General features: G+C 57.6%; 206 protein-coding genes, 4 tRNA genes and 6 pseudogenes (2 of these 216 running past the window's edge). 83 read left to right on the top strand and 133 right to left on the bottom strand.

Translation table 11 applies throughout. From position 1 onward, the window contains the following. Positions 1-425: the start of a hypothetical protein gene (locus tag ACW55A_RS03200; protein WP_498810595.1), read on the bottom strand. Its footprint begins 1,660 nt before the window's first position; only the first 425 of its 2,085 coding nucleotides appear in the window; the start codon lies at positions 423-425; its stop codon lies beyond the left edge, outside the window. Positions 426-774: 349 nt separating this feature from the next. Between ACW55A_RS03200 and ACW55A_RS03195 the strand changes: the two are divergent. From ACW55A_RS03195 to pilM, 10 genes and pseudogenes are all read left to right on the top strand, one after another. Further along, positions 775-999: pseudogene (locus ACW55A_RS03195) on the top strand (transposase); the annotation flags it as partial. A gap of 738 nt (positions 1,000-1,737) precedes the next feature. Beyond that, positions 1,738-2,046, top strand: a complete 309-nt coding sequence (locus ACW55A_RS03190) for a DUF2845 domain-containing protein (protein WP_058398112.1) — start codon at positions 1,738-1,740, stop codon at positions 2,044-2,046. Positions 2,047-2,387: 341 nt separating this feature from the next. Beyond that, positions 2,388-2,585, top strand: a pseudogene (locus ACW55A_RS03185) (transposase); the annotation flags it as partial. Positions 2,586-2,621: 36 nt separating this feature from the next. Continuing rightward, positions 2,622-3,116, top strand: coding sequence for a helicase-related protein (locus ACW55A_RS03180; RefSeq protein ID WP_498810621.1), 495 nt, complete (start codon positions 2,622-2,624; stop codon positions 3,114-3,116). A gap of 524 nt (positions 3,117-3,640) precedes the next feature. Further along, a complete protein-coding gene (locus tag ACW55A_RS03175) occupies positions 3,641-4,624 on the top strand; it encodes a DUF1852 domain-containing protein (RefSeq protein WP_498810594.1) in 984 nt (327 codons plus the stop codon). Between the two features lie 26 nt (positions 4,625-4,650). Continuing rightward, positions 4,651-5,685, top strand: a complete 1,035-nt coding sequence (locus ACW55A_RS03170; RefSeq protein ID WP_122322852.1) for a methionine synthase — start codon at positions 4,651-4,653, stop codon at positions 5,683-5,685. A gap of 485 nt (positions 5,686-6,170) precedes the next feature. Further along, a complete protein-coding gene (gene pilL2 / locus ACW55A_RS03165; protein WP_498810593.1) occupies positions 6,171-6,656 on the top strand; it encodes a PFGI-1 class ICE element type IV pilus protein PilL2 in 486 nt (161 codons plus the stop codon). Then, entirely contained in the window at positions 6,649-7,452 is an 804-nt protein-coding gene (locus ACW55A_RS03160; RefSeq protein WP_498810592.1) for a secretin N-terminal domain-containing protein, read from the top strand. Before pilL2 ends, ACW55A_RS03160 begins: the two co-directional genes overlap by 8 nt. Then, positions 7,412-8,560, top strand: coding sequence for a shufflon system plasmid conjugative transfer pilus tip adhesin PilV (pilV, locus tag ACW55A_RS03155; protein ID WP_498810591.1), 1,149 nt, complete (start codon positions 7,412-7,414; stop codon positions 8,558-8,560). Before ACW55A_RS03160 ends, pilV begins: the two co-directional genes overlap by 41 nt. 31 nt (positions 8,561-8,591) lie before the next feature. Next, positions 8,592-9,032, top strand: a complete 441-nt coding sequence (pilM, locus tag ACW55A_RS03150) for a type IV pilus biogenesis protein PilM (protein ID WP_103696421.1) — start codon at positions 8,592-8,594, stop codon at positions 9,030-9,032. 236 nt (positions 9,033-9,268) lie between these two features. Here pilM and ACW55A_RS03145 read toward each other — a convergent pair whose 3' ends face one another. The 3 genes from ACW55A_RS03145 to ACW55A_RS03135 all read right to left on the bottom strand — a co-directional run bounded on the left by ACW55A_RS03145 (position 9,269) and on the right by ACW55A_RS03135 (position 13,271). Beyond that, positions 9,269-11,698 (bottom strand): TonB-dependent siderophore receptor, encoded by a 2,430-nt coding sequence (locus tag ACW55A_RS03145; protein ID WP_498810590.1) that lies wholly within the window; start codon positions 11,696-11,698, stop codon positions 9,269-9,271. Between the two features lie 121 nt (positions 11,699-11,819). Beyond that, positions 11,820-12,758, bottom strand: a complete 939-nt coding sequence (locus tag ACW55A_RS03140; RefSeq protein WP_498810589.1) for a FecR domain-containing protein — start codon at positions 12,756-12,758, stop codon at positions 11,820-11,822. Between the two features lie 3 nt (positions 12,759-12,761). Further along, positions 12,762-13,271, bottom strand: coding sequence for a sigma-70 family RNA polymerase sigma factor (locus tag ACW55A_RS03135; RefSeq protein ID WP_096115375.1), 510 nt, complete (start codon positions 13,269-13,271; stop codon positions 12,762-12,764). Positions 13,272-14,142: 871 nt separating this feature from the next. On the opposite strand from ACW55A_RS03135, the gene adhP reads away from it, so the two are divergent. After that, positions 14,143-15,153, top strand: coding sequence for an alcohol dehydrogenase AdhP (gene adhP, locus ACW55A_RS03130; protein WP_498810588.1), 1,011 nt, complete (start codon positions 14,143-14,145; stop codon positions 15,151-15,153). Between the two features lie 361 nt (positions 15,154-15,514). Here the strand turns inward: adhP and ACW55A_RS03125 are convergent, their stop codons facing one another. From ACW55A_RS03125 to ACW55A_RS03105, 5 genes and pseudogenes are all read right to left on the bottom strand, one after another. Further along, the gene (locus tag ACW55A_RS03125; RefSeq protein ID WP_353564647.1) at positions 15,515-15,583 is read right to left on the bottom strand and encodes a hypothetical protein; all 69 of its coding nucleotides are present in this window, start codon (positions 15,581-15,583) and stop codon (positions 15,515-15,517) included. Between the two features lie 256 nt (positions 15,584-15,839). Continuing rightward, positions 15,840-17,423 (bottom strand): putative bifunctional diguanylate cyclase/phosphodiesterase, encoded by a 1,584-nt coding sequence (locus ACW55A_RS03120; RefSeq protein ID WP_498810587.1) that lies wholly within the window; start codon positions 17,421-17,423, stop codon positions 15,840-15,842. A gap of 225 nt (positions 17,424-17,648) precedes the next feature. Continuing rightward, a pseudogene (locus ACW55A_RS03115) lies at positions 17,649-18,377 on the bottom strand (IS3-like element ISPsy29 family transposase); the annotation flags it as partial. Then, positions 18,319-18,471 carry a transposase gene (locus ACW55A_RS03110; RefSeq protein ID WP_498810586.1) on the bottom strand — a complete coding sequence of 51 codons (153 nt, stop codon included), beginning with the start codon at positions 18,469-18,471 and terminating at the stop codon, positions 18,319-18,321. The pseudogene ACW55A_RS03115 and the gene ACW55A_RS03110, both read right to left, overlap by 59 nt. Before the next feature lie 68 nt (positions 18,472-18,539). Then, a complete protein-coding gene (locus tag ACW55A_RS03105; RefSeq protein WP_498810585.1) occupies positions 18,540-20,078 on the bottom strand; it encodes an EAL domain-containing protein in 1,539 nt (512 codons plus the stop codon). A gap of 238 nt (positions 20,079-20,316) precedes the next feature. On the opposite strand from ACW55A_RS03105, the gene ACW55A_RS03100 reads away from it, so the two are divergent. Beyond that, on the top strand, positions 20,317-20,568 hold the full coding sequence (locus tag ACW55A_RS03100) for a hypothetical protein (RefSeq protein ID WP_498810584.1): 252 nt from the start codon (positions 20,317-20,319) through the stop codon (positions 20,566-20,568). Between the two features lie 301 nt (positions 20,569-20,869). Beyond that, a pseudogene (locus ACW55A_RS03095) lies at positions 20,870-21,034 on the top strand (hypothetical protein); the annotation flags it as partial. On the opposite strand, the gene ACW55A_RS03090 reads toward ACW55A_RS03095, so the two are convergent. Next, complete coding sequence (locus ACW55A_RS03090) at positions 21,034-21,309, bottom strand: hypothetical protein (protein WP_498810623.1); 276 nt, start codon at positions 21,307-21,309, stop codon at positions 21,034-21,036. The pseudogene ACW55A_RS03095 and the gene ACW55A_RS03090 overlap by 1 nt on opposite strands. A gap of 215 nt (positions 21,310-21,524) precedes the next feature. Here ACW55A_RS03090 and ACW55A_RS03085 point away from each other — a divergent pair, with 215 nt between their 5' ends. The 3 genes from ACW55A_RS03085 to ACW55A_RS03075 are packed head-to-tail and all read left to right on the top strand — an operon-like array spanning position 21,525 to position 22,870. Then, positions 21,525-22,028, top strand: coding sequence for an Hcp family type VI secretion system effector (locus tag ACW55A_RS03085; RefSeq protein WP_498810583.1), 504 nt, complete (start codon positions 21,525-21,527; stop codon positions 22,026-22,028). A 24-nt stretch (positions 22,029-22,052) separates the two neighbouring features. Continuing rightward, positions 22,053-22,580 (top strand): DUF2778 domain-containing protein, encoded by a 528-nt coding sequence (locus tag ACW55A_RS03080; RefSeq protein WP_161439864.1) that lies wholly within the window; start codon positions 22,053-22,055, stop codon positions 22,578-22,580. After that, positions 22,577-22,870 (top strand): hypothetical protein, encoded by a 294-nt coding sequence (locus ACW55A_RS03075; RefSeq protein WP_103696447.1) that lies wholly within the window; start codon positions 22,577-22,579, stop codon positions 22,868-22,870. The genes ACW55A_RS03080 and ACW55A_RS03075 overlap by 4 nt, the downstream gene beginning before the upstream one ends. 96 nt (positions 22,871-22,966) lie before the next feature. Here ACW55A_RS03075 and ACW55A_RS03070 read toward each other — a convergent pair whose 3' ends face one another. Next, positions 22,967-23,908, bottom strand: coding sequence for a phage exclusion protein Lit family protein (locus tag ACW55A_RS03070; RefSeq protein WP_198730602.1), 942 nt, complete (start codon positions 23,906-23,908; stop codon positions 22,967-22,969). Between the two features lie 400 nt (positions 23,909-24,308). Between ACW55A_RS03070 and ACW55A_RS03065 the strand changes: the two genes are divergently transcribed. Then, positions 24,309-25,286: a DNA topoisomerase gene (locus tag ACW55A_RS03065; RefSeq protein ID WP_498810582.1), complete on the top strand. Its 978-nt coding sequence runs from the start codon at positions 24,309-24,311 to the stop codon at positions 25,284-25,286. A gap of 122 nt (positions 25,287-25,408) precedes the next feature. On the opposite strand, the gene ACW55A_RS03060 is transcribed toward ACW55A_RS03065, so the two are convergent. Next, positions 25,409-25,729: a hypothetical protein gene (locus ACW55A_RS03060; protein ID WP_032631769.1), complete on the bottom strand. Its 321-nt coding sequence runs from the start codon at positions 25,727-25,729 to the stop codon at positions 25,409-25,411. 167 nt (positions 25,730-25,896) lie between these two features. Then, positions 25,897-26,694, bottom strand: a complete 798-nt coding sequence (locus tag ACW55A_RS03055) for an acyl-CoA thioesterase (protein WP_024648299.1) — start codon at positions 26,692-26,694, stop codon at positions 25,897-25,899. 204 nt (positions 26,695-26,898) lie between these two features. Between ACW55A_RS03055 and ACW55A_RS03050 the strand changes: the two genes are divergently transcribed. The 9 genes from ACW55A_RS03050 to ACW55A_RS03010 all read left to right on the top strand — a co-directional run bounded on the left by ACW55A_RS03050 (position 26,899) and on the right by ACW55A_RS03010 (position 35,571). Continuing rightward, positions 26,899-27,555 carry an acyl-homoserine-lactone synthase gene (locus tag ACW55A_RS03050; protein ID WP_498810580.1) on the top strand — a complete coding sequence of 219 codons (657 nt, stop codon included), beginning with the start codon at positions 26,899-26,901 and terminating at the stop codon, positions 27,553-27,555. Positions 27,556-27,991: 436 nt separating this feature from the next. After that, the gene (gene fabF, locus ACW55A_RS03045) at positions 27,992-29,251 is read left to right on the top strand and encodes a beta-ketoacyl-ACP synthase II (protein WP_024648297.1); all 1,260 of its coding nucleotides are present in this window, start codon (positions 27,992-27,994) and stop codon (positions 29,249-29,251) included. A gap of 623 nt (positions 29,252-29,874) precedes the next feature. Continuing rightward, positions 29,875-30,567: a flavin reductase family protein gene (locus ACW55A_RS03040; protein WP_024648296.1), complete on the top strand. Its 693-nt coding sequence runs from the start codon at positions 29,875-29,877 to the stop codon at positions 30,565-30,567. After that, positions 30,564-30,800 carry an acyl carrier protein gene (locus tag ACW55A_RS03035; protein ID WP_003345784.1) on the top strand — a complete coding sequence of 79 codons (237 nt, stop codon included), beginning with the start codon at positions 30,564-30,566 and terminating at the stop codon, positions 30,798-30,800. The genes ACW55A_RS03040 and ACW55A_RS03035 overlap by 4 nt, the downstream gene beginning before the upstream one ends. A gap of 31 nt (positions 30,801-30,831) precedes the next feature. After that, positions 30,832-32,103 (top strand): beta-ketoacyl-[acyl-carrier-protein] synthase family protein, encoded by a 1,272-nt coding sequence (locus ACW55A_RS03030; protein ID WP_024648295.1) that lies wholly within the window; start codon positions 30,832-30,834, stop codon positions 32,101-32,103. A gap of 1 nt (position 32,104) precedes the next feature. After that, positions 32,105-32,899 carry a MaoC/PaaZ C-terminal domain-containing protein gene (locus ACW55A_RS03025; RefSeq protein WP_074809495.1) on the top strand — a complete coding sequence of 265 codons (795 nt, stop codon included), beginning with the start codon at positions 32,105-32,107 and terminating at the stop codon, positions 32,897-32,899. After that, positions 32,896-33,630: an SDR family NAD(P)-dependent oxidoreductase gene (locus ACW55A_RS03020; RefSeq protein ID WP_024648293.1), complete on the top strand. Its 735-nt coding sequence runs from the start codon at positions 32,896-32,898 to the stop codon at positions 33,628-33,630. Before ACW55A_RS03025 ends, ACW55A_RS03020 begins: the two co-directional genes overlap by 4 nt. 45 nt (positions 33,631-33,675) lie before the next feature. Next, on the top strand, positions 33,676-34,584 hold the full coding sequence (locus ACW55A_RS03015) for an acyl-ACP desaturase (RefSeq protein ID WP_003345778.1): 909 nt from the start codon (positions 33,676-33,678) through the stop codon (positions 34,582-34,584). Between the two features lie 66 nt (positions 34,585-34,650). Next, entirely contained in the window at positions 34,651-35,571 is a 921-nt protein-coding gene (locus tag ACW55A_RS03010) for a metal-dependent hydrolase (protein ID WP_024648292.1), read from the top strand. 6 nt (positions 35,572-35,577) lie between these two features. Here the strand turns inward: ACW55A_RS03010 and ACW55A_RS03005 are convergent, their stop codons facing one another. Beyond that, a complete protein-coding gene (locus ACW55A_RS03005) occupies positions 35,578-36,297 on the bottom strand; it encodes an autoinducer binding domain-containing protein (protein WP_003345774.1) in 720 nt (239 codons plus the stop codon). Between the two features lie 168 nt (positions 36,298-36,465). Next, positions 36,466-36,951 carry a hypothetical protein gene (locus ACW55A_RS03000; protein ID WP_498810574.1) on the bottom strand — a complete coding sequence of 162 codons (486 nt, stop codon included), beginning with the start codon at positions 36,949-36,951 and terminating at the stop codon, positions 36,466-36,468. A 190-nt stretch (positions 36,952-37,141) separates the two neighbouring features. Here ACW55A_RS03000 and ACW55A_RS02995 point away from each other — a divergent pair, with 190 nt between their 5' ends. Next, complete coding sequence (locus ACW55A_RS02995) at positions 37,142-38,089, top strand: helix-turn-helix transcriptional regulator (protein ID WP_024648291.1); 948 nt, start codon at positions 37,142-37,144, stop codon at positions 38,087-38,089. A 575-nt stretch (positions 38,090-38,664) separates the two neighbouring features. After that, positions 38,665-38,760, top strand: a pseudogene (locus tag ACW55A_RS02990) (transposase domain-containing protein); the annotation flags it as partial. A 100-nt stretch (positions 38,761-38,860) separates the two neighbouring features. On the opposite strand, the gene ACW55A_RS02985 reads toward ACW55A_RS02990, so the two are convergent. Next, complete coding sequence (locus tag ACW55A_RS02985; protein WP_369305668.1) at positions 38,861-39,301, bottom strand: GFA family protein; 441 nt, start codon at positions 39,299-39,301, stop codon at positions 38,861-38,863. A gap of 76 nt (positions 39,302-39,377) precedes the next feature. Here ACW55A_RS02985 and ACW55A_RS02980 point away from each other — a divergent pair, with 76 nt between their 5' ends. After that, the gene (locus ACW55A_RS02980; protein ID WP_498810571.1) at positions 39,378-40,319 is read left to right on the top strand and encodes a LysR family transcriptional regulator; all 942 of its coding nucleotides are present in this window, start codon (positions 39,378-39,380) and stop codon (positions 40,317-40,319) included. A gap of 125 nt (positions 40,320-40,444) precedes the next feature. On the opposite strand, the pseudogene ACW55A_RS02975 reads toward ACW55A_RS02980, so the two are convergent. Then, positions 40,445-41,461 (bottom strand): annotated as a pseudogene (locus tag ACW55A_RS02975) (IS1182 family transposase); the annotation flags it as partial. A gap of 79 nt (positions 41,462-41,540) precedes the next feature. Further along, positions 41,541-42,002, bottom strand: coding sequence for a GNAT family N-acetyltransferase (locus tag ACW55A_RS02970; RefSeq protein ID WP_029243644.1), 462 nt, complete (start codon positions 42,000-42,002; stop codon positions 41,541-41,543). 177 nt (positions 42,003-42,179) lie between these two features. Here ACW55A_RS02970 and ACW55A_RS02965 point away from each other — a divergent pair, with 177 nt between their 5' ends. Both ACW55A_RS02965 and ACW55A_RS02960 read left to right on the top strand, forming a co-directional pair. Next, complete coding sequence (locus tag ACW55A_RS02965; RefSeq protein ID WP_044311807.1) at positions 42,180-42,485, top strand: hypothetical protein; 306 nt, start codon at positions 42,180-42,182, stop codon at positions 42,483-42,485. Between the two features lie 148 nt (positions 42,486-42,633). After that, a complete protein-coding gene (locus ACW55A_RS02960) occupies positions 42,634-43,026 on the top strand; it encodes a hypothetical protein (protein WP_498810568.1) in 393 nt (130 codons plus the stop codon). Between the two features lie 599 nt (positions 43,027-43,625). Here the strand turns inward: ACW55A_RS02960 and ACW55A_RS02955 are convergent. The 19 genes from ACW55A_RS02955 to ACW55A_RS02865 all read right to left on the bottom strand — a co-directional run bounded on the left by ACW55A_RS02955 (position 43,626) and on the right by ACW55A_RS02865 (position 58,543). After that, positions 43,626-44,327, bottom strand: a complete 702-nt coding sequence (locus ACW55A_RS02955; protein ID WP_498810566.1) for a DUF4113 domain-containing protein — start codon at positions 44,325-44,327, stop codon at positions 43,626-43,628. A gap of 397 nt (positions 44,328-44,724) precedes the next feature. Further along, positions 44,725-44,801, bottom strand: a tRNA-Pro gene (locus ACW55A_RS02950). Positions 44,802-44,896: 95 nt separating this feature from the next. Then, a tRNA-Lys gene (locus tag ACW55A_RS02945) sits at positions 44,897-44,972 on the bottom strand. A 63-nt stretch (positions 44,973-45,035) separates the two neighbouring features. After that, positions 45,036-45,725, bottom strand: coding sequence for a 7-cyano-7-deazaguanine synthase QueC (gene queC, locus ACW55A_RS02940; protein ID WP_003364714.1), 690 nt, complete (start codon positions 45,723-45,725; stop codon positions 45,036-45,038). A gap of 1 nt (position 45,726) precedes the next feature. Further along, positions 45,727-46,374, bottom strand: coding sequence for a 7-carboxy-7-deazaguanine synthase QueE (queE, locus tag ACW55A_RS02935; RefSeq protein ID WP_003390957.1), 648 nt, complete (start codon positions 46,372-46,374; stop codon positions 45,727-45,729). A 171-nt stretch (positions 46,375-46,545) separates the two neighbouring features. Beyond that, the gene (ybgF, locus tag ACW55A_RS02930) at positions 46,546-47,292 is read right to left on the bottom strand and encodes a tol-pal system YbgF family protein (protein ID WP_498810563.1); all 747 of its coding nucleotides are present in this window, start codon (positions 47,290-47,292) and stop codon (positions 46,546-46,548) included. Positions 47,293-47,370: 78 nt separating this feature from the next. Beyond that, the gene (pal, locus tag ACW55A_RS02925) at positions 47,371-47,874 is read right to left on the bottom strand and encodes a peptidoglycan-associated lipoprotein Pal (protein WP_003314369.1); all 504 of its coding nucleotides are present in this window, start codon (positions 47,872-47,874) and stop codon (positions 47,371-47,373) included. Positions 47,875-47,926: 52 nt separating this feature from the next. After that, positions 47,927-49,228, bottom strand: a complete 1,302-nt coding sequence (gene tolB / locus ACW55A_RS02920; protein ID WP_003339472.1) for a Tol-Pal system beta propeller repeat protein TolB — start codon at positions 49,226-49,228, stop codon at positions 47,927-47,929. Then, complete coding sequence (gene tolA, locus ACW55A_RS02915; RefSeq protein WP_003364724.1) at positions 49,225-50,295, bottom strand: cell envelope integrity protein TolA; 1,071 nt, start codon at positions 50,293-50,295, stop codon at positions 49,225-49,227. Before tolA ends, tolB begins: the two co-directional genes overlap by 4 nt. After that, complete coding sequence (gene tolR / locus ACW55A_RS02910) at positions 50,295-50,759, bottom strand: protein TolR (protein ID WP_002554654.1); 465 nt, start codon at positions 50,757-50,759, stop codon at positions 50,295-50,297. Before tolR ends, tolA begins: the two co-directional genes overlap by 1 nt. A 14-nt stretch (positions 50,760-50,773) precedes the next feature. Next, positions 50,774-51,469 carry a protein TolQ gene (gene tolQ, locus ACW55A_RS02905; RefSeq protein ID WP_002554655.1) on the bottom strand — a complete coding sequence of 232 codons (696 nt, stop codon included), beginning with the start codon at positions 51,467-51,469 and terminating at the stop codon, positions 50,774-50,776. After that, positions 51,459-51,926: a tol-pal system-associated acyl-CoA thioesterase gene (ybgC, locus tag ACW55A_RS02900; RefSeq protein ID WP_498810559.1), complete on the bottom strand. Its 468-nt coding sequence runs from the start codon at positions 51,924-51,926 to the stop codon at positions 51,459-51,461. The genes tolQ and ybgC overlap by 11 nt, the downstream gene beginning before the upstream one ends. 134 nt (positions 51,927-52,060) lie before the next feature. Next, positions 52,061-53,122, bottom strand: a complete 1,062-nt coding sequence (ruvB, locus tag ACW55A_RS02895; protein ID WP_065349283.1) for a Holliday junction branch migration DNA helicase RuvB — start codon at positions 53,120-53,122, stop codon at positions 52,061-52,063. Next, positions 53,123-53,731: a Holliday junction branch migration protein RuvA gene (ruvA, locus tag ACW55A_RS02890; RefSeq protein WP_003364731.1), complete on the bottom strand. Its 609-nt coding sequence runs from the start codon at positions 53,729-53,731 to the stop codon at positions 53,123-53,125. It lies immediately after the preceding gene. Between the two features lie 89 nt (positions 53,732-53,820). Beyond that, entirely contained in the window at positions 53,821-54,345 is a 525-nt protein-coding gene (gene ruvC / locus ACW55A_RS02885) for a crossover junction endodeoxyribonuclease RuvC (RefSeq protein ID WP_498810557.1), read from the bottom strand. Between the two features lie 130 nt (positions 54,346-54,475). After that, a complete protein-coding gene (locus ACW55A_RS02880; RefSeq protein ID WP_003364734.1) occupies positions 54,476-55,222 on the bottom strand; it encodes a YebC/PmpR family DNA-binding transcriptional regulator in 747 nt (248 codons plus the stop codon). 117 nt (positions 55,223-55,339) lie between these two features. After that, complete coding sequence (gene aspS / locus ACW55A_RS02875; protein ID WP_002554661.1) at positions 55,340-57,115, bottom strand: aspartate--tRNA ligase; 1,776 nt, start codon at positions 57,113-57,115, stop codon at positions 55,340-55,342. Between the two features lie 292 nt (positions 57,116-57,407). Then, positions 57,408-57,833, bottom strand: coding sequence for a ribbon-helix-helix domain-containing protein (locus ACW55A_RS02870; RefSeq protein WP_498810555.1), 426 nt, complete (start codon positions 57,831-57,833; stop codon positions 57,408-57,410). Between the two features lie 236 nt (positions 57,834-58,069). Then, positions 58,070-58,543, bottom strand: coding sequence for a Dps family protein (locus ACW55A_RS02865; RefSeq protein WP_003314356.1), 474 nt, complete (start codon positions 58,541-58,543; stop codon positions 58,070-58,072). 469 nt (positions 58,544-59,012) lie between these two features. Between ACW55A_RS02865 and ACW55A_RS02860 the strand changes: the two genes are divergently transcribed. Beyond that, positions 59,013-59,621: a cold-shock protein gene (locus ACW55A_RS02860; RefSeq protein WP_003364739.1), complete on the top strand. Its 609-nt coding sequence runs from the start codon at positions 59,013-59,015 to the stop codon at positions 59,619-59,621. A gap of 64 nt (positions 59,622-59,685) precedes the next feature. Here the strand turns inward: ACW55A_RS02860 and ACW55A_RS02855 are convergent, their stop codons facing one another. Together ACW55A_RS02855 and ACW55A_RS02850 are read right to left on the bottom strand one after the other, a co-directional pair. Further along, on the bottom strand, positions 59,686-59,892 hold the full coding sequence (locus tag ACW55A_RS02855) for a SlyX family protein (protein ID WP_003364741.1): 207 nt from the start codon (positions 59,890-59,892) through the stop codon (positions 59,686-59,688). Between the two features lie 2 nt (positions 59,893-59,894). Then, positions 59,895-60,320, bottom strand: coding sequence for an HIT family protein (locus tag ACW55A_RS02850; protein WP_003433318.1), 426 nt, complete (start codon positions 60,318-60,320; stop codon positions 59,895-59,897). Between the two features lie 857 nt (positions 60,321-61,177). On the opposite strand from ACW55A_RS02850, the gene ACW55A_RS02845 reads away from it, so the two are divergent. The 3 genes from ACW55A_RS02845 to ACW55A_RS02835 all read left to right on the top strand — a co-directional run bounded on the left by ACW55A_RS02845 (position 61,178) and on the right by ACW55A_RS02835 (position 65,427). Continuing rightward, positions 61,178-62,518: an OprD family porin gene (locus ACW55A_RS02845; RefSeq protein WP_058398115.1), complete on the top strand. Its 1,341-nt coding sequence runs from the start codon at positions 61,178-61,180 to the stop codon at positions 62,516-62,518. A gap of 171 nt (positions 62,519-62,689) precedes the next feature. Next, the gene (locus tag ACW55A_RS02840; RefSeq protein WP_455809193.1) at positions 62,690-64,405 is read left to right on the top strand and encodes a proline--tRNA ligase; all 1,716 of its coding nucleotides are present in this window, start codon (positions 62,690-62,692) and stop codon (positions 64,403-64,405) included. A 65-nt stretch (positions 64,406-64,470) separates the two neighbouring features. Beyond that, positions 64,471-65,427 (top strand): hypothetical protein, encoded by a 957-nt coding sequence (locus ACW55A_RS02835; protein ID WP_003433321.1) that lies wholly within the window; start codon positions 64,471-64,473, stop codon positions 65,425-65,427. 48 nt (positions 65,428-65,475) lie between these two features. Here the strand turns inward: ACW55A_RS02835 and dinB are convergent, their stop codons facing one another. Beyond that, positions 65,476-66,537 (bottom strand): DNA polymerase IV, encoded by a 1,062-nt coding sequence (gene dinB, locus ACW55A_RS02830; protein ID WP_003364753.1) that lies wholly within the window; start codon positions 66,535-66,537, stop codon positions 65,476-65,478. 261 nt (positions 66,538-66,798) lie between these two features. Between dinB and ACW55A_RS02825 the strand changes: the two genes are divergently transcribed. The 4 genes from ACW55A_RS02825 (at position 66,799) to ACW55A_RS02810 (ending at position 71,577) form a co-directional block, all read left to right on the top strand. Next, positions 66,799-66,875 (top strand) — tRNA-Met (locus ACW55A_RS02825). Positions 66,876-67,174: 299 nt separating this feature from the next. Then, positions 67,175-67,251 (top strand) — tRNA-Met (locus ACW55A_RS02820). A 349-nt stretch (positions 67,252-67,600) separates the two neighbouring features. After that, the gene (gene mprF / locus ACW55A_RS02815; protein WP_498810550.1) at positions 67,601-70,243 is read left to right on the top strand and encodes a bifunctional lysylphosphatidylglycerol flippase/synthetase MprF; all 2,643 of its coding nucleotides are present in this window, start codon (positions 67,601-67,603) and stop codon (positions 70,241-70,243) included. Next, a complete protein-coding gene (locus tag ACW55A_RS02810) occupies positions 70,243-71,577 on the top strand; it encodes a virulence factor family protein (RefSeq protein WP_058398117.1) in 1,335 nt (444 codons plus the stop codon). Before mprF ends, ACW55A_RS02810 begins: the two co-directional genes overlap by 1 nt. A gap of 87 nt (positions 71,578-71,664) precedes the next feature. Here the strand turns inward: ACW55A_RS02810 and ACW55A_RS02805 are convergent, their stop codons facing one another. After that, positions 71,665-73,560: a potassium transporter Kup gene (locus tag ACW55A_RS02805; protein WP_003433327.1), complete on the bottom strand. Its 1,896-nt coding sequence runs from the start codon at positions 73,558-73,560 to the stop codon at positions 71,665-71,667. Positions 73,561-73,893: 333 nt separating this feature from the next. On the opposite strand from ACW55A_RS02805, the gene ACW55A_RS02800 reads away from it, so the two are divergent. From ACW55A_RS02800 to tsaA, 6 genes are all read left to right on the top strand, one after another. After that, entirely contained in the window at positions 73,894-74,985 is a 1,092-nt protein-coding gene (locus tag ACW55A_RS02800) for a catalase family protein (protein WP_003364761.1), read from the top strand. A 310-nt stretch (positions 74,986-75,295) separates the two neighbouring features. Continuing rightward, positions 75,296-76,639, top strand: a complete 1,344-nt coding sequence (gene rimO / locus ACW55A_RS02795) for a 30S ribosomal protein S12 methylthiotransferase RimO (protein WP_003433328.1) — start codon at positions 75,296-75,298, stop codon at positions 76,637-76,639. Positions 76,640-76,740: 101 nt separating this feature from the next. Further along, positions 76,741-77,181, top strand: a complete 441-nt coding sequence (locus ACW55A_RS02790) for a GNAT family N-acetyltransferase (protein WP_455808856.1) — start codon at positions 76,741-76,743, stop codon at positions 77,179-77,181. Between the two features lie 92 nt (positions 77,182-77,273). Continuing rightward, positions 77,274-77,984, top strand: coding sequence for an rRNA pseudouridine synthase (locus ACW55A_RS02785; RefSeq protein ID WP_003364769.1), 711 nt, complete (start codon positions 77,274-77,276; stop codon positions 77,982-77,984). A gap of 77 nt (positions 77,985-78,061) precedes the next feature. Next, positions 78,062-78,523 (top strand): YehS family protein, encoded by a 462-nt coding sequence (locus tag ACW55A_RS02780; RefSeq protein WP_003433332.1) that lies wholly within the window; start codon positions 78,062-78,064, stop codon positions 78,521-78,523. Further along, complete coding sequence (gene tsaA, locus ACW55A_RS02775) at positions 78,516-79,226, top strand: tRNA (N6-threonylcarbamoyladenosine(37)-N6)-methyltransferase TrmO (protein ID WP_498810545.1); 711 nt, start codon at positions 78,516-78,518, stop codon at positions 79,224-79,226. Before ACW55A_RS02780 ends, tsaA begins: the two co-directional genes overlap by 8 nt. A gap of 96 nt (positions 79,227-79,322) precedes the next feature. Here the strand turns inward: tsaA and fpr are convergent, their stop codons facing one another. Further along, positions 79,323-80,102 carry a ferredoxin-NADP reductase gene (gene fpr / locus ACW55A_RS02770; RefSeq protein ID WP_002554680.1) on the bottom strand — a complete coding sequence of 260 codons (780 nt, stop codon included), beginning with the start codon at positions 80,100-80,102 and terminating at the stop codon, positions 79,323-79,325. A 123-nt stretch (positions 80,103-80,225) separates the two neighbouring features. On the opposite strand from fpr, the gene ACW55A_RS02765 reads away from it, so the two are divergent. Beyond that, positions 80,226-81,152 carry a LysR family transcriptional regulator gene (locus tag ACW55A_RS02765; protein WP_003339525.1) on the top strand — a complete coding sequence of 309 codons (927 nt, stop codon included), beginning with the start codon at positions 80,226-80,228 and terminating at the stop codon, positions 81,150-81,152. Between the two features lie 20 nt (positions 81,153-81,172). Here the strand turns inward: ACW55A_RS02765 and ACW55A_RS02760 are convergent, their stop codons facing one another. From ACW55A_RS02760 to ACW55A_RS02750, 3 genes are all read right to left on the bottom strand, one after another. Next, a complete protein-coding gene (locus tag ACW55A_RS02760; RefSeq protein ID WP_003364775.1) occupies positions 81,173-81,538 on the bottom strand; it encodes a diacylglycerol kinase in 366 nt (121 codons plus the stop codon). 81 nt (positions 81,539-81,619) lie between these two features. Further along, on the bottom strand, positions 81,620-82,267 hold the full coding sequence (gene erdR, locus ACW55A_RS02755) for a response regulator transcription factor ErdR (protein ID WP_003433336.1): 648 nt from the start codon (positions 82,265-82,267) through the stop codon (positions 81,620-81,622). 244 nt (positions 82,268-82,511) lie between these two features. Then, positions 82,512-83,222: a tRNA-uridine aminocarboxypropyltransferase gene (locus ACW55A_RS02750; protein WP_498810542.1), complete on the bottom strand. Its 711-nt coding sequence runs from the start codon at positions 83,220-83,222 to the stop codon at positions 82,512-82,514. Positions 83,223-83,476: 254 nt separating this feature from the next. Between ACW55A_RS02750 and ACW55A_RS02745 the strand changes: the two genes are divergently transcribed. Both ACW55A_RS02745 and ACW55A_RS02740 read left to right on the top strand, forming a co-directional pair. Next, positions 83,477-83,893, top strand: coding sequence for a quorum-sensing-regulated virulence factor family protein (locus ACW55A_RS02745; protein ID WP_003364781.1), 417 nt, complete (start codon positions 83,477-83,479; stop codon positions 83,891-83,893). A 192-nt stretch (positions 83,894-84,085) separates the two neighbouring features. Then, positions 84,086-85,198, top strand: coding sequence for an LOG family protein (locus ACW55A_RS02740; protein WP_044309267.1), 1,113 nt, complete (start codon positions 84,086-84,088; stop codon positions 85,196-85,198). Between the two features lie 13 nt (positions 85,199-85,211). On the opposite strand, the gene recX is transcribed toward ACW55A_RS02740, so the two are convergent. The 3 genes from recX to ACW55A_RS02725 form a co-directional block, all read right to left on the bottom strand. Continuing rightward, positions 85,212-85,679 carry a recombination regulator RecX gene (gene recX, locus ACW55A_RS02735; RefSeq protein ID WP_003339537.1) on the bottom strand — a complete coding sequence of 156 codons (468 nt, stop codon included), beginning with the start codon at positions 85,677-85,679 and terminating at the stop codon, positions 85,212-85,214. Between the two features lie 5 nt (positions 85,680-85,684). Next, the gene (gene recA, locus ACW55A_RS02730; RefSeq protein ID WP_002554688.1) at positions 85,685-86,749 is read right to left on the bottom strand and encodes a recombinase RecA; all 1,065 of its coding nucleotides are present in this window, start codon (positions 86,747-86,749) and stop codon (positions 85,685-85,687) included. 93 nt (positions 86,750-86,842) lie between these two features. Then, positions 86,843-87,358, bottom strand: coding sequence for a CinA family protein (locus ACW55A_RS02725; RefSeq protein ID WP_498810539.1), 516 nt, complete (start codon positions 87,356-87,358; stop codon positions 86,843-86,845). A 460-nt stretch (positions 87,359-87,818) separates the two neighbouring features. Here ACW55A_RS02725 and mutS point away from each other — a divergent pair, with 460 nt between their 5' ends. Further along, positions 87,819-90,398 carry a DNA mismatch repair protein MutS gene (gene mutS, locus ACW55A_RS02720; protein ID WP_498810537.1) on the top strand — a complete coding sequence of 860 codons (2,580 nt, stop codon included), beginning with the start codon at positions 87,819-87,821 and terminating at the stop codon, positions 90,396-90,398. A gap of 259 nt (positions 90,399-90,657) precedes the next feature. Then, positions 90,658-90,981 (top strand): ferredoxin FdxA, encoded by a 324-nt coding sequence (fdxA, locus tag ACW55A_RS02715; protein ID WP_002554692.1) that lies wholly within the window; start codon positions 90,658-90,660, stop codon positions 90,979-90,981. Between the two features lie 545 nt (positions 90,982-91,526). Here fdxA and rpoS read toward each other — a convergent pair. From rpoS to ACW55A_RS02675, 8 genes are all read right to left on the bottom strand, one after another. Beyond that, the gene (rpoS, locus tag ACW55A_RS02710) at positions 91,527-92,534 is read right to left on the bottom strand and encodes an RNA polymerase sigma factor RpoS (RefSeq protein ID WP_003364793.1); all 1,008 of its coding nucleotides are present in this window, start codon (positions 92,532-92,534) and stop codon (positions 91,527-91,529) included. Positions 92,535-92,637: 103 nt separating this feature from the next. Beyond that, positions 92,638-93,504 (bottom strand): peptidoglycan DD-metalloendopeptidase family protein, encoded by an 867-nt coding sequence (locus ACW55A_RS02705; RefSeq protein ID WP_003364795.1) that lies wholly within the window; start codon positions 93,502-93,504, stop codon positions 92,638-92,640. 207 nt (positions 93,505-93,711) lie between these two features. Then, complete coding sequence (locus tag ACW55A_RS02700) at positions 93,712-94,347, bottom strand: protein-L-isoaspartate(D-aspartate) O-methyltransferase (RefSeq protein WP_003364797.1); 636 nt, start codon at positions 94,345-94,347, stop codon at positions 93,712-93,714. A gap of 41 nt (positions 94,348-94,388) precedes the next feature. Continuing rightward, positions 94,389-95,138 carry a 5'/3'-nucleotidase SurE gene (surE, locus tag ACW55A_RS02695; protein ID WP_003364800.1) on the bottom strand — a complete coding sequence of 250 codons (750 nt, stop codon included), beginning with the start codon at positions 95,136-95,138 and terminating at the stop codon, positions 94,389-94,391. Beyond that, on the bottom strand, positions 95,126-96,184 hold the full coding sequence (gene truD, locus ACW55A_RS02690; RefSeq protein ID WP_003433352.1) for a tRNA pseudouridine(13) synthase TruD: 1,059 nt from the start codon (positions 96,182-96,184) through the stop codon (positions 95,126-95,128). Before truD ends, surE begins: the two co-directional genes overlap by 13 nt. Continuing rightward, complete coding sequence (gene ispF / locus ACW55A_RS02685) at positions 96,181-96,654, bottom strand: 2-C-methyl-D-erythritol 2,4-cyclodiphosphate synthase (RefSeq protein ID WP_003364807.1); 474 nt, start codon at positions 96,652-96,654, stop codon at positions 96,181-96,183. Before ispF ends, truD begins: the two co-directional genes overlap by 4 nt. 53 nt (positions 96,655-96,707) lie before the next feature. After that, positions 96,708-97,553 carry an S-formylglutathione hydrolase gene (fghA, locus tag ACW55A_RS02680; protein WP_003364809.1) on the bottom strand — a complete coding sequence of 282 codons (846 nt, stop codon included), beginning with the start codon at positions 97,551-97,553 and terminating at the stop codon, positions 96,708-96,710. A 96-nt stretch (positions 97,554-97,649) separates the two neighbouring features. Further along, positions 97,650-98,762, bottom strand: coding sequence for an S-(hydroxymethyl)glutathione dehydrogenase/class III alcohol dehydrogenase (locus ACW55A_RS02675; RefSeq protein WP_003391047.1), 1,113 nt, complete (start codon positions 98,760-98,762; stop codon positions 97,650-97,652). 104 nt (positions 98,763-98,866) lie between these two features. On the opposite strand from ACW55A_RS02675, the gene ACW55A_RS02670 reads away from it, so the two are divergent. Next, entirely contained in the window at positions 98,867-99,763 is an 897-nt protein-coding gene (locus ACW55A_RS02670; protein ID WP_003433355.1) for a LysR family transcriptional regulator, read from the top strand. Here ACW55A_RS02670 and ispD read toward each other — a convergent pair. From ispD to rpsB, 23 genes are all read right to left on the bottom strand, one after another. Beyond that, positions 99,723-100,481: a 2-C-methyl-D-erythritol 4-phosphate cytidylyltransferase gene (ispD, locus tag ACW55A_RS02665; protein WP_003433358.1), complete on the bottom strand. Its 759-nt coding sequence runs from the start codon at positions 100,479-100,481 to the stop codon at positions 99,723-99,725. The genes ACW55A_RS02670 and ispD overlap by 41 nt on opposite strands. Before the next feature lie 13 nt (positions 100,482-100,494). Then, the gene (ftsB, locus tag ACW55A_RS02660) at positions 100,495-100,773 is read right to left on the bottom strand and encodes a cell division protein FtsB (RefSeq protein WP_003314315.1); all 279 of its coding nucleotides are present in this window, start codon (positions 100,771-100,773) and stop codon (positions 100,495-100,497) included. A 190-nt stretch (positions 100,774-100,963) separates the two neighbouring features. After that, positions 100,964-102,250: a phosphopyruvate hydratase gene (eno, locus tag ACW55A_RS02655; protein WP_003364816.1), complete on the bottom strand. Its 1,287-nt coding sequence runs from the start codon at positions 102,248-102,250 to the stop codon at positions 100,964-100,966. A gap of 139 nt (positions 102,251-102,389) precedes the next feature. Further along, a complete protein-coding gene (kdsA, locus tag ACW55A_RS02650; RefSeq protein ID WP_003314314.1) occupies positions 102,390-103,235 on the bottom strand; it encodes a 3-deoxy-8-phosphooctulonate synthase in 846 nt (281 codons plus the stop codon). 14 nt (positions 103,236-103,249) lie between these two features. After that, a complete protein-coding gene (pyrG, locus tag ACW55A_RS02645) occupies positions 103,250-104,881 on the bottom strand; it encodes a CTP synthase (protein ID WP_003364819.1) in 1,632 nt (543 codons plus the stop codon). Between the two features lie 263 nt (positions 104,882-105,144). Further along, complete coding sequence (gene tilS / locus ACW55A_RS02640) at positions 105,145-106,482, bottom strand: tRNA lysidine(34) synthetase TilS (protein ID WP_455808858.1); 1,338 nt, start codon at positions 106,480-106,482, stop codon at positions 105,145-105,147. Between the two features lie 135 nt (positions 106,483-106,617). Continuing rightward, on the bottom strand, positions 106,618-107,565 hold the full coding sequence (accA, locus tag ACW55A_RS02635) for an acetyl-CoA carboxylase carboxyl transferase subunit alpha (protein WP_003364825.1): 948 nt from the start codon (positions 107,563-107,565) through the stop codon (positions 106,618-106,620). A 128-nt stretch (positions 107,566-107,693) separates the two neighbouring features. Beyond that, positions 107,694-111,215: a DNA polymerase III subunit alpha gene (dnaE, locus tag ACW55A_RS02630; RefSeq protein WP_003433366.1), complete on the bottom strand. Its 3,522-nt coding sequence runs from the start codon at positions 111,213-111,215 to the stop codon at positions 107,694-107,696. A gap of 68 nt (positions 111,216-111,283) precedes the next feature. Next, a complete protein-coding gene (gene rnhB, locus ACW55A_RS02625; protein WP_080376792.1) occupies positions 111,284-111,940 on the bottom strand; it encodes a ribonuclease HII in 657 nt (218 codons plus the stop codon). Between the two features lie 8 nt (positions 111,941-111,948). Continuing rightward, positions 111,949-113,091, bottom strand: a complete 1,143-nt coding sequence (gene lpxB, locus ACW55A_RS02620; RefSeq protein WP_498810528.1) for a lipid-A-disaccharide synthase — start codon at positions 113,089-113,091, stop codon at positions 111,949-111,951. 2 nt (positions 113,092-113,093) lie between these two features. Beyond that, entirely contained in the window at positions 113,094-113,870 is a 777-nt protein-coding gene (gene lpxA / locus ACW55A_RS02615; protein WP_003364836.1) for an acyl-ACP--UDP-N-acetylglucosamine O-acyltransferase, read from the bottom strand. Further along, a complete protein-coding gene (fabZ, locus tag ACW55A_RS02610) occupies positions 113,867-114,307 on the bottom strand; it encodes a 3-hydroxyacyl-ACP dehydratase FabZ (RefSeq protein WP_002554719.1) in 441 nt (146 codons plus the stop codon). Before fabZ ends, lpxA begins: the two co-directional genes overlap by 4 nt. A 109-nt stretch (positions 114,308-114,416) precedes the next feature. Then, a complete protein-coding gene (gene lpxD, locus ACW55A_RS02605) occupies positions 114,417-115,472 on the bottom strand; it encodes a UDP-3-O-(3-hydroxymyristoyl)glucosamine N-acyltransferase (protein WP_024661504.1) in 1,056 nt (351 codons plus the stop codon). Between the two features lie 2 nt (positions 115,473-115,474). Then, the gene (locus tag ACW55A_RS02600; protein ID WP_003364839.1) at positions 115,475-115,978 is read right to left on the bottom strand and encodes an OmpH/Skp family outer membrane protein; all 504 of its coding nucleotides are present in this window, start codon (positions 115,976-115,978) and stop codon (positions 115,475-115,477) included. A 45-nt stretch (positions 115,979-116,023) separates the two neighbouring features. Beyond that, entirely contained in the window at positions 116,024-118,399 is a 2,376-nt protein-coding gene (gene bamA, locus ACW55A_RS02595) for an outer membrane protein assembly factor BamA (RefSeq protein WP_054080755.1), read from the bottom strand. 74 nt (positions 118,400-118,473) lie between these two features. Beyond that, positions 118,474-119,826, bottom strand: coding sequence for a sigma E protease regulator RseP (gene rseP, locus ACW55A_RS02590; protein ID WP_003364845.1), 1,353 nt, complete (start codon positions 119,824-119,826; stop codon positions 118,474-118,476). A gap of 117 nt (positions 119,827-119,943) precedes the next feature. After that, on the bottom strand, positions 119,944-121,134 hold the full coding sequence (gene ispC, locus ACW55A_RS02585; protein ID WP_455808861.1) for a 1-deoxy-D-xylulose-5-phosphate reductoisomerase: 1,191 nt from the start codon (positions 121,132-121,134) through the stop codon (positions 119,944-119,946). Continuing rightward, positions 121,131-121,946 carry a phosphatidate cytidylyltransferase gene (locus ACW55A_RS02580; RefSeq protein WP_003415535.1) on the bottom strand — a complete coding sequence of 272 codons (816 nt, stop codon included), beginning with the start codon at positions 121,944-121,946 and terminating at the stop codon, positions 121,131-121,133. Before ACW55A_RS02580 ends, ispC begins: the two co-directional genes overlap by 4 nt. Beyond that, entirely contained in the window at positions 121,946-122,701 is a 756-nt protein-coding gene (gene uppS / locus ACW55A_RS02575) for a polyprenyl diphosphate synthase (protein WP_024661502.1), read from the bottom strand. Before uppS ends, ACW55A_RS02580 begins: the two co-directional genes overlap by 1 nt. A gap of 16 nt (positions 122,702-122,717) precedes the next feature. Continuing rightward, the gene (gene frr / locus ACW55A_RS02570) at positions 122,718-123,275 is read right to left on the bottom strand and encodes a ribosome recycling factor (RefSeq protein ID WP_003433381.1); all 558 of its coding nucleotides are present in this window, start codon (positions 123,273-123,275) and stop codon (positions 122,718-122,720) included. Further along, positions 123,275-124,015 (bottom strand): UMP kinase, encoded by a 741-nt coding sequence (pyrH, locus tag ACW55A_RS02565; protein ID WP_003364856.1) that lies wholly within the window; start codon positions 124,013-124,015, stop codon positions 123,275-123,277. Before pyrH ends, frr begins: the two co-directional genes overlap by 1 nt. Positions 124,016-124,220: 205 nt before the next feature. Then, complete coding sequence (gene tsf / locus ACW55A_RS02560) at positions 124,221-125,084, bottom strand: translation elongation factor Ts (protein WP_498810522.1); 864 nt, start codon at positions 125,082-125,084, stop codon at positions 124,221-124,223. Between the two features lie 190 nt (positions 125,085-125,274). Beyond that, complete coding sequence (rpsB, locus tag ACW55A_RS02555; protein ID WP_455808864.1) at positions 125,275-126,018, bottom strand: 30S ribosomal protein S2; 744 nt, start codon at positions 126,016-126,018, stop codon at positions 125,275-125,277. 313 nt (positions 126,019-126,331) lie between these two features. On the opposite strand from rpsB, the gene map reads away from it, so the two are divergent. The 4 genes from map to ACW55A_RS02535 all read left to right on the top strand — a co-directional run bounded on the left by map (position 126,332) and on the right by ACW55A_RS02535 (position 132,098). Continuing rightward, positions 126,332-127,114 carry a type I methionyl aminopeptidase gene (gene map / locus ACW55A_RS02550; RefSeq protein ID WP_003391089.1) on the top strand — a complete coding sequence of 261 codons (783 nt, stop codon included), beginning with the start codon at positions 126,332-126,334 and terminating at the stop codon, positions 127,112-127,114. A 65-nt stretch (positions 127,115-127,179) separates the two neighbouring features. Then, complete coding sequence (locus ACW55A_RS02545; protein WP_003364865.1) at positions 127,180-129,876, top strand: [protein-PII] uridylyltransferase; 2,697 nt, start codon at positions 127,180-127,182, stop codon at positions 129,874-129,876. Between the two features lie 51 nt (positions 129,877-129,927). Then, positions 129,928-131,121, top strand: coding sequence for a succinyldiaminopimelate transaminase (gene dapC, locus ACW55A_RS02540; protein WP_151342538.1), 1,194 nt, complete (start codon positions 129,928-129,930; stop codon positions 131,119-131,121). Between the two features lie 146 nt (positions 131,122-131,267). Continuing rightward, on the top strand, positions 131,268-132,098 hold the full coding sequence (locus ACW55A_RS02535; protein ID WP_498810519.1) for a matrixin family metalloprotease: 831 nt from the start codon (positions 131,268-131,270) through the stop codon (positions 132,096-132,098). A gap of 94 nt (positions 132,099-132,192) precedes the next feature. Here ACW55A_RS02535 and ACW55A_RS02530 read toward each other — a convergent pair whose 3' ends face one another. Then, the gene (locus ACW55A_RS02530) at positions 132,193-132,423 is read right to left on the bottom strand and encodes a hypothetical protein (protein WP_003314288.1); all 231 of its coding nucleotides are present in this window, start codon (positions 132,421-132,423) and stop codon (positions 132,193-132,195) included. A gap of 232 nt (positions 132,424-132,655) precedes the next feature. On the opposite strand from ACW55A_RS02530, the gene ACW55A_RS02525 reads away from it, so the two are divergent. Genes ACW55A_RS02525 through ACW55A_RS02510 form a run of 4 tightly spaced genes read left to right on the top strand, consistent with a single transcriptional unit; the run spans position 132,656 to position 135,754 of the window. Then, positions 132,656-133,003: an ArsC family reductase gene (locus ACW55A_RS02525; protein WP_003364871.1), complete on the top strand. Its 348-nt coding sequence runs from the start codon at positions 132,656-132,658 to the stop codon at positions 133,001-133,003. A gap of 47 nt (positions 133,004-133,050) precedes the next feature. Continuing rightward, positions 133,051-134,085: a 2,3,4,5-tetrahydropyridine-2,6-dicarboxylate N-succinyltransferase gene (gene dapD / locus ACW55A_RS02520; RefSeq protein ID WP_003364873.1), complete on the top strand. Its 1,035-nt coding sequence runs from the start codon at positions 133,051-133,053 to the stop codon at positions 134,083-134,085. 59 nt (positions 134,086-134,144) lie between these two features. Continuing rightward, positions 134,145-135,350 (top strand): aminotransferase class V-fold PLP-dependent enzyme, encoded by a 1,206-nt coding sequence (locus ACW55A_RS02515; protein ID WP_455808869.1) that lies wholly within the window; start codon positions 134,145-134,147, stop codon positions 135,348-135,350. After that, positions 135,347-135,754, top strand: a complete 408-nt coding sequence (locus tag ACW55A_RS02510; RefSeq protein WP_060708777.1) for a SufE family protein — start codon at positions 135,347-135,349, stop codon at positions 135,752-135,754. The genes ACW55A_RS02515 and ACW55A_RS02510 overlap by 4 nt, the downstream gene beginning before the upstream one ends. Here the strand turns inward: ACW55A_RS02510 and tcdA are convergent. After that, complete coding sequence (gene tcdA, locus ACW55A_RS02505; RefSeq protein ID WP_044309251.1) at positions 135,745-136,575, bottom strand: tRNA cyclic N6-threonylcarbamoyladenosine(37) synthase TcdA; 831 nt, start codon at positions 136,573-136,575, stop codon at positions 135,745-135,747. The two genes, ACW55A_RS02510 and tcdA, sit on opposite strands and share 10 nt — an antisense overlap. A gap of 283 nt (positions 136,576-136,858) precedes the next feature. Here tcdA and ACW55A_RS02500 point away from each other — a divergent pair, with 283 nt between their 5' ends. The 6 genes from ACW55A_RS02500 (at position 136,859) to ACW55A_RS02475 (ending at position 145,515) form a co-directional block, all read left to right on the top strand. Further along, positions 136,859-139,372 carry a glycosyltransferase family 2 protein gene (locus ACW55A_RS02500; protein WP_498810516.1) on the top strand — a complete coding sequence of 838 codons (2,514 nt, stop codon included), beginning with the start codon at positions 136,859-136,861 and terminating at the stop codon, positions 139,370-139,372. Between the two features lie 99 nt (positions 139,373-139,471). Further along, a complete protein-coding gene (dapE, locus tag ACW55A_RS02495) occupies positions 139,472-140,623 on the top strand; it encodes a succinyl-diaminopimelate desuccinylase (protein ID WP_044309249.1) in 1,152 nt (383 codons plus the stop codon). Further along, positions 140,623-141,432 (top strand): putative RNA methyltransferase, encoded by an 810-nt coding sequence (locus tag ACW55A_RS02490; RefSeq protein ID WP_003433405.1) that lies wholly within the window; start codon positions 140,623-140,625, stop codon positions 141,430-141,432. Before dapE ends, ACW55A_RS02490 begins: the two co-directional genes overlap by 1 nt. A gap of 19 nt (positions 141,433-141,451) precedes the next feature. Next, entirely contained in the window at positions 141,452-141,829 is a 378-nt protein-coding gene (locus ACW55A_RS02485) for a hypothetical protein (RefSeq protein ID WP_003433406.1), read from the top strand. A gap of 177 nt (positions 141,830-142,006) precedes the next feature. Further along, entirely contained in the window at positions 142,007-144,508 is a 2,502-nt protein-coding gene (gene plsB / locus ACW55A_RS02480) for a glycerol-3-phosphate 1-O-acyltransferase PlsB (RefSeq protein ID WP_044309248.1), read from the top strand. A gap of 317 nt (positions 144,509-144,825) precedes the next feature. Continuing rightward, positions 144,826-145,515 carry a DUF4197 domain-containing protein gene (locus ACW55A_RS02475; protein ID WP_003364891.1) on the top strand — a complete coding sequence of 230 codons (690 nt, stop codon included), beginning with the start codon at positions 144,826-144,828 and terminating at the stop codon, positions 145,513-145,515. Positions 145,516-145,586: 71 nt separating this feature from the next. Here ACW55A_RS02475 and ACW55A_RS02470 read toward each other — a convergent pair whose 3' ends face one another. Then, positions 145,587-146,396, bottom strand: coding sequence for a class I SAM-dependent methyltransferase (locus ACW55A_RS02470; RefSeq protein WP_003364894.1), 810 nt, complete (start codon positions 146,394-146,396; stop codon positions 145,587-145,589). A gap of 96 nt (positions 146,397-146,492) precedes the next feature. On the opposite strand from ACW55A_RS02470, the gene ACW55A_RS02465 reads away from it, so the two are divergent. Further along, a complete protein-coding gene (locus ACW55A_RS02465; RefSeq protein ID WP_498810512.1) occupies positions 146,493-147,116 on the top strand; it encodes a hypothetical protein in 624 nt (207 codons plus the stop codon). Between the two features lie 11 nt (positions 147,117-147,127). On the opposite strand, the gene ACW55A_RS02460 is transcribed toward ACW55A_RS02465, so the two are convergent. From ACW55A_RS02460 to ppc, 6 genes are all read right to left on the bottom strand, one after another. Then, positions 147,128-147,817 (bottom strand): extensin-like domain-containing protein, encoded by a 690-nt coding sequence (locus ACW55A_RS02460; RefSeq protein WP_455808872.1) that lies wholly within the window; start codon positions 147,815-147,817, stop codon positions 147,128-147,130. A 133-nt stretch (positions 147,818-147,950) separates the two neighbouring features. Continuing rightward, complete coding sequence (locus tag ACW55A_RS02455) at positions 147,951-148,814, bottom strand: DUF72 domain-containing protein (RefSeq protein WP_060708773.1); 864 nt, start codon at positions 148,812-148,814, stop codon at positions 147,951-147,953. A gap of 2 nt (positions 148,815-148,816) precedes the next feature. Next, on the bottom strand, positions 148,817-149,020 hold the full coding sequence (locus ACW55A_RS02450; protein ID WP_054080749.1) for a hypothetical protein: 204 nt from the start codon (positions 149,018-149,020) through the stop codon (positions 148,817-148,819). Between the two features lie 351 nt (positions 149,021-149,371). Beyond that, a complete protein-coding gene (gene tsaB / locus ACW55A_RS02445) occupies positions 149,372-150,046 on the bottom strand; it encodes a tRNA (adenosine(37)-N6)-threonylcarbamoyltransferase complex dimerization subunit type 1 TsaB (RefSeq protein WP_455808873.1) in 675 nt (224 codons plus the stop codon). Between the two features lie 92 nt (positions 150,047-150,138). Further along, positions 150,139-150,786, bottom strand: a complete 648-nt coding sequence (gene adk / locus ACW55A_RS02440) for an adenylate kinase (protein WP_003364903.1) — start codon at positions 150,784-150,786, stop codon at positions 150,139-150,141. Between the two features lie 282 nt (positions 150,787-151,068). Beyond that, positions 151,069-153,705 (bottom strand): phosphoenolpyruvate carboxylase, encoded by a 2,637-nt coding sequence (gene ppc, locus ACW55A_RS02435; RefSeq protein ID WP_003433410.1) that lies wholly within the window; start codon positions 153,703-153,705, stop codon positions 151,069-151,071. A gap of 395 nt (positions 153,706-154,100) precedes the next feature. On the opposite strand from ppc, the gene ACW55A_RS02430 reads away from it, so the two are divergent. After that, a complete protein-coding gene (locus ACW55A_RS02430; protein WP_011266957.1) occupies positions 154,101-154,499 on the top strand; it encodes a DUF4398 domain-containing protein in 399 nt (132 codons plus the stop codon). Between the two features lie 59 nt (positions 154,500-154,558). Continuing rightward, positions 154,559-155,341: a lipotoxin F family OmpA-related lipoprotein LptF gene (lptF, locus tag ACW55A_RS02425; protein ID WP_003364910.1), complete on the top strand. Its 783-nt coding sequence runs from the start codon at positions 154,559-154,561 to the stop codon at positions 155,339-155,341. 80 nt (positions 155,342-155,421) lie between these two features. Here lptF and ACW55A_RS02420 read toward each other — a convergent pair whose 3' ends face one another. From ACW55A_RS02420 to ACW55A_RS02360, 13 genes are all read right to left on the bottom strand, one after another. Beyond that, a complete protein-coding gene (locus tag ACW55A_RS02420; RefSeq protein ID WP_003364912.1) occupies positions 155,422-155,742 on the bottom strand; it encodes a PA3694 family proteiin in 321 nt (106 codons plus the stop codon). Beyond that, positions 155,739-156,635, bottom strand: a complete 897-nt coding sequence (locus ACW55A_RS02415; RefSeq protein ID WP_498810507.1) for an alpha/beta hydrolase — start codon at positions 156,633-156,635, stop codon at positions 155,739-155,741. Before ACW55A_RS02415 ends, ACW55A_RS02420 begins: the two co-directional genes overlap by 4 nt. Positions 156,636-156,855: 220 nt before the next feature. Continuing rightward, a complete protein-coding gene (locus ACW55A_RS02410; protein WP_003433414.1) occupies positions 156,856-158,133 on the bottom strand; it encodes a flavohemoglobin expression-modulating QEGLA motif protein in 1,278 nt (425 codons plus the stop codon). A gap of 134 nt (positions 158,134-158,267) precedes the next feature. Beyond that, entirely contained in the window at positions 158,268-158,993 is a 726-nt protein-coding gene (locus tag ACW55A_RS02405) for a TetR/AcrR family transcriptional regulator (RefSeq protein WP_003364919.1), read from the bottom strand. A 92-nt stretch (positions 158,994-159,085) separates the two neighbouring features. Then, entirely contained in the window at positions 159,086-160,588 is a 1,503-nt protein-coding gene (gene lysS, locus ACW55A_RS02400) for a lysine--tRNA ligase (protein ID WP_498810505.1), read from the bottom strand. Positions 160,589-160,657: 69 nt separating this feature from the next. Continuing rightward, a protein-coding gene (gene prfB, locus ACW55A_RS02395; protein WP_498810503.1) for a peptide chain release factor 2 occupies positions 160,658-161,753 on the bottom strand; the annotation gives its coding sequence in 2 pieces (ribosomal slippage) (positions 160,658-161,689 and positions 161,691-161,753; 1,095 coding nt in all). 116 nt (positions 161,754-161,869) lie between these two features. Next, a complete protein-coding gene (locus tag ACW55A_RS02390; RefSeq protein WP_003364923.1) occupies positions 161,870-162,874 on the bottom strand; it encodes a response regulator in 1,005 nt (334 codons plus the stop codon). 45 nt (positions 162,875-162,919) lie between these two features. Continuing rightward, a complete protein-coding gene (locus ACW55A_RS02385; RefSeq protein ID WP_498810501.1) occupies positions 162,920-163,930 on the bottom strand; it encodes a chemotaxis response regulator protein-glutamate methylesterase in 1,011 nt (336 codons plus the stop codon). Further along, the gene (locus ACW55A_RS02380; RefSeq protein ID WP_498810499.1) at positions 163,927-166,302 is read right to left on the bottom strand and encodes a hybrid sensor histidine kinase/response regulator; all 2,376 of its coding nucleotides are present in this window, start codon (positions 166,300-166,302) and stop codon (positions 163,927-163,929) included. The genes ACW55A_RS02385 and ACW55A_RS02380 overlap by 4 nt, the downstream gene beginning before the upstream one ends. Continuing rightward, on the bottom strand, positions 166,299-166,991 hold the full coding sequence (locus ACW55A_RS02375; RefSeq protein ID WP_499140255.1) for a chemotaxis protein CheW: 693 nt from the start codon (positions 166,989-166,991) through the stop codon (positions 166,299-166,301). The genes ACW55A_RS02380 and ACW55A_RS02375 overlap by 4 nt, the downstream gene beginning before the upstream one ends. Continuing rightward, a complete protein-coding gene (locus ACW55A_RS02370) occupies positions 166,988-168,256 on the bottom strand; it encodes a CheR family methyltransferase (RefSeq protein ID WP_003364932.1) in 1,269 nt (422 codons plus the stop codon). Before ACW55A_RS02370 ends, ACW55A_RS02375 begins: the two co-directional genes overlap by 4 nt. Next, complete coding sequence (locus ACW55A_RS02365) at positions 168,253-168,789, bottom strand: chemotaxis protein CheW (RefSeq protein ID WP_498810496.1); 537 nt, start codon at positions 168,787-168,789, stop codon at positions 168,253-168,255. Before ACW55A_RS02365 ends, ACW55A_RS02370 begins: the two co-directional genes overlap by 4 nt. A 7-nt stretch (positions 168,790-168,796) precedes the next feature. Beyond that, positions 168,797-170,419 carry a methyl-accepting chemotaxis protein gene (locus ACW55A_RS02360; RefSeq protein WP_122241163.1) on the bottom strand — a complete coding sequence of 541 codons (1,623 nt, stop codon included), beginning with the start codon at positions 170,417-170,419 and terminating at the stop codon, positions 168,797-168,799. A gap of 295 nt (positions 170,420-170,714) precedes the next feature. On the opposite strand from ACW55A_RS02360, the gene ACW55A_RS02355 reads away from it, so the two are divergent. Beyond that, entirely contained in the window at positions 170,715-176,687 is a 5,973-nt protein-coding gene (locus ACW55A_RS02355) for an NEL-type E3 ubiquitin ligase domain-containing protein (RefSeq protein ID WP_498810494.1), read from the top strand. 59 nt (positions 176,688-176,746) lie between these two features. On the opposite strand, the gene ACW55A_RS02350 is transcribed toward ACW55A_RS02355, so the two are convergent. Further along, positions 176,747-177,493, bottom strand: a complete 747-nt coding sequence (locus ACW55A_RS02350; RefSeq protein WP_044309237.1) for a tellurite resistance TerB family protein — start codon at positions 177,491-177,493, stop codon at positions 176,747-176,749. Between the two features lie 299 nt (positions 177,494-177,792). Between ACW55A_RS02350 and ACW55A_RS02345 the strand changes: the two genes are divergently transcribed. Further along, positions 177,793-179,880, top strand: coding sequence for a response regulator (locus tag ACW55A_RS02345; protein WP_498810491.1), 2,088 nt, complete (start codon positions 177,793-177,795; stop codon positions 179,878-179,880). 65 nt (positions 179,881-179,945) lie between these two features. Here the strand turns inward: ACW55A_RS02345 and ACW55A_RS02340 are convergent, their stop codons facing one another. The 3 genes from ACW55A_RS02340 to ACW55A_RS02330 all read right to left on the bottom strand — a co-directional run bounded on the left by ACW55A_RS02340 (position 179,946) and on the right by ACW55A_RS02330 (position 183,485). Then, entirely contained in the window at positions 179,946-181,052 is a 1,107-nt protein-coding gene (locus ACW55A_RS02340) for an NADH:flavin oxidoreductase/NADH oxidase (RefSeq protein WP_003391177.1), read from the bottom strand. A 112-nt stretch (positions 181,053-181,164) separates the two neighbouring features. Then, on the bottom strand, positions 181,165-182,880 hold the full coding sequence (recJ, locus tag ACW55A_RS02335) for a single-stranded-DNA-specific exonuclease RecJ (protein ID WP_003364955.1): 1,716 nt from the start codon (positions 182,878-182,880) through the stop codon (positions 181,165-181,167). Positions 182,881-182,942: 62 nt separating this feature from the next. Continuing rightward, positions 182,943-183,485, bottom strand: a complete 543-nt coding sequence (locus ACW55A_RS02330) for a YaeQ family protein (RefSeq protein WP_455808880.1) — start codon at positions 183,483-183,485, stop codon at positions 182,943-182,945. Positions 183,486-183,771: 286 nt separating this feature from the next. Between ACW55A_RS02330 and ACW55A_RS02325 the strand changes: the two genes are divergently transcribed. After that, complete coding sequence (locus tag ACW55A_RS02325) at positions 183,772-184,650, top strand: TIGR02285 family protein (RefSeq protein ID WP_498810488.1); 879 nt, start codon at positions 183,772-183,774, stop codon at positions 184,648-184,650. A 171-nt stretch (positions 184,651-184,821) separates the two neighbouring features. Here ACW55A_RS02325 and ACW55A_RS02320 read toward each other — a convergent pair whose 3' ends face one another. Continuing rightward, positions 184,822-185,118, bottom strand: coding sequence for a DUF3509 domain-containing protein (locus tag ACW55A_RS02320; protein WP_003433423.1), 297 nt, complete (start codon positions 185,116-185,118; stop codon positions 184,822-184,824). A 289-nt stretch (positions 185,119-185,407) separates the two neighbouring features. Here ACW55A_RS02320 and ACW55A_RS02315 point away from each other — a divergent pair, with 289 nt between their 5' ends. Further along, positions 185,408-186,070, top strand: coding sequence for a response regulator (locus tag ACW55A_RS02315; RefSeq protein WP_498810486.1), 663 nt, complete (start codon positions 185,408-185,410; stop codon positions 186,068-186,070). Here the strand turns inward: ACW55A_RS02315 and ACW55A_RS02310 are convergent. The 11 genes from ACW55A_RS02310 to ffh all read right to left on the bottom strand — a co-directional run bounded on the left by ACW55A_RS02310 (position 186,043) and on the right by ffh (position 199,601). Next, complete coding sequence (locus ACW55A_RS02310) at positions 186,043-187,323, bottom strand: EAL domain-containing response regulator (RefSeq protein WP_498810484.1); 1,281 nt, start codon at positions 187,321-187,323, stop codon at positions 186,043-186,045. The two genes, ACW55A_RS02315 and ACW55A_RS02310, sit on opposite strands and share 28 nt — an antisense overlap. A gap of 113 nt (positions 187,324-187,436) precedes the next feature. Next, positions 187,437-191,066, bottom strand: coding sequence for an ATP-binding protein (locus ACW55A_RS02305; RefSeq protein WP_455808881.1), 3,630 nt, complete (start codon positions 191,064-191,066; stop codon positions 187,437-187,439). Positions 191,067-191,186: 120 nt separating this feature from the next. After that, positions 191,187-192,596 (bottom strand): threonine synthase, encoded by a 1,410-nt coding sequence (gene thrC / locus ACW55A_RS02300; RefSeq protein WP_003433427.1) that lies wholly within the window; start codon positions 192,594-192,596, stop codon positions 191,187-191,189. A gap of 98 nt (positions 192,597-192,694) precedes the next feature. Continuing rightward, entirely contained in the window at positions 192,695-193,999 is a 1,305-nt protein-coding gene (locus tag ACW55A_RS02295) for a homoserine dehydrogenase (protein WP_455808882.1), read from the bottom strand. A 136-nt stretch (positions 194,000-194,135) separates the two neighbouring features. Further along, on the bottom strand, positions 194,136-194,876 hold the full coding sequence (gene dsbC, locus ACW55A_RS02290) for a bifunctional protein-disulfide isomerase/oxidoreductase DsbC (RefSeq protein ID WP_003364987.1): 741 nt from the start codon (positions 194,874-194,876) through the stop codon (positions 194,136-194,138). A 145-nt stretch (positions 194,877-195,021) separates the two neighbouring features. Then, positions 195,022-195,918: a site-specific tyrosine recombinase XerD gene (gene xerD, locus ACW55A_RS02285; protein ID WP_003391200.1), complete on the bottom strand. Its 897-nt coding sequence runs from the start codon at positions 195,916-195,918 to the stop codon at positions 195,022-195,024. A gap of 103 nt (positions 195,919-196,021) precedes the next feature. Then, positions 196,022-196,372 carry a 50S ribosomal protein L19 gene (rplS, locus tag ACW55A_RS02280; RefSeq protein ID WP_002552524.1) on the bottom strand — a complete coding sequence of 117 codons (351 nt, stop codon included), beginning with the start codon at positions 196,370-196,372 and terminating at the stop codon, positions 196,022-196,024. A gap of 44 nt (positions 196,373-196,416) precedes the next feature. After that, on the bottom strand, positions 196,417-197,169 hold the full coding sequence (trmD, locus tag ACW55A_RS02275; RefSeq protein WP_002552523.1) for a tRNA (guanosine(37)-N1)-methyltransferase TrmD: 753 nt from the start codon (positions 197,167-197,169) through the stop codon (positions 196,417-196,419). A gap of 5 nt (positions 197,170-197,174) precedes the next feature. Beyond that, entirely contained in the window at positions 197,175-197,714 is a 540-nt protein-coding gene (rimM, locus tag ACW55A_RS02270) for a ribosome maturation factor RimM (protein WP_003314225.1), read from the bottom strand. Between the two features lie 5 nt (positions 197,715-197,719). Beyond that, positions 197,720-197,977 (bottom strand): 30S ribosomal protein S16, encoded by a 258-nt coding sequence (gene rpsP / locus ACW55A_RS02265; protein WP_002552521.1) that lies wholly within the window; start codon positions 197,975-197,977, stop codon positions 197,720-197,722. Positions 197,978-198,224: 247 nt separating this feature from the next. Then, complete coding sequence (gene ffh / locus ACW55A_RS02260) at positions 198,225-199,601, bottom strand: signal recognition particle protein (protein ID WP_010427934.1); 1,377 nt, start codon at positions 199,599-199,601, stop codon at positions 198,225-198,227. 213 nt (positions 199,602-199,814) lie between these two features. Here ffh and ACW55A_RS02255 point away from each other — a divergent pair, with 213 nt between their 5' ends. The 3 genes from ACW55A_RS02255 to ACW55A_RS02245 all read left to right on the top strand — a co-directional run bounded on the left by ACW55A_RS02255 (position 199,815) and on the right by ACW55A_RS02245 (position 203,344). Beyond that, a complete protein-coding gene (locus tag ACW55A_RS02255; protein WP_003314223.1) occupies positions 199,815-200,627 on the top strand; it encodes a cytochrome C assembly family protein in 813 nt (270 codons plus the stop codon). Positions 200,628-200,639: 12 nt separating this feature from the next. After that, a complete protein-coding gene (locus ACW55A_RS02250; RefSeq protein ID WP_044309230.1) occupies positions 200,640-201,887 on the top strand; it encodes a transporter associated domain-containing protein in 1,248 nt (415 codons plus the stop codon). Positions 201,888-202,033: 146 nt separating this feature from the next. Further along, a complete protein-coding gene (locus ACW55A_RS02245; protein WP_430302420.1) occupies positions 202,034-203,344 on the top strand; it encodes an MFS transporter in 1,311 nt (436 codons plus the stop codon). 72 nt (positions 203,345-203,416) lie between these two features. Here ACW55A_RS02245 and purT read toward each other — a convergent pair whose 3' ends face one another. The 5 genes from purT to ACW55A_RS02220 all read right to left on the bottom strand — a co-directional run bounded on the left by purT (position 203,417) and on the right by ACW55A_RS02220 (position 206,780). Beyond that, positions 203,417-204,598 (bottom strand): formate-dependent phosphoribosylglycinamide formyltransferase, encoded by a 1,182-nt coding sequence (gene purT / locus ACW55A_RS02240; RefSeq protein ID WP_072365650.1) that lies wholly within the window; start codon positions 204,596-204,598, stop codon positions 203,417-203,419. Between the two features lie 103 nt (positions 204,599-204,701). Next, positions 204,702-205,169: a preQ0 transporter gene (locus ACW55A_RS02235; RefSeq protein ID WP_455808884.1), complete on the bottom strand. Its 468-nt coding sequence runs from the start codon at positions 205,167-205,169 to the stop codon at positions 204,702-204,704. Positions 205,170-205,371: 202 nt separating this feature from the next. Then, the gene (locus ACW55A_RS02230; protein WP_498810477.1) at positions 205,372-205,590 is read right to left on the bottom strand and encodes a DUF1289 domain-containing protein; all 219 of its coding nucleotides are present in this window, start codon (positions 205,588-205,590) and stop codon (positions 205,372-205,374) included. Then, positions 205,590-206,114, bottom strand: coding sequence for a gamma carbonic anhydrase family protein (locus tag ACW55A_RS02225; protein ID WP_498810475.1), 525 nt, complete (start codon positions 206,112-206,114; stop codon positions 205,590-205,592). The genes ACW55A_RS02230 and ACW55A_RS02225 overlap by 1 nt, the downstream gene beginning before the upstream one ends. Positions 206,115-206,183: 69 nt before the next feature. After that, positions 206,184-206,780, bottom strand: a complete 597-nt coding sequence (locus tag ACW55A_RS02220) for a CoA pyrophosphatase (RefSeq protein ID WP_003365012.1) — start codon at positions 206,778-206,780, stop codon at positions 206,184-206,186. Positions 206,781-206,930: 150 nt separating this feature from the next. Here ACW55A_RS02220 and ACW55A_RS02215 point away from each other — a divergent pair, with 150 nt between their 5' ends. Both ACW55A_RS02215 and ACW55A_RS02210 read left to right on the top strand, forming a co-directional pair. Further along, positions 206,931-207,482 (top strand): NUDIX hydrolase, encoded by a 552-nt coding sequence (locus ACW55A_RS02215; protein ID WP_010428262.1) that lies wholly within the window; start codon positions 206,931-206,933, stop codon positions 207,480-207,482. 61 nt (positions 207,483-207,543) lie between these two features. Beyond that, positions 207,544-208,107, top strand: a complete 564-nt coding sequence (locus ACW55A_RS02210; protein ID WP_498810472.1) for a L,D-transpeptidase family protein — start codon at positions 207,544-207,546, stop codon at positions 208,105-208,107. Between the two features lie 115 nt (positions 208,108-208,222). On the opposite strand, the gene ACW55A_RS02205 is transcribed toward ACW55A_RS02210, so the two are convergent. Both ACW55A_RS02205 and purL read right to left on the bottom strand, forming a co-directional pair. Next, positions 208,223-208,534, bottom strand: coding sequence for a YqfO family protein (locus ACW55A_RS02205; RefSeq protein ID WP_248671273.1), 312 nt, complete (start codon positions 208,532-208,534; stop codon positions 208,223-208,225). Between the two features lie 5 nt (positions 208,535-208,539). Next, positions 208,540-212,436: a phosphoribosylformylglycinamidine synthase gene (purL, locus tag ACW55A_RS02200; protein WP_046719815.1), complete on the bottom strand. Its 3,897-nt coding sequence runs from the start codon at positions 212,434-212,436 to the stop codon at positions 208,540-208,542. A gap of 128 nt (positions 212,437-212,564) precedes the next feature. On the opposite strand from purL, the gene mltF reads away from it, so the two are divergent. After that, a complete protein-coding gene (mltF, locus tag ACW55A_RS02195) occupies positions 212,565-214,145 on the top strand; it encodes a membrane-bound lytic murein transglycosylase MltF (protein ID WP_498810469.1) in 1,581 nt (526 codons plus the stop codon). Here mltF and tadA read toward each other — a convergent pair. After that, a complete protein-coding gene (gene tadA / locus ACW55A_RS02190; RefSeq protein WP_498810467.1) occupies positions 214,142-214,648 on the bottom strand; it encodes a tRNA adenosine(34) deaminase TadA in 507 nt (168 codons plus the stop codon). The genes mltF and tadA overlap by 4 nt on opposite strands. Further along, positions 214,645-216,018 (bottom strand): multicopper oxidase family protein, encoded by a 1,374-nt coding sequence (locus ACW55A_RS02185; protein WP_498810465.1) that lies wholly within the window; start codon positions 216,016-216,018, stop codon positions 214,645-214,647. The genes tadA and ACW55A_RS02185 overlap by 4 nt, the downstream gene beginning before the upstream one ends. A gap of 564 nt (positions 216,019-216,582) precedes the next feature. Here ACW55A_RS02185 and ACW55A_RS02180 point away from each other — a divergent pair. Then, positions 216,583-220,350: a hypothetical protein gene (locus ACW55A_RS02180; protein ID WP_455808885.1), complete on the top strand. Its 3,768-nt coding sequence runs from the start codon at positions 216,583-216,585 to the stop codon at positions 220,348-220,350. 200 nt (positions 220,351-220,550) lie between these two features. Here the strand turns inward: ACW55A_RS02180 and ACW55A_RS02175 are convergent, their stop codons facing one another. Further along, positions 220,551-221,282: a hypothetical protein gene (locus ACW55A_RS02175; RefSeq protein WP_455808886.1), complete on the bottom strand. Its 732-nt coding sequence runs from the start codon at positions 221,280-221,282 to the stop codon at positions 220,551-220,553. Here ACW55A_RS02175 and ACW55A_RS02170 point away from each other — a divergent pair. Then, the gene (locus ACW55A_RS02170; RefSeq protein WP_455808887.1) at positions 221,273-222,262 is read left to right on the top strand and encodes a dipeptidase; all 990 of its coding nucleotides are present in this window, start codon (positions 221,273-221,275) and stop codon (positions 222,260-222,262) included. The genes ACW55A_RS02175 and ACW55A_RS02170 overlap by 10 nt on opposite strands. A gap of 40 nt (positions 222,263-222,302) precedes the next feature. Here ACW55A_RS02170 and ACW55A_RS02165 read toward each other — a convergent pair whose 3' ends face one another. Continuing rightward, on the bottom strand, positions 222,303-222,509 hold the full coding sequence (locus ACW55A_RS02165) for a hypothetical protein (protein ID WP_455808888.1): 207 nt from the start codon (positions 222,507-222,509) through the stop codon (positions 222,303-222,305). A 215-nt stretch (positions 222,510-222,724) separates the two neighbouring features. Here ACW55A_RS02165 and ACW55A_RS02160 point away from each other — a divergent pair, with 215 nt between their 5' ends. Continuing rightward, a complete protein-coding gene (locus ACW55A_RS02160; RefSeq protein WP_268814751.1) occupies positions 222,725-222,859 on the top strand; it encodes a hypothetical protein in 135 nt (44 codons plus the stop codon). Between the two features lie 236 nt (positions 222,860-223,095). Here ACW55A_RS02160 and ACW55A_RS02155 read toward each other — a convergent pair whose 3' ends face one another. Then, the gene (locus tag ACW55A_RS02155) at positions 223,096-223,887 is read right to left on the bottom strand and encodes a toll/interleukin-1 receptor domain-containing protein (RefSeq protein WP_498810461.1); all 792 of its coding nucleotides are present in this window, start codon (positions 223,885-223,887) and stop codon (positions 223,096-223,098) included. Positions 223,888-224,316: 429 nt separating this feature from the next. Next, positions 224,317-224,502, bottom strand: coding sequence for a hypothetical protein (locus tag ACW55A_RS02150; protein WP_498810459.1), 186 nt, complete (start codon positions 224,500-224,502; stop codon positions 224,317-224,319). Between the two features lie 322 nt (positions 224,503-224,824). Here ACW55A_RS02150 and ACW55A_RS02145 point away from each other — a divergent pair, with 322 nt between their 5' ends. Beyond that, complete coding sequence (locus tag ACW55A_RS02145) at positions 224,825-225,541, top strand: hypothetical protein (protein WP_455807823.1); 717 nt, start codon at positions 224,825-224,827, stop codon at positions 225,539-225,541. A 1,019-nt stretch (positions 225,542-226,560) separates the two neighbouring features. Here the strand turns inward: ACW55A_RS02145 and guaA are convergent. The 3 genes from guaA to ACW55A_RS02130 form a co-directional block, all read right to left on the bottom strand. Then, a complete protein-coding gene (gene guaA, locus ACW55A_RS02140) occupies positions 226,561-228,138 on the bottom strand; it encodes a glutamine-hydrolyzing GMP synthase (protein WP_003433442.1) in 1,578 nt (525 codons plus the stop codon). Between the two features lie 105 nt (positions 228,139-228,243). Continuing rightward, positions 228,244-229,713 (bottom strand): IMP dehydrogenase, encoded by a 1,470-nt coding sequence (gene guaB / locus ACW55A_RS02135; RefSeq protein ID WP_003433443.1) that lies wholly within the window; start codon positions 229,711-229,713, stop codon positions 228,244-228,246. A gap of 94 nt (positions 229,714-229,807) precedes the next feature. Next, positions 229,808-230,356: a sugar ABC transporter ATPase gene (locus ACW55A_RS02130; protein WP_455807824.1), complete on the bottom strand. Its 549-nt coding sequence runs from the start codon at positions 230,354-230,356 to the stop codon at positions 229,808-229,810. Positions 230,357-230,487: 131 nt separating this feature from the next. Here ACW55A_RS02130 and xseA point away from each other — a divergent pair, with 131 nt between their 5' ends. After that, positions 230,488-230,686, top strand: the beginning of a protein-coding gene (xseA, locus tag ACW55A_RS02125) for an exodeoxyribonuclease VII large subunit (RefSeq protein ID WP_498810455.1). It continues 1,181 nt past the right edge of the window; only the first 199 of its 1,380 coding nucleotides appear in the window; it begins with the start codon at positions 230,488-230,490; the stop codon falls past the right edge of the window.

The following is a 230,686-nucleotide window of genomic DNA, read 5'->3' as shown; positions in this document are numbered from 1 at the left end:
CCGAAAGTGGTGTCCAGAGTGCCATCTACGTTGAAGCGTTCTACCTTCAAACCGCCAAGCCCTGGCTGTGCTGATAGCACTTTACCGTCGGCCTGCACCGCCATTACGTAGTAAGCATAATCTTCCGGGTCCAGGTTGCCGGGCACGAGGGCAATTCCCTCTTGGCCGAAGCTGTTGTCCAGGCTGCCGTCAGCGTTGAGGCGCACCGCCGTGTAGCTGCCGCGCGTACCATAGCTTTCATCGCCCGGCGAGCCAGGATAGCCAATGGCAGTCTGGAAGCTTTCGCCACCGACAAGGATTTTGCCGTCAGGCTGAAGGATGATGCTCCAGTTTGAATCGCCACCCAAGGATGGGTCGACCTGCACTGTTCCCGGGCCTGTTCGCACGGTGTAGTTGATGGTGGCCTTGCTATCGATTGACGCCATGACATTGTCCTTTAGGCATGGAACCCGAACGGATTGGGAAGGGGCTTGCACGGATCCTGTGGATCTGACCTTGGCAAGATGAATAAATGCGAACGGTTTAAGCTTTGCCGACAATCGCAGTTCGAGCATCGCTCAGTGCATATTTTAGAGAAGATTTGTCCATCTGATTGTTCCGCGCTATACGGCGGCCCACGATAAACCCTTGAGCCTGCGAACCGCTTTTTAGAAACAGTGCGTAAATCTGTAAATACCCCAGACTCTAAACAACTTGATCCGGCAGCCGTTATGTAGTGGTCTAATGATTCCGGACACTCATTTAGGCGAGAATATCGCCAGATAGAGGTGTCTGATGACCAAGCAACGCCGTACCTTTTCCGCTGAATTCAAACGCGAGGCCGCAGGCCTCGTGCTCGACCAAGGCTATAGCCATATCGAAGCCGCCCGTTTGCTTGGGGTGGTGGAATCTGCGCTGCGTCGCTGGGCGAGCCAGCTCCAGCAGGAGCGCAATGGCGTAATGCCTCAGAGCAAAGCCCTGACGCCCGAGCAGCAGAAAATTCAGGAGCTGGAAGCCAGGAACACTGTATTGGCTGCCATTGGAAGCAAAACCTATAGTATCTCCCTAGATGGCTCATTATCTACCCCCACCAGTATCATAGAAACAATTGGCAAGATTGGTGAGAATTCAAATATCTCCCTCTCCAATTCACGATTCATTAATGCCGATGCAATGTCACAGACTCTAGCCTCGGTTGGAGCGAAGAAATTTGCTATTACGTTTGATGCCCCCGACTTCACAGTCCCTTACCTTAAAAGCTTTGTCGCTAGCGCAGGACCTAACACATCTTTAACTCTGACAACGTCTCAAGTCCTAACGACCTCCGACCTACTCGAAATATTGACGCTCAACGGGGATAGAAAACTTACTCTTGAGTTCAATGGCCGACAGCTATCGGTGGACCCGGTCAATGGCGACAAGCTCCAGCAAGTAGTAGCAGCCGCCAACACTTCGCATACTATCTCAGTGAACACCATGCAATATCCACCCCTATCTTACATATTACCAATTATACAATCCTCAGCCAATAACAACATGGTGCTGTCTTATAACGGATCTCAATTAACCGATACAGAAGCCCAGGGAAATGTCGTCGTTCGAGGTATCGAAGTGGCTCAACCCACAACATCAATTATCGTCACGTCTGTGGGGGTGACCAATTATAGTGTTGAAAATTATCTGGACATAGTCAGAGCAGCTGGCTAATAGTAGAAAGTGGCGCGCCTGGGGTGCGCCAACTCGAAGGAGCGAATTTTCATGCTGACTAAACACATGCTCTTATTGAGCGCAGGTGTTGTTTTAACCACATTTATGAGTACCACTAATGCGACCATGAGGTGTGGCACGTCGCTGATCAGCGAGGGCGACTCGATGTCAACTGTCCTAGAGAAATGTGGCCCCCCACTCAGAAAGAGCAGCGAGGGTCCTGCGAGACGCCCCAACGGAGTTCCTAAACTTAATGCTGCGACTATAACTATATTTGTTTATGGTCCTAATGGCGGTTCATATCAATATCTTAGGTTTATAGACGATAAATTAATTGAGATTGATATGAAACGCGAATGAGCGACAACAGCAGTTTCTCATACGAATACAAGCGTATTTGAGAGCATATTTTGTCATACCCCATCGTCAACCTGCCTCGTTAGGAAGACAAAACCGGAGACCGAGCAGGTTTCGTTCATGACTCCTGCTCATTGTTCAATTAAACAACCCCAATGGATTAATTTAGGGTTTTTAAGGCGCCTGCATCTAATCAATGGCACCTTTTCTCCTTTGAGCCACAAATCCTCATCGGAGTCATTATGCGTTTGTATCTGTGCGAGAAGCCCAGCCAGGGTAAAGTGAATCGCCCCGGGTTTCGTAGACACCTCCATGCCTTAAACTGAGGCCAATCAGGAGGTGCCATGAGCAACCCACGTTATCCCGAAGAATTCAAAATCCAAGCGGTCAATCAAGTGACCGAAAAGAAGCTGCCTGTCGCTGATGTGGCGGCGCGTATTGGCGTGTCGACGCATAGCCTCTATGCCTGGATAAAGCGCTACAGCAAACCTCAGGCAGAACGGCAGCAAGACGATGATCAGCACGCTGACCAGCACCGATTAGCAAGGCTGGGCGCACTGCGTCAACTGCTCGAACACGTGAAGGTACGGATCCTGGCGGATCTGATGGCCGAGCTGGACGTCGACGACAAGGTTATCCTCTTCTGCGAGTATCAGGAATCCGTGGCCACGTTGCGTGAGCACTGCATCAAGATGGGCGTCGGGTGCGTGACGTTGGTAGGCAGTGACTCGCCCAAGAAACGACAGAAGGCGATTGATGCTTTCCAGCAGGATCCGGACTGCAGGGTGTTCATCGGGACCAGGTCGGCCGCCGGAACAGGTTACAACCTGACTGCTGCGAACTATGTCTTTTTTCTGGGGCTTCCATGGACACCGGGGCTGCAGGACCAAGCTGAGGATCGAGCCTATCGCAATGGGCAGTTGCGCGTGGTTGTCGTCAAAATCCCCCTAGCTGAGGACACTATCGACCAGCAGCTTTGGCAGATGCTCATGGACAAGCGTGCCCTCGCCAGCGATCTGATCGATCCGGAAGCGGAAGAGTCGAGTAAAAAGGCTCTTGCCGAGATTCTCTGAGTGATGCGTGCGGCACCATGGCGGGCGATTCCAAAGCAGCTACATGCGTAATTGCATGGATTTGACCACCCATTTGCACTCGACTTGACCAGTTGTTTGCATCGAATTTGACCAGCCCACGGGTTCAGCTTTGATTGTATGGTGCTAATCCCGAACCGCACTGCTCACCATTGCCGAGTATGAATACTTTTACGTGCGAGCCAAGGACATTCTGGTACGCAGCGATATTCTTCACGCTTATCGAAAAGAGGGATTTCAGCGATTCCTCACAGCAACGCAGCTGGAACGCCAGATTGAGAATTCATCATCGCCCTTGGCCCCACCCCGTCGCGGGATCATGAGCGCGGCTAATATTTTATTGAAATCAATTCGTTTTTATTCATACAGGCTCCCCGCATAAAATGCGCCCAGCTCTTCACGACCGGCAATCTAAAAGCCGTTGCGTGAGAAAACGGAACGATAGCCGCATCTGAAAAGCAATCAGCAGATTCAGATCTGGCGCGACGAACAGGGTGCTAGGCACGATGAACAAAGAATTCACTTTTTCCATCAACAGCATCAGCTTTGATGAACACTACACTCCTTCCGACAATACTCGGATCACGACCAACTTCGCCAATCTGGCCAGAGGTGCGAGCCGTGAGGAGAACTTGCGCAACACGCTCAAGATGATAGATAACCGCTTCAACGCTCTGGCGCATTGGGACAACCCGACGGGGGATCGTTACACGGTCAAGCTAGATATCATTTCCGCTGAAATGAACATCGATGCGCAAAGCCGTGACCATGTCATTCCGTTGATTGAAGTGCTGAAAACGACGATTGTCGATCAAAAAACTGGCGAGCGAATCAACGGCATCGTCGGTAACAATTTCTCCTCTTACGTGCGGGACTACGATTTCAGTGTGCGGTTGCTGGAGCACAACAAGAACCAGTCCGAGTTCAGTACGCCAGAAGATTTTGGCGATTTGCACGGCAAGCTGTTCAAGTCGTTCGTCAACTCAAGTGCCTACAAAGAGCATTTTGACAAGCCGCCTGTGATCTGCCTGAGCGTGTCGAGCACCCGAACCTACCATCGCACAGAGAATCAGCATCCTGCGCTGGGCTTCGAGTACGAGCAAGACGCGTACTCGTTGACCGATGAGTATTTCAAGAAGATGGGCTTGCAGGTTCGCTACTTCATGCCGCCCAACAGCGCTGCACCGTTGGCCTTTTACTTCTCGGGCGATTTGCTGGGTGACTACACCAACCTTGAGCTGATTGGCACCATCAGCACCATGGACACCTTCCAAAAGATTTACCGGCCTGAGATCTACAACGCTAACTCGGCGGCTGGAAAATCCTATCAGCCGAGCTTGCAGAACCAAGACTTCTCGTTGACTCGAATTGTGTATGACCGAGAGGAACGTAGTCGGCTGGCTGCCGAGCAAGGAAAGTTTGCGGAAGAACAATTCATCAAGCCTTATCAAGCCGTGCTTGAGCAGTGGTCGCTTAGCTGCGCTCTTTGATTATTTAGAAATTAAGGACTTTACGCATGAAAAAACTGTTGCCCACTTCGACAGCTGGCAGCTTGCCTAAACCTTCCTGGCTTGCTCAACCCGAGACACTCTGGTCACCCTGGAAATTACAAGACGATGAGCTGATTGAGGGCAAGCAAGATGCGCTGCGCCTGTCGCTGCATGAACAACAGCTGGCCGGAATCGATATCGTCAGCGACGGTGAGCAGACTCGTCAGCATTTCGTAACGACCTTCATTGAGCACCTTTGCGGCGTTGATTTCGAAAACCGCGAGACGGTCAGGATTCGTGATCGTTACGACGCCAGCGTGCCGACTGTGGTGGGCGCCGTCGCTCGGAAAAAGCCGGTCTTCGTTGAAGACGCCAAATTCCTCCGTCAGCAAACCTCACAGCCTATCAAGTGGGCTCTGCCTGGCCCGATGACGATGATCGACACCCTTTACGATGCTCATTACAAAAGCCGTGAAAAACTGGCTTGGGAATTTGCCAAGATCCTCAACCAGGAGGCCAAAGAACTGGAGGCTGCTGGCGTCGATATTATTCAATTCGATGAACCGGCCTTCAACGTGTTCTTCGATGAAGTGAACGAGTGGGGCGTTGCCACGCTGGAAAGGGCAATCGAAGGGCTGAAATGCGAGACAGCCGTGCACATCTGCTATGGCTACGGCATCAAGGCGAATACTGACTGGAAAAAGACCCTGGGCTCAGAGTGGCGGCAGTACGAAGAAGCCTTCCCCAAGCTACAAAAATCCAGCATCGATATCGTCTCGCTGGAGTGTCACAACTCCCACGTGCCCATGGATCTGATCGAACTGATCCGAGGCAAGAAGGTAATGGTCGGCGCCATTGACGTGGCCAACCATACCATTGAAACGCCCGAAGATGTCGCCAATACCTTGCGAAAGGCACTGCAATTCGTCGATGCCGACAAGCTTTATCCATGCACCAACTGCGGTATGGCGCCCCTGCCTCGTCGAGTCGCCAGCGGCAAGCTGCACGCGCTGAGTGCCGGCGCAGAGATCGTCCGTAGAGAGCTTTTGAACGGACGCTAATCCGCACTGCGCGGTGTCGTACACAGCTTGTGTGAGCGTGAGGCCTCTTTTGATCAACGGTTCACTTTCCCGAAGATGCCAGCCGCTCGTTTTATTTAAGATCTGTCATGTCACTTCTTGGTAATGCCATTGACCCTCTGACGGCGAGCCTCAGAAGGTGCCACCCACATCGCTTTTTTAGCTTAACAACACTGCGTGCTTCGGGTGGTCAAATCCGATGCAAACAGGTGGTCAAGTGCAATGCGAACGCTTGGTCAAGAGAGGTGCAATTTCCCAGCTGAAGCCTGGACCTCGTTGAAGAGCGTTGTGCTCTGATCAACTGACGGCCTGACTGATCAGGAGGGTTGCTACTGCTGCCCTCCCCACCCTCCCTTATCCCCACGCCTGCTCGAATAACCTGAATCGATCCGTTAAGGGTTTAGCAGTGCTTTGCAACCTAAGCGCTGGCACCTTGGCCACCATCAAGAAATGGGGTCAAGGCACACATGATCAGGCAGCTTTCCACACTTTCCATACTCGCGCTGTTCGCCGGATGCACGTCTGTAGCGGACAAACCGGTTGGACCTGCTTTCGACAGCAGCCAGAATCCTGAGCTGCTCTCGCCAGACCTGTATTCAAGTGGCGCCAAGTCAGGTCAGGAGCCGATGGTTCGCTATGGTCGATACGCTCTGGTGAATACCGCTCCAGAGGCCGGGCAGCGTGACCTGATGGCTCAGATCATCGATGTCAGCATTCCGGCCAATATGCACCCTTCCGTCCAGGATGCGATGCAGTATGTGGTCAGCCGCTCAGGCTACACCTTGTGCCCACCGAGCACCGGTCACGTAAACATCTTGTTCACACGCCCTCTTCCTGCTGCCCAGTACAAGCTAGGGCCAATGAGCCTGCGCAACACGCTGCAGGTACTGGCCGGTCCGGCATGGCAGGTCAAAGTCAACGAAGTCAGCCTGCTCAGTCCAACGGGTGGATGAAGCTGCTGCACGGGCGGAGGCTACCGCGGACTCTGCCGGCCGTTATGCGGCTATCCAGCGTAACAATCAGCAGCAAGAACGCCGGGACACAGTGATATTCAGCGACAAACCCTGGGTTTCAACGCAGCCAGTTGTTATGAGACGAGGCATCCCCTCCAAGTATGACTGTGAGGTCGCATACCGGCCTGCTGGCAGTGTCGGAATTGCTGAAATTGCCCAGTACATTTCCAGACAGTGCGAGATCCCTGTACTGGTCTCGCCCGATGCCCTCAATCCAGGTCTGCTGAACGCTAATGCACCCGCTCCGGGGAACAATGCGCCTCCAATCAGCACGGCACCCAACCCTGACAGCCTTGCCGGGTTGCTGCCTGCAGGCATTACGGGCAGCTCCAACCTCGCGCAGGCGTCTCAGGGCAGAAGCTCTGACTTCGCATCGATGCTGACACCGAATCTCGTCAGCGGATTGCGCTACACAGGGAAAGCTTCGGGTCTGCTGGATGATGTCACCTCGCGGCTGGGACTCACCTATCGATTCAATCCCAGCTCACGGTCAGTGCAGGTCAGCTATTTCGATACCAAGGTGTTCGACGTCTACGCATTTGGAGACGTGCAGGAGATCAAAAGCACCGTGAGATCCGGTATGACCACCTCCTCAGGTTCGGGAAGTGGTTCGTCGAGCGGTTCGTCGTCAGGGAGCAGCTCTTCGGGCGTTTCGGGTGACTCGGGCAACCACGCCTGCGACGATTACCCCTCAGATGCTACGCAACACCAACTATCTGCCAGCCAGCTTCAGTGACACAAATGCATTCGGTCAGAGCTTCGTGGTGCTTGCTCGAAGGGTCAACGTCAACCAGCTCGAATCCATCGTGATCACTACCGGTGGACAGGCTATCGATGAGATCGGTACCCGGACGATTGCGGAAAATATGGGTGCGCCGGGTGGCTTCATCCCGTTCAACAACACCGGCGTTATCCAAGGAGTACGAGGCGGCTGGCAACTTGCGCTGAGCAACTATGGGATCAACCCAGGCGTTGGCCACACTGCGAGTGCCTTGTTTCTCCAGGATGGCACGCTCTCCAACGACTACCTGTACCGCAACGCCATCCCAGGAAAGCCTGAACTCAATCGCATGAACACGGCGCTCAGTATGGGAGGAAACAATGTCAACGATGTGGCTGCATTGAACGCCTCTGGAACAGTGACGGTTGGAGGTAATGTCGACACTGCTGGGTCAGTGAACGCCGTTGGCAATGTGAGTGCCTCGGGATCTGTCACAGCCCAGGGGAATGTGAGTGCGTCGGGGAGCGTCACAGCCCAGAGCAACGTTGTCGCTGCAGGCGATGTATACGCACAGTCGGTGAATGCCTCGGCGAACCTCACGGGCGCCGCTGCCCGAATATCAGGAGAGACTGTCACAGGAGGTTGGTTTCGCACTCAGGGCGACACCGGCTGGTACAGCGAAAAATGGGGTGGCGGCTGGTACATGAGTGACTCGGACTGGGTTCGGGTCTACGGCGACAAGAACCTCTATACAGCCGGAAACATCCGGGGTGGGACAGTGACTTCGGAAGGTCGCGCGACCGTCGGTGAATACCTGCAGCTCAATGGCGTTGCAACTGCCGGCACTGCCTGTGCTGCAAACGGCATGGTTGGACGTACCAGCACGGGGCGATCGCTTTCCTGTGATAACCAGGTCTGGGTAGTGAACGGTTCAAGTGCCCCTACCTGTACGGCACAGACAATCAATGGTTACGACGCAAATGACGCGACTACCTACTCCTGCCCAGTCGGATACACCAAAGTCGGGTGGGACACCACTGGCTCCGGCCAACGAAACAGCAGCACTCCGGGAATTGTGATCGGCCAGAACGACTTCGCCACCATTTTCTGTTGCCAGTTTTGAGCAGACTCATAGCAGTCATCGAGGACGTAGAGTGAACATTTACTGGCTTGCAATGGTGGTGATTACAGCAGTGCTCGGAATGCTTTATGACAAGGCCCGCCAGGCAGAAGTGAGCTCCCAAACCGTGGAAGTATCGCTCATTGCTCATAACGTCCTTGTCTACAGAAATGCCCTGGCCGAGTATGCATACGCTCACAAAGCTGCGTCAGGATCGGTGGCCGATAACCAGTTGAATCTGCCCACCTGGTACGCGCGTTACCCTGGCGTGGAGGGAGTGATCGATGCCGGACGAAGTTACGCGTTTTTCGGGTCCCCTCTTCCCGGTCTTGTTTCAGAGATGATCAATTTGACTGGGGGGTCACTGGCCATCGGCACTGCGTCCTCGGGTAGCTTGCTTACACCAAGCTCAAGCTACGTAGGTGTCGCGCTGCCTGCGGCAGTTCCAAATGGAGCAACTGTCGCATACCAGTGAGGAGAGGGTGAAATTTCGCCTTGGCTGTCATCTGCTACAAGCTGCAGGCGCGCTAGCAAATTCATTGATGCCATTGCGAGCAAAAGTGGCCATGAAGAAAAGAACGCCCGAGGAGCGATTAAAAAATGGGAGAGATTCGCTGGTCGACACCATTGAGATTCCATCGGTTCAACTTACCTCGTAAAAAGCGGCTTACCTCTCGGTAAGCCGCTTTTTAGTCAATGGTGTGCATCTGGTCACCAGGAGTATTTAACGCTGGTTAGCAGCGTACGCCGCATCCCTGGGTAGCACTCATAAGAATCGTCACAGGTGGCCACATACTCGGTGTCCAACAGGTTTTGTGCATTGACCGAGACGGTCACGTGTTTGTTGATCGGGTAGCTGGCGCCCGCATCGAACAGCGTGTAGTTGTCGATGTGGTAGGTATTGCCGTTGTCGCCATATAGCACACCGGTGTAACGGGCACCGCCGCCCAGGCTCAAGCCTTTGAGGAGGCTGTCGTTGAAGGTGTAGTTCAACCAGGTGGACGCCATGTGCCTGGGCACGTTGGCCGGGCGTTTGCCTTCGTCACCGCGATTGCTCTTAGTGATTTCGGCGTGGGTGTAGGTGTAGGACGCGATCAGATCCCAGTGCTGATCCAGCCGTGCCTTGATCTCGGCTTCGATACCGCGCGATTGTTGTTCGCCCGACGCAACGGTGAAACCGGTATTCACGCCGCCGAGGATTTCCGTCGTCAGCACATTGGTCTTGGTCAGGTCGTAAGCGGCCAGCGTCATCAGGATGGCGTCGGTGGGCTGGTACTTCACACCCACTTCCCATTGATGCGCCATGCTTGGGTCGAACGCACTGCCGTTGCGGTCCGTGCCGGTGTTGGGGGTGAACGACTCGGCGTAGCTGACGTAGGGGGCCAGGCCGAACTCGGTGAGATAGGTCAGGCCTAAGCGACCGGTGAAGGCATTGTCTTTCTGGTTTGAGGAGGCGCCGACATGGTTGTCCAGGGCGTTGCGAACATAGTCATAGCGCCCGCCGGCCGTGACGATCCAGTGGTCGTCGAACTTGATCTGATCTTGAATATAACCGCCGATCTGTTCGATGGTCTGGTCGTAATCAATCGAGCTCAGGCTGTTGGCGGCGTTGGGACGAGCGATCGCCAGGCCATACTGTGGCGCGTTCTGGTTCAGGCCTGGCGCTTGGGTGCGCCAACGGGAGATAGCGGCATCTTGCCAGGTGTAGTCGACGCCCATCAACAGAGTGTGGCTGAGCGGGCCGGTGGTGAAATCGGCCTGCAATTGGTTGTCCAGGTTGAACGTGTCCATGTGCTGGTCGAAGCGGTCGGCGATCCGCGTCACGTTGCCAGTGTTGGTGTCGACGGCGGTGGGCAGCAGATTCTGGAAGATCAGGTCGACCTGCCCGTAGCGGGCGTTCTGGCGGAACTCCCAGGTGTCGTTCAGCCGATGGCGGAACTCGTAGCCCAGGCTGAATTGTTCCTGGTCCAGATGGTTGAAGCTGTGATCGCCCATCAGTGTGTTGGTGGTGTGGCCATTCGGCGTGCTGTATGCGAACAGCGAACCGCCGTTCGAATCGCGCATGAAGTCACTGAGGAGGGTCAGGCTGGTGTCTTCATCCGGCGCCCAGGTGAGGGACGGCGCAATATACAAGCGGTCGTCTTTCAGCGCGTGGCCGTCCGCATAGTCCACTTGGGTATCTACTTCTCGGGCCAAGCCGACCACTCGGTAGAGCAGGTGTTGATCGTCACTCAGCACACCGCCGATATCAAACTGGCCTTGCAGGCGATCATGGTTGCCGCCGGTCAACTGCACTTCGTTGACGTGATTGGCCTCGGGTTTCTTGCTGGCCCGGTTGACGATGCCGCCCGCATCCCCTTGGCCGAACAGGCTGGAGGCCGGGCCACGTACGACGTCTATGCGGTCCAGTGAGTAGGGTTCGCTGCGGAAAAATGCGTAGCTGTTGTTTTGCTGACGCAGCCCATTGAGGTAGTCACTGCTGGCCTGGCCGTTGAAACCGCGAAGGTACAACCAGTCAAAACCCTTGGGGTCCAGGCCGTAGGCCTCCACCTTGACACCGGGTACGTAGCGCAACGCGTCGGTGACGGTCTGCGCGCCCTGGGCCTGCATTTGCTGGCGAGTTATAACCGAGATCGATTGTGGGATTTCGATGATCGGTGTATCGGTCTTGGTGCCTGCACTGCTGCGGGTGGCCATGTAACCTTCCATCGGGCCAGCGGCCGACTCGACTGCTTTGCCGGTGATGCTGGTGGGGTCTAGCTGCAGGGTTGCGTCCACGACTGGGATCAGCGAGTAGCTGCCGTTACTCAGCAGCACCGCCTGCAATTTGCTGCCGGCCAGCAGTTGGCGCAGGCCTGAGTCCACCGTATAGGCACCGTGTAATCCACGCGAGCGCTGCCCTTGCGCCAGGGAGGGGTCGAACGAAATGTTGACCCCGGCCGTCGCTGAAAACTGCGCCAGTGCGCTGTCGACAGAGCCGGAGGGGATATCGAACAGGCGGGTTTCGGCCGTCTGCGCCCAGGCGGGCGCAGCCACGATGACTGATGTGAGCGGCGCGCTCAGGGCCATGCCGAGAAACGTGCGGCGAACGATGCGGGTGAGTGAAGCGGGTTGTTGAGTGGCTGGCTTGTGTACGGACATACCGTTTCCTTTCGCCCAGTGGCAGTAGAGTAAGAGCGGCGTCTGATGCGCCTCTATCTACCAAGTCGAATGAGAATTTGAATCAACAACCCCCCGTGGGTATTTATTATCTGGCACGTATTCAGACCGACTCCACGCGCGTCCAGTAGCGACTGAAGTAGCGGATGCGCACAGGCAGGGTCGAGGACAGGTTTTCCAGGATGGTATCGATACTGCTCAAGTGAAACGCCCCCGAGATAAGCAGCGCCGCGACCTGCGCTTGGCAGCCCAAATATCCGTGACGGTAGCGCTGGAGTTCAAGGATCAAATCCTCCAGGCGCCAGTTGTTGACGACCAACATGCCGTGGGTCCAGGCTCCGGCATCGGGGCTCGCCGGCTCCACACTACCCACTTGGCCCTGGCTGAACCACACCTGCTGGCCCGCTTCCACCCGCACTGTCGACGTACGGGTTTCGCTGCGCACTTCGACGGCATGTTCAAGCACACAGACCCGAGTTTGAGCGTCTTCGCAACGCACGATAAAGCGTGTACCGAGTGCGCGGATACTGCCTTCGCGGGAGTGCACCACAAAGGGCCGGGCCTGGGCATCGCGCGCGGTTTCGATGAGGATTTCCCCGCTAAGCAATTGCAACTCGCGAAGGCTTGGGCTGAAGTAAATATTCATTGCGGTGGCGGTATTGAGGCGTACCTGACTACCATCTTCCAGGCGCAGGCTTTTGCTTTCACCTATGACAGTGCGCTGGTCTGCCACCAGTGACGGCAGTGCAGTGTTGCGCCAGGCCAACGTGCCGGCACCACCGGCCGCAAGCAATAACGACAGTACCTTGAGCACTTCGCGGCGCTTGACCCGCACGCTGTTGAGCGTTGGCCGAGCGAAACCGGGGCCGACCCGATCAAAGCGTTCCTGCAGTTGGATCAGCCGTTCCCAGGCCTGACGATGCGCGGGCGCACCCTCAAGCCAGCGCCGATGCGCTTCCTGCGTGGCCTCATCGGCGTCATCACATCGCAAGTCGACGTACCAGCGCGCGGCGGCTTCAAGGGTCGCGTGATCCAGTGCCACGCCTTACTCCTCAGTGGCCAGCAGGCAGTGCATCAACGCGCGCACTGCGTGTTTCTTGACGGTGTTGACCGATACGTGCAGCTGTCGGCCGATCTCCACATAGCTCAAGCCGTCCAACTGGGCCATCAGAAAAATCTCCCGAGTGCGAGCGCCCAGACCATTCAAGATCCGGTCGATTTCCAGCAAGGTTTCAATAATCAAAAAGCGTGTTTCCGGCGAGATATCCAGCGCTTCGGGTCGGGAAGCCAGCGTTTCCAAATACGCCTGTTCCACCGTCCGGCGCCGGAACATATCGATCATCAGGCTGCGCGCGATGGTGCTCAAATACGCACGCGGCTCACGCAGTTCAGGCGCCTTGCGTTGGGTCAGAACCCGCATGAAGGTATCTTGAGCCATGTCCGAAGCGTGATCGACACAGTCCAGGCGTTTGCGCAGCCAGCCACACAGCCAGCGATGATGATCGGCGTAAAGGGTATGTACGGTCTGTTGATGCAGGCGGTCGACGGAGGACATGGCTCAAACCTGGAAAGGCTTATATGATAATGAATCTCATTTTCGTGTTTGCTGGATGATTTTGCAAGGCTGTAAATGGGGCCGGCTTCGTCGTTGCGACTGTGAGCCCGTTACGGTAGTGGCTTGGGCCAGTTGCCTAAACGTCAGCTTCTGTCCACCACGAGCGCCACAAACAACAAAAACGTGAAATGCGGATTTTCGACTATTTGAAAGTCGTGTACTTCTAGCACGGATTGCTGCTGAGCTAAAAGCTCAGTGCCATGAGGAAATCTAGTCGGCGAGGTGTGCGACAGCATACTAGGTGCTCACATTACTGCAGAATTGGCCGACGGCCGATTTCGGGTTAAGTATCGCCCGCGTGAATTCATGATCGTCACTTTCTTCTTGCCGAAACCATGTGTGTGATCGGTGTCCCTATCACTATCACTATCACTATCACTATCAAGGCGACCTGTTTTGAGCTGTTCATTCAGCGCCAGGCAAGGATCTAATCGCTGATTCACACCGGTGCTGGTAACGGGGGAGCTCAATGAAACTGAGATTGTTGACCTAGATCAGATCAGCGATTTAGGTGTGCAATTTTTTAGTCTGAGCGCAAGGTGCATTTTGCAAGTTCATTCAGGCAACCGTAGATAAGGAGAGTCCCACTGAGTCGCTCGCTGTGGCGGTGGGTCACAGCCCTTGGATATTTATTGTTGCTATTATTTGCCAGCACCTATTGAAACTCGCTGGGGCGGATGTGATGGGCTACGCTTGCTTCGAAATACGTAACCGTCGTATCGGGAGCCTGGCGCATGACATAACAAGACAAGGACTTGCTAAAGGAAATCGGTCGTGACGCGAGCTCAACAATGAACACAAGGAGATTATCATGAAAGCTGCTGTTGTTACTGAAGGGCATGGTGTTAGCGTGGTCGAAAAAACTCTGCGGCCTTTGAAGCACGGGGAGGCTCTACTAAAAATGCAATGTTGTGGCGTCTGCCACACCGACCTACACGTCAAGAACGGTGATTTCGGCGATAAAACCGGAGTGATTCTAGGTCATGAAGGTATAGGTATTGTCCATGAAGTCGGGCCAGGCGTAACCTCTCTAAAGCCCGGTGATCGAGCCAGCGTGGCGTGGTTTTTCCAAGGGTGCGGGCATTGTGAATACTGTAACAGCGGTAACGAGACCCTCTGCCGCGCCGTCAAGAACTCCGGCTATACCGTGGATGGCGGAATGGCCGAAGAGTGCATTGTAATCGCCGACTACTCAGTGAAAGTGCCCGATGGTCTCGACTCTGCTGCTGCAAGCAGCGTGACCTGCGCCGGGGTCACTACATACAAGGCTGTGAAAGTTTCCAACATTCGCCCCGGGCAGTGGATTGCGATCTTTGGGTTGGGCGGCCTGGGAAATCTAGCGTTGCAGTATGCAAAAAATGTTTTCAACGCGAGAGTTATTGCCGTGGACATTAACGAAGACCAACTGCAATTCGCCAGCGAGATGGGGGCAGATCTGGTCATCAATTCACGTACCGATGATGCCGCGAAAGTTATCCAGGAGATGGTCGGCGGAGCTCACGCGGCTGTCGTAACAGCCGTAGCAAAGACCGCATTCAATTCTGGGGTGCATGCCCTGCGCGCCGGCGGACGCCTGGTTGCAGTTGGGCTTCCGCCTGAAGCCATGAGCCTCGATATTCCTCGGTTGGTGCTTGACGGGATTGAGGTGGTTGGCTCGTTGGTCGGCACGAGACAAGACCTCATTGAGGCCTTTGAGTTTGCTGCACAAGGTAAGGTGGTACCCAAGGTAACATTGCGCCCGATCGAGGATATCAACGAGATTTTCGACGAAATGCAGCAAGGTAAAATCAAAGGTCGTATGGTTATTAATCTAAGCAGCTAAAAGGCGAATGGCAGCCGCATCCCCCCCGGTGTCAGCTAGATAATTTCACTCACGCCAACGCTGTACTTATGCGGATTCTCGAGCGGTATGGACGACCCTGACACCGTTACCAGCACATAGGAAAGAGAATGACCGAAGAAGAAATGCGTCAAGCACTGTTTGGCTCGGTCGAGTCAACAGTGCGCTTAGCCGCTCCACAGGCCCAGCCAAATGGAGTCAACAACCAATCTGCGAAAGCAGCTTCGAAGCGAAAGATGGCCAAGAATTTTGTACCAAAGCTCGTGGTAACGTTGCGTGTAGGTAGCGAGTATGAAGGCACGACGGAGTTGATAACACACGAAGCCGATACGCTCAGCCACCTTCAGGCTGAGGTAGATGCTATGAAGATTGCACGCAAGAAATACAGGTACGTGGAGCTCGTATCGGTCAAGCCCGCTAGGTAGATCTGCTAATTACAGGCAGGGGATCAGTGTTTCACTTTGAAGGTCGGTGAATCCTCAGGCCGCTGGCCGCGCCGGTCGTAAAGGCGGATGGTGCTGAGATTTACCAGGATCAACTCTAGTGGTGACTAAGACCAGCTCCGCGTGCGGTGCTGAAGTTCTCGCCGAGAGGGATGGCGACGTAGAGCTGGCCATCAATCAGGCCAAGTAACGCAAAATTGATTAACTCGCTTATTCTGCAGGAACCTAAAGACCAGTAGGGCATAGAACGCGTTGTCGCGGGGCGGCTATGTCGTTAGCTGCCTTAGGCCTCCCATAAAGGTACCCCTGAGCATAATGACAACCATTCTGCGCTAGCCATTCCGGCAGGTCGGGCAGGTGAAAATCCTCAATACCTTCAGCAGTCACTCTCATCTGGAGGCTTTTAGCCATTCCCAAGATTGCCTCGACCATAGGTAAATGCTCAAGCTTGCCGGCTTCAAAAAAAGACCGGTCAATCTTGATCTTGTCGATGGACAGCCGCGTCAAATGATACAGGCCTGAATAGCCCATTCCAAAGTCATCGAGGGCTACGACAATGCCGTACGCGTGGAGCGTACTAAGGTTTCGTTGTGCGGCTTCGAGATTTCCCACAAGAGCCTCCTCAGTGATTTCCACCTCAAAACGTTCGAATGGAAATTTCTCCTGCCTAAGCTGATCCAGAAGGCAATCAGGAAACGACTCATCGGTAACCATGGCAGCGCTGACGTTAAGCGATAAATGCAGTGAGCCATCCCACGCCCTTGCCGCTTGGCAGGCTTGCTTGACCAGCGAGCGCGTCATGACCGGAATGAGCCCCAGACGCTCGAGTTGCGGTATAAAGTCCGCGGGCATTCCTGTGGTGCCATCAGCCTTGATCCAGCGAGCAAGAATTTCGTAACCCACAACCTTTTGCGAGGGCAGGGCCACGATTGGCTGATAGAAAGGAACAATTTCCTCTTTTTCCACCGCCATGATCAGTGCAGCCTCAAGATCTTGTTGAGCCAACCTCTCTTGTTCGTACGCGCAGTCGTAAAAATTGAAGGAAGAACGGCCACTATGTTTGCCCCTGTACATTGCGGCATCCGCAAAATGCAGCAGCATTGAAGATTCCTGTGAGTCTGTCCATGAGCGTGCCACACCGACGGTCGCCCCAAGCGGAGCTGGTATGGACACCTCTGGCATAGGCGCGCCTAACAGAGCGATCGTCATCTGCGCGATCTGAGTCAGCTCGCTTTGATCTTTTTGCCCCATGAGCAGGAGGCAGAACTCATCGCCGCCCAGCCGTACGGCCATGCCTTCGTGTTGATTGGCAATGCCCTGTAGCCTTCTAGCTGCTTCAACCAAGGTTGCATCACCGACTGAATGCCCGTGCTCGTCGTTTATAGCCTTGAAGTGATCGAGGTCAATCAGCATTATCGTCAGAGGTGTGTGCCGAGCGAGTTGCTCGCGCAATGCTTCCATGAAAACTCGGCGATTGGTCAGACCGGTCAAAGAATCGTTATTGGCAAGATGTTCAGTTTGAGCTTGGAGTCGCAGCAAACGGCGATGAGTTTTTTGGGTGTTGGAGACCATACGCTTGAGCACAACACTTGGTACGATCATCGCAATCAGCGAAAAGCTTGATGAAGTCAGAACAAACCGCAATCGCTCGCCATCTTCAAAATTGCTATCGTATGGTAGCCCCAGCCAAAGCATGGCATAGGCCTCAAGTTCGAACTCCCAGAGGGTGGCTAGACAGACCACTGTCAGCAGGGTTGCGAACAACAGCAAAGGTAATTGATAGCGGTTGGTACGCAGCAGGTCGGTCATAAGAGGCCTCGCAGGGCCAGGGTGGCTAGAGTGATATCATACAGCCATCAAGCATAAATACATGTACCACTGATCGCATCCCTGGATGCATTTGGTCGACAATTCTTTAGAGGCCTGTTCCCAATCCGGGGGGCAGAGAGAAATCCGAATACAAAAATCCTGACAGTTCCAAAAGCCCTTTTCGGCCGCAGACTGAGCTTTCGTTTTTGAATCGCCCCGGATTCTCTAGACACCTTGCAAGCTCATTGCGTAACGTTTTTCAAACTCTACCGGTGACAGCTGATTGTTGAAACCATGGCGGCGTTTTGGGTTGTAGAACATCTCGATGTAATCGAACACATCACTACGAGCCTCTTGCCGTGAGGTGTAGATTTTCCGCTTGATTCGTTCCCGTTTCAGAAGCTGGAAAAAGCTCTCAGCCACGGCGTTGTCATGACAATTGCCTCGGCGGCTCATGCTGGCAACCAAATTGTTTGCCTTCAAAAAACTGCGCCAATCGGAGCTGCTGTACTGGCTGCCCTGGTCGGAGTGAACCATCACCTCTTGTTTCGGTTTTCGCCTCCAAACCGCCATCAATAACGCATCAATGGCCAAATCACTGGTCATCTGCGACTTCATTGACCAGCCAACGACCTGACGAGAAAACAGATCCAGCACCACCGCCAAATACAGCCAGCCTTCATACGTACGAATGTAGGTGATGTCGGTGACCCAAACCTTGTTGGGTTCCACGACATCGAACTCGCGCTTCAGTAAATTGGGTGAGGCGACCGCTGGCTTACCGCCGTACTTTCCAGGGCGACGTCGATACCCTGTCTGAGAGCGCAGACCTTCAAGACGCATCAACCTCGCCACACGATGCCGACCACAATCTTCACCGACCTCGCGCAGGTCGTCATGGATTTTGCGATAGCCATAAACTCCGCCGCTCTCCAGCCACGAGTGCTTGATCAAGACGCGCCGCCACATCAGCGACAGGCAGCTTCTTTTCGGTCACTTGATTGACCGCTTGGATTTTGAATTCTTCGGGATAACGTGGGTTGCTCATGGCACCTCCTGATGGGCCTCAGTTTAAGGCATGGAGGTGTCTACGAAACCCGGGGCGATTCAAGATGATCAAAGCGCTCGTGGAAAAGTCCTATTCGCGATTGATAACTCCTCAAACTTCATAGCTCTGCTAAAGAACCACCCCTGAGCCAATGCTTCTGGACAGAAAGAAAGGATAGCCTGTCGCTGCGCTTCGGTTTCGATACCTTCGAAAATAATTGGCGCTTTTATAGTTATGGATATCTCATAGATTTTTACTAAAATCATAGCCGCGGCAGAGTCCGTCCCTGCAGATTGAGTGAACGTCCTGTCTATTTTAATCTTGTCTATTTTCAAATTGCTCAGATACGAGAGGCTCGAGTAACCTGTACCAAAATCATCTATGAATACCTGATAACCGCACATTCGAAGGCGGGTTATGCCATCGAAAATCTGATCCATGTTTGCAGTATGACTTTCAAGAATCTCAATTGCAATCTGAGACGGAGCTATTGCATTTTTTTTAGTTTCCTCGATTAACACATCTACTAGATCAGACTTTAGAAGGCTCTCGGTGTCCAGGTTTATGCTTAGGTAAATTTTCTTTGAGCTACGCAACAAGTCTCCGCACTCACCTAAGCACTTCCTAATTATATTTCTGTTTAATTTGAATGCAAGATTGAGCTGGCCGGCTTCTTTAAAAAATACATCAGGCGGCACATTGCCTAGGTCTTTGTCATACCAGCGTGCAAGGGCTTCAAACCCCACCATTTCACCTGTCGCGGCTAATACTATCGGTTGATAGGCAACTTCAATCATGTTTGAATTAATGCCGGCAATGAGTTTCGCTCTCATTGAATGGTGTCGCGCGATATACTGCTCCATGACATACCAGATCAATACGCCTATCAAACTGCCCAAGAAGCTCACAAATAAAATTAGCCCTCTGCGCTCAAAAGAAAAGATACTGTTGTTCAATTGGGCGGTTACACATATATCAAAATGCTCTGAACATTTCTTTATGGTTTGTGTAGTAACGGATTTTTCTGCAAAAATAGTAGATCCAATTTTAAGCATAACAACATGGCCGTCTGGGGAGGTGAGAGCAGCACTCATTCCAGCAGGCGGCGAATCAAAAGCAGCAAAAGCGGTCGGAGACGTGACGACAAAGACATTATTACGCGCTGAGATGTCCATTTTACCTCCAGCTATTGCATAGCTGGGCACCTCTCGCCAAAGGGTAAAATGATTACGCGTTGTAGTACTATTGGCAGGAAGGGTATAGGGTTGCTTTAGTATTCCCCACATAGCAGAACACGTAATATTACTACCCTCGATTCTACCTTCATCTTTGATGAAGCGGTGTTCAAATGCATTCTTCCTAAGGACTGCCAGATCTAGGTTGCTGCAGGGAGATAGCTGTAACGCCTCAAGCTCCACCAGAGCCTCCGTCAAATTAAGCGCTACGCTTTCTGCATGGCTGAGCAATATATTGGCGTAGGCTTCCACCCTGTATTTGTTGTTTTCGAGCCAAAGGAATTGCGCAAACCAAAGCGCTCCGGCAATGCCTGCAAAAGCAAGCATAGTAAATGCAATTAAAGTCCTCCGGTGAAATTTGAAAGGAAGCATCTTACGCTCGCTAGTTTGAAGACACAGGTTAAGATTGAATGGGTGATATCATTTAGGTATTACTTTTTCTGTGCAGTGATACGGTAGTGGGAGCGCTTTTCTCAAGACGTTTTGATACCTGATTTATTTTGTGAAAATTTGCATACTTGTCCTGTATCGACCTGACATGTATGACCTTTAGGCCATTTCGTGGTTCCCACTAGCCTGCGTCATTGCGGCTCAGCTCGTAGGAAAGGCCATGGCTATTATCAAGATCGAGCAGGACACCCCCCAAACCGTGATGCGCATTCGTGACAGGATTGCCGCCGTCACAGACGCGCCCAGCGATCTCTTGGTGAGTTACTACCATACTTTGGCCCTAGGCTGGCTTATGGCCTTGGGCCTAGAAAACGTGATCAGCCCAAGCATGAGCAACACCTTGGAGGCCGAGCTGAAACAGACACATCAGTCTAGGCAGACTCAGGTCCAGCCGATCAGGCCGAGTACCTAGGAATAGATCGATGAGTAAAGTCCACTTGGTGCGCTCCGGATCGACTTCGCCGTACTCCGACATGAGTCCGCGTACTGGTCACGAACTGCGGTCGACCGACGACGAAGAGACGTTCGTCCGCATAAGCACAAACCCGGAGGCTACCTTTCCAGCTTGCATGCGCTGCGCGGCAAAGCTGGGAAGCGGTACCGAGCAAGTCGCTATTTAAGGGAAAACGGCATGGACAAATATACAAGCAAGACCTCGATTCGGAAACCCGTGGCTGCGCGAACGCCTGGAAGCTGCCCACTATGGGGTCCGGATGGGCAAGAACTTTGGCGAGGCTTTGGATCTTTCAGGGCATGAGTTTCCAGACCACGAAGCCATTCAATTCCTGATTGTTCTCTCCACCACGCAGAGCTTCTCTGCTGCAGTGCATCGCTACAGCCTTCGCTGGTTGGAGATATCACTGAAACAGGTCGAGCGTTACGCAAAGACGCTGTCCCTCGTATCCATGGTTCTGATCGGCCTGTTGATGATTCTGGTCACGTGCGATCGGTTCACCACGCGAAACTCATCCGCCGAAGCCAACCCGACAAACCCACAGAAGTCTTCTAGGTCATTTTTATAGGCACGTCGGGTGCGCGGGTTGTCCAGGTTGGCAAACCACTCGACCGCGGCCGGAACCTGGGCCAGCGTCTGAAATTCGACCGCCGTGAGCCGACGCTGGTCGCTGTGATGGGCTTTGGTCAGTTCTTGCATAATGCTCTCACAATTGGATCAGTAACGATCACAGGCATTAACTTCAGTCACAAAAGCAACTCTTAATGCTGCCAATGCTTCCAAAACCGATAAACGGTAATAATTGGTGATAACGTATTTTATCACCCCTTTTTTAGCTTTGCTGACAACTCGATTGACCCGGATGAGCGAACTGCTCAAAATGCTGCAGATCAACCTACAAGGAAGGCTTAAACATGGCATTTGATGCATTTTTGAAAATCGAAGGAATTCCTGGCGAAGCTCTGGACGCCCAGTTCAAAGACTGGATCGAAATGGAAAATTTCCATAATATAGGTGCAAGCCAATCCGCCTCAGCCACGGCGAGCAGTGCAGGCGGGGCAACGAGTGGTCGTGCTCGCATGAGCGACCTCTTCTTCCGCAAAACCGTGGACAAAGCCACGCCAAAGCTGCACGAAGCCTGCTGCAGCGGAAAGCACTTCAAAGAGGTCACCCTCGCGGTAAATCGTGCAGGCACTGACAAACTCAAATACTTGGAAATCGTACTTGAAGAGGTCATTATTTCGTCCGTATCACTTAACGGTAACGGAGATGTAGAGGGCGGCTTTCCCACTGAAACGGTACGTCTGAATTATGGCCGTATAAAAATGACCTATACACAACAAAAACGTGCAGATGGGCAAGGTGGCGGTCAGGTCGTGGGCGGTTGGGATGGTATTTCCAACAAGGTATACGCCTGATAACACACAAGGAGATGTATGCCCATGGACACCCAATCAATTGATACCAATAAAGTAGCGCACTGCACTTTTGAATTGACAGGCCAGCCCATGAGCCTTCTGAAGTGCAGTAATAATGAGAGCTACGAAGCTTTTTCTGGAATAACTGGCTATGCCAATGATCCTGCCGAAGTGAGCAACGCGAAAAACGGGCCGCTCCCGCCGGGCCGCTACTATATTCTGAATAGGGAAAGTGGGGGGAGACTGGGCTGGCTGAGAGACCCCATAACTGACATGATTGCAAGAACCGATCGCAGCGATTGGTTCTCACTGTACAGGGACGATGGAAAAATTGATGATCGTACAATAATTGACAACGTTGAAAGAGAAAACTTCAGGCTGCATCCTGTAGGCCCGTTAGGCTTGAGCGAGGGGTGTGTGACAATGACATCTAAACTCGGTTTTGAACAACTAAGTATTTACCTACACAATATGGATGGGGATAGGCTTCCAGGTTCCGGACAAAAATATTTCGGAATACTAGACGTTATCGACCCGAGGAATACTAAGTGATACGTGCTGTAAAAACCCTCATGAAATTTGTCGCGATCTTCATAGCTGCAGTTTTTTTAGCTCGTTATTTAGTTGGCAGTGGATTGATTCGAGCCGGACTAGATACATCTCTCGGGGATACAATATATACAGAGCTTCGTAATTTTTTCAGTATAAATGGTAGTGAAGATGCAGAAACGTTAGTAGTGAGCGTGGTCCTAGGGGGCTCTCTACTCCTTGTGGCTGTTTCAGCATGGCTGTTTGCTAAGCTGCTAACCAAGTACTCTTCAAAAATAAAGAATAAAGAATAAATTTTATGGCTTCTCATTAGCTACCTTCTGGCCACTTGGATTTTGCTCACAACGATTTGCGAAACCTGTTCTCCAGGGCCGCTTGCGGAGTTTTGGTTAAAGAGTTTTTCCTCTATAGGGGTTTTGACGCGACATATCGGCGATAGTCCCAGAAAATCTTTCCACATGCGGCGATACTTTCATCCAATCATAAATTATATCGGTATGACCATTTCTTGCAATATAGTCTTGCCACTCCGAAAAATAGCCTTTAGATGATCGATCATTACATCCTTTGTGAGCCTTTTCACATGCAACTGCAGTTTTGATAAGCAATTCACGACGTACTTGAGTTTCGGGTCGAAGGCAATCAGGATCATATATCTCTGACCCATCAGTTACCACGGTCACCAATTTCAATAGAATCTGAAAAAAACGCTCAGAGAAAGGGGGGTGGACTCCAGTCCGATCATGCGTATCAGGTAAAGTACGTACTATCCAATAGATCGAGCTTAACGTACATTGTCGAACTTGGATGTCGGAAAACAGAAAGCCTACTATAGATTGAAGCTGTCTGAAGACGGCCGCTGCGGCTACAAGATCCGCATCATGTTCGAAGGCTCGCAGTACATAAACCTCACTTCCAAGAAAAGCCTCTACAGCATGATGAGCCCGATACAGGTGAGCATACTCGTGGCTCACTATCCAAGCCATACCCAACATTGCTGCAAGATCAGGATCCAGAGCAAAAAGTGCAGGATCCTCAGGACGCTCTTGAAAAGCCGGAGTTTTCAGGTTCAAACAGTGATCTATTATTCCTCTGGTGAGTACGATAGAACCTAACGGGTTAGCTTCAGCAGTTTTTTTGTCAGATAGTTTTACGCGGATATCCGGCACACCTACAGTACTACCTGCGCGACGGCTCAACCTATCTAAACACTCTCTGACATTATTGAAAACATCAAGCACCCTACCCCTGTACGATGAGTCTGAAATAGAATCAACGTATTCATCCAGCGAAACGATTATTGCATCATCAATATCGATAAAATCCTGCATTAAAATCTCCACAACTATCAGTCCATGAGAAATAAAAAGTGAAGCAAAAATCTAAGCCCCTCGACCTCTTCAATGCTCAGCGCACACTCCAAATCAAAAGTAATTACAAACAGTTTTGCCACTGACTACGCCCAAGGTAATATTTGGCCTCAATCTTTTAGGTGCCATAGCTTTTTCTCTGCCTGTCAAACCTACCCTTGTTGCAGGCAGATTTAAACAATACCGGCGTAGGGTAAAAGACGTAGCTCATAAAACTTTCCAGAAAGCTTGGAATACGGTTACAACACATCCTGCTGCCGCGAGCAACCCCTCCGGGACCAATGTACGGTTTGATAAGGCGCATCGCCTCTCAAGCAGGCAATGTTTCTCCTTTGAGTAAAACGACCTCATCGGAGTCCTTATGCGTTTGTATCTGTGCGAGAAGCCCAGCCAGGGTAAAGACATCGCCGCCGTACTCGGGGCCAAGACACGAGGTGACGGCTGTATCAAGGGCAATGGTGTGGCGGTGACTTGGGGGATCGGACACCTTCTGGAAACAGCTCCTCCCGATGCCTATGGAGAGAACCTGAAAAACTGGAGCCTGGACACACTTCCAATCCTGCCTGCGGAATGGAAAGTGCTAGTCAAGCCGAAAACCGCCAGTCAGTTCAAGATCGTCAAGCAGCTACTCAAGCAGGCCACCGAGCTCGTCATTGCGACAGACGCTGACCGCGAGGGGGAGATGATCGCTCGCGAACTGATCGAGTATTGTGGGTACCGGGGACCGATTCAAAGGCTATGGCTGTCTGCGCTCAATGAAGCATCCATCCGCCAGGCGCTCAACACCGTAAAACAAGGCTCTGAAACCTACCCGTTGTATCTCTCGGCGCTCGCTCGCTCCAGAGCGGACTGGCTCATCGGTATGAATTTTTCGCGGCTATTCACCTTGCTCGGCCGACAGGCAGGGTACAACGGTGTGCTCTCGGTGGGCCGCGTTCAAACGCCGACCCTTCGCCTGGTGGTCGACCGCGACCGGGAGATCTCAAACTTCATACCCAAACCGTTCTGGAGTGTCGAGGTTCAGCTCTGGACGGCAGGACAATCGTTCCTGGCGAAATGGGTCGCAGACGAGTACGTGGTAGATGAGGAAGGCCGTTGCCTTGATCAAGCCGCTGCAGCTGCAGCACTGGCCGCGCTGAAAAATAGTCAGGCTGCAACGACTGTTTCTGTTGATACAAAGCGTGGCAAGGATCCAGCTCCGCTCCCGTTCGATCTGAGCACCCTGCAGGAGGTGTGCTCTGCAAAGTTTGGGATGGGTGTGCAAGAGACGCTGGACGTAGCACAGTCACTTTACGAAACTCACAAGGCGACGACCTACCCAAGGACCGATTGCGGGTAACTGCGCTGCGAGAAACCCGTCTGTGCAACAGGCCGTCATTAGCCAGGCTCACAAGGCGAGCCAGGACGGCATCACAGCCACCCCTACGCTGGTCATCAAGGACAAACAATCTGGCCGCTCGATCAAGCTGCAGGGAGCACCTGACGGTGACGTGCTGCTCTCCGCAATGGACTGGCTGGCTTCGAGGCCGGCCGCTGGTGATCACCAGTGAACGCAAACGTCTTCATGAGCGAAGTATTGGTCCTCTCACACCAACCTAGCTGCACCAGCGCCTGATTGTCACTGCGCGCACCGATGCGCAGGGTCAAGACTTTGAGGCCGCCTTCGCCGGGATAGGCAAGGACTTTTTCCGCGACCTCCGGGCGGTTGTCAGCATGGGCGAATCCCGCGATAACGGCCAGAACCAAGCCCAGCAACGATGTCCATTTGCGATACATCAACATTTGTGGCCTCCTCGACAGTTCAATCCCGACCATTGAACTCAATGCTTCCGCCCCAGCCAAACGGCCCGGCCGTGGCCGCACAACAGTAAGGCCTTGATTCACAACAACTGATCGAGGTGGCCAATGTCGATATCATGTAACGCTGCCCACCAGCTCTGACGAACGCCCTAGCCAAACACGGCAATCGTTTGACGCCCGAGAGCCATCAGTTGCCCGTCGGCTGACCACACGCTTGCAGAGGAGGCGCAGTATCCCTGTTCCGCATATTCGCTGGAAAGCTGAATGGCAAACCAGGTGTCGGTGGGCTGATGCCGAAAGGGCTGGGCTAACTCGATGCTCCAAGTAAGAGTGCTAGTTGGGACCGGCCCATCGAAAAGTGACAAGGCTGAGGGTGGCCAGGCATCCATCACCGCCAGCAAATATGACTCGCTCGGCCTTGCTGTTTCGGACCCGTCTTTAAACCGAATCCACCCTCCCGTACGCCTGGATGTAGCTCCTGTGAAAGGCATTTCACCAATCCCCCAGCGGACATCAAAATTCTGCAGGTATAACGGTGTCACCTCGTGCAGGAAAGGCAACGGCTCGCACGCTTCGATCAAAGGCACCTCGAACCGGGCATCAGCCGCTAAGGCGAATGCCTGCTGCCGCGCTGCACCAAAGCAGGCCATTACAGTAGTGACGGTCTGGCCGTGCTGAATGATCCGGCATTGCAGATAGGTGATGCCGCGTCCCTCGCGCAATACCTCTGTGCTGAAGATCAGGGGCTCACCAATAATCACTGGCGCAACGAACGCAACTGAAAGTGATCGCAGAGCCCGTTCTGAAGGAACGTACGTAAGCATGGCTTCATGAGCCAAAGCAACCAAGACCCCTCCAAATACTGTTCGACCCTGCGACCATTCGCTCTCGATAACAAGTGGGCAAGAACGCAGGCGAACAGCTTCAATAAGGCTGTGAAGTTTCATAGTGGTCTACCGTGGAAGGAATAGTAGAGTTCATAACAAACCTGTTTTCTGAATAAAATGAAACGCCCACTAGCAAAAGCAATAGTCGGCGATCATCCTGCTAAAAAAAATGTAGCGTCTTTGCTTAGGTAGCGCAACTAGCAGTTTAGCTAGTTAATATATCTTTGTGCAAACTTCATAATTACCGCTTTGCGAGGAAGCTATATGATTATCGAAGTTGGCACACGCACCACCCTTGACAAAGATTGCCTTATGCGCATGCATAAACTCCGTGCACAGGTGTTTAAAGACAGAAAGCGCTGGGATGTTTCGATCATAGCCGATATGGAAATCGACGGGTATGACGCACTTGATCCCTATTATCTTATACTTGAAGACAAGGACGCGCCGCAACAGCAATTCGGTTGCTGGCGGATCCTGCCAACGACCGGCCCTTACATGCTCAAGAACACTTTTCCGGAACTATTGCATGGGGTTGATGCCCCGCACTCAACCCATATTTGGGAGCTAAGCCGCTTTGCCATCCTTGCACGCGATAAGCAATGCCATGATTTGTCACGCGACTCGCTTCTGGCAATCAGGGCGGTGATTAAATTCGCAATCGCACATGACGTAGATGAGTTTGTGACTGTGACTACTTTGGGCGTCGAAAAACTCCTGAGAAAAAAAGGGCTAGACATCAGCCGTTTCGGCCCAGCTATACGCATTGGCGTGGAAAACGCTATTGCCCTACGCATCCAGCTTAACCGCACGACATGCGAAAATTTGGGCATCCCGACTGGCAGCGATCACCAGTGCTTGCACCGCCCGAATAGGTATAGCTTGGAGCACGGTGACCGGGCAACCTTTAACCTACTGTGATGAGCTTAAACGCTTAAACGTGAACTGCCATGCGGAGGCCAACGTCGCTAATGCGACCTAAGTTGATAAGTCAGAACATCGCGACGAGGAACGTGTGGAGGGTGCGCCGACGAATATTAGCTGGCTCCATATTACAGCGCACAATCGACGAGAAACTCAATGCCTCGAAGTGCTCACTCGAGCCGTATGGATGAGACAAGAACTAAATCTGAACGTAATTGTGGGTGTCGACGTGTGTGAATCGCAGCTGGGAGCGACTTGAGGAAAGTCGGGCTTTTCCAAAACGTCTCGAGGTCGACTATCAGATTTGATAGTCGACGCTCCGAATGGTTGACCCAAGGTGGAGGTAACTATCAAATACCCGATTTGATCACGCCACGGTAGGCCTGACAAAAGCTCTCCAAAGGTCAGACATCGAGAATAGAGGAAATAACTTATGGCAAAGCGAATTGTAATCACAGGAATGGGTGCGGTTTCGCCGCTGGGCGTGGGTGTCGAGCGGAGCTGGGAGCGCCTACTGCAGGGTAAGTCCGGTGTCCGCGCCATTGAACCGTTCGGCGAACTTCCCGTGCGCATCGCGGGTACCGTACAGGACAAGAAGAACGACTCCGAAGCCGGATTCGACGCGCATCAATTCGTCGAGCCTAAAGAGGCGCGACGCATGGACCGATTCATTATTTTCGCCCTTGCGGCCGCCAGCGAGGCGATCGAGCAAGCGGGATGGAGCCCAACTGAGGAGCAGAAGAAACGCACCGCGACCGTTATTGCGTCGGGAATCGGCGGATTGCATTTTGTCCGGGACACCGTCAACACTATCAACGCCAGTGGTCACCGACGTATTTCTCCCTTCACTGTTCCCGGCTTTTTGGTGAACATGGCAGCAGGGCAGGTTTCTATCAAATATGGCTTCAAGGGACCGCTAGGGGCACCGGCTACCGCTTGTGCTGCTGGCGTCCAGGCCATCGGCGATGCAGTGCGCATGATTCAGAACGGCGAAGCCGATGTCGCGATTTGCGGTGGTAGCGAAGCCTGCATCAACGAAGTCAGCATTGGTGGCTTTGTAGCAGCGAAGGCCATGGCCACATCCTTCAACGACCGTCCTGCTGAAGCTTCCCGCCCATTCGATGCCGATCGGGATGGGTTTGTGATCGCAGAGGGTGCCGGGTTAATGGTGATCGAGACGCTAGAACACGCCTTAGCCCGCAACGCAACGCCGCTTGCGGAGATAGTTGGCTACGGCACCAGTGCGGATGCCTACCATGTCACCGCCGCTCCTCCTGATGGCGAAGGCGCTCAACAGTGCATGCGCGCCGCACTTGCTCAGGGAGGCATTGAACCCAGCAAGGTTGGGTACATCAATGCCCACTCGACGTCGACACCAGTTGGTGACAAAGGTGAACTGGCGGCGATTAAAGCGGTGTTCGGCGCTAATAACGTTGCCGTCTCATCCACTAAGTCTTCAACCGGCCATCTACTAGGTGCCGCTGGCGGATTGGCAAGTATCTTCACCGTCAAGTCGCTCGGCGATCAGGTAGCGCCATTCAATCTAAACTGCCACAAGCCGGACGACGACGCTGAGCACATCGATCTTGTGCTGGGTGAGCCGCGCTTCATGCCAATTCACTATGCACTCTGCAACGGCTTTGGTTTTGGCGGCGTGAATGCCAGTTTGCTGCTCAAGGTCTGGCGCCGCTGATTGCGGATTTCCCACCGTGAAACGTGAACTATCCACCTAGACACTGGCGGGACCAGGGCGTACATCGCGCCTAAACCCGCTGCCGGCTTGAAGATACATCCGGACTTGGTGAATTTTGCCAATATAAAGTCAGTCTTCCTACCGCGACGACGCCTGACGCTTCGTCGTGTCTGCCCAAGCTTTGATTAGCCGAGCAAGCTTAGGCTAGGGATCACGCGCGAAGGATCACCGAGCAGCGGCTGTTTCAAGGGAGCTTAGGTTCAGGTGTTCTAGATCCTCGTTTATCCCGTCTAGTCAAATGGCTTGCCCAACCCTCTCCATCAGTTTGAATATTAAAGCCCAGCGGTATCCCAAACGGATGCACGTAAAAAAAAACAGTCAGGTGTCAATTAGACAATCTATTCATATAAAATAACGAACATACTAGCAGTTATATTAGCGCATGCAGCGTGGACACGGACCCTGCGCCCCTATTTAATATTACCATCAATAGCGACAGATATATGAGGCAGCGAGTATCGCACCTGTCATTCTAGCTACCATTTCAGATAGGCAAGGAAATTGATAGTTGACGCAAATCTTAACGACTGGAAATATACACACCGACATTTCGGAGACATCATATGAAGTATGACCCACAGGACAAAAACTGCCCTTTACCCTTTACACCGTTTCGAAGCTGCGTGGTACCGAGACCCATTGCTTGGATCTCTTCTATTGACGAAAAAGGTAACGAGAATCTCGCTCCCTTTAGTCAGTGTGGGATAATTACATTCGATCCGCCCATGGTCATGTTTTCCGCCAACCACTATCCCACCGGTCAACGAAAAGATTCAGCGGTTAATGCGGAAAAAACTGGATGGTTCGTATGGAACATGGCCACCGAAGCACTGAAAGAAGCCGTCAACATCTCAGCAATGATCGTGCCTTCAGATCAAAGCGAGTTCGAATTGGCCGGCTTGGAAAAGGTGAAAGCCGACCTTTCCAATGTTCCCATGGTGAAAGCCAGTCCATGCCACTTGGAGTGCCGCTACGTATCAACTACCGTCGTTCAGGGTAACGGTGAGCTAGGCACTGTGGACGTGATCATTGGAGAAGTGATCCGTGTACACATTAATGACAACTACATAACACCCGACGGACGCATGGATATCGAGAGCGTCCGCCCCATCGCGCGCATGGGCTATATAGACTACACCGTTATCAACAATACCTTCTCTATGGAGGTACCAATGACCGACGACGTTCGCAAGATTATGAATGAAATCATGGCCGGCAGCAGCAAGCAACCCATTAGTACAGGAAAAGACAAATGAACATCGCAACTGTCGTAAACAGTGTCATCGGAGAACTTACCGACTTTGAGATCGACCGCATCACCGAGCAAACCCTGATCAGTGATATTCACTTGGTTAGCCTCGATTACGTGAGCATCCAGGTCGCTCTGAAAAAAGAACTCGGCATTAGCATTGACGTTAACAAGCTACCGACTGCCAACCTTAATACCATTGGTGAATTCTACCAGTTCTGCCGCGAAGCTAGCGTTTAGTCCTGTTAACAACACCGCACGGAACTGATGTTTGAAGGAGGTCGATGTGCAACGGAAGAAACGAGTCGTGGTAACTGGCTTTGGCTCGATATGTGCTCTGGGAGGAAACACTAATGAGATCTGGGAAGCGATCAAGGACTATCAACTTGGCTACGCGCTGCACCCGATGGCCGACCCATCAGTCACTGCGAAGTTCTACGGCAAGATCAAATTCCCGATAACGCTTAACAGCGTCCCTAAGCGTATCGCGAAGAACCTGCCGCGTTACGCAAGGATTGGTATGGTAGCTGCGGAGCAGGCAATTCAGATGGCATTCGGCGACAACCCGGTCGATACCATGGATAAATACTACTCACCGTTCGAAAGGGGGGTGGTCTTCGGTACCGGTTGGGGGGGCGTCGACTCCACGATCGAAAACAACGATATCTACGTGGATACGGGGCTAGCATCGCCGCTTAGCACGATTTTCTCGATGCACAGTGTGTGGACCGGGTCCGCCTCGATGGCCTGGAATATGCGTGGATATCAGAACACCCTAGTTGCCGCCTGTGCCACAGGCAACATCGCCATCGGGGATGCCTGCGAGCTGATTCGCAACGGCCGCGCGAAATGCATGCTGGCCGGTGGGAGCGAAAGCATCACTGGGGCATACAACGTCTGGTCAGTTGACATTTTGGGGGCCTTGAGCAAAGAACAACTGGACCCCGTGAAAGCATGCTGCCCGTTCAGCCTGGGCCGTAGCGGCTTTGTGCTTTCGGAAGGTAGCGCGGTATTGGTGCTTGAGGAGTTGGACGAGGCTCTCAAGCGAGGCGCCACTATCTACGCCGAGATTGGCGGCTACGCAAACTATTCAGATGCATACGATATCACTGCGCCTGCCGAAGACCTGCTGGGCCGCTCAATGTCGATCCAAGGAGCTATCCAGGATGCCGGCCTCGGTCTGGCGGATATTGATTACATAAATGCCCATGGCACGTCGACCCAACTTAATGATCTGAACGAGACTAACACTATTAAGAAAGTGTTTGGCGAACAAGCCCACAGCATTCCCGTTTCCAGCACCAAGTCCTACACCGGTCACTTAATCGCCGCGGCTGGAGCAATCGAAACCGTCTTCTGCATCAAGACGATTCTCACAAAAATGGCACCCGCCACCATTAATCTGAACCAAGCCGACCCTGACTGTGACCTGGACTACATCCCCAATACACACCGGTACTTGGACGACGTCAACCACGTCTTGAACATCAACTACGGCTTCGGCGGCGCGAACAGTTGCCTTGTCGTGAGTAGGTATCACTGATATGCACCGCCAATTCAATGAAACGGATTTAGAAAACTGGGCACGGTTCTCCGCAGATCGAAACCCGGTGCACTTCGATACGGACTTCGCCATCGCAAACGGACATTCAGGACGAATCGTGCATGGCATGCTGGCGATGATGCCGCTGAAGAACCATCTGGCCAACGAAGCTACCGAATGGGACCAGCCTAGAGAAATCAAACTGCATCTTAAGCATGCTATCGGGCTCAATCAGCAGGTCAGCTACACCTCAGCGCCACCTCAGCGCCTGAAGGTCTCATCTGAGGGCAAGACGCTTTACAGCGGTTGCGCCAAGCCTGGTATCAATCCCGACATTCTGGCTGTTGCCGCGCAGGCTAGGAAACGTCCGATACTTGAGCGTTTCAGCGCTCAAGCTCTGCATGAACAGCATGCATTACTGCAACGCACCATCGACAGCGAAGTTCATCCCGCAGTGTACTGGGATGCAATCCTGTTCTCGATCTACATTGAGGACAACCGTAAAACGGCTTTGGCAAGTGACGTACAGCGTTTTCTGGCCGGCGAAGGCATCTCGGAACTACAGCCCTACATCGTCTATCAGGTATCACACACGCTTTCGTTGATACAAGTGCAATGGCAGGGGCTGGATAGTCAAGATTTTGAATCGATCCACTACAGCGTCACCGGCAAGGACTTGATCCGCGTGAATAACTCCATCTTTGGATCCGTTGTCTTCATGCTCTACCACCACGACCAGCCGCTGGTGGCGGTTGAGATGGGATTGATCGCCAACTTGCTGGAGCAGCAGACATGAAGCGTAAATGGATTTTTGTAACGGGCGGCTCGCGCGGCATCGGCGCGCAAATCGTGCGTGAAATGAGTGCCGACTATGACGTGGTGTTCACCTTCAAGTCGAGCGCAGATGAGTCAGCGCTCTTGGTCGCGCAGATTAAGAACGAACCAGGCAGGCACGCACAGGCAGTACACTGCGATGTTGCAGACTCCAACCAAGTATGCGACGTAACGCAGGAGCTGGTTAACCGTTTCGGCCCGCCCTACGCAGTCATCAACAACGCCGGCATCGCTGAAGACACGCTGTTCTCCAGTGTGAGTGAAGCGCAGCTCACCCGGATGTTCGGCAGTAATGTTTTCTCTGCCTTTAGCGTCTCGCAGGGCTTCCTTGCTGCCATGATGGGCGAAGGCAACGGCTGTCTGATAACGATCAGCTCTGTTTCCGGATTGAAGGGCAATGTCGGACAGACCGTCTATTCGGCAACGAAGGCGGCGCTGATCGGGATGACGCGCTCGCTCGCACTGGAAGTCTCGCGGTTCAACCTTCGTGTCAACAGCATAGCACCGGGCTACATCGAAACCGATATGACCAGCCAGCTAAAGGAGGCTCTGCCGGGATTGCGCAAGCGCATCCCGCTCAGGCGACTTGGGACTACTGGCGAAGTCTCCTCGTTGGTTAGGTACCTGCTGAGTGATGGCGCGGCCTACATCACGGGACAAACGCTGGTCGTCGATGGCGGCATGAGCTGCTGAAAAAATGCCCCCACCCTTTCCATCCGTTTTATAGAGAGCATCTGTATGTCTGGAATCAGTACCATTGTCCACTTTGGCTGCCTGTCGGACGAGCAGCGCTGGGATGCCAAGCGCTACGACTGGGCCTGGCTTAAAGAGCTAGACGACCATGATAGGGATTTGGTCAAACTGCTCGACTGCCTATCGGACGGAGAATACTCAGGCCAAGCTTCCGCAACCCAGTTTCACGATCTTCTGCTGACCGAGATCCGCAACGGCTATCCTAAGAGACTTGCCAACGACTGGGGTCAGATTCTGGCCTACGTAAACATCATTTCATATGAGGAGATGCGCCATGGTATTGCACTCTCTACGGCCTATCACTATGTGACCACCGGTGAGTTGGACTACGTGAGTACGCTGTCTACTCGCGACTACACGGAGAAGTACGTCTGGTGCTACGAGGATCGGAAATTCTGGGGCCTCTATGGCTACACCTTTGCTCACCTTTTCGGCGAGGTTGTTAACACCGAATTGTACCGGGACCTGCGAAGCCAAGTGCATCACCCGGCGCTGCAGGAGGTGATCACCAACATCATGAAGGACGAAGCAAGACATACCCAGGCTTGGGCCGCTGTAATTGAGGAGCTCGTCAAGTCAGATCCGGATCATTTAAGACGAGCCCTTGCAGAGATTGACACGGGTTTAACCTATCACAACGCAATGGTTCACGAGACTTACTTCGAGGGCCAGAATAAACTCATGCAACTTTTCTTGCCGGCCAAACGAGGCGAAGGCGCGATAGACCGTATAGTAAGAAAGAAATCCCATCTAATGGAGCTAATCTTCGGGGAAGATAATCCCTACACAATGGAAGAAATCCGTGCCCAGCACGTTTCGTTCCTAGTTAAGGGTATGGGTAAGACAAGGGCCGTTTACTCCGCAGAGACGGAAGACAACATCCTATTTTTGTAGAGCACATTTCATGAAGGCAACTGCTGGCAGTAGCTGCCTTCCGCCGAAGCGTAATAAGGAAACAGTATGAGAATACGAAGAATACCTTTCGACCTCAGGCAGGCGATGGGCATTGGTGCAGATTTCGACTTCCGCTGGGCCTATGACGATCAGACGTCGCTGGTAGGACTAGGGTATTCATTCTACTTAGAGTACATCGAGTACTTCTGCAACTTTGTCAGCAGGTTCGCGCGACCGCACATGCGCGATCAGGCGCTGCTAGCCAATGAGCAGACTTTCTTAGCCCAAGAAATGCATCACGCCAAGGCTCACAAGCATTTGAATTCGTTCTTGAGCGCGGCTCCCGCCGTCAGTGACCGTTTTCATCCACGAATCTATCCCTGTCTAAAACTTTTTCATGAGGCCCATTACAAATCGATAATGCAAGAGATAGGGGAAGGAACACTCAGTGCCCTTAAAGAGGCTTTATTGAAAATAGCCGTATTCGAAAGCAAAAACTGTGTTTCTAGCTTCATATTCTTCGAACAACTATTTTCTGGTTCCAATTTCGCACGCACTTGTGCCTCATCGCGAAATACTGGGATTCTTTACCTACTCGCGTACCATTTCGCCGAAGAAATCGAGCATTGTGATATTGCTGTGGACGTTTATCAGCACATCTTCCAGGAATCGGTTTGGAGCGTTCCGCGGGTGCAGTCCCAGATAATCGATCCTCATCACGCCGAACAGGAGTCTCTTGCAGCGGCGCTGCACTGCGCACATCAACTTGGCGTAAGAACCGACATTGAACGCCTTTCCAACTCCCCGTTCATGACATTCACAAAGGCTAGGCAACTTGAGTTGATTAATGAAAACTTTGATCTCAACACTGGCACTGTCTTGGAGCAGCGCCGATCCTATGTACGTCAATGGGACGAGGTCTGGGAACCGGCGCTCCGCCAGCAGGTGCTAAAGCAGATCGAGCTGAGAACGACCGCTGCTGGCTAGGCGTGGTTAGAATTCTAACAGGCCAGTCTGCAGGGCTTTGACGATTGCCATACGCCTGGACCCTACATTGAATTTTTTCCTAACCTTGGCAAAGTGATAATTGATATTGGCTTCGGAGCAGCTTAGTATCCGTGCGATCTCCCACGTCGTTTTGCCGAACGCGCTCCACTTGAGGACTTCCAACTCACGGTGCGAAAGTTGGACGATATTATTGGGCTCACGCTCGTCGGCCAGTGACAGAAACGTATCGACCGCATAATCTCTGATCAGCGCCAGCCCTGGGAGAATACGCGCTATATGGTATTTCAATTGATGCTGAGGGATCGAGTCCAGCCTTACACTTAGCACCCCTACCTGTCCTGCCATACCATGCAGCGGCAGGCTAACACCCTGAACAACCCCGTGCCCCTTTGACTCCTCTCGAAACTCCAATTGGAGGGGGGTCTTGAAGATGCTGTCGTTCCAGACAATAGGACTCGTCGAGGACATGCAATGCGAGACAACTGGGTCAATTCGAGAATAATCGTTGGCGTCGTAGATTGCTCTCCAAGCCTGCGAGTAATCGCTCAATAGTGCAGCCTGAGAATTGTCAGCATTACCGTCCGATTTCAAAGCGAAAAGGAGGCCGTCACAACCTAAGGCGCAGGTATTGGCCTTGAGTGCTTCAAACCAGCTCCGACGACATCCCAGCCCGGACATGGTCAAAAGCTCATCTATTGAGATCATTAAAACTCCTTTCTTTTCGTGTCAACGTGCTCTGCAGGGACCAGCGTATTGGGGCTGGTAGACCTGGTGGATTCTCTCAAAGCCCGAATCTCGGCCTGAATATACCTCGGGCGATTTGTGATTCTTGGGCCAATCGTGCTCACCTTACGAAGCTCGAATTATCGCTAACTACCCAGGTAACCACACATTGCTAGCAGGCCTCAGTGCGCTTGAAATTCGTGAGTCTAGAAGCTTTGTCCTTTGGGATCCCACGCGTAGCGTCAAAAAAGCCTGTGCATTGCCTCGGCCGGACAGAGATTCGTCATAGTCGATATTCAGCGCATGCGATCCTCCAGGCAGGTACAGCTCGCCCCAACCTTTTTGCAGCACAAGCACCACGACTTTTTGGCCGTCATCAGTGGTTGAATAGCGGGTGTCCGTGCTGGTCCTTTCCACGGCCATCTTCTGGTTCTTCATGTTCCCGTCATGGTCCACTCCCTTTACCTGCATCAGCGCCCGATTGTCAGTGCGCGCACCGATGCGCAGTGTCCAGACTTTCACGCCGCCTTCGCCGGCATAGGCCAGGACTTTTTCCGCGACCTCCGGGCGGTTGTCAGAATGGGCGCCCCCCCCCCCGCGATCACTGCCAGGACCACTTCCAGCAGCGATGCTCATTTGCGATACAGCAACATTTACGGTTTTCTCGACTTTTCAAAGCCGAACATTGAAATCTATACTCAGGCGCCTGCCAAGCAGTCCGGCTGTGGCGCACAACAATGAGGCCATGACTCACAACAACTGATTGGGCTGCCAAATGTCGATATTATGCAACGCTGCCCACCAGCTCTGACGGAAGCTTTTGCCAATGGACCGCCGCAATCCCTATCTGGACACCCACTTTTGCTTCGATCACCCAGAGGCACTAGACCAAGCCGGCGTATTCGATGCCAGCGCGCGGCAGGTCATGGGCAGCGCGATCGGCCATTACCGCGCGCATACGGTGCGGTCGCACCTGCAGTATTTCGACTGCGATTTGCAGTTTCCCGAACCGTTACGCATCCACAAGGTGCTGCCCGACAGTGTGTGCATCGTGCATGTACTAGGCGGGCAATGGGAGCATCGTATAGACAGTCGGCTAAATAAATACACTCCCGGCGCGCCCCAAGTTCTGGGCTTGAGCGAAAGCATGGAAGCCATGGACCAGATGCCTGCCGGCGGCCGTGCGCGCATGGCCGGGCTGCGTATCGGGGGCGACTATCTACGCGAATTGGCCGAAGAAGACCCGGCACTACAATCGCTGGCCAGGCTGCTCGACGATGGCATGCACTTCTCAAAACTGCACGGGTGTCGCGTCGTCGGGAGTTTGTTCGAGCGCCTTTATCACTCACCCTACCAAGGGGCGTTGGAACGGCTGAATCAGGAAAGTCTGAGCGTGGCCGTACTGGTCGAGCTGGCGACGCATCTTGCGCCACAGTCGGTCAAGCCTGTGGCCGCGTTGCGCAGCCATTCGGACCTGGCACACGAAGCACGCTTTAAGCTCGATGCCAACCTGATTGCCCCACCCAGCACTCTAGCGCTGGCACGGGAACTGGGTGTGGGTGAAACCACCCTAAGACGTGCCTTCAACCAAGTGTACGGCCAGTCGATGCTCGATTACGTCCGTCAACATCGCTTGGAACTGGCGCGCAACCTGCTGCGCCAGCGCAAATGGCACGTGGCGCAGATTGCCCACCATCTGGGCTATGCCAACCCTGCAAACTTCAACCATGCCTACAAGGCTTATTTCGGCCATCCGCCTGGGGCTGAATCCTGACGGTCGTTACGCCTACTATGCCGCCTTACTCATTAGTACGCTAAAAAGCTCACCTCTTGGCATCTTGCTCCACGCATTGTTAGCGTTCTCAGCCCACTCATGGCCTCCGGCTGGCGGCGAGCCGTTGGCTGCACTAGGCTGTGCGAAAGCGCTAACGTTATTGCATACTCGTCTACAGCTAATCATGCCTCTAATATTGCTCCACGTGGGTTCACAGCCGCATGACGGATAGAGGTAGGAGACATCGAAGATGATGGTGAATCGTGCACGAGGCAGCGAAGTCCGCCACACGTCGAGCGAACTCAAATTCCAAACTGCTAAATCTTGCTTAACTAAGCGCTTTTGACAGATCCGCTAACTGCTTTAGAAAAAGCGCACATAGCAAAACTGCGGCGAAAGGCCATGCCACAGCTTTAGCTATTTCTGCGATGAAGTTAAGACCATCCTTTGTGATGCTTCCTAGGTACATATCAAGTTTCTACTCACCCTCATTTTCAATAAATTGACTTGATAGGAAAACCTGTAGCACCCCAACATGTCTCGGCATCTTGTTCAATCTGCTCTACTGTTTCCGGCCTTTCTGCTATCTGAAAGACGTTCTCACGCGCCTACCGACGCAGCGGGCGAGTGAGATTATGGAGCTGCTACCGCATGAGTGGGCGCCCGTTTAACTGCGCAAGGCAGGTTCACCGGACACGAATATTGTTTGCTTGGGACAACATTCACAAGGAGTCCACTGGATAGGGTTTCAAAACGGCAACGCAGCTGCGCTTACTTATCCCCGGATCTAAATTTAGACATCAGTGCTGGATAATCCTGCGGATCCGGGAATGCTTCATAACTGACCGAAGCTCCGGTCGTCACCCAAGGTAATTTCTCTCTCGTCCAGGTTTCCATGAACGGCAGGTACTGCTGCGGGTTTTCCAACAGGCTACTTCGCACACCTACGTACTCGTCGACTCCGGCGGGCCGGGTGAATAGCCAAGTTAGACAGTGTGCGCAGAAATAGTGGCGAGTCGAGCCATGTAGACCACCGATAACAGTTTCGCCTTGGGTCACTGCGAAGCCTGCCGCAGGAAAAAGTGCCGTCAGAGAAAATGCGCTAGCGGACATTTTTTGACATCCGACGCAATGACAAGCAGTAGTCATGACAGGTGGGCAATCGGTCTCAAAAGTGACGTGTCCGCAACGGCAGGTTCCCGAAAATATCATGAATTTTATCTCGTGGTGCGCGGATGGGCGCTGGATGGCCAAAGTAGGGTTAGGGAAAGCATGCGCGAGTCTGGGTATGATTGAAACTAATCAAACTTACCTAGCAGCTCATAGGAAATGTATGAATACACCGCAGCTTCATTGGGAAACTCAGCGCGTTTTCCTGGCAGTCCTGAGAACCGGCAGCCTTTCCGCCGCTGCAAGAGCACTGGGCGTGGCGCAAGCCACTGCACGACGCCGTATAGACGAACTGGAGCGAAGCGTTGGGATGAGCCTGTTTGTACGCTCGCCAAAGGGGTTGATGCCCACTGACACTGCGAGAGAGCTGGTTGGCCATGCCGAGTCCATGGCCTTGGCCGCCGAGGCATTCACCCGTGCCGCTTCCGCCGAAGCCAGCGTGCCAGGGGGCACCGTGCGCGTAACAAGCAGTCGTTTAATGAGTGTTGAAGTACTGCCTCTTCTATTGCGAGATGTTCGTAATGCGCATCCGGAGTTGAGGCTGGAACTGAGCGTCTGCAATCGCCAAGAGGATCTAGCGCTGCAAGAGGCCGATGTCGCGGTGCGTATTCATCGCCCCACCGAGTCTGCGGTGGTGACCCGCCATGTCGGGGATCTTCGGTTAGGGCTGTACGCAACCGAAGAGCTGGTAGCGCTGAATGGCACTCCTCGCTATGAAAGCGAATTAGACAAGTATCCGCTGATTGGCCCGGATCGCAACCTGACGGAGGTAGCATTCTTGGAGCAACAGGGCTATTTGTGCACGGCGGAACGCGCGGTCATTCGTACTGACGATCATCTGGCCCAATTTGCAGCGCTGAGGGCAGGACTGGGAATTGGGATGTGCTCTAGCCAGTTAGCGAGTCGGCATGGGCTGGTGCGAGTGCTACCGAAACTGGTCGATTTTAAAGTAGGTGTATGGATTGCAATGCACCACGACCTCCGGCGAGTAAGACGTATCGCATTGGTGTTCGATGTCTTGGCGCAATCGCTGTCGCGGTTTCTGAAAGCCTCCGAATAGCCGCTATAGTTAGACACTGCCCGTCGAAAATCATAGGTTCTGGCCAAATACTGCTTCTCGACGATTCGTATCATGCTTTATCTATCGGCTCTAAATGTCGTAGGTGACTTCGCCAGACGCTTACCGTCATAGATAAAGGCATCGTTGTTGAAGCGCCCATCAGCTTTGGCTGCTGATGTCATTGGCTTGGGCACATACGCGGTGATCTCCGCGTTGTGACAAGCCAGGATTTCCTCACCTTTGAAATAGCCTCGGTCAGCCACCACCGAAAGCGAATCCGATGCCATGGCTTCGCGCGCCTGCTTGGCAATTGAGCTGAGCTGATCACGGTCGGAACCGACATTGGTCACCTCATGAGCAACGATCAAATGGTGCTGAGCATCGACTGCTGTTTGCACGTTGTAGCCAACGATTCCTATACCACGCGTCATCATTGAACGCGCGTCTGGATCGGTCAGTGAGACCTGTTTATCCGGTGATTCGTTGAGCCGTATTTCAATCGCTTGAAGCCCCTTCATTTGCACTTTCAGCTTGGCAATTTTCTCTTCCAGCCGCACCGACTTGGCTTCAGAGGATGTGGGCTCTTGCCGATCCGCAGTATCAAGTGCCGTAAGGTAACGGTTGATGCTCGATTCGATTTCTTCCATGCGCCGCTTCAGTTTGGCGCTGGTGAAGTTACGGTCGCGGTTGTTAACGGCTTTGAATTTGCTGCCATCGATGGCGACGAGATTTTCACCGAACAATCCCAACTGCTGACACAGCACTACGAACTGGCGACAGACGCCGCGGATGGCCTTGCTGTTATCTTTTCGGAAGTTGGCGATGGTCTTAAAATCCGGCATTAAACGCCCCGTCAACCACATCAGCTCAACGTTGCGTTGAGCTTCTCGCTCCAGGCGGCGGCTTGACTGGATGCGGTTGAGATAGCCATAGATATAGATCTTCAGCAGGACTTCAGGGTGGTAAGCAGGCCGGCCTGTGTCAGCAGGAATAGCACCGTCGAAACCCAAATTGATCAGGTCAAGTTCGTCGACGAAGACGTCGACTATGCGCACTGGATTGGTATCGCTGACGTAGTCATCGAGGCTTTCAGGGAGCAGCGTGCTTTGGCCGCGATGTTCGCGTTGGATGAAGCGCTTCATCAAAAGTCCTTTGTTTGCCGTGCGGAAGGACATCAATATGTAGATTCAGGGAGCATGTAACAGGCACTGCTGTCTCGCATCACATCCGTCTTCGCATCAATACATTGGGCAGCTCGACTCCGCGAGATACTGAATGCCGACGCGCCACTATTTCAAAGCCATTACGTATAAAGAAGGATTCCGCCGTTTTGCTTACGTGTGATGTTAGCTCAATGTATTTAAGGTCCGTGGCTTCCTGAACAACTCGATCCATTAGCCGTTGACCGATGCCTTGGCGTGCATGGAAACCAGAAACAAAAAAATGATCGATGTACCCGGAAGCTTGGACGTCAGCGTAACCAACGATGTGATCATCTAATACCGCTACAAACGGATTTATGTCTCGAATGCGGGTATTCCATGCTGTCCAATCGGGATCCTTTGGTGCCCAAGCCTCGATTTGCGCAGGGGTGTAGTCACGAGATGCAACCTCACGGATAGCTGAAGAGAAAACTTGAAACAGAGCTGCTTCGTCGCCTTCACAAAAATGTCGAATAAGCATCCGGCTGCTCTCCTGATGGATGAACACCCCATCTTAGCGAAAGCTCTAGCCTTCTCGCGAACGGTTCAGCGTTTTTACACACTCTGGGCCGAAAGCTGTCCGTCGTGGAGCCAGCGCTGCAACTCTTCGGCAAATGGTGGTACAAACTGAGCATATGACGACATGGATAGAGGCGAAATGAATCAGCTGATTCCCGATCTGCGTGAAGACCTCCTCGAAGTGCTGGATGAGGTCTCTACACTGATGTCCGCTAAATATGCGCAGCTTGGCCCCTTGCCTGATGATCATCCGCTGGCACAGTCAGTTCTTGAGAATGGGGCAGAGATCGTTCTGGACTACATCGCGCACGGCGAAGCGGGTGTCGCACTTGATCATCTGTTCTACATGATCAAAGAGCCTCCTCTCGCTATCTCTGCCAGATCTGCCGAGAAGCTGGCTCGGCTTACCAAAGTGTTCGAAATGCCCTTGAGCTGGAGGGCATGAGGTCTGATCGGAGAGTAGAACAGGACGCGCCATTGTCGGAGCGGAAGACGGCTACCGGCCAGAAGCAGCCATCGCAGAGAACCTCGAACCTTGCTTATCTCACGCCCGATGTGTGTAATCGGAATTGTTCTTAGGGAAAGAGCACTTCATGCATCGCAACGCTTTTAACCTCCGGCCTTTAGAGGATGACATGTACGGCTTTGACAACGATCTGAAGTTAGAAGGCATTTTGGGGGCTGAGATACAGCAAATCTGGTTGGGAAGGTACGACGTCCAATTTTTATTTAGCTCAGGGAGCCGGATTGCCATCCAGTGCCTAATAGAGGTATTTCAGGAGGAAGAGCTGATTGCCACATGGGACCAGGAAATCAATTGGACGAGCACCCATTTCCAAAAGCTTCTGAACGTTACTGTGGCTAGCTATAGCGTGATTGATGAGGAAACTATGGAAATCCGGCTGCATGAGGAGCTACGGATACTCATACACGAATCAAAGCAGTTTGAAAGCCTTCAAATCTATCCCGAGGGCATCGTTATCTAAATATCGCCTTACTCAAGGTGTTTACCATTTGGACAGCAGGGCACCGCGGCGAAGGTACATTTCTGGGTCGATAGCGGCGGCTCACCAGGTTGTCTCTCGAGTGTACGAGAATGACCACTTTCGACGCCGGACGAGCTGCAACAGGTTGGCGGATCGCCGGCGAAGGCCTGCAATCGGCCAGAAGCCGCCTAAAGGCTTAGACTACACCGAAGTCCTGTCAGAGATTATTTGTATGCTGATTGAGTGCCAAAGGTGCAGCCAAGGTTACGTTCGAGCAATGCGGGTGCGCTCCACAAATATTTCGCTGTGGGTGTGCGAGGAGTGTGAAGCAACGTGGACGAGCCAGGATGAGGTGAATACCAGTATTTTTGAAGACTACGGCACGTTAATGGTCGGCATTGGGCGAAGTTGTTTATGGTCAGAATTGGAGCCACAGTGAAAAATTCGTTACTGCGTACTTTCTGTCAAATGTCCGCTTTGGGTCGACTCCTGCCGGTCAAGGCGCGCCCATTGCGCGGGTCAGATCCGATGCAAACAATTGGTCAAGTCGAATGCAAATGGGTGGTCAAGTCCATGCGATTACGCACGTTACAGAGCTACTAGAGACTTTTCACCTCCCACAACTGATCGAGCCTGGTCGTATAACTTTGACTCATAAGCTCGCGACGCATAGCCCACTCTGGATTGGAAGGAACACTCCCAGCTCGTAAAGTCCCTCTGCCCCAGCGTGTATTGATCTCGTCCAGGACTCCCATGACTTTCTCCGAAGATGCCGGCTGCGAAGCAGCGAACATGTCATCCGTAAATTCGCCAGGCTGTCTCAGATCCAGCAACAAAACCTCAGCTTTGCTGTACTTGAACCCCGGTCGAAACAAACGATTCACTGCCTCAGTCGCCGCCCTGGTCATCAAGCGCACGTCGTTGGTGGGGTATGGCAATTCAACCAAAGCGCCGTTGGCGTACTTGGCTTCTTCCGGATTGAACATGCCGGTACGGATGCTGACGCGGATCTTCTTGCACAGCGAGTTTTGAGAACGGAGCTTCTCGGCCGCACGCTGAGTGTAGGTGGCCACCGCCTCTTTGATAGGCTGAATGGTGGTTAGCCGTTTTCCGAACATTCGGCTGCAACAGATCTCCTGCTTGGGTGGTGCAGCTTCGCCCAGCTCCAGGCACGAAGTACCTGCCAGCTCACGTGCGGTCTTTTCAATGACCACGCTGAACCGGTCGCGCAGAGTACGCGGGTCGGCGGTTGCAAGGTCCATTGCGGTGCGGATGTTCATAGCCTCCAGGTGGGCATTCATCTTCTTCCCTACCCCCCAGACCTCTGAGACCGCCGTATTACGCAGTACCCAGTTGCGGTTATGCAGGTCGCAAATGTCTACAACACCGCCTGTATGGGATAGCAGTCGCTTAGCAGTGTGGTTTGCCAGCTTGGCGAGCGTTTTCGTAGGACCGATAATGACTGCTTCATATGGGCCGATACACGCGCAGCACAGCATTTTTTGCCAAAAAAAACGCCCCGTACACAAGCTTTCGCTCGGTACGGGGCGCTCCAATTTGACATCACAGCTTGCTGGCGCTATGTTTCGCGACAGACGGCTGCTTGTTTGGGTATAAGACCCCTCATACGGTAAAGCCTGCCTCAAACTGAGACATGAACACCAATCAAGGTCCTAAAGATACAGCCACAACAGTGTTTGGTCGGGGTAAGGGGATTCGAACTCCTGACATCCTGCTCCCAAAGCAGGCGCGCTACCGGACTGCGCTATACCCCGGTAAATCAAGGCACCTCAACCAGCTGCCTGCGACCTGATACGAGTGGCATCAGATCTTTAAGATTCGGCTCCAAGGTGAACCTTGGAACCAAAAATGGTGGGTCGTGTGGGATTCGAACCTACGACCAATTGGTTAAAAGCCAACTGCTCTACCAACTGAGCTAACGACCCTCTGTTGTGTGGCGCGTATATTACTGATTTTTATCAGTAATTCAACACCTTTTTTAAAAAACTTTAAAAATAGCGAGTCGGGTCTGCGATACCGGCGGCGGTAAAGCCCTCTGCGCGCAAACGGCAGCTGTCGCATTTGCCACAGGCACGACCCTGGTCGTCAGCCTGGTAGCAGGAAACCGTCAGCGAGTAATCGACTCCCAACGCAGTGCCAGCCTTGACGATGTCCGACTTGCTCAGATTCTGCAGCGGCGCCCTGATGGTGAAGCCCTGCCCTTCCACACCGGCCTTGGTAGCCAGATTCGCCATGCGCTCGAATGACTCGACAAACTCGGGACGGCAATCCGGATAACCCGAGTAATCCACAGCATTGACGCCAATGAAGATATCCCGCGCGCCCAGGACCTCTGCCCAGCCCAGGGCGAGCGACAGGAAGACGGTGTTGCGTGCCGGTACGTAGGTGACCGGAATGCCTTCAGAAGGCGACTCAGGCACGGCAATCGAGCTGTCGGTCAATGCCGAGCCACCTATACCGTTGAGGTTCAGGCCGATGACCTTGTGCTCCACGGCACCGAGATCACCGGCAACGCGTGCAGCGGCATCCAGCTCGGCGCGATGACGCTGGCCGTAATCGAAGCTCATGGTGTAACAGGTGTAACCCTCGGCGCGTGCCATGGCTACGACGGTCGCAGAGTCCAAACCACCAGACAGGAGGATCACGGCTCTTTTTTCAGTCTTGGTCAATTCACTCATATCAGCGCCCCGGCTCGTCATCCCAAAGAATTTTATGCAACTGCATCTGCAGGCGTACCGGCAGGTTATCCGCCACGATCCAGTCCGCCAGATCACGGCCCTTGAGCTCGTGGTGGCTGGCCGAGAACAGAACTTCGCCCGCACGACGATCAAGACCGTACTGAATCAGCTTGGAAACGGCCCAGTCATAATCCTCGCGCGAACAGATCACGAATTTAACTTGATCATTGGCCGTCAGCAGTTCCATGTTCTCGTAGCGATTACGCGAGACTTCTTTTGACCCTGGGGTCTTGAGGTCTACTACGCGACTGACACGAGGGTCCACCGCCGAGATATCCAGAGCACCACTGGTCTCCAGAGACACTTCATAGCCTGCATCGCAAAGACGCTTCAGCAACGGAATGGCATTGGGCTGGGCGAGAGGTTCGCCACCGGTGACGCAGACATAACGAGGGCGATAGGAGGCCACTTGTCCAAGGATGTCGTCCAGCGTCTGAATGGTGCCGCCACTGAACGCGTAGGCACTGTCGCAGTACTGACAGCGCAACGGGCAGCCGGTAAGGCGTACGAATACGGTGGGCAGGCCAGCCGTACGGGTTTCACCCTGCAACGAGTGAAAGATTTCGGTGATGCGTAATGTGTCTTGCATATCAGCCACGGGCGTAACAGCTAAACAGGCCGTCCGCCTCCGTCAGGCACTTCAAGGGACTCGGCAATCGCGGAATCCAGAAAAGCGTAAGGTGTACCGGAATTTCGGGTGCGAGATTCTAACGAAAAAAGCCGCGACTAGCGCGGCTTTCTTGATCAGCGGGTCAGGACATCAAAGGCGCTGGAGATCTCGTTGCGCCAATTGTGCAGCTGAAGTGCCCGGATACTGGGCAACGACCTGCTGCAATATGCCTTTTACCTTATCGGTATGACCCAGACGGCGTTCGACATCAGCCAGCTTGTAAAGCGAATCAGGCACCTTGGCATGCTTCGGATACTGCTGACTGACTTTGGCGAACGCCTGGCCGGCGCCTTGAAGGTCGCCTTTGGCCAGATTTACTTCACCCAGCCAGTATTGGGCGTTGCCCGCATACGAGCTGTTGGGGTATTTGCGCAGGAAAGCGGTGAAGGCCTGACTGGCCTTGTCGAAATCCTTTGCCTTGATCAAATCGAAGGCCGCTTCGTAATAAAGCTTTTCCTTCGCCGGATCAGGAGGCTCGGTGCCTGCTGCCGGTGCCTGCTGAGCCGCTGAGGCCGAAGGCGTCCCGCCGGCGTCGATAGCGCCACCAGCAGGTTGGGAATTATTGGTAGCCGGAGCGGCTGCGCCACTGGCTATACGTTGATCGAGTTCCTGATAACGCTCCAGAGCTTCCTGCTTCATGCGCTGGATATCATTTTGCTGGACCTCGACAACACCGCGCAAACGCGCGATTTCGTCCTGCATTTGCTGCAACTGCATGAACAGCTGACCTTGTGCCGAGGCAGGGGCCGTAACCCCTCCCCCGGCATAGGCGCCGGACGTGCCATAACCCGCTGGCGGATAACTGCTGCTGCCAGAGCCAGAATTATTATCGACCACAGGTGCCGCACCCAACGCTGAAAGCGGAAGGGCGAGGGCCAAAACGGTTAGAGCACGTCGGCACGTTCGCATGTCAAATTACTTACGCAGTTCGACGCGACGGTTTTGAGCCCAGGACTGCTCGTCGTTGCCGGTAGCAACTGGACGCTCTTCGCCGTAGGAAACCAGTTCCAGCTGAGCTGGGGAAACACCTTGCAGTACCAGGTAGCGCTGAACGGCTTTCGCACGACGCTCGCCCAGTGCCATGTTGTACTCGCGAGTACCACGTTCGTCGGTGTTGCCTTCCAGAACAACGCGAGCGCCGTTAGCTTTCAGGTCTTTGGCGTGCACGTCCAGGGAGCGCATGGCTTCTGGCTTCAGGTCCGAACTGTCGTATTCGAAGTAGAAGGTGGTGATTGCGCGCAGAGCAGCTTCTTCGCTCAGGGAGCCGTCAACAGCACCCGAGTTGGCGCCGTAACCAGCGTTAGGATCAACAGCAGCACCGCCTGCACCGGCATTGTCGCCGCCTTTGGACGAGCAACCTACAGCTACGGCCATGGCCAGAGCCAGCGCAGCAAATTTACCAAACTTCAGCATTTCCATCTTGAAACTCCTAATGAACCCCAGTGTGTTAAGCAAATCGTGTAGCGCCGCGTCAGTTCAGGTAAGGGGACCAGGAAGGTTCTCTGACTTCGCCTTGAGCGGTAGGAAGCGGGAGCCTTACGCGTCCGTTAATGGACACGAGCATCAAGACTCCCCGGCCCTGCTGGCGGGTGGCGTAGATTACCATGGTGCCGTTGGGCGCAACAGTAGGCGACTCATCAAGGTTGCTATCTGTGAGGATTTTTACGCTACCGCGGGCCAAATCCTGCACTGCCACCTTGAAATTAGTGAAGCCGTCCTGCCGGTGAATCATTACCAGCGTCTTTTCATCGGCTGACAATTTCGGGTTGGCGTTGTAGTTACCCACGAACGTCACGCGTTCGGCACCGCCGCCATTGATATTGGTCTTGTAGATCTGTGGCTTGCCGCCACGGTCCGACGTGAAGTATAGCGTAGACCCGTCCTTACCGAAGAAAGGTTCAGTATCAATCGAAGAATCGTTGGTGACGCGGCTCAATTGACGCGACGCCAGATTGATTACATAGATCTCCGGGTTGCCGTCCTTGGAAAGCACGAACGCCAGCTTGCTGCCATCCGGCGACCAGGCAGGCGCACCGTTCAGGCCTTCGAAGTTGGTGATCTGTTCGCGACGACCGGTATCGATGTGCTGAACAAAGATGCGTGGACGCTTCTGTTCGAACGAGACATAGGCAATACGCTTGCCGTCCGGCGCGAAACGCGGCGACAGGATTGGCTCACGGGATTGCAACAGGGTTACCGCACGAGCACCGTCGTAATCCGAACGCTGCAGGGTGTAACGCGTGTTGTTTTCCGAGAAGCGTTCGGCCGTCACGTAGAGCATACGAGTGGAAAACGCACCCTTGATACCGGTGAGCTTCTCGAACGACTGGTCGGCAATGTAATGCGCCATGTCACGCAGCTGGTCATTGGTACCCGATACGTTGCCGGTCAGTACCTGCTGCTCGGTAGCGACGTTGAACAGTGCGTACTGGATCTGCAGACGTCCGCCGGCAGGCGTGATGTTGCCGACCATGACGTACTGGGCACCCAGCGCTTTCCAGTCACGGAAAATGACTTCGCTGGCCTGGGTCGGCAAGCTGATCATGTTCTGCTTCGGGATCGGCGCGTAGTAGCCGGAGTTGCGCAGATCGTTGCTTATGATTTCGGCCATGTCTTCAGGCAGAACGTTACCGCCCTGCCATCCGAAAGGCACAACAGCGATGGGCGCTGCACGGTCACTGCCGCTGGTGACCAGAATGTTCTTTTCTTCTGCCGACACCATTGCGGATGCGAAACAGAGAACGACCAGCAGTCCTCGAAAAAGGTTGATCACAAGGCTAGATCTCCAGGTGTGAATGTCATCTTGAATGAACGATAGGGCGCGAAGTCAGCCGGCTTCAGACCCTGCATTTCTGTCAAACGTCCAATGTTCTTCACCGCAGCAACCGCAGAGCTGTCAAACGGTCCGTCACCACTGGATTTGGCAATCGATACAGAGGCAATCGTACCGTCGGGCAACATCCCGATCTGCAACGTTACCGACATGTTGTTACGTGCCGATGGTGGACGACTCCAGCCTTCGGAAGCCCTGACACGAATCAGGTCATCGAAACTGCCAGCCGTTTCATCGCCCCGCTCGTCAGCCAAAGCCTGTTGCCGCTCCGGTTTGTCGGAGAGCAAATCGGCCAATGCCTGCGCCTTCTTGTCTTCAGCGGATTTACGGGCTGCTTCCTGCGCCTTCTTGGCGGAATCGGCAGCGGCTTTTTTCTTCGCGTCCTCGGCAGCCTTTTTCTTGGCGTCTTCTGCGGCCTTTTTCTTGGCCTCATCAGCAGCCTGTTTCTTGGCTTCCTCGGCAGCAGCTTTCTTGGCGTCTTCTTCGGCTTTTTTCTTCGCCTCTTCTTCGGCCTTTTTCTTGGCTATATCAGCCTGCTGCTTCTCTTCAAGCTTTTTGGCGTCGGCAACCTTCTTGGCTTCATCGGCTTTCTTGGCATCGTCAGCCTTTTTGGCCTCCTCTGCTTTCTGTTCGGCCTTTTTGGCTTCGTCGGCAGCTTTCTGCTCTTCGGCTTTTTGAGCAGCCTCTTCTTTCTTTTGTTCCGCAGCTTTTACAGCTTCCTGTTTTTGCTGCTCGATCTTTTTCTGCTCCAGCTGTTCGACTTCGGTTTGTCGCGCAGCGGTTTTCTTCGCCTCACCGGCAATCTTCTGGTTGGTCTGGGTAGTGGCCTGGCTCTTGGACTTGAGCTGATAGAGCGTTGCCTGAACGATAGGCTTGGCTTCGGGCAGATCCGGAGTCATGGCAAAGCTGACGAACAGCATGCCAAAGATCAGAATATGCAATGCCACGGCCCAGACACTGGGCCAGAAGTAGCTTTCCGAGGCGGACGGCTCTCGAATCGGCTGCATCAGGGTGCCTCGGTAATCAAGCCAACATTCCCGACCCCAGCCTTCTGCAGCCCGCCCATCGTGCCCATGACCGAGCCGTAATCGACGGTCTTGTCACCACGAATGAAAACCTGCGTCTGCTTGCCTGCATCACGACCGGCAGCGACGATCTTGGTCACTGCGGCAGTCAGCTGTGGCAGGGTCATTGCCTTGTCCATCTGCTTGTCGGTATCGACTTCGCTGCCAAGGTTCCAGTAATAGGTCTTGTCAGCCTTGATCGAAATGGTCAGGACCTGATTGTTGTTGTCTTGCGGCAAAGCCTCGCTGGAGACCTTGGGCAAGTCGACTTTCACGCCCTGGTTGATCATGGGAGCCGTCACCATGAAAATCACGAGCAACACCAGCATCACGTCGATGTAGGGCACTACGTTCATTTCGGCGACCGGCTTGCGTTTTCTGCGACGATCTCGAGCGATTAAAGCCATGGGGAATTACCTGCTCACTCTTCGCTGGTGTGCACTTTACGGTGCAGGATGGCCTGGAACTCGTCAGCGAACGTGTAGTAACGGCTGATCAAGGTCTCACTGCGCGCGGCGAAACGGTTATAGGCAATAACGGCCGGAATGGCTGCAAACAGGCCGATGGCCGTTGCAATCAGTGCTTCGGCAATGCCCGGTGCCACGGTCGCCAGCGTTGCCTGCTGCGCCGTCGCCAGACCGCGGAAGGAGTTCATGATCCCCCAGACAGTACCGAACAGACCGACATAAGGGCTGGTAGAACCCACGGTCGCCAGATATGGCAGACCCGCTTCGAGTTTCTCTTCCTCGCGGGAGATGGCAACACGCATGGCGCGCGCCACACCTTCCATGACCGCATCAGGATCGACGCCGGACTGCTGACGCAAGCGCGAAAACTCCTTGAAACCGGCACGGAAGATCTGCTCGACGCCCGAGTCCGGATCGGGATTGCTGCCCGCCTGACGGTACAGTTTGGACAGATCGATACCCGACCAGAAACGCTCTTCAAAGCTGTCCAGTGCACGTCGGCCTGCGCGCAGCATGTTGCTGCGCTGAAAAATCACGATCCACGAAGTGACCGAAGCAGCTACCAGAATCAGCATTACCAACTGAACAACAATGCTGGCATTGCTGACCAAACTCCACATGGAGGAATGGTCGACGACGTTAGCTTCCACGCTTTATCTCCTGCTCTGAATGTATGCCCGCGCCGCCCTGGTCGGCAAAGGCCGCTCGCAGAGCTTCGGGAATGGCCCGGGGTTTAAAACTATCGGCGCGTACACACGCCACCAAGAACTGCCCTTTACAGAGCAGCGTTGCATCCGACGCCCGCCTGATCTGCTGTTTAAAGCGCAGGCTGACGCGATTCAATTCGGTTACTTCCGCACTGACGAGCAACTCGTCATCCAGCCGCGCCGGCTTGTGATAACGAGCCTCACTGGAGTGCACGACAAATAAAAGGTTTTCCTGCGCCAGTTCGGATTGGGCAAAGCCCAATTCCCGTAGCCGCTCGGTACGAGCCCGCTCCATGAATTTCAGATAATTGACGTAGTAGACGATGCCGCCGGCATCGGTGTCCTCGTAATAAACGCGACAGCGATGTGCGAACGACTGAACCCCGTTTTGCGCGCGCATACTCTAGAGCTTACTCCTCAGGTTGCCAATCGGGTCAGGCAACTGTTTTTCAACCTTTTGCCACTTAGTTACAGGTATCGGCGGCAGGACTGGCAATGTGACCACAGAGACCGCAAATAAATTGCAAGCCATCGCTATAAATCCACAGGCTCGTCGCCAAAATCGTCCGGCACTGGTATCTCCCCCATCCTCGACGGGATGTTCAGGCCGAAATGCAGATACGCATGCCGGGTGACCACACGCCCGCGAGGTGTGCGCATGATATAGCCTTGCTGGATCAAATAGGGCTCGAGTACGTCCTCGATGGTATGACGCTCCTCGCTGATGGCCGCTGCCAGGCTGTCGATACCCACCGGACCACCGTCGAACTTCTCGATCATGGTCAGTAGCAAACGCCGGTCCTGATGATCGAAGCCGTGCTCGTCGACGTCCAGCAGGTTGAGGGCCTTGTCGGCTGTCTGCCGGGTAATCTGCCCGTTGCCACGAACTTCGGCAAAATCCCGCACCCGACGCAACAGGCGGTTGGCGATACGCGGCGTGCCACGGGCGCGCCTGGCGATCTCGAAAGCGCCCTGCGGCTCGATGACCAGCCCCAGAATGCCTGCCGAGCGCGAGACAATCGTCGAAAGATCGGCGATGTTGTAAAACTCGAGTCGCTGCACAATGCCGAAGCGATCGCGCAACGGGTTGGTCAACATGCCGGCGCGAGTGGTCGCGCCGACCAGCGTGAACGGCGGCAGATCAAGTTTGATCGAACGCGCTGCCGGGCCTTCACCGATCATGATGTCGAGCTGGAAGTCTTCCATTGCCGGGTACAGCACTTCCTCGACGATCGGCGACAGACGATGGATCTCGTCGATGAACAGTACGTCATTGGGTTCGAGATTGGTCAGGATCGCTGCCAGATCGCCAGGCCGTTCGAGGACCGGGCCGGACGTGCTCTTGATCGACACGCCCATTTCCTGAGCGATGATGTTGGCGAGCGTGGTCTTGCCCAGGCCGGGCGGACCGAAGATCAGCGTGTGATCCAGCGCTTCGTTGCGACCACGGGCAGCCTGGATGAACAACTCCATCTGCTCGCGTACGGTCGGCTGGCCGATGTAGTCCGCGAGGCTCAGTGGCCGAATCGCGCGGTCCATCTGCTCATCACGATCACGGCCACCAGTGGCGGTTATCAGGCGGTCGGCGTCTATCACTTAACCCATCCCCTTCAACGCACGGCGAATCAGATCCGCACTGCTCAAATCTTTTTCCTTGATGGCGGAGACGGCCTTGCTCGCCTCCTGAGGTTTGTAGCCCAGCGAAATCAGTGCGCTGACCGCATCGGACTCTGCCGACGCGACAGGCTCGGCCTGATTGGGGCCATTGGAAACCAGCGTAAAGGTGCCTGGCAAGGACTCCCAGGCCTTGAAACGGTCCTTGAGCTCGACCAGCAGCCGCTCGGCGGTCTTCTTGCCCACGCCGGGGATACGCGTCAGCGCTGATGTGTCCTGCGCCTGCACGCAACGCACCAGCTCATCGACTTCCAGACCGGACATCAGCGCCAGTGCCAGCTTGGGGCCGACGCCATTGAGCCGGATCAGCTCACGAAACAGCTCGCGTTCGCGCTTTTCGTAGAAGCCGTACAAAAGGTGCGCGTCCTCGCGAACCACCAGGTGGGTGTGCAAAGTCACCGTTTCGCCAACATGCGGCAGCCGGTACAGGGTGGTCATCGGCACTTCCACCTCATAGCCGACACCGTTGACATCCAGCACCAGATGCGGAGGCTGCTTTTCGGCGAGAGAGCCGCGTAAACGTCCAATCACGTTTCAGATCCTTTCGTGTTGCCTGTCGCTCGCGCGAAGAAGAAGTTGAACACCGTCATCATAGAAAATAGGCGGACACATAATGCCAGTCAGAGCCGCAAGCGGCCGCCGCGACTGCGCGCAGTGCCCAACCCGTGAGGAATCAGACTGGAGCGCGTATGCGCGTGGCACAGGGCGATGGCAAGGGCATCGGACGCATCGATTTGCGGTTTCTGGGCCAGCTTGAGCAGGTGCATGACCATCAACATCACCTGCTCTTTATTGGCACCGCCGGTTCCTGCAACGGCCTGCTTGACCTGGGTTGCGGTGTATTCGGCAATTTCCAGCGCTTCTTCGGCACCCGCCACGATGGCCGCGCCCCTGGCCTGCCCCAGCTTCAATGCCGAATCGGCGTTACGCGCCATGAACACCTTTTCGATACCCATCGTCACCGGTCCGTAGGTCTTGATGACCTCCCGCACACCGCGATAAACGATCTGCAAACGCTCGTGCAGCTCGCCGCTGCCAGTGCGGATACAGCCCGACGCGACATAGACACAGCCGCGCCCGGTGTCGCGTACCACACCATAGCCAGTAATTCGCGAACCGGGATCGATACCAAGAATAAGAGTCATAACGCCTGCAGCTTGAGGAGGTCACGCAAAACAATAGGTGCAGCATAAAGGCAGAAGCCGGGGGCCGATAGCTGCGTGTTGCTCACAGCTTCGTTCCCCCGGCTTCCGACTTGGTGTTACCGGTGAGCGATCAGCCCAGCTGCTCCATCACTTCGTCGGGGATTTCCGCGTTTGAATAGACGTTCTGCACGTCATCCAGGTCTTCGAGCATATCAATCAGCTTGAGTACCTTTTCAGCGGTTTCCAGATCAAGCACGGCGCTGGTGGTCGGCAGCATGACGATTTCTGCATCTGCCGCCTTGAAACCCGTAGCCTCCAATGCGTTACGCACCGCGTAAAACCCGGAGAACGATGTGAACACATCGATCGAGCCGTCTTCGTTGGTCACGACATCGTCTGCATCGGCCTCCATGGCAGCCTCGATCAGCGAATCCTCATCGACACCGGCAGCGAAGGATATCTGGCCCTTGCGATCGAACAGGTAGGCAACAGAGCCGTCGGTGCCGAGATTGCCGCCGCATTTGGTAAATGCGTGGCGCACAGCCGCCGCGGTACGGTTGCGGTTGTCGGTCATGGTTTCGACCATGATCGCCACGCCGCCCGGACCGTAGCCCTCGTAACCCAGCTCCTCGACATCATCACCGTCGGATGCCCCTACCCCTCGCGCCACCGCACGATCAATGGTGTCACGGGTCATGTTCGCACCAAGCGCCTTGTCCAGCGCCAGACGCAGACGCGGGTTGGAACCAGGGTCACCGCCGCCCTGACGTGCGGCAACGGTCAGCTCACGGATCCACTTGGTGAAAATCTTGCCTTTTTTGGCATCCTGACGCTCTTTGCGGTGCTTGATGTTCGCCCACTTAGAATGACCTGCCATTTTTCGCTCCAGATTCTTTTTGAAACACCTTCACCTTTCGCCCCGAACAGCCCGGGCAAAAAGCTTCACTCAATAAGGGCAGATACAGGGCGTATCGACGATACGCCCTGCCCGGCATCACTCGGCCTTCGGCTGCTCACGCAGACGGATGTGCAGCTCGCGCAACGCTTTGGCATCGACAACGCCAGGCGCCTGGGTCATGACATCGGCCGCGCTCTGGGTTTTCGGGAACGCGATCACTTCGCGAATCGATTGCGCGCCGGTCATCAGCATCACCAGACGGTCCAGACCGAAAGCCAGACCACCGTGCGGTGGCGCGCCGTATTTCAAGGCATCGAGCAGGAAGCCGAACTTCTCCTGCTGCTCGTCTTCGGCAATGCCCAGCAGACGGAAGACCGCCTGTTGCATTTCCTTGCGATGGATACGGATCGAACCGCCGCCCAGCTCGGTGCCGTTGAGCACCATGTCATAGGCACGGGACAGCGCGGTCGCCGGGTTGGCTTCCAGCTCTTCAGGCGTGCACTTGGGTGCGGTGAAGGGGTGGTGCAACGCGGTGAAGCTGCCGTCGTCGTTTTCTTCGAACATCGGGAAGTCAACGACCCACATCGGTGCCCACTCGCAAGTGTGCAGCTTGAGGTCATTACCGATCTTGATACGCAGCGCGCCAAGGGCCTCGCTGACGATCTTGAACTTGTCCGCACCGAAGAAAACGATGTCGCCATCAACCGCACCAACGCGATCGAGGATGACGTTCAGATTGTCTTCCGGGATGAACTTGACGATCGGCGACTGCAAGCCTTCCGGCCCCTTCGCGCGCTCGTTGACCTTGATGTAGGCCAGCCCCTTGGCACCATAAATGCTGACGAACTTGGTGTAGTCGTCGATCTGGCTGCGCGCCATGCTGGCGGCGCCCGGTACACGCAGTGCGGCAACGCGCCCCTTGGGGTCGTTGGCCGGGCCGCTGAACACCTTGAATTCCACGCCGGTGAGCTGATCGGCAACATCCACCAGTTCCAGCGGGTTACGCAGGTCCGGCTTGTCGGAACCGTAGCGGCGCATGGCCTCTTCGAAAGTCATGTGCGGGAAATCACCGAACTCCAGGTCCAGGACTTCCTTGAACAGCTGACGAACCATCTTCTCGGTCAGACCGATGATGTCCTCTTCATTGAGGAAGCTGGTTTCGATGTCGATCTGGGTGAATTCCGGCTGACGGTCGGCACGCAGGTCCTCGTCGCGGAAGCACTTGGCGATCTGGTAGTAACGGTCGAAGCCGGCCACCATCAGCAGTTGCTTGAACAGCTGAGGCGATTGCGGCAGAGCGAAGAAGCTGCCCGGGTGTGTACGGCTTGGAACCAGATAGTCGCGAGCGCCTTCCGGGGTAGCGCGGGTCAGGATCGGCGTCTCGACGTCGAGGAAACCGTTGTCATCCAGGTAGCGACGGATACTGGTCGTGATGCGCGAACGCAGACGCAGCTTCTCGGCCATCTCCGGACGGCGCAGGTCGATGAAGCGATAACGCAGGCGTGTTTCCTCGCCGACGTCGGAGTACTCATTCAGCGGGAACGGCGGCGTTTCGGACTCGTTCAACACCTCGAGCTCGTAACCCAGAACCTCGATGGCGCCAGACGCCATGTTCGCGTTCACGGCACCTGCCGGACGAGCACGAACCTTGCCCACGACCTTGACCACGTACTCGCTGCGCACACGGTCGGCGGCTGCGAAACTGTCGGCACGATCAGGGTCGAACACGACTTGAGCCATGCCTTCACGGTCGCGGATATCGAGGAAGATAACGCCCCCGTGGTCACGACGACGGTGGACCCATCCGCAAAGGGTAATTTCCTGGCCTTCCAGACTTTCGTTCAGTTGGCCGCAATAATGGCTGCGCATCATGATGGTGTTTTCACTTCTCGTAATTCGAATTCGGTGGCGATTTCGCTCCTGGCTTGCGCTCAGTGGTACAAGGCACCGGCACAAGGCTAAAGCCAGCCCTGGCCCACGCAGAGTCACGCCCGCTAGCAAGACGGAGGATTATATAGAGTTAATTGGCACCGTGCAGCCGAACGAACCCATTAACGACCGGATAAGGTTGTGACCACCCCGCGCAGCCGCGCTGTTCACTCGCGCTGCTGGGGACAGCGCAGGCACGCCTGAGCGAGCCCGCAGAAATAAGGATAAAACCAAGCTAGACGTGGGAATTTTCCAGGCAGTCGCCCTTCAAAAGATGCGCCACACAGACAACACGAATCAGGCCACTGAAATTCTTTACCCCCCCGTACCGTAAGTGAACCTCCCGATCAATGTAGGACAATACCGCATTAACGGAGCATTCATTGGAACTGGCGATACCTGAAAGAATGTTCCAGTACACGTTCTCAAGACGCAGGCACGTCGCCAGACCGTTAAGCCGAACGGATTTGGAATGTGGCTGCGCCAGCGTCATATTGAAATCCTCGACAAAAGGATCATGGCGTATTTCCACCTCTCGATGTAACAACTTAAGTTCTCGCTCAGCACTTCGTAACACCATAACCGCCACCTTCGAATCATTGAGTTTTAAACACCAAAAGAAATATTCAAAAACAAATAAATGTCCTGATGTATAAAACATGATTGGCGATTTTATAGCCAGAAGCCCCTACACCTTATCACTGTAGGAGATGGCAACAGGAAATAGCGGAATATCGTTTAACCTTGAAGGGACTATGAAGAAAGCGAGGAGAACTGCAGCGCAGGACATTCGGGCCTTGAGCTGCCCGAGTGATTGCGCAATGAAGGCAGGTGACGAGAGGGAGGAACAGTTGAAGAGCGGGACGAGTGGCACTTGAAGCCACCCGCCCCTGGCCGTTACTTCGATTCAAGCATCGAGCGCAACATCCAGGCCGTTTTCTCATGAACCTGCATGCGTTGTGTCAGCAGGTCAGCTGTCGGCTCATCGCTAACCTTATCCAGAAGAGGAAAGATACTACGAGCAGTACGGACAACAGCCTCTTGACCCTGCACCAGACTTTTGATCATATCTTCAGCACTTGGCACGCCTTCTTCTTCCTTGATGGAAGACAGGCGCGCATAGGTCGAATAAGTGCCAGGAGCAGGGAAGCCCAACGCACGAATACGCTCGGCAATAGAGTCAACCGCCAGTGCCAGTTCGTTATACTGTTCTTCAAACATTAAATGCAGCGTGCGAAACATCGGCCCGCTGACATTCCAGTGAAAGTTGTGAGTCTTGAGGTAAAGCACATAAGTATCCGACAGCAGATGCGACAGACCGTCCACGATCGACTTGCGATCCTCTTCACTGATACCAATATCGATTGCCATGTTTCATGCCCTTTTAGTGAGGATTGAAAAGCAGTAAAGACCACTACTCTATCAAGAGAACCCGAATGGCGCAGCTTTCCGTTGGTGCGATGCTGCCAGCTGACAGCGACTCGCACCAATGCCACGGCTGTTCCAACGGGGCCGCAGCGGGCACCCGGCGCGGAAAATCCCCGCCAGCCTGTAAGAATCATCATCAAAATCCGCCAGAGCCCTCTGTTTCGGCCTCTGCAGAGGCACTAAAGGACAGCGTGATGCCAAGGCAGGACAGGCGCCTGCACCATTATCGATTGCTGATTTGAGTAGGATCAGGCTTTGCTGTTAAATACACGGCGTGTCGCCAACGAGTTGTCATCCAGCGCTGGCACATAGGCCGGCCCAGCGTCCGTGCATCACGCCTCATCTTGTTCAGAAGCGTACCGGGCGTTACCAGCTATTTCTTGTAATCCTTCTTGCATGTGAGCTTTTTAAAATGTTGAAAATCGTCCACCTGGTAACGGGAGCAGCAGCCCTGTTGCTCTCTTTCATACCCAGCCTGCGTAGTGAAGCGGCATCTCTCTACCTGCAAAATCCTGACGCGATCTGCCTGGCTTTTCTAGGGCTGCTTAACCTGATACTCGCTCCGGTCATTCCTTACTGGAATCGAGGCCCGCGTCATAATCTGCAAAATCTGGTCAGTGCACTGCTTGTCATTGCGGTAATCGTACAAACGCTAACCTTGCTTGTTCCTCTACCAGGCATCGCAGGCCAACCCGCCATTCTGGTGAGCCTGGCTATCGCCATCGTAGCCGTCGCCCTGCACCTGGGTGTCAGCTTTTACAGGTCTTACACCCCTTCGTCCGCGCCGCAAAGCCACGACATGGGAAATCGTGATACCGGCACCGTAAAGTGGTTCAACACGTCCAAGGGTTTCGGCTTCATCTCCCGGGATTCCGGCGACGATATTTTTGTGCATTTTCGCGCCATTCGCGGTGAGGGTCATCGCGTACTGGTCGAAGGGCAACGCGTCGAATTTTCCGTGATGAACCGCGACAAAGGCCTGCAGGCCGAAGATGTCATTGCAGCCCTGCCCCGCCGCTAATTGTTTCAAGCAATAAAAAACCGCGACCTCCTGGCGGAAGTCGCGGTTTTTTTATGCCAGCCGATCAATAGTGAGGTGGCGGGGCATCTTCCTCGAAGGTCTCGAACTGGCTGCCCATTTCCTCCTGACGCTTGAGCATCGCCGCCATCTGCAGTTGCAGATGATCCAATTCGCGCCGCTGCTTTACCAGCACGTCATTGAGTGCCTGGATCGTATCGTCCTGAAAGGCCATACGGCTTTCAAGCTCCATGACTCGCTCTTCAAGGCTCATGATTACTCCTCCTCAAATCGGAAATCATTTGTCAGTACCGGCTTCAACTGCCGACGGATTGCCGAGAGCTGTTCGTCGGTATAAGCGATGGCAGCATGCTTGCCCCACACGGGCGCAGGCCAGGCAGCATCGTCACGTTTGCGCACGATGACGTGCATATGCAGCTGGCTCACTACGTTGCCCAAGGCGGCAACATTGATTTTATCCGCATCGAAGAGCTCGTTCAGCACCTTGGCCAGCGCACTCGTCTCCTGCCACAACTGCATCTGGTCTGCTGCACTCAGCTGAAAGACTTCGGTGATGTCTGCGCGGCGCGGCACCAGAATGAACCAGGGGTAGTGGCTGTCGTTGGAGAGCAGTAACCGGCATAGCGGAAAGTCGCCAATCGGCAAGGTGTCTTGTTGAAGACGGGAATCCAGAACGAACACGATAAAAAGCTCCTGATTGCCAGGTGAATGCACCTGCCCTGTCGGTAACAGGGTGCTGCGATAGGCAGTCAGGATACTAGGCTTCGCGTAAGGCTTCACCTGCGCACCAGAATGCATCCACTGCAACGGTCGCCGCACCGATTTGACGCCACTGACTGACGGCGGATCCCGCTGAAAACAGCCTCACCTTGAACCACCGCCTTACAATTGCCTGCCTCGCGTACATGAAAATGAAACATCCATTGCCTCACCATGACCGCCACCCATAGCAATGCTCCAGGTTCAGGCGAATCCGATGGGGAATGCACCAAAATCACACACTGCTGTTGCGTCAGCAACACGGTGGATTCGTTTTCTACTCAATGTAAGCCTATACCGGTAACGTTTTTGGGCGAGAGGGGCAGAAGCCAGCCTTGGCGGAGAAAAGCCAGCTGTATTTTCAAAAAATAAAAATAGTCATTTAAAACAGCTAGATGGAGCAAAAAAGCGATCTTGATTCTGACTTTTCACAAAATTTTTTCATTTTCGGAAACTTTGTGCACGCTTGTTGCTTTATCACCCATATGATCACGACACCCCTGGCGGAAAACAGGGGTGACAGCATCAAGGGAAACAAGGCTTGCGACCCTGAGGGACGCCGTGACGGACCGCACTTTGATCGATCCGACAATGTGCAGAATGCCACTACAGGCTAGCTCGGCTGCGCGTCGTAAAGATTCTGAAAGGATAAAGCTGTAGCTATAGCAACCCAAGTCAGCGTGATATAGATTCCGCCGACAAAAATAGAAAGAGCCGCCCAGATAAAAAAACAGGTGGGACGGCAGAAAAATCTTCTAAAAACCAAAGGAGCAATCACGATGAGAGTGATGAAGTGGAGCGCAATCGCACTGGCCGTTACAGCAGCCAGCGCCCAAATGGCAACAGCCGCACCTTTCGTCAGCGATCAGGCTGATGCCAAGGGCTTTGTGGAAGGCAGCACGCTTGACCTGAAGTTGCGCAATTACTATTTCAACCGTGACAACAAAAACGGTAGTAGTGATTTGAGGGACTGGACCCAAGGTCTCTGGGCGAATTTCAGCACCGGTTACACTCAAGGCACGGTCGGTGTTGGAGCTGAAGCTTTTGGCTATTTCGGCATGCAGCTCTGGGCTCCGGACGCATACTCGGGTTCCACTAACCTGGCATTCAACCGCACTACCGGCGAAAACGAAAACTCCCTTGGCAAGCTCGGCGGCGCCGTCAAGTTCCGCATCTCGAAAACAGAGCTGAAAATTGGCGACATGCAGCCCACTAGTCCTGTATTCGCAGTTGGCGGCTCTCGCTTGCTTCCGCAAACAGCAAGTGGTTTGAGCTTGCAAAGTAGTGAAATCGCTGGCCTCGATCTTGAAGCTGGCCACTTCTACTCCGGCACCAGCCAGAACGACACAAGCCATGACGGCGGAATTTTTGCCAACTATGCTGGCGTTGAGTCCAATAGCGCGGACTTCGCTGGCGGCAAATATGCAATCACCGACAGTTTGGGCGTTGCATTCTATGCGGCCAAGCTGGAAGACATCTGGGATCAATACTACGGTAACGTGAACTACGCCCTGCCACTGGGTGGAGATCAGTCTCTGGCATTTGATGCGAACATCTATCGCACCGTTGACGAAGGCAGCGCCAAAGCCGGCTCGATCAGCAACACCGCATTCTCCGGTTCCGCAGCTTACTCGTTCCTTGCTGCCCACACCGTGACCCTGGCGTTCCAGAAAATCAACGGTGACACTCCGTTCGACTACATCGGTATAGGTGACAACAACCGCGGTGGCGACTCGATCTTCCTGAACAATTCGATCCAGTACTCCGACTTCAACGGTCCAGGCGAAAAATCCTGGCAGGTCCGCTATGACCTGAACATGACTCCGTACGGCGTTCCAGGCCTGAGCTTCATGACCCGCTACATCAAGGGTACTGATATCGACGGCACCAATATTTCCGCAAATTCGGCTTATCGCAAAAACGACGGCTCACCTCTCTACGGAGCGGACGGCAAGCACCACGAAACCAACCTCGAAGCCAAATACGTAGTGCAAACCGGCCCGGCTAAGGACTTGTCCTTCCGCGTCCGTCAAGCATGGCACCGCGCCAACGCCGATCAGGGCGAAGGCGACGTCAACGAGTTCCGCCTGATTGTCGATTACCCGATCTCGATCCTGTAATCACCGCTCAGCACTCGTTAATAAAAGAAGCCCGGCACATGCCGGGCTTTTTCATGCTCCCATCAAAGCGCTCTGAAGCCACCTGCAAGCCAGCCCCGCCCTGTACGCGACCGGCACACCGCCGTACAATGCCAGGTCATTTCATGTCTCAGCAACCGACAACGGCCAACCATGCGCACCAGTCAATTTTTGCTCGCCACACAGAAAGAAACCCCTTCCGATGCGGTCGTGGTCAGCCATCAGCTGATGCTGCGCGCCGGCATGATTCGCAAGCTGGCCTCCGGCCTCTACACCTGGCTACCCATGGGCCTGCGCGTGCTGCGCAAGGTCGAAGCCATTGTTCGTGAAGAAATGGACGCCGCTGGCGCACTCGAAATTCTGATGCCCGGCATTCAGCCTGCAGAACTGTGGCAGGAATCCGGTCGCTGGGAACAATACGGCCCGGAGCTGATGCGTCTGGTCGACCGCCACAACCGTGAGTTCTGCCTGGGCCCGACCCACGAAGAAGTCATCACCGATCTGGCACGCAATGAGCTCAACAGCTATAAACAGCTGCCAATCAATCTGTACCAGATCCAGACCAAATTCCGTGACGAGATCCGCCCACGCTTCGGCCTGATGCGTGGACGCGAGTTCGTCATGAAAGACGCTTACTCGTTCCACGCCGATCACGAATCGCTGCAGGTCACCTACGATCGCATGCACCTGGCGTACAGCAACATCTTCACCCGCCTGGGCCTCAAATTCCGCCCGGTCGAAGCGGATAACGGCTCGATTGGTGGCGCAGGCTCACACGAATTCCACGTACTGGCCGAATCCGGCGAAGACGATATCGTGTTCAGCGATGACTCCGATTACGCAGCCAACATCGAAAAAGCCGAAGCGGTGCCTCGCGAAAAGACTCGTCCGGCCGCTACTGAAGAATTGCGTCTGATCGACACTCCAAACGCCAAAACCATCGCCCAACTGGTCGAGGGTTTCGGTCTGCCCATCGAGAAAACCGTCAAGACTCTGGTGGTCCATGCGGCCGAAGAAGGCAAGCTGATCGCCCTGATCATCCGCGGCGATCACGAGCTCAATGAAATCAAGGCCAGCCAGCTGGAACAGGTCGCCAGCCCGCTGGTCATGGCGTCCGAAGCCGAACTGCGCGACGCCATCGGCGCAGGCGCGGGCTCGCTGGGCCCATTGAACCTGCCACTGCCGTGCATCATCGACCGCTCTGTCGAGCTGATGAGCGACTTCAGCGTGGGTGCCAACATCGACGACAAACACTACTTCGGCGTCAACTGGGAGCGCGATCTGCCGGTGCCGACCGTCGCCGACCTGCGTAACGTGGTTGCGGGTGATCCAAGCCCGGATGGCAAAGGCACGCTGGAAATCAAGCGCGGCATCGAAGTGGGTCACATCTTCCAGCTGGGCACCAAGTACAGCGAAGCGATGAAGTGCCAGGTGCTGGGTGAGAACGGCAAGCCGGTCAATCTGGCGATGGGTTGCTACGGCATAGGTGTTTCCCGGGTGGTGGCGGCTGCCATCGAACAGAACAGCGACGAAAACGGCATCATCTGGAACGACACCCTCGCACCGTTCCAGATTGCGCTGGTTCCGCTGCGCTACGAGACAGACGCCGTTCGTGAAGCGACGGACAAACTGTACGCCGACCTGACGGCTGCCGGTTTTGAAGTATTGCTCGACGACCGCGACAAGAAGACCAGCCCAGGCATCAAGTTCGCCGACATGGAACTGATCGGTATCCCGCACCGCATTGTGGTGAGCGACCGAGGCCTGGCCGAAGGCAATCTGGAATACAAGAGCCGTACCGAATCGCAACCGCAAGCCATTGCGGTCGCGGACGTGCTGTCGTTCATCCAGGGCAAAGTGAACCGCTGAGTCAAAAGGCGCACCTGCTCGCAGGTGCGCCGCTCTTCACTCGCCCAATCCGCATCAGAGATCCCATGCTCAAACGAAGCACCTTAAGCCTCGGCAGCGCCGTTCTGTGCGGCTCATTTCTCGTCGGCGGCTGTGCCAACCAGCTCTCTCAGCGCAGCGAGCACGAGGAGCGAGTCGAACGCAAACTGCTCGAACATACCCTGCAAGTCGATATCGGCGAACCCAAGACACTGGAGTTGCCGCAACGCCGCGTGCGGATTCACGAGCACAAATCGTTCGAGGTCACCGACTTTGAAGTCACTCGACACTATGACCGCTACACGCCTTACCAACCGTGGCGGGAGGTCTACGAGATCCCGCTCGGCGCGATAGCGGTTGTCGCAGGTGTCGGGGCCAACGTGGTCAACGTGTTTGCGCTGGGCAATTTGCCGGAAAGCATGACCAAGGACTGGATTCACTATGGCGTGGCAGGTCTGAATCCGTTCATGAATGCCCCGTCCCACGGTCGCGCCGAGCAGAATCTGGCGAGCATCGACGAGGTTCAGAAGGACAAGCGGATCGAGAACTCCACCCTGCCCTGGAATGAACGCCCGGTGATGGTCAAGGCTGGCAATGAAACTCACGAAATGAGCACTGACCGCAACGGCATCCTGCGCCTGAACCTGCTGGACAGCCCGTTTGCGGAACAGGACCTGAGCCGCATCACGCGCATCTATATCAATGTCGAAGACGATCAGGACAGCGCGCACGCGAACGCCAGTTTGCCAATCAGCCATTCGCTACGCGGCAAGTTGCTGGAGGCGCACGCCCTGATCTACGACGACCTGGAAGATGACGAGGTCAGCCAGTGGGTGCATCGCGTCAAACGTCTTTCTGACATGGGGCTGGAAGAAGAAGCCAGCGAGCTGGAGCAGAGCCTGATCGAACTGACGCGCAACGATCCGCAGTTGCAGGGTGAGTTTCTCAAGTCTCTCGCCAGAGACGCTGGCCGTCTGGTCGCCGTTCCTGCCCAGAGTCAGTAGCAAGAGCCCGTAACATGAAAGGCCGCGGCGTATAACCGCGGCCAGTCATTATCGAGAGAACAATTCCAGTTGCTCATGGGCTGCACGCAGATCGTGCAAACGTACGCCTATGCCCAGCAAGCGAACCGGCTTGCCACCACGGGCGAACGCCTGAGCCAGCAACTGTTCATAGCTGCCCAGATCCCTGCCGGCTCCGGACTGCTCCAGAGTCGTCTGCGTAAAGTCGTGAAACTTCACTTTGACGAACGGCTTGCCGGGCCGGTACTGCCCTTCCATTCTGGCCATGCGGCCACTCAACGTTTCCAGCAGGTCCGGCAGCTTTTCCAGGCAGGCCGCCAGATCGGGCAGATCCGTGTCGTAGGTATTTTCAACGCTGACTGACTGACGTCGGCTGTCATTCTGCACGGGGCGGTCATCGATCCCGTGCGCCAGACTCCAGAGGCGCTCGCCAAAGCTGCCGAATTCCCGGACCAGCGCGAGCTTGCTGCGGCTTCGCAGGTCGGCGCAGTCGACGATACCCAGCCGGCCGAGTTTGTCTGCGGTGACTTTTCCGACGCCGTGAAGCTTGGTGACCGGCAAGGAAGCGACGAAATCCTCGACCTGATCCGGTGTGATGACGAACAACCCGTTGGGCTTTTTCCAGTCGCTGGCGATCTTGGCGAGAAACTTGTTGGGCGCAACGCCCGCCGACACGGTGATGTGCAACTGATTCGAGACCCTGCGACGGATGTCCTGCGCGATGCGCGTGGCACTGCCGGAAAAATGCCCGGCCTCGGACACATCCAGAAAGGCCTCATCCAGAGACAACGGCTCTATAAGGTCGGTGTAATCGCGAAAGATCGTGTGGATTTCCCGCGATGCTTCTTTATAAGCATCCATGCGCGGCTTGACGATGGTCAGGTCCGGGCAGAGTTTGAGCGCATGCCGGGACGACATGGCCGAACGCACCCCATAGGCGCGCGCCTCGTAATTACAGGTCGCAATCACCCCGCGCCGCTCCGCAGAGCCGCCTACCGCCAGCGGCTTGCCAGCGAGGTCGGGCTCGTCACGCATTTCAATGGCTGCATAAAAGCAGTCACAGTCGATGTGGATGATTTTGCGCTGCGTCATGACCTGATGGGATTTTGCAATCAATGGCCGCGCAGTATCTCATTCGTACCGCCAAGTAACATCCAATGATGCGAAAGGCCGCCATGAAAAGTAGTCAAAAGCCCATCACGCATGACCGAAAAAGCCGCAAAGCCCCGTCATGCAAGCGCCGATGCCGTGCAGACCGATCATTTGGTTCCGCTAAGCATTTGAAGAAAAAGCACTTTTTTAAAACTAACCATTGACACCTCGCCATCTCTCTGTAGAATGCCGCCACACAGACGCGGGATGGAGCAGTCTGGTAGCTCGTCGGGCTCATAACCCGAAGGTCGTCGGTTCAAATCCGGCTCCCGCAACCAAACATCAAGAAAGGCTACTCGAAAGAGTGGCCTTTTTTGTGTGCGCCTGAAAAGCACCCTTCTAAGGCCTGGACATGGACCATGCCTCGCGCAGATATAGATCGCTCCCGGCGACCTGCGGCAAATCCTGACAAAAGGCCTTACGCTTTCCTGATAATGCCCCACGCAAGCGCGCAGCCCTGAAAACTGCGCATCCGAACCCAATCGTGCAAAATCTGCACAATCTGCTACTCATTTGCAGGCTTTCCGGATTAAGGGTTGACACATCGGCGTTCGGCTGTAGAATGCCGCCACACAGACGCGGGATGGAGCAGTCTGGTAGCTCGTCGGGCTCATAACCCGAAGGTCGTCGGTTCAAATCCGGCTCCCGCAACCAAACATCAAGAAAGGCTACTCGAAAGAGTGGCCTTTTTTGTTTCCGGTAAAAAAGCAGTGCGGGCAACGGCTAACTGTCTGACAAAAAAGACTATTTCCAAAGCCCTTTGAAACCCTATCATCACATCTGTAACGTAATGCGTGCATTTACGACAGTTTTTGCGTGCGCTGCCGATAGGTGTTACTAAGCTGAATCACGACTGAACCGTAGCTGAACAGCATCACCCGGCTCGATTCGCTATTCGCTCGTTAGACGTTGACGCGCTAACATCCTGAAATATTTTCTGCGTAGGGATTGGTAACTTGGCTGCATACCTCCATCCTGTCGCGCACGATCCAAGGAGTGATTGATGCGCGACAACATGTCCGATTCCAATGAAACCATTGATGCAGAGCAACCCGTCAGCCCACCGCGCCATAACTGGCGGGAGCTGCTGAGCAAATACCGACAGCCCATCGGGCTGGCAGTGATGCTGCTGTTGTTCAGCCTGGCCCTTATAGCCTGCCGCCACATGCTGGTCGAAATGGACTGGTATGCGCTGCACGACTCGCTGTTCTCAGTCCCCCTGCCCGCCTTGGGCGGTGCGCTGCTCGCGGCAATCGTCGGGTATATCATCCTGATGGGCTATGAACTGTCGGCCAGTCGCTATGCCAATGTCGACCTGCCCATCAAGACGCTGCTTCTCGGCGGCTTCACCTCATTTGCCATCGGCAATGCGGTCGGCCTGTCGATGCTGTCCGGTGGCTCGGTGCGCTACAGGCTTTATTCACGCCACGGCGTAGGCGCAATCGAAATTGCCCGCATGACCGTGTTCGCCAGCCTGTCACTGGGTTGTGCGCTGCCGCCGCTGGCTGCACTGGCCACGTTGAGCAACCTGTCAGGCGCGTCACTGGCACTCAAGCTTCCCGTCGATGTGCTGGCTGTCGTCGCCACAGCAGTTTTGATCGGCAGCCTACTGCTGGCGGTGTTCGTCTACCGTCGCCGCCTGCCGGAACAGGACATCCCGCACAATATTCTGGTTCGTCTCGGTCGTCGTACCTTGCGCCTGCCGGATTTGAAGCTGACGCTGATCCAGCTGGTGATCACCGCGCTGGATGTCGCCGCCGCAGCGATGGTCCTGTACCTCCTGCTGCCGCACGCGCCGCCGCTGGGTGCATTCATCCTTATCTATCTGCTGGCCCTCGCTGCTGGCGTACTCAGCCATGTGCCTGGCGGCGTCGGTGTGTTCGAAGCGATTCTGCTCGCAGCCTTTGCCAACGAACTGGGTGCCGCCCCGCTCGCCGCTGCGCTGCTGCTGTACCGCCTGATCTACGTGATCCTGCCGCTGCTGCTGGCCTGCCTTACCCTGCTGTTTACCGAAGCCCAACGCCTGCTGCCGACCCGGCAGGCCATGCGCGTCGCCTCAGGGCTGGCGGCACCGATTCTGGCACTACTGGTTTTCTTGTCGGGGGTGGTGCTGCTCTTCTCTGGTGCCACCCCTGAAATCGATACCCGTCTGGAAAACGTCGGCTTCATGATCCCGCATCGACTGATCGATGCGTCGCACTTCGGTGCCAGTCTGGTGGGCGTACTGTGCCTGCTGCTTGCCCAGGGCCTGCGTCGGCGACTATCGGCCGCATGGATGCTGACTTCTATTTTGCTGCTGGTCGGTGCAGTGCTGTCGATACTCAAAGGCTTCGACTGGGAAGAGGCCAGCATGCTGCTGCTGACCGCCTGCCTGCTGCTGACCTTCCGCCGTTCGTTCTACCGTCCAAGCCGCCTGCTGGAGCTGCCGTTCTCGCCGGTCTACCTGATTGCCAGCATTTGTGTGGTCGGTGCCTCGATATGGCTGCTGCTGTTCGCCTATCAGGACGTGCCCTACAGTCACCAGTTGTGGTGGCAGTTCACCCTCGATGCAGACGCCCCGCGCGGCCTGCGTTCGGCGCTGGGCAGCGCAGTACTGCTGGTGGTGGTTTCGCTGACCTGGTTGCTGCGTACTGCCAGACCAGTCATCAAACTGCCCGACGCGGCAGATCTGGACAAGGCAGCCGAGATCCTCAAAGCATCCAAACAGCCGGATGGCGGCCTGGTGCTGACCGGCGACAAGGCGATCCTGTTTCATCCGGCCGGCAATGCATTCCTGATGTACTCGCATCGCGGCCGCAGTCTGGTGGCGCTTTACGATCCGATCGGCCCTACACAGCAGCGTGCCGAGCTGATCTGGCAATTCCGCGATCTGTGCGACGTGCACCATGCACGTCCGGTGTTCTACCAGGTACGTGCAGAAAACCTGCCGTTCTACATGGACATCGGTCTCACCGCCATCAAGCTGGGTGAAGAAGCGCGCGTCGACCTGCGGCGCTTCGACATCGACGCCAAGGGCAAGGAGATGAAGGACCTGCGTTACACCTGGAACCGGGGTGGCCGCGACGGTCTTTCGCTGGAAATCTACGAACCGGGCCAGGCGCCGATCGACGAGCTGAAAGTGATTTCCGACGCCTGGCTGACGGGCAAGAATGTCCGTGAAAAAGGCTTCTCCCTGGGCCGCTTCAGCACCGAGTACCTAAAGTACTTCCGCATTGCCATCGTGCACTTTCAGGGCAAGCCGGTCGCGTTCTCCAACCTGCTGGAAACCACCAGCCCGGAACTGGCCAGCCTTGACCTGATGCGCTCTCACCCGGATGCGCCCAAGCTGACCATGGAGTTCATGATGGTCGGCCTGATTCTGCATTACAAAGCCCAGGGCTACGCGCGCTTCAGCCTGGGCATGGTGCCTTTGTCGGGCCTGCAGCCACGACGCGGTGCACCCATCACCCAGCGTCTGGGTTCGATGATCTTCCGCCGTGGCGAACAGCTGTACAACTTCCAGGGGCTGCGTCGCTTCAAGGACAAGTTCCAGCCTGACTGGGAACCTCGTTATATGGCCGTGCCTGCCGGACTTGATCCGCTCGTAGCACTGGCTGACACCGCCGCCCTGATTGCGGGCGGCCTGACTGGATTGGTGAAACGCTGATGATTCGACGCTCCTGGCGCCTTTTGCTCGCAGCTCTGGTAATTGTTCTTTTAATCGTAGCGCTGGGAGTCTGGGTCTGGACCCGCCCCGCCCCGCCCGCATCACTGGAACACTCGAACCTTGACGGTGGCGCGCCGCTGACCAGCGTAACACCGGCCACCAGCATCAAGACCCGTATCGCACTGGCCGTTACCGCTGAAGACATGTTGACCGACAAGCAATTGCTGGCGATCAGCAAGGATGCGTCAGCACGCATCATTCAGGTAGTGTTGCCCAAGGACGACTGCGTCCTGCAGCAGAAGACCTTCCAGGACGCTCTGGCGAAGCTCGACGGCCCGGCAAAGGTCGTCGGTGGCATAGGCCCTGGGGCAACGCTGGCCTGGCGCTGGCTGGCCGGACAGACCGATGACAAGGCGCAGGCCATTTCCGTAGGTTTTGCGCTTGAACATGCCTCGAACCCGCCGCCTGTTGTGGAAGAGGACGAAAAGCCACCACAGATCTGTGACGTGCCACTGCCACAAAAGGCTGAGCACGGGCACTGGCTGGCCGCCTGGAATGACGCGCCGGATGATCCGAGCGCAGCGTTCGTGCGCGACCAGACCAACGCCGACACCAGCATCAGCGACTACGACATTCCGCTGCCTCAGGTGCTCAATACCGAACTTCGTCATCTGCTGCTCGGCGAGAATGACAGCGGCGGACTGGGCATACCAACGGTCGAAGTCCCGGCCAGCCAGCCTTCTGACACGGTGACGCTGTTCATGTCCGGTGACGGCGGATGGCGCGACCTGGACAAGGTCGTGGCTGGCGACATGGCCAAGATGGGGTACCCGGTGGTCGGCATCGATGTGCTGCGCTACTACTGGGAACACAAGACGCCGGAACAGACCGCCGTCGACCTCACCGACCTGATGAACCACTACCGTCAGAAATGGGGCACCAAGCGCTTCATCCTGGCTGGCTACTCGTTCGGTGCGGACGTTATGCCAGCCATCTACAATCGCCTGGCCGCAGACGATCAGAACCGGGTTGACGCAATCATTCTGCTGGCCTTCGCGCGCACTGGCAGCTTCGAGATTCACGTTGACGGCTGGCTCGGTAACGCAGGCAAGGAAGCCACCACCGGACAGGAAATGGCTAAGCTGCCAGCCGCCAAGGTGTTCTGCGTTTACGGCGTAGAAGAGAAGAAAGACAGCGGTTGCACCGACACCACCGCCGTTGGCGAAGCGGTTCAGTTACCAGGCGGTCATCACTTCGATGAAGACTACCCGGCACTGGCCAAACGTCTGATCGACGCGATCAACAAGCGTCAGGGCAAGACTACCGCTCAGTAACGCTGCAGTCTGCGACCCAAAAAAATCCCGGCACCGTGAGGTTGCCGGGATTTTTTTATCTGCGCTGCCGGACAACCCGGCCAACGTTTACATCTCCACTTGCGTACCCAGCTCGATCACCCGGTTGAACGGCAGCTTGAAGAAGCGCAGGTTGCCGTTGGCGTTCTTGAGCATGAAGGCGAACAACGCTTCACGCCAACGCGCCATGCCATCCATCTTGGACGGGATCACCGTCTCGCGGCTGAGGAAGTACGTGGTGCGCATCGGACTGAAGTCCAGCTCCGGCAAGTGACACAGGGCCAGTGCAGCCGGTACATCGGGCTCATCGATAAAGCCGAAGTGCAGGATCACCCGATAGAAACCTTCGCCATAGGATTCCACTTCGAAGCGCTGAGCGGACGGTACACGCGGCGAATCTTCATACACCACCGTCAACAGCACCACTTGCTCGTGCAACACTTGGTTGTGCAGCATGTTGTGCAACAGCGCATGGGGCACGGCATCCGAACGCGCCGTCAGGAACACTGCCGTGCCCTGCACCCGATGCGGCGGCTGGACGCGAATACTGCCGATGAAGATCGGCAATGGCAGGCCGCCCTCGTCGATTCGCTCCGCGAGCAATTGCTTGCCGCGCTTCCAGGTGGTCATGAGAATAAACAGCACCGCACCCGCCAGCACCGGGAAGGCCCCGCCCTGGAAGATCTTCGGCACGTTGGCCGCGAAGAACAGACCGTCCACCAGCAGCAGGCAGATCAGCAATGGAACGGCCAGCAATGGCGGCCATTTCCAGAGCATCAGCATGACCGTCGACACCAGAATGGTGGTGCAGAGCATGGTCCCGGTCACCGCCACGCCGTAGGCAGACGCCAGCGCGCCAGACGACTCGAAGCCGATCACCAGCAGAATCACGCCCGCCATCAGCGCCCAGTTGACGGCACCAATGTAGATCTGGCCTTGCGCGTCGCTGGAGGTGTGCTGGATGTGCATGCGTGGAATGTAGCCCAACTGGATCGCCTGCAGCGTCATCGAGAACGCGCCGGAGATCACCGCTTGCGAGGCAATGATGGTCGCCATCGTCGACAGACCGATCAGTGGCAGCAGCGCCCAGCCCGGCGCCAGCAGGTAGAACGGGTTACGAACCGTTTCAGGATTGCCCAGCACCAGCGCACCCTGACCGAAATAGTTGAGCAGCAACGCAGGCAGCACGAGGATGAACCAGGCACGTGAAATCGGCTTGCGGCCAAAGTGCCCCATGTCGGCATACAGCGCCTCGGCCCCCGTCAGGGCGAGCACCACAGCACCCAGAATGGCCACACCAATGCCCGGATGGATGATGAAGAAATTCACACCCCATGCCGGATTGACCGCTTTCAGCACTTCCGGCGACTGCATGATGCCATAGACACCCAGCGCACCGAGCACCAGAAACCAGGTCACCATCACCGGGCCGAACAGCACGCCGATGCGCGCGGTGCCATGACGCTGAATCAGAAACAGGCCCACCAGCACCACCAGCGCCATGGGCACGATCCAGTGATCGAGGCCATCGAACGCCAGTTCAAGCCCTTCCATTGCCGACAACACCGAAACTGCCGGGGTGATCATGCTGTCACCGTAGAACAATGCGGCGCCGAACAGTCCGAACACCACCATCATCATTTGCAGGCGGGGATGCTTGGCCGACGCACGCCGCGCCAGGGCCATCAGCGCCATGATGCCGCCCTCGCCCTGGTTATCAGCACGCAGGACGAACGCCATGTATTTGAAGGAAACCACCCAGATCAGCGACCAGAAGATCAGCGACAGTACCCCGAGAATCGCATCATGGGTCACTTCCACGCCGTACCCCCCCTGAAACACCTCCTTGAGGGTGTACAGCGGACTGGTGCCGATGTCGCCGTAAACCACACCGACTGCGGCGATCAGCAGTCCGATGGGCTTGGCAGCGCCTCCGGCCTCCGCATGACTGTTTGCTTGACTCATCCACTACTCCCGGAAACCAGACATGAGGTTCAACACTGAGAACATCACAAGGCGTAACAATTCAGATTCAGCCAGACATTGACATGCCTCGGCGCGATGGCGCGAAGCATAACGCAGCACTCGTCGTAATTCTTGGTGAAACGCAGATGGTTATATCGATCCGGCCTGCCACCACGCCTTGATCACGGCCCCTTGAAGCAGTTTTTCGAAGCAACATTTCTCATGGAACGACAAAAATATCGGCCGGTCATTACTTAAGCCTGCCGCATCAGGGGTCTTCAAGAACCGCATCGACGCCAGGGCACCCTGATCCCCTCCCACCGAGATGCTCTGATGACCACACAAAACCTGACTGTCCAGCCGTTACCCTTCCAGCCCTCGTTTGAAGTCGTTCCGGACGATGAAGCGCAGACCAGCAAAGAGCTGGTCGAAGCCATGCATTCCATCCTCGAGACCACGTATCAAGACACGGGGCACGCCATTCGCAGTGTGCACGCCAAGGCTCACGGCTTGCTTCACGGTCAGATTCAGGTCTACGGCGACCTGCCCGAGCCGTTGGCCCAGGGTGCCTTTGCCAGGCCCGGCAACTTCCCGGTCGTCATGCGCTTCTCGACCAACCCGGGCGACATTCTCGACGACAAGGTATCCACGCCCAGAGGCCTGGCCATCAAACTGGTCGGCGTCGAGGGCGCGCGCTTGCCTGGCAGCGCAGAGGCAACCACTCAGGATTTCGTCATGCAAAACGCCAAGGCCTTTACCGCCAAGGACCCCAAGGCCTTCCTGAAGACCTTGAAGTTGCTGGCCAAAACGACCGACAAGGCTCCGGGCATGAAACGTGCGTTGTCTGCCGTCCTGCGCGGCATTGAGTCGGTGATCGAGTCTGCAGGGGGCGAAAGTGGCACACTGAGAAGTCTCGGCGGGCATCCGATGACCCACATCCTCGGCGAGACGTTCTACACCGTCGTGCCTTTTCTGTATGGCCCCTACTACGCCAAGCTCAGCGTCGTGCCCGTCTCCGCCGAGCTGATTGCGCTGACCGACAAAGCGCTGGACCTCAAAGACAATCCGGACGGTCTGCGCGAAGCGGTCAAAGCGTTTTTTCTTGAACACGACGCCAGCTGGGAAGTCCGCGTTCAGCTGGCCACGGACCTGGAAAAAATGCCGATCGAGGACGCCTCGGCGATCTGGCCGGAAGACCTCAGCCCCTACGTCACCGTCGCTCGCATCGATGTGCCCCGCCAGTCGTCGTGGTCCGAGCAAAACGTTCAGGAAATTGACGAAGCCATGGCATTCAGCCCCTGGCACGGCCTTGAGGCACATCGTCCATTGGGCGGCGTCATGCGCGTACGCAAACCGGCCTATGAACACTCGGCGGGCTTTCGCAGTCAGCACAACGGCTGCCCGATGCATGAACCGCGGCGCTGAGAACATGTGAAAGTCAGTCCAGGCCCGTTCATGCGGGCTTGGACTGCATTCAGAATGTCTCAGTCGCACGCTGCAACCTCGCCATGCCCCTCAATACACTGCGTGTACCGAAGCTACTGTCGATCATAATGCGATCGAATGGGTGGGCGCTGACCCCGGCTGCGTCTCGCGTACGTCGTAATTCTCATGCAAACGCTGGTCATCCTGTCCACTCACCGCTAGAATTGCGCACTTTTTGATCAGAGGCGCAGCAAGCGCCCAGTCAGCGCCTGCGCTTCGCGTCCGGGTGCCCTTCACGCCGAGGTTTGCCATGTCCACCGTCACCACGCCGTCCGCCCCCAAGGTTGGATTCGTTTCACTGGGTTGCCCAAAGGCACTCGTTGACTCTGAACGCATCCTGACCCAACTGCGCATGGAAGGTTACGAAGTCGTTGCGACCTACGAGGACGCCGACGTGGTGGTGGTCAACACCTGTGGCTTCATCGATACGGCCAAGGCCGAGTCGCTGGAAGTGATCGGCGAAGCCATCAAGGAAAACGGCAAGGTCATCGTTACCGGCTGCATGGGCGTTGACGCCAATGTCATCCGCGACGTGCACCCCAGCGTGCTGTCGGTGACCGGCCCGCAGCAATATGAACAGGTGGTCAACGCGGTGCACGACGTAGTGCCGCCCCGCCAGGATCACAATCCGCTGATCGATCTGGTGCCGCCACAAGGTGTCAAACTGACCCCGCGTCACTACGCGTATCTGAAAATTTCCGAAGGCTGCAACCACAGCTGCAGCTTCTGCATCATCCCGTCGATGCGCGGCAAGCTGGTCAGCCGCCCGGTGGGCGATGTGCTGGACGAGGCCAAGCGCCTGGTAAAATCCGGCGTGAAGGAACTGCTGGTCATTTCCCAGGACACCAGCGCCTATGGCGTTGACGTCAAATACCGTACCGGTTTCTGGGACGGTCAGCCGGTCAAGACCCGCATGACCGAGCTGTGCCAGGCGCTGGGCTCGATGGGCGTCTGGGTGCGCTTGCACTATGTCTACCCGTACCCGCACGTCGACGAACTGATCCCGTTGATGGCCGCTGGCAAGATCCTGCCGTACCTGGACATCCCGTTCCAGCACGCCAGCCCGAAAATCCTCAAGCTGATGAAGCGTCCGGCCTTCGAAGACAAGACGCTGGCACGCATCAAGAACTGGCGTGAGCAGTGCCCTGACCTGATCATCCGTTCGACCTTCATCGTCGGCTTTCCCGGCGAAACCGAAGAAGACTTCCAGTACCTGCTGGACTGGCTGACCGAAGCGCAGCTGGACCGGGTTGGCTGCTTCCAGTACTCGCCGGTTGAAGGCGCGCCCGCCAATCTGCTGGACGCGGCCATCGTGCCGGACGACGTCAAGCAGGATCGCTGGGATCGTTTCATGGCTCATCAGCAGGCAATCAGCGCTGCGCGCCTGCAGATGAAGATCGGCAAGGAAATCGAAGTGCTGATCGACGAAGTCGACGATCGTGGTGCCGTGGGCCGCTGCTTCTTCGACGCCCCGGAAATCGACGGCAACGTGTTCATCGGCCTGGAAGACGGCAGTACCGTTCAGCCCGGCGACAAGATCATGTGCCGGGTGACCGATGCCGACGAATACGACCTGTGGGCCGAGATGCTCTAAGCGCTCGCCCTGGTTGCAAACGAAAGCCCTGCCCTTTAACCGGCAGGGCTTTTTTGTCTCCGGCTGTGGTCTATCCAGGACCAGCTGAAGGAGGACGCGAGATGCCGCTGTATACACCGGATACCCACGATTACCCGGAATTGACCGAGGTATGGGAACGCTCGGTGCGCGCGACCCATGACTTTCTGCCAGACGCCTACATCACCCGGCTCAAGGAGCTGCTGCCGCAGTATCTGGGCAGTGTGACCCTGTTCTGTACCCGGGATGAACAGCTCAACATCACCGGCTTTGCGGGCACGCGCAAGACCAGTCTGGATATTCTGTTCATCGACCCGGACCATCGCGGCCAGACGCTGGGCACGCAGTTGCTGGCTCATGCAATCGAGCAGTTCAATATCCGTGAACTGGACGTCAACGAGCAGAATACGCAGGCGTTGGGGTTTTACCGCAGGCATGGTTTCGAGGTTGTCAGCCGCGCTGAAGTCGATGGCCTGGGCCAGCCTTACCCCATGCTCAGAATGCGCCTGATCGATCGTCAATGACATCGATTGCAACGCAGATGCAATGTTGCCGCGATTAACCGTCGCCAGACGGTTACAATGGCGACTTTATTTTAGCAAACGGCTTTTTTGTCATGACAGACCCCATTCGCCTTTCCAAACGCCTAATCGAGCTGGTCGGTTGCTCCCGCCGGGAGGCCGAGCTGTTTATCGAGGGCGGCTGGGTCACGGTGGACGGCGAGGTCATCGAAGAACCGCACTTCAAGGTCAGCACCCAGAAAATCGAACTCAGCCCGGACGCCAAGGCCGACGCCCCGGAGCCGGTGACGATCATCCTGCACAAACCCGCCTCGGCAAGCGCCGAAGAGGCTTTGCAGATGATCACTCCGGGCACGCTTTCCGTAGAGCACAGCTACAGCAAGCGTCCGCTCAAGGGCCACTTCATGCGCCTTGAGGCGATTTCAAGCCTGCAGGCCAACGCCAGCGGCTTGATGGTGTTCAGCCAGGACTGGAAGATCCTGCGCAAGCTCACCGATGATCGCAGCAAGATCGAGCAGGAATACGTGGTGGAGATCTCGGGCGAGATGGTTGCTCATGGCCTCAACCGGCTGAACCACGGCCTGACTTACAAAGGCAAGGAGCTGCCGGCCGTGAAAGCCAGCTGGCAGAACGAGAACCGCCTGCGCTTTGCGATGAAAAATCCGCAGCCCGGCATCATCGCCCTGCTGTGCGAGGCCGTCGGCCTGAAGATCGTCGCCATCCGCCGTATCCGTATTGGCGGCGTGTCCATGGGCAAACTGCCCGAGGGCCAGTGGCGCTACATGACGGCCAAGGAAAAGTTCTGACCCTCGCGCCACCCACCTTATTACAGCGCATGACCACCGTCATGCGCTGCCCTACGACTTATCAGGAACCACGCCTCATGATGAACAACGACGTACTGCGCAGCGTGCGCTACATGCTCGATATCAGCGACAGCAAGATTGTCGAGATCACCGCACTGACCGGTTTTGAAGTGTCGAAAAGCGATGTCATCGCATTCATGAAAAAAGAGGAAGAAGAAGGCTACCTGGATTGCAGCGATGAAATCATGGCGCACTTCCTTGATGGCCTGGTCTACTTCAAGCGTGGCAAGGACGAAAGCCGTCCGCCACAGCCGATCGATTTGCCGATCACCAACAATATCGTCCTGAAAAAACTGCGCGTGGCGTTCGAACTGAAAGAAGATGACATGCACGCCATCCTCAAATCAGTCGACTTCCCGGTCTCCAAGCCAGAACTGAGCGCCCTGTTCCGCAAAGTCGGACACACCAACTACCGCGCCTGTGGCGATCAACTGCTGCGCAATTTCCTAAAGGGCCTGACCCTGCGCGTGCGTGGCTGAACCTGCCACGATGAGCTACAAGGTCTCCCCTGTCGGCTTCGTGCGCTCCTGCTTCAAGGAGAAATTCGCCATCCCTCGCCAGCCACAACTGGCCCCGGCGGCCCGCGGGGTGCTGGAGTTGGTGGCACCGTTCGATCAGGGTGAAGCGGTTCAGGGGCTGGAACAGGTCAGTCACGTCTGGCTGCTGTTTCTGTTCCACCTGGCGCTGGAAGACAAGCCACGCCTGAAGGTGCGCCCGCCGCGCCTGGGTGGCAACCAGTCGATGGGCGTGTTCGCTACCCGCGCAACCCATCGTCCCAATGGCATCGGCCAGTCGGTGGTCAAGCTGGACAAGGTCGAGCCTGGGCGACTCTGGCTGTCCGGCATCGACCTGCTGGATGGCACGCCGGTGCTGGACATCAAGCCCTACGTACCCTACGCCGATGCAATTGGCGGTGCGACCAACTGCATCGCCAGTGCTGCGCCAGCCCTGATACCGGTGCACTGGCAAGACGCCGCGCTGCAACAGGCTCGCGAACACGCGCTGCGCCTGAATGAGCCGCTGGTCGAACTGATCGAGCAGTGTCTGGCCCAGGACCCGCGCCCGGCCTATCAGCTGCCCACGCCGGAACGTCGCTATGGTGCTCAGTTCTGGGATCTGGACGTGCGTTGGCACTACCCGCAAGCGGGTGTGATTTGCGTGCTGGAAGTGCTGCTCGCCTGAAGCTGCTGCTTGCCTAAACTGATCGAGGCGACAAATCCCGCGCAACAAAAACCCGCCTGATCCAGTCAAGGACGAGGCGGGTCTTGTGCAGCCGGTTTACTTCTCGACGAAAGCACGCTCGATCAGATAGTCGCCCGGCTCGCGCATACGCGGCGATACGGTCAGGCCGAAGCTGTTGAGCACTTCACTGGTCTCGTCGAGCATGCTTGGGCTGCCGCACAACATGGCACGGTCGTCCTGCGGGTTGATCGGCGGCAGGCCGATGTCGCTGAACAGCTTGCCGCTGCGCATCAGATCGGTCAGACGACCTTCGTTCTCGAAGGGCTCGCGGGTGACCGTCGGGTAGTAGATCAGCTTGTCACGCAGCGCTTCACCGAAGAATTCATTCTGCGGCAAATGCTCGGTGATGAATTCGCGATAGGCGACTTCGTTCACGTAACGCACGCCGTGGCAGAGGATGACCTTCTCGAAACGCTCGTAGGTTTCGGGATCCTGGATGACACTCATGAACGGCGCAAGGCCGGTGCCAGTGCTCAGCAGGTAAAGATGCTTGCCCGGCTTGAGGTCGTCCAGCACCAGCGTACCCGTAGGCTTCTTGCTGATGATGATTTCGTCACCTTCCTTGAGGTGCTGCAACTGGGAGGTCAGCGGGCCGTCCGGCACCTTGATGCTGAAGAACTCCAGATGCTCTTCCCAGTTCGGGCTGGCAATCGAATAGGCACGCATGAGCGGACGACCGTTTGGCTGCTGCAGACCGATCATCACGAACTGACCATTCTCGAAACGCAAACCAGGGTCGCGGGTGCACTTGAAACTGAAGAGGGTGTCGTTCCAGTGGTGGACGCTGAGGACACGCTCGTGGTTCATGTTGCTCATGTACGTGAGGACTCCTGAAAAAATAGTGCGCGCAGAAGCACTGCGCTATTGCGCGACATTCTAGTGGCAGACACAATATCTGTTAAATGAATTATCAAGATATAGGTTATCGGTTATATAGATATGCGATTTACTCTCCGTCAGCTCCAGGTATTTGTGGCCGTCGCCCGGCAGGAAAGCGTCTCCAAAGCCGCGGTACTGCTTTCGCTTTCGCAGTCGGCTGCCAGCACCTCCATCACCGAGCTGGAGCGCCAGTCGAGCTGCCAGCTGTTTGACCGCGCCGGCAAGCGCCTCAGCCTCAACGCCACCGGCAGGCAATTGCTGCCGCAAGCCGTCGCGCTGCTCGATCAGGCCAAGGAAATCGAAGACCTGCTCAATGGCAAATCAGGCTTCGGCTCACTGGCGGTCGGAGCCACGCTGACGATCGGCAATTACCTCGCAACCCTGCTGATCGGCGGCTACATGCAGCGCCACCCGGAAAGCCAGGTCAAGCTGCATGTCCAGAACACAGCGCATATCGTGCAACAGGTCGCTCACTACGAGATCGATCTGGGCCTCATCGAAGGCGATTGCAGCCACCCGGACATCGAAGTGCAATCCTGGGTCGAAGACGAACTTGTGGTGTTCTGTGCCCCGCAGCATCCGCTGGCCAAACGCGCTCAGGTAACGCTGGAAGAGTTGACCCACGAAGCCTGGATCCTTCGGGAACAAGGCTCAGGCACGCGCTTGACGTTCGATCAGGCGATGCGTCATCACCGTAACGGGCTGAATGTCCGGCTGGAGCTTGAGCACACCGAAGCGATCAAACGTGCAGTCGAATCCGGGCTGGGCATTGGCTGCATCTCCAGACTGGCGCTGCGCGATGCCTTTCGTCGCGGCAATCTGGTGGAGCTGGCCACGCCCGAGCTGGACCTGGCCAGGCAGTTCTATTTCATCTGGCACAAACAGAAATACCAGACCTCAGCCATGCGCGAGTTTCTTGAGCTGTGCCGCGCATTCACCGCCGGAGTTCAGCGCAGCGACGAAATCGTGCTGCCAAGCCTGTATTGACGCGTCTGTATCGAAAGGCATCAGCCCAGCAGAATGATCGCCCACACCAGACCGATCATGCTCAGAGCGATGAACTGGGCAGCGCTGCCCATGTCCTTGGCGTTCTTGGACAGCGGGTGCAGGTCCAGCGAGATGCGGTCAATGGCCGCCTCTACGGCCGAGTTGAGCAGCTCGACGATCAGCGCCAGCAGGCACACGGCAACCAGCAGGGCATGCTCACCCTTGCTGACGTGCAGGAAAAACGACAGCGGGACCAGGACCACGTTGAGCAGTACCAACTGACGGAAAGCCGCTTCACCTTTGAAGGCAGCGCATAAACCGTCCAGTGAATAACCTGCGGCATTAAGAATACGTTTCAGACCGGTTTGGCCTTTGAAGGGCGACATAGAGAGGCTGCTGTGTAAAAAGATGAGGAAAGCTAAGGCAATAAAGGTCAAAAAAGCGTGAATACTGGAACCTGAAAGCCGTCAGCTGGACGAAATGGACTCAAGCTGCTGTAACAACAATGCTGCCTGGGTGCGCGTGCGTACGCCAAGCTTGCGGAAAATCGCCGTGACATGTGCCTTGATGGTGGCTTCGGACACGCTGAGTTCGGAAGCAATCTGCTTGTTCAGCAAGCCTTCACAAACCATCGTCAACACTCGAAACTGCTGCGGCGTCAGGCTGGCAAGGCCTGCGCTGGCGGCCTTTGCCTCGTCTGAAACACTGATCACTTCATTGACCTGCGGCGGCCACCAGACGTCACCATCAAGCACCGTGCGTACCGCCTGCTGAATGACTTCCAGCGAGCTGGATTTGGGAATGAAGCCACTGGCACCAAACTCTCTGGAGCGCACCACGATGGAGGCTTCTTCCTGCGCCGAGACCATCACCACCGGTATCTGCGGATACTGGCCACGCAACAGGACCAGCCCGGAGAAGCCATAGGCCCCTGGCATGTTCAGGTCCAGCAGAACCAGATCCCAATCAGCCTTTTCCGCCAGGCGCGACTCAAGCTGGGCAATGCTTTCTGCCTCGACCAGCCGTGCGTCAGGCCCCAGACCGATGCTCAGCGCCTGATGCAGCGCACTGCGAAACAGGGGATGATCATCGGCGATCAGGATGTCGTAGGTCATGTAATGATCCTGTTTTTATAGTGAGGGACCGACGAATCGGCCACCCAGCGAGGCTGGCGAACGCGCAGTGCGCAACCCAAAACGGGCGCCGGCGCAATGCCAGACCAGATGAATCGGCTTCCAAGCGGCGCCAAGCATGCCCAGCATGGCCATGACGGTCAAGCGTGAAGCGTCGATACCCGAGAACATAGATGGCAATTAGCCAAACCAGTGGACTTCGGCAGCCCCTTGTTATGAACAGCCTTCAAATGAACGCTTTCAAATGGGTATGCGCCACGTCGTCGGGATCAATCGGATTCTGATACTTGGCGCCCAGATAATGAGCGCTGAACACGTCCAGATAAGCATCCAGCACTCCGCTGGCGCTGGCATCACCGACCAGCTCCAGACACAGGGCGGCCACTTCCGCCGTGCAGAAGTGATCGTCGCGCCTTGATCGACGCAAACGGTAGCGCGAGATCTGCTCGGGCTCCAGACTCAATACTGGAAAACGCTCCAGATAAGGGCTCTTGCGAAACATCTTGCGTGCTTCGGTCCAGGTGGCATCCAGCAGAATGAACAGCGGGCGCTTGCCATCCAGGCGCGAAACCTTATTCACCACGCGGTCCTCGGCAACAAATTCACCGGGAAAAACGATGTAAGGCTGCCACTGCGGGTCATCCAGCAAGGCGAGCAATTGCTCATCGACCTCTATCCGCGACCAGAGAAAGGCATGAGTGTCCTTGATGACGTCGGCGATCAGCCAGCCGGTGTTGGTCGGTTTCAAGGGCTCGGTGTCATACATCAGCAGGCAGATGCCTGACTCGGCAGCGACGCTGGGTCGCCATTCGCACAGGCAATAGCTGGAAATCACCCGGCAATCCGGGCAGCGCGGCGCGCGCGAGCCTCGGGCAATAAAAGGCCTGGTACTGCGGGCCAGACGCTCATCGCGCAGGCGGGAGACGGCATGGCTCATTACAGGACACGCCTGCGGGGGAAAGACATCGACACCACAAAGACTCGGCAGGATTAAAGTCCGCGCAGTTTATCAGAGCCCCGGCACTTCAACGCGCTTTCGGTCCGCAGGCCTGTTTTCGTACAGAGCCTAGGCCCGATGAAGGCTCCTGCTCTATACTGCTGCGCCATCGCACCCCGCGCTATCGGTGGGCTGCCCGGAACGCACTTTGAAGTCGCTGGTCCAACGGCCAGTTACTTAACCAGGAGAGTTTAATGCTGCGCCTTATCGTACCCACCCTTACGCTTTTGCTCGTTGCTCCACTGTGCGCCCAGGCGGCGTCGAAACAGGAGTTCGAACTCAGCAAGATGCTGGAAAAAGTCGCTAAGGAAAGCAGTGTCGGCACGCCGAGAGCGATCAACGAAGACATCCTCGATCAGGGTTACACCGTCACCGGCAACCAGTTGATCAACCACTTGAGCGTTCGTGAAGGCCAGGCTCAGCAGATGCGCGCCAATCCGGACGTGATGCGCAACCAGTTAGGCAACAGCGTTTGCCACAACAATGGTTTCCGCCAGTTGATGACCAAGGGTGCCGTCCTCAAGTATCAGTTCACTGAGTACAAGACCAACCGCCCGGTTGCAACGCAAACCTTTCAGGCTTCCGACTGCACTGTAAAACCCAAGCAATAAGCCATATCCGACATGTAACCTCCCCCGCGCGCCTGTCCCTCAGGCGCGTCAGTCGAGCAACTCTCAAGACATCCTGCAACTAATCCACCCTGGCAATGAACAGGGAATGGGTAGCCTTTCGCTGCAAACCGGGACATCATCGATTCAACACGCCCCATCGGGCCATTGATCCAGCAGGAGGAAAAATCCCGAATGCCGTATGTACCTGACGATCTTCTATCCCGACACTTCCAACGCGACGGTCTCGACCTGACCAGCCAGATTGAAGAGCACATCAATGAGGTGGCTCCGGGCACGAAAAACCTGCCGCTGTACCGCGACATGATGCTCACAGTGTTGCGCATGGCCCAGGATGACCGCAACCGCTGGGACGTCAAGATAACGCTGCAAACCCTGCGCGAACTGGACAAGGCCTTTCGGGTGCTCGAGCGTTTCAAGGGCCGCCGCAAAGTCACTGTATTCGGCTCCGCTCGCACACCGGCGGAGCATCCGCTGTACGCACAGGCCAGAGAGCTGGGTGAAAAGCTGGCCCGCTCCGACATGATGGTCATCACCGGCGCAGGCGGCGGCATCATGGCGGCAGCCCATGCCGGTGCAGGCTTGAAACACAGCCTTGGGTTCAACATTACCCTGCCCTTCGAACAGCACGCCAATCCGACAGTTGAGGGCAGCGAAAACCTGCTGCCCTTCCACTTCTTCTTCACGCGCAAGCTATTCTTCGTCAAGGAGGCCGACGCGCTGGTGCTTTGCCCCGGCGGCTTCGGAACTCTGGATGAAGCCCTGGAAGTGCTGACGTTGATACAAACCGGCAAAAGCCCGTTAGTGCCTGTCGTATTGCTGGACACACCTGGCGGGAGTTTCTGGCAAGGTGCACTGGACTTCATCAAGCATCAGTTGCAGGACAATCACTACATTCTGCCAGCCGACATGAAACTGATGAGGCTGGTCTACAGCGCCGATGAAGCGGTGGAAGAGATCAACCGGTTTTATGCAAACTTCCACTCCAGCCGCTGGCTGAAAAACAAGTTCGTGATCCGTATGCACCATGCGCTGAACGAGCAGGCCCTGGAGCACATGCAGGACGCTTTCGCTGACCTGTGCATCAATGAAAACTTTCATCAGCACAGTTATCAGGGCGAAGAGCACGATGAAGCGCAATTCAGTCACCTGACACGACTGGCGTTCACCTTCACAGGACGCAATCAGGGCAGGCTTCGGGAACTGGTGGATTACATCAATCAACAGGAAAACTGGGAAGACGCTTCAGTGACAAGGGACGCAGCTCGGAATCGGGCGCCACAGTAAGCGCCCGGATATATCAGTCATCCCCGCCACGGCCGCTTAACAAGCGGCCGATCATTTCCAGCGGATAGCCGCGATAACTCAGAAAACGCCCCTGCTTGGCCCGCTCGCGCGCATCGACAGGCAGGGCACCGGCAAACTTGCGCTGCCAGAGCTCGTGAAGCTTCTCCTGCCAATCAACGCCGCACTCCCTGAGCGCCTGCTCAATGTCGGCACGTTGCAAACCACGCTGCCCCAGCTCTTCTCGAATACGAACAGGACCGTAGCCCGAACGTGCCCGATAAGAAACGAAGCTTTCAAGGTAACGGGACTCGGAGAGCAAACCTTCCTCGACCAGACGATCAAGGGCTGCATCGATAAGCTCGGGGGGAGCGCCGCGCTGACGCAGTTTACGCGTCAGCTCGACTCGACCGTGCTCGCGACGTGCGAGCAGGTCCATTGCAGTGCGCCTGACGGCGACGGGTGTATCGAGCACGGCAGGCATGGCTATCAGATATCGACATCTGCTTCAGACATGTCATCGGCAGCCACTGCTTCACGGGAGCCGACAGCCTTGGTATCAACGCCAGGGGTCAGCAACTTGTCGCGGATCTGCTTCTCGAGCGCTTTGCAGATTTCCGGGTTATCTGCCAGGAACTTGGCCGAGTTGGCCTTACCCTGACCGATCTTGCTGCCCTGGTAGCTGTACCAGGCGCCGGACTTCTCGACAAAACCATGCAGAACGGCCAGATCGACGATTTCACCGTTCAGGTAGATACCCTTGCCGTAAAGAATCTGGAACTCGGCCTGACGGAACGGCGGAGCCACCTTGTTCTTCACGACCTTGACGCGGGTTTCGCTGCCGACAACTTCATCGCCTTCCTTGACCGCGCCTGTACGGCGGATGTCCAGACGTACCGAAGCGTAGAACTTCAGCGCGTTACCACCGGTGGTGGTTTCCGGGCTGCCGAACATCACGCCGATCTTCATGCGGATCTGGTTGATGAAGATCACCAGGCAGTTGGCGTTCTTGATGTTACCGGTGATCTTGCGCAGCGCCTGCGACATCAGACGCGCCTGCAGACCCACGTGCATATCACCCATTTCGCCTTCGATCTCTGCCTTGGGTACCAGCGCAGCAACGGAGTCGACCACGATCACGTCGATGGCATTGGAGCGCACCAGCATGTCGGTGATTTCCAGCGCCTGCTCACCGGTGTCCGGCTGCGAAACCAGCAGGTCGTCGACGTTGACGCCCAGCTTGCCGGCGTATTCCGGATCCAGTGCGTGCTCGGCGTCGACAAAGGCACAGGTAGCACCCATTTTCTGGGCCTGAGCGATGACCGACAGCGTCAGTGTGGTTTTACCGGAAGACTCAGGACCGTAGATTTCCACGATCCGGCCTTTCGGCAGACCGCCAATACCGAGTGCGATATCCAGACCCAGCGAACCGGTGGAGATGGCAGGGATCGCCTGGCGATCATGATCGCCCATGCGCATCACGGCGCCTTTACCGAACTGACGCTCGATCTGACCCAAGGCCGCAGCCAAGGCTTTCTTCTTGTTGTCGTCCATTGAAGTCCTCACGTAATCAAATTCAATTAGGGCCTTGATGGCCACAACACCTGTATAAGTAGACAGTATTATTCCACAGCAGTGAGCGCGCGCCTACCCCTGTTTTGGCATTTCTCCGCGCGCAAGCTGTATCAGCCCGTGCAACGCGGCTTCGACCGTCCGTCGACGGACCTGATCACGGTCGCCATCGAAGTGGCAGCGCCGGGCGATCAGCGCATCATCCTTGCCCCAGCACAGCCACACAGTACCGACCGGTTTGTCCGGCGAACCGCCGCCGGGCCCTGCGACACCGCTGACCGCGACGGCGAATCGTGCACCACTTTCACGCTGTGCGCCTCGCACCATGGACTCGACAACCGGCTGACTGACCGCCCCGACCTGTGCGAACAACACCTCGGGCACCCCTAACTGGCGGATCTTCTGGGCATTCGAATAGGTCACGTAGCCCGCTTCGAACCACGCCGAGCTGCCGGCAATGCGCGTGATCGCTTCGGCTATTCCGCCCCCCGTACAGGATTCGGCAGTGGTCACTTGCGCGTTCATTGCACCCAGAAGCCTGCCAAGCGTATCGGCAAGTCCGGTTATCTCATTCACGGTGTAATCGTTCATGCTGGAAAGCCTGTAAAGGTGAATCCTGAGGCCACGCACCTGCCGCGCAACGGGGCTGAGCATGCTGCTTTAGTTGTCATTTCTCCTGCGTCCGGGCTTTTTGACCGTTTCCACCGTGGTTTCTCTCGGCCTTTTTCTGGCTTCTTCCAAAGGGATGAAGCGCCCGCTGACAGAATCTCTTGCTCGTTTGTTCTTCATATAAAAGTCCTTTTTTATAAGTTACCGCCCGGTTATCGGGTGGCAGCGATGAAAGTCTATACGCCAAATCGGGATGCATGGCTGTCTGGAAACGCCCGGTCACCAATACGCGGGAAGCCACGCGGTCACTGCACCACCCGGTCGAGCGTGATAACCTTGCCGCCATCGCACATACCCGGCAGACGCCCCTTGATTCAGACAAGGGCCACCCGTCGCGTCTCAAGGTTGCCTCACTCCTCTCAAGAACTTGCCTAAGCCACTGATGAATAAAGCAATTTCCGACCTCTCCGCACACACTCCGATGATGCAGCAGTACTGGAAACTGAAAAACCAGCACCTGGATCAGCTGATGTTTTATCGCATGGGCGATTTCTACGAGATCTTCTACGAAGACGCGAAGAAAGCCGCCAAGCTGCTGGATATAACCCTGACCGCACGCGGCCAGTCGGCAGGTCAGAGCATTCCCATGTGCGGGATTCCCTACCACGCAGCCGAGGGTTATCTGGCCAAGCTGGTGAAACTGGGCGAATCAGTGGTGATCTGCGAGCAGATCGGCGACCCCGCCACCAGCAAGGGGCCGGTGGATCGTCAGGTGGTGCGGATCATCACGCCAGGGACCATCAGCGATGAGGCCCTGCTCGACGAGCGCCGCGATAACCTGATCGCCGCCGTGCTGGGTGACGAACGTCTGTTCGGCCTCGCGGTACTGGATATCACCAGCGGTAACTTCAGTGTGCTGGAGATCAAGGGCTGGGAGAACCTGCTGGCCGAGCTCGAGCGCATCAACCCGGTCGAGCTGTTGATCCCGGACGATTGGCCACAAGGTCTGCCTGCCGAGAAGCGCCGTGGTTCTCGACGTCGCGCGCCTTGGGATTTCGAGCGCGACTCAGCGCATAAAAGTTTGTGTCAGCAGTTTGCAACCCAGGACCTGAAGGGTTTCGGTTGCGAAAACCTGACGCTGGCCATCGGTGCTGCCGGCTGCCTGCTGAGCTATGCCAAGGAAACCCAGCGTACCGCCCTGCCCCATCTGCGCAGCCTGCGTCACGAACGTCTCGACGATACCGTGATCCTCGATGCCGCCAGTCGCCGTAATCTGGAACTGGACACCAACCTGTCCGGAGGCCGTGACAACACCCTGCAATCGGTCATGGACCGCTGCCAGACCGCAATGGGGACACGGTTGCTGACCCGCTGGCTGAACCGGCCATTGCGCGACCTGACCATCCTTCAGGCACGCCAGACGTCGATCACCTGTTTTCTGGAACGCTATCGCTTCGAAAACCTGCAGCCACAGCTCAAGGAAATCGGCGACATCGAGCGGATTCTGGCGCGCATCGGCCTGCGTAACGCGCGGCCACGTGACCTCGCTCGCCTGCGCGACGCCCTGAGCGCCCTGCCCGAGTTGCAACAGGCGATGGCCGATCTGGAAGCGCCGCATCTGCAGCAACTTGCGCAGACAGCCAGCACCTATCCCGAGCTGGCCGATCTGCTGCAGCGCGCGATCATCGACAACCCGCCAGCCGTCATTCGTGACGGTGGCGTTTTGAAGACTGGCTACGACGCTGAGCTGGATGATCTGCAGTCGCTGAGCGAAAACGCCGGCCAGTTCCTGATCGACCTGGAAGCCCGCGAAAAAGCCCGCACCGGTCTTGGCAATCTGAAAGTCGGCTACAACCGCGTACATGGCTACTTTATCGAGCTGCCAAGCAAGCAGGCCGAGCAGGCGCCGGCTGATTACATACGCCGCCAGACCCTGAAGGGCGCCGAGCGCTTCATCACGCCCGAGCTCAAGGAGTTCGAAGACAAGGCGTTGTCGGCCAAGAGCCGCGCCTTGGCTCGGGAAAAGATGCTCTACGAAACGCTGCTCGAAGACCTGATCGGTCATCTTGCGCCGCTTCAGGATACGGCGGCGGCGCTGGCCGAACTGGACGTGCTGAGCAACCTTGCGGAGCGCGCGCTGAATCTGGACCTCAATTGCCCACGCTTTGTCGCCGAACCCTGCATGCGCATCGAGCAAGGCCGTCATCCGGTGGTGGAACAGGTTCTGAGCACGCCTTTCGTTGCCAACGACCTGGCGCTGGACGACAGCACTCGCATGCTGGTCATCACCGGCCCGAACATGGGCGGTAAATCGACCTATATGCGTCAGACGGCGCTGATCGTGCTGCTGGCCCATATCGGCAGCTTCGTGCCCGCTGCCAGCTGCGAACTGTCGCTGGTCGACCGGATCTTCACGCGCATCGGCTCCAGCGACGACCTGGCGGGCGGACGCTCGACGTTCATGGTCGAAATGAGCGAAACGGCAAACATCCTGCACAACGCTACCGATAAAAGTCTGGTGCTGATGGACGAAGTCGGGCGCGGCACCAGTACTTTCGACGGCCTTTCGCTGGCTTGGGCGGCAGCCGAGTGCCTCGCGCAGCTGCGCGCCTATACACTGTTCGCCACGCACTATTTCGAACTGACGGTATTGCCGGAAAGCGAACCGCTGGTGACCAATGTGCACCTCAACGCCACCGAGCATAATGAGCGCATCGTGTTCCTGCACCGGGTCCTGCCAGGGCCTGCGAGTCAGAGCTACGGTCTGGCCGTGGCGCAACTGGCCGGGGTGCCGGGTAAGGTCATCAGCCGCGCCAAGGAACACTTGCAGCGTCTGGAAACCACCAGCCTGCCGCACGAGCAGCCGCGCGCCAAACCCGGCAAGCCCGCAGTCCCGCAGCAGAGCGATATGTTCGCAAGTCTGCCGCACCCGGTGCTCGACGAGCTGTCGAAGGTCAAGGTCGACGATATGACCCCGCGGCAGGCGCTGGATTTGCTATACACATTGCAAACTCGCCTGTGACGCGAAGCGTTACATACTGTTAGAATCCCGCGCGGTTTGGGACGCTCTCGGCTTTTAGCCTGGTCGAGGCGTTTTTCGAGCCGCGTGAAAATGCAGCGAACCATCGGTAGGTAGCAGGGACAGGTAGCAGACGCCGCAGTCTTACCGCTTCAAGGCCACCCACCAAAAGCACGTGTTTTCATAGGGCCGGGAAACCTCCCGAACCTGGCACCCCTGTCTGGAAGGGCTCTGCCGCAGCCGCCTGAGGAGAAAATTAGAAATGACCTTCGTCGTCACCGACAACTGCATCAAGTGCAAGTACACCGACTGCGTAGAAGTCTGTCCGGTGGACTGCTTTTACGAAGGCCCGAATTTCCTGGTGATCCACCCGGACGAGTGCATCGACTGCGCGCTCTGCGAGCCAGAGTGCCCTGCCGTAGCCATTTACTCGGAAGACGAGATCCCTGCCGGCATGGAAAACTTCATCGAGCTCAACGCCGAGCTTGCCGAAGTCTGGCCCAATATCACCGAAAAGAAAGACGCTATGCCGGATGCGGCAGAGTGGGATGGCAAAACCGGCAAGATCGCTGATCTGGAACGCTAGATTCCAGACAGACAAAAGGCCCTCAAGAAGGCCTTTTTTATTGAATGCGCTTTTCTGCAGACAAAAAAAGGGGCGGTATGACCCGCCCACGTTTTTCCCTGATCCCTGTATTCCCTTGTCATCATCCTGATGAATCGCATCCCGCGATGTCCTTGACCGTCATCCTTGATGGCCCGTGCCTGTCCGTTGGCACAGCTTCGATATTAGAGATTTAACCCTGGAGAGCAACACCCGAAACGCTCCAGAATATTTCCCGGTCGATTGTCTTACAGGATTAAAACCTTTTAAAAAACAAGGCCTTGCAACGAAAAAACCGTGAAATTGGCGACTAGCCTTACTCCGATTACCTGAATGACTTACAGCAAGCGTGCGCAATGACTTACAGGCTTTGAACCTTCCAAGTACACCGACCGCGAGATTGAACGGGCAAAACCGTATTGGCGGGTCCCGTGAGCAGCAATATTAAAATTACGAAAGACATATAAAAAGGCCGATATACACACACTGTGTTATATCGGCCCTGGATGGATGCTGCAGAGGGGGGATTACTGGAAGAGGGATTCGCTGGACAGACCATTTTTCTCGAGGATCTCACGCAAACGCTTGAGTCCTTCAACCTGAATCTGCCTTACACGCTCACGCGTCAGGCCGATCTCAAGCCCTACATCTTCAAGCGTGCTGCTTTCATGCCCGCGCAAGCCGAAGCGGCGAATCACCACCTCGCGCTGCTTCTCGGTCAGTTCAGACAGCCATTGATCGATACTCTGTGAGAGATCGTCGTCCTGCAGCAACTCGCAGGGGTCTGTCGGACGGTCGTCGGTCAAGGTATCGAGCAGGGTCTTGTCCGAATCCGGGCCCAGCGAAACGTCCACTGACGAAACACGTTCGTTCAGGCCCAGCATGCGCTTGACCTCGCCTACCGGTCTTTCCAGCAGGTTGGCGATCTCTTCAGGAGAAGGTTCGTGATCCAGCTTCTGGGTCAGCTCTCTGGCCGCACGCAGATAAACGTTCAGCTCCTTGACCACATGAATCGGTAGTCGGATGGTCCGCGTCTGATTCATGATCGCGCGTTCAATGGTCTGACGAATCCACCAGGTGGCGTAGGTGGAGAAACGAAAACCGCGCTCCGGGTCGAACTTCTCAACCGCCCTGATCAACCCCAGGTTGCCCTCCTCGATCAGATCAAGCAATGACAGCCCACGATTGACATAGCGTCTGGCAATTTTCACTACCAGCCGCAGATTGCTTTCAATCATGCGTTTGCGCCCGGCCGGATCTCCACTTTGCGACAGACGCGCAAAATGCACTTCTTCTTCCGGGGACAATAGAGGAGAAAAACCGATTTCATTGAGGTACAGCTGGGTAGCATCAAGCGCCCGCGTGTAGTCAATGTACTTGTGTTGTTTGAGCGATGTTGATTGCTTGACCTTGGTACGTCCCGAGACAGCGGCTGGCTGCTTCTCGTTTGACGCTTCCTTCAGGACAATGCCGGCTTCCATAAGGAGCACTTCATCATCGATGTCAAACTCCGGCGCTTCGTTGCCAAGAGCCATTGTTTTAGTCCTTTGGTGAGTTCGACCTCAAGCTCCAGCATCGCCTGGTTCCATGGCAACGCTTGAGCCTGTTCCTATTACGCCTGGAACAGGCTGGCAACTATCAACGACGTGGCAAGAATCCTAACGGATCTACAGGTTTCCCTTGGCGGCGAATCTCAAAATGCAGTTTCACCCGGTCAGTTCCTGTTGACCCCATTTCGGCAATCGTCTGCCCTGCCTTGACCTGTTGTCCTTCCCGTACCAAAAGCCTGCGGTTATGACCGTAGGCACTGACGTAGGTATCGCTGTGTTTGATGATGATCAATTCGCCGTAGCCCCGTAATCCACTTCCGGCGTAAACAACTGAACCATCAGACGCTGCCAAAACAGGCTGTCCCAAATCACCAGCGATATCAATTCCTTTATTCAAACTGCCGTTTGAGGAAAATTTTCCTATCAAAATGCCACTCGAAGGCCAGGTCCAACCTGTCGGGGACTTGCCGGCCGGGCCTGTCCCGGTGGTCGCCGAGGGAGGTATAACCACAGGTACAACCGCAACAGGTTTGGACATGACCGTGGTTTTGACGGATCCGGAACTGCTGGTAGTGGTTGACGTGGACGTCACTGGACGCCCGGCGCCCGACGTTGAAACCACGCTCGGTGTTGAAGAGGAGCGTCCGTCAAAGCGAATTGTCTGACCAGGCTTGATGGTAAACGGCTCCGGGATCTGGTTACGGGCAGCCAGCGCCTTCCAGTCCCAGCCGTAACGAAATGCAATGGAAAAAAGTGTGTCACCGCGCCTGACCACGTATTGGCCAGTGGTCACCGTCGGGCGCTGGGCCACGGCATTGCCGTTGCGATCAACGACGCGAACGCCGCCTGAGGGCGAGCTGGAGCAGCCGACCAAAAGGACACTGAGAGCAATGCCAATCACCAGACGCTGATAACTTCTTGAAGACCTGAGCTGCTGAATGACTGTGAGACTCACCCGCCACTCCCTTTACTGGTGACTGAATTCAAAAAAGATGCCTATTGTGCCGTAATAGCGACGGGCAGCCAGTGATATCCGCTGAAAAACGCTGTTAAGTATCAATCAGCTGCATGGAAATGATGCCATCAGGCCATTCAACATTCCGGGCCGCGCGCTGTAGACAGATGACTGACGCCAGAATTCATTGTTTACCGCAGACAATCTTCAAGCGATGGGTCCATTGAGCAATGGCACGAAGCGCACAGCCCCCAGCACGTGCCGGGAAAAACCGTGTTCTTCACGGATGATCAGCATCAACTGCTGAACCTCCCCCGAGCCCACAGGAATGACCAGACGGCCTCCTGGTGCCAGCTGATCGAGCAATGCCTGCGGTACATCGGTTGCCACCGCCGTGACGATGATGCCGTTATAGGGCGCCAGGGCTGGCCAGCCTTCCCAGCCGTCACCCCAGCGGAACACCACGTTGCGCAGATTGAGCTCGACCAGACGTTCCTTGGCGCGATCCTGAAGCACCTTGATGCGCTCGACCGAGAACACTCGTTCTACCAGCTGCGCCAGCACAGCAGTCTGATAGCCTGACCCCGTACCGATCTCCATGACCTTGTCCAGCGGCCCGGCTGCCAGCAGCAGCTCGCTCATCCGCGCGACCATGTAAGGCTGGGAAATGGTCTGGTTGTGACCGATGGGCAATGCGGTGTCTTCGTAGGCGCGATGCGCCAGCGCTTCATCGACAAACAGATGCCGTGGCGTCTTGCGAATGACGTCCAGTACCCGCTGGTTGGAAATGCCCTCTTCACAGAGGCGCTGAATCAGACGCTCGCGGGTACGCTGCGATGTCATTCCGATCCCTCGACGCAATAAATCATCCTGCTCGCGTGACATCAACGAAGTCCCTCCAGCCAGGTGTTCAGGCTGCTGAATCCGTCCTGATAGGTTCTATCCAGCTGCAACGGCGTGATCGATACATAGCCTTGTACGACCGCATGAAAGTCGGTCCCGGCGCCGCCGTCCTCGACATCACCGGCAGCAGCGATCCAGTAGCCAGCGCGGCCACGCGGGTCGACGACCTTGATCGGCGCCGCAGCGCGGGCACGATGCCCCAATCGGGTCAGTTGAATGCCGCGGATGTGCTCGAGCGGCAGGTTGGGAATATTCACGTTCAATACCGTGCGGGGTGGCAGGTCGAGTTGCTCATGGGCCTCGACCAGCAAGCGCGCGTAATGCGCCGCCGTCGCCAGATTATCCGGCTGACGTGACAGAAACGAAAAGGCAAACGACGGGCGCTGCAGAAAACGCCCTTCAAGCGCTGCGGCGACCGTTCCGGAATACAGTACATCGTCGCCCAGATTGGCCCCCAGGTTAATGCCTGAAACCACCATGTCCGGTTGCCGCTCCAGTAGCCCGTGAATGCCCAGATGCACACAATCGGTGGGCGTACCGTTGACACTGATGAAGCCGTTTTCCAGGGTGTGCGGATGCAAGGGCCGGTCGAGTGTCAGAGAACTGCTGGCACCACTTTTGTCCTGATCAGGCGCAATCACCACGCAGTCGGCGTAGTTCGCCAACGCCGCATGGAGCGCGACAAGACCGGGCGCATTCACCCCGTCATCATTTGATATCAGAATACGCATGAGCTGTCCGTCTGCCCAACCGGCACCAGATCGATGAGTTCGCGTACCAAGACGGTCGCAAAGCATCCGGGCGGAAGGACGAATTCCAGTTGCAGAATGTCAGACTCGGGATAATGCCACGTCAGCCGCCCAATGGGCAGTCGCAGGATGCGACGTTCGTGCTCCATGCCCGCTCTGACCAGCCAGTCACGCAACACGGATTCGTCATCGGCAACGGTATTTTCCAGCGCTGCCGTCGCACCGCCAGCTGGCGAAGGGCCTTCACCCCACTGAGGACCGGTGGGGTGCAGATCGAGGATCGCCAGACGAGGATCGCTGCATTCATCCAATCCGGCCGGGAAAAAACTGCGACTGTCGGTGAACGCAAGCAAATCCCCGACCTGAGCCTTCTGCCAGCTGCCATCGGCAACCCGGGCGGCCAACACCCGGTTGAACAGGTAACTGCGCGCCGTGGACAACAGTCGCGAACGCACGGCGCGCTGCTCAGGCAGCGCCTTGCGGGCGGCGTAATCGCGTGCCTCGCCAAGATTTCCGCCCTGATAGCCAAAACGCTGCGTGCCGAAATAATTGGGGATGCCCTGCCGGGCAATGGTTTCAAGGCGCTGATTCAACGCGCCCTGGTCTGCATCCAGCTGAGTCAGACGCAGGGTGAAGCCATTGGCCGCATGGGCGCCACGCTGCAGCTTGCGTTTGTGACGACCGCTTTTGAGAATCTTCAGCGTGTCGTCCTGCGCAGCAGACAGATCAGGATCGGCCTTGCCCGGCAGTTGAATACTGAACCACTGTCGGGTCAATGCCTGGCGATCCTTGAGACCGGCGTAGCTGACTGTGCGCAACTGAACGCCCGCAGCCCGGGCCAGCCGGCGCGCCGCCTCTTCCGTGTTCAGGCCGCGTTTCTCGACCCATAGCCACAAGTGCTCGCCATCCCCGGAAAGCGGAATGTCCAGCACTTCATCGACCTGAAAGTCTTCGGCAGTCGCCTTGAGCACTGCACGCCCCAGTGCATCGCCGTAAGCTCGCGGGCCCAGCAGTTCAAGTTCATTCATGCGCGCAGCAACAACGCAACGGCATGCACCGCGATGCCTTCTTCACGCCCGGTAAAGCCAAGCTTTTCGGTCGTTGTGGCCTTGACGTTGACCTGATCCAGCTCAACCTGAAGGTCTTCGGCGATCAATGCACGCATGGCATCGATGTGCGGTGCCATTTTCGGTGCCTGAGCGACGATGGTCGCGTCGACATTACCGACCTTCCAGCCTTTGCCATGGATCAGCGTGAGGACATGACGCAGCAGCACGCGGCTGTCGGCGCCCTTGAACTGCGGGTCGGTGTCAGGAAAGTGCTTGCCGATATCGCCCAGCGCTGCGGCGCCCAGAAGCGCGTCGCTCAAGGCATGCAGCAGGACATCGCCATCGGAATGGGCCAGCAGGCCGAACCCGTGTGCAATCCGCACGCCGCCCAAGGTAATGAAGTCGCCTTCAGCGAAACGGTGCACATCATAGCCATGGCCAATACGCATAAAAAAACGCCCTGAAAAAAGTCAGGGCGTGATTCTACCTGCTTTGGCGCGCGTTAGCTGTTCAAGGCTGCAGCGTGATGCCTGAGATGGTCTTCGATGAAGCTGGCGATGAAGAAATAGCTGTGGTCGTAACCTGGCTGCATGCGCAGGGTCAGCGGGTAATCCGCAGCCTTGGCCGCCTGAACCAGCACCTCGGGTTTGAGCTGGTTGACCAGAAAATCATCACGATCGCCCTGATCGACCAGGGTCGGCAGCTTTTCGGACGCCTGCGCAATCAGCACGCTGGCATCCCACTCGCGCCAGCGAGAACGGTCTTCGCCCAGATAACGGGAGAATGCCTTTTGCCCCCAGGGGCAATCGATCGGATTACTGATCGGCGAAAACGCCGACACCGAGCGATAGCGGCCAGGATTGCGCAATGCGCAGACCAGCGCGCCGTGACCGCCCATCGAGTGGCCGCTGATACTGCGCACCTGCGACGCCGGGAAATGCCCCTCGATCAACGCCGGCAGTTCCTTGACCACGTAATCATGCATTTGGTAATGCCGCGCGTAAGGCTGCTCGGTAGCGTTAAGGTAGAAGCCCGCGCCCTGACCGAAGTCCCAGGCGCCGTCAGGGTCATCTGCCACGTCGGCACCGCGCGGACTGGTATCAGGCGCCACGATGATGATGCCCAGCTCGGCCGCCAGTCGATGGGCCGCTGCTTTCTGCATGAAGTTCTCATCCGTGCAGGTCAGGCCGGACAGCCAGTACAACACCGGCAGCTTGCCGCCCTGCTCCGCCTGTGGCGGCAGGTAGACGGCAAACACCATGTCGCAACCGAGCACTTGAGAATGATGCTTGTAGCGCTTGTGCCAGCCGCCGAAACTCTTTTGGCAGGAAATATTTTCCAAAGGCATAGGGTTTCCTCCAGTTGCAGGCGTCAAGCCTCAGGCTGCAGGCATGGACCAGAGCATCCTGCTTGCTGCTTGAAGCCGAGCGCCTGCCGCTGCTCCTTAAAAATGAATGACCGTGCGGATGCTTTTGCCTTCATGCATCAGGTCGAATGCCTTGTTGATGTCTTCCAGGCCCATGGTGTGGGTGATGAACGTATCCAGCGGGATTTCACCGGTCTGCGCCATGTCCACGTAGCTTGGCAATTCGGTACGACCACGCACGCCACCAAATGCCGAACCGCGCCAGACGCGCCCGGTCACCAGCTGGAACGGACGGGTAGCGATTTCCTGACCGGCACCGGCCACGCCGATGATGACCGACTCGCCCCAGCCCTTGTGGCAGGATTCCAGCGCTGCACGCATCAGTTGCACATTACCGATGCACTCAAACGAGAAGTCGACGCCGCCATCGGTCATGTCGACAATGACTTCCTGGATCGGACGGTCGAAATCCTTCGGATTGACGCAATCAGTCGCGCCCAGCTGTTTGGCGATTTCGAACTTGGCCGGGTTGATGTCGATGGCAATGATTCGAGCTGCCTTGGCTTTGACCGCACCGATCAATGCCGAGAGGCCAATACCGCCCAGGCCGAAGATGGCCACGGTATCGCCAGGCTTGACCTTGGCGGTGTTGAGCACCGCACCGATACCGGTGGTGACACCGCAACCCAGCAGGCAGACCTTTTCCAGCGGTGCCTGCTTGTCGATTTTGGCCACCGAGATTTCCGGCAGTACGGTGTACTCGGAGAAGGTCGATGTGCCCATGTAGTGGAAAATCGGCTCGCCCTTATAGGAAAAGCGCGTGGTGCCATCCGGCATCAGGCCTTTACCCTGAGTGGCACGAATCGCCTGACACAGGTTGGTCTTGCCCGAGCGGCAGAACTTGCACTGACGGCATTCCGGGGTGTACAGCGGAATCACGTGGTCGCCGACCATCACCGAGGTCACGCCCTCACCCACCGCTTCGACAATCGCACCGCCTTCGTGGCCGAGGATCGATGGGAAAATCCCTTCAGGGTCAGCCCCGGACAGGGTGTAGGCATCGGTGTGGCAGACGCCGGAGGCTACTACTCTGAGCAGCACTTCTCCCGCCTTGGGCATGGCGACATCGACTTCAACGATCTCCAATGGCTTTTTGGCTTCAAAAGCGACAGCAGCGCGCGACTTGATCATCAATCTTCTCCGACGGGTAAAAACAAGGATTGCAGTGTAGTACAGTGCCAATTGACGAGTAATGCGGCTAAAAGCAAAACATTAATGCTGTACAGGGATAATCGATGTACACCAATCGCTGGGAAGGTCTGGATGAGTTCGTTGCCGTTGCAGAATGCGGGCAGTTCACGGCGGCGGCTCAGCGGCTCGGGGTCTCCTCGTCGCATGTGAGCCGTCAAATCGTTCGTCTTGAAGAGCGCCTGCAGACCCGTCTGCTCTACCGCAGCACACGCAAGGTCGCGCTGACGGAAGCCGGGCAAACCTTTCTGCACCACTGCCAGCGCCTGCAGGACGGCCGCGAAGAAGCTCTGCGCGCCGTGGGCGATCTGGCCAGCGAACCGAAGGGATTGTTGCGCATGACCTGCGCGGTGGCCTATGGCGAGCGCTTCATCACGCCGCTGGTCACGCGTTTCATGGACGTTTACCCGCACCTGCGGGTCGATATCGAGCTGAGCAACGACACGCTGGACTTGGTTCATGAAGGCATGGACCTTGCGATTCGTCTTGGCCGGTTACAGGACTCGCGTCTGGTCGCGACCCGCCTCGCGCCACGTCAGATGTACCTGTGCGCTTCGCCGTCCTACATCGAGCGTTACGGCAGACCGCACAGCCTTTCGGAACTGAATCGCCATAATTGCCTGATCGGAGGCAGCGATACCTGGCAGCTTCAGCAGAACGGGCGTGAGTTTTCCCAGCGTGTACAAGGCAACTGGCGCTGTAACAGCGGCCAGGCCGTGCTGGATGCCGCACTGCACGGAGTCGGTTTGTGTCAGTTGCCGGATTACTACGTGCAGAAACATCTCAACGACGGCACGCTGGTTTCATTGCTGGAGGCGCATCAACCGCCCAACACTGCAGTATGGGCGCTCTATCCGCAGCAAAGGCACCTGTCACCCAAGGTGCGCAAGCTGGTGGATTATCTTAAGGAGGGGTTGGCGATGAGGGATGAGTATCGCCAGTAGCGGAAACCTGGCGCCCGAACTTGCTGCGGCGCTGGCGCAGCCACTCCAGGTCTTCGGGACGCGTGACCTTGATGTTGTCGGAACGTCCCTCGATCAGGCGTGGCGACTGCCCCGCCCACTCGATGGCCGATGCCTCATCGGTGATGCTGACGTTAGAGACCAGGCTGTCCGCCAGGGCTCGATGCAGGGCACCAAGACGAAACATCTGCGGCGTGAAGGCTTGCCAGATCAGGCTGCGATCCACTGTTTCCAGCACGCGACCGCTGCTGTCGGCACGTTTGAGCGTGTCGCGGGCCGGCACGGCCAGCAGGCCGCCGACAGGGTCATCGGCCAGTTCGCCAAGCAGATTGTCCAGATCGCTGCGCGCCAGGTTCGGACGCGCAGCGTCATGAACCAGCACCCAGTCATTGTCACTGGCGCCCTGCGCATGCAGGTGCAGCAACGCATTGAGTACCGAGCCTGAGCGCTCGCTGCCGCCGTCCACGCGCTGAATGCGAGTGTCATGCGCGCAGGGCAATGCAGCCCAGTAAGGGTCGTCCACAGCCAGACTGATCACCAACCCCTTGAGCCGAGGATGATCGAGAAAGCAAAGCAGGCTGTGTTCCAGAATTGTCAGGCCGCCCAGTGGCAGGTACTGCTTGGGACGGTCGGCTGCCATGCGAGCACCAATGCCCGCTGCAGGTATCACTGCCCAGAAGGCAGGAAGAAAGTCTTTCATCGCACCAACTTGATTATTGCGCGAGCTGGTAAAGGGTTTCGCCGTCCTTGACCATGCCCAATTCATGTCGGGCACGCTCTTCGACGGTTTCCAGACCTTTTTTCAATTCCATGACCTCGGCATCAAGCACGCGGTTGCGCTCCAGCAGCACCTGATTTTCAGCATGCTGGTCGGCAATCTGCTGAGTCAGGCTGGCCACTTGCGCAAGGCTTCCGTTACCGACCCAAAGGCGGTACTGCAAGCCAGCCAGCAACAGGAGCAGGACGAGGAACAACCAGTTAGGACTGCGCATTGAAATATCAGGTACCCAGTAAAAAAGACAGCAGAGCCAACGTGAACAACAAACGACTGAGGGCATTGAGCCTGACATAAGCCAGGCTCAATCACTCCAGATTACCGCGGAGCGTCAGCATCGGAGCTGCACGGGCAAGTCAGGGGACTCGAATCCGTGCAGCACTCTGCGTCTTTTTACCATCTATGGCTCAGCCGCGAAACTCGGCACGACCACGATACACAGCCTTGGAGCCCAATTGCTCCTCGATGCGCAGCAATTGGTTGTACTTGGACACGCGGTCGGAGCGGCACAGCGAACCGGTTTTGATCTGACCGGCAGAGGTGCCCACAGCCAGGTCGGCAATGGTCGAATCTTCGGTCTCGCCGGAACGGTGAGAGATGATCGCCGTGTAACCGGCAGCCTTGGCCATCTGAATGGCTTCCAGGGTTTCGGTCAGCGTACCGATCTGGTTGAACTTGATCAGGATCGAGTTGGCGATCTTCTTGTCGATGCCTTCCTTGAGGATCTTGGTGTTGGTCACGAACAGGTCGTCACCTACCAGCTGGGTTTTCTCGCCGATCTTGTCGGTGAGGATTTTCCAGCCATCCCAGTCGGACTCGTCCAGACCGTCTTCGATGGAAATGATCGGGTGCTTGCGAGTCAGCTCGGCAAGGTATTCGGCGAACTCGGCAGAGCTGTATTCGCCCTCTTCGCTCAGTTTGTACTTGCCGTTCTTGTAGAACTCGCTCGCTGCGCAGTCCAGCGCCAGGGTCACGTCGGTGCCCAGCGTATAACCCGCATTGGAAACAGCCTCGGCGATAGCGTCGAGCGCTTCCTTGTTGGATGCCAGGTTAGGCGCGAAGCCACCTTCGTCACCCACTGCGGTGTTCAGGCCACGCGCCTTGAGGACCGCCTTGAGGTGATGGAAAATCTCGGTGCCCCAGCGCAGGCCTTCAGCGAAGGACTTGGCGCCGACAGGCTGGATCATGAATTCCTGGATGTCGATGTTGTTATCGGCATGCTCGCCACCGTTGATGATGTTCATCATCGGCACCGGCATGGAGTACACGCCCGGTGTGCCATTGAGGTTGGCGATGTGCGCGTACAGCGGCAGGTCCTGATCCTGTGCCGCCGCCTTGGCAGCTGCCAGGGAGACCGCGAGGATGGCGTTTGCGCCCAGGCTTGCCTTGTTTTCGGTGCCGTCCAGCTCGATCATCGCGTGATCCAGCGCCTTCTGGTCGACCGGATCCTTGCCCAGAAGCAGGTCACGGATAGGGCCATTGATGTTGGCCACAGCTTTCAGAACGCCCTTGCCCATGTAACGGCTCTTGTCGCCATCACGCAGCTCCAGCGCTTCGCGCGAGCCGGTTGAAGCACCGGACGGCGCGCAGGCGCTGCCGATGATGCCGTTATCGAGGAGCACATCTGCTTCCACGGTGGGATTGCCACGGGAGTCGAGAACTTCACGACCTTTGATGTCGACGATTTTTGCCATTGTTGTAAACACTCCAAGATTGACGAAAACGACGCAGCTGGGAAAACAATGCTCGCAATCAGACGCAGGAAAAGGCAGGTCTGAATGCGACAACCCCGTCACGAATGACGGGGAACGGCACTTTACCGGAGAACCCTGTTCAAGCGGTCTCTACGATCGGAAAACTCTTTACAAGTTCATCCAGGGACTTGAGTTGGGCCAGAAACGGCTCGAGCTTGTCCAGACGCAGGGCACATGGCCCGTCGCATTTGGCGTTGTCAGGATCCGGATGGGCTTCAAGGAACAGACCGGCCAGATTCTGACTGATACCGGCCTTGGCAAGATCCAGCACCTGGGCGCGGCGCCCGCCCGCAGAATCGGAACGACCGCCCGGCATCTGCAGGGCATGGGTCACGTCGAACAGTATCGGGTACTCGAACTGCTTCATGATGCCAAAGCCAAGCATGTCCACGACCAGATTGTTGTAACCGAAGCTGGAGCCCCGCTCACAGAGAATCAACTGATCGTTCCCCGCCTCTTCGCACTTGGTCAGGATGTGTTTCATTTCCTGGGGTGCAAGGAACTGGGCTTTCTTGATGTTGATGACTGCACCGGTTTTCGCCATCGCGACGACCAGATCGGTCTGCCGCGACAGGAAAGCCGGCAGTTGAATGATGTCGCAGACTTCGGCCACCACGGCGGCCTGATGAGGCTCGTGAACATCGGTGATCAGCGGCACGTTGAAGGTGCGCTTGATCTCTTCGAAAATACGCATGCCTTCTTCAAGGCCCGGCCCACGGTAGGAGTTCACCGAAGAGCGGTTGGCCTTGTCGAAGCTGGCCTTGAACACGTAAGGGATACCGAGCTTTTCGGTGACCTTTACGTATTCTTCACAGACCTGCATGGCCATATCCCGGGATTCGAGTACGTTCATGCCGCCGAACAGCACCATTGGCTTGTCGTTGGCGATCTCGATCGAACCTACGCGGATGATTTTCTGAGCCATGTCTGCAGTCCCTGTCAGGAATTTTTCTGATGTTGAGCCAATGCCGCCTTGACGAAGCCGCTGAACAGCGGATGACCGTCACGGGGCGTTGAGGTGAATTCCGGGTGGAACTGGCAAGCGACGAACCATGGATGATCCGGTGCTTCGACCACTTCAACCAGTGCGCCATCGCCCGAGCGGCCGGAGATCTTCAGGCCCGCCTCGATCAGTTGCGGCAACAGATTGTTGTTCACTTCATAGCGATGACGATGACGTTCGACGATCACGTCCTTGGTGTAGCAATCGTGGACCAGCGAACCGGCTTCAAGCTGGCACTCTTGTGCGCCCAGACGCATGGTGCCGCCCAGATCGGAGCTTTCGGTACGGGTTTCGACTGCACCGGTGGCGTCTTCCCATTCGGTGATCAGACCCACTACAGCGTGTGCGCTGGTACGGTCGAACTCGGTGGAGTTGGCGTCTTTCCAGCCCAGCACGTTGCGCGCGAACTCGATGACCGCGACCTGCATGCCCAGGCAGATGCCGAGGTACGGAACCTTGTTCTCACGGGCGAACTGAACGGCAGTGATCTTGCCTTCGACGCCGCGCAGACCGAAGCCACCCGGAACCAGGATCGCGTCCACGCCTTCCAGCAGGCCGGTGCCCTGGTTTTCAATGTCTTCAGAGTCGATGTAGCGCAGGTTGACCTTGGTGCGATTGGTGATACCGGCGTGGCTCATGGCTTCGATCAACGACTTGTAGGCGTCGAGCAGCTCCATGTACTTGCCGACCATCGCGATAGTCACTTCGTGTTCCGGGTTGAGCTTGGCGTCGACAACCTTGTCCCATTCGGACAGGTCGGCACCACCACATTGCAGACCGAAGCGCTCGACCACAAAATCGTCCAGGCCTTGCGAATGCAGAATGCCCGGGATCTTGTAGATGGTGTCCGCGTCTTCGAGGGCGATGACCGCACGCTCTTCGACGTTGGTGAACTGAGCGATCTTGCGACGCGAGGAAACGTCGATCGGGTGATCGGAGCGGCAGACCAGCACATCAGGCTGCAGGCCGATGGAGCGCAGTTCCTTCACCGAATGCTGGGTCGGCTTGGTCTTGGTCTCGCCGGCAGTAGCGATGTACGGCACCAGCGTCAGGTGCATCAGCATTGCGCGGCGTGCGCCGACTTCGAAACGCAACTGGCGGATGGCTTCAAGGAACGGTTGGGACTCGATGTCGCCTACGGTACCGCCGATCTCGACCAGCGCCACATCGGCATCGCCTGCACCCTTGATGATACGGCGCTTGATTTCATCGGTGATGTGCGGGATGACCTGAATGGTCGCGCCCAGGTAATCACCACGGCGCTCTTTGCGCAGGACGTGCTCGTACACACGGCCGGTGGTGAAGTTGTTGTTCTGGGTCATGGTGGTGCGGATGAACCGCTCGTAGTGACCAAGGTCCAGGTCGGTCTCGGCGCCGTCGTGAGTGACGAACACCTCACCGTGCTGGAACGGGCTCATGGTGCCTGGGTCCACGTTGATGTAGGGATCCAGTTTGAGCATGGTGACCTTGAGTCCCCGCGCCTCCAGGATGGCCGCCAATGAAGCCGAGGCAATGCCTTTCCCCAATGAAGAAACAACACCGCCCGTGACGAAGATGTAGCGCGTCATGAAAAACCCTAGAAGTCTGCGTTAAAGCGGTCAGAGCCGCCGGGGATAGCGAAGGAAGGCCGAAGCCCCCGATTACCGACAAAATTCACGGTGCACTCCCGAAACTGCTGCGTTGAAACCGACCGGCCGAAGCCAGTGTGGTGTGCGCTACATTTTAAGAATTACCCAGTAAATACTGGTTGGTAACCGGCAACTCATGTCGTTTCAAAAGAACCGACAGAAGCTGTATCAAGAAGGGAGCGTAGTCTACCTGAAAGGGCCTTTCAGCTCAAACTTTGGTCGCCGGTCGGCGCAACCCAGCGCAAACGCCAGTTTTCATTGGGCGAACCGTCCAGTCCAGGCAGGTTGGCGACGGCCAGCAGCACGTTATCGAGGTAGAGCAGCGGCAATCTGCCGCGCAGAAACGCCGGTACTGACTGCTCGTTGAGCAGGCGCTTGAGATCACGGCTGCCACGCCCGTCCAGGCGTAACACTTCACCGCCCTGCCGATAGCGGACTTGCAGACACCCCGACGGCGCGTCGCCTTCCAGAACCACGCGGCCATTGCCGGGCAAGTCCAGCGCCACACCAGGGTCCGTCCAGTCCATTGCCTGATGACAGAGCGGCTCCCAGGCAGCCGGCACCCACCAGATGCAGCCCTGCGCCCTGTGCAACGTTCCATCGGCGAGCCGCCACAGCGGACCCGCGTCCTGCGCCGCATCGCGCAACGCCTCCCAGCCAGCCCAGTGATCGGTGTCCGGCAGACGCGTCAGTGGCGCAAGCCAATGACGCACTGCATTGCGCTGCCGGGCTGCGGACAAAGCGGCAATCGGCCCGAGACTCAACACCGGCAGGCCAACCCAGCCGAACGACGTAGCCGCCTGAGCATTGGCAATATCCTGCAGCGCAAGCTCATCGAGCAATTGCTGCGCTTCGCCGAGGTGGTGTGCGGTACGTGCCAGACTGGCGGCTGCCTGCGGCCATCTGGAGGTCAGCAACGGCAGTACCTGATTGCGCAGAAAATTGCGCGAAAACTGCTGATCGTCATTGCTGGGATCTTCGATCCAGCTCAGTCCATGTCGATGCGCGTAATCTTCCAGCTGCATACGCGACACATCCAGCAGCGGCCTCAGCAGATGCCCACGGCCCAGCACTCGCTGATCGGGCATGGCAGCCAGACCACGCACGCCTGCGCCGCGCAGCAGACGGAACAGCAGGGTCTCGGCCTGATCATCGCGATGCTGCCCCGTCAGCAGCACCTCGCCCTCACCAAGCCGCTCAGTGAAGACGCTGTAACGCGCCTGACGGGCAGCCTGCTCGAGACTTGCAGCGGGCTCGACCTGAACGCGAACAGACTCGAATGCCACGCCGAGCGCCTTGCAGACCTGCTGACAATGCTCTGGCCAGGCATCGGCAGCGGTCTGCAGACCGTGGTGCACATGGATTGCGTTGAGCGCAGGCAGGGTTTCGCGGTCGGCGAGTTCAGCCAGAAGATGCAAAAGCACGGTTGAGTCGAGGCCGCCGGAGAAACCGACATGCCAGACAGGCGCATTGCGCCAGGGGGCCAGAACTTGAAGAAGCCTGACAGAAAGATCATGACCGGCGCGTGATGGAGTGGTCATGGGTGTTTTTCACCGGTCTGGCGGGTTCGCACACTAAACGCTTCAGTGCTCAAGCCAGTCCTTTCGCGAACAGGTTCGCTCCCACGCCTTCCGGGCACAAGCCCGCAAGACGTGGAAGCAATCGGGCGACGCAGCTTACAGACCGTAGCTCATCAAGCGGTCATAACGGCGGGCCAGCAGCTCATCGTTATCGAACTCCTTGAGCATCGCCAGCTGACTGCTCAACTCTTCGCGAATCAAGGCAGCGGCGGCGACCGGATCACGATGCGCGCCACCCAGTGGTTCGGCGATGACCTTGTCGACGATACCCAGGCCTTTCAGGCGGTCAGCGGTGATGCCCATGGCTTCGGCAGCATCCGGTGCCTTCTCGGCGGTTTTCCACAGAATCGACGCGCAGCCTTCCGGAGAGATTACCGCGTAGGTCGAATACTGCAGCATGTTCAACTGGTCGCATACGCCAATCGCCAGCGCACCACCGGAACCGCCTTCACCGATAACAGTAGCGATGATCGGGGTCTTGAGACGGGCCATCACACGCAGGTTCCAGGCAATTGCCTCGCTCTGGTTGCGCTCTTCCGCGTCGATACCAGGATAGGCGCCCGGCGTATCGATAAAGGTCAGGATCGGCATCTTGAAGCGCTCGGCCATTTCCATCAGGCGGCAGGCCTTGCGATAGCCTTCGGGGCGCGGCATGCCGAAGTTGCGACGAACCTTCTCGCGCACTTCCCGGCCTTTCTGATGACCGATAACCATGACTGGCTGGTTGTCGAGACGGGCAATACCGCCGACGATCGCCGCATCATCGGAGAAATGCCGATCACCGTGCAGCTCATCGAACTCGGTAAAGATGTTTTCGATGTAGTCCAGCGTGTAGGGACGACGCGGATGGCGCGCCATGCGCGCGATCTGCCAGCTGGTCAGGTTGCCGAAGATGCTTTCGGTGAGCGTCTTGCTCTTGTCTTGCAGCCGGGAGATCTCGTCGCCGATGTTCAGCGAGTTGTCATTACCCACCAAGCGCAGTTCTTCGATTTTGGCCTGCAAGTCAGCGATAGGCTGTTCGAAATCAAGAAAATTCGGGTTCATAGGCATCCGTCTTGGGTCGACGGCCAAGAGGCCGGCCGGTTGATCCGTCTGCGCCGTTCCTGTTCGGAACCGGCGCGTTCAGGTCGAAATTGAAATTCAGGGTTGAGCGCAAGTCGAGCCTGCGACGTTCAACGATACTGGAGAAAGACGTTCTCACGTCCGAACTGGTCACGCAGAGCTTGAATCAAGCTGTCCGCAGGATCAATCCGCCATGCTTCTCCCAATTGCAGCAATGCGCGGGCGTCCTGCCCCGTGTAGTCCACCGTGATCGGACAGGCACCGCGATGGCGCTTGCACAGATCGCCCAGCCAGCGCAGCCGGTCGCCCTTGAGCGCTTCGGCACGCACCGTCACACGCAGGCTCTCGGCCAGATTGGTGCGGGCATCCTCGATACTCATGACACGCTTGGCCCGCAGGCGCAGCCCACCGGAGAAGTCATCATTACTGACTTCGCCCTCGACCACCACCATAGCATCGGTCTGCAACAGTGACTGAGCCGAATGAAACGCTTCGGCAAACAGCGACGCCTCGATGCGCGCCGAGCGATCGTCCAGGGTAATGAACCCCATCTTGTCGCCCTTCTTGTTCTTCATGACGCGCAGGGCAATGATCAGGCCTGCGACCGTCTGGGTGTCTCTTGCGGGCTTGAGATCAATGATCCGTTGCCGAGCGAAACGGCGGATCTCGCCTTCATATTCATCGATCGGGTGCCCGGTCAGGTACAGCCCCAGGGTTTCCTTTTCACCACGCAGACGATCCTTGAGGCTCAGCTCACGGGTCTTGCGATGATTCGCATAAACATCGGCGTCCGCTTCGACGAACAGGCCGCCGAACAGGTCCGAGTGACCACTGTCGCGACTGCGCGCTGTCTGCTCGGCAGCCTGAATGGCCTCTTCCAGCGCCGCAAGCAACACCGAACGGTTACGATCGATGTTGGCCTGATAAGCCTTGGGCTCGAGTTCGAAGTACGGCCCGAGACGATCCAGCGCACCGCTGCGAATCAGGCCATCCAGCGTTCGCTTGTTGACGCGCTTGAGGTCGACGCGGGCGCAGAAGTCGAACAAGTCCTTGAACGGCCCGTTCTGGCGCGCATCGGTAATCGCCTCGACCGGCCCCTCGCCTACGCCCTTGATCGCGCCAAGGCCATAAAGAATGCGGCCATCGTCACTCACCGTGAACTTGAACTCCGAGGTGTTCACGTCCGGCGCGTCGAGGCGCAGCTTCATCGTGCGCACTTCTTCGATCAAGGTCACGACCTTGTCGGTGTTGTGCATATCCGCCGACAACACCGCCGCCATGAACGGCGCCGGGTAGTGAGTCTTCAACCAGGCAGTCTGGTACGACACCAGCCCGTAGGCCGCGGAGTGGGACTTGTTGAAACCGTAACCGGCGAATTTTTCCACCAGGTCGAAGATGTTACCGGCCAGGTCCGGGTCGATGTTATTGGTCTTGCAGCCATCGATGAAACCACCGCGCTGCTTGGCCATTTCCTCGGGCTTTTTCTTGCCCATTGCGCGACGCAGCATGTCCGCACCGCCAAGGGTGTAACCGGCCATGACCTGAGCGATCTGCATCACCTGTTCCTGATACAGGATAATGCCGTAGGTCGGTGCGAGTACCGGCTTGAGGCCTTCGTACTGGTAATCGACGTGCGGATAGGACAGCTCGGCGCGACCGTGCTTACGGTTGATGAAGTCGTCCACCATGCCCGATTGCAGCGGGCCGGGGCGGAACAACGCCACCAGTGCGATCAAGTCTTCCAGACAGTCGGGCTTGAGCTTTTTGATCAGCTCTTTCATGCCGCGCGACTCGAGCTGGAACACCGCCGTGGTCTCGGCGCGCTGCAGCAACTGATAGGTCGGCATGTCGTCGAGCGGGATGAACGCGATGTCCAGCGGTTCTTCGTTGACCTTGGCGCGGTCGCGGTTGATGGTCTTGAGTGCCCAGTCGATGATGGTCAGGGTACGCAGACCGAGGAAGTCGAACTTCACCAGCCCCGCAGCCTCGACATCGTCCTTGTCGAACTGGGTCACCAGACCGTCACCGGCCTCGTCGCAATAGATCGGCGAGAAGTCGGTCAGCTTGGTCGGGGCAATTACCACACCACCGGCGTGCTTACCGACGTTACGCACGATGCCTTCGAGCTTGAGCGCCATCTCCCAGATTTCCGCAGCTTCCTCATCCACCTTGAGGAAATCGCGAAGAATCTCTTCCTGCTCGTAGGCTTTTTCGAGGGTCATGCCGACTTCGAACGGGATCATCTTCGACAGACGATCCGCCAGCCCGTAAGACTTGCCCTGCACCCGCGCCACGTCACGCACCACCGCCTTGGCGGCCATGGAACCGAAGGTGATGATCTGGCTGACCGCGTTGCGACCGTACTTCTCGGCCACATACTCGATCACCCGGTCACGACCATCCATGCAGAAGTCGACGTCGAAGTCGGGCATGGACACCCGTTCCGGGTTCAGGAAGCGTTCGAACAGCAGGTCGTATTCCAGCGGGTCGAGGTCGGTGATCTTCTGCACATAGGCAACCAGCGAGCCGGCCCCCGAACCACGACCCGGCCCCACCGGTACGCCGTTGCTCTTGGCCCACTGGATGAAGTCCATCACGATCAGAAAGTAACCGGGGAAGCCCATCTGGATAATGATATCCAGTTCGAAATTCAGCCGGTCGACATACACCTGACGCCTGGCTTCGTAATCTTCGGTCGTGTCCTTGGGCAACAGGACTGCAAGACGCTCCTCCAGGCCATCGAAGGAGACCTTGCGGAAATACTCATCGATGGTCATGCCATCGGGAATCGGGAAGTTGGGCAGGAAGTGCGTGCCCAGCTTGACGTCGATGTTGCAGCGCTTGGCAATCTCGACGGTGTTTTCCAGCGCTTCCGGCAGGTCGCTGAACAGCTCGGCCATTTCTTCCGGGCTTTTCAGGTATTGCTGATCGCTGTAATTGTGCGAGCGACGCGGGTCGTCCAGCGCACGGCCTTCACCGATGCATACGCGGGTTTCGTGGGCTTCGAAATCGGCCTGTTTGATGAAGCGCACATCATTGGTCGCCACCAACGGCGCGCCGTGACGCTCGGCCAGGGCCACCGCAGCGTGCAGGTGTTCTTCGTCATTGGCGCGGTTGGTACGCTGCACTTCGATGTAGAAGCGGTCAGGAAAGACTTCCAGCCACTCGCGCAACAGTTCGTCGGCCTCCCCCGGATTGCCGCCGAGCAAGGCCATGCCGATCTCGCCTTCCTTGGCCGCGGAAAGCGCAATCACGCCTTCGCTGGCCTGCGCGACCCACTGGCGCTGAATGACGATCTGACCGTTGCGCTGGCCTTCGATAAAGCCTCGGGAAATCAGCTCGGTCAGGTTGCGGTAGCCCTGGGCATTCATGGCCAGCAGGCTGATGCGGCTGAGCGCGGCATCTTCGTCCCTGCCTGCCAGCCATAGGTCGACGCCACAGATCGGCTTGATGCCGGAGCCTTGGGCGGCCTTGTAGAACTTGACCAGCGAACACATGTTGTTCTGGTCGGTCACCGCCACGGCGGGCATGTTCATGCCGGTCAGCGCCTTGATCAACGGTTTGACCCGGACCAGACCGTCAACCAGAGAATATTCGGTGTGCAGGCGTAGATGAACGAAAGAAGCCGGCATGGTGATCCTATAAAACGCGAAAATACAAAAAACGAAGGGCAGGATTGTAGCTGGCCCGGAGTGAAACGTCAGTCCTGCAGCAAACCGGCTGACAACGGAAGCGAGCCGCCGAGCATTAGCGTGGCGCGCGCTTCATGGGCTGCACGCACCGGAGCGAAGGAACGCCGATGAATGGGCGTAGGCCCAAGCCGGGCCAGTGCCTCCAGATGCACCGGCGTAGGATAACCCTTGTGCCCACCGATGCCATAACCCGGATAGATGAGTTCAAACGCCGCCATTTCCCGGTCCCGGCTTACCTTGGCGAGAATCGATGCGGCGGCGATGGCGGGTACCTTGGAGTCACCCTTTACCACCGGCGCCGAAGGCACCGACAACTGCGGGCAGCGGTTGCCGTCGATAAGCGCCAGTCTGGGCGTGATACTCAACCCTTCGACGGCGCGCTGCATGGCCAGCATCGTGGCGTGCAGGATATTCAACTGGTCGATCTCTTCGACTTCAGCCCTGGCGATGAACCAGCACAGGGCTTTCTCCTGAATTTCGACGTAGAGCTTTTCGCGCCTGGCTTCGGTCAGTTTCTTCGAGTCATTGAGACCGAGAATGGGCCTGGTCGGATCGAGAATGACGGCGGCGGTTACCACTGCACCGCACAGCGGACCGCGACCCACTTCATCGACACCCGCCACCAGGTCCTCGACGAGGGTAAAATCCAGACCTGTTTGCATCATGGGCGACCTCACAGTGAAGGCGACCGTCCGAGCAGGCTCAATACCGCATCGGCGGCCTGATTGGACGCATCGCGGCGCAGAACCCGGTGAATAGCGTCAAAACCGGCGGTCTGCTCGCGACCGTCTTCGATCAATGGCAGCAGCGTACGCGCCAGGGCTTCTGGCGTAGCGTCGTCCTGCAGCAGTTCAGGCACCAGCAGACGCTGGGCCAGCAGGTTCGGCAGCGACACATAAGGGCTCTTGACCATTCGCTTGAGTATCCAGAAGGTCAGCGGCGCCAGGCGGTAGGCAACCACCATGGGACGCTTGTAAAGCAGCGCTTCCAGGGTCGCCGTGCCGGAGGCGATCAGTACCGCATCACAGGCGGCCAGAGCAACGTGCGACTGGCCGTCGAGCAGCGTGACGGGCAAATCACGACCCTGCAGCAACTGTTCCACCTGAGCCCGCCGCTGCGGGCTGGCGCACGGCAGTACGAAGCGCAGGCCCGGGCGCCCGGCAAGCAACAGTTCGGCCGTGTCGAAAAACAATGCGCCCAGACGCCCCACTTCACCGCCCCGGCTGCCCGGCATCAATGCCACAACCGGCGTATCCTGCGCGAATCCCAGGCCAGCGCGAGCACCTGCACGATCGGACTCCAGGGGGATGGTGTCTGCCAGCGGATGCCCGACGAAGCGCATCGGTACGCCCTGCTCTTCGTAGAAACGCGCCTCGAACGGCAACAGGGTCAGCATCAGATCACAGCCTTCACGAATCTTCAGCACACGCTTCTGGCGCCAGGCCCAGACTGAGGGGCTGACGTAGTGCACGGTCTTGATGCCGGCGCGACGCAGCTGAAGTTCGATATTGAGCGTGAAATCAGGGGCGTCGATGCCGATGAAGACGTCCGGCTTTTCAGTGATCAGGGTCTGGACCAACAGCTTGCGCCGGGCCAGCAGCTCGCGCAGTCGCCCGAGCACTTCAACCAGCCCCATCACCGACAGGCGTTCCATCGGGAAGGAGGACTGCATGCCTTCGGCTTCCATCAACGGACCGCCGACACCGATGAAGCGGATATCGGGATGGCGCACCTTGAGGGCACGCATCAAACCGGATCCGAGGATATCGCCGGATGCTTCACCCGCGACCAGAGCGATACAGAGTGGACTGGTCATGATTAGCGAATGATGCCGCGAGTCGACGTCTGAATGGACTGAAGAAATATGGCCACTTCAGGAAACTGCGCCGCAGGCTCTGCCAGATCGGCCAGCGCCTGGCCGATGGTCAGACCCTGACGATAAACCGTCTTGTAGGCTCTGCGCAGCGCATGAATGGCTTCTTCGGAGAAACCCCGACGACGCATGCCCTCGAAGTTCATGCTGCGCGCCTCGGCCGGATTGCCAAACACCGTGACGAACGCAGGTACATCCTTGCCGATCGCAGTGCCCATGCCGGAGAAGCTGTGCGCACCGATATGGCAGAACTGATGGACCAGAGTAAAGCCCGACAGGATAGCCCAGTCATCCACATGAACATGGCCTGCCAGGGCGGTGTTGTTGACCAGAATCACGTGGTTGCCGATCACGCTGTCGTGCCCGATATGGGCATAGGCCATGATCAGGTTGTGATCGCCCAGCGTGGTTTCGGCACGGTCCTGAACGGTCCCGCGGTGAATGGTCACGCCTTCGCGGATCACGTTGTGATCGCCGATGACAAGGCGGGTTTCCTCGCCCTTGTATTTCAGATCAGGCGTGTCTTCACCCACCGATGAAAACTGGTAGATACGGTTGTGCTTGCCGATTCTGGTTGGCCCCTTGAGGACAACGTGAGGACCGACAACTGTACCCTCGCCAATTTCCACACCGGGTCCGATGATCGACCAAGGGCCGACCTCAACATTGTCGGCCAGAACGGCCGTCGGATCGATGATTGCGCGAGGGTCAATCAAACTCATAGTTTGCGTTCCGCACAGATGATTTCGGCAGAGCAGACTGCCTTGCCATCAACGGTAGCCTTGCATTCGAACTTCCAGATCTGACGTTTGCTGCTCAGGAACTTCGCCTCGAGAACCAGTTGGTCGCCCGGCAGGACCGGCTGACGGAAACGCAGTTTGTCCGAGCCCACGAAATAATAGAGCGTGCCGTCCGAAGGCTTGGAATCGAGCATCTTGAACGCAAGAATACCGGCAGCTTGCGCCATCGCTTCGATGATCAGCACGCCGGGCATGATGGGATGCTCGGGAAAGTGACCGTTGAAGAAAGGCTCATTGACGCTGACATTCTTGTAGGCGCGAATGTTCTTGTTCTCGATATCCAGCTCGGTCACGCGATCCACCAGCAGGAACGGGTAACGATGAGGCAGGTATTCGCGAATTTCTTTGATGTCCATCATTTCGAGGGGAAGCCTGTAGTAAAGATTAGGAGTGCGTCGCGACTGCGCAGCACCCCTCTACATCAAGGAGGCAGTTTATCGACTGAGCACGCTTGATATTAAAAAGGTATCAGCCATCAGATGAGCGATTATCAGCGCAGGTCACCGTCTCTATGGCCTTTTCAAGCTTTTGCAGACGTCGCGCCATATCATCGATTTTGCGCAGACGAGCTGCACTCTTGCGCCACTCGCCGGCCGGCTGCATGGCCGTACCGGACGAGTAGGAACCCGGCTCGGTAATGGAATGCGTCACCATCGTCATGCCGGTGATGAAAACACCATCACAAATCTCGATATGCCCTACCAGACCAACACCACCAGCAAGCATGCAATGCTTGCCGATTTTAGTGCTTCCGGAAATGCCGACACACGCGGCCATCGCCGTGTGGTCGCCAATCTGAACGTTGTGAGCAATCTGAATCTGGTTATCCAGTTTCACGCCATTGCCAATGCGTGTGTCAGCCAGTGCACCGCGATCGATCGCCGTATTAACACCGATCTCGACGTCATCACCCACGGTGACGCCGCCGATTTGTGCGATTTTCTGCCAGACACCCTTTTCATTGGCAAAGCCAAAACCTTCACCGCCCAGCACAGCACCCGACTGAATGACCACACGCTTGCCGATGCGCACATCGTGATAAAGCGTCACACGGGGTGCCAGCCAGCCGCCTTCACCGATCTCGCAGCGAGCGCCAATGAAGCAGTGCGCACCGATGGTGACACCTGCTGCAATGCGCACACCGCTCTCGATCACGGCAAAAGCGCCAATGCTGGCGGCAGGATCAATCAGTGCATCCTCGGCAATCAAGGCCGTCGGATGAACGCCTGCGCTGCTTTTAGGCTTGGGATCGAAAAAATGCGAAATACGGGCATAAGCCAGATAAGGATCCGGGACCAATAGCGCATCTCCGGTGTAGCTGTCGGCATCTGCGGGCTTGAGCAGCACGGCAGCAGCCTGGGCATCGACCAGGAATTGACGGTATTTGGATTTTGCCAGAAAACTGATTTGACCAGGGCCAGCCTCTTCTAAAGAGGCCAGCCCGGTGATGTCCTTGTCCTTGTCGCCACGTAACGTGGCACCAAGGAACTCGGCCAACTGACCGAGTTTGATGGTTATGCTCATGGTTACTTCAGCTGGTTCATGCGCTCGATGACCTGACGAGTCACGTCATACTGAGGCTTGACGTCGATCACCGCACCGCGCTCGAAAACCAGGTCGAAACCACCTTTCTTGATGACTTCTTCTACAGCCTGATCCAGCTTCGGCTTCAACTGCTTGAGCATTTCACGGTCAGCAACTGCCTTTGCTTCGTTCAGTTCCTTGGACTGGAACTGGAAGTCGCGGGCCTTTTGCTTGAATTCAAGCTCCAGACGCTCGCGCTCAGGCTGAGCCATCTTGTCGCCACCGCTGACCAGACGATCCTGGATACCCTTGGCGCTGCTTTCCAGACTTTTCAGCTTGGTCAGTTGCGGACCGAATTTTTTCTCGGCATCGACAGCGTATTTCTTCGCAGCGTCAGATTCCAGCAAGGCCATCTGATAGTTCAGTACCGCAATTTTCATGTCGGCGAATGCAGGGCTTGCGACCAGTACGGTTGCCAGCATTACCAGTTGAGTCAACTTACGCACAATACAACTCCTACAAAATTCGTTGCGTTATCAAAGATCAGACGCTTAGAAGGTCTGACCCAGGGAGAATTGGAAAACCTGCGTTTCGGCTTCGTCGTCCGGCTTCTTGATCGGCATCGCCAGAGCGAAGCTCAGCGGGCCGAGTGCGGTGATCCAGGTGACGCCGATACCCACAGAGCTGGCCATGCCGGAAAGGTCGATGTCGTTACATTCGACTTTCTTGCCTGACGAGCTTGTTCTGGTCGAGTCGCACTTGGTATCGAAGACATTACCCACGTCCCAGAACACAGACGTACGCAGCGAGCGCTGATCCTTGACGAATGGCAGCGGGAACATGACTTCTACACCACCCTGAACCAAGGCGTTACCGCCGAACGGCAGTGGATCCTGATCCGGGTCCGCCAATGTACCTGGCTTGGAACCATTACTAGGCGTACTGCGTGGACCAAGAGTGCTGTCCTTGAAGCCACGTACCGAGTTGAAACCGCCCGCGTAGTAGTTCTCGTAGAACGGCAGACCCGAGGTCGAACCGTATCCGTCACCGTAACCCAGCTCGGTGTGCAGACGCAGGGTGTAGTTATCGGTGATCGGATGGAAGTACTGAGCACGGTAATCCAGCTTGAAGAACGACAGGTCGCTGCCCGGCAAGGTGGATTCGAACACCAGGCTTTGCGAGTGACCACGGGTCGCCAGCACGCCTTTGTTCAGAGTCGATTCAGACCAGCCAATCGAGCCCTTGAAGTTCAGGTACTTGTCGCCTTCCTTCTCGACGAAGTCAAAAATCTCGTCAACGGTGTACTTGCCGGTCTTGATTTCGTCCTGCTGCACGGTCAGGCCGTAGGTCAGGCGCGAAGTCTCGCTGATCGGGTAGCCGAGGTTGATACCGGCACCCAGGCTGTCAACCGCATAGCTTGCAACATCAACGTCGAGGTCATCGTAGTTGGTGGTGCGGTAGAACGCGCTGTAACCCAGGCTGACACCGTCCGGCGTGTAGTACGGATCGACGTAGCTGAAGTTGTAACGGCTCTGGTATTCGCTGCGGGTCAGACCGATGCTGACCTTGTTACCAGTACCCAGGAAGTTGTTCTGGCTGATCGAACCACCGAGGATCAGACCGGCGCTTTGCGCGAAGCCTACGCTGGCGGTGATCGAACCGGACGCCTGCTCTTCAACGGCGTAGTTCACATCGACCTGATCGTCGGTGCCTGGAACAGGCGGCGTCTCGACGTTGACTTCCTTGAAGAAGCCCAGACGATCCAGACGGGTTTTCGACTGGTCGATCAGGTAGGTCGATGCCCAGCCGCCTTCCATCTGACGCATTTCGCGACGCAGCACTTCGTCTTCCGACTTGGTGTTGCCGCGATAGTTGATACGGTTGACATAGGCACGCTTGCCCGGGTCGACGACAAAGGTGATATCGACCGTGTGGTCTTCGTTATTCGGCGTCGGCACGCCGTTGACGTTGGCGAAGGTATAGCCTTCGTTACCCAGACGACGGGTGATCAGTTCGGACGTCGTGGTCATGACCTTGCGCGAGAAGACCTGGCCCGGCTGCACCAGCAACAGGGATTTGACCTGGTCTTCAGGGACCTTGAGGTCACCGCTCAGCTTGACCGACTTAACGCTGTACTTCTCGCCTTCGTTGATGTTGACCGTGATGTACACGTTCTTCTTGTCAGGCGTGATAGACACCTGGGTCGAGGCGATATCCATGTTGATATAGCCGCGATCGAGGTAGTACGAACGCAGACGCTCAAGGTCACCCGACAGCTTTTCACGGGCGTACTTGTCATCATTCTTGAAGAACGACAGCCAGTTGCTGGTCTTGAGCTCGAACAGGTCGGTCAGGTCTTCATCGGAGAAGACCGTGTTGCCCACCACGTTGATGTGTTGAATGGAGGCTACGGTGCCTTCATTGATGTTGATCTTCAGGCCTACGCGGTTGCGCGGCTGAGGAACGACCTCGGCGTCAACCTCGGCAGAGTAACGGCCCTGGGCAACGTATTGACGTTGCAGCTCGTTACGCACACCTTCGAGGGTTGCACGCTGGAAAATCTCACCTTCGGCCAGACCGGACTGTTTCAGCCCCTTCATCAGGTCCTCGGTGGAAATGGCCTTGTTACCCTCGATTTCGATACTCGCAACCGAAGGGCGCTCGACGACATTGATGACGAGCACGTTGCCGTCGCGACCCAGCTGGATATCTTGAAAGAAACCGGTTTTAAACAGCGAACGGGTAGCATCGACCAAACGACCATCGTCCGCCTGCTCGCCTACGTTCAGCGGCAATGCACCAAAGACACTGCCGGCGGATACCCGCTGCAGGCCGTTGACACGGATATCGGAGATGGTGAAGGACTCGGCGTGAACTTCAGCGATCATCAGTGCGGAAAGAACCGCAGTTAGCAGCAGACGTTTCATGAAGTCCTTTCTTATTCCAACTGGCAATAAACAAACTGCCGCAAAATGCGGCAGATTCGCAACTCGGCAACGCTTTACAGTCGGCCCAGATCGTTGACCAGCGCGAGCAACATTACGCCCACTACCAGACTGATACCGATCTGCGCCCCCCAACCTTGAACCTTTTCCGAAAGGGGACGACCACGCGCCCACTCGATCAGATAAAACAGCAAATGCCCCCCGTCCAGGACGGGAATGGGCAGCAGATTCAGAACACCCAGGCTAATACTCAGATAAGCGAGGAAGTTCAGAAAATCTCCGATGCCCGACTGGGCCGAAGCGCCCGCCACTTTAGCAATGGTTATCGGTCCACTCAAGTTTTTTACCGAGAGCTCGCCGAACAACATTTTCTTCAGCGAGTCCAGGGTCAGCACACTCATGTTCCAGGTGCGCTTCACACCCTCGGCCATCGCCGCGAAAGGCCCGTAACTGACCTCGCGCAGCATTTCCGGTGGCCAATCGACAGCTTTCACACCAGCACCGAGGTAACCCGCGGCAGCCTTGCCCTCGCCCTTGGCCGCGAGAGTAACCGGCACGTCCATTTGCACGCCGTCGCGCTCGATGCGCAGCGAAATCTTCGCCTCAGGACGCTCGCGTACCCGATCGACAACCTGTTGCCACTCATTGAGCGGCTGACCGTCCATCGAAACCAAACGATCACCTGTTTTAAGCCCCGCGCTCTGCGCGGGACCTTTCGGATCGATTTCTGCCAGCACCGGCAACAGCGCGGGACGCCACGGACGAATACCCAGCGACTTGATAGGATCAGGCTCTTCTGCGCCCCTCAGCCAGTCATTGAGTACCAGCTCACGGGAGGTGTCGACCGTAGAACCCTGATCCCTGACCTTCAAAGCGATAGTACCGCTTTCACCCAGACGACGGACCAGTTGCAGGTTGACCCCAGCCCAACCAGAAGTAGGCTCGCCATCGACAGCGACGATTTCCTGTCCAGCCGTCAGGCCAGCCTGCTGGGCGATACTTCCGGCCTCCACTGCGCCGATAACCGGACGCACCTGCTCACTGCCCATCATCGCCAGCACCCAGAAAAATGCGATGGCGAGAAGGAAGTTGGCTGTCGGGCCGGCGATCACGATGGCGATGCGCTGCCCTACTGTCTTGCGATTGAACGATTGGTCAGCGAGCTCGGGCGGAACATTACCCTCGCGCTCGTCGAGCATTTTCACATAGCCGCCCAGAGGGATGGCAGCCACCACGTATTCTGTGCCCTGACGGTCATGCCAGCGCAGCAGAGGCGTGCCGAAGCCTACTGAAAAACGCAGCACTTTGACGCCACAACGACGCGCCACCCAGAAGTGGCCGAATTCGTGGAAGGTCACCAGCACGCCCAGCGCAATCAGGGTGCCGAGAATCATGTATAAAGCGCTCATCAGTCTTCTCCGGGTACCGACTGGTCGGCCAGTGTGTTAATCATTGCAGGCCTTCAGGCCCGCCGTTGACGCACCACATCAACCCTTTCACTCACACCCTGACGGGTTTTCAGGTCGCTATCGCCCGTGTCTCTCAAGCCATTGGCCTGCCAGCAAACGCGCCTTCGCGTCAGCTGCGAACACCGCATCCAGCCCTTCGACCGCAGTGACAGGCTCGTGATCGAGAACCTCCTCGATAATACCGGCGATTTCCAGGTAGCGGATACGCCCTTCGAGGAATACCGCAACGGCCACTTCATTGGCCGCGTTGAGCATGGCAGGTGCACTGCCCCCAGCCTCCGCCGCCTGTCGGGCCAGCCGCAGACATGGGAATCGTTCCTCGTCCGGCGCCTGAAAATCAAGCTGGCCGATACGAAACAGATCCAGTGGCTCAACGCCAGAGTCTACACGCGCAGGCCATGCCAGTGCATTGGCGATGGGGGTACGCATGTCGGGATTTCCCAACTGAGCCAGCACCGAGCCATCGACATAGTCGACCAGCGAGTGGATCACGCTTTGCGGGTGAATGACCACCTCGACCTGATCCGGACGCGCATCGAACAGCCAGCAGGCTTCGATCAGCTCGAGCCCCTTGTTCATCATGGTCGCCGAATCGACGGAGATCTTGCGCCCCATCGACCAGACCGGATGGGCACAAGCCTGCTCTGGCGTAACATTCTGCAACTGCTCCAGCGGCGTTTCGCGGAACGGTCCGCCCGAGGCAGTCAGCATGATCCGCCGGACACCGACGGCACCCAGCCCGCGGGCGAAGTCGCCGGGCAGGCACTGGAAGATCGCATTGTGCTCGCTGTCGATGGGCAACAGCACAGCGCCATTTTGCCGAACAGCCTGCATGAACAGGGCGCCGGACATGACCAGCGCTTCCTTGTTGGCCAGCAATACCTTCTTGCCCGCTTCCACCGCAGCCAGCGTCGGACGCAAGCCGGCAGCCCCGACAATGGCGGCCATGACCGCATCGACCCGTGGGTCAGCGGCCACTTCGCACAAACCGCCCTCGCCGACCAGCACCCGGGTATCGAGACCGGCAGCCGCCAGGTCATCCTGCAGTTTGCGGGCGACCACCTGATCAGGCACTACGGCGTATTGCGGCGTGTGCCTGATGCACAAGGCCAGCAGTTCGTTCAGACGGCTGAAGCCGGTGAGCGCGAACACTTGATAAAGCGTTGGATGACGGGCAACGACATCCAGAGTGCTCAGCCCGATGGAACCGGTTGCACCCAGAATGGTAATTTGTTGCGGCCCACTCACATGACACCCCAGTCAGCGGCCCAGAGCAGAACGGCAAATACCGGGATGGCCGCCGTGAGGCTGTCGATACGGTCCAGCACCCCGCCGTGGCCAGGCAACAGATTGCTGCTGTCCTTGACCCCGGACTGGCGTTTGAACATGCTTTCGGTCAGGTCGCCAATCACCGAGATGAATACGATCACCGCTGCGCCGAAGAGCGCCGCAATGAACTGCGCAACTGTCCAGTCGCGGGAAAAGCCCACTGCTGCCGTGATGCCCAGACTGACCACTAGACCGCCATATACGCCCTCCCAGCTCTTGCCAGGGCTCACCTTGGGCGCAAGCTTGCGCTTGCCAAAAGCCTTGCCGGAGAAATAAGCACCAATGTCGGCGGCCCAGACCAACACCATTACCGACAGAATCAGCCAGTTACCCAACGGCCATTGCTTGATCAGAACCAGACCCTGCCATGCAGGCAGCAGAATCAGAAGACCGATGACCAGCTTGCACGCTGCACTTGCCCAGTGACTGCTCGAGTCCGGATAGGTAAGGACCAGAAAGGTCGCAACGCCCCACCAGATGACTGCGGCAACCAGCACCCAGGGCTCCAGCCCCGGCAGCAGGTACATGAGAAAAAGCAGAACAGCGACCACAGCCGCATAGCCGATACGCATCGACTGTGCGGCAAAACCTGCGAGTCGTGCCCATTCCCAGGCACCCAGAACCACGACCACCCCGATGAACAGGGCGAAGTACATGCCGGTCAGCAGGAAAAACCCGCATAAGGCGATCGGCAACAGAATGAGTGCCGTGATGATCCGTTGTTTCAGCATTAAGCCCGGGCTCCAGCTTCTACCTGTTCGCTGGTTTTACCGAAGCGACGTTGGCGAGAAGCGAAATCTGCCAGCGCAGCGCGCATGGCATCGTGTTTGAAGTCCGGCCAGAACAGGTCGGAGAAGTACAGCTCGGCGTAGGCCAGCTGCCAAAGCAGGAAGTTGCTGATGCGGTGCTCACCGCCGGTGCGGATGCACAGATCCGGCAACGGCAGGTCGCCGGTGGCCAGACAGGTCTGCAACAACTGGGGAGTAATGTCCTCCGGCTGCAGATGTCCGGCCTGAACCTCACGCGCCAGCCGCTGGGCGGCCTGCGCGATGTCCCACTGCCCACCGTAGTTGGCAGCGATCTGCAGCACGAAGCGGCTGTTGCCGGAGGTGCGCACTTCCGCCTCGCGCATGGCCGCCTGAAGTTCAGGGTGAAAGCGCGAGCGGTCGCCGATGATACGCAGGCTGATCTCGTTTTCGTTCAGGCGCTTGGTTTCACGGCGCAGCGCCGTGAAAAACAGCTCCATCAGCGCACCCACCTCTTCGGCCGGGCGCTGCCAGTTTTCACTGGAAAACGCGAACAGTGTCAGCACTTCGACCCGGGCTTCAGCGCAGACCTCGATAACGGCCCGCACAGCATCGACACCCGCCTTGTGGCCTGCAACGCCTGGCAGCAGGCGCTTCTTGGCCCAGCGATTATTACCATCCATGATAATCGCGACATGGCGCGGCACCGAGGGCGTCACGGCCGGTTTTATCTTTTCCATGAAAGCGTCCGAAACCTTAAACAGCCATCAGATCGGCTTCTTTCTGCTTGACCGCAACTTCGATTTCCGCCACGAACTTGTCAGTCAGCTTCTGTATGTCGTCAGCCGCACGACGCTCTTCGTCTTCGCTGATTTCCTTCTCCTTGACCAGGTCTTTCAACTGGCTCAAGGCGTCACGGCGAATGTTACGGACGGCCACACGGGCATCTTCTGCGGCATCACGCGCCTGCTTGGTGAAGCCCTTACGGGTTTCTTCGGTCAGCGCCGGCATGGAGATCAGCAGCAACTCACCCAGGTTGGTCGGGTTGAAACCCAGACCGGAGCTCTGGATGGCCTTGTCGACAGCGGCCAGCATGTTGCGCTCGAACGCTACGACCTGAAGGGTACGCGAGTCCTTGACGGTGACGTTGGCCACCTGGCTGAGCGGGGTATCGGCACCGTAGTAAGGAACCATGACTCCACCGAGGATGCTCGGATGCGCTTTGCCGGTACGGATACGGGTGAACGCATGGGTCAGCGATTCCAGACTCTTCTGCATGCGGGTCTGAGCGTCTTTCTTGATTTCGTTGATCATTATTGTGCTTCCTCGATCAGGGTCCCTTCAGCGCCACCATGGACGATATTCAGAAGAGCACCCGGCTTGTTCATGTTGAAGACGCGCAATGGCATCTTGTGATCGCGACACAGGCAGATTGCGGTCAGATCCATCACACCCAGCTTGCGATCCAGCACTTCATCGTAGGTCAGATGATCGAACTTCTCGGCATTCGGGTCCTTGAACGGATCTGCAGTGTAGACACCATCCACCTTGGTGGCCTTGAGCACTACATCGGCGTCGATCTCGATCGCTCGCAGGCAGGCAGCCGAGTCGGTCGTAAAGAACGGATTACCAGTGCCGGCAGCAAAAATCACCACTTCCTTCGAGCTGAGATGGCGCATGGCCTTGCGGCGGTCGTAATGATCGGTCACGCCTACCATGGAAATGGCCGACATCACGATGGCGGTGATATTAGCGCGCTCCAGCGCATCGCGCATTGCCAAGGCGTTCATCACAGTGGCCAGCATGCCCATGTGATCGCCTGTCACCCGATCCATGCCCGCAGCACTCAAGGCCGCGCCACGAAACAGGTTGCCGCCGCCGATCACCAGACCGACCTGAACGCCGATACCGACCAGCTGGCCGACTTCCAGCGCCATGCGATCCAGCACCTTGGGATCGATGCCGAACTCTTCCGAGCCCATGAGGGCCTCACCGCTAAGCTTGAGTAGAATGCGTTTATAGCGAGCCTGATAACCACTGCCCTGCTGAGCCATTGCGAATCTCTCCTGCGGCGTTTTCTGAAAAAAATCTGTGCGGGCTATTTCAAGCCTGCGCTTACTTTAGCTTGACGCTTTGCGCGCGTCGGGAGAATGCAGCCTTGTGAGCACAATCTCCAAGGAAAATTTCCCTTTCTCTTTCGACAAAGAGGCCGCACGCGTGAGCGGGCAGCCTCTTTGGGGCGACAGTTGAAAAACCGTCTTACTGCTTGGCGGCAGCCAGTTGAGCAGCCACTTCGTCAGCGAAGTTATCAACTGGCTTCTCGATGCCGTCGCCTACTTTGAAGTAGGTGAAGGAAACGATTTCAGCGCCGGCTTTCTTGGCCAGATCACCGACCTTGACTTCCGTGTTCTTGACGAAGGCTTGCTCGACCAGGCTGGCTTCTGCCAGGAACTTGGTGATACGACCGCCAACCATTTTCTCAACGATGTCAGCCGGCTTGCCTTTGATCTTGTCTTCGTTCAGTTGCAGGAAGACATTCTTCTCGCGCTCGATCGCTTCAGCAGACACTTCCGAAGGGAACAGGAACTCAGGGTTGCTTGCCGCTACGTGCATGGCGATATCTTTGGCCAGCTCGACGTCGCCACCCTTGAGGGTAACAACTACGCCGATCTTGTTGCCGTGCAGGTAAGTACCTACAACATCACCTTCGATACGCTTCAGGCGACGGATGTTGACGTTTTCGCCAACCTTGCCGACCAGTACCAAACGTGCAGCTTCCTGAGCTTCGATCAACGGAGCGGCATCAGTCATCTTGTCAGCGAAGGCTTTTTCGACGCTTGCAGCAACGAAAGCCTTGAAGTCGTCTTGCAGGGCCAGGAAGTCGGTCTGCGAGTTGACTTCGATGATGACAGCGGCTTTACCGTCGTCCTTGATGGCGATAGCGCCTTCAGCAGCCACGTTACCTGCTTTCTTGGCGGCCTTGATGGCGCCGGAAGCACGCATATCGTCGATTGCTTTTTCGATGTCGCCGCCAGCCTTGGTCAAGGCCTTTTTGCAATCCATCATGCCTTCGCCGGTACGCTCGCGCAGTTCTTTGACCAACGCTGCAGTAATCTCTGCCATTTCAAAATCCTCTTGGATAGGTCTTCAACCATTCCACCCGACAGGCCGGGCGTGCAATTCTTGAAAAATCAGGGTGGCAGCAACACATGACAGCGAGGTCATGGTTACAGACCGACAAATCATTTCCTAGGTGGCAAAAAGGGGGCTAAGCCCCCTTTTCGCGTACTGAGTAAACGCCAGGCGTTTGTACTCAGCCTTCTACAGCAGCTGCAGCTGGAGCTTCTTCGACGAAAACGTCGGTGCCGCCAGCAACATTGTTACGACCACGGATAACAGCATCAGCCATCGAACCCATGTACAGCTGGATGGCGCGGATTGCGTCATCGTTGCCCGGGATGACGTAGTCAACGCCTTCCGGGCTGCTGTTGGTATCGACGACGCCGATAACCGGGATGCCCAGCTTGTTGGCTTCGGTGATCGCGATGCGCTCGTGATCAACGTCGATGACGAACAGAGCGTCCGGCAGACCGCCCATGTCCTTGATACCACCCAGGCTGCGATCCAGTTTTTCCAGATCACGGGTACGCATCAGGGCTTCTTTCTTGGTCAGCTTGGCGAAAGTACCGTCTTCAGCCTGTACTTCCAGCTCACGCAGACGTTTGATCGACTGACGGATGGTCTTGAAGTTGGTCAGCATGCCGCCCAACCAGCGATGGTCGACGTACGGCGAACCGCAACGTGCTGCTTCTTCAGCAACGATCTTGCCAGCGGAACGCTTGGTGCCGACGAACAGAATCTTGTTTTTGCCCGAAGCCAGGCGCTCAACGAAAGTCAGAGCTTCGTTGAACATAGGCAGGGTTTTTTCAAGGTTGATGATGTGAATCTTGTTACGCGCGCCGAAAATGTACTTACCCATTTTCGGATTCCAGTAACGGGTCTGGTGGCCGAAGTGGCAACCAGCCTTCAGCATATCGCGCATATTGACTTGGGACATAAATAGTTCCTTGATAAGTCGGGTTAGGCCTCCACGTACCCCAATGACCAACCAATGGCATCTGCCAAGGGCACCCAGGTCATCGTGTCGACACGTGTGTGGGTTTGTGCTTCAAGGACGGACCTTGGAAAGCGGCGCATTTTATATCATAAAAGGGAAGAGAACGGAACTCCCATCAAGTGCTTGTTTTGCGGTGACTTTGCAGCTTCATGGACAGCCTATAGAAGGAAGCGATGATTACCCGGCACCGGCGGTCTGATAGAATTGCGCCTTTGCGCACCAACCGCGTGCCTGCCACGCCGAGAGAATTCGTATGACCATCACCCTCAAAACCCCGGAAGACATCGAAAAGATGCGCATCGCCGGTCGCCTGGCCGCCGATGTTCTGGAAATGATAGCGCCGCACGTCAAGCCCGGTGTGACCACCGAAGAGCTGGACCGCCTCTGCCACGACTATATCGTCAACGAACAGAAGGCGATCCCGGCCCCGCTGAACTACAAGGGCTTCCCCAAGTCGATCTGCACCTCGATCAACCAGGTGGTCTGCCACGGCATCCCGAGCGACAAGAAGCTGAAGGACGGTGACTCGCTGAACATCGACGTCACTGTCATCAAGGACGGCTACCATGGCGACACCAGCAGGATGTTCCATGTCGGCACCGTTCCGGTATGGGCCGAGCGCCTGTCGAAGGTGACTCAGGAGTGCCTGTACAAGGCCATCGAAATCGTCAAGCCCGGCACGCGCCTGGGGGACATCGGTGCCGTCATCCAGAAACACGCTGAAAAGAACGGTTTCTCCGTGGTTCGCGAGTTCTGTGGTCATGGCATCGGCAAGGTGTTTCATGAAGAGCCGCAGGTCATGCACTTTGGCGAGGCCGGAACCGGTATCGAACTGCAGGAAGGCATGACCTTCACCATCGAGCCGATGATCAACCAAGGGCGCCCTGAAACCAAGATCCTCGGCGATGGCTGGACGGCGATCACCAAGGATCGCAAGCTCTCGGCGCAATGGGAGCACACGCTGCTGGTGACCGCCGACGGTTACGAAATCTTCACCTTGCGCAGCGACGACACCATTGCCCAAAAGGCTCCCTGACCCGAGTCTGCCCGGCTGAACCCACGCCCGTCACTTGCACAGCCCGACACGAGGAATACTGCTCAATGCCGCAAGTAGATCCAGACTTGTTCGATCGTGGCCAGTTCCAGGCCGAACTGGCCTTGAAAGCCAGCCCCATCGCTGCGTTCAAGAAGGCCATCCGCAAAGCGAGAGACGTCCTTGATGAGCGCTTCCGGTCGGGCCGTGACATTCGACGACTGATCGAGGACCGGGCATGGTTTGTCGATAACATCCTGCAAAAGGCCTGGGATCAGTTCGAATGGAGTGAAGACGCCGACATCGCGCTCCTGGCGGTGGGTGGGTACGGCCGCGGCGAGCTGCACCCGTACTCGGACATCGATCTGCTGATCCTGCTGGACAGCGACGACCACGAAGTTTTCCGCGAACCCATCGAGCGGTTTCTGACGCTGCTGTGGGACATCGGCCTGGAAGTCGGACAGAGCGTACGCTCGGTCAACGAATGCGCACAGGAAGGCCGCGCCGACCTGACCGTGATCACCAATCTGATGGAAAGCCGCACCATCGCCGGCCCCGAGCATCTGCGCCAGCGCATGCTGGAAGTCACCAGCACCGAGCACATGTGGCCGAGCAAGGAGTTCTTCCTCGCCAAGCACGCGGAACAGAAAAAACGTCACCACAAGTACAACGACACCGAATACAACCTGGAACCCAACGTCAAGGGTTCTCCAGGCGGCCTGCGCGATATTCAGACCATCCTCTGGGTAGCGCGACGCCAGTACGGCACGCTGAACCTGCATGCGCTGGCAGGCGAAGGCTTCCTGCTGGGCAGCGAAAACGCCCTGCTCGCCTCCTCTCAGGAGTTTTTGTGGAAGGTGCGTTACGCGCTGCACATGCTGGCCGGACGCTCCGAGGACCGGCTTCTGTTCGATTATCAGGTACGCATCGCCGGCTTGCTGGGCTATGAAGACAACGATGCCAAGCTGGCCATAGAGCGCTTCATGCAGAAGTACTACCGAGTGGTCATGAGCATCGCCGAACTCAGCGATCTGATCATCCAGCATTTCGAAGAAGTGATTCTTTCCGACGACAGCGGTACGGCACAGCCGATCAATTCACGCTTTCAGTTGCACGACGGGTATATAGAAGCTACCCACCCGAACGTCTTCAAGCGCACCCCGTTTGCCATGATCGAAATCTTCGTGCTCATGGCCCAGCATCCGGAAATAAAGGGTGTGCGTGCCGACACCATTCGTTTGCTGCGTGAACATCGTCACCTGATCAACGATGACTTCCGCAATGATATTCGCAACACCAGCCTGTTCATCGAGCTGTTCAAGTGCGAAATCGGCATTCATCGCAACCTGCGCCGGATGAACCGCTACGGCATTCTCGGCCTGTACCTGCCCGAGTTCGGCCATATCGTCGGCCAGATGCAGCATGACCTGTTTCACATCTATACCGTCGATGCGCACACGCTGAATCTGATCAAACACCTGCGCAAGCTGCAATACACCGAAGTGTCCGAGAAATTTCCGCTGGCCAGCAAGATCATGGGCCGTCTGCCCAAGCCGGAGTTGATCTACCTGGCCGGGCTTTATCACGACATCGGCAAGGGTCGTGGCGGTGATCACTCGGAGCTGGGCGCAATCGACGCACAGGCGTTCGGCACGCGCCATCATCTGCCTGCGTGGGACACCCGGCTCATCGTCTGGCTGGTGAGCAACCATCTGGTGATGTCGACCACCGCCCAGCGCAAGGACCTTTCCGACCCGCAGGTCATCCACGACTTTGCCCAGTTCGTGGGCGATGAAGTGCATCTGGATTACCTGTATGTGCTGACCGTCGCCGACATCAATGCGACCAATCCGACGCTCTGGAACTCGTGGCGTGCCAGCCTGCTGCGCCAGCTGTACACCGAGACCAAGCGAGCCTTGCGCCGCGGCCTGGAAAATCCGGTAGACCGCGAAGAACAGATTCGTCGCACACAGACTGCCGCGCTGGATATTCTGGTACGCAACGGCACCGATCCGGATGACGTCGAGCAGCTCTGGTCAGCGCTGGGCGACGACTATTTCCTGCGTCACACCGCAGGCGATGTGGCCTGGCATAGCGATGCAATTCTGCAGCAACCGGCCGACGGCGGGCCGCTGGTGCTGATCAAGGAGACCACGCAGCGTGAATTCGAGGGCGGTACACAGATCTTCATTTACGCCCCGGATCAGCATGATTTCTTCGCGGTGACCGTGGCGGCGATGGATCAGCTGAACCTGAACATTCATGACGCGCGCATTATTACGTCCAGCAGCAAATTCACACTCGACACCTACATCGTTCTCGACCATGAAGGCGGTTCGATCGGCAACAATCCGGAGCGGATTCAGGATATCCGCGAAGGCCTGACCGAGGCCCTGCGCAACCCGGATGATTACCCGACAATCATCAAGCGCCGCGTGCCACGGCAGCTCAAGCACTTTGCTTTCGCACCGCAAGTCACCATTCACAACGACGCCCAGCGTCCGGTGACCGTACTCGAATTGCTGGCACCGGATCGCCCCGGCCTGCTGGCGCGCATCGGCAAAATCTTCCTGGAATTCGACCTGTCCCTGCAAAACGCCAAGATTGCGACGCTGGGCGAACGTGTGGAAGACGTGTTCTTCATCACCGACGCCAACAATCACCCACTGTCCGATCCACAATTGTGCCGCCAGTTGCAGGATGCAATCGTCAAGCAACTGAGCGTCAACTCAGAGCCAGGCGGCGATTTGCGGATCAGCATATGAATACTCGGTCATACGAATCGACTCAACGCAGCTCATTGAGGAACACGTTCCATGAATAACGCCATGCAACTGCTTCAGCCTTACCCGTTCGAGAAGCTGCGCGCTTTGCTGGCCGGCGTAACGCCCAATCCGGAAAAGCGTCCGGTAGCGCTGTCGATTGGCGAACCGAAGCACCGCTCCCCCGATTTCGTTGCCAAGGCGCTGGCCGACAACCTTGATCAGATGGCGGTTTACCCAACCACGCTGGGTATTCCGGCACTGCGCGAAGCCATTGCCGGCTGGTGCAGCCGTCGGTTCGACGTGCCACAGGACTGGATCGATCCGGCGCGCAATGTACTACCGGTCAATGGCACGCGCGAAGCGCTGTTCGCCTTCACCCAGACCGTGGTCAATCGCAGTGATGACGGCCTGGTGATCAGCCCGAATCCGTTTTACCAGATCTATGAAGGCGCCGCTTTTCTGGCCGGAGCCCATCCGCACTACCTGCCATGCCTGAGCGAGAACGGTTTCAATCCCGATTTCGATGCCGTCAGCCCGGATATCTGGAAGCGTTGCCAGATCCTCTTTCTGTGCTCGCCAGGCAACCCGACCGGTGCACTGATCCCGGTTGAAACCCTGAAAAAGCTCATTGCCCTAGCTGACGAACATGACTTTGTCATTGCTGCGGACGAGTGCTACAGCGAGCTGTACTTCGACGAACAAACCCCGCCGCCGGGCCTGCTCAGCGCCTGCGTCGAGCTGGGCCGCAAGGATTTCAAACGCTGCGTGGTCTTCCACAGCCTGTCCAAGCGCTCCAATCTGCCGGGCCTGCGCTCCGGTTTTGTGGCGGGTGACGCGGAGATCCTCAAGGCCTTCCTGCTGTATCGGACCTACCACGGCTGCGCCATGCCGGTTCAGACTCAACTGGCCAGCATCGCGGCCTGGAATGATGAGGAGCACGTACGCGCCAACCGTGATCTGTACCGCGAGAAGTTCGCTGCGGTGCTCGACATCCTGAGCCCGGTGCTCGACGTTCAGCGCCCGGACGGCGGCTTTTACCTGTGGCCGAATGTTGGTACCGATGACGCTGCATTTTGCCGCGATCTGTTCGTCGATCAGCACGTCACCGCAGTACCGGGCTCGTACCTTTCCCGCGAAGTGGACGGCGTCAACCCTGGCGCAGGCCGGGTGCGTCTGGCACTCGTGGCACCATTGGCGGAATGCATCGAAGCGGCCGAACGTATCCGCGCCTTCCTGAGCAAGTAAAAGCCAAACCCAAAAAAATCACCCCGCCGCATGCAATGTGCGGCGGGGTAATTAGTTACCACCTCCCGCCCGCTGCGTGAACGTACTCTCTGCCTTCGTTTTTCATGCTTCCGGACACGAAGCGAACTACCATGAAGGCCAATCCCATGCCCGCATCCACTGTTCCCAAAGGCGTAAAACTGGCCGCATCCTGCTGCATGCGCAGCGCTGGAAATCACCAGGCTTCGTATGAAGCAGCGATTCACGAAAATCCCGCCAACGCGGCTATCAACCCTGCGTACAACTCGGAAACCGACGACACCGGCCAGCCAAGGCAGCAGGCGCGCCTGCTGGTTTCGTTCAGCAAATACTGGCCTCGCGGGCGAACCCTGAAAGTTCTTTTCCTTAAGAATCCTCCAGCCACCCTCACAGCCCCCATCGTGGAAGCGGCAAGCAAATGGCTGCCGCACATAAACCTGAAATTCGAGTTCGTGACGGACGGAGCGAGCGATATCCGAATTGGCTTCAATGAACATCTGAACTGGAGCGCCATAGGCACCGATACCCTGCTGGCCGAGCCTGATGAATCGACCATGGAGTTCAACGTCAAAGAACTGTACGCAGCGGACCTGAAACCAATGCCGGACCTGACGCGTATCGTTCTGCATGAATTCGGACACGCATTGGGCGCGGTTCACGAGCATCAACATCCGCAGGCAAACATCCCCTGGAACGAACCACTGGTGCGCTCACTGCTTTCGCAAACCGGGTTGAGTGACGAAGAGATCAATACCAATTTCTTCGACAGGTACGAGGCCGCCGATTTCCACCATTCGGCTTACGATCGTGATTCGGTCATGCATTTCGATATCCCCAACGGCCTGACCCTCGGCGATTTCGAGATCATCAATGTGGGCAAGACGCTCAGCAGCAATGACATCGCCGTGATGAGCGCCATCTACGCGGACCGGAGCAACTCGAAATTCGAAACGCCCTGACAGGACAGCGTTCGAAAAGGTGCTGATCCTGCTGCAATCAACAGTGCGCCATACGTTTCGCACGTGTGGCGTGACCGCCTGAAAAAAGTGCTGACTATTCTCGGGTTCGCAGCTTTTCAGCCACCCAGCCGACCGCCCAACTGACAGGATCATGAGACTGCATGGGCAGCAACGGCTTTCCTTCACGGGCAGCCAGCCGGCCCTGGGCTTCGGCTTCACCGTGAATCCAGAGGGTACTTTGCTTGAATCCCTCGGCACGTTGACGCTCCCTGTAATAACGCTGCCGGACAAGCGCTTCCTGACGCTTCTTCTCTTGCTCAGACATAACGCACCCAAACTTCAAATGACGAGTAATAATTGCCCGCAGCAGCCAGCGACTCAAGCGTGAGCGGGTGAAGTTTTCTTAATGATGGTTAGCCTTATTATCTAGTTTCCGTTCAGTCTCTGTACTGGCGCTGTCACAACACTGAACGGAATGACGTGGCATAATAGTCGGCTAAATTGCGAGGAGAGGACGTGGGGAGTATCGAGCAAGATCAGCCACCCCACCTTAAACAATGACTTACACTCTGTTTGGCATCAAAGCCTGCGACACGATGAAAAAGGCCCGTACCTGGCTCGACGAGCATTCGGCGAGCTACGAATTTCACGACTACAAGACTCAGGGCATCGACCGTGAGCACCTCGAGCAGTGGTGCAATGAACACGGATGGCAGGTTGTGCTGAACCGCGCAGGTACGACCTTTCGCAAGCTCGAAGACGGACAAAAGGCCGATCTCGACCAGGCGAAAGCCATAGAACTGATGCTCGCGCAGCCGTCCATGATCAAGCGTCCAGTGCTTGATCTGGGCAATAAAACCCTGATCGGCTTCAAGCCTGACCTGTATGCAGCGGCTTTACAGTAAGCCAGAGCGCTACTGAAAGCCCCTTGATAAAGCCACGAGGTATTTACATGTCCACCACCCTGTTCAGCCTGGCCTTCGGCGTCGGCACCCAAAATCGTCAAGGCGCATGGCTTGAAGTATTTTATGCTCAGCCTCTGATCAATCCTTCTGCGGAACTGGTCGCGGCCATCGCACCGGTTCTGGGTTACACCGGCGGCAACCAGGCAATCACCTTCAATGTCGATCTGGCCTACAAGCTGGCCGAAGCGGTCAAATCCGTGGACACGACTCAAGCCGCACTGCTGACTCGCCTGGCCGAAAGCCAGAAGCCGCTGGTCGCGACCCTGCTAGCTGAAGACGCCACACTGACGTCGACTCCCGAGGCGTACCTCAAGCTGCATCTGCTATCGCACCGCCTGGTCAAGCCGCACGGTCTGAACCTGGCAGGCATCTTCCCCCTGCTGCCAAACGTGGCCTGGACCAGCCAGGGCGCGGTCGACCTGGTCGAACTGGCCGAGCGTCAACTCGAAGCACGCCTCAAGGGCGAGCTGCTGGAAGTATTCTCGGTCGACAAATTCCCGAAAATGACCGATTACGTTGTGCCGAGCGGCGTTCGTATCGCTGACAGCGCTCGCGTGCGTCTGGGCGCCTATATCGGCGAAGGCACGACCGTCATGCACGAAGGCTTCGTCAACTTCAATGGCGGCACCGAAGGCCCGGGCATGATCGAAGGCCGCGTTTCCGCCGGCGTATTCGTCGGCAAGGGTTCGGATCTGGGCGGCGGCTGCTCGACCATGGGTACGCTGTCCGGTGGCGGCAACATCGTCATCAAGGTCGGTGAAGGCTGTCTGATTGGCGCCAACGCCGGCATCGGCATCCCGTTGGGTGATCGCAACACCGTGGAGTCAGGTCTGTATGTGACCGCAGGTACCAAGGTTGCGCTGCTCGACGAAAACAATGAGCTGGTCAAGATCGTCAAGGCCCGTGAGCTGGCAGGTCAGACAGACCTGCTGTTCCGTCGCAACTCTCAGACCGGCGCAGTGGAATGCAAAACCCACAAGTCGGCCATCGAGCTGAACGAAGCACTGCACGCTCATAACTGATGCTGTGTGCGGGTTCGAGGCCGATGGCGTTGAACCCGCCTCCACACGCTGGACGAACAATGCCCCTCTTCTCTCCCTGGCGCGGCGACTTCCCCGCACTCGCCGCTCTGCAACGGCAAGGCCAGACCTATCTGGACAATGCTGCCACGACGCAGAAGCCTCAGGCGCTGATCGACGCCCTGACTCATTACTACACCAACGGTGCCGCCAACGTGCATCGTGCCCAGCATCTGCCCGGCGCGCACGCCACCCAGGCGTTCGAGGCCAGCCGTGGCAAGGTCGCCCACTGGCTGAATGCCGGTGAAAACGGCCAGATCATCTTCACCCATGGCGCAACGTCTGCGCTGAACCTGCTGGCCTACGGGCTGGAACATGAATTCGCTGCGGGCGACGAAATCGCCATCAGCGCGCTGGAACATCACGCCAATCTGCTGCCATGGCAGCAACTGGCTCAGCGACGCGGCCTGAAACTGGTAATTCTGCCGCTGGACATTGATGGCGTGATCGACTGCGATGCGGCAGCCAACCTGATCGGACCGCGCACACGCCTGCTCGCAGTCACCCAGCTCTCCAACGTGCTCGGCACCTGGCAACCCTTGGCCCGCCTCATCGCACTGGCCAAGACCCAAGGCGCACTCACCGTCGTGGACGGCTCACAAGGCGTGGTGCACGGACGCCACGATGTGCAGGCGCTGGGTTGCGATTTTTATGTGTTTTCCAGCCACAAACTGTACGGCCCGGAAGGACTCGGCGTGCTTTACGGACGCAACGAGGCGCTGCCCAGCCTCGCGCATTGGCAGTTCGGCGGCGAGATGGTGCTGACGGCCGATTATCAGCACGCGAAATTTCGTCCGGCCCCCCTGGGTTTCGAAGCCGGCACCCCGCCCATCGCCAGCGTGATCGGTCTGGGCGCTACGCTGGGTTATCTGGACAGTCTCGACCATCAGGCGGTTGCAGAACATGAAGCCAGACTGCACCGTCGCCTGCTCGAGGGCCTGCAGCAGCGGGACGGCATTCAGGTCCTGGGCTCGCCGGATCTGGCACTGGTCAGCTTCGTCGTCGACGGCATTCACAATGCCGATGTGGCCCACCTGCTGACCGAACAGGGCATAGCCGTACGCGCCGGTCATCACTGCGCGATGCCGCTGTTCAAGACCCTTGGCCTGCCCGGCGCGATTCGGGTGTCACTGGCGCTGTACAACGATTCGGACGATCTGCTGCAGTTCTTCAGCGCACTGGATCAGGCACTGGAGCTGCTTCGATGAGCCTGCCCGCATTGGCGCAAACTGCGCTCGACAGTTTTTCCCGGCAACAAGGCTGGGAACAGCGCGCGCGCCTGCTGATGCAATGGGGCGATCAACTGGCGCCGTTGAGTGACGAAGAAAGGACCGACGACAATCTGGTGCACGGTTGTGAAAGCAAGGTCTGGCTGACCGGCGAAGTCAGCGACAACGCCTGGCTGTTTCGAGCTGCGAGCGACGCTCGACTGATTCGCGGTCTGGTAGCGCTGCTGCTGGCGCGTGTCAACGGCCTGTCGGAACGAGAACTGGCAGCCGTGGATTTACCTGACTGGTTCAATCGATTGGGACTCGCCCGCCAACTCTCACCCTCGCGCAGCAACGGCCTGAATGCCGTACTGCAGAAGATGCGCCATCTGACTCAAGCCTGATCGGGCGTTGCAGCCGCTGGCTTGACCCGCTCCGAAGGCCGTCGCGTGCCCGCCACCAACTTGTCCACTGCACGGGTGGCGGCAACCATGCCAAAGGTCGCGGTCACCATCATCACGGCACCGAAACCACCGGCGCAATCGAGCTTTACGCCCTCGCCGACGAATTTCTTTTCCAGACAAATGCTGCCATCCGGCTTGGGGTAGCGCAGTTGCTCGCTGGAAAACACGCAAGGCACGCTGTAGTGACGGTTCGGCGTACGTGAAAAACCATAATCCCGACGCAGGGTCGAGCGTACCTTGGAGGCCAGCGGGTCATTGAAGGTGCGGTTGAGGTCGGCGATCTGAATCAGGGTCGGATCGATCTGCCCACCCGCCCCGCCGGTGGTGACCATCTGAATCTTGCGTCGTTTGCACCAGGAAATCAGCGCAGCCTTGGCATTGACGCTGTCGATACAGTCGATCACGAAGTCCATGTCAGGGGTAATGCACTCGGCCATGGTGTCGCGGGTCACGAAATCAGCCACGGCGTGGACAATGCAATCTGGGTTGATCGCGCGGATACGCTCAGCCATCACCTCGACTTTCGGCTGGCCGACCGTACCGCTCAGCGCATGCAACTGGCGGTTGCTGTTACTGACACAGACATCGTCCATGTCGAACAGCGAAATCTCGCCCACGCCACTGCGCGCCATCGCTTCCGCCGCCCAGGAGCCCACACCGCCGATACCCACCACCGCTACATGAGCCGCGCGCAGGCGTGCCAACCCCTCGATGCCATATAGACGGGCGATACCCGCGAACCGTGGATCTTCTGCGCTCATGATCAATACCTCAAAAACCGGCGCGCATTATAGGGGTTTGTCGACGGCAAGACACCTGACTTGTTCCCGGCAGGCGAGGTCGTTGTCCGTTGACGAGCTGCCCCAGAGACTCAAGGGAAGTAAAAAATAATGATCTCAGAACGCGATCAACGCTGACTGCTTAAACGCCATTCCGTTTTTGGAAAAGCCCGAGGAAAAGAGTCTAAGCATTGCAAACGGCAATGAACGAGGACGACTAAGGTTAATCAACGCGAAGGGAACTCGCGGCACCGGCGCAACAAGCATGGAGCACATTGCAGACATGGATGAATATTCAAACAAGGCAGGCACGTGGCTGAAAAACCTGTTCAAAACCAGGTTCAACTATCCGCCCAACTGGCCTGCAATGATCTCTGGCGTGGCCTACGCCCCTTTTCGACCGGGCCAAAGCCCCTACAAACAGATTTTTCCGACGCGTGATCAGATAAGAGAAGACCTGCTGCTACTTCGAAGCATTACACGGAATATAAGAACGTACTCGGTGGGAGGGACATTGATGCATATCCCCGAACTCGCTGAAGCACTGGGCATGAATGTCACGCTTGGCGTGTGGATAACAGAGGATGAAACGCACAATATCGAGGAAATAAATGCAGGGATCGAACTCGCCAACCGTTACTCCAGCGTGCAACGTCTGGTCTTGGGAAATGAAGTCCTGTTTCGTGATGATGTTCCCATCGACCTGCTTATTCTCTATCTGCAGACCGCACGACGCGCCGTCAATGTGCCTGTTTCGACCTCCGAGATATGGACACAATGGTACGAGACGCCGGAACTCGTCAGGCATGTCGACTTCATTGCCGCCCATATTTTGCCTTTCTGGGAAAGCGTTTCAGCGCTGGACGCGACCGCGATCACTCTGGCACACGCGAACGAACTGAGAACGAGATTCCCCGACACCCCCCTCATACTTTCCGAGATTGGCTGGCCGAGCAAGGCCATTGCCAAGAGGCGGATGACGACCTCTGACGCAGAGCACTCGATATACCTGCGCAACCAGATTCCATTACTGGATCAGCACGACCATGACTATTTCGTGATAGAAGCCTTCGATCAGCACTGGAAGACTGAAGAAGGTCTGCCCGGGCCTAATTGGGGTTTGTTCGATGCAAAGCGCAGATTAAAACTGCACATCAACGGCCCGGTAAAAATGCCGGTCAACATGCTCTCGGAAATACTCAGGCTTATCACCCGCCTTAAACCGGAGTCGTGGCCTACAGGCGCCTTGATAATCGTGCTGGCTTATTGCGTATTGTCAGGGTTCGGCATGCACTACTCACAGCCACTGCCCGCCTGGCTCGCGCTGCCTGTCGCCTTTATCTGGGCTGCCAGCGTGCTGACTTACGTGGGTATCGAAACGCACGAATTCCTCGAAGCCTGCTGGGGACCGGACACCCCACGGTCTTTCCGCCCCGTCCATCGTCCTGTTGGTCCCGCCCCGAAAGTTTCCCTGCATGTTCCGTGCTGCAACGAACCTCCGGATATGGTGAAACGGACCCTCGACTCGTTGCAAAAGCTGGACTACCCGGACTTCGAGGTGCTGGTCATCGACAACAATACTCAGGACCCGGCCATCTGGAAGCCTATCGAGCGATACTGTCAGCAGCTCGGCCCTCGGTTCCAGTTTTTTCATGTCAGTCCACTTCCCGGATTCAAAGCGGGTGCACTTAACTATCTCCTGAGACATACCGCTGAAGACGCAGAAGTAGTGGCAGTCATCGACGCTGATTACTGCGTCCATCGACAGTGGCTCAAACATATGGTGCCCCACTTCACGGACCCGAAGGTTGCAGTCATTCAATCGCCACAGGATTATCGCGACGGTCACGAAAGCCTGTTCAAGTATTGCTGTCAGGCCGAGTACCAAGGTTTTTTTAACATCGGCATGGTGATCCGTAACGATCACGATGCAATTATCCAGCACGGCACCATGACACTGATCCGCCGATCAGCACTGGACCGACTGGGCTGGGCGGAGTGGTGCATATGCGAAGACGCCGAACTTGGCCTGCGTATGCTGGAAAGTGGTTTCTCCACGGGTTACGCCGCTATCAGCTATGGCAAAGGGCTGACTCCCGATACGTTCATGGACTTCAAGAAACAACGATATCGCTGGGCATATGGAGCTATGCAGATCGTCAAGCGGCACGCCGGAAGCCTGATTGCAGGAAACTGCGCGTCCCTGAGCGCGATGCAACGCTACCATTTCATCGCGGGGTGGATGCCGTGGGTGGCAGAAGGAATGAATTATCTGTTAACGCTGGCTGCGTTGGCCTGGTCGATGGCAATGATCCTTAAGCCCGAGACTTTCGGGCCGCTGCCATGGATATTTTCCACGTCGTTGATACTGATGTTTGCCCTGCGCTCGTTAAAGATGATTGTGCTCTACCGGCAGTTGGTCAGCACACACACCAAAGAGGCACTGGCGGCGATACTGGCCGGCATGGCGCTTTATCCGACCTTGGGCAAGGCAGTGCTGGCGGGGCTTTTCACCTCGGCAATGCCTTTCTACAGAACGCCCAAACATACCTCTGCAAACCGGATCGGACAAAACCTGCTCGATGTAAGGGAAGAACTGTCTACCTTGGCGATCTCCTGGATCGCGATTGTGCTTTTGCTCACAGGCAGGGCATCCATCGATACGAATTCCGGTTTCTGGATAACCATGCTGTTCGCACAATCACTCCCTTATCTGGCAGCCATTACCATGGCAATCCTGTCCGCTCGCGCAACCCGCCCCGCCCCATCCACAACCTGACCTATCCACAGCGCACGATAAACGACGGCCTCAGGTCGTCGTTTTGCTTTAAGATATCTGCCTTTTCGCGCCCAAAGTCTTGCTACCGGAGTTCTGTACATGACGGCCCCAGCCGACCTCTCGCCCACCCTCCAACTCGCCTGCGATCTGATCCGCCGTCCTTCAGTGACGCCGGTCGATGCCGATTGCCAGACCGTGATGATGCAGCGCCTGGGCGATGCCGGCTTCAAGCTGGAGCCAATGCGTATCGAAGACGTCGACAACTTCTGGGCCACCCACGGCACCACCGACGGCCCGGTGCTGTGTTTCGCCGGTCATACCGACGTGGTGCCGACCGGTCCGGTACAGAACTGGCAGAACGATCCGTTCGATGCGTTGATCGACGAGCACGGCATGCTCTGCGGGCGCGGCGCGGCAGACATGAAAGGCAGTCTGGCGGCCATGCTGGTGGCGGCCGAGCGCTTTGTCGCCGATCATCCTGATCATAAGGGCTCGGTGGCATTTCTGATCACCAGCGACGAAGAAGGCCCGGCGCATCACGGCACCAAGGCTGTCGTAGAGCGCCTCGCGGCCCGTAACGAGCGTCTGGACTGGTGCATCGTCGGTGAGCCTTCGAGCACCACACTGGTCGGCGATGTGGTCAAGAACGGTCGACGCGGCTCGCTGGGGGCCACGCTGACGGTGCGCGGCAAGCAAGGCCATGTGGCTTACCCGCATCTGGCGAAGAACCCGATTCATCTGGCCGCGCCGGCCCTGGCCGAACTGGCCGCCGAGCACTGGGACCATGGCAACGATTTCTTCCCGCCGACCAGCTTCCAGATCTCCAACCTGAACGCTGGCACCGGCGCCACCAACGTCATCCCGGGCGATCTGGTGGCGGTCTTCAACTTCCGCTTTTCCACCGAATCGACCGTCGAAGGCTTGCAGCAGCGCGTTGCCGACATCCTCGACAAGCATGAACTGGACTGGCACGTGGACTGGGCATTGTCCGGCCTGCCATTCCTGACCGAGCCGGGCGCGTTGCTGGACGCCGTGTCCTCAAGCATCAAAAGCGTCACGGGCCGTGACACCAAAGCCTCGACCAGCGGCGGAACCTCCGATGGTCGCTTCATTGCCACCCTCGGTACCCAGGTGGTCGAGCTGGGGCCGGTCAACGCGACGATCCACCAGGTCAACGAACGTATTCTGGCCAGCGATCTGGATGTGCTGACCGAGATCTACTACCAGACCCTGGTCAAGTTGCTCGCCTGATGCTGACCTGCCCGATCTGCTCAGCGCCGCTCAGCACTGCCGACAACGGCGTTGTGTGCCCGGCCAATCATCGCTTCGACCGCGCCCGTCAGGGTTATCTGAACCTGTTGCCGGTGCAGCACAAGAACAGCCGCGACCCTGGCGACAATCAGGCCATGGTCGAGGCGCGACGCGACTTTCTCAACGCCGGGCACTACGCTCCGGTAGCCCGGCGTCTGGCTGAACTGGCCGCCGAGCGATCCCCCGCGCATTGGTTGGACATCGGCTGTGGCGAAGGTTATTACACCGCGCAGATTGCCGAAGCCTTGCCTCATGCCGATGGCTATGCGCTGGACATCTCCCGTGAAGCGGTCAAGCGCGCCTGCCGTCGTGACCCGACGCTGACCTGGATGGTCGCCAGCATGGCGCGTGTGCCACTTCCGGATGCCAGTTGCCAGTTTCTGGCCAGCGTGTTCAGCCCCCTGGACTGGCAGGAAGCCAAACGCCTGCTGACCCCAGGCGGCGGACTGATGCGGGTCGGCCCGACCAATGAGCATCTGATGGAGCTGCGTCAGCGGCTCTATGATGAAGTGCGCGATTATGCCGATGACAAGCACCTGTCGCTGGTGCCGCAAGGCATGCAGCTGCAACACAGCGAAACCCTGCGCTACACGCTGAAGCTGATCGACGGCCAGTCCCGCGCCGATCTGCTGGCCATGACACCGCACGGCTGGCGCGCCAGCGCCGAACGTCGGGCAGCGGTCATCGAGCAACCAGGACCTTTCAAGGTCACCGTTTCCATGCGCTACGATTATTTCGTGCTGCAATAAGCATTCAACAGAGGCCCCCATGCGCCAACCCGATATCGAGATTTACCTGAAAGACGAAGACGTCGATCACAAGGCCATCGCCCAATGGCTCGGCGACGCGCTGGGCTCCTGCAGCGAATGGAAGCAGAAAGGCCAGACCTGGAAATGCACAGCGGGCACTGTGGCCGTCACCTGGCTGCCCAAAGCGGTCGGCAAATGGAACAGCCTGCATCTGGACAGCGACCAGACCCCGTGGGAAGACGACATCGCCTGCGCCCGCGCTGCATTCAAGGCCTTGAACGTTGAAGTACGTTGCGCCCCGGGCACCTGGGTTGAAGAAGAAAGCGACGAGACTGCCGATCGCTGGATACGCGTGAGTGCCGACGGCGAAGAAGAGATAACCTGGAGAACCTCGTAGGATTTTTCGCTGCGACGTTGCCGATGCGTGCCGTCGTGAGGTGAACCCGGCTCGGTACGCGGTCATTCAGACTTGATCCGTTCAGCCGGCATACGGCGCTTTTGCCGATCGCTGCGGGATACGTCACACTGGCGCCCATCCAGGGCAATCGCCCGCCCCTCACTCAGCAGAAGCCGTATGACCCGTTCTCCATTCCGTCGTCTTGTGTTCGGCACCCTGCGCCGGTTGTTGTATCTCTGGGTTCGCTCGGAAACCATCAATCAATCGTCTTTCACGCTGAATCTGGACCGCAGTCGCCCGGTGTTCTATGCACTGCAATCGCCGTCGATCAGCGATCTGGCAGTGATCGACACAGAATGCCGCAAGGCCGGTCTGCCTCGTCCGGTGCTGTCGGTGGCGGTCGGTAACCTGATTGAGCCCGCCGCATTCTTTTACCTGACCCCCTCCCCTGACTGGCTCGGTCGCCAGGACAAGCGCGGTGCGCCCCCGACGCTGGAGCGTGTGGTTGCAGCCATCAGCCAGAACCCCGGCGAAGACGCGCAGATCATCCCGGTCAGCGTGTTCTGGGGCCAGTCACCTGACCGCGAGTCCAGTGCCTGGAAGCTGCTGTTTGCCGACAGTTGGGCGGTGACCGGTCGCTTACGCCGTCTGGTCAGCATCCTGATTCTGGGCCGCAAGACCCGCGTGCAGTTTTCTGCGCCGATTCACATGCGCGAACTGGTGGGTGAAAACAAGGGTTACGAACTGACGCTGCGCATGACTCAACGTCTGCTGCGCGTGCATTTTCGCAACCTGAAAAGCGCCGTGATCGGCCCGGACGTTTCGCACCGGCGCACGGTGGTCAAGGGTCTGCTGGATGAGCCACTGGTCAAGCAGGCGATCATCGAAGAGGCCGAGCGTGAACACATCACCCAGGAAAAGGCGCGGGAACGGGCACTGAGCTACGGCAACGAGATCGCCTCGGACTACACCTATTCGGTGATCCGCTTCATGGAAGTGGTCCTCAGCTGGTTCTGGAACAAGATCTACGATGGCATCAAGGTCAGCCACATCGAAGGCGTTCAGGAAGTGGCGCCGGGACATGAGGTCATTTATGTACCTTGCCACCGCAGCCATATCGATTATCTGCTGCTGTCTTACCTGCTGTTTCGCAACGGCCTCACGCCGCCGCACATCGCCGCCGGCATCAACCTGAATATGCCTGTGGTCGGCAGCCTGCTGCGACGTGGCGGGGCATTTTTCATGCGCCGCACGTTCAAGGGCAACCCGCTGTATACGGCGGTGTTCACCGAGTACCTGCACACGCTGTTCATCAAGGGCTTTCCGGTCGAATACTTTGTCGAAGGCGGCCGTTCGCGCACCGGGCGCATGCTGCAACCGAAAACCGGCATGCTCGCCATCACTCTGCGCAGCTTCCTGCGCAACTCGCGGATGCCCATCGTCTTCATTCCGGTGTACATCGGCTACGAGCGTGTTCTGGAGGGCCGCACCTACCTGGGCGAGCTGCGCGGGGCAACCAAGAAGAAAGAGTCGATCTTCGATATCTTCAAAGTCATTGGCGCGCTGAAAAAGCGCTTCGGCCAGGTCTCGGTGAACTTCGGTGCGCCCATCAAACTGGCCGAGTTCCTCGATGGCGAGCAACCGGACTGGCGTGAACAGCAACTGGACCCGCAATTTCGCCCCGAATGGCTGAGCGAGACCACGCACCGCCTGGGTGAGCGTGTGGCCCAGCACCTGAACGAAGCCGCTGCCGTCAACCCGATGAACCTGGTTGCCGTGGCGTTACTGTCGACGCAAAGGCTGGCGCTGGACGATCAGGCCATGGAGCGGGTTCTCGACCTGTACCTGACCCTGCTACGCGCCGTTCCGTACTCCCCGCACACGACGCTGCCCGAAGGCGACGGCCGCTCGCTGATCGAGCATGTCAAAGGCATGGACCTGCTCGCCGAGCAAAAAGACGCGCTGGGCAAAATTCTGTACCTGAACGAACAGAATGCGGTGTTGATGACCTACTACCGCAACAACGTTCTGCACATCTTCGCCCTGCCGTCGCTGCTGGCGAGCTTTTTCCAGAGCTCGTCGCGCATGACCCGCGATCAGATCCTGCGCTACACACGTGCGCTGTACCCGTTCCTGCAATCGGAGCTGTTCATTCGCTGGCCGCTGAACGAACTGGATGAGGTGGTCGATCAATGGCTCGCTGCGTTCGTGGAACAAGGTCTGTTGCGCTTCAAAAAGGACGCCTACGTGCGCCCCGAGCCCAGCTCGCGCGAGTTCGTCTTGCTGACCCTGTTGTCGCGCGCCATCGCCCAGACCCTGCAGCGCTTCTACATGGCGATCGCCTTGTTGCTCAACAGCGGGCAGAACACGCTGAGCCCCGAACAGCTCGAGGATCTGTGCACGGTCATGGCCCAGCGCCTGTCGATTCTGCACGGCCTCAATGCGCCGGAGTTTTTCGACAAGAGCCTGTTCCGGCACTTCATTCAGACCCTGCTGGACCTGGGCGTGCTGCGCAAGGACAGTGCCGGCAAGCTGAGCTATCACCCGATGCTGGGCGAACTGGCGGAAGGGGCGGCCAAGCGCGTATTGCCTGCCGAAATCCGTCTTTCGATACGGCAAGTGGCCTTGCACAGCAACGAAGAGGAGCAGGACGTGGGAAGCGATCAAGAGCCAGCGTAGGGCTTTTCCGTAATCTGGCAGGGATCTTTAGACGAGTGTTTTGTGCTGTCTGGACCCTGCTAGGGTTGGGTGTGTACCAATGACTGGTGCCTATCAACTCAGGCAGCCTGCTGATCCGTTCAACACTGAATGCTCCCTTCAACGGTGCGCCTCGGCGCGCCGTTGTCGTTTCACAAAGCTTCATCCCCTCGACATCGATTGACATCCATCGCTAACGGGTGCAAGTGCCTGTCGCGACTTCCTGATACGCTTGCTCACGCACCGCACCACTATTGCCCCGGGTTCAGGTCAGAACCCACTTCAACAAGGACGCTCTCATGCTTCGTTTTTCGTTCTCCCTGGCCGGCCTGTGCGCTGGCCTTCTGCTGTCGGCCAACGTTTTCGCTCTGTCGTTGAGCGACCTCTCGCAATCGGACGCAACCGGTGGACTCAAGGATGCCCTGACTCAGGGCGCACAGGTCGCCGTCAAACAGCTCGGCGTTCCCGGTGGTTTCAGCAAAAATGAAGAGGTGCGCATCGAGCTGCCGGGCAAACTCGGCCAGATCGCGAAGAAGATGAAAATGCTGGGCATGGGCACTCAGGTCGATCAGCTGGAAACCAGCATGAACCAGGCCGCCGAAGCCGCCGTGCCTCAAGCTCAGGCACTGCTTGTGGATGCAGTGAAGAAGATGAGCGTAACCGACGCCAAGGCCATTCTCAGCGGCGGCAAGGACTCGGCCACCCAGTACCTGAGCAGCACCAGCCGCGAGCAGATCCGCGCCAGGTTCCTGCCTATCGTCAAGAAGTCCACCGATCAGGTGGGTCTGGCCCAGAAGTACAATGCCTTTGCCGGCAAAGCGGCGGCGCTTGGCGCGCTTGACAGCAAAAGTGCCAACCTTGAAGGCTACGTGACCGAACAAGCGCTGAACGGGCTGTTCGAAATGATCGCCAAACAGGAAGAAAGCATCCGCGCCAACCCTGCTGCTGCCGCTACGGGCCTGGCGAAGAAGGTATTTGGCGCGCTTTGAGTGCAAGGTCTGCGCCTGTATTCACGGGCGCCTCTGCGTTTGACTCGGGCCCGGGCCGTTGAGAACAGGCGCTATGCACCGCTTTCCTCTGCGGCTGCCTTGGGCTTCAAGGCCTTCTTCGGGTAAATGTCGTAGCGGCTGGATTTGCCGTCCAGCGCATAACCTGGCTTGAGGCCGTCGATGCAGGGGGCCTTGCGCGGGCGTTTGACCACCACGCGGTGGGTGGCAAGCGCCAGTGCTGCCTCAAGCAACGCAGGCGCGTCCATGTCATCACCGACCAATGGCCGGAACAGACGCATTTCCTTTTTCACCAGTGCGGTCTTTTCCCGGTGCGGAAACATCGGGTCCAGGTAGATCACCTGAGGCGGCTCCCCTGTCCAGGCGCGGATGATATCGATCGAGTTGCCGGTCAACAGGCGCATCCGGGCGATGATAGAACCGACATCTCGATCACCGCGCCCACGGGCCAGACCGTCTTCCAGCAATGCAGCGATGATCGGCTGACGCTCGATCAGGCTCATGTCGCAACCGAGACTCGCGAGCACGAACGCATCCTTGCCAAGGCCTGCCGTTGCGTCCAGCACGCTGGGGCGAATGCCTGGCTGAATACCGACCGCTTTGGCAATCATCTGCCCGGTCCCACCACCGAACAGCCGCCGGTGAGCGACTGCGCCCTCGACAAAGTCGACACGTACAGCGCCCGGTGCATCATCGCCCAACTGCTGCAATTGCAGCCCGTCGTCAGTCAGTTGCAGTGCAAAATCAGCGTGCGCATCGCTCAACGGCAGGCCCAGGCGCTGCGCCCATTGCGCCGCCTGCTCCTGCTCGCCAACGGCCAGGGCTTCGACCCGGATACGACTGCCTGCTTGCTGCTCAATCATTGCGTCTACACACTCAAAAATTGTTAATGATCGGCAAAGTCTGCCGATAACCAAGTATCCGGCATTTTGCCAGACCCAAGGCCAGTACTGATCGCTATGTCAGAGATTGTTCAATCATCCATCGGCTATTTGTCGCACTCAGGCGACTTTAGCGTACGCAACAGCCGCACACTGGGTGGTGTGACACAGCTGTGGTCGGATGCATTTGCCCGGGCGATGGCGGATCAGGTCAGTGAAAGCGCTTCAGTACCCGTACACCCGGCGGCTGTTGAGGTGGATGTAGAAACAGGCGAGCCGGTCGCTGGCGCCAAAACCCTGAGCAAGATCGTCGAGCAACGTACCTGCCCGGTCACCGATACCGAGGTCAAGCCTCCAGAGCCGCTGTTCCTGCCGATTGCCGAGTTTGACCTTGATCTGCTGCCTCCGCCTGCAGAGCCGTTCAGCATGGCTGAAATGATCGAACAGCAACGCCATCTGGAGTTCGAGAGCCACTGGGTACGCCCTACCGTTCTGAACCCTTATGACGATAGCGTCAAACCAGGCCCAGGCCCGCAGCCACGCCCCCTGCATCTGCCGATTGCCGAATTCGAATGGGAACTGGCCGACAAGCCTGCCCAACCTCTGGATGAGCAGACCATCGCCGCCCAACAGCGCCAGTTCGACTACGAGAACGGCTGGGCACGTCCGCTGATCCTGCAGAACCTGCGGATGGCGGCATAAGCCCCGAACACTTACCTGCACACCGACCAGCGCCCCATGTCGACGTGAAAATGATCGCGATGCGCCGCGTTGTACTCAGGCCCGAGCACCGTGCTGAAGTTTTTGCAGGCACCGTCACGTAACAGCCTCAGAAAACGCCCCTTTTCCCCCTCGTCGCCCCAATCCTTGAGAACAACGATGCGCTGACCGTCTGCCAGGCGAAAACCTGCCATGTCCAGCGCATTGGCCGTGGCGTGCTGGCTGAGCCGAGCATTGGCGCGGTTGTAGATGTTGCGGCAGGCAAAGCTGCCCAAATGATCGATCCGCGCTACCCGCTGGCCGAAAACAGCCTGGGCGGCGGGTTGCAAGGTGTGAATATCAAACAGCGCATAGGCGACCGCCAACTGGCAACTGGCCAGAAAACTGCTGCTCAGCGCCACGTCGCCACCCTGAATGCGCAGGGTATTTTCCAGAGGGCAACGGGCAGAAGGATCACTGTCGGCCTGGCGACTGAAACGCAACCCTGACGAACTCAGCACCTGATCGCACAGCGCGGGATCATTTTGCAGTCGCGACAGCTTGTAAGACGTCAGAAAGTTGGGCTCGGCCCGCACATCCAACGGCGTCCACGGGTTCCAGCGCTCGGGTACATCGACCCAACCGCGCCAGACGGCGAACGCCCCCATTGCACAGAGCAGCAGGAATACCAGCAGCACGCGCATGCTTAACCCTTGACCCGCGCAACGGGTGCGAATCGAACAGAAAATCTGTGAACAGGGACAAAACAGCGCAGTTGCGAATCCATAAGCGGGCTCTCCACAAGGTCGGACTCTGTCAGCCCACACCTGGAAGACCTCAGAGCAAGCCCAACTGTTCCACCTGAGGCCCGCGATCCAGTTCGAACAATGCCGGCAGGCCAGGCAATCGCTCCATCAGTTGCTGATGAAAGCGCATAGCCTGTTCGGCAGCCCTGATGTTGTCCGGGGTGTGCAGGAAGACATAAGGCGTGCGCCCCTCTTCGATCCACACGGCGACCTTTTCCACCCACTGCACCAAAAACTGATCATTGGCCTCCAGGTCAGGACCGCCGATGAAACGGACCTGAGGAAACAGGGTCAGCGCGGCCGGACGAGGTGGCACCTTGGGTTTTTTCGATTGGGCGTGCAGGACTGCAGGATCGCTTGAGACGCAGCTGAACAACGCGCGGGAATCGAGACAGATGCGCTCGACGCCTCGGTCCAGCAACAGGCGATTGAGCATGCGCTCTTCATCACCCTTCAGGAAAAACGCCATATTGCGCACTTCTACGGCAAGCGGCACGTTGAGTTCGTCGAGAAAGCCGGCCAGCTCGGCCAGACGCTGCGGCGTGAAGCTGGCGGGCAACTGCAGCCAGAACGGCGCTATCCGCCCGCCCAGAGGCGCAAGTAACCGGATGAATTCCTCAGCGGCGCCGACCTGCTCACGAAGGTCGCCGTTATGACTGATGTCTTTATGGAATTTGGCGGTGAAACGAAAATCGTCGGGCATCGTTTCTGCCCAGCGCTGCACCGTGGTGGCGGCGGGACGGGCGTAGAAAGTGGTGTTGCCTTCGACAGCGTTGAATACCTGAGTGTAAAGATTCAGGAAATCATTGGGGCGGGCATCTTCGGGATACAGCGAATCGCGCCAGGCGTTTTCACTCCATGACGGACAACCAACGTAGTAAGGCAGACGGGACACAATCAAACGTGCAGATCGAGCCCCGATACTTCAAGGTCCCAATCGACAAAACTGGCAGTGGCCATATAACTGGCCAGCGCGTGGGCGACACGAGAGCTCATGGAGCGCGGGAAAATGATGTCTTGCGGACGCGCAGGCACGTTGGCAGTGCTGCCAATCGGTGAATCACCCGTTTCACGGCGAGCGCGCGCTGGGGGCGGCGGCAACTCGGCATCAACTACGACTTCCTCAAAAGACCCTTCGACGGTCGAAGGCGTTTTCTGCGGCTTTCGCTTGATGGGATACGAGCGTGATGAGGTTCCGTCTATGCGCATCGATTATGTACTCGGCGTCGATAGTGGCAATTTAGCGTTACTGCCTTGTAGTTCGCAAATTGCGTAACGATAACTAGACCACATATCTTGCAACTTGTTATCGCCAAATGAGATTAAAGACCATTCAGACGATAAACGGTAGATGGCAAACTGATATTTTTAAATACTGGCTGCGCGGTTGGCGAGTATTGAAAGACATCTGCATGGAATGCGGCAGGCTGTTGTGCAAGCCCCGCCCTTGCGTCAACGCGCCTTCGGCGTAGCCACCTTGTCACGCAGGTAAACCGGCTGAGCGTCATCCGCAGGCAGGGCTTCGCCGCGGTGCCAGGCAAAGGTTGCCAGCGTCAACAGATCCTGCGCGTGCGGCAGCATGGCTGCATCATGGCCTGTCAGACTGAGCGGAATACGCTCTGCATAGCCCCAGCCCGTACCGGCGCCAAACCACTGCCCGCTGGCGTGCGCAGGCAGCGCGGCCAATTCGGGCGCCATCACCGCCTCTTCGCCCAACAGGCGCATTTCCCCGGCGGCCTCGTGATAGCAACCCCAGTACACCTCGTCCATGCGCGCATCGATAGCCGATGCCACCTGCGACACGCCGTGTTCGCGCAAGGCGCGCTGCGCCAGCAAGGCGAGGTTCGACACGGGCAGCACCGGACGCTCAAGGGCGAATGCCAGGCCTTGCACGACGCCGATGGCAATACGCACGCCGGTAAACGCGCCGGGACCGCGCCCGAAAGCGATGGCGTCCAGCGCCGACATGGCAATGCCCGCCTCGGCCATCAGGCTTTTGATCATGGGCAGCAGCCGCTGGGCATGCAGGCGCGGGATCACCTCGTAGTGGCTCAGCACCTTGCCGTCATGCAGCAAAGCGACCGAGCAGGCTTCAGTGGCGGTGTCCAGGGCCAGCAAGGTGGTCATCGGTGTTTCCGTCGTGGTCAATGTGAAAAAGTGCAGCAGTATAAATGACAAATGGCCCGCAAGCGGGCCATTTATTGTTCAGACCGAGAGCCTTACTTCAGGGCTTCCAGTACTTTTGCAGTGATGTCCTCAACCGAACCGACGCCCGGAATATGGCTGCACTTGGGCTTGCCGTTCTTCGCTTCCAGCTTGCTGTAGAACTCGACCAGCGGCTTGGTCTGGGCGTGGTACACCGACAGGCGATGACGCACGGTCTCTTCGACGTCGTCCTTGCGCTGCAGCAGTGGTTCGCCGGTCACATCATCAATGCCTTCAACCTTCGGCGGATTGAAGATGGTGTGGTAGATGCGCCCGGAACCTTCGTGAACCCGGCGGCCGGACATGCGCTTGACGATTTCTTCGTCATCGACGGCGATTTCCAGCACATGGTCGATTTCCAGACCGGCTTTCAACAGGGCTTCGGCCTGTGGAATGGTGCGCGGAAAGCCATCGAACAGCACGCCGTTCGCGCAGTCCGGCTGGGCCAGACGGTCCTTGATCAGGCCGATGATCAGGTCATCGGAAACCAGACCGCCCGAGTCCATGACGCTTTTGGCCTTCAGGCCCAGCTCGGTTTCAGCCTTGACTGCAGCGCGCAGCATGTCGCCTGTCGAAACCTGCGGGATGCCGAACTTTTCAGTGATGAATTTTGCCTGAGTACCTTTACCGGCCCCGGGAGCTCCCAGCAGAATCACGCGCATCGTCATGCTCCTCAAATTTTTTATAGTGAAATCATCGGATTCGCCTCGGGGGCCAATCTAAAAAATGAATCAGGCCAATAGGCCGAAAGGCTGATCAAGATACACAGCAGACCGAGGCCGCACAAGCCGCCGAAAGTCGCAGTAAGCGCAGGCGTACCGCCTTGTCAGCCTTGATTTCAGAGTGATATGACCTGTATCAAGGTTTACGGCAGGCCAGCCTGCAAATCCCGCGCTGGCCATCGCCGCACCGAAAAGGCCCGGCGATGGCATGGGCCTCATCCATCAGCCAGTGTTGCGCAGACCGGCAGCAATCCCCGCTACAGACACCAGCAGCGCCAGTTCCAGAGGACTGTCCAGACTGGCTTCACGATTACGCGAGCGCGACAGCAGCTCTGCCTGAAGCAAATGCAACGGGTCAAGGTAGGTGTTGCGCAGACTGATGAATTCCAGTGTTTCAGGACTGTGGGCCAGCAGTTGCTTCTGCCCGGTCAACCCCAGAACCACATTGCACGCCTGCGACAATAGGTCGCGTAAATGTGCGCCCAAATGTTGCAGCTCGGCGCTGACCAGACGTTCGTCGTAGAGTCGGGCGATGTCCGCATCGGCTTTGGCGAGGACCATTTCCAGCATGTCGATACGGGTTCTGAAGAACGGCCACTGCTCACGCATCTGTGCCAGCACCTCGCCTTCGCCGCGCTCCAGGGCTTTGCTCAGTGCAGCTTCCCAACCCAGCCAGGCGGGCAGCATCAGACGCGTCTGCGTCCAGGCGAAGATCCACGGAATGGCACGAAGACTCTCTACACCGCCCTCGCGGCGCTTGGCCGGACGACTGCCAAGTGGCAAACGCCCCAGTTCCTGCTCGGGTGTCGCCTGGCGGAAATACTCGACGAATTCAGGGTTCTCACGCACCACCGCGCGATAGGCGCTGACTCCGTCGCCGGCCATCTGGTCCATCATCGTCCGCCACGCCGGTTGTGGAGGTGGTGGCGGCAACAAGGTCGCTTCCAACACAGCGGCCAGATAAAGATTGAGGTTCTGTTCGGCGATGTCCGGCAGGCCGAATTTGAAACGAATCATTTCCCCTTGCTCGGTGGTCCGGAAACGCCCGGCCACAGAACCCGGCGGTTGCGACAGGATCGCCGCGTGCGCGGGACCGCCGCCACGACCGACTGTACCGCCACGGCCGTGGAACAGCAGCAATTCGACCTGCTGCTCGCGACAGATCTCCACCAGCCTTTCCTGAGCGCGGTACTGCGCCCAGGCCGCCGCCGTCGTGCCGGCATCCTTGGCCGAGTCGGAATAGCCGATCATCACCTCTTGCGGGCCGTGCAGACGCGAGCGATAGCCCGGCAGCCCGAGCAGCGTCTCGATCACCGGCCCGGCGTTATCCAGATCGGCCAGTGTCTCGAACAGCGGCACCACACGCATGGGCCGCTGCAGCCCCGACTCCTTGAGCAGCAGCTGCACGGCCAGCACATCCGAGGCCGAGCCGGCCATCGAGATCACATAAGACCCCAGGGACGCCGCTGGAGCGGCTGCCACCTCCCGGCAGGTTGCCAGCACCTCTGCGGTGTCGGCTGCCGGCTTGAAGTAGCTCGGCAGCAGCGGCCTGCGGTTATTCAATTCACGCAATAGAAAGTCGATGCGGGCCTGCTCATCCCACTCTTCGTAACGACCCAGCCCCAGGTAATCAGTGATTTCGGTCATCGCTGCGCAGTGACGGCTGGAATCCTGGCGAACATCCAGACGCACCAGAAACAGACCGAATGTAACTGCGCGACGCAGGCAATCCAGAAGCGGCCCGTCGGCGATCACACCCATGCCGCATTCGTGCAGCGACTGGAAGCACAGCAGCAAAGGGTCCAGCAGTTCACGGTTGTCCCGCAGCACCGCTTCCGGCGCAGGCAAGGTTTCGCTCAATGAGGCATTGGCCCAGTTGCGCGTCGCACGCAAACGCTCGCGCAGACGTTTGAGCTCCGCCCGATAGGGCTCGGCGCTGTCACCCACGCTGGCACGCAAAGCGTCACTGGCTTGCTGCATCGACAGTTCTGCGGCGAGATTGTCCACGTCACGCAGATACAGGTCAGCCGCCATCCAGCGCGCCAGCAACAGCACTTCGCGGGTGACCGCAGCCGTGACATTCGGGTTACCGTCACGGTCGCCGCCCATCCAGGAGGCAAAACGGATCGGCGCGGCTTCCAGCGGCAAATGCAGGCCGGTGGCCGCATGCAGCGCATGGTCAGCCTTGCGCAGATAGTTTGGAATGGCGTGCCAGAGCGAGTGTTCAATGACCGCGAAACCCCATTTGGCTTCGTCGACCGGCGTAGGTCGGATGCGCCGGATCTCTTCGGTGTGCCAGGCCTCGGCGATCAGCCGCTGCAGGCGCGAAGTAATCTGTGTGCGCTCGGTGCTGTTGAGATCGCGATGATCGAGTGCTGCCAACTGCGCAGCGATGGCGTCGTATTTCTGAATCAGCGTACGGCGTGCGACCTCGGTGGGGTGCGCAGTCAGCACCAGCTCGATTTCCAGTTTGCTCAGCTGACGTGCCAGGGCAGCAGGTGAATGGCCTTCGGCCTTCAGGCGATCAAGCAGCTCGGGCAGTACTCGCGACTCGAACGGCAGAGGCTGTTTATCGTCGCGGCGGTGCATGAGCTGATATTGCTCGGCAATATTGGCCAGGTTGAGAAACTGGTTGAACGCACGTGCAACCGGCAGAAGCTCGTCATCACCCAGCCCGTCGACGCTGGAACTGAGTTGCTCGGCCCCTTCTGCGGAACCGCGCCTGCCCGCTTTGGCACCTTTGCGAATACGCTCGATCTTGTCGAGAAATTCAGCGCCTCGCTGCTCACGAATCGTATTCCCCAACAGCTCACCCAACAGGTGAACGTCTTCGCGCAGACGCGCATCGATATCGGCCATCGTTCCTCTCCCGTTTTTTATCTGGGCTCAGTTGCGTGCCCGCTCGGCAGCACGGGCATACGTGAATTCAAATCCGCTGTGCCAACAGTGCACCAAAAGCCTGCAATTGGACAAATGCTTCAGCAAAAACCTGAACGCCATCAGGGTTATTGATCGTGGCTTCACGCCCCTTCATATGATGGGCAACATATTGGCAATCGTCTGAAGGCCTCTGAAAAATCCTGACCGCTCAGTAGATATTTATCTGAACTATTCAAAAACCGCGCAGGTCGGAACGATTAACCATTACAGGAAAGCCCGAAAGGCAGTAGGCGGTTGTACAACCTGATGCCCGGACTTGATGCAACGACTGTCATGGATAACCACGTTGGAGTCAGACATTGGAGTTGATCAACATGAACACCCTAACTGCCAAAACCAAGTTCAAAGGCCTGCGCGGTCTCAAGCTGGCTGCGCTGGCACTCGGTAGCACCTTTATCCTGGCCGGTTGTGCCGGTAACCCGCCCTCCGAGCAATACGCGGTTTCGCAATCGGCCGTCAACAGCGCTGTCAGCGCTGGCGGTACCGAGTTCGCGGCGGTAGAAATGAAGTCGGCTCAGGACAAGCTCAAAGCTGCTGATCTGGCCATGCAGGATCACAAATACGATGAAGCACGCCGTCTGGCTGAACAAGCCGAGTGGGACGCTCGCGTAGCAGAACGTAAATCTCAGGCCGCCAAAGCTGCCAAGGCCGTGCAGGACGCTCGTCAAGGCGTCAACGAACTCCGTGAAGAAGGCCTGCGCCAGGTGCAGTGATTGCCCTGCGCCCCCTTCTGTTTTCATGAATTCGTAACTGATTAAAGGACGACCCTATTATGCGTAAACAATTGATGATCCCTGCTCTGCTGGCCATGAGCGTTGCCTTGGCAGCCTGTGCAACCAAGCCGAACCCTAACCTGGAACAGGCTCGCAGCAACTTCACCGCGCTGCAGACCAACCCTCAGGCCACTCAAGTCGCAGCCCTGGAAACCAAGGACGCCAGCGAATGGCTGACCAAGGCAGAACAGGCCTTCCGTAACGATGAAGACGTACAGAAAGTCGATCAACTGTCGTACCTGACCAACCAGCGTATCGAGCTGGCCAAGCAGACCATCGCCCTGCGTACCTCTGAAGCAGCTCTGCAAAACGCTTCTGCCGACCGCGCCAAGGCCCGTCTGGAAGCGCGTGACGCGCAGATCGCTGCACTGAAAAACAGCCTGAACGCCAAGCAGACCGAACGCGGTACGCTGGTGACTTTCGGTGACGTACTGTTCGACTACAACAAGGCCGAACTGAAGCCAACCGCCCAGGGCGACATTGGCAAGCTGGCTGGCTTCCTGCAGGAAAACCCCGACCGTAAAGTGATTGTCGAAGGCTATACCGACAGCACCGGTTCGGCTTCCTACAACCAGTCGCTGTCCGAGCGTCGCGCCAACTCGGTGCGCATGGCTCTGGTACGCATGGGTGTAGACCCAGCGCGCGTTGTGACCATGGGTTATGGCAAGGAATACCCGGTTGCTGACAACTCCAGCAACTCGGGCCGCGCCATGAACCGTCGTGTGGAAGTCACCATCTCCAACGACAACCAGCCTGTTGCACCACGCTCTTCGATGAAATAAGCGACTGAGCTGCTGCACCGAAGCCCCGCCTGCGCATACAGGCGGGGCTTTTTCATGGGCGAGGGGTTTTACCGCTGTCTTTATTGCCGAGGCGTTTGCTGACCCAGGCAGCGTACTGCCTGCCTGCGATCATCGATCAATACGCCCGACAGACCTTTTCGTGACGTATCGAACAACACCAGTACGCCATCAACGCACTGCGCCACCTCGGCGGCCGGCGTGGCAGCGACTTTGTAATCCTCGCCGGGTACGGTTTTTAGCAGTGTGAATTCACCGAGCAGCAGCGCATCTTCTGGCTTTGCGAAGTGCAGGTAACCGTAAAACCACAGGCAGCCCACCGTGCCGATGACTGCACCGACAGCGCTGAGGATCATGCCATTGAGGTTACGGTCGCCACTCATGGCGCTGGCGGTGTGGCGGGGGTCGGGTAGTTGGGCACTTCCGCAAGGCGGCGCAGGCCGTTGAAATGCGTCGGATCGTCCAGATAACGCAGCATCACCTGACGCCAGAGAGGGTCTGCGAATGTCTGTACGTGCTCGCCCCGGGTCAATTGCAATACGCGCGGTGGTGGCGCGGCCTTGTACAGCTCGATACCGTTGACGAGTGGCACCAGCGTGTCGTCCATGCTGTGAAAGATCAGCATCGGCGTGCCGGCCAATCGTGGCAGGCCGTTCACGGCACTGTCTGCCTCCGGGATCAGCCAGGACAAGGGCGTTTTCAATGGCCAGGTCAGCCACGATTTACTCAGCGAGTTTCGCGCGACGCTGCGGTAACTGGCCGGCACGCTGTCCAGCACCAATGCCTTGAGCCGCGAGCGCTCCTGCGGGTGTTCGGACAGGTAATGCACTGCCAGTGCTCCACCGATACTTTGTCCCAGAACCACAAGGGGTTTGCCTTGCACTTGCGGTGCAGTGTTCAACCAGTCGAAAGCGGCTTGAACATCCTGATAGACCGCAGGCAGGCTCGGCTCGCCCTGCGACTCGCCATAGCCGCGGTAATCCAGCATCAGCACCTGATAACCCTGCTCGGGCAACCACCAGACGCCACCAAGGTGCCAGGACAGGTTGCCACCGTTGCCATGCAGATGCAGCACCGTACCCTTCACCGGCACGCCTTCCCTGGCGGGCAGCCACCAGCCATGCAGGCGTGTACCGTCGGCCGCAGTGAGGTTCACGTCCTGATACTGCAGGCGCGCCTTGTCAGGCGTGAACGGAACACCTGGTTCGGGGTAGAACAACATCGAACTGCAACCGGTGAGCGCAAGGATCAGGGTGAAGATGCCGAGCAGTTTCAAATGAGGTTTCCTTGTTGTTTTCATCGCCACATCACTGCCGTGCTGGCGCAGAGCAATGGCACGATAGTTACAAGCTTATCGTTCCTCACGCTCCTGCGTGGGAATGCCGTTCTGGACGCTCTGCGTCCGATCCTGACTGTACAGCGCGGCGCAGATTTGTGACGCGGAGCGTCACCCACTGCGTGTCAACGCTGAGCATTGGCACGATAGTCAGTTCGGCCTACAAAATATTCGAGTAATCCGCTTCGATACGGTCCAGGCTCAGGTGGTTGAGGAAGTTGGAGAAGCACATCCAGGCCGACAGGGCGTTCATGTCCCGGAACTGCTCGGGCAGGTACTTGGGTGCAACCACCAGCCCTTCGTCCACCAGTTGGCGCAGGGTACGCATGTCTTCCAGCGTGGTCTTGCCGCAGAACAGCAGCGGCACCTGTTCAAGCTTGCCCTTGCGCACGGCGAGCTGAATGTAGTTGTAGACCATGATGAAGCCTTTCAGATAGGACAGGTCCTTGGTGAACGGCAAGCCGTTGGGCACCGAGCCGCGGAAGACGCGACTGGCATTGCCGTAGCTCTCCGACATGCCAAAACCCTGCTCGCGATAGAACTCGAACACCTGCAGAAAATCAGCGCCCTGCTCGGCCATGTGAATGGCGCGCGTGCGGTTGGTCAGCTTGCGCAGGCGGCTGGGATAGGATGCAAAGGCGATGACTTCCATGAGAATCGCCAGGCCTTCCTGCGTCACCGTCGACGACGGCGGCCCCTTTGACAGGAACGTACAGATCGGCTGGTTTTGCCCGTTCAGCGTGGTACCCACGTGCACCAGCCCTTCGTGCACTTCCAGCGCACGGACGTCGCGCTCGTTGAACATGGCGTCGGTGCGGATCTTGATGTAGTCGGCACCGGCAGCCGCATCAGCGACGATCCCGTCGGATTCGAAAACCCGGATGGTCTCCTCGGCCTCACCGAACACGCGGTTCAAACGCGATTGCAGCAGCGAAACGGCGTCCTTGGCGGTGAGCGTTTTCGGCTCGTCCTTCAGGTCGCCGCGTCCGGCAATGTTGTTCAGGTAATCCGAAAGCATCAAGCCAAGATCGGCCAGCGTCGGGTCACCCGCATGAAAGGCGTCGGATGCCGCGCCGTACAGTTCCTGAGAAATCAGGCCGAAGTCGGACGTACCGCGGGCCTCGAGCATACGCACCACCATGCGGTACTCACGGCACATGCGGCGCATGATCTGACCGACCGGATTGAACTGCCCCAGTTGGCGCGTGACGTCGCGCTCGATGTTCTGAAACTCCTGTTTCAAGGCGGAAGAGTCGAAACCCAGCGGACGGTTTTCGTAGTAGGCGCGGTCCACGGCAGGAAGCGCCTTGCCCTTGGCGGCCAGAAACTCCTTGCGGACGTTCTCATCCCATTTAACTGCATCCAGAATGCGAATCGGCGTCTGTGCAACGACGATCCGATCCGATAAAGCACGAATAGTCTGTTGATACTCGTCCACCGGTACTCCTTGGCTGGCTGTCACGCTACTGCTTGGCGGCGCCGAACAACACGCCACCTCTGGAAAATATCGAAACCGGCAGGATCGTCAAGCCATCTGAACAGCCGATCCCGGGCACTCGCGCAGCAGTATAGTCACCCTCGAAGCGGCTGCGGGGTCCCCAGGACCAGACGCATCTGCCGCGTCAGGATACAGAGCATTTCTTCGTCCGCCTGACGCTGTGGCCCATGCAGCAGACCTTGATACTCAATGCGACGAATAAGCCCCGTCAACACCTGAGCATCCTGATAGGGCTGCAGGGAACCGATCACCTGAAAGAACTGACAACTGCCTTGCAGAAGAATTTCCTGATGGGCCATGACCAGCGGCGTCAGGCGCGGGTTGATCAATGCTTCGTGGTAGAACGCCTGCTCGGCGATCAGATAGTCACGCCGGGTCAGCAATTGATGGCGAATATGCTCCGTCACCATACGCGCAATGTCGTCCGCCAGACGAAACCGGTCAGTCGGGCTCCCGGAACTGCGGCTCATCATCTCGCGCAGAATGCCTTCAGTGTTTTGCCACAGCCGCGCCAGATAGTCGGCACTGCGCTGTACATACTGGGCGAAGGCATCGGTCAGCAGATCATCGATGTCCTTGAAGTAATAGGTGGTTGCCGACAGCGGTACGCTGGCTTCGGCGGCCACTGCACGATGGCGCACAGCGCGTACGCCGTCACGCACCACGATACGCATGGCGGCATCGAGAATGACCTGCCTGCGTTGCTCACTGCCCTCACGCGCAGCCTTGCGCCCCTGATACTTGACACTTTTGGCCACCGCGCTCGCTACTCCGGCGGCCCCTTCTCTGGCAATCGTCACGACAGCTTCCTTATAAGTCGCTCTGAAATGAGTCGATCTGAAAAAACACTTAAAAAAAAGCCGCCCAATGAAGGCGGCTGTTTTTCCACTGATTACGCTTGCGGGCGCATGTGCGGGAAGAGGATCACATCACGGATCGATGGCGAGTCGGTGAGCAGCATCACCAACCGGTCGATACCGATCCCCTCGCCTGCCGTCGGCGGCATGCCGTACTCCAACGCGCGGACGAAGTCGGCGTCGTAGTGCATGGCTTCGTCGTCACCGGCATCCTTGTCGGCCACCTGAGCCTGGAAGCGTTCGGCCTGATCTTCGGCGTCGTTGAGCTCGGAGTAGGCATTGGCGATTTCGCGACCGCCGATGAACAACTCGAAACGGTCGGTAACATTCGGGTTTTCGTCATTGCGGCGCGCCAGCGGCGACACTTCGAACGGGTACTGGGTAATGAAGTGAGGCTGTTCCAGCTTGTGCTCGACCAGCTCTTCGAAAATCATCACCTGCAATTTACCCAGACCTTCGAAGCCCAGCACCTTGGCACCGGCCTTTTTCGCGATGGCGCGGGCCTTGTCGATGTCCTGCAGGTCGGCAGCGGTCAGCTCGGGGTTGTACTTGAGGATCGAGTCGAACACCGACAGGCGCACGAACGGTTCACCGAAGTGGAACACCTTGTCGCCATAAGGCACGTCGGTGGTACCCAGAACCAGTTGCGCCAGTTCGCGGAACAGTTCCTCGGTGAGGTCCATGTTGTCTTCGTAATCGGCGTAGGCCTGGTAGAACTCGAGCATGGTGAACTCGGGGTTGTGCCGGGTCGAAACACCTTCGTTACGGAAGTTGCGATTGATCTCGAAGACCTTCTCGAAACCACCGACCACCAATCGCTTGAGGTACAGCTCCGGGGCGATACGCAGGAACATTTCCATGTCCAGCGCATTGTGATGGGTTTCGAACGGCTTGGCCGCCGCGCCACCTGGAATGGTCTGCAGCATCGGCGTTTCGACTTCGAGGAAGTCGCGCTTCATCAGGAAGCTGCGGATGTGAGCGATAACCTTCGAGCGCACGCGGAAGGTCTCGCGCACGTCTTCGTTGACGATCAGGTCGACGTAACGCTGACGGTAGCGCTGTTCGGTATCGGTCAGGCCATGGTGCTTGTCGGGCAGCGGACGCAAAGATTTGGTCAGCAGACGAACGCTGGTCATCTCGACGTACAGGTCGCCCTTGCCGGAGCGTGCCAGAGTACCTTCGGCAGCGATGATGTCGCCCAGGTCCCAGGTTTTCACCTCGGCCAGGGTTTCTTCAGGCAGGGTCTTGCGGTTGACATAGACCTGGATGCGCCCGGTCATGTCCTGGATCACCATGAACGAGCCACGGTTGAGCATGATGCGACCGGCAACCTTGACCGGAATCGCTGCCTCTGCCAGTTCTTCCTTGGTCTTGTCGACGTACTGTTTCTGCAGGTCATTGCAGTAGCTGTCGCGGCGGAAGTCGTTGGGGAAGGCCTGACCCTTGGCACGGCCTGCTGCAAGCTTTTCCTTGCGCAAGGCGATCAGGGTGTTTTCTTCCTGTTGCAGGGCTTGCGGGTCGAGTTGTTGGTCGCTCATGTCTTTAAAGATTCCATCACAGGTTCGCCCTCGCCTTGCGACGAGGGACTTGAGGTGTCGGCTGACGGTTTACAGCCCTTGCTTGAGGCTCGCGATCAGGTATTCGTCGATATCGCCATCAAGCACCTTGTCGCAGTCGCTGCGTTCGATGTTGGTCCGCAGGTCCTTGATACGCGAGGCGTCCAGTACGTAGGAGCGAATCTGATGACCCCAGCCGATATCGGACTTGGTGTCTTCGAGTGCCTGGGACGCTGCATTGCGCTTCTGCACTTCCTGCTCATACAAACGGGCCCGCAGCATTTTCATGGCGGTGTCCTTGTTCGCATGCTGGGAACGCTCGTTCTGGCAGCTGACCACGGTATTGGTCGGAACGTGGGTGATCCGCACCGCTGAGTCAGTGGTGTTTACGTGCTGACCACCGGCTCCGGAAGAACGGTAGGTGTCGATGCGCAGATCCGCCGGATTGATGTCGATTTCGATGTTGTCATCGATTTCCGGCGAAACGAATACGGCCGAGAACGAGGTGTGGCGACGGTTGCCGGAGTCGAACGGGCTCTTGCGCACCAGACGGTGAACGCCGATCTCGGTACGCAACCAGCCGAAGGCGTATTCGCCCTTGATGTGCACGGTAGCGCCCTTGATACCGGCGACCTCACCGGCAGACAGTTCCATGATGGTAGCGTCGAAACCACGCTTGTCAGCCCAGCGCAGGTACATGCGCAGCAGGATGTTCGCCCAGTCCTGCGCTTCGGTGCCACCGGAGCCGGCCTGGATGTCCAGATAAGCGTTGTTGGGGTCCATGTCGCCGCTGAACATGCGGCGGAACTCGAGCTTTTCCAGCGATTCGCGCAGGCGCTCGACTTCGGCGGCGACGTCATCGACGGCAGCCTGGTCTTCTTCTTCGGCAGACATCAGCAACAGGTCTTTGGCATCGGCCAGACCCGAGGACATTTCGTCCAGGGTTTCTACGATCTGCGCCAGCAGGGAGCGCTCGCGCCCCAGTTCCTGGGCGTAGGCCGGGTTGTTCCAGACGTTTGGATCTTCGAGCTCGCGGTTGACTTCGGTCAGACGATCATGTTTGTGATCGTAGTCAAAGATACCCCCGAATGGTTTCGGAGCGCTCGGACAAATCCTTGATGCTGTTTAGGATCGGGTTGATTTCCATGGTAGGCAGCACTCGCAGGCGAAATTTTCAAAGCCGACGAGTATACCCCAGGCAAGGCCACGAAAGCAGCCCGTCGAGCGGGCGTTGTGAGGCCTATTTACCAGTCGCTGCCGGCGTCAGCCCGCCGCGACCTGATTGCGCCCGTTATTCTTGGCCTGATAAAGCCCCTTGTCGGCATCCAGAATCAGCTGACGGCTGTGCATTCCGAGCTGCGGCGTCACGGTTGCCACGCCGATACTCACCGTCAGGCTGGAGCCAGGCGCTGGCGCCATATGCGGGATATTCATGCCGGAGACACTCTGGCGCAGCTTTTCAGCCAGCAGACGCGCCCCACCCGGTGAGGTGTTGGGCAGGACCATGGCGAACTCCTCGCCGCCGTAGCGAGCCGGCAAGTCCGACGGGCGACTGCAACTGTTGCGGATTGCCTTGGCGACCTGACGCAGGGCCTCGTCACCCTCAAGATGCCCGAAGTTGTCGTTGTAGGGTTTGAAGTAGTCCACATCGATCATCAGCAACGACAACTGGGTCTGCTCGCGAACTGCACGGCGCCACTCCAGTTCCAGATACTCGTCGAAATGGCGGCGGTTCGACAGCCCCGTGAGGCCATCGGAATTCATCAGGCGCTGCAGGACCAGATTGGTATCGAGCAGTTGTTGCTGGCTGACGCGCAGGGCCCGATAGGCCTCGTCGCGCTGCAACAGGGTCATGTACGAGCGCGAGTGATAGCGAATGCGCGCCACCAGCTCGATGTTGTCCGGCAGTTTGACCAGATAGTCGTTGGCCCCGGCCGTGAACGCCGCGCTCTTGATCAGCGGGTCTTCCTTGGTGGACAGCACGATGATCGGGATATCGCGCGTCAGCGGGTTACTGCGGTACTCGCGAACCAGCGTCAGCCCGTCCAGGCCCGGCATCACCAGGTCCTGCAGAATCACCGTCGGCTTGATCTGCACGGCCTGTGCAATCGCCTGATGCGGGTCGGCACAAAAATGAAAGTCGATGGACTCATGGCCGGCCAGGCCGCGTCGTACGGCTTCACCAATCATGGCCTGATCATCCACCAGAAGCACCATTGCGCTGTTTTCATCCGGCGTCTTGAGCTCATCCGTTTGCAGGTCATTCATGATCTTTCTCCTGATCGCCGACTGCCACTGAGTTCAGCAGAGCAGTCATTGAGTAAATACCTCGATCAAGCGAGGTGCAATGGCGGGCAATGGGCAGATTTCCACGGCAGCATCAATGGCTGCGGCAGCCTTGGGCATGCCATACACAGCAGAACTGGCCTGATCCTGAGCGATGGTCAGAAACCCCCGCTCACGCATGGCCTTGAGTCCCTGTGCACCGTCGCGCCCCATCCCGGTCAGCAGAACGCCGACCGCCTCGCCACTCCAATATCGGGTAACGCTCTCGAAAAACACATCAATCGAGGGCCTGTAAACTTCATTCACCGGCTCCGCTGTGTACGCCAGCGTGCCGTCCTTGAGCAAACGGATATGATGATTGGTGCCAGCCAGCAACACCACACCCGGCTGTGGCGTTTCGCCTTCCCTTGCCAGACGTACCGGCAGGCCGGAGGCCGAGCTCAACCACTCGGCCATACCGGCGGCGAAGACCTGCTCGACGTGCTGTACAAGGACAATCGCTGCCGGAAAACTCACCGGAAGCGCCTTGAGCAGAATCTCCAGCGCTGCAGGCCCGCCTGCCGAGGAACCGATCGCCACGAGCCGGTCACGTTTCGACGGCGCGGAAACCGGCGCAACCGCGACCCGTTCAACGCCGACACGCTGGCCGATCAGCCAGTCGATATTGAGGATCTTGCGCAGCAGGGGCGCCGCCGCCTCTTTTGGATTGGGGCCACCAATGGCCGGCGTGTCCACCACATCCAGCGCGCCGTGCCCCATCGCTTCGAACACGCGGCGCATGTTCTGCTCGCGGTCGACGGTCACGATAACGATAGCGCAGGGTGTTTCGGCCATGATCCGGCGGGTGGCTTCGACGCCATCCATCACCGGCATGATCAGATCCATCAGGATCAGGTCCGGGGTCTGCTCGACGCAACGCTGCACGGCGTCGGCACCATTGGACGCCACCCAGATGATCTGATGCGCGGGCTCGAAAGCCAGTGCACGGCGCAGGGCTTCGATGGCCATGGGCATATCGTTGACGATGGCAATCTTCATCCTTGCGCGTCTCCTATCAATTCGACGACAGCGTCGAGCAAGGCATCATCGTGGAAACTGGCCTTGGCCAGGTAATAATCGGCGCCGGCGTCCAGGCCGCGACGCCGGTCCTCTTCACGGTCCTTGTAGGACACAACCATGACCGGCAGTGACTGCAAGCGGGTATCGCGGCGCAACAGGGTCACCAGCTCGATACCGTCCATACGCGGCATGTCGATGTCGGTAATCAGCAGGTCGAAGTCCTCGGCGCGCAGCGCGTTCCAGCCGTCCATTCCGTCCACGGCCACCGACACCTGGTAGCCGCGACTGAGCAGCAGCTTGCGCTCCAGCTCGCGCACGGTCAAAGAATCATCGACGACCAGCACGCGTTTGCGTGACACCTGGTCTGCCTGACGAGTGCGTCGGTCGATGCGCTCCAGGCGGCCGGTATTCAGAAGTTTTTCCACCGAGCGCAACATGTCTTCGACATCGATGATCAGCACCACCGAACCGTCGTCGAGCAAGGCCCCCGCCGACACGTCCTGAACCTTGCCCAGGCGCGCATCGAGCGGCATCACCACCAGCGTGCGCTCACCGATGAAGCGTTCAACGGCCACGCCGTAAACAGCATCACGCTCACGAATCACCACAACCTTGAGCGTTTCTCCGGCCTTCTGCGCAGCCGGCCGATTCAACAGCTGACTGGCCGAAACCAGACCGACATGGCGCTCTTCATCCCAGAAATGCTGACGCCCTTCCAGTTGCAGAATGTCGTCAGGCTGCAGGTCGCGCATGCACTCGATATGAGCCAGCGGGAAGGCATACGCTTCACCGCCCACTTCCACGACCAGGCTGCGTACCACTGAAAGCGTCAGCGGCATTTCTATCCTGAAGCGACTGCCCTCGCCCGCCCATTGCTGCAGCTCAACGCTGCCGTGCATCTGGCGAACCATATGCTGCACGGCATCGAGGCCGACACCACGGCCGGAGATCTGCGTGACCTTGTCGCGCATGCTGAAGCCCGGCAGGAACAGAAAACTCAGCAGTTCCTCCTCGCTCAGCTGCGCAGCGGTCTCGGCCGGCGAAAGCTTGCGGTCGATAATGTTCTGGCGCAGACGTTCAAGGTCCACGCCGCCACCGTCATCGCTCAACTCAACGACCAGCAAGCCAGCCTGATGCGACGCCTGCAGACGAATCAGACCTTCAGGGTCCTTGCCGGACGCCACGCGCTTTTCGGGCGACTCGATGCCGTGGTCCACGGCGTTGCGCAGCAGGTGAGTCAAGGGTGCATCGAGCTTTTCCAGCACATCGCGATCAACCTGGGTCTTCTCGCCTTCGATCTGCAAGCGGACCTGTTTACCCAGCTCACGCCCCAGATCCCGGACCATGCGCGCCTGACCATTCAGTACGTCGGCGAAAGGTCGCATGCGGCACGCGAGTGCCGTGTCGTATAACAGTTGCGCACGTTGTGCCGACTGCCAGCCGAATTCATCCAGCTCGGCAGTCTGCCGGGCCAACACCTGCTGCGCCTGGGACAGGAGGTTGCGCGCGTCCTCCAGGGCTTTTTGCACATCGGCCGAAGGACCTTCTTCACCAAAGCTGGCCCCCAATACCTCCAGCGCACGATCGCTGCTGCTTTGCAGGCGCTTGAGACGCTGCATACCGGCCAGCAAGGGCTTGAGGCGCTGAGTCTCGACCAGCGATTTGCTGGACATGTCCAGCAGCCCGTTGAGGCGCTCGGCGGTGACTCGTAACACGCGTTCGCCGCCCTCGGCCACACGCCGTTCACGCAAGGGCGTGAACGGTGCCTCTGGTTCCGAAGCCGGCATGGCGGCTGGACTGGCAGGCGCAGGCGACTCGGCGGCCAACGGCGCTGCGACAGACTCAGGCGCTGGCGCAACCGACCCGCTTGACGTCTCAAGCTGCAGCATCGCACTGGCCAGCAAGGCCTCCGAGGCTGGATCCGGCAGTGGTGTACTGACCGTACGCGCCGTGCCAGCGCCGGAAGCCAGCAACGTATTGAGCCTTTCGACATAACTGTCGATATCGGGCTGACCAATACCGTCGCTGCCGGGCGTGGCGATACGCATCAACAGGTCGGTCCCCGACAGCAGCGCGTCGATATGCTCGGCCTGAAGCAGCAGACGCCCTTCCTGAGCGCTGACCAGACAGTCTTCCATCACATGTGCGACACTCACGCCGAAATCGACGCCGACAATCCGCGCTGCGCCCTTGAGCGAGTGAGCAGCACGCATACAGGCTTCCAGGTGATCCGCCTGGGTCGGGTTACGTTCGAGTGCCAGCAGGCCCGCACTCAATACCTGGGTCTGCGCGTCGGCTTCCAGCGTGAACAGTTCGAACAGCGAGGCGTCACGCATTTGATCTGGCGTCATGTGAGGCTCCGATACACCGCCGACAACAACTCTTCTTCGTCCAGCCAGCGCAGGCTGCGGCCCTTCCATTGCAGCACGCCACGGGTGAAACGGGCATTGGCATGCGTGCCGGATGCCGAAGCAGCTTCCAGCTCACGCTCGTCGATGGCGTGAATACCGTCCACCTCGTCGACCGGCACCACGACCGGGCCGCCTTCGACGCTGACGATCAACATGCGCGGTACCACCCGCGTCGACGGGGTACTCACCGCGGTGCTGTCCAGCCCGAGCAGCTCGACCAGCGAGATGCACGCTACCAGAGCGCCGCGTACATTGGCGACACCCAGCAATGCACGCGAACGCTGGTGTGGCAGTGAATGGATGGTCTGACTGGGGGCGACTTCCGAGAAGCAGCGCGACGCCAGCCCCAGCCACTCTTCACCAAGACGGAATACCAGAATCGAGCGCGTCTCGATATCGCGCAGCAACACCGAACCCTGAAACTGTTCAGGCGACTCCTGGACCAGCGAGTAGCGGTCCAGCAGACGGGTGGCGGCAGCCGAATAAACCGCGCAGTTGCGGCAGTGGATATGCTCTGCAAGCAACGGGCAGGAGCGATCGCCGTGAATGCCGATGCGGTTCCAGCAATCATCGATATCCAGGGCCTGATCATGGGTCAGACTGGAAAAACCGGACACGCCCGCCATCATTGGTTTCCTTGTTTATTCGTGCCACGTGCTGCGCGGTCCTGCAAGCGCCGGGCGCCAGCAGTGTCACCCTGGGCAGCCAGCAATGCTGCCAGTTGGGCCAGCGATTCGGAGTGCTGCGGTTGCAGATACAGCGCCTTGCGATAGAAGCCCTGCGCCTGTGGCACCTGGCCTTCCACTTCGCTGAGCAGACCCAGCCAGTAAAACACCTGCGCGACCGGCTCATGCTGCTGCAGGTAACGCTCGCACGCAGCCCGAGCCTCAGCACTTTTACCTTCGTTGGCCAGCCCCGCGATCCTGTCGAGCAAGGCCGAAACATCGCTGTTGCCCGCCGCAGCGACGGGTTTTGCGACGGGCGCAAAGGCTGCGGATGTTCGCGGCGCAGGTCGTGGCGCGACCGCTCTGGCAGGTGCCTCGACCACCGGACGCGATGCCATCGGTGCAGCGACAGGCACCGGCACCACCGCATCGACGGGCGCGTGCCGGAAGGCGAAGGACTGGGCGATACCCGTCGAGCGCATGCCGATACCTGCCAGCAGATTGCCCTCCGCCGGACCGATAAACAGCAGGCCGTCTTCACGGGTCAGTTGTTTGAGGACCTTGAATACATGTTGCTGGGTCTGCCGATCAAAATAGATCACCAGATTGCGGCAGAAGACGATGTCATAGGCCACTTGTGAAGCGAGTTTCGGGTCGAGCAGGTTACCCGGCTGAAAACTCACAGAGTCGCGAACACTGTCAGCGATTTCAAAGCCGTCAGCGACAGGACTGAAATAGCGCTCGCGATAACTGATGTCGCTGCCACGGAACGAGTTTTTGCCGTAGACACCGTGCTCGGCCTTGGCAATCGAAACAGGGCTGATATCGATGGCATCGACCTTGAATTGCCGGGCGTCGACCCCGGCGTCGAATAACGCCATGGCGATGGAATACGGCTCCTCACCGGTCGAGCACGGCAGGCTGAGAATGCGCAAGGGGCGCGCACCGGCAAGACCGGCGATGCGCTCGCGGGCCAGCATACCCAGGGTGACAAACGATTCGGGATAACGAAAGAACCAGGTCTCGGGAACGATCACCGCTTCGATGAGCGCCTGCTGCTCCTGCGGCGACGAGACCAGAAGATGCCAGTACGCATCACTGTCAGGGCAATTGACAGCCGTCGCACGCTGACGCAAGGCGCGCTCGATGATCGCTTCGCCGACGGACGTCACATCCAGTCCGATACGCTCCTTGAGAAAGCTGAAGAAGCGCGAATCATCCACCTTCATCGCGCGTCCTCGAGCAGCTCAAGGTCAATCGGCGGCACCGGGTACAACAACTCGCGGACCGGCTTGCTCAACAGTTCGTGAACATGAATCCACTGCAGCAGGCCCTGCTCGTCCTCGCGGACCGGCCCCAGGTAAGGTGACAGGCGATTGTCCAGCCCGTACGCCTTGAACTGCGCAACCGGGCAGCGCAGCGTTTCGGTCGCCTGCTCCAGAATCAGCCCGAGCAACTGAGCCGGGTGCGCGTCATCGTAGCGATAATGCACCAGCACCATGCGCGTACTGGTACGCGAGCGCGCTGGCTGACCGGAATTCAGCGCGCTGATGTCGATCACCGGGACAATCTCGCCGCGATGAGCAAAGATTCCCGCCACCCAGTGCGGTGCCTGGGCAATCGCCTTGAGTTTTACCCGCGGCAGGATTTCGGCGATCTCGGTCGCGTCCAGCGCATAGCGGTCTTCGCCGATGCAAAACAGCAGAAAAAGCTTGCTGGCGGTCAGTGGCGTGCCATTGCGCCTCGGCGATTGATCGCTCATTGATCCTTCAGACCTTGAAACGCGAAACGCCGCTGCGCAGCCCGACCGCGACCTGACTCAACTCGTCGATCGCGAAACTGGCTTGACGCAGTGATTCGACGGTCTGGCTGCTGGCATCCGCCAGTTGTACCAGCGCCTGATTGATCTGTTCGGCGCCGGTGGCCTGGGCCTGCATGCCTTCGTTGACCATCAGCACACGAGGTGCCAGCGCCTGAACCTGATGGATGATCTGCGACAGCTGCTCACCGACCTGGGTGACCTCGAACATGCCACGGCGCACCTCTTCGGAAAACTTGTCCATGCCCATCACACCCGCAGACACTGCAGACTGGATTTCCCGCACCATCTGCTCGATATCATAAGTGGCGACGGCAGTCTGGTCGGCCAGGCGACGGACCTCGGTGGCAACCACTGCAAACCCGCGACCGTATTCACCGGCCTTCTCGGCCTCGATGGCGGCATTGAGCGACAGCAGATTGGTCTGGTCGGCGACCTTGACGATGGTGACGACAACCTGATTGATGTTGCCGGCCTTCTCGTTGAGGATCGCCAGCTTGGCGTTGACCAGATTGGCAGCGCCCATCACCTGATGCATGGTGTCTTCCATGCGTGCCAGGCCCTGCTGGCCGGAACCGGCGAGAACCGACGCCTGATCCGCCGCCGAAGTGACTTCGGTCATGGTGCGCACCAGGTCCCGCGAGGTGGCGGCGATTTCCCGCGACGTGGCGCCGATCTCGGTGGTGGTTGCAGCGGTCTCGGTGGCGGTAGCCTGCTGCTGGCGTGACGTTGCAGCGATCTCGGTGACCGAGGTAGTGACCTGTACCGAGGAGCGCTGCGCCTGGGCAACCAGTGCGGTGAGCTCGGTGACCATGTCGTTGAAGCCGGTCTCGACCGCATTGAACTCGTCCTTGCGCGACAGGTTCAATCGAGTGCTCAGGTCGCCGGTACGCATGACGTCCAGGATCCGAACGATCAATTGCATCGGTGCCGTGATCGAACGCATCAACAGCAGACCGCAGGCCGCAGCCGCCAGCACGGCGACCAGCAGCGACAGGATCATGCTGATCTTGGCAGCCAGCACGGCATTGACAATGTTGGCGGTGGCCTGATCAGCCAGCTGTTTATTGGCCACAATGAGATCATTGAGCTGCTTGCGTCCCGTGAGCCAGACCGGGTTCACTTCGCCATAGAATTCAGCGCGCGCGCCTGCGTAGTCGCCGCTATCGTACTTGGCGTGAACATCGGCGAGCATGCGCGAATAGGCTTCGCGGCGCTTTTCGAAAAGCGCGAAGCTGTCTCTGTCTGCATCATCGAAGATGGACTTCTTGTAGCCGTCCATCTGTGCCTGCAGGTTTTCGTCAAAGCCCTGAAACTGGTCCCTTTCCTGCTTGGTCAGCGGCCTCGCCTGCCCTTCGGCAATCAGCTCCAGCGTGCGGATGTAACTCTCGCCCCAGGCACTGCGCACCAGGGTGCTGTAATACACGCCGGGCAACGCATCCAGACGCACATCTTCCTCGCTGGACTCGATGGACAACAACCGTGAATAAGATACAACGACCATCAACAGCATGATTGCGATGATGACGGCGAAACTCGCCAGAATCCGTTGGCGCAAGGTCCAGTTCTTCACAGTCAGCCCTCAAGAGTTCAACGACGGCGTCGGGCCGTGTTCAAGAAGTGGACCGACGGACGGTCCAAACGGCGTGAGTATAGCCCAGCCGTCAAACGTTACATGGGTAATACAGAACGAAGTCACGGCCGCTATCGATCGCCGCTCCTTCACCCATCCAATGTCTTGTCGGCCATCGCCACCACTACTTGAGCGATGGTCTTCAGAAACAGCGAAAGCACATAGATAGTTAGCACTTGTACGGCAAGTCACGACCGTAAGCTTTGTCGTTGTTCATTCACGACAAGGCACTTAAATGCTGGATCTATCTCTGTCGGGCAAGGCTTCTGCACTCCCGCATCTGCAACTGATAAAAGACAAAGCCCCGGAGTGGCTGCTTCAGGCTGAGCCGTCAACCCATGCGGCCTTGCGCAAGGCCTCGCGGCGCCCCGTGCAATGGCTGAAAGGCGCACGCAAGTCCAGCCCTGATCAGGTCGCCGAACTGCAGCGCCTGTATGCCGAGCATCGCGAGAACGAGCAACAGGTTCGTTCGACGCTGGATCGCCTGTCGACGCTGGAGGACTTCGCAAGGCCCTTGCTGACAGCCGCCATCAAGGACTGCTTCGGGCTGGAGGTGGACGTCTCCGACACCTGGCTGTTCCACGCCAGTCGGGCGCGAGTCGATCAATCGTTCAATACGGCATCCAGAGACCCTCTAACGCAGGCAAACATTGCACTGAGGGCCGCGACCCAGAGCCTGCTCAAGGCTGCGCTACAGAATTTCGAAGCCTGGGAAACCGCACCGGGCGCAATGGACGCCAGCACCGGTATCAAGGCCCAGGTGTTTTCTTCCTTTGAAATCCTCGGCCCACAGATCACCGGCAAGTCCCTGCCTATTTCCCCGGCCGGCTTTGCGGCGCTGTGCCGTGAGCTGGACCTGGGCGGCCAATATCAGGCGCATATCCAGGCCGTCTTCAGCACGCCTTCGACCCCTGAAGACACGGAAGACGCTGCGGCATCGAGGCTGCGCCAGACCTTCATGCAGCTGGAAGCATCGTCGATCCGGCTGCAGTTGCAGATTGCATCCCTGCAACAACAGATCAGCCCGGATTTGCAAGGCGCATTACTGGAGCTTCTCGATGGCAAGCAACAAGTCCGCCTCGATAACCGGCCAGTCAACTGCAGCGTTGTGTGCCTGGGCGATATCGAACTGAGCGGTCTTCTGGTTATTGGCAAGGACCGGGATATTGCCACTCAAGCAGAGCGGATTGTGGTGTATATCCCGGATGATCCCGTTGCGCCGTTGAAGGAATACGACTCGGTCGAAGTCTTCATAAATGAATTACGCGACCGGATGTTCATCAACGACTACCTGAACTTCTTCATGCGCTTCATACCGGCGCGCCATCGAAGTGCCTTGTTTGAAAAGTTATCCGAGCGCCTATACCCCAAAGTCAAGAAAGGCGGCATTTTCGAGCGCCAGTGGCTGGAGCGTGAGGCGGACCGAAACGCCCGACTCCACCTGAGAGAAACCGTGCTGCAAGGTCCACTGCTGGACAACCTGCACGAGCGCAAACGCGAGGCCTTGCGCGACGACGCACTGTTTCATGGTGTGCCTACAGCAGTACAGGATCAGAAAACCTTCGATGAGCGCGTGCAGTACTTCATGGACACCGCCTTCAATGTCCTGAATATCGCAGGCTTCGTCGTTCCGGTATTGGGCGAAGTGATGATGGCCGTCACCGCCATTCAGCTGGTTCACGAAGTGTATGAGGGCGTGGAAAGCTGGGCCAAGGACGAGAAACAGCAGGCGTTCGCCTACCTGTTCGATGTAGTCGAGAACGTTGCCCTGATATCGGCTCTTGGCGCTGCGTCGACGGGCGCCGCAGGTATCCCGGCGGTACAGGCGCCCGAGTTCGTAAAAAGCCTCAAGCCCGTGGATTTTCCGGGCGGCACGACCCGCCTGTGGAAGCCTGACCTGACGCCCTTTGCCCATGACATCGTACTGCCCAAGGGTCTGCAGCCCGACGCTACCGGGCTGTACACCTGGCAAGGCAAGCAGTGGTTGCCACTTGAAGGACGTACCTATTCAGTCAGCCCTGCCACGAGCGGCGACGGTTACCTGATCGAGCACCCGACCCGCGCGGACAGCTATCGGCCCGCCTTGCGGCACAACGGCGCAGGCGCATGGCTGCATGAGCTCGATCAGCCGCTGGAGATGGAAGGCCTGAACCTGTTTCGACGGTTGGGCTATTCCAGTGAAACGTTTTCGGACAGCACCGCCAGGCGCATCGTCAAAGTCAGCAACACGCCTGAATCCGTGATGCGCGAGGCACTGACCGATCAGCGTCGTCCTCCGGCATTGCTTGAGGACACGGCGCGCCGGTTCAGGCTGGACCAGGAGATCGAGCGTTTCATCGAACAGCTGGAAGCCAACGATACGAACGCCGCAGCGCCCCTTCAACTTGAACTGTTGAGCCAGGACCGTGGCTGGCCGAGCAATCGCGCCTTGGTACTGGTGGATGCCGAGGGCCGCACGCTGCAGACATTCGCTCCGGCCTATCAGCCGGTCGTGTCTGACACCCTCAACATCACTGTTCATGCCGACCAGCCGGATGCCCTGCGCCAGGTGCTGGAAAAGCTGAGCAACAACGAAATCCGCACCCTGCTCAACGAAGAGTTCGGTGCAGGCCAGCTTGGCATGTCACCGCGACTGATCACGCTACGGGCGCAATTGGCAGCACGCGCCCGTACCACGAGGGGCTGGCTGTTCGAGTCTCATTACCGCGCATTGAACACCACCGAGACGCAAGGTGCGCAAACCCTGCAGAAGGCATTTCCCGGTCTGCCGCCTTTGGTAACCGAGGAACTGGCCAGCCATGCCTCGCCTGCCGAAAGACTGCAACTCGTGAAAGAACGACGTGTACCATTGACCATTGCCGAAGAGGCCAGCGCCTATTTACAACAGGTAAGGCTGGCGCGGGCCTATGAAGGGCTTTATCTGAACTCGGTCTACAGTGCCGACACTGACTGCCTTGTATTGCACAGCCTTGAAGCCCTGCCGCAATGGCCGCCCCAGGTCAGACTTGAGGTCCATGACCGGTATTTCGGTGGCCGCTTGATCGACAGCATCGGCCCCGAGGATGCCCCCGTACGCAAAGTACTGATCAAGGAAGGCAATCGTTACCAGGCCCGTGACGCTGAGGACCAGCACCTGCACGGGCTGGACGATCTGTACTCGTCCGTGCTGCACGCCCTGCCCGATGCCCAACGCAAGCAATTGGGCTTTGCCCGGACCAGCGAGGGCCAGACGCTGGCAGCGCTGATTCAGGACAACCCCCTGCCCCGCCAGCACCTGGCACCATTGCTGAAAATGCGGGCGATCAAGCCAGGCTCGAAATCCCCCATGCGCCTGGCTGACGGTCGCCTTGGCTACCCTCTGAGCGGTAGCGGCAGAGTCGACTGGCACATGACCGACGAGAGTCTGCTGGACAAGATCCGTACACTTGAGCTGGAGGATGCGTTTCCCGAAGACATCCTCGACCGTCTGCGCCACGCCGGCTGGGACAACAGAACCATCGATACGCGACTCAACGACCTGCTGGGCGAGCAAATGCTGTTGCGCGCAAGTCTCGACGCCTGGACCTATGAATCCGTGGCAATGCCCCCCATGAGTCAGGCTCATATCGACAGTCGCACGCGCATCCACGAAGCGATCTGGAGCCACTGGCGCCTCAACAACCTCCCCGAGATAGGACGGACGCTTGAGCCGCTGCGCCTGCACCATGTCTCGCTGAGTGATTTTCCGCAACATCTGCCGGACTTCGTCTTCAACCGCGTTACCGCACTGCACCTGGAAAACATATCGGTCGAGTCCGGAGCGCGACTCGATGCAGCGGATATAACGCCAGCAGGCATGAACCTGTCCCGACAGTCGACCAACAGCTTCGAACTTGGCGCCTTCCTGCAGCGCTTCCCGCATACCCGCGCACTGAACCTGACCAGTGAGCCCGCCTCCCGTCTGGCCCCCGAGCCCTCGATCTTTCTCAACCTGCCTCAGCAAGTGTCCCGTGTGCTGCCCCAACTGACCGAACTGGGGCTGATCAACCAGGGCATTTTTCTGGACCAGGCGCAAATGGACCCCTTGCGCAGCATGCCTGGCCTGAGGATGCTGAACCTCAGTGGCAATCGCCTGATCAGCGTGCTGCCCATGGACCTGAGCTGGCTGCACCTCGACCGGTTGGTGCTGGAGCGGGTCAGCATGCACCGCTGGCCGTCCTGGCTGACCGACATAATCCCGAACAACATTCGCGAACTGTCGGTGGCGCACAATAACCTGACGGAACTGCCCGGGTGGATCCTCGACAATCCTCCCAGCCCTGAGCATCGGACAGTGATTGACTTGCGCGGCAACATCCTGTCCCGACACACTGCGATGCATGCACGTATCAATGAAGCGGTAGCCGGCAGTTCCTTCAGTTTTGTCATGGACACTCCGGTTGCCGTGCAGGCCGCTGTAAACAGGCAATTGAACGAAGGTGCAGAATTATTTGCCGCCGTTGATCGGTGGACGCATGCCTCCAGCTCGATGGCCTTACCGAGCGAGCAGACCCTCGAATCACGCCGTCAGATCGGCAGGCTTCTGACCGATCACTGGCGAACCTTCAGCCTGGGGCAAATCCACAGTCCACTGCGCCTCGCAGACATTGCGTTGGCCGACTTTCCCCGACACCTGCCGGATTTCTTTTATCGCCAGGTACGCTATCTGCATCTGAGCAGAATCATTGGCACAGCCGCTGACCTGGATCAACTGTTGCGCCGCATGACGGATCTGACCTCGCTGGAAATAAGCGGGCATGTCGCCCCCCTGCTGCAACTGCCACCGGCGCTGCTCGAGCTTCGATCTCTTCGTACACTATCGCTGATGGATCAGGGGATGCTGGTAGAGCAACAGCACATCGATTTCTTCGGCCGGATCGCGACGCTTGAAAGGCTGGAGCTGGATGGCAACCGGATCGGTGCCATCAGCGACCTGGCCAGCCTCAGTGGCACAGCACTTAACTGGCTGTCACTGAACAACATCGGATTGGTCGAATGGCCAACCTGGGTGGAGAGCATGGTCCCAGCCCAGATCAGGACACTGTTGCTGGAAGGCAATCTGATCAGCGAACTGCCAGAACACATACTCGCCAATCCCGGCAGCGAGTTTTCGCACACGGAAATAAGCCTGCTGAGCAATCCGCTTTCCGAAGACACCATGCGCCGGGCACATCTGTCAGAACGTTATGGACGCTCTTTCACCTTCGACATGGATCTGCCGCCCGAGCTCAGCGCGATGGACTGGACGGAACACCATGACTCGGACGCATCGATCTCGGATTATCTGTCATCAGATGACAGTCGGGCATCGACTCCGGAGCCCGTCACCGTCGAGCCCTGGCTGGACGACAGCAACCCGTTGAGCGCCGGGCGGCGTGAGATGTGGGAGCAGCTGGAGGCCAGCGAGCACACCCGCAACCTGCTCGACCTGATCGACTCGCTGCGTCGCAGCGCCGATTATCGCAACATCACCAGCCGCACAGCACTGCGCGAGCGCGTCTGGCGGGTACTGACCGCAGTGAGTCAGGAGCCTCAACTTGGAGAGACCCTCAACGCCATCGCCGAAGAACCGCTCAGGCTGTTTCGTGATAACGACACTTGCCCGGACGGCATTCTTCTGGAATTCAACCAGATGGAGGTGCTGGTGTTCGTCCGGCAGTCGTTGCAGGACGTCGTAGCGGAGCAGCGCGGCGCCCTGTTGTATCGGCTGACCGTCCGGCTGTATCGCCTCTCCGAGCTGGATGCCGCAGCCCGCGAACAGACCGGGGGCCGTGATGAAGCCGAGGTGCGTCTGGCGTATCGCACGCACTGGGCCAGCGCGCTGGACTTGCCAGTACCACCGGAAGGCATGCTTTTCCAGGCTCACGCAGCCATCAGACCCGGGGAGTTCGACACTGCAATGCTTCGCGTGCAAAACGGAGAACGCGGCGAGCCCTTCCTGCGCTTCGCTCAGCAGCAGGATTACTGGATCAGCTACCTGCGTGAAACCCACACTGGACGCTTCGAAGCACTCGAACGTACTTACAGGACTGAACTGAACCAGCTCACCGACGAGTTCGAACAACGCAATATCAGTCTCGAAGACCCGGAGTACGAAGAACGGATTGTAGAGTTCGAAGCCACATTCAAGGAGCAGCAGACAGCGCTGATCAGGGAACTGACCAACGCCGAAGGAATGGAACACCCCTGATCGGGGCAGTTGCCTGGCACACAAGGCGTGCCAGGCAACTCACTGGCCGGAGAACCGGTTTACTGAGCGTTCCGCACCTGGCCTTCAAGCTCGGTCTTGAGGCCGGGTTCCAGCTTCAACTCACGCGCCAACTCATCGAGGTAGGCGCGTTCCATGAAGTGCTCTTCATCCACCAGCATCACACTGGCGATGTACATTTCCGCCGCCATTTCCGGCGTGGTCGCGGCCCGGGCCACCTCTGCCGGGTCCAGCGGCTTGTTCAGCTCGGCGTGAAGCCATTGCTGAAGCGTCTGATCGTTGTTCAGTTTGGTGAACTCACCTTCGATCAGTTCGCGCTCACGCTCATCGACATGGCCATCGGCCTTTGCGGCGGCGACCAATGCGCGCAGGATTGCCTGGCTGTGCTGCTCGGCTTCAGCCTCGGGCAGCCGGTCGATGGTTTGCGGTTCACGTTGAGCGGCAAGCCCCTGGCTGGACTGCCAGTTGTTGTATGCCTTGTAAGCCAGTACTCCCAGCGCCGCCAGGCCTCCGTAGGTCAACACCTTGCCACCCATCCCGCGGGTACGCTTGCCGCGCAGAAGACTCATGGCACCTGCGGCCAGAGCGCCACCACCGGCGCCGGACAGCAGACCACCCAGCCCATTCTGGGAACCGCCCTGTCCTTTGCCACCGCCAAGCAGGCTGCCGAGGCCATTGATCAGTGAGTCGCTGCCCGACGATTGCTTGCCGGATTTGCCTTTGTTCTTGTCCTGCAACATGCTTTGTCCGGACTTGAGCAATTGATCGAGTAAACCACGCGTATTCACAGGAAGCCTCCTACAAGGTTTGTCAGATGAGTCATTGACCAACAAGTTGAAGAGAAGTCACTGTCTGGCTATTACCGGTGTGCTTCCGGATGTTACGGGTTTGAGCAGATACCCGTTCGTCAATCTGCCCCGCGTATTGGTGAACTGCGTGCAACCCGCACCTGTGGCGAAGAGTCAATAAAGTACAGGCTGCAGGTAAAAGCAGGTATGCAGCCCCTTTCCTGAACTGAGCAAACACACATCCCTATTCATATGAATACCCTTGCCTCTTCATGCAGATCTTCAGGAGCTTGTCCGAAGTGATATCGCCCACTGGTTTCCCGACCGCCAACGGCAAGGCCGCCGGGATTATCCGATCCAGGGACTGGAGTCAGACTTCACTCGGACCGATCGAGCATTGGCCGGTATCGCTGAAAAACACCCTGAATCTGATCCTCAATTCTCCGGAGTCCATGTACCTGCTCTGGGGACCGGATCTGGTGTTTTTCCACAATGACGCCTATACCCCGATCCTCGGCCCGCGCAAGGACGACGCTATCGGCGCACTCATTCCGGATCTGTGGGCAGACGTCTGGGACCAGGTCGCGCCGCTGGTGATCGACGCGCTCGCCGGCAAGCCCTGCCACTACCAGGACTTGCCGCTGTCCATGGCACGCTACGGCGAGGTCGAGCAGACATGGTGGTCATTCTCGTTTTCACCGGTCATCGACGAGCATGGCGTGGTAGTCGGCATGTTCTGCATCACCAACGAAACCACTGCGCATGTTCTCAATCAGCAAGCGCTGCAGGAAAGCGAGCGCAAACGCCTGAAACTGATTGACGATCTGGTCAGTCTGGAACGACAGCAGACCGCCAGACTTGAACAACGGACGCTGGAGCTGGACACGTTTTGGCAAATATCTCCTGACCCGCTGGCGATACTCGATTTCAACGGTATTTTTCTGCGGGTAAACCCGGCCTGGACAGCGCTGCTGGGCCACCCGGAACAAGAGCTGCTGGGCACCTCCATCATGACCCTGCTGCATCCGGATGATGTCAGCAACACCCAGAATGCTCTGAAACACACTGTCAACCATGTACTGCCGCTGTTTGAAAATCGTTATCAGCATGTCGACGGCAGCTACCACTGGTTCGGCTGGACTGCGGCACCCGGCAACGGAATCATTTTTGCGCTGGGCAAGCACCTGACCCACGAAAAGGACCGCATCAAAGCATTGCGTATTGCCGAAGAGGCCTTGATTCAATCGCAGAAAATGGAAGCGGTCGGGCAACTGACCGGCGGGCTGGCTCATGACTTCAATAACCTGCTGATGGGCGTCACCGGCAACATGGAGCTGCTGCTGTCGAGGATCAGACAGGAACGCTTCACGGAACTGGACCGCTACATCAACGCAGCGCTGGAAGGCTCGAGACGCGCCGCATCCCTGACACATCGGCTGCTGGCATTCTCGCGCCGTCAGACGCTGGCCCCCAAGGCCACGGATATCGATCTTCTGGTCGCGGGCATGGACGAGCTGATTCGGCGCACCGTAGGTCCGGCCATCGATATGCAGGTCAATGCCTCAAGCGGGCTATGGGCGACCCTGGTTGATCCGCATCAACTGGAAAATTCGCTGCTCAACCTGTGCATCAACGCCAAGGACGCCATGCCCGATGGCGGAAAACTGCTGATCCAGACGGGCAATCGCCACCTGACGGCAGTCATGGCGACCAAGTATCAACTGCCCGCAGGCCGTTATGTGGAACTGTCCGTCAGCGACACCGGCACCGGCATGAGCAACGACGTCATGGCGCGGGCCTTCGACCCGTTCTTCACCACCAAACCGACAGGCATGGGCACCGGGCTGGGGCTGTCGATGATTTACGGTTTTGCACGGCAGTCCGGTGGCGGCGTTTACATTACGTCAAAGGTTGGCGAGGGTTCGAAAGTCTGCATTCTGCTGCCGATGCACGAAGGCGAAGCTGAAACGGTGGTCTTCGATGACAGCCCGTTGCAAGTCCCCGCTTCCAGCACGAGTGACGAAACCATTCTGGTCGTCGATGACGAGCCCGCCGTGCGCTTGCTCATTGCCGAGTTGCTTGAAGACCTTGGCTATATTGTCTTGCAGGCTGAACGGGGTGCCGATGCCCTGACCATTCTGCAGTCCAAAGCGGCGATCGACCTGCTGATCACCGACGTCGGTCTGCCGGGCGGCATGAATGGTCGTCAGGTCGCAGACGCGGCGCGGGATGTCCGGCCCGACCTGAAAATCCTGTTCGTGACTGGTTATGCTGAAAACGCCGCGTTGGCGCATGACACGCTTGAGCCGGGCATGCATGTGCTGCCCAAGCCGTTCGCGATTGCCGAACTGATCGGCCGCGTCACCGAACTGCTGGAAGGCGAGTAACAAAAAAATTGAGCGCCGTGCGGCGCTCATTTATCGGGTATTGCCAGCAGAGAACCGATTGGCGATCAGTCGCGCAGGTCAGACTCATGAATGGGCTGATCACGATGCGTGGCGCGTTGATACTGCGCAGGCCAGGTTGCCAGGCGGCCACCCAAGTCTTCATCGGCGCGCAGTGGCCAGTACGGATCACGCAGCAGCTCACGCGCGAGCAGGATAATATCGGCCTGCCCGGTGCGCAGAATATGTTCTGCCTGAGCCGGATCGGTAATCATGCCCACCGTGCCCGTCGCGATGTCGGACTCCTTGCGAACCCGCTCGGCAAAGCGCGTCTGGTAGCCTGGGCCAACCGGAATTTCCGCATTGGCTGACGTACCGCCCGACGAGACATCGATCAGGTCCGTCCCGATTGCTTTCAAGCGACGCGCCAGCTCGACGGTTTCATCGGCGTTCCAGCCGTCTTCCACCCAGTCGGTGGCGGACACGCGAACGAACACTGGCAGCTCTGCAGGCCATACCGCACGCACGGCTTCGGTCACTTGCAGTGTGAAGCGAATGCGGTTCTCGAATGAACCACCGTACTCGTCGGTGCGCTGGTTGCTCAGAGGCGACAGGAACTGATGCAGCAAATAGCCATGGGCGGCGTGGATTTCCACTACCTTGAAGCCCGCCTCCAAGGCACGCCGCGCAGAATCGACAAACGCCTTGATCAACTCCTGAATCTGCGTTTCGCTCAATTGCACAGGGGTCGTGTGCTGCGGATCGAATGCAATCGCTGAAGGCCCGACTGGCGTCCAGCCGCCTTCATTGAGAGAAATACTGCCATGCTTGCCAAGCCACGGGCGCCAGGTGCTGGCCTTGCGGCCGGCGTGCGCCAGCTGGACGCCTGCAACTGCGCCCTGAGCGTTGATAAAGCGTGTGATGCGTTGCAGCGGTTCGATCTGTTCGTCGTTCCACAGCCCAAGGTCTTCGGGAGTGATGCGGCCGTCCGGCGTCACCGCCATCGCTTCGGTGATGACCAGTCCGGCACCGCCGACGGCACGGCTTCCAAGGTGAACCAGATGCCAGTCATTGGCCAGGCCGTCGACACTGGAATACTGGCACATCGGCGACACTGCGATGCGATTGCGAAGGGTCAATTGGCGCAGGGTATAGGGTTCAAGCAGCAGGCTCATGGCAACCTCTCGTAATGAAAATTCAGGTATCCAGGTTCCGTTCATTCAAAGAACAGGTTTGGCAAACCGTGTAGTGTCGACAACCCGGTGGAGAGAGGGGTTCCTGCTATCGTCAACGCGGTGCGATATGCACCACCATCAGCTGCACGGTTTCGTTGCCGCGAAACTCGTTGAGGTCGAGTTTGTAGGCCAGCTCGACCCAGCGGATATTCGGATTGGGCCAGACATCCCGGTCGACGCCGAACGCAATGCCATCGAGCTTGACGCTGCCGCACTCGGTCTTGAGCACCATCTTCAAGTGACGCTCGCCCACCACCCGTTGCTCGACCAGCTGAAACACGCCGTGGAACAGGGGCTCGGGGAAGTGCTGCCCCCAGGGACCGGCATTGCGTAGCGCGCGGGCCAGTTCCAGGTGGAATTCCTCAACGGCCAGCGAGCCGTCGGACAGCAGACGTCCGGTCAGGTCCTGCTCATCGAGTTGACGACGCACCTCCAGATCGAACGCTTCGGCAAACGCCGGGAAGTTCTCTTCAGGCAGCGAAAGACCTGCCGCCATCGCGTGGCCGCCAAACTTGCTGATCAGATGCGGATGGCTGGCCGCCACAGCGTCCAGCGCATCGCGAATGTGAAACCCCGGCACCGAGCGGGCCGAACCTTTGAGCACACCCTCCCCGGCGCTGGCGAACGCGATGGTGGGTCGGTGGTAACGCTCCTTGAGACGCGAAGCGAGGATGCCGATCACCCCTTGATGCCATTCGGCATCGAACAGACAGAGGCCGAACGGCATCGACTCTACCGGCAGGTCCTTGAGCTGGGCGAGCGCTTCACGCTGCATGCCCTGCTCGATGGATTTGCGATCCTGGTTCAACTCGTCCAGTTGCACGGCCATTTCCCGCGCCAGTGTCGGGTCGTCACAGAGCAGGCATTCGATGCCCAGGCTCATGTCATCCAGGCGCCCTGCCGCGTTCAGGCGTGGCCCGAGGATGAACCCCAGGTCGGTGGAGGTGATGCGCGAAGGTTCACGCCGGGCCACTTCCAGAATGGCGCGCAGCCCGGGTCGGGCACGCCCGGCACGGATACGCATCAGCCCCTGATGAACCAGAATGCGGTTGTTGGCATCCAGCGGCACCACATCGGCCACGCTGCCCAGCGCAACCAGGTCCAGCAGCTCGCCCAGATTGGGCTGGGCACGCTGATTGCTCTCGAACCAGCCGGTCTCGCGCAGACGCGCACGCAAGGCCATCAATACATAGAAAATGACCCCGACACCGGCCAGCGACTTGCTGGGAAAGGTACAGCCTGGCTGGTTCGGGTTGACGATGGCGTCTGCGGCAGGAAGCTCATGACCAGGCAAATGGTGATCGGTCACCAGTACCTGCAAGCCGGCCGCCTTGGCCGCCGCCACGCCCTCGACGCTCGAAATACCGTTATCCACGGTGATCAACAGCTGAGGTTCGCGCTGCAACGCCACTTCGACGATTTCCGGCGTCAGGCCGTAGCCATATTCAAACCGGTTGGGCACCAGATAATCCACATGCGCCGCGCCCAGCAGACGCAGGCCCAGAACACCCACGGTGCTGGCGGTCGCGCCATCGGCGTCGAAATCGCCGACGATCAACATACGCTGGCCCTCGCGTAGCGCAGTCACCAGCAGGTCTACCGCAGCATCGATCCCCTTGAGTTGCTGATAAGGAATCAGCCGCGCCAGGCTTTTGTCCAGTTCGGCCTCGCAGGCCACACCTCGTGCTGCGTACAGTCGAGTGAGCAAGGGCGGCAGGTCGCCGAGGAACGGCAAGGTGTCGGGCAATAGACGAGGTTCGATGCGCATGCGGGTCAGCTGATTCTCTTTGCAGTGTCGATGAATGTGTTTTCGATCGGAACCGGCGGCTGTCAGCCGCGCTCGCCCGCAAGCCATTGCAACTGGACTTCATGCTGGCCGCGGTCGTCAGTGACGAACACCGTCCCTTCACTGATCATCACATCCCACTTGATGACCCGCGGCATGTCCTTGGCCAGCACTTCCAGCACTTCCTGCGGGACGGCGGCGATATTGACGTTTTTCAGGTTCTTGATCGCCGGTATGACCTTGCCTTCCCAGACGCGCAGGCTGCCATAGGCCAGCAGGCTGGTGCGTTCGGTACGGCGCGAGCACCAGGTCAGTCGGTCGGCGTCCGGCTGGCCGACTTCGATCCAGTGCAGAACGCGGTCATCGAGGCTTTTTTCCCACAGCGAGGGTTCGTCCACATCAGACAGGCCGCGACCGAACGACAACTGTTCGTTGTACCAGAAGGCATAGGCCAGCAGACGCACGGTCATGCGCTCTTCGGTTTCCGAAGGATGACGGGCAATGGTCTGCTTGACGCTCTCGTACACGCCGCGATCAAGGTCGGTGAGGTTCAGTTCGAATTTGTAGGTCGTGGACGGCTGGGCCATGAACGGGCTTCTAGAGTCTGGAGGGAAGACAGCAAGTCTACCCGATGCCGGGCCTGTGAACGAACTTGCTCGCGCAAGGATGTGCTTGCCCCCCATTTGCAGGACGAACAAAAATCGATAATTTGAAACAAATTTCTGATACATATCTGTGCTAGAGACGATCTGCAGCGAGCACCCGAACTCCCAACCGGGGCACCTGAATGTGACGCCACTGGCGCAGCACCATTCAAAGAGCTGCCAACCCTACCTCAGACTGTTGAACCCTTTTCGAGGATGACACCCGCGAATGCCCCTTCCTGCCTCGTGCTGTACAACGGCTCGATTGATGCTCGCCCTGTCGCTGGCTGCCATGTCGTGCGTCAGCCAGGCCAGGGAGACGCTGACCTGGCTGATGCGCGACATCCCCCCTTCAACGATTTTTTCCGGTGCCATGCGCGGCCAAGGTGCAATTGATCAGTTGATGCCCTTGCTGACAGCACGAATGCCCGAGTACAACCACGTGCTGATGCGGGTCAACCGCGCCAGGGCTCTGCAAATGCTGAGCGACGACACGTCTCTCAGTTGTGATCCCACCATGCTGTGGACGGCAGAAAGAGCCAGAACCCTGCTTTTTTCCATACCGATCGGCGCCATCCTCAGCAGCGGTCTGATTGTGCGCAAGGAGGAGATATCGAAGTTCGAGCCCTACGTGGAGGACGGAAAGCTAGACTTCGCGGCCTTGATGGCCAGCCGGACGATCAAATTGGGCATCGTTGCCGAACGCAGCTATGGAGAAATGATCGACCACACACTGCACGACGTCGATGAAGATATCCTCGTGCCGCACTACGGTAACGATGCGGTCGGCAGCCTGCTGCAAATGGAGCGTCTGGGGCGTCTGCAAGCCTTTATCAGCTTCTGGCCGGAAGCGCGCTATCAGGCCATGCAACAAGGCATAAGGCCGGAGGAACTGGCCTTCTTGCCGATCAAGGACAATCCTGCATACCAGTTCGTCTATGTCAGTTGCAGCAACTCGCCCAAGGGCAAGCAGGCCATTGAACTGATCAACCGCGAGATGCGCGTGCTGCGTGAAACCAGCCTGATGGGCTTTTATGCGCAGTGGCTGGAGCCCGCGCAACGGGCCAGCTACCTGGAAGACGTCAAGGCACTGCTGGACAAGGAATGACCGGACAAAAGAAACCCCGGGCAGAGGGGGACCTGCTCGGGGTAAACGTGACCTTATCGGTCATGACGTCAGCCGTTGATCACCGGAGCACAATGATCAAAACTGACGTAATGCATAGGAGTGCAGCGAACCCTTCAGGTTCCAGTTCCTTTAACGCCGGTTAAGCAACTGTTAAGCAAAAGATGGAGTGCCGACAAACGTACGGCTGATTGCAGCATTGCGCATGGCGGCAATGACGCAGGGTTCGATTCGCCCCTCGGCAACCATAAGATCGCGGCGCAGACCGTCTACCACGTCGGTGAGCTGACGTTTGTCGCTCAGTTGATCAGCGCTGAATGCGCGCTCGATCACACAGGTGCCCGCTTTATCTTTCAGAGTCACCAGACGTTCGCCCCGAGAACCGGCCGGGCCAATACTGGCCTGATAGGGAGCCAGCGCTTCGCTTAGCAGTAAGCTGATATTTTCCATCCGGATCACCACTCAACAGTTTGAATGCAAAGGTGCTAACCAATGACCATCGGCGACAGCAGAAAGTTCTTTCTATCGCCAGATCGCAGCACCTGTCTGTCATTTCGAGCATGCCTGCTGAATGTGACAAGGAAAAAACCGGACGCCGATGCCAGCCGAAAGTGAGCTTGTAGGAAGAATCCAACACAATTCCGCTACGCGTCCTACAAGGTGCCTATGCTCTTGATCACTGCGTTAAACAATTCCATCGCGTGCAATACCCGTATAGCCCTTTTGACGGAGCCATCCCTTGAGCGATTCCGCTGATCGCCGGTTGCGGGTCATCGTGGCTGATGACCACCCGATTTTTCTCATCGGCCTGCGCGTTGTACTGGAGCAGGACAATCTGGCCAGCGTCGTCGCCGAGGCCTGCAATCCGGACGAACTGCTCCAGGTACTCGAACGCCACGCCTGCGATGTGCTGGTGACTGACTTCATGATGCCCGTCGAACGGCAGAACGACGGCCTGCGTCTGCTGCAACGTATTCGCCGGGATTTCCCGGCGCTGCCAGTGATCGTTGTCACCACCCTGAGCAATGCCGGACTGTTTCAGTCCATGCTGGACCTGGGTGTCCGGGGTTTGTTGAGCAAGGCCAGCCTTGCCGGAGAACTGCCTGCTGCCATCAAGGGGGTCAGGCGCGGTGGGCTTTTTGTCGCCGATTCGGTACGCAGGGTACTCAGAGAAGCACGCCAGCATGGGCCCGACGCGCTGCTGCAGGCAGATCGCTTGTCGCCAAGGGAGCTGGAAGTGTTACGCCTGCTCTCGGCTGGCCACACGGTGGAGCAGATCGCGGCGCAACTCAATCGCAGCAAACAGACCGTCAGCGCCCAGAAAGTCGCCGCCATGCGCAAGCTCGGACTGGCCAATGACGCTGCTCTGTTCATTTATTTGCAGGAAAGCGGTCTGTCCTGAGGCGGGTTGTCTCTGGAAACAGCTTGCAGATGGCCGCTGTCACGCTCCGCCACCCAGCGCATGAAGGCCGAGGCCGGCATCGGGCGGGCAATGAAATACCCCTGAATGGCGGGATCGCCCAGCGCCAGCAGACTGTCAACGTCTTCAATCGTCTCGACACCTTCAACCACCACCGACATCGACAGCCGCTGCGCCATGAACAAAGCACCGGCCACGACCGCCGATTTACGCGCGTCGTCGGCCATGCCGCGCACGAACTCGGTTGGTATTTTCAGCTCGCTGAAAGGTAATTGCAGAAGGCGGTCGATGTTCGAAGCGCCCATGCCAAAGTCATCGATAGACAACTTGCAACCCTGCATGCATAACCTCAGCAGGCCTTCGAGCTGCCAGGTTTCCGGGCGCGCGGCGTCCTGCTCGAGGATTTCCAGGGTCAGCGCGGTGGCCGGTACGCCATGCCGGGCAAGCGCTTGCATGATCTGCTCGGCGAAATCCAGCTGCTGCAGCACTTGCGGGTCAATGTTGACGGCAACCGACAGCGGCTCACCCCGCTCGCGCATGACCTGCGCAGAGAACTGCAGGGCCTGATCCAGGACCCGCCAGGTCAATGCAACGGTCAGCCCTTCAGCCTCGATGACGTCGATGAATCGCCCGGGTGCCAGCAGCCCATACACGGGGTGCTGCCAGCGAACCAGCGCTTCGGCACCCAGCAACTCGCCCTGCAGACTGACCTTGGGTTGAAAATAGGTGATCCATTGTTCGGCAATGGACGCCACGTCTATCGGTACGCTGCGCGTCGGGTCAAACAATTCGATGGCGGAAAGAGCTCTAAACGCGCTGCCCGTCGGGGCCTGCTCTACACAGTCTGTCCGACCGGGCCCATACGCCTCAAGCAACTCGTACAACGCCCCGGCGGACGCAGGTTTCTGCACATACCCCAGAACGTTCAGGCCTTGGGCGAGCGCCAGTTGCGCGGCCCCTTCCAGCACGCAGGCGGCGGAACAGCTGACGATGATCAGCGCACGCGCCAAACCGTTCTCAGCCATGAAGCGGATCAATTCCAGGCCGTCAGGCCCTTCCATCTGCAAGTCGCAGATCGCGATGTCGACCGGACCACGGCTTTGCAGGGAAAGCCTGGCGACTTCCACGCTATCGGCCGTCAGCACATCGAACACCTGATTGGCGTTGAGCATCTGATGCAGAGCCATCAGCTGGAAGGGATGATCCTCGAGAATCAGAACCTTGAGTGAGTGCACGATCACGCCTGCGGAGTCAGAGCCAGCGGCCCGGGATAACACTTACTGTAGCGGGTCCCGGACACCCGCCCCATAGGACATGTCCTAAACCCGCCACACGTTGTTCGCAAGATTCAACCGCCTGGCACCGCAGTCTCCGGCACGACCACCAGTTGCACTTCGATATCAGCGCGCAGACGGGTCATGGCTACTTCCAGTGCCTGCCAGCGTTCCGCCAGACTGGCCGTGCTCTGCAGCCGGACACTGTCGTCCAGCGCGGCACACGCCTTGGCAAGCGGCACTGCGTCAACCAGGCTCGCCGCCCCCTTGAGGCGATGCAGACAGGCGCTCAGCATCTTCCAGTCATTGGCCGACACCGCAGGCTCCAGCAAAGCGTATTCGTGCCTCAGATTCTTCCATAACTCGCCCAGCAACCGTTGCATCTGTTGCGGATTAGCCTGAGTCATGGTTTGCAGCGTGCCGATGTCGAACGTCGGCTCACGCACCCGATCCGCCAGCTCCTGGGCCAGACGCGCCAGTGACAGCGGCTTGATCAGCAGGCCGTCCATGCCTGCCTGCTCGCAACGTGCCGCCTCGTCACTCATCGCGTTGGCGGTACAGCCTATGACCGGGCATCGCTGACGTTGCTCTTTCTCTTCGATCTGGCGAATGGCCTGGGTCAATGCGTAGCCGCTGATACCCGGCATGTTGCAGTCGGTGATAACCGCATCAAACGCCCCTTCACACCAGCTCGACAACGCCGCCCTGCCGTCCTCGACCGCCGTTACCTGATGGCCAAGAAACTCCAGCTGCCGGGTCAATACCAGACGATTGGCCGACATGTCATCGACCACCAGCAGATGAAGGCTACGCGTGTCGACGGGCGCATCCGCAACATCGTCCGCGGGCAAAACCGGCTCGCTCACCCTGGTCAGCGGCAGGTCGATGGTGACCAGCGTCCCTTTGCCCGGCTCGCTGTGCAGGCTGATGTCGCCCTTCATCAGTTCAACCAGTTGCCGGGTGATACTCAACCCCAGCCCGCTGCCCCCGTAGTGTGCGGCCGTGTCGTCATTTGCCTGGGTGAAAGGCTGAAATACCTGCTGCTGACGCTGCGGATCGATCCCTTCGCCACTGTCCTGAATGCCAATGCGCAGACGCGTGGACTCAGGCGAGTCACTGGTCACATCAAGCGTCACGACCACCGCACCTTGCCGAGTGAACTTCAACGCGTTGCCCAGCACATTGTGCAGCACCTGACGCAACCTCAAGGGATCCAGCCAGTAGTCGCCCCGCGCCTGCCCGGAGAACTCCAGGCGCAGTTCCACCCCCTTTTCCCGAGCCTGCGCGGAAAAAAGCTCGATCACCCCGTCGAAAAGCCCTTCCAGGGAAGTGACAGCCAGTGACAACTGCATGCCGCCCGCTTCGATTCTGGCCAGATCAAGGCTTTCGCCAATCAGCGCTACCAGCTCCGTAGCTGAGCGGTGGGCCACTTGCAGGCCTTGCGAGGGAATCCTGCCCAGGCGCAAGGCCTGTTCGCATTCCAGTTCCAGCAAACCAATGATTGCCCCCATCGGCGTGCGAATTTCATGGCTCATGCTGGCCAGGAAAGCGCTTTTTGCCTCGTTGGCCTGAGCGGCCAGATGCATGGCCTCCTGAAGCTGCTGCTCCAGTTGCTTGCGCTCGGTGATATCGATCCAGCCGCCAAGCAGCCCCTGCAACTGTCCATCGGCGGCGAAGAACGGGACCGTCCATTGCCAGACGTCCATACGTTTGCCAGGCAGTTCGATGGTGCGATCGGAAAAGACCGGCTGATGATTTTCCAGCAGATTGAGGTAATCGGTGTGCATCTGCTCGGCCAGCGCGCGCGGGATCAGATTGACGTCCGTGAGGCGTCGACCATTCATCTGTTCGAAACTGATGCCCAGACTCTGCTCGTAGCTACGGTTGCAGGAAATCAGACGCCCTTTGAGATCGCGTACATAAATCGGATTGGGGATACCGTCGAACAGAGCGTGTTTGAAGGCCAGTTGATCATTGAGCTGTCGTTGCGCCCTTTGGCGCTGGCGAATCTGCACCTTGAGGCGACTGCTCCAGATCAGCGACACCAGACCGGTCAGCAACGCCAGGGACACTACCCAGAATACCCATTGCGGTATGCGCGCCCAGAGCGACGGCTGAGGCAGCGCCGATCCCAGCCACTTCAGACGGACCGAACGCAATTCGGCTACCGGGAACTCTTCCAGCGCCTTGTTCAGAATCCCCAGCAGTTCGGGTTGGGTCTTGATCACTGAAAATCTGTCGGGCGACCACTGGCCTTCGACACTTCTGGCAACCTTCAATTGTCCGGACGGAAACAGGTAGGCCCCCACTTCATTCTGAATGGTCGCATCGGCAGCACCACTTTCCACCAGCGCACGGGCCTGATCGTAGGTGTCCACCAGTCGCAGCTGGATCGAGGGGTGCTCGCGCCTGATGAGGTCCTCGAGCGCATGCCTGGCCGGAAGGGCCAGTACTTTCCCGGCCAGACTGTCGAGCGATATGCGCGACGAGCGGTCGGAGCGCACCACGAACATCCAGCTATTGCCGCCGAACGAATAGGTGAAGTCCAGAAACCGGCGGCGCTCGGCATTTTCCGCGAGCGTGGTATTCATGTCGGCCTGACCGGCGCGCAGCATGTCGATGGACTGCTGCGTGGAAGGCGATTCCTGATGGACGAACTGCAATCCGGTCATGCGCGAGATACGTGACAGCACATCTGCGTTCAATCCCACCCAGTGGCCGTTACTGTCTTTGTAGATATACGGTGGGTGCTGCACGGTCGCAATGGTCACACTCGGATGCTTGAGCAGCCAGCGTCGCTCGGCACTGGTGAGGCGAATGCGTTGCCCCTCCACGTCAGCACCCAGACCCATGGTCCAGCGGCCGAGCACTTCACGACTGGTCGAAGGTGCAATGCTGTCCAGGGCCCGATTGATGAAGGTCAGCAGGCGCTGCTCGTCGTCACGCACCGCAAAGGAGAATCCCACCGGGGGCAAACGACTTTCGAATTTGATCTGCAAATCGAGGTAGGGCCGCAGGGCGGTATAGGTACGGACGATGACTTCGTTGCCGATGAACACGTCCACTTCACCCTGACTCAGCGCTTCCAGAGCACTGTAGAGGTTAGGCGCGATAATGATCTGGCTGTCAGGGTAAACGCGATGCACCACGTCCGAATCGGCATAGCCGTCAAGCAGTACGACCTTCTTGCCGGCCAGGCTCGACAACGGGCTCAGATCGTTGCCGCGGCCAACGACCACCGATCGATCAGGCATGTATTCGGTTGAGAAGGACAGTCCTTTCACACCGCGCTCGAAACCGTTGGCACTGGTCAGCAGGTCTATGTTGCCGTCGCGCAGCGCCTCGATAGCCTCGTAACGCTTGGCAAACCCGATGACCTGCACCGGGAGGTTCAACTGGTCGCTGACCAGCCCCAGGTAGTCGGCACTGATCCCCTGATAACGGTTGCGGTCACTGGTGATATCGATCGGCTCGTAGTCTGCGATCGCAATGCCGACCCGAAGAACCTTGCGCTGGTCGAGCCAAGCCCGGTCCTGATCTTCGAGGATCAGATCCGCCGAAGCCACAAAAGGGGCTGTCAGTGAAAACGGCAAGCTTTGCGCCGCATTGGCTGCCCCGGCAAAAACCAGCGCCAGCAACACCCATACCCTGCGCCATGCGCGGCATCTCGATGTGTTGCCTGCCTCCCTGACTACGCCTTGCATACTTGCCTGCTTCACTACGAATGACTCAACTCAATGGTTCGAAAAACCAGCGAAGTTTGGCACGTAGAAACAGAAAGGCCCGCCAAGTGGCGGGCCTAAAGTTGTTACACGACGCTTCTGTCAGAGCGGTTTACCGCGATTGCCGTGCTGGCTGACAAACGCCTGTATGGCTTTCAGGTCATTTGGCAGAACAGTGCAGCGCTCGTCACGCTCGAACAAATCAGACAAATGTGCAGGTAGCTCAAGCGCTTTTCCTACACCGGCCTTCTCCACCGCTTCCGGAAACTTGACTGGATGCGCGGTGCCCAGAATCACCATTGGCGTGTCCAGACTGCGGCGGCATTCGCGCGCGGCCTTTACCCCGATAGCGGTATGCGGGTCGAGCAGCTCGCCGGTGCTGGCAAACACTTCGGCAATGGTCGTGCAGGTATCCTCATCACTGACTGCCAGCGAATCGAACAGTTTACGGGTCTCGGTCCAGCGCTCTTCTTCGACGCTGAAACCGCCACCCTGGCGGAACGTGCTCATCAGCCCGGCAATGGCAGCGCCGTTGCGACCGTGCATGTCGAACAGCAGGCGCTCGAAGTTGGACGACACCATGATGTCCATGGAAGGCGACAGCGTGGCGTGCAGGGTTTCCTTGACGTACTGATTGCCGCTCATGAAGCGGTGCAGGATGTCGTTGCGATTGGTGGCGACGATCAACTGGTTGATCGGCAGCCCCATGTTGCGCGCCAGATAACCGGCAAAGATATCGCCGAAGTTACCGGTCGGTACCGAGAACGATACCGAACGCGCAGGTCCGCCCAACTGCAGCGAGGCGTGGAAGTAGTAAACGATCTGAGCCATGATCCGCGCCCAGTTGATCGAGTTGACCGCGACCAGCGGTGTGCCCTTCAGGAAGCTCTGGTCAGCAAAGCTGGCCTTGACCATTTCCTGGCAGTCGTCGAAGTTGCCTTCGACCGCGATGTTATGGATGTTGTCGCCGAAGATCGTGGTCATCTGCCGACGCTGTACATCGGATACACGATTGTTCGGGTGGAGGATGAAGATGTCGACGTTGTCGCAGCGACGGCAGCCCTCGATGGCCGCAGAACCGGTGTCACCCGAGGTCGCGCCGATGATCACGACACGCTGGCCACGCTTGGCCAGTACATAGTCCAACAGGCGGCCAAGCAGTTGCAGTGCGAAGTCCTTGAAGGCCAGCGTCGGGCCATGGAACAGCTCAAGCACCCACTCGTTGCCATGCAGCTGGCGCAGCGGCGCAACAGCGCTGTGGGCAAACACGCCGTAGGTCTCTTCGAGAATCTTTTTAAAGTCGGCATCCGGGATGCTGCCAGCCACGAAGGGGCGCATCACCCTGAAGGCGAGTTCGTGATAAGGCAGACCTGCCCAGGAAGCGATCTCTTCCTGCGTGAAGCGTGGCAGGTTTTCCGGCACATAGAGGCCACCATCGCTGGCCAGACCAGTCAACAGCACGTCTTCGAAATTCAGGGCCGGCGCCTGGCCGCGAGTACTGATATAGCGCATGGGATCAAACCTTTGGTCTGGGCTGAAAGCCAGGGCTCCAGGGCTGCAAGGTCGAAACGATCGGCTTGCGGCCTGGAACTGACAGCTTGCAGTTGATGTTAATTAAGGTGCTCGACGCGGATACGAACCACCGGGCCAACGACATCCTGCAGGGCTTCCAGGGCTTGAATGGCGTCATTGATACCCTGCTCCACTACCCGGTGAGTCAACAGGATCATCGGCACCAGGCCATCGTGTTCTTCGACATCCTTCTGCATGATCGATTCGATGTTGATGCCACGCTCGGACAGGATACTCGCGACCTGGGCCAGCACGCCCGGGTGATCCTTGGCCTGAATGCGCAGGTAGTAGGCGCTTTCGCAGGCTTCGATCGGCAGGATCGGGTGGGCTGACAACGAATCGGGCTGGAAGGCCAGATGAGGGACCCGGTTTTCCGGATCCGAGGTCATCGCACGGACCACATCGACCAGATCGGCCACCACGGAAGAAGCCGTAGGCTCCATACCGGCACCCGCGCCGTAGAACAGCGTCGAGCCGGACGCATCGCCATTGACCATCACCGCGTTCATGACGCCGTTGACGTTGGCGATCAGGCGATCGGCCGGGATCAGCGTCGGGTGTACACGCAGTTCGATGCCTTGAGCCGTGCTGCGTGCAACGCCCAGGTGCTTGATGCGATAGCCCAGCGCTTCGGCATAGTTGACGTCTGCAGTCGTCAGTTTGGCGATGCCTTCGGTGTAGGCCTTGTCGAACTGCAGCGGAATGCCGAAGGCAATGGAGGCGAGGATGGTCAGCTTGTGCGCAGCGTCGATACCTTCGACGTCGAAGGTCGGATCGGCTTCGGCATAACCCAGGGCCTGAGCCTCGGCCAGAACATCGGTAAAGGTACGGCCCTTCTCACGCATTTCAGTGAGGATGAAGTTGCCGGTGCCGTTGATGATGCCGGCCACCCAGTTGATACGGTTCGCCGACAGGCCTTCACGAATGGCCTTGATGACCGGAATACCGCCGGCAACAGCGGCTTCAAAAGCAACGATCACGCCCTTCTCACGCGCCTTGGCAAAGATCTCGTTGCCATGCACCGCGATCAGCGCTTTGTTGGCGGTCACCACGTGCTTGCCATTCTCGATGGCCTTGAGTACCAGTTCGCGGGCAACGGTATAGCCGCCGATCAGTTCCACGACGATGTCGATTTCAGGGTTGGTCGCAATGGCAAACACATCGCTGGTGGTAGGCGTACCGGTAATCTGGCAATTGGGGTTTGGTGTACGAACCGCAATTTGCGCAACTTCGATTCCACGCCCGGCACGGCGGGCAATCTCCTCGGCGTTACGCTTAAGTACGTTGAAGGTACCGCCACCGACAGTACCCAGCCCACATATGCCTACTTTGACCGGTTTCACTGATGAACTCCCCGAAAAACAGCCGAACCTGAATCGGCTGTGGAAAAACTGCCGCATGGCGCCATGCGGCTGAAATTTTGACGACACTTCGGCCACTTGCGCCGTGTATGCACAAGGCGCGCCTGAAAACACCGGCTTATTTGGCGCCCATTGCCAGCTTGGCAACCTGAGCTGCTGGCTGATAACCCGGAATTACCTGGCCGTCGGCCAGGACAATCGCAGGCGTCCCGTTCACGCCGATCGACTGGCCGAGCTCATATTGCTTGCTGACCGGATTGTCGCATTTGGCGGCCTTGATGTCCTTGCCGTCGACCATGCGGTCCATCGCGCCTTTGCGATCCTTGGAACACCACACCGCCTGCAACTGCTCGTCACCCGGAGAGCCAAGGCCCTGACGCGGGAATGCCAGGTAACGGACTTCGACACCCATCTTGTTCAACTGGCCGACTTCTTCGTGCAGCTTGTGGCAATACGGGCAAGTCGTGTCGGTGAATACTGTGATGTGCGACTTGGTCTCGCCCACTGCCGGATAGATCACCATCTCGGAAGCAGGAATGGCGTTGATGGTCTTGGAAATGGCCAGACGTTCGGTTTTCTCGGTCAGGTTGACCGGCTTGCCGTTCTGCACCTGAAACAGATAGCCCTGAACCACGAACTGACCGTCGGCACTGGCGTACAGGACGCGGCCGCCCTTGAGCTTCACTTCATAAAGGCCATTGAGCGGGCTCGGCGAGATACTCTCGACCGGCAGCTGCAATTCCAGCGAGTCGAGCGTCTTGCGGATGGCCTGATCAGGGGCTGCATCAGCCAGGGCAGACATACTGAAGGTGCCGGCCAGCATCAAAGCCGCGGCAGCGAAAATCTGTGGCAAACGCATGAAAACTCCTATGACGGCGGACAGGCTGGCAACTGTCGAAAAAAGGAGTGCCAGCCTTGATAGGCGAAACCGGCAAAGCCTACCACATAAGGCTCGCGGGGCCGACTCGGAGCGACGTAAGAAGCTTCGCAAAATACGTCGTGAGTCAACCGCGTGGATGATGCTTGGCATGCAATTCCTGCAACCGCGCCCGCGCCACATGGGTGTAGATCTGCGTTGTCGAGAGATCACTGTGCCCGAGCAACATCTGCACCACGCGCAAGTCAGCGCCGTGATTGAGCAGATGGGTGGCGAAGGCATGGCGCAGGGTGTGCGGTGACAGGGATTTGCCAATGCCTGCAACTGTTGCCTGGTGCTTGATACGGTGCCAGAAGGTCTGGCGGGTCATCTGATCGCCACGGGTGCTGGGGAACAGTACGTCGCTGGGCTTTCCGCCCAGCAACTCGTCGCGGGCGCCGCGCAGATAACGCTCGACCCAGACGATGGACTCTTCGCCCATGGGCACCAGTCGCTCCTTGCTGCCTTTGCCCATCACGCGCAGCACGCCCTGACGCAGATTGACCTGCTCCAGGGTCAGGCTGATCAATTCGGTCACGCGCAGACCGCAGGCATACAGCACCTCAAGCATGGCGCGGTCACGCTCGCCGATTGGCTCGCTCAGGTCGGGAGCAGCAAGTAATGCTTCGACGTCAGCTTCGGAAAGCGATTTGGGCAACGGTTTGCCCAACTGAGGCATGTCGATCTGCAGGGTGGGATCGACGGAAATCAGCTTTTCGCGCAGCAGGTAGCGGTAGAAGCCACGTGCGCCAGACAGGAAACGCGCCGTGGAGCGCGGCTTGTAGGCATTTTCAACGCGCCAGGCAAGATGATCGAGGATGACTTCACGCCCGGCACTGATCAGATCAACGTTGCGCTCCTGCAGCCAGCCGTTGAACAGCGCCAGATCACTGCGGTAAGAATCCCGGGTGTTGTCGGACAGGCCCTTTTCGAGCCAGAGCGCGTCCAGAAACCGGTCAATCAGCGGATGGTCGATGGCAGCCATGTTCACTCAGTGCGTGTGTCGGTAGACAAGGGGTGAATCATCAAACAGCAGACAGCAAAAAGGCAGCCCTGGGGCTGCCTTTTTTATGCATCGAAAAACTGTATCAGGACAGTTTTTCCTTGATGCGCGCTGCTTTACCGGACAGGTCACGCAGGTAGTACAGTTTGGCCTTGCGAACGTCACCGCGACGTTTCACAGCCATGCTGTCGATTTGCGGGCTGTAAGTCTGGAAAGTACGCTCAACGCCAACACCGTTGGAGATTTTACGAACAGTGAAAGCACTGTTCACGCCACGGTTACGCTTGGCAATTACAACGCCTTCGAATGCTTGCAGACGAGCGCGGTCGCCTTCCTTCACTTTAACCTGGACGACAATGGTGTCGCCTGGTGCAAAGGTAGGGATCTCTTTGGTCATCTGCTCTGCTTCGAGGGCAAGAATGATTTTGTTAGTCATGCTGGTGCTCCTAAGGTAATCCGTCTGGATCGACCATCGATACGTTAACTATCGTCCCGCTCGCGGATGTATTCCGCCAGCAGCTTCTTCTCTTCTCCAGAAAGCGAGCGGCTTTCCAGAAGATCAGCGCGTCGTTCATAGGTCCGCCCAAGGGACTGCTGTAAACGCCAACGCCGGATGTGCGCGTGATTGCCACTTAGCAACACGTCGGGAACACGCTGATCCGCATACACCTCAGGTCGGGTGTAATGCGGGCAATCCAGCAGACCGTCCGTGAAGGAATCTTCCTCCGCGGAGTCCACATGCCCTAAAGCTCCAGGCAGCAGCCGCGTAACCGCGTCAATCAGGACCATCGCCGGCAGCTCGCCACCGGAAAGAACATAGTCACCAATCGACCACTCTTCATCGACATGAGCATCAATAAAACGCTCGTCAATGCCTTCATAACGACCGGCGATGAGGATAATCGCTTCCTCCTGCGCCAGTTCGCGTACCGCAGACTGATTCAGCTGGCGGCCTTGTGGCGACAGGTAAATCACCTTCGCCGCATCCCCTGCCGCTTGCCTGGCCTGAACCAGAGCATCTTCAAGGGGCTTGATCTTCATCACCATGCCAGGACCACCGCCAAATGGGCGATCATCCACAGTGTGATGGCGATCAGTGGTGTAATCCCGCGGATTCCAACAAGTAAGCTGCAACAGCCCTTGTTTCACCGCACGGCTGGTAATGCCGTATTCGCTGATGGCGGAAAACATCTCGGGAAACAGACTGATGACTTCTATGCGCAGGCTGGCCATGGCATTCAGAAGTCCGCGTCCCAATCCACCTTCATTTCGCCAGCAGCCATATCGATTGCCAACACGCATTGCTCTGTATAGGGCAACAGGCGTTCGCGATCATCCAGGCTACCCGCGCAGGGCTTTACAACCATTACATCGTTCGAACCGGTTTCGAGCAGGTGATCGATTTTCCCGAGCAATTGCCCGAGTTGGTCGATGACCTTGAGGCCTTCAAGCTGGTACCAGTAGTACTCGCCATCGTCCAGATCAGGGAACAGGTTACGCGGCACGCAGATTTCGTAACCGGACAGAAGACGTGCTTCTTCACGATCATCGAGACCCTTGAGCTTTGTGACCAGAAACTTGCTTTGCAAGCGTCCGCTGACCAGCTCCACCTGTTTATCAACGCTGCCTTCGCGCCGAAGCGTCCAGGTTTTGTAGTCCAACAGGTTTCCAATCGGATCAGTAAAGGAATAAACCTTCACTTCGCCGCGAACGCCATGAACCGAGTAAATCTTGCCAATGACGATCAGATCGTCGGCAGATGCAGGCGTCGCGCTCATAAGACTCAGGCCGCGGCCTTGGTCTTGTTGTGCTCTTTGAGCAGCTGGGCAACGCGCTCGGAAGTTTGTGCACCCACGCTCAACCAGTAGTTGACGCGTTCTTCGTTAACGGACAGACGGATTTCCTGACCACGGGCAACAGGGTTGAAGAAACCAACCTGTTCCTTGTGGGAACCGTCACGAGCGTTGCGGCTGTCGGTTACGGTCAGGTGGTAAAACGGGCGCTTTTTGGAGCCGCCAAGGGCAAGACGGATGGTTAGCATTGAACATCGTTCCTGTAGTCGGTGCTGCAAATCTAAGATGCACAGCGGGCATAGGTGCCCGAAAGGCCGCATATTCTAAGGAATATCCCGACTTTTGCAAATGTCTTTTTCCGGCGCCTATCGGCATGCCTTCCAGATTTGCGAGGGAGCTGTCGGTATGACAGCCGGCAAAAGCCCGCATGACGCGGGCTGACTGGGGGTTATCCCCCAGATGGGACGCGTGCAAAGCCTCTTGCACGCGACGCAATTACATTTTTGGCATGCCGCCGCCGGGGAACATTCCACCCATGCCGCGCATCATTTTGGCCATCCCGCCCTTGGCGGAGAATTTCTTCATCATCTTCTGCATCTGCTTGTGCTGCTTGATCAGACGCCCGATGTCCTGAACCTGAGTGCCCGAACCCATCGCAATGCGGCGCTTGCGCGAACCACTGACCAGATCCGGATCACGACGCTCGGCAGGGGTCATTGAGTTGATGATGGCTTCCATCTGCTTGAACTGTTTTTCCGCTGCGCCCTGGGCGTTGCCCATCTGCGACAGGTTGACGCCGCCGATGCTCGGCAATTTGTCCATCAGGCCGCCAAGGCCACCCATGTTCTTCATCTGCTGCAGCTGGTCGCGGAAGTCTTCGAGATCGAAGCCCTTGCCCTTCTTGAGCTTTTTCGCCAGCTTGTCGGCCTTGTCCTTGTCGAGGGTCTGTTCGGCCTGCTCGATAAGGCTGAGCACATCGCCCATGCCGAGGATGCGTGACGCGATGCGGTCCGGGTGAAACGGCTCCAGCGCCTCGCTCTTCTCGCCCATACCGATGAACTTGATCGGCTTGCCGGTAATGGCTCTCACCGACAGGGCGGCACCACCGCGGGCATCACCGTCGACCTTGGTGAGGATCACGCCGGTCAGCGGCAATGCGTCACCGAAGGCCTTGGCGGTATTGGCAGCATCCTGGCCGGTCATGGCATCGACCACGAACAGCGTCTCGGCCGGCTTGACCGCCGCATGCAGCGCCTGGATCTCGCCCATCATCTCGACATCGACGTGCAAACGACCGGCGGTGTCGACGATGACCACGTCAATGAACTTGAGCTTGGCTTCTTTAATGGCCGCCTGGGCGATGTCCACCGGCTTCTGGCTGATGTCGGAGGCGAAGAACGTCACACCGATGTCGTTGGCCAGCGTTTCGAGCTGCTTGATGGCTGCGGGACGATAAACGTCGACCGACACCACCATCACGGTTTTTTTCTTGCGCTCTTTAAGGAAGCGCGCCAGCTTGCCCGCAGTGGTGGTCTTGCCCGCGCCCTGCAAACCCGCCATCAGGATGACGGCAGGCGGCGTGACATTGAGCACCAGGTCTTCGTTGGCCGCGCCCATCAGGCTTTCGAGTTCGGCCTGGACGATCTTCACGAACGCCTGACCCGGGGTCAGGCTGCGCGACACCTCGGTGCCGACGGCGCGTTCCTTGACGTTATTGACGAAGTCTTTGACCACCGGCAAGGCGACGTCGGCTTCGAGCAACGCCATACGCACTTCGCGCAAGGTATCTTTGATGTTGTCCTCGTTCAGCTTGGCCTTGCCAGTAACATGGCGCAGCGTCTGCGAGAGGCGGTCAGTCAGATTTTCAAACATGCGCGATCCTTTCAGGCTCTCGTCGAACCCCGGTTGATGCGGCCCGGCCCGTAATGCAGAAATGGCGCTCGGCGAGCCTGCGGCTTGAGCAGGTCGCGGATTATAGCGAAGACTCCGTCGCACGGACACCACGCAGACTGCTTCTGTGGTCTTTCGTGATTTGCCGGTTCTATGCCAAACTCAGCGTCTTTTCAGGCCCGTCCATCAGGATCTATGTCCCCTTTGCCACCCAGCCTGCTTCCCAGCCTCGCCGCCGCCATCATTTATGCCGCTGCGACCGTCTATCAGAGCCTGCGCCTGAGCCAGGCCGTCAAGCCCGACAAGCGGCTGCTTTGCCTGCTCGGTACACTGGCGGTCATCGCACATGCCATTGGTCTGTTTTCCCAACTGACGCACTCGGTCGGCCTTGGCCTGGACTTTTTCAACTCGGCCAGCCTTATCGCGGCGTCGGTGATCGTCGTGACCCTGATCGCCACGTCGCGCATCCCGGTGGAAAACCTGCTGGTACTGTTGTTCCCGCTGGGCATGGTCACCGTACTGCTCGCCCAGTTCGCCCCTAGCGGCACCGTGCAGCCGATCATGGAAGAGCCCGGCATCCTCAGCCATATCCTGCTGTCGCTGCTGGCTTACGGGATGTTTACCATTGCTGCATTTCAGGCGCTGCTGCTGCTGTTGCAGGACTACCGCCTCAAGCACAAGCACCCTTCCGGGCTGATCAAGAACTTCCCGCCGCTGCAAACCATGGAAAGCCTGCTGTTCGGTTTCCTGTGGGCTGGCTGGTCATTGCTCTCGCTGTCGCTGATTTCCGGCTGGCTGTTCGTCGAAAACCTGTTTGCCCAGCATCTGGTGCACAAGACCCTGCTGGCCTGTCTGGCCTGGATCGTGTTCAGTGTGCTGCTGTGGGGGCGTAACCGCCTTGGATGGCGTGGTCACAAGGCCATTCGCTGGACCCTGGGCGGTTTCTGCCTGCTGATGCTCGCCTATTTCGGCAGCAAGCTGGTACGCGAATTCATCCTGCACATCTGACGGGCCCTGATCATGGATAATCTGCCCCTGGGCCCGCTGCTCGGTGTCCTCGCCCTACTACTGTTGTGGGCCGGTCTGCTGACCGCAGTTGAGGCTGCTCATCATCAAGTCAAGGCGATGCGCGCCGCCAGCCGCCCGGAAAAGTCGGCACCGCTTCCCGAGCTGGCGTTCAACCTGAACAGCCTGATTCTGGGCAATACCCTGATCAGGGTACTGATCACTGTCATCGCCACGCTTATCGCCGCCAGTTACTGGTTCTACAACGGCCCCACCGTGGCCTGGCTCGCTACCGTGAGCATCATGCTGGTCTTCGCCGAATACATGCCCCGCCGCCTGGCGAACCGCCACCCTGTCTCGACGCTGCTGCTGGGCAACAGTGTGCTGCGCATTCCGATGAAGATCGTCTGGCCGCTGGCCTACGTGTTCAATGTTCTGGCCAAGACACTGCTGCGTCCCTTCCTGTCTCGCGCCGTACAACAGCAGGATCAGGCTTTCGAAGACGACACGCAAAATACCCCGCGCAACGATGCTGCCCAGGAATACTCTCCGCGCGCCAGCGTGCTGTCAGGCATTCGTGCGCTGGACAGCATTACGGTCAATGACATCCTGATCCCGCGCAACGAAGTGGATGGCGTCAACCTCGATGACCCCATGGAAATGATCATCGAACGCCTGATCATTTCACGGCACACGCGCCTGCCGGTCTATCACAACGACATCAATCAGGTGCAAGGCGTCATCAATACCCGTGACATCAGCCACCTTCTGCCCAAGGGCACGTTGACCAAAGAGCAGTTGCTGGCGGTCTGCTACGAGCCTTATTTCGTGCCGGAAAGCACACCATTGCAGTTGCAGTTGCTGAATTTCCACAAACAGCAACGGCGTCTCGGCGTGGTGGTCGATGAATACGGCGAAGTGCTGGGCATCGTCACCCTTGAGGATATTCTCGAAGAGATTGTCGGCGAGTTCGAAAGCGAGCAGCGGCTGGATAATCCGCACGTCAAACAACAGGACGACGGGCGTCTTGAAGTCGAAGGCGCAGCGTCCATTCGCGACTTGAACAAGAGCCTTGGCTGGCACCTGCCTTCAGACGGTCCGAAAACCGTCAACGGGCTGGTTACCGAAGCACTGGAAACCATCCCGGACGCTCCAGTCTGCTTGAAAATAGGGCCTTACCGGCTGGAAATCCTCGAGACCGAGGACAACCGCGTCAAGCGTGTCGCCATGTGGCAGAACACGCTGGTCCGCACGTTCAAATAGATGTCTGCCTTCAAATAGATCGCCCCACCCTTGCCTCTCGACCCATTCGGGTTACTCTGCTCGACGCTGCACCCACAATCACAATAAATACATGCTTGCCGGACACGGTCCTTGCCGACCGGCGAGTCGACTGTCAGGGAATCCGCATGACCAGCACCCCGCTCTCTCGTGAAGATCACGACGCGCCCGCAAAGCCGGTGAATTCGACGACCCGCGTCGCCACGGCCAGCTTCATCGGCACGGCCATCGAGTTCTACGACTTTTACGTTTATGCCACCGCCGCCGCTCTGGTGATCGGTCCGGTCTTTTTTCCGCAGACATCGGGCACGGCACAGATGCTGTCGTCATTTCTGACCTTCGGCATCGCCTTTCTCGCTCGTCCTCTGGGGTCGGCGCTGTTCGGTCACTTCGGCGACCGGATCGGGCGCAAGTCGACGCTAGTGGCCTCGCTGCTGTTGATGGGGATCTGCACCACACTGATCGGCGTATTGCCAGGCTACGCGACGATCGGGGCATGGGCGCCGATTCTGTTGTGCGTGCTGCGCTTCGGCCAGGGGCTTGGCCTGGGTGGCGAATGGGGTGGCGCGGCACTGCTGGCGACCGAGAATGCCCCGAAAGGCAAGCGCGCCTGGTTCGGCATGTTTCCGCAACTGGGCCCTTCAATCGGCTTTCTCGCCGCCAACGGCCTGTTTCTGACGCTGGCAATGACCCTCGATGACGAACAATTCCGCGCGTGGGGCTGGCGGATTCCCTTTCTGCTCAGTGCCGTACTGGTCATGGTCGGACTGTACGTGCGTCTGAAGCTTGAAGAAACACCCGTCTTCGCCAAGGCCATGGCTCGCCATCAACGGGTCAGCCTGCCCATCGTGGAAACCTTCGGTCAGCATTGGAAACCCATGCTGCTCGGTGCGGCGTCGATGGTGGTCTGCTACGCACTGTTTTATATCTCGACGGTGTTTTCGTTGAGCTACGGCGTGGCCACGCTGGGCTATACCCGGGAAACGTTCCTGGGGCTGTTGTGCTTTGCGGTGCTGTTCATGGCGGCGGCCACACCGCTGGCTGCATTGGCGAGCGATCGCTTCGGGCGCAAGCCGGTGTTGATTGCGGGTGGCGTGCTGGCGATCCTGTCAGGTTTCACCATGGAGCCACTGTTGACCCACGGCAGCACCTGGGCTGTGGCGCTGTTTCTATGCATCGAATTGTTTCTGATGGGCATCACGTTCGCCCCGATGGGCGCGCTGCTACCGGAGCTGTTCCCGACACAGGTTCGCTACACCGGCGCATCGGCGGCCTACAACCTGGGCGGAATCGTCGGGGCGTCGGTCGCCCCCTTCTTCGCCCAGAAACTGGTGGCGATGGGTGGCCTGAGCTGGGTGGGCGGGTATGTGTCTGCAGCAGCGCTGATCAGCGTGCTGGCGGTGTTGAGCCTGAAGGAGACGCGGGACAGCGAGCTATAGCGTTGAGGTCATGGTGAATGCAGGCGGCAAGAACACGCGCAGCGTTGTTTCTTGCCGCCTGCGGCGTGAGCATTACAACTTGACGTCGACTGCCTGCGAGGCACGAGTGGCCTTGGCACGGGCGGCTTCGATGGACTCGTCACGCGCCAGGGCAACGCCCATACGCCGCTGACCGTTGACTTCCGGCTTGCCGAACAGACGCAATGCGGTGTCGGGCTCGGCCAGCGCAGCACCGAGGTTGGCGAAAGCGGTTTGCGTGGATTGGCCTTCGACCAGAATCACTGCCGACGCCGAAGGGCCGAACTGGCGGATCAACGGAATCGGCAGGCCAAGAATCGCGCGTGCGTGCAGGGCAAACTGCGACAGGTCCTGAGAAATCAACGTCACCAGACCGGTGTCGTGCGGGCGCGGCGAGACTTCGCTGAACCACACCTGATCGCCCTTGATGAACAGTTCGACGCCAAACATCCCGCGCCCACCCAATGCCTCGGTCACCGCCTTGGCAACCCGCTCGGACTCTGCCAGCGCAACAGGGCTCATAGCCTGCGGCTGCCAGGACTCCTGATAGTCGCCCTTTTCCTGACGATGCCCAACCGGCGCGCAGAACGTGGTGCCACCGATGTGACGCACGGTCAGCAGGGTGATTTCGTAATCGAAGTCGATGAACCCTTCGACGATGACGCGACCCTTGCCGGCGCGACCGCCCTCTTGCGCATAGTCCCAGGCTTTCTGTACGTCATCGGTGCTCTTGAGCAGGCTCTGCCCCTTGCCCGAAGAACTCATGACCGGCTTGACCACGCACGGGAAACCGAGGTCTTCGACCGCCTTGCTGTACGCCTCGAAAGTGTCGGCAAAGTGGTAAGGCGAGGTCGGCAGCTTCAGCTCTTCAGCCGCCAGACGACGAATGCCTTCGCGGTTCATGGTCAGTTGCGCGGCGCGTGCGGTCGGGATCACAGTGAAGCCTTCGGCCTCAAGCTCAACCAGCGTCGCGGTGGCGATGGCTTCGATTTCCGGAACGATGAAATCCGGCTTCTCGGCCTCGATGACTGCGCGCAGTGCTGCGCCGTCGAGCATGTTGATCACATGGCTGCGATGCGCGACCTGCATGGCCGGCGCGTTCTCGTAACGGTCAACAGCGATAACTTCAACGCCAAGGCGCTGCAGCTCGATCACGACTTCCTTGCCCAGTTCGCCGCTGCCGCAGAACAGTACGCGCGTCGCGGTGGGCGACAGTGGAGTTCCGATTTGAGTCATCTCAGGTCCTCGTGAAGCAGATGTCGAGGGCTGCCCGCCGTATGCAAGCAACCGCTGTGGAGAAAGGCGCGCAATTTACCACGAAGCCCCGGCAAATGGGCGCTCAGCCCGGACACGCACTGTTGCGCGTCCGCCAGGCCATGATCATCCAGACAATGGTCACGCCAGCGAACTTCGATAGCAGCGCGGTGAGCACGACTGGCGCTGTCAGGGCGTCGATCATGCCGAAGAAGATAAAGGTATCCAGCGGAATGCTGAGTGCCGAGCTGATCCACAACCGATCACGCAACGGGCGCCTGGTAATGCTGAACACCAGCCAGTCAATGCATTCGGAAACCGCAAACGCCGTGGCGCTGGCCAGGGCGATGGTGGGGTCGCTGGTGACATAGGACAGGACCAGCGCCACCAGCATGGCAATGATCGCGCCATGGCCAAAGCGAATCTGCACCATGTCCCGCAACACGAACACCAGCCCGCCCCAGGCAGACCAGATCATGTCCAGGTGCGGCGCACTGGAAAAGGCGAAGTTGATCAGCACGACACTGCTGATGTAAGCGATCAGGAAAAGCATGGAGGGTTTGGGCCTGTGCAAGCGAGCGGCAATGATAGCAAACGCGGGCAAGAGCCGCGCCCAAGCGAAAACGAAAGCGTTATTCCTGACGTAGCAAATGCATCGACTGCACCGCCCTCTTCGCGAACAAGTTCGCACCTACAAAAGCTCGCGGATAACCTGTAGGAGCAAACTTGTTCGCGGCTACAAGGCCATCAGAACATCAGCGTGCCCCGCCAACCGTCCACATCAGGCCGCTGGCTCTGGCGCGCTCGTCGCACAGGCCGAGCACGACACGTCGCTCGTCGTTGCTCATGCGGCTCCAGCGGGTGATCTCGGTGACGGTTCGCTGGCAACCGGTGCATATATCCCGCTCATCCAGTGCACAAATACTCACACAGGGGGAGCGGACCGGCTTTTCGATCGGGGTATCAGTGCTCATCAATCTTCCTGCACCGCCAGGTCACGGGCGTAACGCTGGGCATTATGTACGTAATGGGCTGCGCTGGCTTCCAGCATCTGCTTCTGCACATCGGTAACTTCGCGCACCACTTTACCCGGTGTCCCCATGACCAGCGAGCCATCAGGAATGACCTTGTTTTCTCCGATCAGAGAATTGGCGCCGATGATGCAGTATTTCCCGATCTTCGCCCCGTTGAGGATGACCGCGTTGATGCCGATCAGGCTGTAGTCGTCAACACTGCAGCCATGCAGCATGGCGTTGTGGCCGATGGTCACGCCTTTGCCGATACTCAGCGGCGAGCCCATGTCGGTGTGCATCACCGTGCCGTCCTGCACATTACTGTTTTCACCGATGTGAATCAGTTCGTTGTCGCCACGCAACACCGCGTTGAACCACACACTCGCGCCGGCCTCAAGCCTGACATTGCCGATCAGCGTCGCATTGGGAGCCACCCAGCTCTGCGGATCGGTCTGGACACGGGATTCTCCCAGGCGAAATTTCATGCAGCCTCCTCGGGCGGGTCGTACTCATGGGGACGAACTATAAACAGTGACGCTTCAGGTGCCAGCGACTCAGATCGTCGAGCGTTCGGGCGGATGATGCAGGCTGATTCTGGTGTCGTACAGCACGTTGACCAGCTCGACGATCATGATCGCGGTAAGCCCCCAGATCTTGTACTCGCCATAACGGTAACTGGGCACGTACCAGCTGCGGCCTTCGTAATCGATACGGTGAGTGTGCTCGCGCGTGTCCTGACGAAAGAACTCCAGCGGCACGCTGAAGACTGCAGCGATCTCGCCGTCATTGGGCTGATATTCGACGAAGTCAGGTATCACCCCCACGTAAGGCGTGACCTTAATACCGTGCTTGGAGATCAGCGGACTCAAAGGCCCGATCACCTCGACCAGCCCGGGAGGCAGGCCGATTTCCTCCTCGGCTTCGCGCAACGCCGTGAAAATCAGATCGGGGTCGCCCGGGTCGCGGCGGCCACCCGGAAACGCCACTTCACCGCCATGCGTCGACAGGCCACTGGCGCGCAGGGTCAGAATCAGCTCGGGTTGCTCGCTGCGGGTAATCGGCACCAGAACAGCCGCCTCGGGGAATTGTCGATCCGAGTCGAGGGTTTCTGGCGTATGACTGACTACACGGCGAAGTAGCTCATCCAGCATGGGAAATCTCGATCTGTTGCCTGTCTGGCATCATGCACCAAAGCAACGCTGCGCCCAAGCCCTTGTAGGACAACTCCGGTCACACTGAGGGTTGCCGAGCCGCCGCACGACAGGCCAAGATAGCGACTGCGTTCACTATCGACTGATCCCATGAAATTTTGCAGCCAGTGCGGCAACCCTGTTATCCAGCGCATTCCCGAAGGCGACAGCCGTTTGCGCTATGTCTGCGAGCATTGCCACACCGTTCATTACCAGAACCCGAACATCGTTGCGGGCTGCCTGGTGACGTTGGGCGGCAAGGTCCTGCTGTGCCGCAGGGCCATCGAGCCGCGCCTGGGTTTCTGGACGCTGCCGGCCGGTTTCATGGAAAACGGCGAAACCATCGAACAGGCTGCACGGCGCGAGACCATGGAAGAAGCCTGCGCCACGCTGAGCGAACTGCATCTGTACACCTTGATCGATGTGCCGCATATCAATCAGGTGCATGTGTTCTATCGCGGGGAGATGGCGAATGAGGCATTCGCCGCAGGCATCGAGAGCCTGGAAGTGCAGTTATTCGACGAAGCCGACATTCCGTGGTCGGACCTGGCTTTCATGACAGTCGGGCGTACCCTAGAATACTTCTTTGCGGATCGGCGTCGGCAGACCTACCCGGTTCATACCAGCGCCCTTCCCCCGTCACGTCCGTTGCTGGACACCTGAAAGCCAGGGTCGCACACAACATCGGCGCTTTTGTTAAAGAAGTATCTTCAGGGAAATCGTAATGCGCTGGTTGCTCGCACTCTTTTGCATGTCGTTCATGCCGCTTTCGCAGGCCGCGTTTACTCAAACTATCGTGCCCAAGGGCAGCGAACAGAAAATCATCAATAACAAGGTCATCAATACCGAGAGTATCGCCAGCAAGCCTATCGACAAGGTGCTGGTGCTAAAGTCGGTGCGCCAATTGCAGCTGATCAGCGGTGGCGAGGCATTGAAGACCTACCGAATCTCACTGGGCAAGAACCCCAAGGGCACCAAGCTGCAGGAAGGCGATCAACGCACGCCGGAAGGTTTCTACTGGCTCGACTGGCGCAAGCCCAGCAATAACTACAACCTGTCGATGCACATTTCCTACCCGAATGTCTCGGACTCGGCACGCGTACGTTCCGCAGGCGTAAAACCGGGGAGCATGATCATGATCCACGGCACACCGGTGGATGAAGAGTATCCGGAATGGTATTTCCACACGCTGGACTGGACCAACGGCTGCATCGCGCTGAAGAACAACGACATGCGGGAAATATGGGATCTGGTGAAAGACGGGACGATGATCGAAATTCGGCCCTGAATAGACGGCGTTGCGCATTCGCGAGCAAGCTCGCTCCCGCGAGACACTCTGAGCGATGGTTATCGTCCCCACGCTCCAGCGTGGTGATGCATTTCCGGACGCTCTGCGCCCAGCTTCAGAACTCTGCCAGCCGCCATACTTCATAAGCAGGCGTTTCGTAGGGATGGCTCTGCCTGAGAGCCTCCACCACGTGCTGAATCAGTTCGTCATCGACGACCAGCTCGACCTTCCACTCCTCTACCGACTCGACCACACCGCTCTGCCCGATAAATGGCTGACTGCCATCCAGCGGGCGGAACTGGCCCTGGCCGAGCACTTGCCACGAGCAGTGATCGTAAGCGCCGATTCGCCCTGCACCAGCAGCGAATACGGCGTTCTTGACCTCGTCCACATGGCTCGGCGGAACGAAGAAGGCGAGCTTGTACACGCGCCTTAGTTAACCCAGGCCCGCGCGTTGCGGAACATGCGCATCCAGGCACCGTCCTCGTTCCAGTCCTCAGGACGCCACGAGTTCTGCACTGCGCGGAATACACGCTCCGGGTGCGGCATCATGATGGTCACACGACCGTCGAGGGTGGTCATGCCGCCAATACCGCGTGGCGAGCCGTTCGGGTTGGCCGGGTAGGTTTCAGTCACCTTGCCGTGGTTGTCGACGAAGCGCAGTGCCACAGTGCCGGAAACGTCAGCTTCAAGCAGTGCATCGTCACTGCGGAACTCCGCGTGCCCTTCGCCATGCGCGATGGCGATTGGCATGCGCGAACCGGCCATACCCTGCAGGAAGATCGACGCCGACTCCTGAACCTGGACCATAGCCACACGCGCTTCGAACTGTTCGGAGCGGTTACGCACGAAATGCGGCCAGAACTCGCTGCCCGGAATCAGCTCGTGCAGGTTGGACAGCATCTGGCAACCGTTGCACACGCCAAGCGTGAAGCTGTCGGAACGCTCGAAGAAGCCCTGGAACGCATCACGCGCACGGCTGTTGAACAATGCCGACTTGGCCCAGCCTTCGCCGGCACCCAATACGTCGCCGTAAGAGAAGCCACCGCAGGCGACCATGCCCTTGAAGTCGTTCAGGTCGACACGACCGGCAAGGATATCGCTCATGTGCACGTCGATTGCGTTGAAGCCGGCACGATCAAAGGCTGCCGCCATTTCGACCTGACCGTTGACACCCTGCTCGCGCAGAACGGCAACCTGAGGACGAACACCCGTCTTGATGTACGGCGCGGCTATATCTTCGTTGACGTCGAAGCCCAGCTTGACGGTCAGGCCCGGATTGTCCTCTTCCAGCAGCGCATCGAATTCCTGATCCGCGCATTCGGCGTTGTCACGCAGGCGCTGGATCTGATAGCTGGTCTCGGCCCACTGACGTTGCAACAGACGACGCTGGCCACTGAATACCGGCTCGCCATGGAAGCTGATCGATACTTCATCGTTGTTGATCGGCTGACCGATCACTGCCACGCAGTCTTCCAGACCGGCCGCGCTGAATTGCGCCAGCACCAGTGGAGTAGCGTCCTGACGCACCTGGATGACCGCACCCAGCTCTTCGTTGAAGAGGATCGCGCTCAGTTCGGAGACGTTGTCGGCCACACCGTCCAGATGCAGGTTCAGACCGCAGTGACCGGCGAAAGCCATTTCCAGCGTGCTGACCAGCAAACCACCGTCGGAACGGTCGTGATAGGACAGGATATGACCGTCGGAATTGAGACCCTGAATCACGGCGAAGAAGGCCTTGAGGTCTTCAGCGTCGTCGACGTCCGGAGCGACTCGGCCGAGCTTGCCGTGAGTCTGCGCAAGAATCGAGGCGCCCATGCGGTTCTGGCCACGACCCAGATCGATCAGGATCAGGTCGGTGATGCCCTTGTCCATGCGCAGCTCGGGCGTCAGGGTCTGACGGATGTCGACTACTGGCGCAAAGCCCGTCACGATCAATGACAGCGGCGAGGTCACGCTCTTTTCGGTGCCCTCGTCACTCCAGCGGGTCTTCATGGACATCGAGTCCTTGCCCACTGGAATGGTGATCCCCAGTTCCGGACACAGCTCCATGCCCACCGCTTTCACGGTGTCATAAAGACGCGCGTCTTCTCCAGGGTGGCCAGCCGCCGACATCCAGTTGGCCGACAGCTTGATGTCAGAAAGCTTTTCAATACGCGAGGCCGCGATGTTGGTCAGCGTTTCGCCGATCGCCATACGGCCCGACGCCGGAGCATTCAGCAGCGCCAGCGGAGTACGCTCGCCCATTGCCATGGCTTCGCCGGTGTTGACGTCGAAGCTGGTGGCGGTGACGGCGCAGTCAGCCACAGGCACCTGCCATGGACCGACCATCTGATCGCGAGCGACCAGACCGGTAATGCTGCGGTCACCGATGGTGATCAGGAAGCTTTTGCTGGCGACTGCCGGGTGGCGCAATACGCGCTGCACACTTTCTTCGATGTCCAGCGTGCTTGGATCGAAATCATCGCCGATCTCTTCTTCGCGGGCGACCGAGCGGTGCATGCGCGGCGCCTTGCCCAGCAGGACTTCCAGCGGCATGTCTACCGGACTGTTACCGAAATGGCTGTCAGTAACGGTCAGTTGCGGCTCTGCCGTGGCTTCGCCGACAACCGCAAACGGGCAGCGCTCTCGCTCGCAGATAGCCTTGAAGCGCTCGAAATCCTCGACGCCAACGGCCAGCACGTAACGCTCCTGGGATTCGTTGCTCCAGATTTCCAGCGGGGCCATGCCCGGCTCGTCATTCGGTACGTTACGCAGTTCGAAACGTCCGCCGCGATCGCCATCGTTGACCAGTTCAGGGAAGGCGTTGGACAGACCACCGGCACCGACGTCGTGGATGAAGCTGATCGGGTTACGGTCGCCCAACTGCCAGCAGCGGTCGATGACTTCCTGGCAACGACGCTCCATCTCGGGGTTTTCACGCTGAACCGAAGCGAAATCCAGGTCTGCGGAGCTGGTGCCGGTTGCCATCGAGGAGGCCGCGCCGCCACCCAGGCCGATCAGCATCGCCGGGCCACCCAGTACGATCAGCTTGGAACCCACGGTGATCTCGCCCTTCTGGACGTGATCTTCACGGATGTTGCCCATACCGCCCGCGAGCATGATCGGCTTGTGGTAACCACGAACCTCGTCACCGTGGTGTGTGGTGATGGACTGCTCGAAGGTACGGAAATAGCCGGTCAGCGCCGGACGACCGAACTCGTTGTTGAACGCCGCGCCACCCAGCGGGCCTTCAATCATGATGTCCAGCGCCGTCACGATGCGCTCGGGCTTGCCGTACGGCACCTCCCAAGGCTGCACGAAACCGGGGATCTGCAGGTTGGAGACGGTGAAACCGGTCAGCCCGGCCTTGGGCTTGGCACCGCGACCGGTTGCACCTTCGTCGCGAATCTCGCCGCCGGAGCCGGTCGCTGCACCAGGAAACGGCGCAATGGCGGTCGGGTGGTTGTGCGTCTCGACCTTCATCAGAATGTGCACCGGCTCCTGAACCGCGCCGTACTGACGGGTTTCAGGGTCCGGGAAGAAACGACCGGCGACGTTACCGACGATCACCGAAGCGTTGTCCTTGTAAGCGGACAGCACGCCTTCGTTGTGCATCTGGTAGGTGTTCTTGATCATGCCGAACAGGCTTTTTTCCTGGCTCTGACCGTCGATGTCCCAACTGGCGTTGAAAATCTTGTGACGGCAGTGCTCGGAGTTCGCCTGGGCAAACATCATCAGCTCGATGTCGTGCGGGTTGCGCCCCAGACCATTGAAGCTGGTGATCAGGTAATCGATTTCATCTTCGGCGAGGGCCAAGCCCAGCTCGACGTTGGCTTTTTCGAGTGCCGCGCGACCGCCACCCAGAATGTCCACAGCGGTCAGCGGCTTGGGCTGAGCGTGGCTGAACAGGTTGGCAGCCTGTTCGAGGTCGCCCAATACCAGTTGCGTCATGCGGTCGTGCAGGCTGTCGGCGATTGCCTGGGCCTCGGTCTCGCTGAACTGGCCTTCTACATAGAAGGCAATCCCGCGCTCCAGGCGCTGGATTTTGCTCAGACCGCAATTGCGAGCGATGTCGCTGGCCTTGCTCGACCAGGGTGAAATGGTGCCAAAACGCGGCAACACCAGAAACAGACGGCCGCTCGGCTCTTGAACCGGCACGCTGGGGCCGTATTTCAGGAGGCGATCGAGAACCTGCTGTTCTTCGCTGGTCAGAACGTCGTTGACGTCAGCGAAGTGGGCGAATTCGGCGTACAAGCCACTGACAGCTGAAACTTTTTGTTTCAGTTGTTCTAGTAATTTGCTGTGGCGGAAAGCAGAAAGGGCAGGAGCACCGCGCAGGATCAACATCTTCGGGACAGCCTCGAGAAGGGGTGTGCTTTGAGGCCGCGTATTCTAGCCTAAACCGGGCATTTGATCACCCAAAACGGCGGCATCCGCTGCGCCCGAATGTCGCCCCACGCAAAAAAACTCCGGAAATGCCCATAAAAGCCACTCGCCTATCAGACGCAAGCTTCACTGTCGAGATATGGCGCCCGGTGCGCTTTGCGTATACTGCACCGATGTTCTTCAAACCAGATTTCCGCCCACGTTGCGCCAAATGGCTCATCGCAACCGGACTCTTCCTGATGCTCGGCGCCTGTGTGGAAAAACCCACCACACTGGAGCGAGTCAAGGAGGACGGCGTACTGCGGGTGATCACTCGTAACAGCCCGGCGACTTATTTCCAGGATCGCAACGGTGAAACCGGCTTCGAATACGAGCTGGTCAAGCGTTTTGCCGAGGACCTGGGCGTCGAATTGAAGATAGAAACGGCTGACAATCTGGACGATCTTTTCGACCAGATGAACAAACCGGGCGGTCCGGTACTGGGTGCCGCCGGCCTGATCGAGACGCCAAAGCGCAAATTGCAGGCGCGTTTCTCGCATTCTTATCTGGAAGTCACCCCTCAGGTGGTCTATCGCAACGGCCAGTCACGGCCGACCGATCCCGGCGACCTAGTGGGCAAGCGCATCGTGGTGCTCAAAGGCAGTGCGCATGCCGAGCAACTGGCGGCGCTCAAGGCGCAGAATCCCGGCATTGAATATGAAGAATCTGACGCGGTCGAGGTCGTTGATCTCCTGCGCATGGTCGACGAAGGCCAGATCGACCTGACCCTGGTCGACTCCAATGAGCTGGCAATGAATCAGGTCTACTTCCCCAATGTGCGCGTGGCCTTCGACCTGGGCGAAGCCCGCGCACAGCGCTGGGCCGTAGCGCCGGGTGAAGACAATAGCCTGCTCAACGAAATCAACGCCTACCTCGACAAGGTCGAAAAGAACGGCACGCTGCAACGCCTGAAAGACCGCTACTACGGCCATGTCGACGTACTCGGCTACGTGGGTGCCTATACCTTTGCCCAGCACCTTCAGGAACGTCTGCCCAAATACGAGAAACACTTCCAGACATCGGCCAAGAAAGAACAGGTCGACTGGAGACTGCTGGCCGCCATCGGCTATCAGGAATCGATGTGGCAGCCGACCGTGACCTCGAAAACCGGCGTGCGCGGCCTGATGATGCTCACCCAGAACACCGCGCAAGCCATGGGCGTATCCAACAGGCTGGATGCACGCCAGAGCATTCAGGGCGGGGCGAAGTATTTTGCCTACATCAAGGATCAGCTGGACGACTCGATTAAAGAGCCGGATCGTACGTGGCTAGCTCTCGCTTCCTACAACATTGGCAGCGGTCACCTCGAAGATGCGCGCAAATTGGCCCAGAACGAGGGGCTGAATCCTGATAAATGGCTCGACGTCAAAAAAATGCTGCCGCGTCTGGCACAGAAGAAGTGGTACAGCAAAACACGATACGGCTATGCCCGAGGCGGTGAGCCGGTGCATTTCGTGGCCAACATTCGCCGTTATTACGACATTCTGACCTGGGTGACGCAGCCACAGCTTGAAGGAAGTCAGGTCGCCGATGGCAATCTGCACGTTCCTGGCGTCGACAAGACCCAACCGCCCGTCCCGCCAGCCTCTCCCGTCCCTTCCTCCAGCAGCACGGACGAATCTGCGCTCTAAACGCTGTCTTTGCCAGCGTCCTTGGCTGCCCTGCGCATTCTGAAAAACTCGCTCAACATCGCCCCGCATTCCTCGCCCAGCACCCCGCCTTCGAACAGCACGCGGTGATTGAGAAATGCCTGACTGAAAAACTGCCCCTGGCTCTGTACGATGCCCGCCTTGGGCTCGAGCGCCCCGTAGACCACACGTGCCACGCGTGAGTGCACGATCAGCCCCGCGCACATGCTGCACGGCTCCAGCGTTACGTAGAGCGTGCTGCCCGGCAGGCGATAATTGTCCAGCGTCTTGGCGGCATCACGAATTGCGACCATTTCAGCATGCGCGCTCGGGTCGCTGCCGCTGATCGGGCAGTTGTAACCGCGACCGATGATCTCGCCGTTCTGCACCAGCACTGCCCCGACAGGCACCTCACCCAACAGTGCGCCTTGCGCGGCGAGCGCCAGCGCTTCACGCATGAAGTACTGATCCTTGCTGCGGTCGATGATCTGCGGTTGCCGCATCATGCCACCTCGATGGCGGCCATCAGGCCGGTTTCCATGTGATCGATCACGTGGCAATGGAACATCCATACACCAGGATTATCCGCCACCAGCGCCACTCGCGCCCGCTCGTTACGACCCAGCAAGAAGGTGTCGGTAAAGTACGGGATGATCTTGCGCCGATTGGAGGCGATCACCTTGAAACTCATGCCGTGCAAATGAATCGGGTGCTGATACTGAGTCATGTTCTTCAGTTCGAAGATATAGCTTTTACCGAGCTTCAACCTGGCGATAGGCCGATCGGCGCAGGTCTTGTCGGTAATGTCCCACGCTTCGCCATTGATCTGCCACAGGCTGGGCGGCTTGCCATTGTCGGTGTTGACCGACATGGAGCCCACCCACTCGAAGTTGAAATTGATCTTCTCGGCGTTATCCATATCAGGCTCGGCCACCGGATTGGCCGGCAGCTCGGGCGGCCACTGGCCGGGCGCGTCATTATTGGCGACCGAGCGGAACGTACCCAGGCGCACCGGGCCGTTACGCAGCGAGATCTCCTCGCCCGCCGGCGGAGCCTTGATCGCCAGACAGATGCGCATGCCCGGCCCCAGCCAGTATTCGTCACCGAAGGGACGCGGTTTGACCGGATTGCCATCCAGCGCATAGATCTGCGCCTCGGCGTCCGGCAGGTTGAGGCGGTAGGTCACGGTATTGTCGAGATTGAGCAAGCGCACACGTGTGATCTGCCCGGCAGGCAACCCAATCACCGCCTGCGAAATACCGTTCAGCGTTGAAAGCCGCCCCGCTGTGCCCTCACGCGCCGCTTCACGTAGCACACTGAACTCGGTAAAGGCACCCTGCTCGTCCACGTGCCAGCTTTTCAGACTGACCGTGCGCTCGTGGGCAAAACCGGTCGGCTCGCGCTCTTCGACAATCAGCGGCCCGACCAGCCCGCGGCCAAGCTCTTCACTGCTGCTGACGTGCGGGTGATACCAGTAGCTACCGGCGTCCGGCACACGGAATTTGTAATCGAAGTATTCACCCGGCTTGACCGGCAACTGAGACACATACGGCACGCCATCCATTTCCAGCGGCAAGCGGATGCCATGCCAGTGAATGGTCGTCTCGACCGGCAACTGATTGATGAAGCGCAGCCGCAGCCACTCGCCCTGGCGCACGCGCAACTCAGTGCCCGGCGCAGAACCGCCGAAGGCCCAGGCAGGTGTCTTGTGCCCCGCCACCAGTTCCACATCCAGCGGAGCGGCGATCAGCACGAAGTCCGAACCGGCCTCCGACTCGCGCCGCCCCATCCAGTAACGCGAGGCCCCACCCGCGCCAAGGCCTATGACGGCCAGACCGGCGATGCCTGTAAGGATTTGCCGACGGGTAAAGGACATGAACGGCGCAACCTCAAAAACGACAACGGAGCGCATCTGCGAGCAAATGCGAGGGGCGAATACGATACACCTGCATTTGCGTAAAGATAAGGGTAGATACCACGAACTGAAGTCGAGGCGTAAAAAAGCCGGGCAAGGCAGTGACACCGGCTCCGGCTTTTTGCATCGATCAACCGCTATGACTGACTAACCCGCTGCAGCCATTCGCTATACGCCGGCTCTGCATCCAGCGGTAGATGGGCGCGGTAATACCCCAGTTCTTCCTGCATGCCAAACACCTTACACACCAACAGTGCCATGCGCGATGCAGGGCTATTCCTGGCAGTATTCAGCGATGGGCTGCTGATAAAAAGCATCCAGTACCTGCTCACGCTGGCACTTCCAACGGATATTCAGACCCATCTGCAGGACTGTGACAACGCTACTATCGCACTGACCGTTATCACAACGTTTCACAACTTTTCACAACGATTTGCAGGTGATCGCAGTAAGAATCGAAGAACTCCTTTTTTCGCTTTCTTGCGGCCTTACCTTTCAAGGCTCGCCTTAACTGACGAGGCGCTCATGAACATCACGCCCAAAAACGACACGCTCCCTCGCGAAGGTCTTGCAGATTTCGAGTCGAGGCTTAAGCGCAGCATCGTCTCCGCCAAGGGCGATGAGCAGAAAAAGCCAGACCGCACCGCAACCGACAACGAGCAATGGCCGCCGATTGAAGGCACCACCGTTTCGGTTACCGACAACGGTGACATGCGTTACGAGCGTGATGGGCAAGGTGTTGTTGTAGCGGCGTCGACTAATCCGAAGTTGTATCAGTTTCTCAAACAACTCGATGACCTGAGCCAGTCTCCGACACAGAAATCGCTGGTCGAAAAAGCCATCGCCGACGGGACCCCAATCGCAGATCGAAACACCGAGCTACCTGCGTGGGGCGATATCAAGAACTTTGAATGGCAAGGTCAGCTGGAAACAGCCGAGGTGGTCACTTACGTCAAACAGGATGGTGAGAAGGTCACTGTTTCAAAAGCACTCACACCGGAATTGTTCACTGCGGCTCAGCAAATGGGCCTCTCGCGCGTTACCGTGGAAAACCGCGTCAATAACAACGGGCGCGAAGTGGCAGACGAGAACGTCTATGTCGCGGATCACGACATCATCAAGGCTGGCACCAAGGACGAACTGGGAAACGGCGTGATCGAGTTCGAGAGCCGCGACGGCAAGCAATACGTGGTCTCCGAATATCAGAACAAGGAGCTGTATGACCGGGTTGCCGACAAGAGCAGTTCCGGGGTGCAGGGCGACGTGCAGAAGATCCGTGACGAACACGGCCTGGGCAATCTCGACGAACTGGATATTCTCAGTAAACCCACAGGCGTAAAGTCTGACGAGAAAGACAAGGACTCCGAAGACCTGACCGTGGTCGAGCTTGCCACCAAAAACCTGATGGACAAGTATCAGAAGCTGGTCGACGACAAGAAAGTCGACAAGAACAGCGATGTTTACAAACTGGTCATGGCGATCCAGGCCAAGGCCGGTATGGAAAGTGGACGCACCATCACGCCTTATATCGAAGAGCCTCGCGGCGCAGAGTCCTGGCGCAGGTTCGACAGCGAGGGCGAAACCCTGACAAGCGCCGATATGCAGGACATCCTCGACGGCAATAACATCGATAAGGCGTTGACGGAGCTGTTTGCCAATGGCAATGGCGAGAAGGACAAGATCGGCAAGGAATATCAGGCCGAGATGGACGCGGCCATCGAGAAAGTCAGCGGTGGTGATAAGGAAGCGTTGGCCAAGGACCTGCATGACAAGTTGGTCAGCAGCGAGTTTGTCGATTACCTCGCTGATCTGGACAAGGCCGGTAAAAAGTCCGAAGGACAATCCGATGTAGCCCGCCTGCTTTCCAGCCTGGAACTTCTCGATCCGCAATTGGCGAAAGACGCCCAGAATGAGCTGCAGAAAAACAGCGTCATGGCCGAAGTCGATAAGTTGATGGCCGACCCTGGCGGTATCCCGGACGAATACAAAGAGCTGGCCCTGAAGGACATTTTCTCTGCACTTAAACAGGGGATCAAAGGTATGGCGGATATACCCCGCCGTACTCAGGAGACGATTGAGAAATTCATCAACGAGTTGCTACAGGACAAAACCAAACTCAGCGATTTTTCGGACCAGGTGGACAAGGTCAAATCAGGCGAAATGACTCAGGCGCAGCTCGAGGAAAACCTGGCAGGTAAATACGTGGGTGCCGAAGACAAGGAAGGCTTCAAGAAAGCCATCGGCAAGCTTAATCAGAGCGGCGTATTCGGCACCGCTGCGGGCTTCACCTCTCTCGGTGGCGCTATCTATATGCTGACGGCCAAGAACGGCCAACTTGCTGATGATCCACTGGAACGCCTGGCTATCGCCAAGGACTTCATCACCTTCCTGGGCTCCGGTGCGCAGTTTGAAAAGACTGGCATCTTTGATTTGATGACCCACACCAAAACTGCGGATTTGCTCGGGCTGAGCAAGAGCGTCCCGGAGATCTGGGGCAAGGAAGGTTTGTGGGGCAAAAAGATTGAAACGGCGCAGGCTGCCAATAACGTGCCAGACGTTGCGGCCAGTCTGGAGAACCGACTGGCCAGCGTTTATGAGCTGGACAGCATCAGAGCAGGTAGCAGTATCGGCGACGTAATGGATCAGATTGGCCTGATCAATGAGGTCAACGACGCCGGCTCGCTTTCCGAGGACGTCAGTCGCGAATTGCTGGACGAGATCGTGACCCGATCTGGCGGCACTCCGCCCGCAGATTATTCGAAGTACGGCAATCTGAACGAACTGGCTGAAGATCTGAGACTGAACATCAATCAGGATGCGGTGGTGCAGAGTATCAATTCTCAGCGCGCCTTAGTCGACCTCCCTGCCCTGGATGCTGAAAGCCTGAACAATATGGCCGTCGAGGTGGAGCGTGCTGCCAGCACGCCGGTTCCGGACTCTGCTTCCGGCTCCGGTTACGCCAGCTACAGCGACTCGTTGTACGAACTCTACGACGATGCCGTGCAGCGCTTCGTCGCACAAGACATCACTCCGCCAACCCGTGAAGCGTTTGCTGCCGGCATTGAGGACCAGCTGGAGCGCAACGGTCAGCCGGTCCCGGCGGAAAACGATCGGGTCAACCTGAGTGAAATGCTTGGCAGCGACGAGATCGATCGCGAGTCGATCAACGTGATGCTCGAAGCCGATAATCAACCAATCCCGGCTGATGACATCGTCGATAACATGCGCAACTCGGTCGGCCAGGCCGTGGCCGGTAATGCAGGGGGTGCGGGCCTGGTAGACCCACAATCTGTTGCACAAGGCGTTCAGAGTGCTGCACCGGACGGAGCGGACAAGGTGGTGCCCGGTGTATCGGCGCGCATTGCCGGGACAGTGGTCAAGGTACTCGGCGTAGCACCGGACATCATGAGCATCGCCGATATCGTCATGGGCGGGATCGCCATCAAGGATGGCATCAAGTCCGACAGCGATCTGGCAATTGCCAATGGCAGCCTGCAAATTGTTTCAGGTGTGGCGGGCACAGCAGCCGCCGGGATCGGGATCGCCGGTTTGCTCGGCCCTATCGGCGCCATTGCTGGAGCAACCGCGCCGCTATTTCTGGTGACGGCAGGCCTGGGGATCATTACCGGCATCATCAGCGTGTTCGTCGATCATCAGAAGAAACAAAAGGCCACCGACAAGGAAGGCCAGTGGTTCAAGGACCAGGCCGAACTGGGCTTCGCGCAGGACGACTGGGGCGACAAGCTTGAATACGGGCGTTACAGCTTCTACGAATATGAAGGCCGGGATGCACCGGACGATCAAAGCATCTTCGACTACCAGACCGAAGAGTGGAAACACTTCCAGGAAACCCCACAGGATCAGGGCTCGTCGATGATCCGCCTGGACGAAAGCGTGCATAAAGACAAAAACGGCATCGTTGGAGAGAATACCAACGGCTTGCCAATGGACGTTTACAACAAGGCGTACTACGACGCGCACAAGGAAGAGATCGAAACCATCCGCGAGAAGTGGGACGAATGGAACGGCAAGGACGATATCGTCAGCAAAAAGGACTTCGAGAAGATTCTGAGTGGTGGCGACGAGAAGGAAAAAGCTGCGGCCGAGTTTATTCTTAGTGACCAAGGCTTCTTCGACTTGCTGGATAACCTCTGGAAGAAAGACAAGCGCGACACGAAGATCAGCACGGATGACCTGGATACCTGGCTCAAGCTGATTGATGTGATGGATCGGACACCGGGTGAGACGGTGTTTTATGAGAAGCCGGAGTCGAATATTTATCGAGGCAGGTGAGTTCTTTGCTTGATTGGATGGGTGTGGTGTCGCTTCTGCTGGATAACTGACTGGCCGGTGGAGGCAGTGGCTGAGACTTTCTGAAAAGACAGTCTCAGCCATGTCACGGTGCAGGCCACTATCAACTCCTCCGTATGCACGCGGGCGCGAAAATCAAACCCTGCCAAGGCCTCACAGGTTGCAGCGCGCCCCTTCCGTGGTCAGTCTCGCACCAGCTTCAGCAGTCCGCCGTCATACCAAGAAAGAGCTAACGACCCGTCCTGTGCCAGGAAAAATGCCGGCGTTTCTTTATCAAAAGGACCCCAGCTTCCAGATTTGCATTCAACGCCATAGCGGACGGCTTTTTCGATACCAAGCTTATGGAGTTGTGGCTCTAGTTCAGCTCCACTGATCGGCGGAAGCTTATGAAAAACAGGCCCCTTGCACACATCTTCCGTCGAGTTTGCCGACGCCTTCCATGCAAGCTGGTCGTGATTGAAACTGAGACGTCGACCCATAAAGCTCGGATCATCATCCCCCAGTGCCTGCACGCCCGAGTCTGATATCGCTACACCTGCAACATGCCAGCTACCGTAAAGCGCACTTTCTCCAGGCTGATCGTGCTGTGGTGCATCCATATTCGCTGCGCATCCCGTTAGCGACAATATGATCAGAAAGGATGAACTGAAAGAAAATAGGGATTTCATGAATGGGGTCCTTGGTTTTTGCGGATGCGGATATTGAATCTTTTTGCTGGATGCCCCCGGCGTTAAAGTTAGGGGCTCGGGGGGCCTTTGAGCGGATTTTCCGTAACGATTTTCCTCGAACTTCAGATCAGTTTCAAATGAGGTGCTTTGCGGATTGCCCAATGTACCGGCCTGCTCACCTTTGGTAGTTTTAGAGAGCCTGCTGATACCCGCCCCACGAATTCCGGAGTTGCGCGATGAATCCAAGTACCGTGCCCACGCTTGCCCGCGGCGCCATTCGCTGGGAGGCCCATGCCTGCCTGCCATTGCTGCCCAACCAGGACATGTCTGCGCTACTTCGTTACCGCGACAGCGGTTTTCATCACGTCTCGGTCAATGTGGGCATGGACATGACCCCGTTCGGCGATGTGATACAGGTCATCGCAGGCTTTCGCCAATGGCTGGTCGAGCATCCCGAAAACATCATGCTGGCCGGTACCCTTGCCGACCTGCACGGCGCCCGCGAGCAGGGAAAGCTGGCGGTGTCTTTCGACCTGGAAGGCTCTGACATGCTGCTGCAAGACCCGGCAATGGTCCGCTTGTATGCCAACCTCGGCGTACGCCAGATGCTTCTGGCGTACAACCGCGATAACAGCTGTGCGGGCGGTTGCCACGGCAGCGGCATGGGATTGACCGCGCTGGGACGCGAGGTCGTGAGGGCGATCAATGCTGCAGGTATCGTGATGGATTGCTCCCATACCAGCAAGCGCGCAAGCATGGAAATAATCGAGCTGTCACAGCGGCCGGTTATTTTTTCACACACTAATATCAAGGCCGTGTATGACCATCCACGCACGGTGGATGACGAGCAGATCATGGCCTGTGTTGAATCGGGTGGCGTGATCGGGCTGACCGGTCTGGGTATTTTCCTGGGCGATCCGCAGGCGTCGGTCGAAGCCTTCGTGCGCCAAATCGATTATCTGGCCGAGCGAGCGGGGACGGCGCATATCGGCCTGGGCCTCGACACCGAGCTGCATCCTGATGTTAAGGATTTGTCCGAGGACGTGAAGGAAGAGGATTGGTGGCCCAAAGCATTCTATGGCGGTATCACTGGACATCGTCAACTGCAACCGGAAGCGCTGGGGCTGGTGGCAGAGGCATTGCTACAGCGTGGCTATGATGCCGCGCAGATCGACGGCATTTTTGGCGGCAACTTTATGCGGGTCGCTCAGGCCACCTGGCCGTAAGCGTCCGGTGATCACGCCTACGAACGGTGCTATCGGCGCGCTATGGAAAAATGAATTGTTTCATGGCTGCCATCATCGCGATCATCAGAACGGCGAACCCCACCGCAGAAATCCACTCAGACTCCGGTGTATAGGCAAACCAAGAGCCCTTCGATGGATATTTACCTCGCGTGAGAAGCTTCACGATGGGCCAGCCAACAGGAAAGCAGATGGCGCGAAAAATCGCTTCAATCAGTACATCCAGCACGTTCGTACGTCCCTTTGCTCGACGATAGTCGATGGGCAAGCTTGTGACCTATTTAGTCAATACGCAACCAGCTCAGCAGAGGTGCTTATACAGCCTGCAAGAATGATCGCGCCCAGTAAGCCACATAAATTTCATAGATTTTTCCGATAATGCAACGTTCGATTCGGCGATCGGCTACTTTTAATTCGCTCATCCAGCCATTAAGGAGTACCGCAATGTTCACTGATATCAAACCGGGGCCGAAACCAAAGCGCGAGGACGGTCAGGATGATCGCAGACGGCATGTAAATCCGCCCAGCGAGAAAAAACATCCGACCTTGCCACCACACAAGCACAAGCCGGGCGACTGATCGTTTCCGGTGTGGAACATCGGCTTTGTGTGACCTCTGCCCGCCATAGGCGGGCTTTTCCTATCAATGTGAGACTCGGGAAGTCATCTGCTTCCGGCCAGGCCAATCGCTGGTGCCAGATTCACCAATGCCAGCCACATACTTTTTCCCATTCGACCAGCGCGCGCCCGGTAATGTGCCGGATGAAAACAGCAACTTCTCCATTTAGTCGCTCCACGTTTCCGCGATGACCTTGGTCAGGCTTTATGGGGAATCGGCTCCCAGGTGTTTTTGCCTGCCTCGTGCATCACCTCCAGCAATACTAAAGGCGTGTCCGTTCGCTTACTCAGGTTGATTTGAAGCGGATGTCTAGGGGTTATCGCACCGCCCATTGTTTTAAAAACAATGGCGTGAACATGCTCACCGTTGGAGCTGGTGAACGCATTTTTGTTATACCCACCAAAAAAAGCTTCGTTATTTCCATGGGTCCAGGAGATCTCTTCCTCCGAATTCTTGGTTAGCAGGATAAAACTAGGGTTTGGCTCCATCAAATGGGATGCCTGGATTGTTACCGTGATGCAGCCATCAGACCCCAGTACCGCTGAAAACGTTAGATTTGAAAAGCCTTGATGTTGAGGCGAAAACGACGCGCTTCCTTGCGCCACACTTACGATCTGAGCGATGGCCGCTTCGAGACCGACAGCGAACATGTCAATGTAGAGCGTCTGAGTAAGCAGAGCTGGCATCGGACTGCCATCAACTCTGATAGGGATCATTCGGGTCTTTCCGCGTGTTGCTGCATGCAAAGCGTTTTGCCACTCCAACCTGACCATTTGGCTAGCAAGACTTTTAGCCGAGACAAAAAAGAAGACATACTCAGGAACCTCTAGCCCTCTATTCATCTGATCAATGATGCCGTCACCTGGGCGGATCGACCAAGAATCATAGAACACCTGATCAATGCCAAAAATCTCCGCCAACCTAACAGCTACAGGTTCGACGATTGGCTTGTCCGCATGATTGTGACTCAAGAAAATCTTGTGACTCATTTTGTTGTGCCGCCCTATCTTAGGGAGCGGAAAGCGCCCCTCTTCTAAGTAATCGGCCCCGGGTGTTGAGGGCCGGGGCTAGGGTGCGGCTGAGCGAAGATTCCTGCGCAAATATGGATCCAACAATCATTACTGATATCGCTATGCCAGCGCAACCGCAACGGCATGCCGAATTGCCACTTGGTCTATGGCTAAATAGGCTTGCTGTGTGAGAATCCCTGCTTGATACCTACCTTCCGGTCTGCTGAAGCGAATCAAAGGCCCGCTACAACGCTGGTCACTGCTCAGACCACAGTGCTTAAACGCCATCAAAGGCTTGGACCTTGTGTGGTTATCAACCTTGATTGGCCGCAAGCCTCGGTATTCACCAGTGCCGAAAAGTCCCCCGCCACAAGCGACTGCTATCCAGCCGGTTAGGGCAGCAAGGCATCATGGATAGGTCAGGTACACATTGCGCGGATGGCATCCCTTGGTAATTTCTACCTTCAGATAGATCTCAGGCTTGATATATCCGCTCGGGTAAAGCACATCGGCCACATCCTGCAAGGCAAGCTCAGTGAAGAAAATCTCAGCGGTATGCATGAGCCATCGCAGCATCACGTCACGTTCAGGCATGCGGCCTGTGACGAAAGCAACGTGGATCAGGTGCTTGAATTGACCAGAGCGAAGAGATGTTGTGCGGCGATAGGTACAGTCATGGGGCTCTCTGTCAGGATTGGTGATGAATCGTGAAAGGTCCTGAGAGCGTTGGCTGCAAGCCTACTGAATAGCTTATAGCCCCGTGTGCCTAGATTTACGGAAAATACAGTGGTGCTCATCAGGTCTCAGCGCATCCCTTTGGAGCAACATCTTCGACCGAATCATTAGGAGGAAAACGATTATCGCCAGATACAATATTCATGCGATGATTGTCATTTCCAAACTCAAGGAGAGACATATGCATTTCACCAATGAGCAGTATGCAAGGATCCGCATCGAACCGCACGACGTTGCTTTGGAGGTCTGCACATTTGTAGACTCCAATGTTTCAAATATTTCTCATAGCCTTAAAGATAACGCTTCTCTGCTATTGGAGGCTGGAAAAATCCTCAACAGCATGATTCAAAATAAGCTCATCGCTAGCGGTCTAACCCTTCCACAAATTCAAGATGGCAAACCCCAAAATCTTTCAGATTTTTACACCTACATTATTCTTGTAAAAAAAGAACTCGAAGCTCGCTTAGCCCTCAATAAATCTCTTCAAGTCGAGGCAGAGATTGACCGTCTACTGTCTAATTCAATTGATGGGCAGTTTGGCTATGAGCTAACATCCGGAGACTTCTTGAAAGTCCCAGAAATTCTTGACCAGCTGGAAAAAGCCATTCAAGAAAGCTCGGACCTGAGTGACGATCATAAGCATCGCATAGCTAAGCGCATTGAAAGAGTGAGGAGTGAGTTTAGCAAAAAACTTACTACACTTGATGAAATATACTGTTTAGCCATTGAGGCTCAAATTGTAGCGCATAAATACGGAAAGTCTGCTGCTCTGATCACTAAAGCTGGGCATCTTCTTTGGGAAACAGCGTTACGTACTCACTCTCAAACAGAGGGGCTTGCTACAGGTGAGATGCCAGTGCTAACTCATGATGAAAACTCATCCAACCTCATCCAGTAGAATATTCTTTTAAGCTCTTTTTCGGCGCACGGTAAAGACTCATGCCGATGCGCCCATTTAGGAGAAACACGCCAAAGCTGTTCCAGGCGCGCATTATAGCCATAACTAATAAACTCGCGCCACGTACTCCAGTCAGGATCTGCTGGCGCAGCTGCGGAGCAAACGGCCCCGTACCCCGCCTGCAATTGATATCATCGAGTCACCTCACAATGCGATTGGTAGTTCCTCGCTACATCCCGAACACCACTCTCAGAATTACTCACCTTTGCAAATCGGATCGCATGCTCAAGCTACTCATCTTCGATGACAATTGCTTTGGGCATTTATCACTCTGAATAATGAATAATCGTCCATCCTGACATAGTAAGATCAGAAAACGGCTGGGAGGCACCCAGCCTGCCCCCTGTACCTAGCGCTCACGAAAAAATATTTCAGACTACTTGTCGATGCGGGCACATGGTCATTTATCTCTACGCGGGTCGAATTCTGGGCATTGCATTGTCAGAGAATGCCAGATGCGAACTTGCGACTTAAGTCGCTGGGTAAAGTCTATGAGCATGATTGCAAGTAACAGCGCTGGGAGGTTGCGCCAAGCCAGTTCACCGGACAGCCCGAGGCAAACATAGGAGGCAGCTATAAAACGGTACTCACCGTAGTGAGTCGAAAAATTCAGCGATCAAACAGGTCTACGAGCAAAGTTTACTTGCTTAGTTTATTCGGCGATATTGAAGGACTTTAGCACCAAATAACCGACATCTCCGGACGCTGGTAATTTGCAGAGTGTGAGCTATGAGCCCGCACAGCAGTTGTCACTGACTAAGAACTGCCGCCAGCCGCAACAGCAACATCCTCTAAGCAGATAGCACTCTCGATACCATATGGGAATCATAACCGAACATGGTATCGATGTACTTTTCTGATGAAACCCTGCCTGCGCACCATGGACAAAGCCATTGGTGACCCAGAATCTTCGTAGCCATTCTATTTTTATTTAAAAATCAAACAGCTACGAACATCAGTTACTCCCACTCAATCGTAGCCGGCGGCTTGCTCGACACATCGTAAGTCACCCGCGAAATCCCTTCGATCTCGTTGATGATCCGACCGCTCACCGTCTCCAGCAGCTCATAAGGCAGGTGTGCCCAACGAGCTGTCATGAAGTCGATGGTTTCGACAGCGCGCAGGGCGACGACCCAGGCGTAGCGGCGGCCGTCGCCGACGACGCCGACTGATTTGACCGGCTGGAACACTACGAACGCCTGGCTGACCTTGTGGTACCAGTCGGCCTTGCGCAGTTCTTCGATGAAGATGTGGTCGGCACGACGCAGGAGGTCGGCGTATTCCTTCTTCACTTCGCCGAGGATGCGCACGCCCAGGCCTGGGCCGGGGAATGGGTGGCGGTAGACCATGTCGTAGGGCAGGCCGAGTTCGAGGCCCAGGCGGCGGACTTCGTCCTTGAACAGTTCGCGCAGTGGCTCGACCAGCTTGAGGTTCATTTCTTCCGGCAGGCCGCCTACGTTGTGGTGCGACTTGATGACGTGGGCCTTGCCGCTTTTCGCGCCAGCCGACTCGATGACGTCCGGGTAGATGGTGCCTTGCGCCAGGTACTTGATGTTGTCCAGCTTGCAGGACTCGGCATCGAACACGTCGATGAAGGTGCGGCCGATGATCTTGCGCTTCTTCTCTGGATCGCTCTCGCCTGCCAGGTTGTTCAGGAACTGTTCTTCGGCGTTGGCGCGGATCACCTTGACGCCCATGTTCTCGGCGAACATGGCCATCACCTGCTCGCCTTCATGCAGACGCAGCAGGCCGTTGTCGACGAATACGCAGGTCAGTTGATCGCCGATGGCCTTGTGCAACAGCGCCGCGACCACGGAGGAGTCAACGCCGCCAGACAGGCCCAGCAACACGTTGTCAGTACCGACCTGAGCGCGAACCTGAGCGATAGCGTCTTCAGCAATCTTCGAAGGGGTCCACAGTGCTTCACAGCCGCAGATGTCGAGGATGAAGCGCGACAGGATGCGACCGCCCTGCTTGGTGTGGGTCACTTCCGGGTGGAACTGCACGCCGTAGTAACCGCGCGCGTCGTCAGCCATACCGGCAATCGGGCAGCTCGGGGTGCTGGCCAGAATGTGGAAGTCTTCCGGCAGTTTGGTGACCTTGTCACCGTGACTCATCCATACGTCGAGGCCAAACAGGCCGTCGGCGTCGATATGGTCTTCGATACCATCGAGCAGACGGCTTTTGCCGACTACGTCAACGCGAGCGTAGCCGAACTCGCGCAGCTCGGAACCGGCAACCTTGCCGCCCAACTGCTCGGCCATGGTCTGCATGCCGTAGCAGATACCGAAAACCGGCACACCCAGGTCAAATACCGCTTGCGGGCAGCGCGGGCTGTCGGCTTCGTGTACGGACTCGGGGCCGCCGGCGAGGATCACGCCTTTTGGAGCGAATTCGCGGATCGCTTCGTCGTCCATGTCAAACGGATGCAGCTCGCAATACACGCCGATTTCGCGCACGCGGCGGGCGATCAGCTGGGTGTACTGGGAACCGAAGTCGAGGATCAGGATACGGTGGGCGTGAATGTCGAGGGCCATGACTCATTCTCGTCAAAAAACAGAAACGACACGGGGCTGCGTCAACAGCCCCGGCTATGAAACTTGCTGGCCTGCATCGCGGCAAACACCCCGATGCAGTCCGGATCAACCGACGCGATAGTTCGGCGCTTCCTTGGTGATCTGCACGTCATGGACGTGGGACTCAGCCATACCGGCACCGGTGATGCGAACGAACTCGGGCTTGGTGCGCATCTGCTCGATGTCGGCACTGCCGGTGTAACCCATGGAGGAACGCAGGCCGCCCATCAACTGATGGATGATGGCCGACAACGGACCTTTATAGGCCACACGGCCTTCGATACCTTCAGGCACCAGTTTCTCGGCACCTGCGGACGAATCCTGGAAGTAGCGATCGGACGAGCCTTGCGCCTGGGACATCGCACCCAGCGAACCCATGCCGCGATAGGCTTTGTAGGAACGACCCTGGAACAGTTCGATCTCGCCTGGCGCTTCTTCAGTACCGGCGAACATCGAGCCCATCATCACGCAGGAGGCGCCAGCCACGATGGCCTTGGACAGGTCACCGGAGAAGCGGATACCGCCGTCGGCGATCATCGGCACGCCAGTGCCTTCAAGGGCAGCGGAGACGTTGGCGATGGCGCTGATCTGCGGCACGCCGACACCGGCAACGATACGCGTGGTGCAGATGGAGCCCGGGCCGATACCGACCTTGACTGCATCGGCGCCTGCGGCAACCAGTGCCCTGGCCGCTTCGCCGGTGGCGATGTTGCCGCCGATGACTTGCACCTGAGGGAAGTTTTCCTTGACCCAGCGAACGCGGTCGATCACACCTTTGGAATGGCCGTGAGCGGTATCGACGACCACGACGTCAACGCCAGCCGCGACCAGTGCGGTGACGCGCTCGCCGGTGTCCTTGCCGGTACCGACTGCAGCGCCGACGCGCAGGCGAGCCTGATCGTCCTTGCTGGCCAGCGGGTAAGCCTTGGCTTTTTCGATGTCCTTGACGGTCATCATGCCCTTGAGCGCGAAGTTGCCGTCGACGATCAGGACTTTTTCCAGACGGTGCTTGTGCAGCAGTTCGCGCACTTCGTTCTTGTCGGCGCCTTCACGCACGGTGACCAGACGCTCTTTGGGCGTCATCACTTCGCGAACGGGGACATCAAGACGGTTTTCGAAGCGTACGTCGCGGGACGTCACGATGCCGACCAGATCGCCATTGTGCAGAACCGGTACGCCGGAAATGTTGTGCATGCGGGTGAGTTCGAACAGATCGCGGACAGTGGCGTCGGCTTCGATCGTGATCGGGTCTTTAACGACGCCGGCCTCGAACTTCTTGACCTTGCGCACTTCGGCAGCTTGCTGCTCGATGGTCATGTTCTTGTGGATGATACCGATACCGCCTTCCTGGGCCATGGCAATTGCCAGACGGGCCTCGGTGACTGTATCCATTGCAGCAGAGACCAAAGGTATATTCAGCTCGATGCCACGGGTCAAACGGGTTTTCAGACTGACTTCGTTGGGAAGTACCTCAGAATAACCGGGCACAAGGAGAATGTCGTCGAATGTAAGGGCTTCTTGACTGATACGCAGCATCGCGGGGGCTCCCGGGCGGGAAATTGGAAGCGCGCCATTATACCCACAGACCCCGCCCGGCTCAATGTAAACCTCAGCCTATTATCAAAGCTGTTTATAGACGCACATTAACGCAGGAGACAGGGCGATCCAGACGTTCGGCGAAGTCATCCAGAAAGGTCTGCGTGAACGACGCATCCAGCCAGTTATTGAAGATGAAACCGAGGTTGGAAAACCCGCAGGCGTCGAGAAAAAGAAAGCCGTTGATGTCATCTTCGTGGCGGCATTCGGGGCAGGTGAAATTATCGGTATGACCGGGCATCCAGTCTTCCAGGCTGTCGAACAGCTCCTCCCCCACTTCGCGGCGACACTCAGGGCAGCCGGCCTCTTCGGCAAAGTCGTTCAGCGGGGTATAGATGCAGCGCTTGGTGACGATTTCCAGGCCATTGACGACCTGCCCGAACGGCAACGCATCGGGGTTCTTCACCACCCGCTTCGCTCCGGGTGCCACTGCGTAGGCCATCTTGTTATAGGTGCGTCCACACGTGGTCAGCTCCGGCTCGACCACATCGAGCTTGACCAGCCAGCGCAGGATCAGCCGCGCCCTGGCCTCGTGCCCGGGAAAGGTGGAAATTTGCGGGACGATGATGCTTTGGGTGTTCATAACGGAGCGTCGCTTCAAGCTGTTCGAGGCCGCAGCTTAATAGGCTGGCCATTCAGGTCAAGAAGCAATCCTGCCTTTACCGACGAGACAGACCTGTGCGCCAGACCGGCATTGCCATTATGATGCCGGACATGATCAAAGACCCTTTCGCAAGACTCGGCCTCGACCGGGAAGTCCTTACTGTCAGCCAGCTCAACGGCCGTGCCCGTGTGCTGCTGGAAGACGTGTTCAGCAGTATCTGGGTCGAGGGGGAGATCTCCAACCTCTCGCGCCCGGCGTCGGGCCATGTGTACTTCACGCTGAAGGACTCTGGCGCGCAGGTGCGCTGTG

The organism is Plantibacter cousiniae (nom. nud.), from assembly GCF_977070315.1.
The sequence above is the reverse complement of the archived record's forward strand: the minus strand, read 5'-3'. Positions and strand labels throughout refer to the sequence as shown.

Coding starts and splice junctions, on each gene's coding strand:
- ACW55A_RS03190 (WP_058398112.1), top strand. CDS start 1,738: ATGCTGACTAAACACATGCTCTTATTGAGCGCAGGTGTTGTTTTAACC.
- ACW55A_RS03175 (WP_498810594.1), top strand. CDS start 3,641: ATGAACAAAGAATTCACTTTTTCCATCAACAGCATCAGCTTTGATGAA.
- ACW55A_RS03170 (WP_122322852.1), top strand. CDS start 4,651: ATGAAAAAACTGTTGCCCACTTCGACAGCTGGCAGCTTGCCTAAACCT.
- pilL2 (WP_498810593.1), top strand. CDS start 6,171: ATGATCAGGCAGCTTTCCACACTTTCCATACTCGCGCTGTTCGCCGGA.
- pilV (WP_498810591.1), top strand. CDS start 7,412: ATGCTACGCAACACCAACTATCTGCCAGCCAGCTTCAGTGACACAAAT.
- ACW55A_RS03145 (WP_498810590.1), bottom strand. CDS start 11,698: ATGTCCGTACACAAGCCAGCCACTCAACAACCCGCTTCACTCACCCGC.
- ACW55A_RS03135 (WP_096115375.1), bottom strand. CDS start 13,271: ATGTCCTCCGTCGACCGCCTGCATCAACAGACCGTACATACCCTTTAC.
- adhP (WP_498810588.1), top strand. CDS start 14,143: ATGAAAGCTGCTGTTGTTACTGAAGGGCATGGTGTTAGCGTGGTCGAA.
- ACW55A_RS03120 (WP_498810587.1), bottom strand. CDS start 17,423: ATGACCGACCTGCTGCGTACCAACCGCTATCAATTACCTTTGCTGTTG.
- ACW55A_RS03110 (WP_498810586.1), bottom strand. CDS start 18,471: ATGAGCAACCCACGTTATCCCGAAGAATTCAAAATCCAAGCGGTCAAT.
- ACW55A_RS03105 (WP_498810585.1), bottom strand. CDS start 20,078: ATGCTTCCTTTCAAATTTCACCGGAGGACTTTAATTGCATTTACTATG.
- ACW55A_RS03100 (WP_498810584.1), top strand. CDS start 20,317: ATGGCTATTATCAAGATCGAGCAGGACACCCCCCAAACCGTGATGCGC.
- ACW55A_RS03090 (WP_498810623.1), bottom strand. CDS start 21,309: ATGCAAGAACTGACCAAAGCCCATCACAGCGACCAGCGTCGGCTCACG.
- ACW55A_RS03085 (WP_498810583.1), top strand. CDS start 21,525: ATGGCATTTGATGCATTTTTGAAAATCGAAGGAATTCCTGGCGAAGCT.
- ACW55A_RS03080 (WP_161439864.1), top strand. CDS start 22,053: ATGGACACCCAATCAATTGATACCAATAAAGTAGCGCACTGCACTTTT.
- ACW55A_RS03070 (WP_198730602.1), bottom strand. CDS start 23,908: ATGCAGGATTTTATCGATATTGATGATGCAATAATCGTTTCGCTGGAT.
- ACW55A_RS03065 (WP_498810582.1), top strand. CDS start 24,309: ATGCGTTTGTATCTGTGCGAGAAGCCCAGCCAGGGTAAAGACATCGCC.
- ACW55A_RS03060 (WP_032631769.1), bottom strand. CDS start 25,729: ATGTTGATGTATCGCAAATGGACATCGTTGCTGGGCTTGGTTCTGGCC.
- ACW55A_RS03055 (WP_024648299.1), bottom strand. CDS start 26,694: ATGAAACTTCACAGCCTTATTGAAGCTGTTCGCCTGCGTTCTTGCCCA.
- ACW55A_RS03050 (WP_498810580.1), top strand. CDS start 26,899: ATGATTATCGAAGTTGGCACACGCACCACCCTTGACAAAGATTGCCTT.
- fabF (WP_024648297.1), top strand. CDS start 27,992: ATGGCAAAGCGAATTGTAATCACAGGAATGGGTGCGGTTTCGCCGCTG.
- ACW55A_RS03040 (WP_024648296.1), top strand. CDS start 29,875: ATGAAGTATGACCCACAGGACAAAAACTGCCCTTTACCCTTTACACCG.
- ACW55A_RS03035 (WP_003345784.1), top strand. CDS start 30,564: ATGAACATCGCAACTGTCGTAAACAGTGTCATCGGAGAACTTACCGAC.
- ACW55A_RS03025 (WP_074809495.1), top strand. CDS start 32,105: ATGCACCGCCAATTCAATGAAACGGATTTAGAAAACTGGGCACGGTTC.
- ACW55A_RS03020 (WP_024648293.1), top strand. CDS start 32,896: ATGAAGCGTAAATGGATTTTTGTAACGGGCGGCTCGCGCGGCATCGGC.
- ACW55A_RS03015 (WP_003345778.1), top strand. CDS start 33,676: ATGTCTGGAATCAGTACCATTGTCCACTTTGGCTGCCTGTCGGACGAG.
- ACW55A_RS03010 (WP_024648292.1), top strand. CDS start 34,651: ATGAGAATACGAAGAATACCTTTCGACCTCAGGCAGGCGATGGGCATT.
- ACW55A_RS03005 (WP_003345774.1), bottom strand. CDS start 36,297: ATGATCTCAATAGATGAGCTTTTGACCATGTCCGGGCTGGGATGTCGT.
- ACW55A_RS03000 (WP_498810574.1), bottom strand. CDS start 36,951: ATGAGCATCGCTGCTGGAAGTGGTCCTGGCAGTGATCGCGGGGGGGGG.
- ACW55A_RS02995 (WP_024648291.1), top strand. CDS start 37,142: ATGGACCGCCGCAATCCCTATCTGGACACCCACTTTTGCTTCGATCAC.
- ACW55A_RS02985 (WP_369305668.1), bottom strand. CDS start 39,301: ATGATATTTTCGGGAACCTGCCGTTGCGGACACGTCACTTTTGAGACC.
- ACW55A_RS02980 (WP_498810571.1), top strand. CDS start 39,378: ATGATTGAAACTAATCAAACTTACCTAGCAGCTCATAGGAAATGTATG.
- ACW55A_RS02970 (WP_029243644.1), bottom strand. CDS start 42,002: ATGCTTATTCGACATTTTTGTGAAGGCGACGAAGCAGCTCTGTTTCAA.
- ACW55A_RS02965 (WP_044311807.1), top strand. CDS start 42,180: ATGAATCAGCTGATTCCCGATCTGCGTGAAGACCTCCTCGAAGTGCTG.
- ACW55A_RS02960 (WP_498810568.1), top strand. CDS start 42,634: ATGCATCGCAACGCTTTTAACCTCCGGCCTTTAGAGGATGACATGTAC.
- ACW55A_RS02955 (WP_498810566.1), bottom strand. CDS start 44,327: ATGAATGCCCACCTGGAGGCTATGAACATCCGCACCGCAATGGACCTT.
- queC (WP_003364714.1), bottom strand. CDS start 45,725: ATGAGTGAATTGACCAAGACTGAAAAAAGAGCCGTGATCCTCCTGTCT.
- queE (WP_003390957.1), bottom strand. CDS start 46,374: ATGCAAGACACATTACGCATCACCGAAATCTTTCACTCGTTGCAGGGT.
- pal (WP_003314369.1), bottom strand. CDS start 47,874: ATGGAAATGCTGAAGTTTGGTAAATTTGCTGCGCTGGCTCTGGCCATG.
- tolA (WP_003364724.1), bottom strand. CDS start 50,295: ATGCAGCCGATTCGAGAGCCGTCCGCCTCGGAAAGCTACTTCTGGCCC.
- tolR (WP_002554654.1), bottom strand. CDS start 50,759: ATGGCTTTAATCGCTCGAGATCGTCGCAGAAAACGCAAGCCGGTCGCC.
- ybgC (WP_498810559.1), bottom strand. CDS start 51,926: ATGCGCGCGCAAAACGGGGTTCAGTCGTTCGCACATCGCTGTCGCGTT.
- ruvC (WP_498810557.1), bottom strand. CDS start 54,345: ATGACTCTTATTCTTGGTATCGATCCCGGTTCGCGAATTACTGGCTAT.
- ACW55A_RS02880 (WP_003364734.1), bottom strand. CDS start 55,222: ATGGCAGGTCATTCTAAGTGGGCGAACATCAAGCACCGCAAAGAGCGT.
- aspS (WP_002554661.1), bottom strand. CDS start 57,115: ATGATGCGCAGCCATTATTGCGGCCAACTGAACGAAAGTCTGGAAGGC.
- ACW55A_RS02870 (WP_498810555.1), bottom strand. CDS start 57,833: ATGTTTTATACATCAGGACATTTATTTGTTTTTGAATATTTCTTTTGG.
- ACW55A_RS02865 (WP_003314356.1), bottom strand. CDS start 58,543: ATGGCAATCGATATTGGTATCAGTGAAGAGGATCGCAAGTCGATCGTG.
- ACW55A_RS02860 (WP_003364739.1), top strand. CDS start 59,013: ATGTTGAAAATCGTCCACCTGGTAACGGGAGCAGCAGCCCTGTTGCTC.
- ACW55A_RS02855 (WP_003364741.1), bottom strand. CDS start 59,892: ATGAGCCTTGAAGAGCGAGTCATGGAGCTTGAAAGCCGTATGGCCTTT.
- ACW55A_RS02845 (WP_058398115.1), top strand. CDS start 61,178: ATGAGAGTGATGAAGTGGAGCGCAATCGCACTGGCCGTTACAGCAGCC.
- ACW55A_RS02840 (WP_455809193.1), top strand. CDS start 62,690: ATGCGCACCAGTCAATTTTTGCTCGCCACACAGAAAGAAACCCCTTCC.
- ACW55A_RS02835 (WP_003433321.1), top strand. CDS start 64,471: ATGCTCAAACGAAGCACCTTAAGCCTCGGCAGCGCCGTTCTGTGCGGC.
- dinB (WP_003364753.1), bottom strand. CDS start 66,537: ATGACGCAGCGCAAAATCATCCACATCGACTGTGACTGCTTTTATGCA.
- mprF (WP_498810550.1), top strand. CDS start 67,601: ATGCGCGACAACATGTCCGATTCCAATGAAACCATTGATGCAGAGCAA.
- ACW55A_RS02810 (WP_058398117.1), top strand. CDS start 70,243: ATGATTCGACGCTCCTGGCGCCTTTTGCTCGCAGCTCTGGTAATTGTT.
- ACW55A_RS02805 (WP_003433327.1), bottom strand. CDS start 73,560: ATGAGTCAAGCAAACAGTCATGCGGAGGCCGGAGGCGCTGCCAAGCCC.
- ACW55A_RS02800 (WP_003364761.1), top strand. CDS start 73,894: ATGACCACACAAAACCTGACTGTCCAGCCGTTACCCTTCCAGCCCTCG.
- rimO (WP_003433328.1), top strand. CDS start 75,296: ATGTCCACCGTCACCACGCCGTCCGCCCCCAAGGTTGGATTCGTTTCA.
- ACW55A_RS02790 (WP_455808856.1), top strand. CDS start 76,741: ATGCCGCTGTATACACCGGATACCCACGATTACCCGGAATTGACCGAG.
- ACW55A_RS02785 (WP_003364769.1), top strand. CDS start 77,274: ATGACAGACCCCATTCGCCTTTCCAAACGCCTAATCGAGCTGGTCGGT.
- ACW55A_RS02780 (WP_003433332.1), top strand. CDS start 78,062: ATGATGAACAACGACGTACTGCGCAGCGTGCGCTACATGCTCGATATC.
- fpr (WP_002554680.1), bottom strand. CDS start 80,102: ATGAGCAACATGAACCACGAGCGTGTCCTCAGCGTCCACCACTGGAAC.
- ACW55A_RS02765 (WP_003339525.1), top strand. CDS start 80,226: ATGCGATTTACTCTCCGTCAGCTCCAGGTATTTGTGGCCGTCGCCCGG.
- ACW55A_RS02760 (WP_003364775.1), bottom strand. CDS start 81,538: ATGTCGCCCTTCAAAGGCCAAACCGGTCTGAAACGTATTCTTAATGCC.
- erdR (WP_003433336.1), bottom strand. CDS start 82,267: ATGACCTACGACATCCTGATCGCCGATGATCATCCCCTGTTTCGCAGT.
- ACW55A_RS02750 (WP_498810542.1), bottom strand. CDS start 83,222: ATGAGCCATGCCGTCTCCCGCCTGCGCGATGAGCGTCTGGCCCGCAGT.
- ACW55A_RS02745 (WP_003364781.1), top strand. CDS start 83,477: ATGCTGCGCCTTATCGTACCCACCCTTACGCTTTTGCTCGTTGCTCCA.
- ACW55A_RS02740 (WP_044309267.1), top strand. CDS start 84,086: ATGCCGTATGTACCTGACGATCTTCTATCCCGACACTTCCAACGCGAC.
- recX (WP_003339537.1), bottom strand. CDS start 85,679: ATGCCTGCCGTGCTCGATACACCCGTCGCCGTCAGGCGCACTGCAATG.
- recA (WP_002554688.1), bottom strand. CDS start 86,749: ATGGACGACAACAAGAAGAAAGCCTTGGCTGCGGCCTTGGGTCAGATC.
- ACW55A_RS02725 (WP_498810539.1), bottom strand. CDS start 87,358: ATGAACGATTACACCGTGAATGAGATAACCGGACTTGCCGATACGCTT.
- mutS (WP_498810537.1), top strand. CDS start 87,819: ATGAATAAAGCAATTTCCGACCTCTCCGCACACACTCCGATGATGCAG.
- fdxA (WP_002554692.1), top strand. CDS start 90,658: ATGACCTTCGTCGTCACCGACAACTGCATCAAGTGCAAGTACACCGAC.
- rpoS (WP_003364793.1), bottom strand. CDS start 92,534: ATGGCTCTTGGCAACGAAGCGCCGGAGTTTGACATCGATGATGAAGTG.
- ACW55A_RS02700 (WP_003364797.1), bottom strand. CDS start 94,347: ATGACATCGCAGCGTACCCGCGAGCGTCTGATTCAGCGCCTCTGTGAA.
- surE (WP_003364800.1), bottom strand. CDS start 95,138: ATGCGTATTCTGATATCAAATGATGACGGGGTGAATGCGCCCGGTCTT.
- truD (WP_003433352.1), bottom strand. CDS start 96,184: ATGAATGAACTTGAACTGCTGGGCCCGCGAGCTTACGGCGATGCACTG.
- ispF (WP_003364807.1), bottom strand. CDS start 96,654: ATGCGTATTGGCCATGGCTATGATGTGCACCGTTTCGCTGAAGGCGAC.
- fghA (WP_003364809.1), bottom strand. CDS start 97,553: ATGCCTTTGGAAAATATTTCCTGCCAAAAGAGTTTCGGCGGCTGGCAC.
- ACW55A_RS02675 (WP_003391047.1), bottom strand. CDS start 98,762: ATGATCAAGTCGCGCGCTGCTGTCGCTTTTGAAGCCAAAAAGCCATTG.
- ACW55A_RS02670 (WP_003433355.1), top strand. CDS start 98,867: ATGTACACCAATCGCTGGGAAGGTCTGGATGAGTTCGTTGCCGTTGCA.
- ispD (WP_003433358.1), bottom strand. CDS start 100,481: ATGAAAGACTTTCTTCCTGCCTTCTGGGCAGTGATACCTGCAGCGGGC.
- ftsB (WP_003314315.1), bottom strand. CDS start 100,773: ATGCGCAGTCCTAACTGGTTGTTCCTCGTCCTGCTCCTGTTGCTGGCT.
- eno (WP_003364816.1), bottom strand. CDS start 102,250: ATGGCAAAAATCGTCGACATCAAAGGTCGTGAAGTTCTCGACTCCCGT.
- kdsA (WP_003314314.1), bottom strand. CDS start 103,235: ATGGCTCAGAAAATCATCCGCGTAGGTTCGATCGAGATCGCCAACGAC.
- pyrG (WP_003364819.1), bottom strand. CDS start 104,881: ATGACGCGCTACATCTTCGTCACGGGCGGTGTTGTTTCTTCATTGGGG.
- tilS (WP_455808858.1), bottom strand. CDS start 106,482: ATGACCACTCCATCACGCGCCGGTCATGATCTTTCTGTCAGGCTTCTT.
- accA (WP_003364825.1), bottom strand. CDS start 107,565: ATGAACCCGAATTTTCTTGATTTCGAACAGCCTATCGCTGACTTGCAG.
- dnaE (WP_003433366.1), bottom strand. CDS start 111,215: ATGCCGGCTTCTTTCGTTCATCTACGCCTGCACACCGAATATTCTCTG.
- rnhB (WP_080376792.1), bottom strand. CDS start 111,940: ATGATGCAAACAGGTCTGGATTTTACCCTCGTCGAGGACCTGGTGGCG.
- lpxB (WP_498810528.1), bottom strand. CDS start 113,091: ATGACCAGTCCACTCTGTATCGCTCTGGTCGCGGGTGAAGCATCCGGC.
- lpxA (WP_003364836.1), bottom strand. CDS start 113,870: ATGAGTTTGATTGACCCTCGCGCAATCATCGATCCGACGGCCGTTCTG.
- fabZ (WP_002554719.1), bottom strand. CDS start 114,307: ATGATGGACATCAAAGAAATTCGCGAATACCTGCCTCATCGTTACCCG.
- lpxD (WP_024661504.1), bottom strand. CDS start 115,472: ATGAGCATAACCATCAAACTCGGTCAGTTGGCCGAGTTCCTTGGTGCC.
- bamA (WP_054080755.1), bottom strand. CDS start 118,399: ATGAAACGTCTGCTGCTAACTGCGGTTCTTTCCGCACTGATGATCGCT.
- rseP (WP_003364845.1), bottom strand. CDS start 119,826: ATGAGCGCTTTATACATGATTCTCGGCACCCTGATTGCGCTGGGCGTG.
- ACW55A_RS02580 (WP_003415535.1), bottom strand. CDS start 121,946: ATGCTGAAACAACGGATCATCACGGCACTCATTCTGTTGCCGATCGCC.
- uppS (WP_024661502.1), bottom strand. CDS start 122,701: ATGGAAAAGATAAAACCGGCCGTGACGCCCTCGGTGCCGCGCCATGTC.
- frr (WP_003433381.1), bottom strand. CDS start 123,275: ATGATCAACGAAATCAAGAAAGACGCTCAGACCCGCATGCAGAAGAGT.
- pyrH (WP_003364856.1), bottom strand. CDS start 124,015: ATGGCTCAGCAGGGCAGTGGTTATCAGGCTCGCTATAAACGCATTCTA.
- tsf (WP_498810522.1), bottom strand. CDS start 125,084: ATGGCAGAGATTACTGCAGCGTTGGTCAAAGAACTGCGCGAGCGTACC.
- rpsB (WP_455808864.1), bottom strand. CDS start 126,018: ATGTCCCAAGTCAATATGCGCGATATGCTGAAGGCTGGTTGCCACTTC.
- map (WP_003391089.1), top strand. CDS start 126,332: ATGACCATCACCCTCAAAACCCCGGAAGACATCGAAAAGATGCGCATC.
- ACW55A_RS02545 (WP_003364865.1), top strand. CDS start 127,180: ATGCCGCAAGTAGATCCAGACTTGTTCGATCGTGGCCAGTTCCAGGCC.
- dapC (WP_151342538.1), top strand. CDS start 129,928: ATGAATAACGCCATGCAACTGCTTCAGCCTTACCCGTTCGAGAAGCTG.
- ACW55A_RS02535 (WP_498810519.1), top strand. CDS start 131,268: ATGCCCGCATCCACTGTTCCCAAAGGCGTAAAACTGGCCGCATCCTGC.
- ACW55A_RS02530 (WP_003314288.1), bottom strand. CDS start 132,423: ATGTCTGAGCAAGAGAAGAAGCGTCAGGAAGCGCTTGTCCGGCAGCGT.
- ACW55A_RS02525 (WP_003364871.1), top strand. CDS start 132,656: ATGACTTACACTCTGTTTGGCATCAAAGCCTGCGACACGATGAAAAAG.
- dapD (WP_003364873.1), top strand. CDS start 133,051: ATGTCCACCACCCTGTTCAGCCTGGCCTTCGGCGTCGGCACCCAAAAT.
- ACW55A_RS02515 (WP_455808869.1), top strand. CDS start 134,145: ATGCCCCTCTTCTCTCCCTGGCGCGGCGACTTCCCCGCACTCGCCGCT.
- ACW55A_RS02510 (WP_060708777.1), top strand. CDS start 135,347: ATGAGCCTGCCCGCATTGGCGCAAACTGCGCTCGACAGTTTTTCCCGG.
- tcdA (WP_044309251.1), bottom strand. CDS start 136,575: ATGAGCGCAGAAGATCCACGGTTCGCGGGTATCGCCCGTCTATATGGC.
- ACW55A_RS02500 (WP_498810516.1), top strand. CDS start 136,859: ATGGAGCACATTGCAGACATGGATGAATATTCAAACAAGGCAGGCACG.
- dapE (WP_044309249.1), top strand. CDS start 139,472: ATGACGGCCCCAGCCGACCTCTCGCCCACCCTCCAACTCGCCTGCGAT.
- ACW55A_RS02490 (WP_003433405.1), top strand. CDS start 140,623: ATGCTGACCTGCCCGATCTGCTCAGCGCCGCTCAGCACTGCCGACAAC.
- ACW55A_RS02485 (WP_003433406.1), top strand. CDS start 141,452: ATGCGCCAACCCGATATCGAGATTTACCTGAAAGACGAAGACGTCGAT.
- plsB (WP_044309248.1), top strand. CDS start 142,007: ATGACCCGTTCTCCATTCCGTCGTCTTGTGTTCGGCACCCTGCGCCGG.
- ACW55A_RS02475 (WP_003364891.1), top strand. CDS start 144,826: ATGCTTCGTTTTTCGTTCTCCCTGGCCGGCCTGTGCGCTGGCCTTCTG.
- ACW55A_RS02470 (WP_003364894.1), bottom strand. CDS start 146,396: ATGATTGAGCAGCAAGCAGGCAGTCGTATCCGGGTCGAAGCCCTGGCC.
- ACW55A_RS02465 (WP_498810512.1), top strand. CDS start 146,493: ATGTCAGAGATTGTTCAATCATCCATCGGCTATTTGTCGCACTCAGGC.
- ACW55A_RS02460 (WP_455808872.1), bottom strand. CDS start 147,817: ATGCGCGTGCTGCTGGTATTCCTGCTGCTCTGTGCAATGGGGGCGTTC.
- tsaB (WP_455808873.1), bottom strand. CDS start 150,046: ATGACCACCTTGCTGGCCCTGGACACCGCCACTGAAGCCTGCTCGGTC.
- adk (WP_003364903.1), bottom strand. CDS start 150,786: ATGCGCGTGATTCTGCTGGGAGCTCCCGGGGCCGGTAAAGGTACTCAG.
- ppc (WP_003433410.1), bottom strand. CDS start 153,705: ATGGCCGATATCGATGCGCGTCTGCGCGAAGACGTTCACCTGTTGGGT.
- ACW55A_RS02430 (WP_011266957.1), top strand. CDS start 154,101: ATGAACACCCTAACTGCCAAAACCAAGTTCAAAGGCCTGCGCGGTCTC.
- lptF (WP_003364910.1), top strand. CDS start 154,559: ATGCGTAAACAATTGATGATCCCTGCTCTGCTGGCCATGAGCGTTGCC.
- ACW55A_RS02420 (WP_003364912.1), bottom strand. CDS start 155,742: ATGAGTGGCGACCGTAACCTCAATGGCATGATCCTCAGCGCTGTCGGT.
- lysS (WP_498810505.1), bottom strand. CDS start 160,588: ATGAGCGACCAACAACTCGACCCGCAAGCCCTGCAACAGGAAGAAAAC.
- ACW55A_RS02390 (WP_003364923.1), bottom strand. CDS start 162,874: ATGAATGACCTGCAAACGGATGAGCTCAAGACGCCGGATGAAAACAGC.
- ACW55A_RS02385 (WP_498810501.1), bottom strand. CDS start 163,930: ATGAAGATTGCCATCGTCAACGATATGCCCATGGCCATCGAAGCCCTG.
- ACW55A_RS02380 (WP_498810499.1), bottom strand. CDS start 166,302: ATGACGCCAGATCAAATGCGTGACGCCTCGCTGTTCGAACTGTTCACG.
- ACW55A_RS02375 (WP_499140255.1), bottom strand. CDS start 166,991: ATGATGGCGGGCGTGTCCGGTTTTTCCAGTCTGACCCATGATCAGGCC.
- ACW55A_RS02370 (WP_003364932.1), bottom strand. CDS start 168,256: ATGAAGGTGGATGATTCGCGCTTCTTCAGCTTTCTCAAGGAGCGTATC.
- ACW55A_RS02365 (WP_498810496.1), bottom strand. CDS start 168,789: ATGAGCGATCAATCGCCGAGGCGCAATGGCACGCCACTGACCGCCAGC.
- ACW55A_RS02355 (WP_498810494.1), top strand. CDS start 170,715: ATGCTGGATCTATCTCTGTCGGGCAAGGCTTCTGCACTCCCGCATCTG.
- ACW55A_RS02340 (WP_003391177.1), bottom strand. CDS start 181,052: ATGAGCCTGCTGCTTGAACCCTATACCCTGCGCCAATTGACCCTTCGC.
- recJ (WP_003364955.1), bottom strand. CDS start 182,880: ATGCGCATCGAACCTCGTCTATTGCCCGACACCTTGCCGTTCCTCGGC.
- ACW55A_RS02330 (WP_455808880.1), bottom strand. CDS start 183,485: ATGGCCCAGCCGTCCACGACCTACAAATTCGAACTGAACCTCACCGAC.
- ACW55A_RS02325 (WP_498810488.1), top strand. CDS start 183,772: ATGCCCCTTCCTGCCTCGTGCTGTACAACGGCTCGATTGATGCTCGCC.
- ACW55A_RS02320 (WP_003433423.1), bottom strand. CDS start 185,118: ATGGAAAATATCAGCTTACTGCTAAGCGAAGCGCTGGCTCCCTATCAG.
- ACW55A_RS02305 (WP_455808881.1), bottom strand. CDS start 191,066: ATGCAAGGCGTAGTCAGGGAGGCAGGCAACACATCGAGATGCCGCGCA.
- thrC (WP_003433427.1), bottom strand. CDS start 192,596: ATGCGCTATATCAGTACTCGCGGCCAGGCGCCGGCCCTGAATTTCGAA.
- dsbC (WP_003364987.1), bottom strand. CDS start 194,876: ATGCGTTTGCCACAGATTTTCGCTGCCGCGGCTTTGATGCTGGCCGGC.
- xerD (WP_003391200.1), bottom strand. CDS start 195,918: ATGGCTGCCATCGACCATCCGCTGATTGACCGGTTTCTGGACGCGCTC.
- rplS (WP_002552524.1), bottom strand. CDS start 196,372: ATGACTAACAAAATCATTCTTGCCCTCGAAGCAGAGCAGATGACCAAA.
- trmD (WP_002552523.1), bottom strand. CDS start 197,169: ATGGCCAGCCTGCGCATAGAAGTCATCAGTCTGTTTCCCGAGATGTTT.
- rimM (WP_003314225.1), bottom strand. CDS start 197,714: ATGAGCGCGACGCCTGCATCTGCCGACGATCTGATCGTCATTGGCAAG.
- rpsP (WP_002552521.1), bottom strand. CDS start 197,977: ATGCTAACCATCCGTCTTGCCCTTGGCGGCTCCAAAAAGCGCCCGTTT.
- ffh (WP_010427934.1), bottom strand. CDS start 199,601: ATGTTTGAAAATCTGACTGACCGCCTCTCGCAGACGCTGCGCCATGTT.
- ACW55A_RS02255 (WP_003314223.1), top strand. CDS start 199,815: ATGTCCCCTTTGCCACCCAGCCTGCTTCCCAGCCTCGCCGCCGCCATC.
- ACW55A_RS02250 (WP_044309230.1), top strand. CDS start 200,640: ATGGATAATCTGCCCCTGGGCCCGCTGCTCGGTGTCCTCGCCCTACTA.
- ACW55A_RS02245 (WP_430302420.1), top strand. CDS start 202,034: ATGACCAGCACCCCGCTCTCTCGTGAAGATCACGACGCGCCCGCAAAG.
- purT (WP_072365650.1), bottom strand. CDS start 204,598: ATGACTCAAATCGGAACTCCACTGTCGCCCACCGCGACGCGCGTACTG.
- ACW55A_RS02235 (WP_455808884.1), bottom strand. CDS start 205,169: ATGCTTTTCCTGATCGCTTACATCAGCAGTGTCGTGCTGATCAACTTC.
- ACW55A_RS02230 (WP_498810477.1), bottom strand. CDS start 205,590: ATGAGCACTGATACCCCGATCGAAAAGCCGGTCCGCTCCCCCTGTGTG.
- ACW55A_RS02225 (WP_498810475.1), bottom strand. CDS start 206,114: ATGAAATTTCGCCTGGGAGAATCCCGTGTCCAGACCGATCCGCAGAGC.
- ACW55A_RS02220 (WP_003365012.1), bottom strand. CDS start 206,780: ATGCTGGATGAGCTACTTCGCCGTGTAGTCAGTCATACGCCAGAAACC.
- ACW55A_RS02215 (WP_010428262.1), top strand. CDS start 206,931: ATGAAATTTTGCAGCCAGTGCGGCAACCCTGTTATCCAGCGCATTCCC.
- ACW55A_RS02210 (WP_498810472.1), top strand. CDS start 207,544: ATGCGCTGGTTGCTCGCACTCTTTTGCATGTCGTTCATGCCGCTTTCG.
- purL (WP_046719815.1), bottom strand. CDS start 212,436: ATGTTGATCCTGCGCGGTGCTCCTGCCCTTTCTGCTTTCCGCCACAGC.
- mltF (WP_498810469.1), top strand. CDS start 212,565: ATGCCCATAAAAGCCACTCGCCTATCAGACGCAAGCTTCACTGTCGAG.
- tadA (WP_498810467.1), bottom strand. CDS start 214,648: ATGATGCGGCAACCGCAGATCATCGACCGCAGCAAGGATCAGTACTTC.
- ACW55A_RS02185 (WP_498810465.1), bottom strand. CDS start 216,018: ATGTCCTTTACCCGTCGGCAAATCCTTACAGGCATCGCCGGTCTGGCC.
- ACW55A_RS02180 (WP_455808885.1), top strand. CDS start 216,583: ATGAACATCACGCCCAAAAACGACACGCTCCCTCGCGAAGGTCTTGCA.
- ACW55A_RS02170 (WP_455808887.1), top strand. CDS start 221,273: ATGAATCCAAGTACCGTGCCCACGCTTGCCCGCGGCGCCATTCGCTGG.
- ACW55A_RS02160 (WP_268814751.1), top strand. CDS start 222,725: ATGTTCACTGATATCAAACCGGGGCCGAAACCAAAGCGCGAGGACGGT.
- ACW55A_RS02155 (WP_498810461.1), bottom strand. CDS start 223,887: ATGAGTCACAAGATTTTCTTGAGTCACAATCATGCGGACAAGCCAATC.
- ACW55A_RS02150 (WP_498810459.1), bottom strand. CDS start 224,502: ATGCCTGAACGTGACGTGATGCTGCGATGGCTCATGCATACCGCTGAG.
- ACW55A_RS02145 (WP_455807823.1), top strand. CDS start 224,825: ATGCATTTCACCAATGAGCAGTATGCAAGGATCCGCATCGAACCGCAC.
- guaA (WP_003433442.1), bottom strand. CDS start 228,138: ATGGCCCTCGACATTCACGCCCACCGTATCCTGATCCTCGACTTCGGT.
- guaB (WP_003433443.1), bottom strand. CDS start 229,713: ATGCTGCGTATCAGTCAAGAAGCCCTTACATTCGACGACATTCTCCTT.
- ACW55A_RS02130 (WP_455807824.1), bottom strand. CDS start 230,356: ATGAACACCCAAAGCATCATCGTCCCGCAAATTTCCACCTTTCCCGGG.